Annotated in this window: 225 protein-coding genes, 10 tRNA genes and 3 rRNA genes (2 of these 238 cut by a window edge); 76 read left to right on the forward strand and 162 right to left on the reverse strand. The window is 27.1% G+C overall.

From position 1 onward, the window contains the following. The 16 genes from rpoB to mraY all read right to left on the reverse strand — a co-directional run. A protein-coding gene (rpoB, locus tag AAQM_RS10750; RefSeq protein ID WP_129095354.1) for a DNA-directed RNA polymerase subunit beta crosses the window boundary here: on the reverse strand, positions 1 to 582 show its start. The gene continues 3564 nt to the left of window position 1, outside the view; only the first 582 of its 4146 coding nucleotides appear in the window; the start codon lies at positions 580 to 582; its stop codon lies off the left edge, out of view. Positions 583 to 752: 170 nt separating this feature from the next. Further along, positions 753 to 1124: a 50S ribosomal protein L7/L12 gene (gene rplL, locus AAQM_RS10755; RefSeq protein WP_129095355.1), complete on the reverse strand. Its 372-nt coding sequence runs from the start codon at positions 1122 to 1124 to the stop codon at positions 753 to 755. 50 nt (positions 1125 to 1174) lie between these two features. Then, a complete protein-coding gene (rplJ, locus tag AAQM_RS10760; protein WP_129095356.1) occupies positions 1175 to 1663 on the reverse strand; it encodes a 50S ribosomal protein L10 in 489 nt (162 codons plus the stop codon). 168 nt (positions 1664 to 1831) lie between these two features. Continuing rightward, positions 1832 to 2530 (reverse strand): 50S ribosomal protein L1, encoded by a 699-nt coding sequence (gene rplA, locus AAQM_RS10765; RefSeq protein ID WP_129095357.1) that lies wholly within the window; start codon positions 2528 to 2530, stop codon positions 1832 to 1834. Positions 2531 to 2601: 71 nt separating this feature from the next. Then, positions 2602 to 3027 (reverse strand): 50S ribosomal protein L11, encoded by a 426-nt coding sequence (gene rplK / locus AAQM_RS10770; RefSeq protein ID WP_129095358.1) that lies wholly within the window; start codon positions 3025 to 3027, stop codon positions 2602 to 2604. A gap of 95 nt (positions 3028 to 3122) precedes the next feature. Continuing rightward, a complete protein-coding gene (gene nusG / locus AAQM_RS10775; RefSeq protein ID WP_129095359.1) occupies positions 3123 to 3650 on the reverse strand; it encodes a transcription termination/antitermination protein NusG in 528 nt (175 codons plus the stop codon). 9 nt (positions 3651 to 3659) lie between these two features. Beyond that, positions 3660 to 3842, reverse strand: a complete 183-nt coding sequence (gene secE / locus AAQM_RS10780; protein ID WP_129095360.1) for a preprotein translocase subunit SecE — start codon at positions 3840 to 3842, stop codon at positions 3660 to 3662. Between the two features lie 83 nt (positions 3843 to 3925). Next, positions 3926 to 4001, reverse strand: a tRNA-Trp gene (locus AAQM_RS10785). A gap of 34 nt (positions 4002 to 4035) precedes the next feature. Beyond that, positions 4036 to 4206 (reverse strand): 50S ribosomal protein L33, encoded by a 171-nt coding sequence (rpmG, locus tag AAQM_RS10790; protein WP_128987156.1) that lies wholly within the window; start codon positions 4204 to 4206, stop codon positions 4036 to 4038. A gap of 9 nt (positions 4207 to 4215) precedes the next feature. Further along, the gene (gene tuf / locus AAQM_RS10795; protein WP_129095361.1) at positions 4216 to 5424 is read right to left on the reverse strand and encodes an elongation factor Tu; all 1209 of its coding nucleotides are present in this window, start codon (positions 5422 to 5424) and stop codon (positions 4216 to 4218) included. Between the two features lie 201 nt (positions 5425 to 5625). Beyond that, positions 5626 to 5702: transfer RNA gene (locus AAQM_RS10800), tRNA-Gly, on the reverse strand. A gap of 9 nt (positions 5703 to 5711) precedes the next feature. After that, positions 5712 to 5796: transfer RNA gene (locus AAQM_RS10805), tRNA-Tyr, on the reverse strand. Positions 5797 to 5856: 60 nt separating this feature from the next. Then, positions 5857 to 5933 (reverse strand) — tRNA-Thr (locus AAQM_RS10810). Between the two features lie 11 nt (positions 5934 to 5944). Further along, a tRNA-Phe gene (locus tag AAQM_RS10815) sits at positions 5945 to 6020 on the reverse strand. A gap of 42 nt (positions 6021 to 6062) precedes the next feature. After that, positions 6063 to 7235, reverse strand: a complete 1173-nt coding sequence (gene murD / locus AAQM_RS10820; RefSeq protein WP_129095362.1) for a UDP-N-acetylmuramoyl-L-alanine--D-glutamate ligase — start codon at positions 7233 to 7235, stop codon at positions 6063 to 6065. A 10-nt stretch (positions 7236 to 7245) separates the two neighbouring features. After that, entirely contained in the window at positions 7246 to 8307 is a 1062-nt protein-coding gene (mraY, locus tag AAQM_RS10825) for a phospho-N-acetylmuramoyl-pentapeptide-transferase (protein ID WP_129095363.1), read from the reverse strand. A 65-nt stretch (positions 8308 to 8372) separates the two neighbouring features. Here mraY and gpmI point away from each other — a divergent pair, with 65 nt between their 5' ends. Genes gpmI through AAQM_RS10840 form a run of 3 tightly spaced genes read left to right on the forward strand, consistent with a single transcriptional unit; the run spans position 8373 to position 12525 of the window. Beyond that, positions 8373 to 9848: a 2,3-bisphosphoglycerate-independent phosphoglycerate mutase gene (gpmI, locus tag AAQM_RS10830; RefSeq protein WP_129095364.1), complete on the forward strand. Its 1476-nt coding sequence runs from the start codon at positions 8373 to 8375 to the stop codon at positions 9846 to 9848. 9 nt (positions 9849 to 9857) lie between these two features. Next, a complete protein-coding gene (locus AAQM_RS10835; RefSeq protein ID WP_129095365.1) occupies positions 9858 to 10553 on the forward strand; it encodes an ATP-binding cassette domain-containing protein in 696 nt (231 codons plus the stop codon). 1 nt (position 10554) lies between these two features. Further along, positions 10555 to 12525 (forward strand): transglycosylase domain-containing protein, encoded by a 1971-nt coding sequence (locus AAQM_RS10840; protein ID WP_129095366.1) that lies wholly within the window; start codon positions 10555 to 10557, stop codon positions 12523 to 12525. Positions 12526 to 12598: 73 nt separating this feature from the next. Here AAQM_RS10840 and glnA read toward each other — a convergent pair whose 3' ends face one another. The 5 genes from glnA to AAQM_RS10865 form a co-directional block, all read right to left on the reverse strand. Continuing rightward, positions 12599 to 14026 (reverse strand): type I glutamate--ammonia ligase, encoded by a 1428-nt coding sequence (glnA, locus tag AAQM_RS10845; RefSeq protein WP_129095367.1) that lies wholly within the window; start codon positions 14024 to 14026, stop codon positions 12599 to 12601. 107 nt (positions 14027 to 14133) lie between these two features. Then, on the reverse strand, positions 14134 to 14925 hold the full coding sequence (gene hisJ, locus AAQM_RS10850; RefSeq protein ID WP_129095368.1) for a histidinol-phosphatase HisJ: 792 nt from the start codon (positions 14923 to 14925) through the stop codon (positions 14134 to 14136). Beyond that, positions 14906 to 16171: a GGDEF domain-containing response regulator gene (locus AAQM_RS10855; protein WP_129095369.1), complete on the reverse strand. Its 1266-nt coding sequence runs from the start codon at positions 16169 to 16171 to the stop codon at positions 14906 to 14908. The genes hisJ and AAQM_RS10855 overlap by 20 nt, the downstream gene beginning before the upstream one ends. Then, a complete protein-coding gene (locus AAQM_RS10860) occupies positions 16168 to 16623 on the reverse strand; it encodes a molybdopterin synthase catalytic subunit (RefSeq protein WP_129095370.1) in 456 nt (151 codons plus the stop codon). Before AAQM_RS10860 ends, AAQM_RS10855 begins: the two co-directional genes overlap by 4 nt. Positions 16624 to 16625: 2 nt before the next feature. Then, positions 16626 to 16847: a MoaD/ThiS family protein gene (locus tag AAQM_RS10865; protein WP_129095371.1), complete on the reverse strand. Its 222-nt coding sequence runs from the start codon at positions 16845 to 16847 to the stop codon at positions 16626 to 16628. A 71-nt stretch (positions 16848 to 16918) separates the two neighbouring features. Between AAQM_RS10865 and AAQM_RS10870 the strand changes: the two genes are divergently transcribed. Both AAQM_RS10870 and AAQM_RS10875 read left to right on the forward strand, forming a co-directional pair. Continuing rightward, a complete protein-coding gene (locus AAQM_RS10870) occupies positions 16919 to 17581 on the forward strand; it encodes an MqnA/MqnD/SBP family protein (protein WP_129095372.1) in 663 nt (220 codons plus the stop codon). Beyond that, positions 17578 to 18345: an undecaprenyl-diphosphate phosphatase gene (locus AAQM_RS10875; protein WP_129095373.1), complete on the forward strand. Its 768-nt coding sequence runs from the start codon at positions 17578 to 17580 to the stop codon at positions 18343 to 18345. The genes AAQM_RS10870 and AAQM_RS10875 overlap by 4 nt, the downstream gene beginning before the upstream one ends. On the opposite strand, the gene murG is transcribed toward AAQM_RS10875, so the two are convergent. Together murG and AAQM_RS10885 are read right to left on the reverse strand one after the other, a co-directional pair. Further along, positions 18331 to 19356 carry an undecaprenyldiphospho-muramoylpentapeptide beta-N-acetylglucosaminyltransferase gene (gene murG, locus AAQM_RS10880; protein ID WP_129095374.1) on the reverse strand — a complete coding sequence of 342 codons (1026 nt, stop codon included), beginning with the start codon at positions 19354 to 19356 and terminating at the stop codon, positions 18331 to 18333. The two genes, AAQM_RS10875 and murG, sit on opposite strands and share 15 nt — an antisense overlap. After that, positions 19353 to 20600: an FtsW/RodA/SpoVE family cell cycle protein gene (locus AAQM_RS10885; RefSeq protein WP_129095375.1), complete on the reverse strand. Its 1248-nt coding sequence runs from the start codon at positions 20598 to 20600 to the stop codon at positions 19353 to 19355. Before AAQM_RS10885 ends, murG begins: the two co-directional genes overlap by 4 nt. Positions 20601 to 20628: 28 nt before the next feature. Between AAQM_RS10885 and AAQM_RS10890 the strand changes: the two genes are divergently transcribed. Further along, complete coding sequence (locus AAQM_RS10890) at positions 20629 to 22503, forward strand: peptidoglycan D,D-transpeptidase FtsI family protein (protein ID WP_129095376.1); 1875 nt, start codon at positions 20629 to 20631, stop codon at positions 22501 to 22503. A 23-nt stretch (positions 22504 to 22526) separates the two neighbouring features. Next, positions 22527 to 23036 carry a peptidylprolyl isomerase gene (locus AAQM_RS10895; protein WP_129095377.1) on the forward strand — a complete coding sequence of 170 codons (510 nt, stop codon included), beginning with the start codon at positions 22527 to 22529 and terminating at the stop codon, positions 23034 to 23036. 287 nt (positions 23037 to 23323) lie between these two features. Here the strand turns inward: AAQM_RS10895 and rrf are convergent. The 8 genes from rrf to AAQM_RS10935 form a co-directional block, all read right to left on the reverse strand. Then, positions 23324 to 23439: ribosomal RNA gene (gene rrf / locus AAQM_RS10900) — 5S ribosomal RNA — on the reverse strand. 241 nt (positions 23440 to 23680) lie between these two features. Beyond that, positions 23681 to 26595 (reverse strand): 23S ribosomal RNA (locus AAQM_RS10905). A 363-nt stretch (positions 26596 to 26958) separates the two neighbouring features. Continuing rightward, positions 26959 to 27034 (reverse strand) — tRNA-Ala (locus tag AAQM_RS10910). A 31-nt stretch (positions 27035 to 27065) separates the two neighbouring features. After that, positions 27066 to 27142, reverse strand: a tRNA-Ile gene (locus AAQM_RS10915). Between the two features lie 99 nt (positions 27143 to 27241). Beyond that, positions 27242 to 28759, reverse strand: a 16S ribosomal RNA gene (locus AAQM_RS10920). The 16S, 23S and 5S rRNA genes sit together here with 2 tRNA genes alongside, the layout of an rRNA operon. Positions 28760 to 29194: 435 nt before the next feature. After that, entirely contained in the window at positions 29195 to 29824 is a 630-nt protein-coding gene (locus AAQM_RS10925; RefSeq protein ID WP_129094763.1) for a type II secretion system protein, read from the reverse strand. Next, the gene (locus AAQM_RS10930) at positions 29821 to 31020 is read right to left on the reverse strand and encodes a glycosyltransferase family 39 protein (protein ID WP_129094762.1); all 1200 of its coding nucleotides are present in this window, start codon (positions 31018 to 31020) and stop codon (positions 29821 to 29823) included. The genes AAQM_RS10925 and AAQM_RS10930 overlap by 4 nt, the downstream gene beginning before the upstream one ends. Beyond that, a complete protein-coding gene (locus AAQM_RS10935) occupies positions 31020 to 31589 on the reverse strand; it encodes an anthranilate synthase component II (protein WP_129094761.1) in 570 nt (189 codons plus the stop codon). The genes AAQM_RS10930 and AAQM_RS10935 overlap by 1 nt, the downstream gene beginning before the upstream one ends. 167 nt (positions 31590 to 31756) lie before the next feature. Between AAQM_RS10935 and AAQM_RS10940 the strand changes: the two genes are divergently transcribed. Genes AAQM_RS10940 through AAQM_RS10955 form a run of 4 tightly spaced genes read left to right on the forward strand, consistent with a single transcriptional unit; the run spans position 31757 to position 37561 of the window. Beyond that, the gene (locus AAQM_RS10940; RefSeq protein ID WP_129094760.1) at positions 31757 to 32764 is read left to right on the forward strand and encodes a Fe(3+) ABC transporter substrate-binding protein; all 1008 of its coding nucleotides are present in this window, start codon (positions 31757 to 31759) and stop codon (positions 32762 to 32764) included. 53 nt (positions 32765 to 32817) lie between these two features. Further along, a complete protein-coding gene (locus AAQM_RS10945) occupies positions 32818 to 34323 on the forward strand; it encodes an ABC transporter permease (RefSeq protein ID WP_275406535.1) in 1506 nt (501 codons plus the stop codon). Then, positions 34320 to 35252, forward strand: a complete 933-nt coding sequence (locus AAQM_RS10950; RefSeq protein WP_129094758.1) for an ABC transporter ATP-binding protein — start codon at positions 34320 to 34322, stop codon at positions 35250 to 35252. The genes AAQM_RS10945 and AAQM_RS10950 overlap by 4 nt, the downstream gene beginning before the upstream one ends. A 44-nt stretch (positions 35253 to 35296) precedes the next feature. Next, on the forward strand, positions 35297 to 37561 hold the full coding sequence (locus tag AAQM_RS10955) for a diguanylate cyclase (RefSeq protein ID WP_129094757.1): 2265 nt from the start codon (positions 35297 to 35299) through the stop codon (positions 37559 to 37561). An 8-nt stretch (positions 37562 to 37569) separates the two neighbouring features. On the opposite strand, the gene AAQM_RS10960 is transcribed toward AAQM_RS10955, so the two are convergent. Next, positions 37570 to 39150: a nitrite/sulfite reductase gene (locus AAQM_RS10960; RefSeq protein WP_129094756.1), complete on the reverse strand. Its 1581-nt coding sequence runs from the start codon at positions 39148 to 39150 to the stop codon at positions 37570 to 37572. A gap of 373 nt (positions 39151 to 39523) precedes the next feature. Between AAQM_RS10960 and AAQM_RS10965 the strand changes: the two genes are divergently transcribed. From AAQM_RS10965 to AAQM_RS10985, 5 genes are all read left to right on the forward strand, one after another. Next, a complete protein-coding gene (locus AAQM_RS10965) occupies positions 39524 to 40609 on the forward strand; it encodes a peptidase M42 (RefSeq protein ID WP_129094755.1) in 1086 nt (361 codons plus the stop codon). Positions 40610 to 40652: 43 nt separating this feature from the next. Then, complete coding sequence (locus AAQM_RS10970; RefSeq protein WP_129094754.1) at positions 40653 to 40883, forward strand: hypothetical protein; 231 nt, start codon at positions 40653 to 40655, stop codon at positions 40881 to 40883. Then, on the forward strand, positions 40867 to 41271 hold the full coding sequence (locus AAQM_RS10975) for an ester cyclase (protein ID WP_129094753.1): 405 nt from the start codon (positions 40867 to 40869) through the stop codon (positions 41269 to 41271). Before AAQM_RS10970 ends, AAQM_RS10975 begins: the two co-directional genes overlap by 17 nt. Positions 41272 to 41345: 74 nt before the next feature. Next, positions 41346 to 43451 (forward strand): helix-hairpin-helix domain-containing protein, encoded by a 2106-nt coding sequence (locus AAQM_RS10980; protein ID WP_129094752.1) that lies wholly within the window; start codon positions 41346 to 41348, stop codon positions 43449 to 43451. Beyond that, positions 43448 to 44335, forward strand: coding sequence for a DMT family transporter (locus AAQM_RS10985; protein WP_129094751.1), 888 nt, complete (start codon positions 43448 to 43450; stop codon positions 44333 to 44335). Before AAQM_RS10980 ends, AAQM_RS10985 begins: the two co-directional genes overlap by 4 nt. A gap of 79 nt (positions 44336 to 44414) precedes the next feature. Here AAQM_RS10985 and AAQM_RS10990 read toward each other — a convergent pair whose 3' ends face one another. The 4 genes from AAQM_RS10990 to AAQM_RS11005 all read right to left on the reverse strand — a co-directional run bounded on the left by AAQM_RS10990 (position 44415) and on the right by AAQM_RS11005 (position 48663). After that, positions 44415 to 46481 carry a bifunctional diguanylate cyclase/phosphodiesterase gene (locus AAQM_RS10990; protein WP_129094750.1) on the reverse strand — a complete coding sequence of 689 codons (2067 nt, stop codon included), beginning with the start codon at positions 46479 to 46481 and terminating at the stop codon, positions 44415 to 44417. Between the two features lie 86 nt (positions 46482 to 46567). Then, positions 46568 to 46951 carry a RidA family protein gene (locus AAQM_RS10995; protein ID WP_129094749.1) on the reverse strand — a complete coding sequence of 128 codons (384 nt, stop codon included), beginning with the start codon at positions 46949 to 46951 and terminating at the stop codon, positions 46568 to 46570. 39 nt (positions 46952 to 46990) lie between these two features. Further along, positions 46991 to 47776 carry an NUDIX hydrolase gene (locus tag AAQM_RS11000; RefSeq protein WP_129094748.1) on the reverse strand — a complete coding sequence of 262 codons (786 nt, stop codon included), beginning with the start codon at positions 47774 to 47776 and terminating at the stop codon, positions 46991 to 46993. A gap of 8 nt (positions 47777 to 47784) precedes the next feature. Next, complete coding sequence (locus AAQM_RS11005; RefSeq protein ID WP_129094747.1) at positions 47785 to 48663, reverse strand: AraC family transcriptional regulator; 879 nt, start codon at positions 48661 to 48663, stop codon at positions 47785 to 47787. 125 nt (positions 48664 to 48788) lie between these two features. Here AAQM_RS11005 and AAQM_RS11010 point away from each other — a divergent pair, with 125 nt between their 5' ends. After that, positions 48789 to 49895, forward strand: coding sequence for an aminotransferase-like domain-containing protein (locus AAQM_RS11010; protein ID WP_228254502.1), 1107 nt, complete (start codon positions 48789 to 48791; stop codon positions 49893 to 49895). Position 49896: 1 nt separating this feature from the next. On the opposite strand, the gene AAQM_RS11015 is transcribed toward AAQM_RS11010, so the two are convergent. The 4 genes from AAQM_RS11015 to trmD are packed head-to-tail and all read right to left on the reverse strand — an operon-like array spanning position 49897 to position 52165. Then, positions 49897 to 50502, reverse strand: a complete 606-nt coding sequence (locus tag AAQM_RS11015; protein WP_129094746.1) for a DedA family protein — start codon at positions 50500 to 50502, stop codon at positions 49897 to 49899. 10 nt (positions 50503 to 50512) lie between these two features. After that, positions 50513 to 51031 (reverse strand): hypothetical protein, encoded by a 519-nt coding sequence (locus tag AAQM_RS11020; protein WP_129094745.1) that lies wholly within the window; start codon positions 51029 to 51031, stop codon positions 50513 to 50515. A 32-nt stretch (positions 51032 to 51063) separates the two neighbouring features. Next, positions 51064 to 51420: a 50S ribosomal protein L19 gene (rplS, locus tag AAQM_RS11025; protein ID WP_129094744.1), complete on the reverse strand. Its 357-nt coding sequence runs from the start codon at positions 51418 to 51420 to the stop codon at positions 51064 to 51066. A gap of 55 nt (positions 51421 to 51475) precedes the next feature. After that, the gene (trmD, locus tag AAQM_RS11030; protein WP_129094743.1) at positions 51476 to 52165 is read right to left on the reverse strand and encodes a tRNA (guanosine(37)-N1)-methyltransferase TrmD; all 690 of its coding nucleotides are present in this window, start codon (positions 52163 to 52165) and stop codon (positions 51476 to 51478) included. A gap of 105 nt (positions 52166 to 52270) precedes the next feature. Between trmD and AAQM_RS11035 the strand changes: the two genes are divergently transcribed. The 5 genes from AAQM_RS11035 (at position 52271) to AAQM_RS11055 (ending at position 57643) form a co-directional block, all read left to right on the forward strand. After that, positions 52271 to 52612, forward strand: coding sequence for a hypothetical protein (locus AAQM_RS11035; protein WP_129094742.1), 342 nt, complete (start codon positions 52271 to 52273; stop codon positions 52610 to 52612). 52 nt (positions 52613 to 52664) lie between these two features. Beyond that, entirely contained in the window at positions 52665 to 54935 is a 2271-nt protein-coding gene (metE, locus tag AAQM_RS11040; protein WP_129094741.1) for a 5-methyltetrahydropteroyltriglutamate--homocysteine S-methyltransferase, read from the forward strand. 103 nt (positions 54936 to 55038) lie between these two features. Further along, positions 55039 to 56244, forward strand: a complete 1206-nt coding sequence (gene ilvA / locus AAQM_RS11045; protein ID WP_129094766.1) for a threonine ammonia-lyase — start codon at positions 55039 to 55041, stop codon at positions 56242 to 56244. Positions 56245 to 56333: 89 nt separating this feature from the next. Beyond that, positions 56334 to 57020, forward strand: a complete 687-nt coding sequence (locus AAQM_RS11050) for a F0F1 ATP synthase subunit A (RefSeq protein ID WP_129094740.1) — start codon at positions 56334 to 56336, stop codon at positions 57018 to 57020. Between the two features lie 68 nt (positions 57021 to 57088). Next, positions 57089 to 57643: a thiamine phosphate synthase gene (locus tag AAQM_RS11055; RefSeq protein ID WP_129094739.1), complete on the forward strand. Its 555-nt coding sequence runs from the start codon at positions 57089 to 57091 to the stop codon at positions 57641 to 57643. On the opposite strand, the gene AAQM_RS11060 is transcribed toward AAQM_RS11055, so the two are convergent. Beyond that, a complete protein-coding gene (locus AAQM_RS11060) occupies positions 57640 to 60372 on the reverse strand; it encodes a RecB-like helicase (protein ID WP_129094738.1) in 2733 nt (910 codons plus the stop codon). The genes AAQM_RS11055 and AAQM_RS11060 overlap by 4 nt on opposite strands. Positions 60373 to 60478: 106 nt before the next feature. Between AAQM_RS11060 and argB the strand changes: the two genes are divergently transcribed. From argB to AAQM_RS11090, 6 genes are all read left to right on the forward strand, one after another. Then, positions 60479 to 61378: an acetylglutamate kinase gene (gene argB / locus AAQM_RS11065; RefSeq protein WP_129094737.1), complete on the forward strand. Its 900-nt coding sequence runs from the start codon at positions 60479 to 60481 to the stop codon at positions 61376 to 61378. 8 nt (positions 61379 to 61386) lie between these two features. Next, a complete protein-coding gene (thrC, locus tag AAQM_RS11070) occupies positions 61387 to 62868 on the forward strand; it encodes a threonine synthase (RefSeq protein ID WP_129094736.1) in 1482 nt (493 codons plus the stop codon). A gap of 159 nt (positions 62869 to 63027) precedes the next feature. Further along, on the forward strand, positions 63028 to 63528 hold the full coding sequence (locus AAQM_RS11075) for a Rieske 2Fe-2S domain-containing protein (RefSeq protein WP_129094735.1): 501 nt from the start codon (positions 63028 to 63030) through the stop codon (positions 63526 to 63528). A gap of 10 nt (positions 63529 to 63538) precedes the next feature. After that, positions 63539 to 64789 carry a cytochrome b gene (locus tag AAQM_RS11080; protein ID WP_129094734.1) on the forward strand — a complete coding sequence of 417 codons (1251 nt, stop codon included), beginning with the start codon at positions 63539 to 63541 and terminating at the stop codon, positions 64787 to 64789. Continuing rightward, complete coding sequence (locus AAQM_RS11085; RefSeq protein ID WP_129094733.1) at positions 64786 to 65670, forward strand: c-type cytochrome; 885 nt, start codon at positions 64786 to 64788, stop codon at positions 65668 to 65670. Before AAQM_RS11080 ends, AAQM_RS11085 begins: the two co-directional genes overlap by 4 nt. Positions 65671 to 65702: 32 nt before the next feature. Further along, positions 65703 to 66098 (forward strand): hypothetical protein, encoded by a 396-nt coding sequence (locus tag AAQM_RS11090; RefSeq protein ID WP_129094732.1) that lies wholly within the window; start codon positions 65703 to 65705, stop codon positions 66096 to 66098. Positions 66099 to 66135: 37 nt separating this feature from the next. Here the strand turns inward: AAQM_RS11090 and AAQM_RS11095 are convergent, their stop codons facing one another. Together AAQM_RS11095 and AAQM_RS11100 are read right to left on the reverse strand one after the other, a co-directional pair. Further along, on the reverse strand, positions 66136 to 66807 hold the full coding sequence (locus AAQM_RS11095; protein ID WP_129094731.1) for a 16S rRNA (uracil(1498)-N(3))-methyltransferase: 672 nt from the start codon (positions 66805 to 66807) through the stop codon (positions 66136 to 66138). Then, positions 66807 to 67211: a hypothetical protein gene (locus AAQM_RS11100; protein WP_129094730.1), complete on the reverse strand. Its 405-nt coding sequence runs from the start codon at positions 67209 to 67211 to the stop codon at positions 66807 to 66809. Before AAQM_RS11100 ends, AAQM_RS11095 begins: the two co-directional genes overlap by 1 nt. Positions 67212 to 67291: 80 nt before the next feature. Here AAQM_RS11100 and AAQM_RS11105 point away from each other — a divergent pair, with 80 nt between their 5' ends. The 8 genes from AAQM_RS11105 (at position 67292) to accA (ending at position 73962) form a co-directional block, all read left to right on the forward strand. Continuing rightward, entirely contained in the window at positions 67292 to 68515 is a 1224-nt protein-coding gene (locus tag AAQM_RS11105) for a molybdopterin molybdotransferase MoeA (protein ID WP_129094729.1), read from the forward strand. Beyond that, the gene (queC, locus tag AAQM_RS11110) at positions 68508 to 69179 is read left to right on the forward strand and encodes a 7-cyano-7-deazaguanine synthase QueC (RefSeq protein WP_129094728.1); all 672 of its coding nucleotides are present in this window, start codon (positions 68508 to 68510) and stop codon (positions 69177 to 69179) included. The genes AAQM_RS11105 and queC overlap by 8 nt, the downstream gene beginning before the upstream one ends. Further along, on the forward strand, positions 69179 to 69712 hold the full coding sequence (locus AAQM_RS11115; RefSeq protein WP_129094727.1) for a 6-carboxytetrahydropterin synthase: 534 nt from the start codon (positions 69179 to 69181) through the stop codon (positions 69710 to 69712). The genes queC and AAQM_RS11115 overlap by 1 nt, the downstream gene beginning before the upstream one ends. Beyond that, on the forward strand, positions 69705 to 70469 hold the full coding sequence (locus AAQM_RS11120; RefSeq protein WP_129094726.1) for a 7-carboxy-7-deazaguanine synthase QueE: 765 nt from the start codon (positions 69705 to 69707) through the stop codon (positions 70467 to 70469). Before AAQM_RS11115 ends, AAQM_RS11120 begins: the two co-directional genes overlap by 8 nt. 69 nt (positions 70470 to 70538) lie before the next feature. Beyond that, positions 70539 to 71282: a 3-oxoacyl-ACP reductase FabG gene (gene fabG / locus AAQM_RS11125; RefSeq protein ID WP_129094725.1), complete on the forward strand. Its 744-nt coding sequence runs from the start codon at positions 70539 to 70541 to the stop codon at positions 71280 to 71282. Positions 71283 to 71375: 93 nt separating this feature from the next. After that, entirely contained in the window at positions 71376 to 71606 is a 231-nt protein-coding gene (gene acpP / locus AAQM_RS11130; RefSeq protein ID WP_004510944.1) for an acyl carrier protein, read from the forward strand. A 111-nt stretch (positions 71607 to 71717) separates the two neighbouring features. Next, positions 71718 to 72977 (forward strand): beta-ketoacyl-ACP synthase II, encoded by a 1260-nt coding sequence (locus AAQM_RS11135; RefSeq protein ID WP_129094724.1) that lies wholly within the window; start codon positions 71718 to 71720, stop codon positions 72975 to 72977. 52 nt (positions 72978 to 73029) lie between these two features. After that, positions 73030 to 73962 (forward strand): acetyl-CoA carboxylase carboxyl transferase subunit alpha, encoded by a 933-nt coding sequence (accA, locus tag AAQM_RS11140; RefSeq protein ID WP_129094723.1) that lies wholly within the window; start codon positions 73030 to 73032, stop codon positions 73960 to 73962. A gap of 8 nt (positions 73963 to 73970) precedes the next feature. Here accA and AAQM_RS11145 read toward each other — a convergent pair whose 3' ends face one another. Then, on the reverse strand, positions 73971 to 74315 hold the full coding sequence (locus AAQM_RS11145; protein ID WP_129094722.1) for a histidine triad nucleotide-binding protein: 345 nt from the start codon (positions 74313 to 74315) through the stop codon (positions 73971 to 73973). Positions 74316 to 74447: 132 nt separating this feature from the next. Here AAQM_RS11145 and pheS point away from each other — a divergent pair, with 132 nt between their 5' ends. The 7 genes from pheS (at position 74448) to efp (ending at position 83789) form a co-directional block, all read left to right on the forward strand. Further along, on the forward strand, positions 74448 to 75440 hold the full coding sequence (pheS, locus tag AAQM_RS11150) for a phenylalanine--tRNA ligase subunit alpha (protein ID WP_129094721.1): 993 nt from the start codon (positions 74448 to 74450) through the stop codon (positions 75438 to 75440). Then, positions 75437 to 77758, forward strand: coding sequence for a phenylalanine--tRNA ligase subunit beta (gene pheT, locus AAQM_RS11155; protein ID WP_129094720.1), 2322 nt, complete (start codon positions 75437 to 75439; stop codon positions 77756 to 77758). Before pheS ends, pheT begins: the two co-directional genes overlap by 4 nt. 14 nt (positions 77759 to 77772) lie before the next feature. Next, positions 77773 to 79053, forward strand: a complete 1281-nt coding sequence (aroA, locus tag AAQM_RS11160) for a 3-phosphoshikimate 1-carboxyvinyltransferase (protein ID WP_129094719.1) — start codon at positions 77773 to 77775, stop codon at positions 79051 to 79053. Positions 79054 to 79064: 11 nt separating this feature from the next. Then, entirely contained in the window at positions 79065 to 79901 is an 837-nt protein-coding gene (locus AAQM_RS11165) for a 4-hydroxy-3-methylbut-2-enyl diphosphate reductase (RefSeq protein ID WP_129094718.1), read from the forward strand. Positions 79902 to 79968: 67 nt separating this feature from the next. Next, the gene (locus tag AAQM_RS11170) at positions 79969 to 81621 is read left to right on the forward strand and encodes a 30S ribosomal protein S1 (protein ID WP_129094717.1); all 1653 of its coding nucleotides are present in this window, start codon (positions 79969 to 79971) and stop codon (positions 81619 to 81621) included. A 14-nt stretch (positions 81622 to 81635) separates the two neighbouring features. Beyond that, positions 81636 to 83219, forward strand: coding sequence for a phosphoglycerate dehydrogenase (gene serA, locus AAQM_RS11175; protein ID WP_129094716.1), 1584 nt, complete (start codon positions 81636 to 81638; stop codon positions 83217 to 83219). Positions 83220 to 83228: 9 nt separating this feature from the next. Beyond that, complete coding sequence (gene efp, locus AAQM_RS11180) at positions 83229 to 83789, forward strand: elongation factor P (protein WP_129094715.1); 561 nt, start codon at positions 83229 to 83231, stop codon at positions 83787 to 83789. 12 nt (positions 83790 to 83801) lie between these two features. Here the strand turns inward: efp and ribD are convergent, their stop codons facing one another. From ribD to nadA, 12 genes are all read right to left on the reverse strand, one after another. Next, positions 83802 to 84806: a bifunctional diaminohydroxyphosphoribosylaminopyrimidine deaminase/5-amino-6-(5-phosphoribosylamino)uracil reductase RibD gene (gene ribD / locus AAQM_RS11185; protein WP_129094714.1), complete on the reverse strand. Its 1005-nt coding sequence runs from the start codon at positions 84804 to 84806 to the stop codon at positions 83802 to 83804. 92 nt (positions 84807 to 84898) lie between these two features. Next, the gene (gene rimP, locus AAQM_RS11190; RefSeq protein ID WP_129094713.1) at positions 84899 to 85327 is read right to left on the reverse strand and encodes a ribosome maturation factor RimP; all 429 of its coding nucleotides are present in this window, start codon (positions 85325 to 85327) and stop codon (positions 84899 to 84901) included. Further along, positions 85324 to 85683, reverse strand: coding sequence for a 30S ribosome-binding factor RbfA (rbfA, locus tag AAQM_RS11195; protein WP_129094712.1), 360 nt, complete (start codon positions 85681 to 85683; stop codon positions 85324 to 85326). The genes rimP and rbfA overlap by 4 nt, the downstream gene beginning before the upstream one ends. 2 nt (positions 85684 to 85685) lie before the next feature. Next, a complete protein-coding gene (infB, locus tag AAQM_RS11200; RefSeq protein WP_129094711.1) occupies positions 85686 to 88391 on the reverse strand; it encodes a translation initiation factor IF-2 in 2706 nt (901 codons plus the stop codon). Then, positions 88381 to 88656, reverse strand: coding sequence for a DUF448 domain-containing protein (locus AAQM_RS11205; RefSeq protein WP_129094710.1), 276 nt, complete (start codon positions 88654 to 88656; stop codon positions 88381 to 88383). The genes infB and AAQM_RS11205 overlap by 11 nt, the downstream gene beginning before the upstream one ends. A gap of 36 nt (positions 88657 to 88692) precedes the next feature. Further along, complete coding sequence (gene thrB / locus AAQM_RS11210; protein WP_129094709.1) at positions 88693 to 89574, reverse strand: homoserine kinase; 882 nt, start codon at positions 89572 to 89574, stop codon at positions 88693 to 88695. 18 nt (positions 89575 to 89592) lie between these two features. Beyond that, positions 89593 to 90045 (reverse strand): hypothetical protein, encoded by a 453-nt coding sequence (locus AAQM_RS11215; RefSeq protein ID WP_129094708.1) that lies wholly within the window; start codon positions 90043 to 90045, stop codon positions 89593 to 89595. A 9-nt stretch (positions 90046 to 90054) separates the two neighbouring features. Then, a complete protein-coding gene (lpxC, locus tag AAQM_RS11220) occupies positions 90055 to 90954 on the reverse strand; it encodes a UDP-3-O-acyl-N-acetylglucosamine deacetylase (RefSeq protein ID WP_129094707.1) in 900 nt (299 codons plus the stop codon). Continuing rightward, positions 90951 to 92336 (reverse strand): M23 family metallopeptidase, encoded by a 1386-nt coding sequence (locus tag AAQM_RS11225; RefSeq protein WP_129094706.1) that lies wholly within the window; start codon positions 92334 to 92336, stop codon positions 90951 to 90953. Before AAQM_RS11225 ends, lpxC begins: the two co-directional genes overlap by 4 nt. Then, the gene (locus AAQM_RS11230) at positions 92320 to 93306 is read right to left on the reverse strand and encodes a DHH family phosphoesterase (protein WP_129094705.1); all 987 of its coding nucleotides are present in this window, start codon (positions 93304 to 93306) and stop codon (positions 92320 to 92322) included. The genes AAQM_RS11225 and AAQM_RS11230 overlap by 17 nt, the downstream gene beginning before the upstream one ends. Positions 93307 to 93426: 120 nt before the next feature. Continuing rightward, entirely contained in the window at positions 93427 to 94248 is an 822-nt protein-coding gene (gene nadC, locus AAQM_RS11235; RefSeq protein WP_129094704.1) for a carboxylating nicotinate-nucleotide diphosphorylase, read from the reverse strand. Then, on the reverse strand, positions 94245 to 95234 hold the full coding sequence (gene nadA, locus AAQM_RS11240) for a quinolinate synthase NadA (RefSeq protein WP_129094703.1): 990 nt from the start codon (positions 95232 to 95234) through the stop codon (positions 94245 to 94247). The genes nadC and nadA overlap by 4 nt, the downstream gene beginning before the upstream one ends. A 111-nt stretch (positions 95235 to 95345) precedes the next feature. Between nadA and plsY the strand changes: the two genes are divergently transcribed. The 5 genes from plsY to prfB all read left to right on the forward strand — a co-directional run bounded on the left by plsY (position 95346) and on the right by prfB (position 99768). Next, positions 95346 to 95969, forward strand: a complete 624-nt coding sequence (gene plsY, locus AAQM_RS11245; RefSeq protein ID WP_129094702.1) for a glycerol-3-phosphate 1-O-acyltransferase PlsY — start codon at positions 95346 to 95348, stop codon at positions 95967 to 95969. After that, positions 95966 to 96277, forward strand: a complete 312-nt coding sequence (locus AAQM_RS11250; RefSeq protein ID WP_129094701.1) for a dihydroneopterin aldolase — start codon at positions 95966 to 95968, stop codon at positions 96275 to 96277. The genes plsY and AAQM_RS11250 overlap by 4 nt, the downstream gene beginning before the upstream one ends. 283 nt (positions 96278 to 96560) lie before the next feature. Then, entirely contained in the window at positions 96561 to 97763 is a 1203-nt protein-coding gene (locus tag AAQM_RS11255) for a major outer membrane protein (RefSeq protein ID WP_129094700.1), read from the forward strand. Positions 97764 to 97941: 178 nt separating this feature from the next. Next, on the forward strand, positions 97942 to 98577 hold the full coding sequence (locus AAQM_RS11260) for a c-type cytochrome (RefSeq protein WP_129094699.1): 636 nt from the start codon (positions 97942 to 97944) through the stop codon (positions 98575 to 98577). A gap of 96 nt (positions 98578 to 98673) precedes the next feature. Then, positions 98674 to 99768: a peptide chain release factor 2 gene (prfB, locus tag AAQM_RS11265; protein WP_129094698.1), complete on the forward strand. Its 1095-nt coding sequence runs from the start codon at positions 98674 to 98676 to the stop codon at positions 99766 to 99768. Between the two features lie 2 nt (positions 99769 to 99770). Here prfB and AAQM_RS11270 read toward each other — a convergent pair whose 3' ends face one another. The 12 genes from AAQM_RS11270 to AAQM_RS11325 all read right to left on the reverse strand — a co-directional run bounded on the left by AAQM_RS11270 (position 99771) and on the right by AAQM_RS11325 (position 111260). After that, entirely contained in the window at positions 99771 to 102140 is a 2370-nt protein-coding gene (locus AAQM_RS11270) for a PD-(D/E)XK nuclease family protein (protein WP_129094697.1), read from the reverse strand. After that, the gene (locus tag AAQM_RS11275) at positions 102130 to 102687 is read right to left on the reverse strand and encodes a hypothetical protein (RefSeq protein WP_129094696.1); all 558 of its coding nucleotides are present in this window, start codon (positions 102685 to 102687) and stop codon (positions 102130 to 102132) included. The genes AAQM_RS11270 and AAQM_RS11275 overlap by 11 nt, the downstream gene beginning before the upstream one ends. A gap of 4 nt (positions 102688 to 102691) precedes the next feature. Continuing rightward, positions 102692 to 103321, reverse strand: a complete 630-nt coding sequence (locus tag AAQM_RS11280) for a hypothetical protein (RefSeq protein WP_129094695.1) — start codon at positions 103319 to 103321, stop codon at positions 102692 to 102694. Between the two features lie 102 nt (positions 103322 to 103423). After that, a complete protein-coding gene (locus tag AAQM_RS11285) occupies positions 103424 to 103666 on the reverse strand; it encodes a DUF4006 family protein (protein ID WP_129094694.1) in 243 nt (80 codons plus the stop codon). Position 103667: 1 nt separating this feature from the next. Next, positions 103668 to 104558: a c-type cytochrome gene (locus AAQM_RS11290; protein ID WP_129094693.1), complete on the reverse strand. Its 891-nt coding sequence runs from the start codon at positions 104556 to 104558 to the stop codon at positions 103668 to 103670. 1 nt (position 104559) lies between these two features. Beyond that, on the reverse strand, positions 104560 to 104784 hold the full coding sequence (locus AAQM_RS11295; protein WP_128986462.1) for a cbb3-type cytochrome oxidase subunit 3: 225 nt from the start codon (positions 104782 to 104784) through the stop codon (positions 104560 to 104562). Positions 104785 to 104793: 9 nt separating this feature from the next. Beyond that, positions 104794 to 105459 (reverse strand): cytochrome-c oxidase, cbb3-type subunit II, encoded by a 666-nt coding sequence (gene ccoO, locus AAQM_RS11300; protein ID WP_129094692.1) that lies wholly within the window; start codon positions 105457 to 105459, stop codon positions 104794 to 104796. Between the two features lie 14 nt (positions 105460 to 105473). After that, positions 105474 to 106940, reverse strand: a complete 1467-nt coding sequence (gene ccoN / locus AAQM_RS11305; protein WP_129094691.1) for a cytochrome-c oxidase, cbb3-type subunit I — start codon at positions 106938 to 106940, stop codon at positions 105474 to 105476. Between the two features lie 164 nt (positions 106941 to 107104). Continuing rightward, positions 107105 to 107581 carry an SsrA-binding protein SmpB gene (gene smpB, locus AAQM_RS11310; RefSeq protein WP_129094690.1) on the reverse strand — a complete coding sequence of 159 codons (477 nt, stop codon included), beginning with the start codon at positions 107579 to 107581 and terminating at the stop codon, positions 107105 to 107107. Next, positions 107571 to 108347 (reverse strand): 4-(cytidine 5'-diphospho)-2-C-methyl-D-erythritol kinase, encoded by a 777-nt coding sequence (locus AAQM_RS11315; RefSeq protein ID WP_228254501.1) that lies wholly within the window; start codon positions 108345 to 108347, stop codon positions 107571 to 107573. Before AAQM_RS11315 ends, smpB begins: the two co-directional genes overlap by 11 nt. Then, positions 108337 to 109194 carry a tRNA pseudouridine(55) synthase TruB gene (gene truB / locus AAQM_RS11320; RefSeq protein ID WP_129094689.1) on the reverse strand — a complete coding sequence of 286 codons (858 nt, stop codon included), beginning with the start codon at positions 109192 to 109194 and terminating at the stop codon, positions 108337 to 108339. The genes AAQM_RS11315 and truB overlap by 11 nt, the downstream gene beginning before the upstream one ends. Positions 109195 to 109205: 11 nt before the next feature. After that, positions 109206 to 111260, reverse strand: a complete 2055-nt coding sequence (locus AAQM_RS11325; RefSeq protein ID WP_129094688.1) for an ATP-dependent helicase — start codon at positions 111258 to 111260, stop codon at positions 109206 to 109208. Positions 111261 to 111376: 116 nt separating this feature from the next. Between AAQM_RS11325 and AAQM_RS11330 the strand changes: the two genes are divergently transcribed. Beyond that, the gene (locus AAQM_RS11330) at positions 111377 to 112273 is read left to right on the forward strand and encodes a LysR family transcriptional regulator (protein ID WP_128986456.1); all 897 of its coding nucleotides are present in this window, start codon (positions 111377 to 111379) and stop codon (positions 112271 to 112273) included. Positions 112274 to 112295: 22 nt separating this feature from the next. Here the strand turns inward: AAQM_RS11330 and mnmL are convergent, their stop codons facing one another. The 5 genes from mnmL to trxA (AAQM_RS11355) all read right to left on the reverse strand — a co-directional run bounded on the left by mnmL (position 112296) and on the right by trxA (AAQM_RS11355) (position 116868). After that, on the reverse strand, positions 112296 to 113258 hold the full coding sequence (gene mnmL, locus AAQM_RS11335; protein ID WP_129094687.1) for a tRNA modification radical SAM protein MnmL/YtqA: 963 nt from the start codon (positions 113256 to 113258) through the stop codon (positions 112296 to 112298). Continuing rightward, entirely contained in the window at positions 113258 to 114607 is a 1350-nt protein-coding gene (purF, locus tag AAQM_RS11340) for an amidophosphoribosyltransferase (RefSeq protein ID WP_129094686.1), read from the reverse strand. Before purF ends, mnmL begins: the two co-directional genes overlap by 1 nt. A 12-nt stretch (positions 114608 to 114619) precedes the next feature. Then, positions 114620 to 115393 carry a 4-hydroxy-tetrahydrodipicolinate reductase gene (dapB, locus tag AAQM_RS11345; protein ID WP_129094685.1) on the reverse strand — a complete coding sequence of 258 codons (774 nt, stop codon included), beginning with the start codon at positions 115391 to 115393 and terminating at the stop codon, positions 114620 to 114622. A 14-nt stretch (positions 115394 to 115407) separates the two neighbouring features. After that, on the reverse strand, positions 115408 to 116337 hold the full coding sequence (trxB, locus tag AAQM_RS11350) for a thioredoxin-disulfide reductase (RefSeq protein WP_129094684.1): 930 nt from the start codon (positions 116335 to 116337) through the stop codon (positions 115408 to 115410). 213 nt (positions 116338 to 116550) lie between these two features. Then, a complete protein-coding gene (gene trxA / locus AAQM_RS11355) occupies positions 116551 to 116868 on the reverse strand; it encodes a thioredoxin (RefSeq protein ID WP_129012437.1) in 318 nt (105 codons plus the stop codon). A gap of 188 nt (positions 116869 to 117056) precedes the next feature. On the opposite strand from trxA (AAQM_RS11355), the gene alaS reads away from it, so the two are divergent. Together alaS and AAQM_RS11365 are read left to right on the forward strand one after the other, a co-directional pair. After that, positions 117057 to 119612, forward strand: coding sequence for an alanine--tRNA ligase (gene alaS, locus AAQM_RS11360; protein WP_129094683.1), 2556 nt, complete (start codon positions 117057 to 117059; stop codon positions 119610 to 119612). A 10-nt stretch (positions 119613 to 119622) separates the two neighbouring features. Continuing rightward, positions 119623 to 120102 (forward strand): hypothetical protein, encoded by a 480-nt coding sequence (locus AAQM_RS11365; protein WP_129094682.1) that lies wholly within the window; start codon positions 119623 to 119625, stop codon positions 120100 to 120102. Positions 120103 to 120117: 15 nt separating this feature from the next. Here the strand turns inward: AAQM_RS11365 and AAQM_RS11370 are convergent, their stop codons facing one another. The 3 genes from AAQM_RS11370 to AAQM_RS11380 are packed head-to-tail and all read right to left on the reverse strand — an operon-like array spanning position 120118 to position 122535. Next, positions 120118 to 120834 carry an SIMPL domain-containing protein gene (locus tag AAQM_RS11370; protein WP_129094681.1) on the reverse strand — a complete coding sequence of 239 codons (717 nt, stop codon included), beginning with the start codon at positions 120832 to 120834 and terminating at the stop codon, positions 120118 to 120120. A 2-nt stretch (positions 120835 to 120836) separates the two neighbouring features. Next, positions 120837 to 121979 carry an MFS transporter gene (locus AAQM_RS11375; protein WP_129094680.1) on the reverse strand — a complete coding sequence of 381 codons (1143 nt, stop codon included), beginning with the start codon at positions 121977 to 121979 and terminating at the stop codon, positions 120837 to 120839. Continuing rightward, positions 121969 to 122535, reverse strand: coding sequence for a hypothetical protein (locus tag AAQM_RS11380; RefSeq protein WP_129094679.1), 567 nt, complete (start codon positions 122533 to 122535; stop codon positions 121969 to 121971). The genes AAQM_RS11375 and AAQM_RS11380 overlap by 11 nt, the downstream gene beginning before the upstream one ends. Positions 122536 to 122694: 159 nt before the next feature. Here AAQM_RS11380 and AAQM_RS11385 point away from each other — a divergent pair, with 159 nt between their 5' ends. Beyond that, positions 122695 to 123252, forward strand: coding sequence for an NlpC/P60 family protein (locus AAQM_RS11385; RefSeq protein WP_228722695.1), 558 nt, complete (start codon positions 122695 to 122697; stop codon positions 123250 to 123252). Between the two features lie 18 nt (positions 123253 to 123270). Continuing rightward, complete coding sequence (locus tag AAQM_RS11390) at positions 123271 to 123918, forward strand: C40 family peptidase (RefSeq protein WP_129094677.1); 648 nt, start codon at positions 123271 to 123273, stop codon at positions 123916 to 123918. Between the two features lie 131 nt (positions 123919 to 124049). On the opposite strand, the gene AAQM_RS11395 is transcribed toward AAQM_RS11390, so the two are convergent. Next, a complete protein-coding gene (locus tag AAQM_RS11395; protein WP_129094676.1) occupies positions 124050 to 125339 on the reverse strand; it encodes a tellurium resistance protein TerC in 1290 nt (429 codons plus the stop codon). Between the two features lie 3 nt (positions 125340 to 125342). Further along, complete coding sequence (locus tag AAQM_RS11400) at positions 125343 to 126230, reverse strand: DMT family transporter (RefSeq protein ID WP_129094675.1); 888 nt, start codon at positions 126228 to 126230, stop codon at positions 125343 to 125345. A gap of 126 nt (positions 126231 to 126356) precedes the next feature. Here AAQM_RS11400 and maf point away from each other — a divergent pair, with 126 nt between their 5' ends. Then, positions 126357 to 126902, forward strand: coding sequence for a septum formation inhibitor Maf (maf, locus tag AAQM_RS11405; RefSeq protein ID WP_129094674.1), 546 nt, complete (start codon positions 126357 to 126359; stop codon positions 126900 to 126902). 27 nt (positions 126903 to 126929) lie between these two features. Here maf and AAQM_RS11410 read toward each other — a convergent pair whose 3' ends face one another. From AAQM_RS11410 to gap, 9 genes are all read right to left on the reverse strand, one after another. Next, positions 126930 to 127955: a cytochrome-c peroxidase gene (locus tag AAQM_RS11410; protein WP_129094673.1), complete on the reverse strand. Its 1026-nt coding sequence runs from the start codon at positions 127953 to 127955 to the stop codon at positions 126930 to 126932. A gap of 188 nt (positions 127956 to 128143) precedes the next feature. Then, complete coding sequence (dxs, locus tag AAQM_RS11415) at positions 128144 to 129949, reverse strand: 1-deoxy-D-xylulose-5-phosphate synthase (RefSeq protein WP_129094764.1); 1806 nt, start codon at positions 129947 to 129949, stop codon at positions 128144 to 128146. Between the two features lie 12 nt (positions 129950 to 129961). After that, entirely contained in the window at positions 129962 to 131068 is a 1107-nt protein-coding gene (gene hisC, locus AAQM_RS11420) for a histidinol-phosphate transaminase (protein WP_129094672.1), read from the reverse strand. Positions 131069 to 131088: 20 nt separating this feature from the next. After that, positions 131089 to 132168: a chorismate mutase gene (gene pheA / locus AAQM_RS11425; protein ID WP_129094671.1), complete on the reverse strand. Its 1080-nt coding sequence runs from the start codon at positions 132166 to 132168 to the stop codon at positions 131089 to 131091. Between the two features lie 9 nt (positions 132169 to 132177). Continuing rightward, the gene (gene lysA, locus AAQM_RS11430; RefSeq protein ID WP_129094670.1) at positions 132178 to 133386 is read right to left on the reverse strand and encodes a diaminopimelate decarboxylase; all 1209 of its coding nucleotides are present in this window, start codon (positions 133384 to 133386) and stop codon (positions 132178 to 132180) included. 221 nt (positions 133387 to 133607) lie between these two features. Continuing rightward, positions 133608 to 134432, reverse strand: coding sequence for an enoyl-ACP reductase FabI (gene fabI / locus AAQM_RS11435; protein WP_129094669.1), 825 nt, complete (start codon positions 134430 to 134432; stop codon positions 133608 to 133610). Between the two features lies 1 nt (position 134433). Further along, the gene (locus AAQM_RS11440; protein WP_129094668.1) at positions 134434 to 135144 is read right to left on the reverse strand and encodes a triose-phosphate isomerase; all 711 of its coding nucleotides are present in this window, start codon (positions 135142 to 135144) and stop codon (positions 134434 to 134436) included. Then, positions 135144 to 136346 (reverse strand): phosphoglycerate kinase, encoded by a 1203-nt coding sequence (locus tag AAQM_RS11445; RefSeq protein ID WP_129094667.1) that lies wholly within the window; start codon positions 136344 to 136346, stop codon positions 135144 to 135146. The genes AAQM_RS11440 and AAQM_RS11445 overlap by 1 nt, the downstream gene beginning before the upstream one ends. A gap of 15 nt (positions 136347 to 136361) precedes the next feature. Next, positions 136362 to 137357, reverse strand: coding sequence for a type I glyceraldehyde-3-phosphate dehydrogenase (gene gap, locus AAQM_RS11450; protein WP_129094666.1), 996 nt, complete (start codon positions 137355 to 137357; stop codon positions 136362 to 136364). A gap of 91 nt (positions 137358 to 137448) precedes the next feature. Here gap and nadD point away from each other — a divergent pair, with 91 nt between their 5' ends. Then, entirely contained in the window at positions 137449 to 137997 is a 549-nt protein-coding gene (gene nadD, locus AAQM_RS11455; protein WP_129094665.1) for a nicotinate (nicotinamide) nucleotide adenylyltransferase, read from the forward strand. After that, on the forward strand, positions 137994 to 138320 hold the full coding sequence (rsfS, locus tag AAQM_RS11460; RefSeq protein WP_129094664.1) for a ribosome silencing factor: 327 nt from the start codon (positions 137994 to 137996) through the stop codon (positions 138318 to 138320). The genes nadD and rsfS overlap by 4 nt, the downstream gene beginning before the upstream one ends. 129 nt (positions 138321 to 138449) lie before the next feature. Here rsfS and argS read toward each other — a convergent pair whose 3' ends face one another. The 9 genes from argS to AAQM_RS11505 all read right to left on the reverse strand — a co-directional run bounded on the left by argS (position 138450) and on the right by AAQM_RS11505 (position 145762). Next, positions 138450 to 140039 carry an arginine--tRNA ligase gene (gene argS, locus AAQM_RS11465; protein WP_129094663.1) on the reverse strand — a complete coding sequence of 530 codons (1590 nt, stop codon included), beginning with the start codon at positions 140037 to 140039 and terminating at the stop codon, positions 138450 to 138452. A 9-nt stretch (positions 140040 to 140048) separates the two neighbouring features. Continuing rightward, a complete protein-coding gene (locus AAQM_RS11470) occupies positions 140049 to 140282 on the reverse strand; it encodes a Sec-independent protein translocase subunit TatA/TatB (RefSeq protein ID WP_129094662.1) in 234 nt (77 codons plus the stop codon). 67 nt (positions 140283 to 140349) lie between these two features. Next, complete coding sequence (gene crcB / locus AAQM_RS11475) at positions 140350 to 140736, reverse strand: fluoride efflux transporter CrcB (RefSeq protein ID WP_129094661.1); 387 nt, start codon at positions 140734 to 140736, stop codon at positions 140350 to 140352. After that, entirely contained in the window at positions 140726 to 141412 is a 687-nt protein-coding gene (locus tag AAQM_RS11480) for a lysophospholipid acyltransferase family protein (RefSeq protein WP_129094660.1), read from the reverse strand. The genes crcB and AAQM_RS11480 overlap by 11 nt, the downstream gene beginning before the upstream one ends. Next, positions 141399 to 142469, reverse strand: coding sequence for an SH3 domain-containing protein (locus AAQM_RS11485; protein ID WP_129094659.1), 1071 nt, complete (start codon positions 142467 to 142469; stop codon positions 141399 to 141401). The genes AAQM_RS11480 and AAQM_RS11485 overlap by 14 nt, the downstream gene beginning before the upstream one ends. Before the next feature lie 33 nt (positions 142470 to 142502). Continuing rightward, positions 142503 to 143174 carry a phosphoribosylformylglycinamidine synthase I gene (gene purQ / locus AAQM_RS11490; protein ID WP_129094658.1) on the reverse strand — a complete coding sequence of 224 codons (672 nt, stop codon included), beginning with the start codon at positions 143172 to 143174 and terminating at the stop codon, positions 142503 to 142505. 1 nt (position 143175) lies between these two features. Beyond that, on the reverse strand, positions 143176 to 143421 hold the full coding sequence (purS, locus tag AAQM_RS11495; RefSeq protein ID WP_129094657.1) for a phosphoribosylformylglycinamidine synthase subunit PurS: 246 nt from the start codon (positions 143419 to 143421) through the stop codon (positions 143176 to 143178). Positions 143422 to 143507: 86 nt separating this feature from the next. Continuing rightward, complete coding sequence (locus AAQM_RS11500) at positions 143508 to 144455, reverse strand: phosphoribosylaminoimidazolesuccinocarboxamide synthase (RefSeq protein ID WP_129094656.1); 948 nt, start codon at positions 144453 to 144455, stop codon at positions 143508 to 143510. Positions 144456 to 144466: 11 nt separating this feature from the next. Further along, a complete protein-coding gene (locus tag AAQM_RS11505) occupies positions 144467 to 145762 on the reverse strand; it encodes a S41 family peptidase (protein ID WP_129094655.1) in 1296 nt (431 codons plus the stop codon). A 113-nt stretch (positions 145763 to 145875) separates the two neighbouring features. Here AAQM_RS11505 and AAQM_RS11510 point away from each other — a divergent pair, with 113 nt between their 5' ends. Further along, on the forward strand, positions 145876 to 146454 hold the full coding sequence (locus AAQM_RS11510) for a hypothetical protein (RefSeq protein WP_129094654.1): 579 nt from the start codon (positions 145876 to 145878) through the stop codon (positions 146452 to 146454). Between the two features lie 9 nt (positions 146455 to 146463). After that, complete coding sequence (locus AAQM_RS11515; RefSeq protein WP_129094653.1) at positions 146464 to 147447, forward strand: hypothetical protein; 984 nt, start codon at positions 146464 to 146466, stop codon at positions 147445 to 147447. Between the two features lie 39 nt (positions 147448 to 147486). On the opposite strand, the gene AAQM_RS11520 is transcribed toward AAQM_RS11515, so the two are convergent. Both AAQM_RS11520 and dksA read right to left on the reverse strand, forming a co-directional pair. Further along, positions 147487 to 148485: a tRNA pseudouridine(13) synthase TruD gene (locus AAQM_RS11520; RefSeq protein ID WP_129094652.1), complete on the reverse strand. Its 999-nt coding sequence runs from the start codon at positions 148483 to 148485 to the stop codon at positions 147487 to 147489. Continuing rightward, positions 148482 to 148853, reverse strand: a complete 372-nt coding sequence (gene dksA / locus AAQM_RS11525; protein WP_129094651.1) for an RNA polymerase-binding protein DksA — start codon at positions 148851 to 148853, stop codon at positions 148482 to 148484. The genes AAQM_RS11520 and dksA overlap by 4 nt, the downstream gene beginning before the upstream one ends. A gap of 430 nt (positions 148854 to 149283) precedes the next feature. On the opposite strand from dksA, the gene AAQM_RS11530 reads away from it, so the two are divergent. The 3 genes from AAQM_RS11530 to AAQM_RS11540 are packed head-to-tail and all read left to right on the forward strand — an operon-like array spanning position 149284 to position 152091. Continuing rightward, complete coding sequence (locus AAQM_RS11530) at positions 149284 to 150462, forward strand: ABC transporter permease (protein ID WP_129094650.1); 1179 nt, start codon at positions 149284 to 149286, stop codon at positions 150460 to 150462. Continuing rightward, positions 150459 to 151130 carry an ABC transporter ATP-binding protein gene (locus AAQM_RS11535; RefSeq protein WP_129094649.1) on the forward strand — a complete coding sequence of 224 codons (672 nt, stop codon included), beginning with the start codon at positions 150459 to 150461 and terminating at the stop codon, positions 151128 to 151130. Before AAQM_RS11530 ends, AAQM_RS11535 begins: the two co-directional genes overlap by 4 nt. Next, positions 151123 to 152091, forward strand: coding sequence for a hypothetical protein (locus AAQM_RS11540; protein ID WP_129094049.1), 969 nt, complete (start codon positions 151123 to 151125; stop codon positions 152089 to 152091). The genes AAQM_RS11535 and AAQM_RS11540 overlap by 8 nt, the downstream gene beginning before the upstream one ends. A 43-nt stretch (positions 152092 to 152134) precedes the next feature. Here the strand turns inward: AAQM_RS11540 and AAQM_RS11545 are convergent, their stop codons facing one another. From AAQM_RS11545 to AAQM_RS11555, 3 genes are all read right to left on the reverse strand, one after another. Further along, complete coding sequence (locus AAQM_RS11545) at positions 152135 to 152356, reverse strand: membrane lipoprotein lipid attachment site-containing protein (protein WP_129094048.1); 222 nt, start codon at positions 152354 to 152356, stop codon at positions 152135 to 152137. Between the two features lie 130 nt (positions 152357 to 152486). Beyond that, positions 152487 to 152562: transfer RNA gene (locus AAQM_RS11550), tRNA-Cys, on the reverse strand. A 247-nt stretch (positions 152563 to 152809) separates the two neighbouring features. Next, positions 152810 to 153937 (reverse strand): replication initiation protein, encoded by a 1128-nt coding sequence (locus AAQM_RS11555; RefSeq protein ID WP_129094047.1) that lies wholly within the window; start codon positions 153935 to 153937, stop codon positions 152810 to 152812. A 646-nt stretch (positions 153938 to 154583) separates the two neighbouring features. Between AAQM_RS11555 and AAQM_RS11560 the strand changes: the two genes are divergently transcribed. Continuing rightward, positions 154584 to 155051, forward strand: coding sequence for a hypothetical protein (locus AAQM_RS11560; RefSeq protein ID WP_129094046.1), 468 nt, complete (start codon positions 154584 to 154586; stop codon positions 155049 to 155051). An 86-nt stretch (positions 155052 to 155137) separates the two neighbouring features. Here AAQM_RS11560 and AAQM_RS11565 read toward each other — a convergent pair whose 3' ends face one another. The 8 genes from AAQM_RS11565 to AAQM_RS11600 all read right to left on the reverse strand — a co-directional run bounded on the left by AAQM_RS11565 (position 155138) and on the right by AAQM_RS11600 (position 161403). Then, entirely contained in the window at positions 155138 to 156001 is an 864-nt protein-coding gene (locus tag AAQM_RS11565) for a hypothetical protein (RefSeq protein ID WP_129094045.1), read from the reverse strand. Positions 156002 to 156004: 3 nt separating this feature from the next. Continuing rightward, positions 156005 to 156367, reverse strand: coding sequence for a hypothetical protein (locus AAQM_RS11570; RefSeq protein WP_129094044.1), 363 nt, complete (start codon positions 156365 to 156367; stop codon positions 156005 to 156007). 644 nt (positions 156368 to 157011) lie between these two features. Continuing rightward, a complete protein-coding gene (locus AAQM_RS11575) occupies positions 157012 to 157575 on the reverse strand; it encodes a uracil-DNA glycosylase family protein (protein WP_129094043.1) in 564 nt (187 codons plus the stop codon). Position 157576: 1 nt separating this feature from the next. Next, the gene (locus tag AAQM_RS11580) at positions 157577 to 157870 is read right to left on the reverse strand and encodes a hypothetical protein (protein WP_129094042.1); all 294 of its coding nucleotides are present in this window, start codon (positions 157868 to 157870) and stop codon (positions 157577 to 157579) included. Continuing rightward, entirely contained in the window at positions 157871 to 159040 is a 1170-nt protein-coding gene (locus AAQM_RS11585; RefSeq protein ID WP_129094041.1) for a hypothetical protein, read from the reverse strand. A gap of 75 nt (positions 159041 to 159115) precedes the next feature. Beyond that, positions 159116 to 160804: a tyrosine-type recombinase/integrase gene (locus AAQM_RS11590; RefSeq protein ID WP_164967011.1), complete on the reverse strand. Its 1689-nt coding sequence runs from the start codon at positions 160802 to 160804 to the stop codon at positions 159116 to 159118. A 414-nt stretch (positions 160805 to 161218) separates the two neighbouring features. Further along, positions 161219 to 161307: transfer RNA gene (locus AAQM_RS11595), tRNA-Ser, on the reverse strand. Between the two features lie 9 nt (positions 161308 to 161316). Then, a tRNA-Leu gene (locus tag AAQM_RS11600) sits at positions 161317 to 161403 on the reverse strand. Between the two features lie 192 nt (positions 161404 to 161595). Here AAQM_RS11600 and ilvD point away from each other — a divergent pair. The 4 genes from ilvD to AAQM_RS11620 all read left to right on the forward strand — a co-directional run bounded on the left by ilvD (position 161596) and on the right by AAQM_RS11620 (position 166733). Then, a complete protein-coding gene (ilvD, locus tag AAQM_RS11605; protein WP_129094039.1) occupies positions 161596 to 163284 on the forward strand; it encodes a dihydroxy-acid dehydratase in 1689 nt (562 codons plus the stop codon). A gap of 117 nt (positions 163285 to 163401) precedes the next feature. Next, positions 163402 to 164823 (forward strand): Do family serine endopeptidase, encoded by a 1422-nt coding sequence (locus AAQM_RS11610; RefSeq protein ID WP_129094038.1) that lies wholly within the window; start codon positions 163402 to 163404, stop codon positions 164821 to 164823. A gap of 27 nt (positions 164824 to 164850) precedes the next feature. Next, the gene (locus AAQM_RS11615; RefSeq protein WP_128986411.1) at positions 164851 to 165513 is read left to right on the forward strand and encodes a response regulator transcription factor; all 663 of its coding nucleotides are present in this window, start codon (positions 164851 to 164853) and stop codon (positions 165511 to 165513) included. Continuing rightward, positions 165510 to 166733, forward strand: coding sequence for an ArsS family sensor histidine kinase (locus AAQM_RS11620; protein WP_129094037.1), 1224 nt, complete (start codon positions 165510 to 165512; stop codon positions 166731 to 166733). The genes AAQM_RS11615 and AAQM_RS11620 overlap by 4 nt, the downstream gene beginning before the upstream one ends. Before the next feature lie 14 nt (positions 166734 to 166747). On the opposite strand, the gene AAQM_RS11625 is transcribed toward AAQM_RS11620, so the two are convergent. Together AAQM_RS11625 and cbiB are read right to left on the reverse strand one after the other, a co-directional pair. Then, a complete protein-coding gene (locus AAQM_RS11625; protein ID WP_129094036.1) occupies positions 166748 to 167170 on the reverse strand; it encodes a hypothetical protein in 423 nt (140 codons plus the stop codon). Beyond that, the gene (gene cbiB / locus AAQM_RS11630) at positions 167167 to 168057 is read right to left on the reverse strand and encodes an adenosylcobinamide-phosphate synthase CbiB (RefSeq protein WP_129094035.1); all 891 of its coding nucleotides are present in this window, start codon (positions 168055 to 168057) and stop codon (positions 167167 to 167169) included. The genes AAQM_RS11625 and cbiB overlap by 4 nt, the downstream gene beginning before the upstream one ends. Before the next feature lie 91 nt (positions 168058 to 168148). Between cbiB and AAQM_RS11635 the strand changes: the two genes are divergently transcribed. Continuing rightward, entirely contained in the window at positions 168149 to 169567 is a 1419-nt protein-coding gene (locus AAQM_RS11635; protein ID WP_129094034.1) for an SDR family oxidoreductase, read from the forward strand. On the opposite strand, the gene AAQM_RS11640 is transcribed toward AAQM_RS11635, so the two are convergent. The 12 genes from AAQM_RS11640 to cobT are packed head-to-tail and all read right to left on the reverse strand — an operon-like array spanning position 169564 to position 178613. Then, positions 169564 to 170955 (reverse strand): cobyric acid synthase, encoded by a 1392-nt coding sequence (locus AAQM_RS11640; RefSeq protein WP_129094033.1) that lies wholly within the window; start codon positions 170953 to 170955, stop codon positions 169564 to 169566. The two genes, AAQM_RS11635 and AAQM_RS11640, sit on opposite strands and share 4 nt — an antisense overlap. Beyond that, positions 170948 to 172147 (reverse strand): P-loop NTPase fold protein, encoded by a 1200-nt coding sequence (locus tag AAQM_RS11645; RefSeq protein WP_129094032.1) that lies wholly within the window; start codon positions 172145 to 172147, stop codon positions 170948 to 170950. Before AAQM_RS11645 ends, AAQM_RS11640 begins: the two co-directional genes overlap by 8 nt. A gap of 8 nt (positions 172148 to 172155) precedes the next feature. After that, positions 172156 to 172443: a type II toxin-antitoxin system RelE family toxin gene (locus AAQM_RS11650; RefSeq protein WP_129094031.1), complete on the reverse strand. Its 288-nt coding sequence runs from the start codon at positions 172441 to 172443 to the stop codon at positions 172156 to 172158. Beyond that, positions 172444 to 172665, reverse strand: a complete 222-nt coding sequence (locus AAQM_RS11655) for a ribbon-helix-helix domain-containing protein (RefSeq protein ID WP_129094030.1) — start codon at positions 172663 to 172665, stop codon at positions 172444 to 172446. Between the two features lie 52 nt (positions 172666 to 172717). Continuing rightward, positions 172718 to 173404, reverse strand: coding sequence for an SDR family oxidoreductase (locus tag AAQM_RS11660; protein WP_129094029.1), 687 nt, complete (start codon positions 173402 to 173404; stop codon positions 172718 to 172720). Positions 173405 to 173411: 7 nt separating this feature from the next. Further along, complete coding sequence (locus AAQM_RS11665) at positions 173412 to 174023, reverse strand: transglutaminase-like domain-containing protein (RefSeq protein WP_129094028.1); 612 nt, start codon at positions 174021 to 174023, stop codon at positions 173412 to 173414. After that, entirely contained in the window at positions 174017 to 175030 is a 1014-nt protein-coding gene (locus AAQM_RS11670; RefSeq protein ID WP_129094027.1) for an aminotransferase class I/II-fold pyridoxal phosphate-dependent enzyme, read from the reverse strand. The genes AAQM_RS11665 and AAQM_RS11670 overlap by 7 nt, the downstream gene beginning before the upstream one ends. Next, a complete protein-coding gene (locus AAQM_RS11675) occupies positions 175027 to 175773 on the reverse strand; it encodes an adenosylcobinamide-GDP ribazoletransferase (RefSeq protein WP_129094026.1) in 747 nt (248 codons plus the stop codon). The genes AAQM_RS11670 and AAQM_RS11675 overlap by 4 nt, the downstream gene beginning before the upstream one ends. Continuing rightward, the gene (locus AAQM_RS11680) at positions 175770 to 176264 is read right to left on the reverse strand and encodes a bifunctional adenosylcobinamide kinase/adenosylcobinamide-phosphate guanylyltransferase (RefSeq protein ID WP_129094025.1); all 495 of its coding nucleotides are present in this window, start codon (positions 176262 to 176264) and stop codon (positions 175770 to 175772) included. The genes AAQM_RS11675 and AAQM_RS11680 overlap by 4 nt, the downstream gene beginning before the upstream one ends. Further along, positions 176264 to 176863, reverse strand: coding sequence for a MarC family protein (locus AAQM_RS11685; RefSeq protein ID WP_129094024.1), 600 nt, complete (start codon positions 176861 to 176863; stop codon positions 176264 to 176266). Before AAQM_RS11685 ends, AAQM_RS11680 begins: the two co-directional genes overlap by 1 nt. 24 nt (positions 176864 to 176887) lie before the next feature. Further along, the gene (locus tag AAQM_RS11690) at positions 176888 to 177544 is read right to left on the reverse strand and encodes a GDSL-type esterase/lipase family protein (RefSeq protein ID WP_129094023.1); all 657 of its coding nucleotides are present in this window, start codon (positions 177542 to 177544) and stop codon (positions 176888 to 176890) included. A gap of 1 nt (position 177545) precedes the next feature. Then, positions 177546 to 178613: a nicotinate mononucleotide-dependent phosphoribosyltransferase CobT gene (gene cobT, locus AAQM_RS11695; RefSeq protein ID WP_129094022.1), complete on the reverse strand. Its 1068-nt coding sequence runs from the start codon at positions 178611 to 178613 to the stop codon at positions 177546 to 177548. Between the two features lie 131 nt (positions 178614 to 178744). On the opposite strand from cobT, the gene AAQM_RS11700 reads away from it, so the two are divergent. Then, positions 178745 to 180151, forward strand: a complete 1407-nt coding sequence (locus tag AAQM_RS11700) for an anion permease (RefSeq protein WP_129094021.1) — start codon at positions 178745 to 178747, stop codon at positions 180149 to 180151. Between the two features lie 24 nt (positions 180152 to 180175). On the opposite strand, the gene AAQM_RS11705 is transcribed toward AAQM_RS11700, so the two are convergent. The 3 genes from AAQM_RS11705 to trxA (AAQM_RS11715) form a co-directional block, all read right to left on the reverse strand. Continuing rightward, positions 180176 to 180919, reverse strand: a complete 744-nt coding sequence (locus AAQM_RS11705) for a sulfite exporter TauE/SafE family protein (RefSeq protein WP_129094020.1) — start codon at positions 180917 to 180919, stop codon at positions 180176 to 180178. Between the two features lie 74 nt (positions 180920 to 180993). After that, entirely contained in the window at positions 180994 to 182745 is a 1752-nt protein-coding gene (gene dsbD / locus AAQM_RS11710; protein WP_129094019.1) for a protein-disulfide reductase DsbD, read from the reverse strand. A 10-nt stretch (positions 182746 to 182755) separates the two neighbouring features. Continuing rightward, positions 182756 to 183118: a thioredoxin gene (gene trxA / locus AAQM_RS11715; protein WP_129094018.1), complete on the reverse strand. Its 363-nt coding sequence runs from the start codon at positions 183116 to 183118 to the stop codon at positions 182756 to 182758. Between the two features lie 150 nt (positions 183119 to 183268). Here trxA (AAQM_RS11715) and AAQM_RS11720 point away from each other — a divergent pair, with 150 nt between their 5' ends. Beyond that, positions 183269 to 183622: a rhodanese-like domain-containing protein gene (locus tag AAQM_RS11720; protein WP_129094017.1), complete on the forward strand. Its 354-nt coding sequence runs from the start codon at positions 183269 to 183271 to the stop codon at positions 183620 to 183622. Here the strand turns inward: AAQM_RS11720 and AAQM_RS11725 are convergent. Genes AAQM_RS11725 through AAQM_RS11755 form a run of 7 tightly spaced genes read right to left on the reverse strand, consistent with a single transcriptional unit; the run spans position 183619 to position 189713 of the window. Continuing rightward, positions 183619 to 184065 carry an ATP-dependent zinc protease family protein gene (locus tag AAQM_RS11725; protein WP_129094016.1) on the reverse strand — a complete coding sequence of 149 codons (447 nt, stop codon included), beginning with the start codon at positions 184063 to 184065 and terminating at the stop codon, positions 183619 to 183621. The two genes, AAQM_RS11720 and AAQM_RS11725, sit on opposite strands and share 4 nt — an antisense overlap. After that, complete coding sequence (locus AAQM_RS11730) at positions 184066 to 185118, reverse strand: succinylglutamate desuccinylase/aspartoacylase family protein (protein WP_171920716.1); 1053 nt, start codon at positions 185116 to 185118, stop codon at positions 184066 to 184068. A gap of 7 nt (positions 185119 to 185125) precedes the next feature. Then, entirely contained in the window at positions 185126 to 186058 is a 933-nt protein-coding gene (gene rimK / locus AAQM_RS11735) for a 30S ribosomal protein S6--L-glutamate ligase (protein ID WP_129094015.1), read from the reverse strand. 17 nt (positions 186059 to 186075) lie between these two features. After that, on the reverse strand, positions 186076 to 186498 hold the full coding sequence (locus AAQM_RS11740; protein WP_129094014.1) for an ATP-dependent zinc protease family protein: 423 nt from the start codon (positions 186496 to 186498) through the stop codon (positions 186076 to 186078). Positions 186499 to 186558: 60 nt separating this feature from the next. Next, positions 186559 to 186783 carry a hypothetical protein gene (locus AAQM_RS11745; RefSeq protein ID WP_129094013.1) on the reverse strand — a complete coding sequence of 75 codons (225 nt, stop codon included), beginning with the start codon at positions 186781 to 186783 and terminating at the stop codon, positions 186559 to 186561. Between the two features lie 60 nt (positions 186784 to 186843). Continuing rightward, on the reverse strand, positions 186844 to 188892 hold the full coding sequence (locus tag AAQM_RS11750) for a sensor domain-containing phosphodiesterase (RefSeq protein WP_129094012.1): 2049 nt from the start codon (positions 188890 to 188892) through the stop codon (positions 186844 to 186846). Between the two features lie 11 nt (positions 188893 to 188903). Beyond that, positions 188904 to 189713, reverse strand: coding sequence for a phosphatidylserine decarboxylase (locus AAQM_RS11755; protein WP_129094011.1), 810 nt, complete (start codon positions 189711 to 189713; stop codon positions 188904 to 188906). Between the two features lie 110 nt (positions 189714 to 189823). On the opposite strand from AAQM_RS11755, the gene AAQM_RS11760 reads away from it, so the two are divergent. Beyond that, positions 189824 to 190063: a hypothetical protein gene (locus AAQM_RS11760; protein ID WP_129094010.1), complete on the forward strand. Its 240-nt coding sequence runs from the start codon at positions 189824 to 189826 to the stop codon at positions 190061 to 190063. Between the two features lie 6 nt (positions 190064 to 190069). On the opposite strand, the gene mltA is transcribed toward AAQM_RS11760, so the two are convergent. The 5 genes from mltA to AAQM_RS11785 all read right to left on the reverse strand — a co-directional run bounded on the left by mltA (position 190070) and on the right by AAQM_RS11785 (position 194807). After that, positions 190070 to 191182, reverse strand: a complete 1113-nt coding sequence (mltA, locus tag AAQM_RS11765; RefSeq protein WP_228254484.1) for a murein transglycosylase A — start codon at positions 191180 to 191182, stop codon at positions 190070 to 190072. After that, positions 191173 to 191469: a hypothetical protein gene (locus AAQM_RS11770; RefSeq protein WP_129094009.1), complete on the reverse strand. Its 297-nt coding sequence runs from the start codon at positions 191467 to 191469 to the stop codon at positions 191173 to 191175. The genes mltA and AAQM_RS11770 overlap by 10 nt, the downstream gene beginning before the upstream one ends. An 11-nt stretch (positions 191470 to 191480) precedes the next feature. Beyond that, positions 191481 to 193361, reverse strand: coding sequence for a molecular chaperone DnaK (gene dnaK, locus AAQM_RS11775; protein WP_129094008.1), 1881 nt, complete (start codon positions 193359 to 193361; stop codon positions 191481 to 191483). Between the two features lie 84 nt (positions 193362 to 193445). After that, complete coding sequence (gene grpE, locus AAQM_RS11780) at positions 193446 to 194006, reverse strand: nucleotide exchange factor GrpE (RefSeq protein ID WP_129094007.1); 561 nt, start codon at positions 194004 to 194006, stop codon at positions 193446 to 193448. Positions 194007 to 194015: 9 nt separating this feature from the next. Then, positions 194016 to 194807 (reverse strand): heat-shock protein, encoded by a 792-nt coding sequence (locus AAQM_RS11785; RefSeq protein WP_129094006.1) that lies wholly within the window; start codon positions 194805 to 194807, stop codon positions 194016 to 194018. A 237-nt stretch (positions 194808 to 195044) separates the two neighbouring features. On the opposite strand from AAQM_RS11785, the gene AAQM_RS11790 reads away from it, so the two are divergent. After that, positions 195045 to 196004 (forward strand): TAXI family TRAP transporter solute-binding subunit, encoded by a 960-nt coding sequence (locus AAQM_RS11790; protein WP_412784083.1) that lies wholly within the window; start codon positions 195045 to 195047, stop codon positions 196002 to 196004. A 104-nt stretch (positions 196005 to 196108) separates the two neighbouring features. Further along, positions 196109 to 198214, forward strand: coding sequence for a TRAP transporter permease (locus AAQM_RS11795; RefSeq protein ID WP_129094005.1), 2106 nt, complete (start codon positions 196109 to 196111; stop codon positions 198212 to 198214). Positions 198215 to 198243: 29 nt separating this feature from the next. Here AAQM_RS11795 and AAQM_RS11800 read toward each other — a convergent pair whose 3' ends face one another. From AAQM_RS11800 to AAQM_RS11845, 10 genes are all read right to left on the reverse strand, one after another. After that, positions 198244 to 198966 (reverse strand): response regulator transcription factor, encoded by a 723-nt coding sequence (locus AAQM_RS11800; protein ID WP_129094004.1) that lies wholly within the window; start codon positions 198964 to 198966, stop codon positions 198244 to 198246. A gap of 45 nt (positions 198967 to 199011) precedes the next feature. Continuing rightward, entirely contained in the window at positions 199012 to 201537 is a 2526-nt protein-coding gene (locus tag AAQM_RS11805) for a PAS domain-containing sensor histidine kinase (RefSeq protein WP_129094003.1), read from the reverse strand. 9 nt (positions 201538 to 201546) lie between these two features. Then, positions 201547 to 202269 (reverse strand): tRNA pseudouridine(38-40) synthase TruA, encoded by a 723-nt coding sequence (gene truA / locus AAQM_RS11810; RefSeq protein WP_129094002.1) that lies wholly within the window; start codon positions 202267 to 202269, stop codon positions 201547 to 201549. Between the two features lie 5 nt (positions 202270 to 202274). Next, a complete protein-coding gene (locus AAQM_RS11815; protein ID WP_129094001.1) occupies positions 202275 to 203294 on the reverse strand; it encodes an LptF/LptG family permease in 1020 nt (339 codons plus the stop codon). Then, the gene (locus AAQM_RS11820) at positions 203291 to 204091 is read right to left on the reverse strand and encodes a prepilin peptidase (protein ID WP_228254483.1); all 801 of its coding nucleotides are present in this window, start codon (positions 204089 to 204091) and stop codon (positions 203291 to 203293) included. Before AAQM_RS11820 ends, AAQM_RS11815 begins: the two co-directional genes overlap by 4 nt. Next, positions 204051 to 204752, reverse strand: coding sequence for a di-trans,poly-cis-decaprenylcistransferase (locus tag AAQM_RS11825; protein WP_129094000.1), 702 nt, complete (start codon positions 204750 to 204752; stop codon positions 204051 to 204053). Before AAQM_RS11825 ends, AAQM_RS11820 begins: the two co-directional genes overlap by 41 nt. Then, positions 204730 to 206001 carry a bifunctional phosphopantothenoylcysteine decarboxylase/phosphopantothenate--cysteine ligase CoaBC gene (gene coaBC, locus AAQM_RS11830; RefSeq protein ID WP_129093999.1) on the reverse strand — a complete coding sequence of 424 codons (1272 nt, stop codon included), beginning with the start codon at positions 205999 to 206001 and terminating at the stop codon, positions 204730 to 204732. The genes AAQM_RS11825 and coaBC overlap by 23 nt, the downstream gene beginning before the upstream one ends. A 6-nt stretch (positions 206002 to 206007) precedes the next feature. Beyond that, entirely contained in the window at positions 206008 to 207306 is a 1299-nt protein-coding gene (gene glmU / locus AAQM_RS11835; RefSeq protein WP_129093998.1) for a bifunctional UDP-N-acetylglucosamine diphosphorylase/glucosamine-1-phosphate N-acetyltransferase GlmU, read from the reverse strand. A 12-nt stretch (positions 207307 to 207318) separates the two neighbouring features. Continuing rightward, a complete protein-coding gene (locus AAQM_RS11840) occupies positions 207319 to 209253 on the reverse strand; it encodes an ankyrin repeat domain-containing protein (protein WP_129093997.1) in 1935 nt (644 codons plus the stop codon). A 61-nt stretch (positions 209254 to 209314) separates the two neighbouring features. Next, entirely contained in the window at positions 209315 to 210904 is a 1590-nt protein-coding gene (locus AAQM_RS11845) for a helicase-related protein (RefSeq protein WP_129093996.1), read from the reverse strand. 55 nt (positions 210905 to 210959) lie between these two features. On the opposite strand from AAQM_RS11845, the gene trmA reads away from it, so the two are divergent. The 3 genes from trmA (at position 210960) to AAQM_RS11860 (ending at position 214139) form a co-directional block, all read left to right on the forward strand. Continuing rightward, a complete protein-coding gene (trmA, locus tag AAQM_RS11850) occupies positions 210960 to 212084 on the forward strand; it encodes a tRNA (uridine(54)-C5)-methyltransferase TrmA (protein WP_129093995.1) in 1125 nt (374 codons plus the stop codon). 174 nt (positions 212085 to 212258) lie between these two features. Then, positions 212259 to 213107, forward strand: a complete 849-nt coding sequence (locus AAQM_RS11855) for a flagellin (protein ID WP_171920717.1) — start codon at positions 212259 to 212261, stop codon at positions 213105 to 213107. A 183-nt stretch (positions 213108 to 213290) separates the two neighbouring features. After that, positions 213291 to 214139 (forward strand): flagellin, encoded by an 849-nt coding sequence (locus AAQM_RS11860; protein WP_171920718.1) that lies wholly within the window; start codon positions 213291 to 213293, stop codon positions 214137 to 214139. A gap of 43 nt (positions 214140 to 214182) precedes the next feature. Here the strand turns inward: AAQM_RS11860 and AAQM_RS11865 are convergent, their stop codons facing one another. The 7 genes from AAQM_RS11865 to pseB are packed head-to-tail and all read right to left on the reverse strand — an operon-like array spanning position 214183 to position 221667. Further along, complete coding sequence (locus AAQM_RS11865) at positions 214183 to 216240, reverse strand: motility associated factor glycosyltransferase family protein (protein WP_171920719.1); 2058 nt, start codon at positions 216238 to 216240, stop codon at positions 214183 to 214185. Between the two features lie 15 nt (positions 216241 to 216255). Then, on the reverse strand, positions 216256 to 217296 hold the full coding sequence (pseI, locus tag AAQM_RS11870) for a pseudaminic acid synthase (RefSeq protein ID WP_129096193.1): 1041 nt from the start codon (positions 217294 to 217296) through the stop codon (positions 216256 to 216258). Continuing rightward, positions 217283 to 217924, reverse strand: coding sequence for a formyltransferase family protein (locus AAQM_RS11875; protein WP_129096194.1), 642 nt, complete (start codon positions 217922 to 217924; stop codon positions 217283 to 217285). The genes pseI and AAQM_RS11875 overlap by 14 nt, the downstream gene beginning before the upstream one ends. Further along, complete coding sequence (gene pseG, locus AAQM_RS11880) at positions 217921 to 218838, reverse strand: UDP-2,4-diacetamido-2,4,6-trideoxy-beta-L-altropyranose hydrolase (protein ID WP_129096195.1); 918 nt, start codon at positions 218836 to 218838, stop codon at positions 217921 to 217923. Before pseG ends, AAQM_RS11875 begins: the two co-directional genes overlap by 4 nt. A gap of 1 nt (position 218839) precedes the next feature. Beyond that, positions 218840 to 219550 carry a pseudaminic acid cytidylyltransferase gene (pseF, locus tag AAQM_RS11885; protein WP_129096196.1) on the reverse strand — a complete coding sequence of 237 codons (711 nt, stop codon included), beginning with the start codon at positions 219548 to 219550 and terminating at the stop codon, positions 218840 to 218842. Beyond that, on the reverse strand, positions 219547 to 220674 hold the full coding sequence (gene pseC / locus AAQM_RS11890; protein ID WP_129096197.1) for a UDP-4-amino-4,6-dideoxy-N-acetyl-beta-L-altrosamine transaminase: 1128 nt from the start codon (positions 220672 to 220674) through the stop codon (positions 219547 to 219549). The genes pseF and pseC overlap by 4 nt, the downstream gene beginning before the upstream one ends. Continuing rightward, positions 220675 to 221667: a UDP-N-acetylglucosamine 4,6-dehydratase (inverting) gene (gene pseB / locus AAQM_RS11895; protein ID WP_129096198.1), complete on the reverse strand. Its 993-nt coding sequence runs from the start codon at positions 221665 to 221667 to the stop codon at positions 220675 to 220677. A gap of 108 nt (positions 221668 to 221775) precedes the next feature. Here pseB and AAQM_RS11900 point away from each other — a divergent pair, with 108 nt between their 5' ends. Next, entirely contained in the window at positions 221776 to 223878 is a 2103-nt protein-coding gene (locus AAQM_RS11900; RefSeq protein ID WP_129096199.1) for a glycosyltransferase, read from the forward strand. A gap of 1 nt (position 223879) precedes the next feature. Here AAQM_RS11900 and AAQM_RS11905 read toward each other — a convergent pair whose 3' ends face one another. The 7 genes in view from AAQM_RS11905 to rfbB are tightly spaced (at most 14 nt apart) and all read right to left on the reverse strand, a layout consistent with a single transcriptional unit that may run on beyond the window. Further along, positions 223880 to 224947, reverse strand: a complete 1068-nt coding sequence (locus tag AAQM_RS11905; RefSeq protein ID WP_129096200.1) for an FkbM family methyltransferase — start codon at positions 224945 to 224947, stop codon at positions 223880 to 223882. 14 nt (positions 224948 to 224961) lie between these two features. Continuing rightward, entirely contained in the window at positions 224962 to 225888 is a 927-nt protein-coding gene (locus AAQM_RS11910) for a fatty acid desaturase (RefSeq protein WP_164967082.1), read from the reverse strand. Then, positions 225881 to 226618, reverse strand: coding sequence for a class I SAM-dependent methyltransferase (locus AAQM_RS11915; protein ID WP_129096202.1), 738 nt, complete (start codon positions 226616 to 226618; stop codon positions 225881 to 225883). Before AAQM_RS11915 ends, AAQM_RS11910 begins: the two co-directional genes overlap by 8 nt. Before the next feature lie 11 nt (positions 226619 to 226629). Beyond that, positions 226630 to 227766, reverse strand: a complete 1137-nt coding sequence (locus AAQM_RS11920) for a Gfo/Idh/MocA family protein (RefSeq protein ID WP_164967083.1) — start codon at positions 227764 to 227766, stop codon at positions 226630 to 226632. Beyond that, positions 227753 to 228937, reverse strand: a complete 1185-nt coding sequence (locus AAQM_RS11925; RefSeq protein WP_129096204.1) for an ATP-grasp domain-containing protein — start codon at positions 228935 to 228937, stop codon at positions 227753 to 227755. The genes AAQM_RS11920 and AAQM_RS11925 overlap by 14 nt, the downstream gene beginning before the upstream one ends. Further along, entirely contained in the window at positions 228934 to 230007 is a 1074-nt protein-coding gene (locus AAQM_RS11930; protein ID WP_129096205.1) for a DegT/DnrJ/EryC1/StrS family aminotransferase, read from the reverse strand. Before AAQM_RS11930 ends, AAQM_RS11925 begins: the two co-directional genes overlap by 4 nt. Further along, positions 230004 to 230686 carry the 3' portion of a dTDP-glucose 4,6-dehydratase gene (gene rfbB / locus AAQM_RS11935; protein WP_129096258.1) on the reverse strand. Its footprint extends 358 nt past the window's final position, so 683 of the gene's 1041 nt are visible here — the last part of the coding sequence; its start codon lies beyond the right edge, outside the window — the gene reads right to left on this strand; it ends in the stop codon at positions 230004 to 230006. The genes AAQM_RS11930 and rfbB overlap by 4 nt, the downstream gene beginning before the upstream one ends.

The following is a 230686-nucleotide window of genomic DNA, read 5'->3' on the forward strand; positions in this document are numbered from 1 at the left end:
TGCATCATATTCAAAATATAACCATGAACCTCTATCAGGAATAATTTGACCTGTATAAATTAGTTTATTATCAGCTGTATTTGATTCTTCTTCTTTAAAAATAACACCTGGAGATCTATGTAATTGATTAACAACAACTCTTTCAACTCCATTTACAATAAATGAAGTTCTGTCTGTCATTAAAGGAATTTCTCTGATGAATAAAGATTGTTCTTTCATATCTTTAACACCGATTTTTTCACCAGTTTTTTCATCTAAATCCCATAAAGTTAATCTAATATTAATCTTAAGAGGTATAGAATAAGTTAGTCCTCTAACCATAGATTCTCTAACATCATATTTAGGTTTACCAACTTCACTACCTAAGTAATCAAGTGTAATTCTGTTTTGAACGTCATGTATAGGAAAAATAGATTTAAATACTTTTTCAATTCCAGCTGTTGATCTGTCATCTTGATCTACCATCAAGAAAGTATCATACGAAGTTTGTTGTAGTTGTAATAAGTTTGGAATTTCAATTTGTTGTGGATTTTTTGCAAAATCAACTCTAAGTCTATTACCAGATTTTAAAGAGTTTAACATTTTAGGCCTTGTTATAAAATTTGGTTTAGTTTGCTTTTATTTATTTTAAAGCACAAAAGCATCCATAAAGGATAGGGTTAAAATTTCTCAAAAATTTTAACCTTAACCTTCAAAGATGCTAATCTTTATACAGGGAATTCCCTGTATAACAGATATAATCATTAATATGATTATTTAATTTCTACTTTTGCTCCAGCAGCTTCTAATTGAGCTTTTGCAGCTTCAGCATCTGCTTTTGAAATACCCTCTTTAATAGTTGAAGGAGTTTGTTCAGCAGCATCTTTTGCTTCTTTTAATCCTAAACCAGTTAATGCTCTAATTTCTTTAATAACATTAATTTTTTTGTCTCCTGAATCAACGATAACTACGTCAAATTCAGTTTTTTCTTCAGCAGCTTCTGCAGCAGCTACTGCACCACCTGCAACTGCTACAGGTTGAGCAGATACACCAAATTTTTCTTCAAATTCTTTAACTAATTCTGATAATTCTAATACAGATAAACCAGAGATAAATTCTAAAACGTCTTCTTTAGAAATTGCCATTTCATTTTCCTTTTTAATTTTTATAATTTAATTTTTAATAGCTTAAATAATTAAGCAGCCTCTTCTTCTTTTTTTCTTCTAAGAGCATCAAGACCAATAGTAAAGTTTCTAACTGGTCCCATCCATACAGAAGCAAGCATACCAAGAAGTTCTTCTCTTGATGGTAATTTAGCGAACGCATTAACTCTTGAAGCATCTGCAATTTCACCTTCGATAATACCAGATTTAATAGTAAATTTTTCTTTATTAGCAGATGCAAATTTATCAGCTACTTTACAAGCTGAAATTTGATCTTCTGACCATAAGAAAATATTTGTACCACTTAACTCGATATCACCTAGCTCAGCATTTTTAACTGCAACTGTCACTAAAGTATTTTTAGCAACTTGAACTTTTGTATTATTAGCTTTAGCTTCTTTTCTTAAAGATTCTAACTCTTTATGAGTAAGACCTTTGTAATCACAAACTACAACAGCTAAAGAATTTTTAAATTCAGCAGATAAAAAATCAATAATTTCTGATTTTTGTTGTTTAGTCATCTATTTCTCCTCCCTTCAAAACATCGACTTAGGCGGGATTTACAAGAAACGGAGGTGTCTCTTACCAGCTGTCTAAAGTTTTATTTCAGTGCTTTGAATAACACTCAATAATAAAGATATTTAAATCTATATTATTGAATGTTAAAAAAAATCAGACAAGGTAAAACCTTATCTGATTTCCATCAATTCCATGTTATCTAATATAACTGAAGGACTCATTGTTAATGAAATTGCTGCATTTGTGATATATCTACCTTTTGCAGTTGAAGGTTTAGCTTTATTAATTGCTGCAATAAATGCTGCTGCATTTTCTTTAATTGCTTCTGCAGAAAATGAAACTTTACCAATTCCAGCTTGCATATTACCTTTTTTATCAACTCTATAAGTAACTTGACCACCTTTAGCATCATTTACAGCTTTAGTAACATCCATTGTTACAGTTCCTGTTTTAGGATTTGGCATTAAACCTTTTGGCCCTAAAATTCTTCCAACTTTTCCTACGATACCCATACAATCTGGCGTTGCAATTAAAACATCAAAATTTATGTTACCAGCTTGAATTGCTTCTGCTAAATCATCATTACCAACAACATCAGCACCTGCTGCTTTTGCTTCGTCCAATTTTAAACCTTTTGCAAAAACTGCAACTCTTACAGTTTTACCAGTTCCATTTGGAAGAACAACAGCACCTCTAATCATCTGATCTGCATGTCTTGGATCTACATTTAAATTTAATGCTATTTCAACACTTTCGTCAAATTTAGCAGACTTTAATTCTTTTACTTTTTCACATGCATCTGATAAAGAATATTTTTTATTTTCAACTTTCTCTACTAATGCTTTATATCTTTTTGAAACTTTTGCCATTTTTTTCTCCGCAATATTTTATTTTGCTACCGCCTTTATAAGCCTGGTGGTGAGACTTCTATAATACTGAATTATAATTCTGTATCAATACCTATAGATCTAGCTGAACCAGCAACAATTCTAGCTGCTACTTCTCTATCATCTGTATTTAAATCTTTGATTTTTAAATCAACTATTTCCATAATTTGTTCTTTTGAAAGCTTTCCAACTTTTTGCTTAAGTGGATTACTTGAACCTGTTTTTACACCAGAGATTTTTTTAATTAAATCTGTCATTGGTGGTTGTTTTATTTCAAATGTAAAACTTTTATCTGTATAAACAGTAATTACAACAGGAATTCTATATCCTGCTTTATCTTTTGTTTTTTCGTTAAAAGCTTTACAAAATTCCATAATATTAACACCTCTTTGACCTAAAGCTGGTCCAACTGGAGGTGATGGATTTGCAGCACCCGCAGGTATTTGTAATTTTAGTAGCCCTTGAATTTTTTTAGCCATGCTATTCCTTTAAAAAATTTTTTAATGATTAGACATTAGGCAAGAAAACTATTAAGAAGCTAGTTTTTTTGCCTAATGCCTAGAGTTTGAAAATATCAAACTACTCTTTCTACTTGAGTATATGATATTTCTACTGGTGTATTTCTACCAAAAATTGAAACATTTAACTTTAATAATCCTGAAACCATATCAAAATCTTCTACTATTCCATTGAAATTTGCAAATGGACCCTCATTGATTCTTACCATTTCACCTTCATCAAATGAAACTTTTGGTTTTGCAGCTGCTCTATTTTTAACTTTTTCTAAAATTAAACTAATATCTTTTTCAGATAGAGCTGTAGGTTTTTTTGATTCACCAATAAATCTTCCTACCTTTGGCATTGATTGTATCCTATGCCATAATCCAGTATCTAAATCAATTTTAGCAAAAGCATATGCAGGATATAAAGGTCTTTCTACTATACTTTTTTTACCTTTTTTAATTTCTATTAAATCTTCAGTTGGTACTAAAACTTCTATAATTCTATCATCTGCCATTTCTTCAGCTAACTTAAGTAAAGCTTTTTTTACAGACAATTCACTTCCTGAATAAGTTTGTATTGCGTACCATTTATGTGCCATTTCTTTCCCTTAATTAATTATAGAAGATAAACTTAATGCCATAACACCATCAATTAAAGCTAAAAATAGAGTAATTACTGTTACTACAATAAATACAGACAAATAAGCTGATCTTATTTGCTCTTTTATAGGAAAAATAACTTTTGACAATTCCGATTTTACATTAGTGTAATAACTTTTTATTTTACTCACAACTTACTCCGATTCTGTTTGGTAAAGACTAAGCTTTTAAATTCTTTTAAAAAAAGAGTAAAACTTCTTTTAAAAAAATTTAGTGGCAGGCCAGGAGGGACTCGAACCCACAACCATCGGATTTGGAATCCGGCGCTCTACCATTGGAGCTACTGACCTATTTTTTAAGAAAAGAGCCAAAAGGCTCTTTAATTTAAGATTTTAATTTAACTTCTTTATGTAAAGTATGTTTTTTTAATCTTGGACTATATTTTTTAACCTCAAACTTTTCAGTATGAGTTTTTGGATTTTTCCAAGTTGTATAGTTAATATCACCATTTTCTTGGCATTTTAATCCTATTTTAATTCTTACTGCATTTGCCATAATTAATCCTTATTCGATAATTTCAGCAACAACTCCAGCACCTACAGTTCTACCACCTTCTCTAATAGCAAACTTTGTACCTTTGTCTAGAGCAATTGGAGCAACTAATTCAACTGTCATTTCTACGTTATCACCTGGCATAACCATTTCAGTACCTTCTGGTAAAGTACAAGAACCAGTAACATCTGTTGTTCTTACATAGAATTGTGGTCTATAACCTGAGAAGAATGGAGTATGTCTTCCACCTTCCTCTTTAGAAAGGATATAAACTTCACATCTGAATTTTGTATGCGGAGTAATAGTTTTTGGTTTACATAAAACTTGTCCTCTTTCTACATCTTCTTTTTTAATACCTCTTAAAAGAATACCACAATTATCTCCAGCTTGACCTTGCTCCATTTCTTTTCTGAACATTTCAACACCAGTTACAGTAGTTGTTTTAGTTTCAGTAAATCCAACGATTTCAATAGTTTCACCAATTTTAATAGTACCTTTTTCAATTCTTCCAGTAACAACTGTTCCTCTTCCTGAAATAGAGAATACATCTTCAACAGGCATTAAGAAATCCTGATCAATATCTCTTTCTGGAGTTGGAATATATTCATCAACTGCTGCCATTAATGCAACAACTTTCTCTCCCCATGGACCAACAGTTCCAGCTTTAGCTTCTTCTAATGCTTGGAATGCAGAACCAGCAATAATTGGAGTGTCATCACCTGGGAAATCATAAGTTGATAAAAGTTCTCTAACTTCCATTTCAACTAATTCTAACATTTCTTCTCTATCTTGCTCATCTAATTGATCTTCTTTATTTAAGAATACAACGATATAAGGTACACCTACTTGTTTAGACAATAAGATGTGCTCTCTTGTTTGAGCCATAGGACCATCTGTTGCAGCAATAACGATAATTGCTCCATCCATTTGAGCAGCACCAGTAATCATGTTTTTAACATAATCGGCGTGTCCTGGACAATCAACGTGAGCATAGTGTCTTTTATCAGTTTCATACTCAATATGAGAAGTAGCGATAGTAATTCCTCTTTCTCTTTCTTCTGGAGCGTTGTCGATTTGATCGTAATCTTTCATCTCTCCACCATATTTAACCGCTAAAACTGCTGAAATTGCAGCCGTTAAAGTAGTTTTACCGTGGTCAACGTGACCAATTGTTCCGATATTAACGTGTGGCTTGTTTCTTGAAAATTTTTCTTTTGCCATAGAATTCCCCTTCTAAATTTTGGTTATTGCCCTCTGAGTAGATAAGCCTCTGGCTTCTCTATTCAGAGGGGATTATTATTAATGCACGAATGCGTTGCGTATTATATATAAAAAATACTAAAAAAAACTTTAAAGGGAGATAAAATTAAAGAGTTATAAAAAAATGTGCTTATAACTCAGCTCCCAGTAATCAATAAATAATGGAGCGGGAGACGAGACTCGAACTCGCGACAGTCTGCTTGGAAGGCAGAAGCTCTAGCCAACTGAGCTACTCCCGCAACATTGCGTGGTGGTGAGAGAAGGATTCGAACCTTCGAAGCCTGAGGCGGCGGATTTACAGTCCGCAGGATTTGACCACTCTCCAACCTCACCGTTGAAATTATTATTGTTCTGGTCAAGCGCTGATCTTCCAAAGATTACGCACGACAAAAATGGAGCTGGTGAAGGGAGTCGAACCCCCGACCTGCTGATTACAAATCAGCTGCTCTAGCCAACTGAGCTACACCAGCACCAAACAAAATGGTGGTTCGAGACAGAATCGAACTGTCGACACAAGGATTTTCAATCCTTTGCTCTACCGACTGAGCTATCGAACCACTGCAAATTGGAGTGTGATTATACTTGCTAATTTATTAATTCTACCTTAAATTATTTACAAACTTCTTAAATTCATCTCCTCTATGAGCATATGATTTAAACTGATCCAAAGAAGCTGCAGCTGGAGATAAAATACCTATTGAATCATTACCCATATTAATATCCATTTTTTCAACTGCAATATTTAAATAATTACATTCAAAATATTTTATTGAATAGCTTTTACAATAGGATATTATTCTATCACTATTTGTTCCTATCGCATATACCAAAATATCCATCGAATTTATATTTTGGAATAATGGTTCTAAGTTTGCACCTTTATCATCTCCACCTAAAATTAAATGTATTTTTTTATTTTTATATGGAACCAATGCATTTATTGTTGCATCAACATTGGTTGCTTTACTATCATCTATCCACAATCTATTTTTTTTATCTCTAAACTCTTCTACTTTATGCTTATCTATTTTAAAAGAATTAATTAAATCATAATTAACCTCGTCAATGATAATTTTTCTCGTACACATTGCAAGAATTGCATCTAATAAAAAAGGCTCTTTAAAATTAATTCTTGATTTATCAAATCCAAAATAATTGCATAGATCTTCACTATTTTTATATGTTATTAAATGTGCATTCGTTTTATACTCTTTAAATTTATCAGGAACTATTGCTATGTCATTTTCATTCATTAACTCTAAAGGTTTTAATTTTGATTTAGTATACTCTTCAAATGAACCATGCCAAGTAATATGGTCTTCACTTATTGGTAAAAGAATATAAATATTAGGTTTTGCAATCTTTGTATAATGTAATGTGAAAGATGAAGTTTCTAATATCCAAATTCTTTTATTTTCATCTAGTAAACTCAAAGGTATTCCAATATTTCCTCCACAAACAGAATCTAAATCTTTTAATAATTCCTGACACATTTGCGTAGTTGTAGTTTTCCCATTTGTTCCTGAAATCCAAACACTAAAAGGCATCTTATCAAAAAACAAATCATAATCACTAATTAAATTTCTTGATTCCAAAACCATTTTATTATAAGGAGGAATTCCAGGACTAACAATAGTTAATTCATCTGATCCTTTGTCATAAGTATTAAAGTCTGTTTCATCATACAATAAAGCATTTGGAAATCTCTCTTTTAAAGCAAGAGCTGTTATTCCTTTCCCTAGTATTCTAATCTTTCTTTCATCTTTTTTCATTTTAGCTCTTTTATCTAATTTTTAAACTTAACAATGCAATCAGATTTGACATAAAAGCAATAATCCAGAATCTAACAATTATCTTATTCTCTTTCCAACCTTTTTGTTCAAAATGATGATGTATAGGTGCCATTAAAAAAACTCTTTTTTGTCTTAATTTATATGAACCTACTTGTAATATGACAGAAATTGTTTCAAGTACAAATATAAATCCTATTGCAACTAATAATATCTCTGATTTAGCAATAATTGCCATATACCCCATGAAAGCGCCTAAAGGAAGAGAACCTGAATCTCCCATAAATATTTCAGCAGGATATGAATTAAACCATAAAAAAGCTATCAATGCTCCGCAAATTGCTGAACCCATTATTGCTAATTCACCAACAATTTGAATATTAGGTAATAATAAATATGAAGCAAAAAAAGCATGTCCTGTTATATAAACTAAAATAGAAAGTGTAAAAAATGCCATTATAGATGGTACTGTAGCAAGTCCATCTAATCCATCAGTAAGATTTACTGCATTTGAAGCACCTACAATAACAAACATCCAAAAAACTATTGCAATTACACCCATTTCAAATAATGGAAATTTATAAAATGGTGTAAAAAGTTCACTTGAATGTCCGAAGTAATAAATTCCAAAAGCAACTATTCCTGCACTTAAAAACTGTAACAATAACTTAACTCTTGCAGTTAATCCTGCAGAATTTTTATCTTTTGATATTTTAGAATAATCATCTTGTATTCCAATCAAAGAGAATAAAGCCAAAGTTAACAATCCACCTACAACATAAAAATTATTTAATTTAGCTGTTAACACAGTTGCAATAATAGTTGCACTTATAAATACAACTCCACCCATTGTAGGTGTTCCTACTTTTGCTTGATGACCTTGAGGTGCATGTTCATATATTGGTTGAGAAGCTTTTTTTTGTTTTGCCCAACTAATAAATTTTGGCATTAAATACATAGTTAAAATAAAAGCTATGAAAAAACTAATTCCTGCACGAACTGAAATATATTGGAAAATATTAATATCCAAATGTCTATAGAACCAATAAAACAAACTTGAACCTTGATTTTGATATAATTGCGGGATTATATAATATAATACTTTTTAAAAGGTTTAAAATGAATAATAAAACTATACTAATAATAACTGATGGTATTGGACACAATTCATCAAATAAATATAATGCATTTTACAGTGCCAATACTCCTACATATGATTATTTATTTAAAAATATTCCGTACTCTTTGATTCATACTTATGGAAATTATGTTGGTCTTCCAGATGGACAAATGGGTAATAGTGAAGTTGGACACATGACTATTGGAAGTGGAAGAATTTTATATCAAGATTTAGTAAAAATAAATATTGCTATTGAAAAAAATACTTTAAAAGATAATGAAATTTTAAAAAATAATATTAACTCATCAAACAATATTCATCTACTTGGATTATTAAGTGATGGTGGTGTTCACTCTCATATTGACCATATTATTGCCATGGCAAAAATTGCAAAAGAATTTAATAAAAAAGTATTTATACATATTATTACTGATGGTAGAGATGTGGCTCCTGATTGTGCACAAAAATATATAAATCAAATTTTAGAGATTTGTGATGAAGATATAAAAATCGCGACTATTGCTGGAAGATATTATACAATGGATAGAGATAATAGATGGGATAGAGTTAAAAAAGGTTATGATGCAATGACATTTGCAACTCCTTCAACTACAAGTGACATTTCATCTTATTTAAAAGATTCATATGAAAACCAAATCTTTGATGAATTTATTGTTCCAACGGCATTTGAAGGATATGAAGGTATAAAAGATAATGATGGAATAATTTTCTGTAATTTTAGAAGTGATAGAATGAGAGAAATTTCTTCTGTTTTTGCAAATAAAAACTTCAATGAATTTGATACTTTCAAAGGTAAATTAAATCTTGCAACAATGACTCAATATGATAAAAATACACCTATTCCAGTTTTATTTCCTAAAGAATCTCCAAAAAATACTTTAGCTGAAGTAATTTCAAATGCTGGTTTATCTCAACTTCATACTGCTGAAACAGAAAAATACGCTCACGTTACATTTTTCTTTAATGGAGGAGTTGAAGAACCTATGTTAAATGAAACAAGAGTTTTAATTCCTTCACCTCAAGTTGCAACATATGATTTACAACCCCAAATGTCTGCACCTCAAGTTGGAGATGCAGTTAGAACTGCTATGAATAATAATACAGACTTTATAGTTGTTAACTTTGCAAATGGTGATATGGTTGGACATACAGGTGTATTTGATGCAGCTGTAAAAGCTGTTGAAGCTGTTGATTTTGAATTAGGTTTGATATTTGAACTTGCAAAAAAACAAAATTACAATATTGTATTAACATCTGACCATGGAAATTGTGAAATGATGAAAGATGAAGATGGAAATATTCTAACAAATCATACTGTTGGAGATGTTTATTGTTTCGTTTATGCAAATAGTGTAACAGAGGTTAAAACTGGTAGTTTAAATAATATTGCGCCAACAGTTTTAAAATTGATGAATTTAGAAATCCCTCAAGAGATGGATGAACCACTTATATAAAGATAAATAGTGTTATTCCTAAATATCAAAAAATTAAAACTTGTTTTAAATAATAAACAATTGGTAAATATTTCTTTTTGTATTAAAAATTCAACAGCATTAATTGGAGAGAGTGGAAGTGGTAAATCTTTGACACTAAAAGCTTTATTAAATCTTCTACCTCCTTCAATAAAAATGGAAAAAGATATTGAGTCTAATTTTGATTTAAACTATGATTCAATAGGTTTCATACCTCAAAATCCTTTTACTTCTTTATCTTCAATGACTAAAATATCAAAACAATTTTTCTGTTCTGACAAAAAAAAAGAAGAAGTTTTAAAAATACTAAATTTAGATAAATCTATATTAAATAAATTTCCATCACAATTAAGTGGTGGACAAATTCAAAGAGTTGTTATAGCAATAGCAATAAGTAGAAATATAAAACTTCTTCTATTAGATGAACCTACAACTGCCCTTGATGAAGAGAATAAAAAAAATATAATAAATATTGTAAATGATTTAAAAAAACATTTGAATATATTGACTCTTTTTGTTACACATGATATAGATTCTATAAAAGATTTATGTGAAGAGATAATAATACTTAAAAATGGAGAGATTATTGAAACAGGATTAACAAAGGAGATTTTATCTTCTCCCAAAGAAGACTATACAAAAAAGTTGATAAATTCAACTTTTAAAAACAAAACTTTTAGGAATTAATATGATGAAATATATTTTTGGTCTTTTTATAATCATAGGATTAGTTGTAGCTGGATGGTTATATAATTTATATGATGAAATTAAAGATGATGTTAACACAGTAATAAATTATTCACCAAAACAAAGTACACAATTCTTTGATAAAGATGGAAATTTAATAGCAAATACTTTTAAAGATGAAAATAGAGAATATGTAAAATATGATGATATTCCAGCAAGAGTAATAGAAAGTTTGGTAGCTATTGAAGATACTCAATTTTTCGAGCATTATGGTATTAATCCAGATGCAATTAGTAGAGCTATGATTAAAAATGTTAAAGCAGGTGATTATGTTGAAGGAGCTAGTACTTTAACTCAACAATTAATTAAAATGCTTGTCTTAAGTAGAGAAAAAAAGCTTATGAGAAAAGTTAAAGAAGCTTTATTAGCAATCAGACTAGAAACATTGCTTACAAAAGAAGAAATTTTGGAAAGATATTTAAATCATGTATATTTTGGACATGGTTATTATGGAATTAAAACTGCTGCAAAAGGATATTTCAATAAGGATTTATATGAGTTATCTTTGAAAGAAATGGCAATTTTAGTTGGTCTACCAAGAGCTCCTAGTTTTTATGACCCAACAAAAAATCTAAAAATTTCATTAGCACGAGCAAATCAAGTAATTACAAGATTAAATACTTTAGGTTGGATAAATAAAGAGCAATATGAAAGTTCGATGAAAGAAATACCTACTATTTATAATCAAACTTTAACAAAAAATATTGCTCCTTATGCTGTTGATTATGCTATTAGTCAATTAATAAATGATATCCCTGATATTTTATATGGTGGATATAAAATTTATCTTACCATAGACCTTGATGCTCAGCAAATTGCAAAAGATGCTCTAAAAAAGTCTTATGATGAAGCTGTAAAAAGAGACATAAATTTCAGAAAAAATCCAGAAGATGATTCTTTTGTAAAAGAATTAAATGGTGCTTTAGTTTCAATTGAAAATAGTACAGGTAAGATTTTAGCTCTTGTTGGAGGTATAGATTACAATCAATCTGTATTTAATCGAGCTTTTCAATCTAAAAGACAAGCAGGAAGTGCAATTAAACCTTTTTTATATCAAGTAGCATTAAATGAAGGATATAATCCTGCATCACAACTTTTTGATATATCAAGAACCTATAACTACACAGTAGGTGGTGTTCAAAAAAAATGGCAACCTAAAAACTACGGTGGGAATTTTCAAGGGATAGTTACACTTAGAGATTCATTAACTTTTTCTAGGAATTTATCTACTTTAAACTTAGTAACTGATGTTGGAGTTGGACTTACAACAGAAGCTTTAAAAAATTATGGATTTAAAGATATAGTAGATAACTTATCTATAACACTAGGTTCTATGAGTGTTACATTAATAGAATTTAGTGAAGCTTACTCTATTTTTTCGAATAATGGAACTCAAGTTAAACCTTATATTATTGATCAAATCATTAATAAAAATGGTGATAATGTAATATTTGAACCTCAATTTAAAGAGATAAATAAACCTGAACAATCTTATTTAATGACATCAATTTTAGTTGATGTTGTGAATAAAGGAACAGGAAAAGGTGCACAAGTTCCAGGAATAGAACTTGCAGGAAAAACAGGTACAACAAACAATAATGTTGATGCTTGGTTTTGTGGATATTCACCATCTATTCAAACTATTGTTTGGTTCGGAAATGACAATAATACTCCAATGAGAAGAACAGAAACAGGTGGTAAAATAGCAGCTCCAGTTTTTTCATATTTTTATAAAAAATATATGGAGATACATCCTGAAATACCAAGAAATTTTATAAAACCAGAAAATGTTTATACTTTTAATGTAAATAATAAAGAAGAATTATATACAGATGTTTCTGTTATTCCTGAAATAGATTCTCAAATCATTTATGAACCATCAAATACAAATGAAGAAGTTTTAGAATTTTAAAATATCTTTTTCTATAACAAAAAAGGGGAAGTTTTTAACTTCCCCTTTTTTTATACTTATTAATAAAATATTATTAACAAGAATAAGTTGTTTTTAATTCAAATGGTGTAGGTCTTGCTTCATAAGGCCATACTTGAGTTTCGAATTTATAATGTTGATAAGTATCAATCATCTCTTTAGTAAATACTGGTTGTAAAAAGTCATTATCTCTTACTAATGCTTCTAATGCACCTCTTAAAGTATGAGGCATTTGCGGAATTCCTCTTTCTCTGATTTCATCTAATGGTAATTCAAATAAATCATCATCCATTGGACCAACTGGCTCATATTTATTTTTAATTCCATCTAATCCTGCTAATAACATTGCAGCGAATGCTAAATACGGACAAGATGTTGAATCAGGGAATCTCATTTCAATTCTTGTTGCTTTTTCACCAGCTCCATAAGGAATTCTACAAGATGCAGATCTATTTTGTGATGAATAAGTTAAAATTGAAGGTGCTTCAAATCCTGGAATTAATCTTTTATAAGAGTTAGTTGAAGGATTAGTAAATGCTGCAACTGCACGTGCATGTTTAAATACACCTCCAACATAATGTCTTGCCATTTCACTTAAATTACCATATTCACCTTGTTTGTAGAATAAGTTTTTACCATCTTTCCAGATTGATTGGTGAACGTGCATTCCATTTCCATTATCTCCATAAAGTGGTTTAGGCATAAATGTAGCTGATTTACCATTTAAATGCGCAACCATTTTAATTACATATTTCAATTTTTGTACGTTATCAGCAGCTTCAATTAAATCTCCAAATACTATACCTATTTCATGTTGTCCCTGAGCAACTTCATGATGTCCTAAAACTACTTCAAGACCAACTTGCTCTAATACTTGCATCATTTCAGCTCTTAAATCAACACCTGTATCAATTGGAGCTACTGGGAAATAACCACCTTTTGTTCTAGCTCTGTGCCCCATATTTCCGCCTTCCATATCAGCAGCATCATTCCACTCACCATCTTCTGAATCAACTCTATAATATGATTCATTTGCTTTGTCAATTATTTTTACATCTTCAAATACAAAAAATTCATTTTCAGGACCAAAATAAGCAACATCACCAACACCTGATTCACTTAAATGAACTAATGCTTTTTTTGCAATTGATCTTGGACATTTCTCATACATTTGACCTTTATAAATATCATAAACATCACAAAATACGATAACTGTAGAATCTGCTGTAAATGGATCTAAAAATGCTGTTTCAACATCTGGTTTTAAAATCATATCTGATTTGTGAATTGGTTGCCATGCATCGATTGAAGAACCATCAAAAGGCATACCGTTATCTAATTGAGAAGTACTTACAGCACTCATCATATATGTAACATGGTGCCAAGTACCTTTCATATCTGTAAATCTAAAATCTACAAATTTAACCTCATTTTCTTTACAAAATTCAAAAAACTCATTAGTATTATTCACGAACTTACCCATAGGTGTATCTCCTTAAATTATTTAAATTATTGTATCAAAAAATAAAAAAAATTAAATAAAACAGCTGTATATATTTTATACAATTATAAGTAATAAAATCATGTTGTCTAAAAAGAGACAATTACTTTATCCCTACTCTCAAATGTAACACAATTCGTATAGCCAATCTCTTTTGCTAAAGATGTTGCTTCTTCATATTTAAAACCAACTTGATCAACACTATGTGCATCTGAACCAAAAGTTATTTTAATACCTAATTCATAAGCTTGCTCAAGTAAAAGTTTTGATGGATAAGTTTCATTGATAGGTTTTCTAAGACCTGCTGGATTTATTTCTAAAACCATATTAGATTTTTTAATTTCCAATAATGCATCTTTTGCAATTAATCTTACATCTTTTTTAGGTAAAAATTTAAATACTTTTATTAAATCTAAATGTCCTACTATATCAAATAAACCTGTTTTAGCCATAGATTTAATTGCATCAAAATACTCAATCCAAATTGTATCTATATCTTTTGATTGATATATACCTATAAATTCAGGATTATCAAAACCCCACATATCACTCTTATTTTTTAAAAAATGAACAGAACCTATCAAATAATCTACTTTAGCATTTAATATCTCATCTAATAAATAACCATCTAAATAATCTACTTCATAAGCCAATAAAATTTTTATCTTATCTTTATATTTTTCTCGTGCTTCGAAAACCCAATTTTCATAAACTTGTCTTTGTGAAATATCCATTCTATATTTTGGATCGTAATTCATAGGGGCATGATCTGAAAATCCATATTGATCAATTCCTAATTCAATAGCTTTTTGTATATATTCATCAACACTTCCTGTTGCATGATTACATAGTATTGTATGATTATGTAAATCTATTCTCATCTTTTCTTACTCTATTCCTTCCTTCATTTTTTGCAAAATATAAATATTTATCTGCATTATTTATCATACTATCAATATTTTTTCCAAACCTAAAACTATAACCAATAGAAATTGTATATTTAATCTCTTTATTATTATAGTTTATAATATTATTCTCAAATTTTTTTCTTATATTTTCTAAAAGTCCATCTATATCTTTTTCGGTTCTATTATAAAAACATATACAAAATTCTTCCCCACCTAATCTACTAATTAATGCATTCGACATAATTTCTTTATTTAGTATTTTAGAAACTTCTTTTAATGCCATATCTCCAACATCATGACCATAAGTGTCATTTATATTTTTAAAATTATCTATATCAATAATTGCAATTGCAAAAATTTTGTCATTTATTTTACAATCTTCATATATTTTGTTTCCAACATCAAATAGATATCTTCTATTAAATAATCCTGTTAAATAATCTTTGTTAGCTTTATTTTTTATCTCATCAAAAAGTTCTAAGACTTCAATATTTGAATTTATTCTTGCAAAGAATTCTTCATTAGAAAATCCTTTATATAAAAAATCATTAGCACCATATTTCAAAAACTTTGCAGGAATCTTTTTATTTGTATCATTTGATGTGACAATAATTGAAAGTTCATCTTTTGAATAATCCCTTCTAATTTTTTTTGTTAATTCTAAACCATCCATTTTTGGCATTAAGTAATCTGTTAAAACTATTTTGACATCACTATTCTCTTTTAAAACAGAATAAGCCTCTTCTCCATCATATGCACATAATCCTATAATTTTATATCTTTTCAATAAATCTATAGTTTTATTAACAAAAGATTTCGAATCATCTACAACTAAAATTTTTATATTTTTATTATGAATTATTCTTTTTACAATTGATGAAGCATAAGTTAAAGCTGAAATCCCATCTTTTATTATATAATCAACAATATTTTTATCTCTAAATTTCTCTTCTATATCTACATTATCACTACCTGTTAAAATTACAATTGGAATTTTAAACTTTGAAAGAAAATCAATAATCTCTCCATTTGGAGCATCAGGTAATCCTAAATCAGCTAATACAACATCTATTTTACCTTTTTCTTGTAATAATAAATTTGCACTATCTTTCAGACTTTTGGCAATAAATACATCAATTTCTAAATCATTTTCAATAAAACTTTTTAATGTATTACAAACAGAAATACTATCATCAATTATTAAAACTTTATGTTTCATAATAATATGCCAGAACCTTTAATAGCTGTACTTCTATCTTTTGCATAAACACGTTGACCATTTATAATATCATATTTCCAAATTGGAGCTTGTGCTTTAAAATCTTCAACAAATTCATCTATTAATTCTAAAGCTACTCTTCTTTTTGGACTACAAACAGCAGCGATATAGGAACTTTCATGGTTCAAAACATCACCAATGCTATGAGCCATTAATACAATAGCATTTTTTTCATTTGCTTTTTTTTGCCACTCATCAAACCAAGAGTTTAAAATTGGTTCATAAATATCAAAAGATAAACCTTCTATTTCATTTTCATCTCTTACAACACCAACAAAAGTTATAATTGCTCCAAAATTAGAATTTTTGTATTTGTTATACCAAAAGTTAGTAATCTTTTCAACTTCTAAACTACCTTTATGTATTTGTAAAAAATCTGCTCTATTTTGCATTTTCATCCTCCACAAACAGGAGGTAATAAAGATATTCTATCTCCGTTTTTTAATTCAATATCTTTTGAATTTATTAATGTATCATTTATTGCAACTGCACAAGTCTCAAGCCAATTAGACACATCTTTATCATTTTTTAATACTTCACTTAATTGTGTTAAATTAGTTATATCCAAATTCATATCTTCTTTGTTTATTGGTCCTAAAAATTCTACTTTTACCATTTTAACCCCTTACTTATTATATTTATATTATTATTCTGACCAAATTCTAACATAATAAGGACAAATATTTTATGATATTTGCTAAAATTGATTTTATTAATTTATTACCATTTCATATTTATATAAAGAAAAATATACAATCTTCTCAATTAAAATCAATAATTGAATATAAAAAATCATATCCATCTTATATAAATAATAAATTTAAAAAAAGAAAAGTTGATAGTGCTTTTATCTCTTCTATAGCTTCAAGAAATGAAAAAAATTTGGATTTTGGAATTGTAGCAAAAAATGAAGTATTATCTGTGTTATTGATACCAGGAAAACAACAGACAGATTTTCAATCACAAACTTCAAATGCTCTTGCAAAAGTTTTAGATTTAAAAGGAAGAGTAATTATTGGAGATAAAGCACTCAAATTTTATCATGAAAATCCAAATATTTTAAAAATTGATTTAGCAAAACAATGGCAAGATAAATACAATTTACCTTTTGTATTTGCAGTTTTATGTTTTAATAAAAATAAAAATAAATTAAAATCAATAACAAAAAATTTTAATAAAAAACATATAAAAATACCTCAATATATACTAGAACAATATTCAAAAAGAAGTGGTGTATCTAAAAGAAATATTTTAAATTATTTAACTAAAATTGATTACAATTTAGGGATAAAAGAAAAAAGAGCTTTAAAACTATTTTTAAAATTAACAAAAGAAAAAGGATTAAGATGACTATATTTGATGCAATAATTTTAGGTGTTATCGAAGGAATAACAGAATTTTTACCAATATCATCAACTGGACATTTAATTGTTGCTAGTGAATTTTTAGGATTAGAACAAACTAATATTAATAAAGCTTTTGAAGTTATAATTCAATTTGCAGCAATTTTAGCAGTTGTTTTAAACTATCCATCAAAATTTACATTTTCACATATTAATTTATGGACAAAAGTACTAATTGCTTTTTTACCAATTGCAATTATAGGTTTTATTTTTTCATCACAAATCAAAGCTATGTTTAATATAGAAATTGTAGCATGGATGTTTATTATTGGTGGAATTGTATTTTTAATAGTAGAAAAATTTTATAATGAAAAAGAGACTCATACTACTGATGTTGAAGATGTAACTTTCAAACAAGCAATGTGGATTGGAATAGCTCAAATATTTGCATTAATTCCAGGAACAAGTAGAGCAGGAGCAAGTATAATTGGTGCTATGTTAGTAAAATTAAATAGAAAAGCTAGTGCTGAATTTTCTTTTTTATTAGCATTTCCTGTTATGTGTGCAACAACTGGTTATGATTTGTTAAAACATCACAATGAATTATTTGTTGCTGGAAATATGATTAATCTTTTAGTAGGTTTTGTTGTATCTTTTATTGTAGCTTTTATTGCTATAAAGCTATTCTTAAAATTCCTTGAAAACTTTACATTTGTAGCTTTTGGAATTTATAGAATACTTTTTGGAATATTACTTTTAACTCTTTTTTAAAATAATATCAACTATTTGAGATGTGGCATTTGGATTAATAGAACTTATTAATTCAATGCTAATTTTATGAATATCTGAATTTAAAGCTTCAAAAAAATAATCCTCGCTTAATTCATCTTCTCTTTGTAGAAAACATAAATTTTTATCTTTTAATACTTTTGCATTATAATATTGATGATCAGAAGCTGCATATTTATATGGAACAAACAATGTTGGTAAATGATTTGCACATAATTCCCAAAGAGTAGATGCTCCTGCTCTACTCACTGCAAAATCAGCTTTTGACATTTTTAATGGAATTTCTTTAGAAAAATCAAAAACATCAGCATTTATATTTAATCTTTTATATTCGTTTTTCACTCTTTCAAAATCATTTTTTCCTGTTTGATGAATAATTTTTATTCCCATTTCATTTAATTTAGAAGCAACTTTTAAAGCAAAATCATTTATACAAACTGCACCTTGAGATCCCCCAAAAAAAGCAATAGTTTTAACTTTTTCTCTAACTCTTGAAGAATTAAAGAATTCATTTGAAACAGGATAATCTTTAACCAATGAATTATCATCAAATGAAGAAAAAACTTCTGTAGCAAATTTTGATGTTAGTTCATTTAATTTACCCATTTTTGAATTTTGCTCATGAATGTAAAGATTACAATCTCTTTTTAATATAGAAGCAAATGTTGCAGGTGCAGCTGAAAAGCCTCCAACAGAAATTACAACTTTGATTTTATATTTAAAATATAAATTTAAACAATATATAGTTTTAGAAAAAATATTAAATAAAGAAGCTATTTTCCCAAATCCCTTTTTATTTACAACTCCTTTTGTATCTAAAAAATATTTTTCTTTAATTCTTATATCATTTTCAAACCAAAATTTATCTTGACCATTTGAGGAACCAATAAAAATAATATTTATTCCTCTTTTAAATAATTCATCAATAAAAGCATCTGCAACTTTTAGATGCCCACCTGTTCCACCACCTGTTACAACAACCGTTTCTATCATATATTCTTAACCTTTTTTTTCACATCTTCTTCTTTTACTACTCTACTAATTGATAATACTAATCCTACAGAAACAGCCATTGCTAACATAGATGAACCACCATAAGAAAGAAAAGGAACGGCAATACCTTTTATTGGTATCATTCCTGAAATTCCATAAGAATTTATCAAAAATGCAATAATAATCATCAAAGCAATACCTAATGTAAATAAATGATATATTGGATTTTCAACCCTTCTACTAATTTTAAAAATTCTCCAAACAATACTAAAAATTAATGTACAAATTATAAATAGTCCAACTAATCCTATCTCTTCTGTAATACCTGCTAAAACAAAGTCCGTATGAACTTCTGATAAAAATCCTACTTTAATATCTCCTAATGCTATTCCTTGTCCAAAAAAACCACCATTATGTATAGCATTTAATGAGTGTGAAACCTGATAAGGTTCAGGTAATTCATCAATTCTTAAATACGGCTCTGCCCAAGAAGGAAGAACAGATAATATACCATCTTGAACCATCGCCCACCATGAGTGGATTCTTTGAATTCTATGTGGTGCGGCAACAATTAATCCAACTAAACCAACTAATGCAATTATCCCTAAAGCTAAAAAGATTTTAAACGACCTATTAGCAAAAATTAACAATACAACTAAAATAACACCTAATAATACTACTTGACCTAAATCTTTTTGTAAAAAAGCGATTATAAATACAACAACAAAAAATGTTAAAAAATATGGTGCTAGTAATAACACTTCATCAACTAATCCAAGTTTCTTAGGTTGATATATAACTTTTCTATGAAAAGACCAAGATAAAAAATAAATAAATCCTATTTTAAAAAATTCTACAGGAGATAAAGAAAATCCAGGAAGTCTAATCCATCTATTCGCTCCACCAGAAGCTGTTACTAATGAAGCAGGTAGAAAAGGCATTGCAATCATTAATAAAAAGAATATTATAAAAAAGGTCATTCCTATTTTTTCAACAGTTTTATCGGGATCTCTTTGTGATAAAAACCACATTAATAATATAGATACAATACCCACTAAACTTTGTCTTATAAAAAAATGAAATTGATTATAACCAAAATACTCTACTGTATAAATTGTCAATGAATATGAAAATATTATACTTATAATAATTAATAATGACACCAATATAAACAGAGTATAATCCGCTTCATTTTTATTTAAATTATTGTTGATTGATTTAATATTAGTTTTGTTAAAATACATTTCTCATTATATAATAATATGGATAAATATGTCTTCAAACAAAATCGAAAAAGTAGATAAAACAAAAAAAATAGTAATTTTGTTTCTATTAATTTTTTTAGCCTTAACAATACTAATTTTATCAGTTTTCAGAACTATTAGTGAAAAAAGGCACTTACCTTCTTTAAGAAGTGAAAAAAATGAACTTGCTGTTAGAGGTGATATAATAAGTGCAGATGATTTTAAAATTGCTTCTTCAAAAAAATTATACACAGCATCCATTGATACAAGATATTTAGATCCAAATAAAAAAGAACTTTTTTTAAACCTTTTTTCGATCTATAGTAATATTGATTATAAAACATTAAAAGAAAAATTAGCTGAAGGAGAAAAAAGTCCAGGCTACTTAGTTTTATCATATCAAATTGATTCAAGAACAGCAAAAAATTTAAAAGAACTTGCATTTAAACTTATTCAATTAGATGTTTTTATTAGTAGACAAATTAATGGTTCTAAAATTTTAAGAGGTTTAACAATAACTGAAAGTGGCGAAAAAAGAATTTTTTCTTATAATGATACACTAACACCTGTAGTTGGATATATTTCAAAATTTGAATCAGAAGCAGGAAAAACAAAAGTAAATGGAATAAAAGGACTTGAAAGACATTATAATAAAGTTCTAAATCAATCAAAAGATGGAGTTTTACAAGGAGATAGAGATGTTTTATCATATATTTCTTTTGACAAAAGTTCTTTAATAACAAAAAGAGTAGATGGGGCTACATTAAACTTAAATGTTCCACTAAAACTTCAAAAGAACAATGAAACAACTCTTGATTTATATAAGGAAAAACTCGGTGCAGATGAAATAATTGTTGCAATTATGGATAGTAAAACAGGAAAAATTTTAACAATGGCATCATCAAATAGATTTAATCCTGAAAAAATAAAAAAAGAAGATATTCCTTATCTAAATGTTAATGCAGTTGAATATCAGTTTGAACCAGGTTCTGTTATTAAACCCTTATCTATAGCACTTGCAATGGATAAAGGTTTAGTCAAAAAAAATGAAAATTTTCCAGCATATAATAATTTTGGCTCTATGTCTCAAAAAGGCTATCCTAAAGGTGCTTATAAAATAGGTAGATTTACCATAAAAGATGATCATCAATTTAAAACACATTATTTAACATTAGATGATATAGTTATTTTTTCATCAAATATTGGTACTTTACAAATTGCACAAAGATTAACTGGTCCTGAATTTTTTGAAGGAATGAAAAGATTTGGCTTTACTAGAAAAACAGGCATAGATTTACCATATGAAAAAAAAGGTGTAATGCCAAAAGTTTGGCAATTCTCTGCAGGAGATAAAGATAAAAAAGACAATGTTTTTAAAGCAACTGTTTCTTTTGGACAGGGTATGACATCTACTTTTATTCAAGTTTTAAAAGCTTATTCTGTTTTTAATAATGATGGATATATGGTTACACCAAGAATAGTTGATTATTTAACTTATGATAACAATAAATATAAACCCTATGATGACAAACCCGAATTTGTAATCTCTAAAGCAACAGCAGATGAAATGAAAAGAATGCTTGTAAAAACAGTTACAGATGGAACGGGAAAAGCTGCACGTATGAATGGGCTAGAAATAGGTGGAAAAACTGGAACAGCTCAAATAGCTAGAGGAGGTAAATATCTTAAAAAATATATATCTTCATTTTTTGGTTTTGTAAATGATGAAGAAGGAAATTCTTATACTATTGGAGTAACTGTTATTAACCCTATTTCTACTGGTAAAAATTGGTATTACTACTATGCTTCATGGTCAGCAGTTCCTGTATTTAAAGAAATAGTTCAAAATCTAATAAAATTAAACTATTTAACACCTAAAGAAGATATAATTTCAAACAAATAATAATTATTTATAAAGGTGAAAATATGTTCGGATTAAAAAAAGAAATTAAAGAATATAACTTATCAAAAGAAGAATTATCAAAATTCAACTATGCAAAAATAACTACAGAAAAAGGGGTAGTTTTTATTAAACTATTTAATGAAGAGACACCAACTACAGTTGCAAATTTTGCTACATTGGTAAATGATGGTTTTTATAATGGACTAATCTTTCATAGAGTTATCCCTGGTTTTATGGCACAAGGAGGTTGTCCTGAAGGTTCAGGAATTGGGAATCCTGGTTGGGCAATTAAATGTGAAGTAAATGCTGAAAAACAAATACACAATAGAGGTTCTTTATCAATGGCTCATGCAGGAAGAAACACAGGTGGTAGTCAATTTTTTATATGTTTTGTTCCTTGTCCTCACTTAAATAATCATCACACTGTATTTGGTGCTATAGAAGAAAATGATGCAGATAGCTTTGCAGCACTTGATGCAATTAAACAAAATGATAAAATTGTTTCTATTGAGATTCTTGAAAAAAGAGATTAATTACTTTTAATTAAAAAATATAAAAGGAAGAGATATTTCTGTCTCTTCCTTTTTAAAAATCATTTTAAATCCATTCTAATAAAAATCTAAATAAAGTAAGCCTATAAGTAAAAAATCTCCTTATAAGCCAAATATTGCTTAATGATAAAGAAAGTTAAATAATTGTTAATAAACAGAGATATAAAAATACGAAGAGCCAAAAAAAGGGTAGGTAAAAAAAAAGCTTCTTCCAAAGAGAACTAGTAGTAGTTCAAATAGAAAGAAGCTTTGTGTGTGTAAAAACTCAAAGCTGGCAGCGACCTACGTTTCCACCAGGGGACCCGGCAGTATTATCGGCGATGAAGTGCTTGACTTCCAGGTTCGGAATGGGACTGGGTATTTCCACTTCTCTGTAGCCACCAGCAAGTTGAGTATTAAATAAATTAAGAATAAAAAAGAACTAAAATTCTGTTCACTCATAAAAATCATCACTTAGATAATTTCTCTAAATTTACTTAATACTCAACTCGTTAAGGAGTTAAGAAAAAATAATGCTAAAGTCTTTGCTTCTTAAAAAAATTGACATTTTTTCAAGGTAACATTAAACACAATATATATTAAATATAAAAACATATATTTAATAAGATAGTAAACCAAAGAATTGTTAAAATAAGCCAAACGTTCTATTAGTACTGGTCAGCTAAACGCCTTACAACGCTTACACATCCAGCCTATCAACCAGCTAGTCTTGCTGGGAACTTCAGGGAAAGTTAATCTTAGAGTTGGCTTCGAGCTTAGATGCTTTCAGCTCTTATCACATCCGTACGTAGCTACCCAACGATGCTCTTGGCAGAACAATTGGTACACCAGTGGTACGTTCATCCCGGTCCTCTCGTACTAGGGACAAATCTCTTCAACTTTCCTACGCCCACGGAAGATAGGGACCGAACTGTCTCACGACGTTCTGAACCCAGCTCGCGTACCGCTTTAAATGGCGAACAGCCATACCCTTGGGACCGACTTCAGCCCCAGGATGCGATGAGCCGACATCGAGGTGCCAAACCTCCCCGTCGATGTGAGCTCTTGGGGGAGATCAGCCTGTTATCCCCGGCGTACCTTTTATCCTTTGAGCGATGGCCCTTCCACGCAGAACCACCGGATCACTATGACCGACTTTCGTCTCTGTTCGACTTGTATGTCTCACAGTCAAGCTAGTTTATGCCATTATACTCAACAAGCGATTTCCATCCGCTTTGAACTAACCTTTGTAAGCCTCCGTTACTTTTTAGGAGGCGACCGCCCCAGTCAAACTACCCACCAGACATTGTCCTGATACAAGATAATTGTACGCAGTTAGTAACTCAAATATTCAAGGGTGGTATCTCAAGGATGGCTCCGCTAGTACTTGCGTCCTAGCATCACAGCCTCCCACCTATCCTGCACATGAATATCCAAGCTACAGTGTCAAGCTGTAGTAAAGGTGCACGGGGTCTTTCCGTCTTTCCGCGGGTAGGAGGAATTTTCACCTCCACTACAATTTCACTGGATCCCTGGTTGAGACAGCTCCCATCTCGTTACGCCATTCATGCAGGTCGGTATTTAACCGACAAGGAATTTCGCTACCTTAGGACCGTTATAGTTACGGCCGCCGTTTACTCGGGCTTCAATCAAATGCTTCGCTTGCGCTGACATCATCAGTTAACCTTCGAGCACCGGGCAGGCGTCACACCTTATACATCCACTTACGTGTTAGCAAAGTGCTGTGTTTTTGGTAAACAGTCGGGAGGGACTCTTTGTTGCAACCTCTCTAGCTTTTTGGAGCAAGTCCATATACCAAAGTAGGCACACCTTATACCGAAGATACGGTGCTAGTTTGCAGAGTTCCTTAACCAGGGTTCTTCCACGCGCCTTAGAATACTCATCCCACCCACCTGTGTCGGTTTACGGTACGGGCAACATACAATATACTTAGTGGCTTTTCTTGGCACGACAGTATCATCGATTCTCCATCTCCTCCGAAGAGTGTCAAGAGCCTGTAAGATCTCGGCCTATTGCAACCCGGATTTGCCTAAGTTACAGCCTACGTCCTTCGACCCACTATTCCATCAGTGAGCTCGATTAACTCTATGCGTCCCCACATCGCGCTTATATGTTGGTATTGAAATATTAATCAATTTGCCATCGTCTACCCCTTTCGGACTCGACTTAGGTCCCGACTAACCCTACGATGACGAGCATCGCGTAGGAAACCTTGGGTTTTCGGCGTTGAGGATTCTCACCTCAATTATCGCTACTCATGCCTGCATGCTCACTTCTATCCGCTCCAACGCTCCTTACCGGTACATCTTCTACGCTGAATAGAACGCTCTCCTACCACTCAATTAAAAATTGAATCTAAAGCTTCGGTGTACATCTTAGCCCCGTTATATTTTCCGCGCAGAATCACTAGACCAGTGAGCTGTTACGCTTTCTTTAAAGGATGGCTGCTTCTAAGCCAACCTCCTGGTTGTCACAGTAACTCCACATCGTTTTCCACTTAGATGTAACTTAGGGACCTTAGCTGTTAGTCTGGGTTGTTCCCCTCTCGACGATTGATTTTATCACCCACCGCCTGACTCCTGTGATTCCACATATAGTATTCATAGTTTGATAGGGTTTGGTACCGCGGTAAGCAGCCCTAGCCCATTCAGTGCTCTACCCCTATATGCTACAACACAAGGCTATACCTAAATATATTTCGGAGAGAACCAGCTATCACGAAGTTTGATTGGCCTTTCACCCCTATCCACAAGTCATCCCAAGACTTTTCAACGCCTGCGGGTTCGGTCCTCCACTGGCTCTTACACCAGCTTCAACCTGCTCATGGATAGATCACTTCGTTTCGGGTCTGCAGCATCTGACTAATTCGCCCTATTAAGACTCGCTTTCGCTACGGCTTCGTACTTGACTTAACCTTGCCAGACACCACAACTCGCAGGCTCATTATGCAAAAGGCAGTCCATCACCCTGATAAATCATAGGGCTCTGAATGATTGTAAGCTAATGGTTTCAGGTTCTATTTCACTCTCCTCGCTGGAGTACTTTTCACCTTTCCCTCACGGTACTTGTTCACTATCGATCTGTAAGTAGTATTTAGGATTGGAGGGTGGTCCCCCCAGTTTCAGTCAAAATATCACGTGTTCCGACCTACTCAGGATACCATTAGAGCTATTGAGAATTTAAACTACAGGAGTTTCACCTTCTATGCTACACTTTTCCAAGTATTTCATCTATCCTCTTTAGTCTCATGTTATGGTCCTACAACCCCCAATGCAAGCATTGGGTTTGTCCTAATCCGCTTTCGCTCGCCGCTACTAACGGAATCTCGTTTGATTTCTCTTCCTCTGGCTACTGAGATGTTTCACTTCACCAGGTTAGCTCCCATATTGGGTAATATAGCTCTCACTATATTGGGTTGCCCCATTCAGAAATCCCCGGATCAAAGCTCTTTGGCAGCTCCCCGAGGCTTATCGCAGCCTAATACGTCTTTCATCGCCTCTTACAGTCTAGGCATCCACCATTAGCCCTTAATAGCTTATTAATAAATAGAGTTAAACTCTATCGCATTTTTGATAATATTCTTTGGCTACTATCTTATTAAACATATTACTTAAAATATATCTAATAAAACATGTTGTGTTCTATCTATAGTTTTATTTCTAAAATTTAGATATGAAATTTTTTTTGTTTTAAATTATTTAACATTGCTGTTATATAATTCTTACGAAAAAATTAAAGACTTTAACATTATATTTTTAAATATCATTTTCAAATCTCTTTGAAAAACTTTGATTCGAAAATCAAATATAAATTCAATCTCTTTGAACTTATATTTAACTTTCTATCATCTTTTTTTATCTTAATTGAACTATTTCTATTTAAAACTCTCATTTTAAATAATAGGTGGTGGAGAATAGCGGGATCGAACCGCTGACCTCCTGCGTGCAAAGCAGGCGCTCTCCCAGCTGAGCTAATTCCCCAACCTAAATTAATCTTTACTAGATTATTTAATGGTGGGCCTATCAGGACTTGAACCTGAGACCTCACGATTATCAGTCGAGCGCTCTAGCCAGCTGAGCTATAGGCCCCTTTTACTACCTATTTAAATAATCTTTATAAACCGAATATAAAATCATATATTTTTTTAAGTTTTTAAGTTAAGAAACAAATCTTAACTTAATTCTCTGAAAGGAGGTGATCCAACCGCAGGTTCTCCTACGGTTACCTTGTTACGACTTCACCCCAGTCGCTGAATCCACTGTGGAAGGTAGCTATTTTAGCATCCCCGCTTCGAATGAGTTCAACTCCCATGGTGTGACGGGCGGTGAGTACAAGACCCGGGAACGTATTCACCGTAGCATAGCTGATCTACGATTACTAGCGATTCCAACTTCATGTAGTCGAGTTGCAGACTACAATCCGAACTGGGAGATATTTTTGAGATTTGCTCCACCTCGCGGTATTGCTGCTCTTTGTATACCCCATTGTAGCACGTGTGTAGCCCTGGACGTAAGGGCCATGATGACTTGACGTCGTCCTCACCTTCCTCCTACTTGCGTAGGCAGTCTCATTAGAGTTCTCAGCCGAACTGTTAGCAACTAATGACGAGGGTTGCGCTCGTTGCGGGACTTAACCCAACATCTCACGACACGAGCTGACGACAGCCGTGCAGCACCTGTATATAAGTTTCTGCAAGCAGACACCAATCTATCTCTAGAAAGTTCTTACTATGTCAAGTCCAGGTAAGGTTCTTCGTGTATCGTCGAATTAAACCACATGCTCCACCGCTTGTGCGGGTCCCCGTCTATTCCTTTGAGTTTTAATCTTGCGACCGTACTCCCCAGGCGGTACACTTAATGTGTTAACTGCATTACTGCAAGGTCGAGCCTCACAACAACTAGTGTACATCGTTTAGGGCGTGGACTACCAGGGTATCTAATCCTGTTTGCTCCCCACGCTTTCGCGTCTCAGCGTCAATAATGTTCCAGTAGATCGCCTTCGCAATCGGTATTCCTTCTGATCTCTACGGATTTTACCCCTACACCAGAAATTCCATCTACCTCTCCCACATTCTAGGTATACAGTTTCAAAAGCAGTTCTATAGTTAAGCTATAGGATTTCACTTCTGACTTATATACCCGCCTACACGCTCTTTACGCCCAGTGATTCCGAGTAACGCTTGCACCCTCCGTATTACCGCGGCTGCTGGCACGGAGTTAGCCGGTGCTTATTCATATAGTACCGTCATTATCTTCCTATATAAAAGGAGTTTACGCACCGAAATGTGTCATCCTCCACGCGGCGTTGCTGCATCAGACTTTCGTCCATTGTGCAATATTCCCCACTGCTGCCTCCCGTAGGAGTCTGGACCGTGTCTCAGTTCCAGTGTGACTGATCATCCTCTCAAACCAGTTAGGCGTCATAGTCTTGGTGAGCCATTACCTCACCAACAAACTGATACCATACAGACCCATCCTCTAGCACTAAAGCGTTTCCCTTGCATACTTATGTATTAAAGGCATATAGGGCATTAGCAGACGTTTCCATCTGTTATTCCTTTCTAGAGGGCAGGTTATCTATACATTACTCACCCGTGCGCCACTTAGCTGACAATTATAGCAAGCTATAATCCGTTCTCGTTCGACTTGCATGTGTTAAGCACGCCGCCAGCGTTCACTCTGAGCCAGGATCAAACTCTCCATAAATTATAGATTATTTGAAACTGACATTTTTGTATTATTTTACTAATTACAAAATTATCACTCATTATCATAGACAAGTTTTCAATGTTTTACCATCTCATCTTGTTTTATATATTTTTTATATTAACATTATTTCTTATTTTATTTCTGTAAACAATGAAACAGATTTTTATAAGATTTATATATTCGGTTTATAAAGATTACTTCATAAACTTCAATTAAATTATTTTAAAGATCATCCTAATAAACTAAAACCTTTCTCATCTCTCTTTCGTTTGATGCGCTTCAGTCAATTTGGACGGGAATTATAATAGGATTTTTTATCCTTGTCAAGAGCTTACAGCTTAAATTTAGCTAAAATTTTCAAATTTACTGTACACTCTATTCTTTTACTATCTTATCTTTGTGTTTCTACCCTTACTACCTCTTAATATATCTTTAATTATTATTTATTACTTCTCTAAATCCACTTTTTGGATATATTTCTATCTCTTTCTTCTCTTCCTCTTTTGTTCTTAATATGATTTTACATCTTTCTTTTATCTCATATTGATTAAATTCATTTTCATGATTTGAAAGTTTAGAAAAGATTTTACCATTAGCTCCAAATGATAATTGACCTAAAGAAGTTGTTTCATTGCAGCTAATATTTACATCTACTATATCAAATGATTTCGTTAAAAGTGTATATTTACTATTATTTGTATTTTCTTGACAAAAATTAGAACTATATATATTTTTATTTGTTAAAGGATCTTTCAATGAATCATCTACACTAGGATGTCCTGTTAAATTTTTATCATTATAAATCGAAAAATAGATTCCACCTTCTGATTCCCTACATCTAAAAAATTTTATTGTCCATCTTTTTTTATGCCATAAATTATTCTCATCACTGTATTTATCATCTATTAGTGCTTTATATCTTACATATGAAAGATATAAAGATAATCTATTTGTTATTTCATCTAATTTATTTATTTTATTATTCGGTAAAAAAATCAAATACAATAAAGAGAGTAAAGCTATAACTATTATTATTTCTAATAATGAAATAGATTTTTTCATTTTAGTTTTTTTAAATATGTTGTAAAAAGCTCTTTATCATAATATTTAATAGAAATCTTTTCATCATAATTATAAAATTCTTTTGGAGATATAAAATAGTTATCACCTTCTTGTAATCCATAAAATTTCAACCTTAGAATCAACTCTTTATCAAAAGAATTTAATCCATTTATATTTTTTTTCTTTAATTCATTTGATAATTCTTCAATAAAATGATATTGATATACAAAATGTTTTGTTGGATTTGGTAATATCAAATACAAAGGTTTGTTTACTAAAGTAAATATTACATTTATTAAAAGCATTGAAACAGTTAAAATTGATAATATATTATATGTTTTTCTAAACTCTTTTAATCTAACTCTATATGAATGCAAAAAAGTTTTTATCATAAGAGGAACACCAATTACAACATAAGGAGCAAAATCTTCAATATAAACTCTTTGTCTAAATGATATAAAAATTGAAAGAAATAGAGCTGTCATAGAAATATACCAACTCAAGCTATGCTCTTTTTTTATTCCTGCTCTATAAGTGGTATAAATAAAATATAAAAAAAGTATAGGAGAAAATATAGTTGCATAAATTGCAACAGTGTCTATCAAAAATCCTCTAGGTTTGCCATCTGTTGAAAAACCATAAATAAACATTGATAAAAAAAACAATATTAAAGAAAAATATAAAAGCTTTTTATCATTTTCTTTTATAGAATAAAAAAACAAGGCTAAATATAATATAGCAAATGAATTATCAATCAAAAGAAATAAAAGTAACAAAAAGTAAGAATGTTTTTTATATTTTTCAAAATAATATAAATATAAAAGCGTACAAAAAATCACTATTATCGCACTATTAACCAATAAAGAAGCACTTAGAACTCCAGGAAGTAGCATAAAAACAACTATAGAGATCAATCTATCTTTTTCATATTTAAAATAATTATGTGTTATTTTGTACATTAAAATAACACTTGCTACATAAAAAAGTATAAAAGGGATTCTTAGTGCAATATCGTTTTGTCCAAATAAATATATTGAAATATTAGTAATAATAGATAAAACTGATGTATTTACAAAAACATTTAAAGCCTCTTTATAGGAAATACTAAGAGATGTTTCTGCTTTAAATATTAGGATACAAAATAACAGAGTTAATATAGTATAAAAGTAATAGCTATATTTATTTGTATTAATCATTACAATTTTAGAAAATTATCAATTATTTTATATCCGTACTCACTCATGATTGATTCAGGGTGAAATTGTACACCATAAATTTGTTTATCTTTAATTTCTAAAGACATAATTTCATTATCATCTTCACTAAATGAGGTTGCTATTATCTCTTCTGGTAGATTATCCTTTTCAACAATCAATGAATGATATCTAGTTTGAATAAAATTACTTGGTAAACCATCAAAAATTTTTGTATCTTTTATAACTTTTATTGAAGATGTCTTACCATGCATCATATTTTTTGCACGAACTACATTTCCACCAAAAACTTGCCCTATTGCTTGATGTCCTAAACAAATACCAAAAATTGGTTTTTTATCAGCAAAATATTTTATAACTTCTAAACAAATTCCTGCATCATCTGGAGTCGCTGGACCAGGTGAAATTATAATTTTCTCTGGATTTAACTCTATTATTTGTTCCAATGTTAATTCATCATTTCTGATGATTTTTAAATCTGCCCCTAATTCTAAACAATATTGAACAATATTGTATGTAAAACTATCATAATTATCAATCATTAATATCATATTTTAAATTTCCTAATTTTTATTTTTGCATTATAACAATAATAATATTTGTTTGTCTTAAAATATTTCATTTATTTTATGATAATCATTCTTAGTATTAAGAAAAAATAAAGTTTTATTTCAATAGTATTTCAATAATAATTATTAATATACTAAAGAGAGTAAAAATGGTAAAAAAATTAACACTAAGTGCTATTTTATTAGCAAGTTCATTATTCGCTGCTTCTGAAGTAAATGTTTATTCACATAGACATTATGATTCAGATAAAATCCTATTCAAAAAATTTGAAGAGAATACAGGAATAAAAGTAAATGTTGTTACTGCAAAAGCAGAAGAATTAGTTTCTAAGCTCGCAATTGAAGGAGAGAATACACCTGCTGATATATTAATTACAGCTGATATTGGAAATCTTTATGAAGCAAAAACTAGAAATTTGTTACAAAGTATTGAGTCAAAAACTTTACAAGAAAATATTCCTTCTCATTTAAGAGATGATCAAAATCAATGGTTTGCGTTAACAAAAAGAGCAAGAATCTTTGTATATAATCCTTCAAAAATTGATGAAAAAAATTTAGGTGATTATTTTAGCATTACAAAACCTGAATTTAAAGGTAAAATAATTACAAGAAGTTCAACAAACGCATATAATAAATCTTTATTAGCTTCAATCATTGCTAATCATGGTGAAGAAAAAGCTTTAGAATTTACAAAAGGTTTAGTTGATAATTTTGCTTATAATCCAAAAGGTGGAGACAGAGATCAAATTAGAGCTGTTGCTGCTGGTGATGCTGATTTAGCAATTGTAAACACATATTATTTAGGTGTAATGTTAAATGGTAAAGACAAAAAAGATTTAGAAATTGCAAAAAGTGTAAAAATATTCTTCCCTGCTCAAGAAACAACAGGAACACATATCAATATTTCAGGTGCTGGAGTTACTAATTTTGCAAAAAATAAGGAAAATGCTGTTAAACTTATCGAATTTTTAAGCTCTGAAGAGGCTCAAGCAACTTTTGCAGAAGGAAATCATGAATATCCTGTAAATGCTAAAGTAAAACCATCTTCAACTGTTTCATCTTGGGGAACGTTCAAAGAAGACAATATCTCTTTAAATGAAATAGGTAAAAACACAAAAAAAGCAGTTGAAATAGCAACTGAAGGGAACTGGAAATAAACAGATTAAAATACTACTTAGCACCTTTTATAGGGCTAAGTATAGCTTTACCAATACTAGCACTTCTTATTTACTTTGTACTAGAAGGAAATTTTAATAATGATTTTATTAAAACTAAAGTACTACTTGAATATACATCTAATACATCTTTTTTAATAGTAGGAACATTTATATTTGTTGTTATTTTAGGAACAATAACTTCTTATTTGAGTGCAAGATTTGAATATTTTGGAGATAAGTTTTTTACTATTTGCTTTATATTACCACTTGCTTATCCTGCTTATATTTTAGGATATGCTTATGTGGGGTTTTTTGAATATAGGGGAATATTATCAGAAATTGTAGCTAATAATAGTATTCGATATGATATATTAAATGTCTATGGAGCGATTTTTGTTTTTTCTATTGCAATGTTCCCTTATGTTTATATTTTAGCAAGAGTATCTTTTGCTTCTATTTCATCAACAGTTTTTGAATTAGTTTCTTTACAACAAATGAATCCCATCAAAGCCTTTTTTAAAGTATATTTTCCTCTTGCATACCCAGCAATTTTTGCGGGAAGTATTTTAGCAATTATGGAAACACTAAGTGATTATGGAACAGTTTTATATTTTGGTGTTGAAACTTTTAGTTTTGGAATATTTAAAAGTTGGTTTGGATATGGAGATTTAGCAGGAGCTATAAATGTAGCTATTGTTTTACTTATTTTTGTTTTTGGTATTTTATGGACTGAATCTATTATTAGAAAAAAATATAGATTTGTAAGTTCAACTCATAGTGCAAAAAAAGTTTCAAAAATTAGATTAAAGGGTAAATATAATATTTTTGCTTTTTTAATTTCATTTGTAATTGCAAGCATATCATTATTTATTCCTACATCTGTTTTAATATACTGGTTTATTTTAGATTTTAATACTTTAGATTTTACTACTTTTGGTTATTTATTAAATACCTTACAACTTAATATTATCTCTTCTGCTGTAATTATTTCTTTGTCTTTTATAGTTATTTATATGTTACGATTTTATCCTTCGAATATAGCAAATATTACACATAAAATTTCTATATTAGGATATTCAATTCCTGGAGCTGTCGTTGGAGTTGGACTATTAATATTTAGTAGCTTTTTAGACAAAAGTTTAGGCTTTATACTTTTTAGTGGAACTTTTTTTATGCTTATTTTTGCTTATGCCACTAGATATTTTGCTTCAAGTATTGGCTCAATTGAAAATGGTTTTAGTAAAATTGATTCTAGTATTGATGACGCAAGTAAAATTTTTGGGAAAAGTGAATTGCAAAATATCTTTAAAGTATATTTACCATTAATGAGACCATATATTTTAAGTGGTTTTTTAATTTTATATATTGATATTGCAAAAGAATTACCAGCTACGTTAATATTAAGACCTTTTAATTATGATACCCTAGCTATTAGAATATATGAATTAGCAAGTAATGAAATGCTTTATAAAGTGGGTTTCCCTTCTCTTGTTCTAATTATTACAACAGCTATTGCTGTTATGCTTTTAAACTCTAAATTTGTGAGAAGAAAAATATGAATGAAATAGTTCAAGTAAAAAATTTACAAAAGATTTTTTGTAAAGGTAATATTTGTATTGCAAACAAAATTAATTTATCAATTAATGAAGGTGAAATTTTCACTATTTTAGGTAAAAGTGGAAGTGGAAAAACAACTTTTCTAAGAATGATTGCAGGCTTAGAAACCCCAGATGATGGAGAAATTTCAGTTGATAATAAAACTGTTTTTTCTAAAAATACAAATCTTTCACCAAAAGATAGAAAAGTTGCTGTAGTTTTCCAAAATTATGCTCTTTTACCTCACTTAAGTATTTCCTCAAATATAACATTTGGAAGCAAAGCTTCAAAAGATGAATTAGAAGATGTTTTGGAAAAAACAAAACTAAAAGGTCAAGAAAATAAATTTCCTCATGAATTAAGTGGTGGGCAACAACAAAGGGTTGCGCTAGCACGTGCTATAATAAATAAAGCAAAAATACTTTTACTTGATGAACCTTTAAGTAATATAGACACAGAATTAAGATCTCATTTAAGAACTGAATTAAAAGAAATGATAAAAGCTTTTAATATCACTGCATTATTTATAACTCATGATAAAGAAGATGCCTTTTATTTATCAGATAGAATTGCAATTATGCATGGGGGAAATATTTTACAAGTAGGAACAGCAAAAGAAGTTTATCATCATCCAAAAGATTTATATTGTGCAAATTTTTTAGGAAAAATAACTCAACTTGAAGATAACACTTTTATAAGACCTGAACATATAGAAATTTGTCCAAATGGTCAATTTGAAGCTGTAATAGAAAATATAGTTTTTTATGGAAGTTTTTATGAAATTACAATAAATACTGGAAATAAAATTTTATTAGTTCATAGTTACAACGACCATTTAGAAATTGGTCAAAAAATAAAATATAAGTTTAATGGAGAACTGTTAAGTTTTTAAACATAAAAATATTATATTTATTTTAAATATTGTAGAATAATTCTATGATTATTAAAATATTACCAATTATTTTATTTTTTATTGTTACATTAAATGCAAATCAAAAAGTAACCCTTTATCTTGATTGGTTAAATCAATTTCAATTTGCAGGTTATTATATAGCTAAAGAAAAAGGTTATTATAAAGATTTGGGCATTGATATTGAAATTAAAGAGTTTCAAGGTGATTATAATTCTATAATAAAAAATGTAATTTCAAATGAAACTATTTATGCAATTGGAAAATCTTCTTTAATATTAGATAATAATCAAGATAAAAATATTATTCTACTCTCAACTATTTTCCAAAAATCTCCTTTAATATTATTAACTCTTGAATCGTCAAATATAAAAACACCTAAAGATTTAGAAAATAAAAAAGTTATGATTACTTCTGATGCAAAAGAATCTGCTTCAGTTAATGCAATGATTTTATCTCAAGGATTAAATTTAAATAGTGTTAATTTTTTAGAACATACTTTTGATATAAATGATTTATTAAACAAAAAAGTTGATGCTTATGCTGGATATTTATCAAATGAACCTTATTTATTGGATAAAAAAAATATTAAATATAATATTATAAATCCAAGTGATTATAATTTTGATTTTTTTGAAGGAATATTATTTACTTCAAAAAAAGAGTTATCAAATAATCCAACAAGAGTTCTAAATTTCAATGAAGCTTCATTAAAAGGTTGGGAGTATGCTTTTAATAATATTGAAGAGAGTGTAAAAATAATTTATGAAAAATATAACACTCAAAATAAAACTTTAGATGAATTAATATTTGAAGCAAATATACTAAAAGATTTGTCTAATATAAAAGAAGAAACTCTAGGTACTATTAATTTAAATAAAATTAATGAAATAAATTCATTTTATAAATTTTTAGGATTAAATGCACAAAATAACTTTGATGCAGAATCTTTGATTTTTGATAAAACAAAAGTTTTACTTAATAAAGATATAAATAGTTATTTAAGAGATAATCAATTTACTTTACTTATAGAAAATAATAAAATTCCCTATTCTTTTAAAATTACAAATGAGCAAGTAGGGATTGAAATAGATTTTTGGAATCTATTATCAGAAAAAACAAATAAAGCTTTTAATATAGAAGAAAGATTAAGTACAAAAAACTTAAACATATTCACAAACAATATAAAAGTTCAATTCAAATATAGTACAAAACCTATAAAAAATAATAAGTTCGTTTATACAAATTCTATAGCTAAAATTCCAATAGTAATGGCAACAAAAGATAATAAAAATTTGATAAATAATTTAGAATATTTAAGTAATGTAACTGTTGGTATCTCAGAAAAACTAGATTTGATAAAAGAATTACAACAGAATTATCCAAAAATTAATTTTATTGAGCTTAATTCAGTAGATAATGCTTTTAACAAATTAAAAAATGATGAAATATATGGATTTATTGATGATATTTACTCTATTTCTCATAAAATAAACTATGAAAATATTAAAAATATTAAAATAGTTCAAACATTACAATATAACCTAAATATCTATTTAGAAAGTGAAAATATTAACAAACCATTTATAAATCTTCTAAATATTGCAATAAGTAAATTAACTAATGAAGAAAAAAACAATATATTAAATGCTTATCAACAAATTTTATATCATGATAAAACTAATATAATTGAAATTTTAAAATATATTGTTCCTCTATTTTTTTTACTTAGTATTTTTATGTTTTTAAATTATAAATTGAATAGTGAAATCAAAAAAAGAAAAAATATAGAAAAAGAGTTATTAAAATTAGCAAATAAAGATAGCCTAACAAATATTTATAATCGAAGAAAAATCGAAGAAATTTGTGAAAATGAAATAGATAGAAATTACAGATATAACACTATTTTCTCAATAATTTTCTTTGATTTAAATGACTTTAAACCAATAAATGACAAATTAGGACACCATATTGGAGATGAAGTATTAATCAATGTGGCACAAACTATAAAGAAAAATATAAGAAATTCAGATAGTTTAGGGAGATGGGGAGGAGATGAATTTTTGATTATTCTTCCAGAAACAAATCTAGAACAAGCTAAAAAAACTGTTACTCATTTAGAAAAGAAAGTTTCAAATATCATCATTGATTCAAATAAAAATTTAAAAATATCTTGTAGTTTTGGTGTTGCACAATATAAGAAAAATGATAGTTTCGACTCATTGATGGAAAAAGCTGATAAACTTATGTATGCATCAAAAACAATTTATAAAAATAAGAAGAAGGGTTAAACCCCCTTCTATTCAACCTCATCTTCAACAGTTTCTAATGCTGCTAAATAATCTTTAAATCTTTTTTGTCCTAAATTATCAGTTCTATAATCATTTATTAATTTTTCTATATAAGATACTATACCAGTTGCTGGAACTTTAACTCCAACTTTTCTTGAAATTCTACTTTTGCTCGTACCTTCTAAATTTCCACCCAATAAAACTTCATAACCTTCTACTCTTTCACCTTCATGTCTAATCATACCTCCAACAAATCCTATATCTGAGATTTGTGGTTGAGAACATCCATTTCCACAACCTGAAATAGAAATTGTTACATCATCTTTAAATTCAGGGAATTTTTCTTCTAATTGAATCACTATTTTTTTAGCAAATTCTTTAGTTTCTGTAATTCCAAATTTACAAAACTCTTTTCCTGTACAAGATTGTAATCTTGCTCTAAAAGGAGTTGGATTGTATGGATAACCTAAAGCTACAAATTCATCTGCTAAAGCTTGAGCTACTTCATCTTTCACACCATAAACTACAAAATTTTGAGTAGCTGTTAATGCGATTCCACCTGCATTATATTTTTTACAAATCTCATACATTGCTTGAAAATCACTTCCTGCTACTCTTCCTGAATTTGTTGCAAATCCAATATAAGAATATCCAGCTTGTTTTGCTTTATTAATTCCAAAATGATTTCTATTTTCAAACGAAGCAATTTTTGGTTCTACCAATCCTTCTTGAAGTTTATATCCAATATTTTTTTCTATCTCTTCAACAAACTTTTCAATTCCCCAATCATTTAATAAGTGTCTAACTCTTGCTTTGTTTCTATTATCTCTATTTCCATTATCTCTAAAAATTTCAGCACATGCAACTGCAACTGCTCTTACTTGTTCTGGTTTTACATATCTATTTGCACGTGTAGCTATTTGTTTTGATTTTGATAAACCTCCACCAATAGTTAAATCAAATAAAACTCCACCATTATCAGCTTTAAAAGCAGTAAATGCAACATCTTGAATTTCGTGAGCTGCACAATGACATTTACATCCAGAAATACCTATTTTATATTTTCTTGGAAAATTACAATAACTATCTTCATTTTCATCAAAATATGTATCTACTTCTTTTACTAAATCTCTTACATCATAAATTTCATCTTCATCAACACCACTTACAGGACATGTCATGATTGGTCTTGGTCCATCACCTGATGCCATTCTTGAAGTAAGTCCAACTGATTGTAATAATCTAAAAATTTCTGGCATATCTTTTATTTGAATATAGTGAAATTGAACATTTTGTCTAGTTGTAAAATCTACTAAACCTTGAGCAAAATCTTTACCAATTTTTGCCATAACTTCTAGTTGTTCTAAATTCATTTTAGTATCAACAAGTTTTATTCTTTTCATAAAGTATTTTTTGTCTTCTAATCCATCACTATTCACATGAGGATACATTCCATACCATTTTAATAAACCAATATAATCAGCTGATAAAGGAATTCCTTCATTTGCTTCTTTATATATATCATCAATAACCCTTAGAGGATTTCTTGAAGCTTTTAATTGCTCTAATGCTGATAATTCTTTTGCCATTTTTCACTCCTAATATTAAAGATATAATAATATCTTTTACCTTATATTTACAAAATTATATCCTATAAAGATAAAAAATTAATTAAATTAATCTTGATTAATTTACTATACTTTTTAATTAGATAAAAATATCCATTTAATTGAAGATTTTTTTTATAATTATAAATTGAAATATCTTTTAAATTATAATTATTTTTATTCAAAAAAGCCTTAGTATAGGCTTTACATAAAGATATAATATTTTTAAGATTTTTTTTAGGATATTTCTTTTTTTTATGGTTTATAATTACAATATAGAATAAGAATTAAATCATATATGATTTAAAAATCTTAAATAAGCTCTTATTCTATCTAAATTTCGCAGGAGAATAAATTGGGTGTTTCATTTATAAATGAGCCTAAAAACTTTGTTCCTTTTTTAGACCTTCTAAAACAATTAATTAGAGTTCCATCTGTAACAGGTGCAGAGCACTCTTTTTTATTATATTTAAAAAGAGAATTAGAAGAAATAGGAATAAAAACACAATATTATGATGGTTTATTAGTTGCGCAAGGAAAAAATCCTACAAAAGGGATGCTAAGTGCTCATATTGATAGACATGGAGTAATTTGTACGGGTCCAAATGAGTTTCAATTTGCTGCATTTCTTGCTAAAAACCGTTCAGATTTAAGAGGGAATTCCCTATCTGAACAAACATATCAATTAATCGCAAAAAGATATATCAATCAGCAAGTCCAAGCTTATGAACCATGGAGTGGAAGTTATCTTGGTATTGGAAAAATTCATGATGCTTATATGTGTGAAGAGATAAATAATTTAATTTTTAAAATAGATGGATTATCTCATTTACAACCAGGAACTCCTATTGCTTTTAGTGATAAACTAAAAAGAGAAGATGATTTAATATCTGCACAACTTGATAATGTAATATCTGCGGCTATAATAATCTATTTATATCAAAATGGCTTTCAAGGAACTGCATTTTTCACAGCACAAGAAGAAGCTGGTAAATCTTGGAGATATGTTTATGAATGGTTTAGAAAAAACAATATGACTACAAATGAATTATTAGTTTTAGATACAAGCCCTTATGAAACAAGAGTTGAAGCAGATGTTCAACAAGTAGTTCTAAGAAATAGAGATGCAAATGCTAGATTTAAATCTCCTGTTTTAAAACAATTAAAAAACTTTTGTCACAAAAACAGAATTGATTTTTCTTGTAAAGATACATTTATACAAGAAAAAAATAGAGTTAGAAAAGAGAAAAATTTACCTTTACTTACTCTTGGTAGTACAGAGCTTGGTAGAATTGTTATGGAATCAAAGGGAACTATTCAAGGAACAACATTACAAATACCAACAACAGGTTATCATACAGTTGAAGAGACAGCATCAATCAAATCTGTCAAAGCAATTTTATATATTTTAAGCAGTTTATATATTGAAAAAAATGCTTAATAACAAATCATAAAACTATTTTAATTTAGAGGAATTTAAAATTATGGATTTAGCTATTATTTACGAATTAAGAGCAAATGACGTGAGTGAAGAGCATATTGAATTAATCATGGATAGAGTGAAAAATAGATTAACAGAAGAAAATATAGATAAAGAGTTAGTAAAATTAGGTTATCCTAAAATATTTACAGTAGATTATGATGAATATGATAACTACGATTTTGATGATGACTATAGTCCTAACCATAAGGGAAATTATGAAGAAATTGACTAATAAAGAGCTTGTTAAAGTTTATTATGATGAATTATGGAATAAACAAAATAGAGAGTATATAGATATCTTATTTGACGATAATATAACATTTCATGGTTCATTAGATATATCAGTAAAAGGTAAGGAAGAATTTAAAAAATATATGGATACTATTTTAACTGGTATTCCTAATCTTTTTCACAGTATTGTAACCATGGTATGTGAAGATGATACCATTGCTATTAAAGCATTGTACAACGGTAGACATACAGGAAAACTTTTTGATTACGAACCAACAAATAATAAAATTGCTTATAGTGGAGCATCTTTTTTTAAATTTAAAGATGGTAAAATTATTGATATTTGGGTTCTTGGTGATTTAAAAACTCTTATTAAACAACTTTCATAAACATATGTTTATGAAAGATTTGTAAATCTTTTTTAATAATAAACACTCACTTTTATACAAAACAAAGGCTTATTTTGAACAATCATTTAATAGAAATTTTGAAAGAAAAAACAAATTTTTCATCTAAAGTAATTTTAAATATCATCAAACTTTTAGACGAAGGTTGTACTATTCCATTTATTGCAAGATATAGAAAAGATTTTACAGATGGTGCAACAGATGAACAACTTCGTATCTTTGAAGAAGTTTATGAATATTCTAAAAAACTTCTTGCACGAAAAGAAGAATTGATAGCTCTTTTAAAAGAGAAAAACTTTTTAGATGATAAAGTTCTAAAAAATCTTGAAAGTGCAACTACACTTCAAGCTTGTGAAGATATTTATGCACCTTACAAAGAGAAAAAATCTTCAAGAACAACCTCAGCTATTGAAAATGGTTTAGAACCATTGGCAAATATTATTCAAAGTATGAGATATTCACTTGAAGAGATAAATCAAAAAGCAAAACAATTTTTAAATGAAAATGTTACAAATATAGATGAAGCACTAAATGGTGCAAAAGATATTATCGCACAAAGATATGCAGATGATTTTAAATCAAAAGAAGTTTTAAGAAACCTAATAGCAAATTGGGGAACGTTAGAAATAAAAGAGACAAAAGAGTTTGATAAAAATGGTCTTTATGCCTCTTTTGCAAACACAACTGAAAAAATAAAATATATAAAATCACATAGAGTTTTAGCTATTTTAAGAGCAGTAAATGAAAAACAACTCTCAATAAAAGTTGAAATTGATGAAAATCATATTTTAGAAAATATTAAAAAATATAAAATTCCAACAAATGCAGCCTCTTCAAAAGAGTTAGTATTTGATGCTTACAAAGATGGACTAAAAAGATTACTTCTTCCAAGTCTAAAAAGAGAAGCAATAACAAATCTAAAAGAAAAATCAAGTAGTGAAGCCATAGAACTTTTTGGAAAAAATCTAAAAGAACTGCTTCTTACTGCACCACTTGTTAATCAAGTGATTTTAGGAATGGACCCAGGATATAAAACTGGTTGTAAATTGGCAGTTATTGATGAAAATGGACTTTATTTAGATAGTTCTGTTATATATCCTACAAAACCAAAAGAAGATATATCAGGTTCATCAAAAGTTGTTTTAGATTTAATCAAAAAATATAAAATCACAAGTATAGCAATAGGAAATGGAACAGCTTCAAGGGAAACTGCAAACTTTATAAATGAACTAATCAAACAAAATAATTTAGATGTAAACTATGCAATCGTTAGTGAAATAGGAGCTAGTGTTTATTCTGCTTCAAAAATTGCAATAGAAGAGTATCCAAATCTTGATGTTACAATAAGAGGTGCTATTTCCATTGCTTCAAGGCTTCGAGATCCTATGGCAGCTTTAGTAAAGATTGACCCAAAATCTTTAGGAATTGGTCAATACCAACATGATGTAAATCAAAAAGAGTTAGCTTTAAAACTTGAAAATATAACTATTGACTTAGTAAATAAAGTTGGAGTTGATTTAAACTCAGCTTCCTATAAACTTCTATCTTTTATATCTGGTATTACAGAAAAGTTAGCAAAAAATATAGTTGAACATAGAAATAAAATCAAAAAGTTTAATACTAAAAATGAACTGCTTAAAGTAAAAGGTATTGGAGAAAAAGCTTACGAGCAATGTGTTGGATTTTTAAGAATCAAAGATGGAAAATCAATCTTAGATAACACAGCAATTCACCCAGAAGATTATGAAGTAACAGCAAAACTACAAAAAAACTATAAAGTAGAAGAGATAAAAGATTTTGAAAAAGTTTCAAATGAAATAAATACAAGTTTACTAAAACTAAAAGATATCATAACTGAACTTTTAAAGCCAGGATATGATGTAAGAACCCAGTTCAATCAAGTGAAATTTGCAAATGATATTTTAGATATCAATGATTTAAAAGAAGGTTATATTTTAAGTGGAATAGTAAGAAACATAACAGATTTTGGTGCTTTTGTTGATATTGGACTTAAAAATGATGCCCTACTTCATATCTCACAAATAAGTGAAAAAAGAATCTCTCATGCAAGTGATGTTTTAAATATCAATCAAAATCTTGAAAATCTAAAAGTAATAAGTGTAGATCTAGAGAAACAAAGGGTTGGTTTAAGTCTAAAATGAAAATATCACAATCAAATATAGGAATAATGTATATTGGATTATGTATTTTTCTTTGGTCACTACTTGGCATTTTTGTAAAATTTGCACAATCAAACCTAGACCATTATCAATATATGTTTTATTCATCAGCTTTTTCATTTTTATCACTGTTAGTTTTATCAATCATAAATAAAAATTTAAAAGAAATTTTTACATATTCGAAAAAAATTCTTTTATTTTTATTTGCATTAGGATTTTTAGATTTTACATTTTATTTACTTCTATATTTTGGATATCATCATGCAAATTCTTTAGAAGTCTTAGTTATCCAATATACTTGGCCAATTTTTATAGTAATTCTATCTTTAATCATTTTGAAAGAAGAGTTCACAAAAAGAAAACTTTTCGCTGTTATATTAGGATTTATTGGAGTTAGTTTAGTTATAACAAAAGGCAATATTTCATCTTTTAGTTTTGAATCAATAGATGTTTTGTTAATAGTAATGTTATCTGCTTTTTGTTTTGCTCTATTTTCTGTTTTAAGTAAAAAAGTTAAAATTGATGCCATAAACGCCGTTATGATTTATTTTTTTGCAGCAACAATTTATTCATTTATAAGTATGCAAACTTTTTCAAGTTTCGTTTTCCCAACATCAAAAGATTGGATTAGTATTTTAGTAAATGGAATTTTTATAAACGGTATATCTTATGTATTTTGGATAAAAGGACTTCAAATCTTTGATGCTTCAAAAGTAGCACCATTTACATTTATAATTCCTATTTTATCAGCATTTTTTCTAATTTTAGTTTTTGATGAACCAATTTTAATGATTTATTTTATAGGACTTGCTTTTGTAATATTTGCAGGATTAATAAATAGTATAAGAACTAGAAAAGATTTATAGTTCTTATACATATGATATCTAATAAAAAGCCTTAGGTTTAAGTAATTAAAAATTATCTATTATTTAATTTTATCTCTACTTAAACCAAATGTTCAGGTTCATGAAATAAATAACCTTGAGAAAAATCAATTCCTAAAGATTCAACAACATTTTGAACTTCTTGACAATGTACAAACTCAGCAACAGTTTCAATCCCTAAAACTTTAGCAAAATTTACAATAGTTAAAACTGTCAATCTGATATTTTCATTTATATGGATATTTTTAATCAAAGAACCATCTATTTTTAAAAAATCCACATTTAATTTTATAATATATTCAAAATTTGAATATCCTGTCCCAAAATCATCTATCGCAACTCTACAACCAAGAGCTTTTGCTTTTCTTATAAAATCACCAACCTCTTCAAATTTCTCTATTCCTTCTGATTCTACAATTTCTAAAACAACCCTATTTGCTACTTTTGTTTCTATTAATTTTGAAAATAAAAAATTTATAGTTTTTTCATTTTTAATATCTTCAATCATTAGATTTATTGAAAAAACAGCATCTTTATCTTTGAAATATTCGCAAGATTTTTCAATAATCTTTTTTGTCATAAGTGGATATAGTCTTGCTTTTTTTGCATGTTCTAAAAACACAAAAGGAGATAAAATTTTTCCATTTGGAAGTTTCATTCTCATTAATGTTTCATATTTTATATCTTTTGTTTTATTATTTATAATTTTTTGCCCATAAATTAGAATATTATCATCTTTTAATGCTTGTTTTATATCTTTTGTTAGTTCAACATTACTCTTTAAATTTTTATATATAGGCATATTTTCATCAAATATTCCTATATCAACATTTATTTTTTTTGCCCAATAGAGTGCAATTTCTGCATGAGTTAATATTTTTTCATTATAATCAGCAATTCCAACTGTAACTGAAATATCAAAACTATCTTCATCTATTAAAAAACTCTCTCTATCACATAAAATATTAAGATTTCTACAAGTTTTATCTAATTCTGTTAATTTAAAATTTCCAAATGCTAAAAAAGCAAAAACATCACCAGAAATTCTATAAACATTGAGATTTGTACTTTTAAATACTAATAATCTTTTTGCAAAACTTTTTAATATTTTATCTCCAATTTCTATACCATAAGAGTTATTTATATCCTTAAATCTATCTATATTTATTAAGGCAAGTTTAGGAGAAACCAAATTTTTTAAATCATTTAAAAGCTTTTGTCTATTTGGTAATGCTGTTAATTCATCAGTAAATTGCTCATATATTAATTCATCTTTTTCAAATAAAGCACTGATATCATTTCTTATTGCAATATATTCTACAACATTATTATTTTTATCTATTATAGGAATTATTGTTGAATCAACATAATAAGCTTGACCATTTTTTTTTCTATTTTTAATAATTCCTTTAAATGTTTTCTTTTGATTTATTGTATTCCATAATTGAGTAAAAAAATCTTTTTTTGTATCAGAATGCCTTATTATATTATGATTTTTTCCAATTAATTCCTCTTTTGTATATCCTGATATTTCACAAAATTTATCATTAACATAAGTAATCATTCCATTTAAATCAGCTTTTGAAACAATAGAACTTTCATCTAAAGCTCTTTTATACTCTTCAAGTAATGATAAAGAATCATATAAACTTTTATTATCATCACTTGTACCTAAAATAGTTTGATTTATTTCATTAATAAAATTATCTTTTTGTTCTAATTTTATTTTTTGTTTTACTATTTCATCTTTTAAAGTTCTAATTTCTTCTATATTTCTAAGTGTTAATTGAATAATATCTTTATTATTAAGAGATATTTTTTTTAAGTTTACTTCTTTTAAAAAAGTTTTATTGTCAAGTTTTTTAAACAACCATTCAAAAGTATATTCACCTTCTTCATAACATTTTTTAATGTAATAATTTGATTTATCAACAGAAAGAGTTCCATCAGGTTGGTATTTTGAAGATAGTTGAGAAGGATGTAATAAAATAAGCTCATCTAAAGAGTTCATATTAAATAACTCTAAAGCTTTATAATTTGCATCAATAAAATATGATTTTTCCATTAAAAAAACTGGCTGTGAAATATTATTAAATATCTCTTTATAATAATCAATATCTTTATTCATACAAATTCCAAATTCTTAAATTGTTTAGGTATTGTACTATATATTTGTTACTATTCATCTAATTATCGCAAAAACTAGAGATTTCTCTAGTTTTTAAATGCAATAGTATCTACCTCAACCAAAACATTTTTTGGCAAAGTTTTAACTGCAACTGTACTTCTAGCAGGTGCTGTTTCACCTTTGAAATATTGTGCGTAAACTTCATTGAATGCAACAAAATTATCCATATCTGATAAGTAACAAGTAGTTTTTAAAACATTTTCAAAAGAACTTCCAGCTTCTTCTAATACAGCTTTTAAATTTTCCATAACTTGTTTAGTTTGCTCTTGAACTCCACCACTTACTATTTCCATAGTAGTTGGGTCTAATGCGATCTGTCCTGATGTGAAGATTAATTTATCAAAAGCAGTTGCTTGATTGTATGGTCCTATTGCACTTGGTGCTTTTTGTGTTGAAATTATTGTTTTCATTTTATATCCTTAATTAGTAGCTTTATTAAATTTTTTGTATTATACAAGTTTCTTTCTTTCTCTTGGGAAAAACAACTCAAAATCTTTTTTTATATGACTTAAAACTTCTTGATTTACTTTTATAAATCCTTTATATTCAAGTGCAGATAAAACAATAGCCTTTGAATAATCTAAAACATCTATATCAACTAAATATTCATTTACATCTACCCATTTTGCATCTATTATCTCTTGTGTATCTTGAGTATTTATTTCATAAATTTTAGGAGTTGCTGTACATAAAACATATAAATTTGATTTATGAAATTGATGAGGATAAAAATGTCCTAAAGAGATGATTGATTCAAATTCTACTTCTATTCCAGTTTCTTCTAAAACTTCTCTTTCAAGTGCTGTTGAAATCATTTCACAATTATCAATATGACCACCAGGAAGTTTATATCCAATATGAAAATGTTTCTCTTTTATAACTAAAAGTTCGTTGTTTTCATTTATTACTACAGCACCAACTCCTAAAGTATGATTTGCTGCGGTAGGAATTATGGCATCATCTTTTAATCTTTTAACAACTAATATGTAATTTTCACCACAAGAATGAAAAATAAATCCTTGATTTGTAGCTATTGGTATAAACTCAGATTTATTTATACTTATATAAATCCAAATTAAATTTCTTCTATTTTCTACACTTTTAATTAGAAAATCAAGATTTATTTCAAACTCTTCTTTTGTATTTGGTAAATATTTTTCATCAATTGTTATGCCATTATATGGATCTAAAACTGTTGTAAAGCAACCTATATTTTCTAAACTTGTATTATTCATCTTTTTTCCTAAATATATTTTATTGGTAAATAAAAATCTAAAATAAATTCATCATCTTCAACTAAAAAATGATTTTTATGATACATAGTATAAGAAGGATTAGTAGTAGTTTCATATCCACTTTCTATTAACCAAGTGTGATAAACCCATTGAATTAATTTTATAACATCACCATATTTTCCAGTTAATGAAAATTTTGCATAAATTCCTTTTGGAATTATCAAAGTTGGAAGTGATAAATCTTTTAATTTTTCTTCTTCATTTTCTAAAACTACTATTGCAATATATTGACACTCTTCAAGTGGAGTGATAATTGGATTATCATGGTGAAGTGCCATTTGTTTATACTCTTTAATATCATTTGTATAAATCCATGTTTGAAGTTTTTGCCAAGTCTTTTTAATACTTCTATCATAACCTTTATGTCTTATATAATAGCCTTTTATTTCAGGCATTTTTACAATAGTTTGTTCTATCTTTGAAAAATCTATTGTTTGATTGTTTGTAGAGATTTTTTCAACAATTTTATTTGAATACTCTTTATAACCACCATTTTTCCACATCTTTGGAGTCATTAAAAATCTCTCTTTAAATGCTCGTAAAAATGAAGTTTGAGAACTGTATCCTGTCATTTTTGCAATATCTGTAATTGTTGAATATTTATTTGTTATTAGTAAATTTGCAGCTTTTTCAAGTCTTATTGATTTTATACTTTCATAAATATTTTTTCCAAACTCTTCTTTAAAAATACGGTGAAGATGGAATTTACTAATATCAAGTTCCAAACTTAGTTCATCAATATTTATATTTGTTTCTATATATTTATATATATAATTCATCACATCATTTGCGATTCTTGCTCGTTTTTCATAAGTTGATTTTTTCATAAAAACAATTATAACAATAAATGTATATAAAAATGGCAAAAATAGATAATAATAAAAGCATTTTATGTAAAGAATAAAAGAGAAAATTGCTGTATTCTTTCACAAAAAAATTTAAAAGGATATATATGAAAAGATCATTTATTAGAGAAATCCTTGAAGCAATCGATGAAGAGACTATTTCATTTGCAGGTGGACTTCCAAGTGAAAAACTTTTTCCAGCTGAAGATATAAAAATAGCAACATTAAAAGCTATGGAAAATCCAAAAATATACCAATATGGAATTAGTAATGGAATTAATGAATTAAGAACTCAAATTGCAGCTCGTTATACAAAAGAGGGATTTCCTACAACTAAAGATAATGTTTTAATTACAACAGGAAGCCAACAAGCTATGTATATTCTTGCTAAATATTTTGAAGATAAAGATATTACTATTGAAGAACCTTCATATTTAGGAGCAATGAATATATTTAGATTAAATCACTTAAAAATGGAAGGTGTAAAACTTGAAAATGATGGAGTTAATGTAGAAGCATTTGAAAACAGCTTTAAAAATACAAAATTAACTTATCTAATTCCAGATTTTCAAAATCCATCGGCAACAACATATAGTGATGAAAAAAGAGAAAAAATTGCAGATATTATAAAAAAATATGATGGTATTTTAATAGAAGATTCTCCTTATGGTGAACTATTTTTTGACAAAAAAAATGTATCAATGAGTTCTAAACTTCCAAAAAATTCTTTCCATTTAGGAAGTTTTTCAAAAACTTTAGTTCCAAGTTTACGAATTGGTTGGATTAGAGCAGACGAAGAGTTATTAAAATCACTAATGATTATTAAAGAGAGTATTGATTTACACTCTTGTGGAATTTCTCAATATATCTTAACTGAATATTTAAAAGATGAAAAAAAATATGAAAAACATCTTCAAGATATTAGAGATGATTATGAGAAAAAAGCAAACTTCTTCTCTGAACAATTAAATCTAATTATGCCTGAGTTTAAACATGAAAAACCAAAAGGTGGAATGTTCTTATATGGAACTTTTGGAGATGGAATTGATACTTTTGCACTTGTTCAAGAGTGTTTAAAAAAGAAAGTTGTTTATGTTCCAGGAAACCAATTTTATATTGATAAAATTCCAAATGGTGAGATTAGATTTAACTATACCCATTCTACTTTTGAACAAATAGAAAAAGGTATAAAGCTAATAAAAAGTTGTTTATAACTTATAAAACTTTTGCTTTTTTTAGCCTTTGGTAATACCAAAAAGCTAAAAAAGCAAGGGCGATTAAAATAGCTACAATTATATATCGTAAATACTCTTTTATTAAACCTTCATTATCTCCTAAATAATAACCTAATACTGTTAAAATAACAACCCATATTCCTGCACCTAAACTTGTATATAAACAAAATATAAACAAATTCATTCGAGAGAGTCCAGCAGGAAAAGAGATGTATTGTCTAACAGCAGGTATTAATCTTCCCGAAAAAGTAGAGATATGACCATGATTTTTAAAAAACTCTTCCATTTTTACAATAGTTTGTTCTTTTATAAAGAAATATTTTCCATACTTAACTAAAAACTTTCTTCCAAATTTTATAGCTAAATAATAATTAAATAAAGCACCAGCAAGAGAACCTAATATTCCAAAAAGAATTACTAAATACATATTCATTTCACCCTTGTAAACCAAATAACCTGCTGGAATCATAACAACTTCAGAAGGGAAAGGGAAAAAAGAGCTTTCTAAAAACATCATTATAAAAATACCTGCATAACCTAAAGTTCCTACAGTTTGGACAATAAAATCAATTATAGTTGAAAGCAAGATTTATCCTTTAGATTAAGTTTTTCCATTTTGAAATAGAGTTATTTATAAGTTCAAATATTTTTTCATTTGTTAGTTCTGTTTCATCAAAATAGTCAGAAACAATTTTTAAAATATAAAAATCTTTTATATTCTCTTTACATATTTGAGAAAAAAACATAGCTTGTTTATCAACAAGTAAAGTTTCAAGATTTTCATCTGTTTCAAGAGGTTTTTCAACAGTAGTAATATTAGCAAAATTTAATCCACCAATAAATCTATTTGTACAAAAAAGTGTTCCAAGTGCAATTGAACCATCACTACAAGAAGCAATACTTAAATCAAATGCTTTAGAAATTGAATAGTTTTTAAAAATATAATCTAATGAGTTAACTATTGAATCTTTACTTATACCAGATATAATAAGTAAAATATCATCGTTTGAATATATTTTATTTTCAAATGAAGTTTCAAGTTTTTTCAAACCAAAAAAATCAATGATAGGAGTAGCTTCAGCTAAAGAAGTTGTATGAATTAAAATTTTTGACATAGAATCAAAATTAAGGCAAAAGCCTTAATTTACTATTTTTTTAATTCTTTAATTCTTGCAGCTTTACCTTTTAATCCTCTTAAGAAGTGAAGTTTAGCTCTTCTTACTCTTCCTTTTCTTACTACTTCAAATGATTTTAAAGATTCAGAATATAATGGAAAAATTCTTTCAACACCAACAGAGTTTGCACCAATTTTTCTAATTGTAAAAGTAGAATCTACACCATTACCACTTCTTCCAATAACAATACCTTCGAAAGTTTGAATTCTTTTTTTCTCACCCTCTTTAATTTCAACACCAAGTCTTAAAGTATCTCCTGCTTTAAATTGAGGAATTTGTTTTTCTGCAATTTGCGCTGCTTCAAAGCTCGCAATGTATCTATTTTTCATTGTATTTCCCTTTGGTGAAAGTGCCCGCATTTGCAACTTGCGGGGTATCACACTTTTATTTAAATTTTTTGTTCGTAACTAAACCTGGTCTAAAGTATTTTGTTTTGCAAATAGACAGATTCTTTTTTAGGTCGGCAATTTTATTATGATTTCCCTTTAAAAATTCTTTAACAACACTTAAATTTTGGAAATTTTCAGGTTTTGTAAAAGATGGTGCTTCAAGCAGATTATTTTCATAACTTTCCACATCTAAAGAATCAGCATTTCCAAGTACATTTTCAACATTTCTTGCAATCGCATCAGCCATTACTAAAGATGGTAATTCCCCACCTGTTAATATAAATTCTCCAATACTAAACACTTCATTTGCATACTTTTCTATTACTCTTTCGTCAATTCCTTCATATCTACCACTTACAAATACAATATTTTTTTTCTTTGCTAATCTTTTTGCGTCATTTTGTTTAAATGGTTTAGCAGCAGCTAGCGGGAATATAATATAAGCATCTTCATTTTTCTTTTTAATTTCATCTAAACAATCAAATAAAGGTTGACAAAATAGAAGCATTCCAGCTCCACCACCTACCATTTGATCATCAACTTTTTTATGTTTGTTAATTGTAAAATCTCTTGGATTATAAAATTCATAAGATATAAAGTTTGCTTCAATTGCTCTTTTTAAAATGGAATCATAAAAATATGGTTCAATCAAATTTGGGAAAAGTGTTACAAATGTAAATTTCAAAATAAAATCTAGCCTTTTTTAGTTGAAATGTTAACATAATTATTTTTATTTGTAATTAAGGATTAATCATTTACACTTCGAACTTATTTATTTTAAAGGTTTTAATTGAAGTTATTAAATGGTTTTGGAAAAAAATACTTTACTCTTTGTTCAATCCAAGCACACTCTGTTGCTATTACATTACATAGTGTAATTACATCTAGTAAAAATCATTTAACTACAAAATTAAAAATCTCTTCAAATGAAGAGGAAGAAGAATCTCCTCCAAATCTTCAAGAAAATTTATTATCTTGTTTTATTCAAAATAAAAAACCTTGTCATTGCGATTGTTTATTTAAAAGAAGAACGGCATTAGCTGTTGCTTTATTTAAATTTATTCCAAGATGTCCTTACTATACAACTTACTTCGCATTTAGAAGAACTGGTGTTCATCCACCTATTTTCTAATTAATCTTACTTTTAACAAATCAAAACAAAAAAATATACAACAGGATTAATTATGCAAAAAAATTATGTAATAGGATTTCCAAGAATTGGAGAAAAAAGAGAACTTAAAAAAGTTTTAGAAAAATATTGGTCGAAGCAAACAGATTTTAATGAAGTAAAATATGTAGGTGAACAACTTAGAAAAAGACATTGGAATTATCAAAAAGAAGCAAAAATTGAGTTTATTTCTTCAAATGACTTTTCATATTATGACAATATGTTAGATACATCTATTTTATTAGGAGCAATTCCAAAAAGATTTGAAAATCTAAAAGATGAAGAGTTATATTTTGCAATGGCAAGAGGAAATGAAACAAGTGTTGCAATGGAAATGACTAAATGGTTTAACACAAACTACCATTACATTGTTCCAGAAATTTCTAAAGATACAAAATTTAAACTAAATAGTAAAAAAGTAATTGAAGAATATAAAGAAGCACTTGAGTTAGGAATAAAAACAAAAATAAATCTAATTGGTGCAATAACATACCTTGGACTTTCAAAAAGTGTAGATAATAGTGATATTTTTACTCATATAAATAGTGTTGTTGAAATTTATAAAGAATTATTATTAGAAATTTCAAAATTAGATGATGAAATTGTAGTTCAATTTGATGAACCATTATTTGTAAAAGATTTAGACACAAAAGTTTTATCTTTAATCAAACCTGTTTATGATGCCCTAGCAAATGTTGCACCAAATATTAAAATTGTTGTAACAACATATTTTGAACACTCAAATGAGGCAACAAAAATTTTAGTAAACACTCCAATTTGGGCTTTAGGATTAGATTTTATTTATGGAAATAAAAATTTTGAAGCTTTAGAATTTATCAAAAATTCAAATAAAATTTTAATTGCTGGAATAATTGATGGAAGAAATGTTTGGAAAAGTAATTTTGAAGAAAAAGTAAAACTACTTGAAAAAATTTCAAAAATTTTGGATAAAGAAAATATTATAGTTGGAACTTCTTGTTCACTTTTACATGTTCCATTTACTTTAAATTATGAAGAAAATTTAGATAAAGAGATAAAATCTTGGTTAGCATTTGCAAATGAAAAATTAAAAGAGTTATCCCTTGTATCTAAACAATTTTTTGATTTTAAACTAAATTTAGAAGAAACAGCAACTATAAAAAGAAATATTGAAGATAATAATCAAAGAAAAATCTCTTCAAAAATTCATAATAAAGTAGTTCAAGACGAAATAAAAAATCTTAAAAAATTTGAAAGAACTGATAAATTCCAAGATAGAATAAAAGTTCAAAGAGAATTTTTTAAATATGATTTTTTAACAACTACAACTATTGGTTCATTTCCTCAAACACCTGAAATCAGAGAAAATAGAAAACAATATAAAGCAAATGCTATTTCAAAAGAACAATATGAAAATGAAATCAAAAAATATATTGATGATTGTGTAGCTTTTCAAGATGAAATCGGACTTGATGTTTTAGTTCATGGAGAACCAGAAAGAAATGATATGGTTGAATATTTTGGAGAATTAATGGATGGTTTTGCATTTACTCAAAATGCTTGGGTTCAATCATATGGAAGTAGATGCGTAAAACCACCTTTAATTTATGGTGATGTAAATAGAGAAAATCCTATGACTGTTGAGTGGATAAAATATGCTCAAAGTAAAACTAAAAAAGTTATGAAAGGTATGTTAACAGGACCTGTAACAATTCTTAATTGGTCATTTGTAAGAGATGATATGCCAAGAAATGAAGTTGCAAAGCAAATTGCACTTGCAATAAACAAAGAAGTTGATGATTTACAAAATGCTGGAATAAAAATGATTCAAGTTGATGAAGCAGCATTTAAAGAAGGTTATCCACTTAGAATTGAAAATATAAAAGCCTATGAAAAATGGGCAGTTGAAAACTTCCGTCTAAGTGTAAGTTGTGCAAAAGCAAATACTCAAATTCATACACATATGTGTTATAGTGAATTTAATGACATTATTAAAACTATTGAAGCAATGGATGCTGATGTTATTTCTATTGAAACAGCAAGAAGTGGAAATAGACTTTTAAGAATTTTTAAAGAAGTAGCTTATAAACAAGAAATAGGACCTGGAATTTATGATATTCATAGTCCAAGGGTTCCAAGTGTTGAGGAAATGGTAAATCAAATTAAAGCTCTAATCGAAGTTTTACCAAAAGAACAATTATGGATAAATCCTGATTGTGGATTAAAAACTAGAAAATGGCCTGAAGTTAAACAAAGTTTAAAAAATATGGTAGAAGCTGTAAATATTGTAAAAGCAGAAATAAACTAGAGCTAATGCTCTAGTTTAAAAATATGTTTTGTTATATACATTAATTATGATAAAACATATTTTTAGATAACATTCGGGAATTATAAAAATGAGAAAAGAAGCCATGATTACACTAAATGATATAAAAGAAGCAAAAAAAAGATTAACAAACACAGTTTCAATGACACCTTTGATGAAAGCTCCTATTTTAAGCAAAGAGAAAAATGCAGAAATTTTTCTAAAAGAAGATAATTTACAATTAACAGGAAGTTTTAAAATCAGAGGTGCATTTAATAGAGTTGCAATGCTAGATGAAATTAGAAGAAAAAATGGTGTGGTTGCAGCAAGTGCAGGAAATCACGCACAAGGTTTAGCCTTTGCAGCACAACATTTTAATTGTGAAGCAACTATATTTATGCCAGAAGCAACTCCACTTACAAAAGTTTCAGGAGTTAAGTCTTATGGTGCAAATGTTGTTTTAACTGGTGAAAATTTTGATGAAGCATATGCTACTGCTACTAAATTTGCAAAAGAGAACAACAAAGAGTTTATTCATCCATTTGCAGATGATGCCGTTATTGCAGGACAAGGGACAATTGCATTAGAAATTTTAGAAAAAATTGAAAATATTGACCATATTATTGTACCAATTGGCGGTGGGGGTTTAATCTCAGGAATTGCAATTGCTGCAAAAGCAATCAATCCAAATATTAGAATCACAGGTGTAGTTGCAAGTGGAGCAAGAGGAATGAAAGACTCTTTTGAAGCAAGACTTCCAATGGATTCTTCAAGTGTTAGAACAATTGCTGATGGAATTGCAGTTCGTGATGTAACTCCTAAATTACTTGATATTATTTTAGAATATGTAGATGAAATTGTTGAAGTAAGTGATAATGAAACTGCAAATGCAATTTTATTTTTATTAGAAAAACATAAACTTATGGTTGAAGGTGCAGGTGCTGTTGCAACTGCTGCAATCATGCATAATAAAGTTAATGTTGAAAATGAAAAAGTTTGTGCAATAGTAAGTGGTGGAAATATAGATGTAACAATGTTGTCATTAATCATAGATAAAGGATTAGTAAAATCATTTAGAAAAATGAATCTAATCGTAACACTTATGGATAAACCTGGTGCTTTAATGAGATTAACTGAAATATTTACTGAATGCTCAACAAATATAGTACAAATTGACTATGACAGAAACTCTGTAAAGTTAGAATTTGGAGAAGCTCATGTTACTATTGCTCTTGAGACAAAAGGTGAAGAACATCAGGAATTAATAAGAGAAAATCTGAAACAAAACGGTTACAGATTTAAACAAATTTAATTTAATTTAACATCTTTAGAAAGTTTTTAGAAAAAAGATATTATAATCCTCGCATAATTTAGTATGTAGAAATAAAAAAAAGGAAGAAAATGGAAGGAAGACTGTTTACGTTCTTAGGTGCTATTGGTGGGCATGGTCAAGAATGGATAATCTTATCACACTACATTTTAGTACTTGGAATCATTTTTCTAGTAGCAAGAGCAGCAACTAGAAAATTACAATTAGTTCCATCTGGTGCGCAAAATGTAATGGAAGCATTTATCGGTGGTATTATTAGCATGGGTGCTGATACTATGGGAGAAAAAAACGCTAGAGTTTATATGCCATTAATTGCATCTTTAGCTTTAGTTATCGTATGTTGTAACTTAATGGGTGTTATTCCAGGTTTTGAATCTCCTACAAGTAACATCAACTTTACTTTATCTTTAGCTTTAATAGTTTTCATCTATTATAACTATTTAGGTATAAAGAAAAATGGTTTTATTAACTATTTCAAACATTTTATGGGACCAATGCCTATATTAGCTCCATTAATGTTCCCAATTGAAATAATCTCTCATGTTTCAAGAATTATTTCTTTATCATTCAGACTTTTTGGAGCAGTTAGAGGTGATGATATGTTCTTAATGGTATTATTAATGTTAGTACCTTGGATTATACCTTTATCTGGATTCTTTTTATTATTTGCGTTTGGTATTTTACAAGCGTTTATTTTCAGTATATTAACTTATGTTTATATTGCTGGATCAATTATGATGGAAGACCACGATCACTAATCTTTAGTGATTTTCAAAAAGGGGAAAGAGTTTTACTCTTTCCCCTTTTTTTATACAAGGATTTTAGAATGATTAAATATTTGATTACAGACCCAGATTATTATGACAATAATGAACAAATATTTAAAGAAAAATTAATTAGAGTTTTAAAAAATCACAAAGTAGATATTGCTTGTTTTAGAGATAAAAAATCTAGTAACTTTGAAGAATTAGCAAAAATATTTATAGAAATTTGTAAAAATTATAAAATAAAAAATATCCTTTTAAACTCAGATTATTATCTAGCAAAAAAACTAAATGCTACTGGAGTTCATCTAACTTCTACACAATTTAATGATATAAAAAATGCAAAAGAGTTAGGTCTATATACTATTATTTCTTGCCATAATAACCATGAAATAGAAGAAGCTATAAAAGCAAATATTGATGCAATAACATTTTCACCAATTTTTGAAACACCAAATAAAGGTGAACCAAAAGGAATAGAAAAATTAAAAGAGATATTAAATCAATATAAAAATATAAATGTTATTGCTTTGGGAGGAATAGTTACAAAAGAACATATAGAAGAAATATCTAAAACCAAAGCTTATGGATTTGCTTCAATTAGATATTTTATTTAAACTTCATAAACTATACAATCATCTGATTTTAAATAAACTAAATAAGATTTTACATTTGATGTATCAAAAATAGCTTTTATAGCTTTTTTATAATGTAAAACTTGTAATTTATGTTCTTGTAACTCTTCTTTTGTAGTTTTATAATCTATTATATAAAAACAATCATCTTTAATTAAAAGAAGATCAATAATTTTCATCTCTTCTTTATAAATCAAAGATTGTTCAGTTATAAACATACTATCATTTATCAAAGATTGAAAAATATTATTATTTATCAATAAATGTAATCTATTTTTAATATCTATAAAATCAATTTCATTCAAAAAGTTAGAATATCTAGTTTTTACCAAATTAATCACATAATCAATATTTGATTCTTTAAACTCTGTAATCATTTCTAAACAATAATGTGTTGCCAATCCAAAATATTTTGCGTGAAGATGATCAATTTCAAACTCTTTTTCTTTGCTAATTGGTTTTTCTTGTGTTCCTAAATTTAAAGGTGTATATGAAACTACTTTTCTCTCTTCAATATTTTTTATTTGATTTGAACTCTCTATAATTTTTCCAATTTTACAATCGCTCATATTTAATATATCAAAAACTGATGATTTACTTTTTTTAAAAATAATCATGTTATTTTTAGCTCTAGTCATTGCTACATACAAAATATTGATTTCATCATCTAAACTTAGTGCTTTTTCTTTTTTTATTGCATTTTCATATTCTTTATTAAAATTTTCATAACCTTTTATTTTATAAAAGATATTTTTTAATTCTAAATTTTCATATTCAAATAAAAGCGATGATTTATCCACATTTTTTCTTTTTATTCTATCAAGCAAAATAACAGTATGAAACTCTAAACCTTTTGATTTAAATATTGTAAGAATTTGAAGTCCTATAGATTCATTATTTACCATATTAGCTTCAAGCTTATCTATTTCATAAACAAAATCTACAATATTATTAAATTCTGAGCTTACTTCAATTAACTTAATAATATTTTCATCAATAATTTTTAATCTTTTAGATAACTCTTTTATTAATTCTTGTACAGACTTTTCGTTTAAACTTATTTCTAAATCTAAAGTTGTTAAAAGTTCATTTCCAATTATTGAATTTAAATTTTCTTTATAAATCTCTTCTTTAAAATAGATATACTTTATTGCATTTATAATAGCTTTTACATTTTGCTGATTTATAAGTTTTGAGGTCATTTCAGTAGAAATCTTCATATTAGGAAATTTCTGTTTTAGATAATAATATAAAGATAATACATCATCATTTGTATAAGTTAAAATAGCAATATCATTAAAATTCACTCCATTTTTTAATAACTCTTCAATTTTAATTACAATATTCACAAACTTCTCATCTTCTTCTAATGCATCATCAATTATTACTTCAACAAAACCATCTTTTGTTACAGATTCTTGTTTAAAATATTCATAATTTGGAAGTTTCAAAAAAAGTTCATTTACAAAATTTATAATATTCTCACAAGACCTATAATTTGTATTTAAAACTTCTACTTCTAAAACTTTATTTGAATTTGCAACATAATCAAAGAGTTCTCTTTTCCCACCTCTAAATCTATAAATAGATTGTTTTGTATCTCCAACATAAAAAAATGTTTTAAATTTTGTTGTATCACCTGAAAGAATCTCTTTAATTAATGGTTCTAATATTTTATATTGTAAAAGTGAAGTATCTTGAAACTCATCAATTAAAATATGAGAATATGTAGAATCAAGTCTAAAATATAAAAAATCTTTATCTATTTTTGTAGATAATAATTCATAAACTAAATTTGAAATATCATTAAATTCTAAATAGTTTTTATTTTTATTAAACTCTAATTTAAACTCTTTAAACATTAAAAATAATTCAAATAGTTTATTCAAACTATATCCTGCTCTTATTTTATAGTATAAAGTTATATCTTTTTTTAATTCAATGAAATATGCTTCAATTGTCTCATTTGCACATTTTTTAAAATATGAATATTCAAATAAACTATCTTTTTCAAGCCATTTTCTTCCAAATAAATCGTCAAATTTCTCAAAATCAACTGCTTTTTTTGCACTTGGACTTGCAACACTACAATTTAAAATAAACTCTTTTATTTTAAAAGCATTTTCTAAAACTTTCTCTTTTTGAAAATCAATTAATTTTGCATCAATATTTACAACTTCTACTTTTTCATTTTTTTCTAAAAGCATTTTAAATAATTCAAATATTGAGTTAAATTTCTTCTTTTCATAAAAAGAAAAATCTATTAAAGTTTCAAATTGATTAACATTTAATGACTGTAAAAACTTCATACTTAAAGCTTCTATATCATCCTCTTTTATCTCAAAATCATCACTAATTCCAATATATCCGCAAAATTCTCTTAATATTTTGTTTACAAATTTATCTATTGTAAAAATAGATAGATTCGCACTTGAAAAAGATTTTATTAAAAATGATTTTTTTCCTAAAACATCTTGCTTTGACATATTTGATTGTTCAATAATTGCATTTAAATATGCTTCATCATCTCCTAAAGTAAGAAGTGTCTTATATATTCTTTCACTCATTTCATTTGCAGCTTTATTTGTAAATGTAAGAGTTAAAATTTCATTTGGTTTTGCACCAAGTAGTAATAAACAAACATAACGAACTGTTAATGCGAAAGTTTTACCACTTCCAGCACTGGCTTTTAAAGCTAAATAATTTTTCATAAATGAATAATACAAAAGTTACAATTATAAACACTATAATTCTTTTTAGTTAATAAGATTCTTTTAGATATAATCTTTCTTTAAAAATCATTTAGGATAAGTTTATATGCAAAAAAAACATCAAAAAGTTCAAACCCTACTTGACGCAATCCCATATATAAAAAAATTCTTTGGAAAAACTGTAGTTATTAAATATGGTGGTTCTGCGCAAACAAGCCCTGATTTAAAAGAGAAATTTGCAGAAGATATAGTGTTATTATCTCTTCTTGGAATTAAACCTGTAATTGTTCATGGTGGAGGTGCTAGAATTACTGAATTATTAACTAAATTAGAAATTCCTTCACATTTTGTAGATGGACATAGAGTTACTTGTCAAGATAGTATGAGAGTTGTTGAAATGGTTTTAAGTGGTGAAATTAATAAAAATATTACCTCTTTATTAAATCATCATGGAGCAAAAGCTATTGGTATATCAGGTAAAGACTCAAGTATAATAAATGCTATTCCAAAAGATGGTGGTAAATTCGGATTTACAGGTGAAATCACAAAAGTAAATGGTGAAATGATAAATAATTTAATTAAAGAAGGTTTTATTCCTGTTATTGCTCCTATTGCAGATAGTGCTGAACCTAATCATCCAGGATTTAATATAAATGCAGATGTTGCAGCTTGTGAAATTGCAGTGGCAGTTAAAGCTCAAAAAGTACTTTTTTTAACTGACACAATAGGTGTTTTAGATAAAGAAGGAAAATTAATTGAAACTTTAGATAAAAATGATGTTGAAGCATATAAAAAAGATGGAACGATTGCTGGTGGAATGATTCCTAAAGTTGATTCGTGTATTGATGCTATTTATAATGGAGTAAATAAAGCACATATTATAGATGGAAGAGTTGAACACTCAATTTTACTTGAGCTATTTACAAGTGATGGAATCGGTACACAATTTTTAAGAAGAGATAACCCAAATAATGGCATAGATATGCAAAAACTATTAGAAAATTAAGGAATATTATGAATTTTATTGAAACAAGAGGAAATGATGGAATTAAACCAATTGAAGTACCATTTAGTGAAGCAATACTAAACCCAAGTACTTCTTTTGGAGGATTATATGTACCAAAAGAACTACCTAAACTAGAAGACAACTTTATTTTAAATCATGTTAATTCTTCATATAAAGAGTTAGCATATGATATTTTAAAAGCTTTTGAAATTGATATTGATGAAAATGAAATTAAAAAAGCTTTAGATTTATATGACAATTTTGATAATGCTTCAAATCCTTGTCCTATAGTTAAAGTTAAAGATGATTTATTTGTTCATGAACAATATCATGGACCAACTCGAGCTTTTAAAGATATGGCATTACAACCTTTTGGTTCAATTTTGAGTTCAATTGCAAAAAAAAGAGATGAAAAATATTTAATTCTTGCTGCAACATCAGGTGATACAGGACCAGCAGCCTTAAATACTTTTAAAAATAAAGAAAATATTCAAGTAGTTTGTTTATATCCAGATGGAGGAACTAGCGATGTTCAAAGACTTCAAATGGTTTGTGAAGATGGAAAAAATTTAAAAGTTTTAGGAATTAAAGGAAACTTCGATGATGCACAAAGTGCTTTAAAAAATTTACTTGCTTCTAAAACTTTTAAAGAAGAATTAGAAAAAGATAATATCAAACTAAGTGCTGCAAATTCTGTAAACTTTGGGAGAATCATATTTCAAATAATTTATCATTTTTGGTCGTACATACAACTTTTAAAACAAAATGAAATCACTTTTGGTGAAAAAATTTATTTAGTAGTTCCAAGTGGAAATTTTGGAAATGTTTTAGGAGCATTCTACGCTCAAGAAATGGGGCTTCCAATCGAAAAACTTTTAGTTGCTTCTAATGAAAACAATATTTTAACTCAATGGATAAACACAGGTATTTATGATATTAGAGGGAAAGAATTAAAACTTACAAAATCTCCTGCTATGGATATTTTAAAATCATCAAATATAGAAAGAGTAATATATTCACTTTTTGGAGCAAAAAGAACAAAAGAACTAATGGAAGATTTAAATAGTAACAATATTTTTAAAATGAGTGAAAGTGAAACAAAAGCATTACAAAAATATTTTTCTGCAGTTTTTTCAGATGATACTTTTGGAACAAAAAAAATAAAAGAATTTTTAGATAATGGATATTTGATGGATCCACATACTGCAACTTGTATAAAAGCTTATGAAGAGTTAAAAGAAAAACCTCTAAAAACTGTTATTTATTCAACAGCAGAGTGGACAAAATTCTCTCCTACAGTTTTAAATGCTTTAAATCAAAATGCTGAGAAATACACTGATAAAGATGCATTAGAAGAGATATCTACAAAATATGATGCATTTTTACCTCAAAGTATTAAAGAATTATTTAATGCTAAAATTAATCACTCTTTAGTTATTGAAAAAGAAGAAATCGAATCTGAAATTGTAAATTTTATTAGAAAATCATAAGATTTTCTAATAATTAAATTAACCTTAATCTATTAATCTCTGTGTAAAAAATTCACAAAAAATCCTAGAAAAACTATACTTTATGACTAAAGTCAATACATTTTAAGAATTTTCATAATATAATAGCCCAATTCTAAATTTAAAAAAAGGAAGCCAAAAATGTCTAAAGAAACAAATAGACGAGATTTTCTTGGTTATTCATTTGCTGCAGTTGCTGCAGTAGGTGGTGCTGCGTCTCTTGTTGGAATGAAACAAGCTTGGGATCCACTTCCAAGCGTACTTGCTGGTGGATTTACAGAGATTGATTTAAGTGCTGTGAAAGCTGGTGAGCCAGAAACTTTTACATGGAGAGGGAAACCTATCTTTATACTAAAAAAAACTGCTGAAATGGAAAATAGTAGTAGGGATTTAGTAATTGGTCAAGATAGATTTACAGTTGCTATTGGACTTTGTACACACCTAGGATGTATTCCTGCGTGGAAAAAAGACAAATGGAAATGTGCATGTCACGGTGGTGAATTTAATGCGAGTGCTAAACAAACTTTTGGACCACCACCAAGACCTCTTGATTTACCTCCATTTGAAGTTAAAGGAACGACAATAGTTCTTGGAAACGAAGGTCCTGAATACAAACAAATCGCTGCTGCGATGATGGCATAAGGAGTTATTAATGGCAAAATTTGAAAAAGCTAACTCTGTTGGTGAATGGTTAGATCAAAGATTAAATCTAACTACATTCAACAAAGTTATGATGACTGAATATTGGATTCCAAAAGATATTAATTTCTTATGGGCGATGGGTGTTTTATTAGCTACTACATTTGGTATTTTAGTAGTTTCTGGAATTTTCTTAATGATGTATTATAAGCCAGATGTTGCATTAGCATTTGATTCAGTTAACTATACTATTATGCAAGAAGTTGCTTTTGGTTGGTTATTTAGACATATGCATGGGGTTGCTGCTTCTGTTGTATTCTTAATTATTTATATTCACATGTTTACAGGTATCTACTATGGTTCTTATAAACAAGGTAGAGAAATGATTTGGATTTCAGGTATGTTATTATTTATGACATTCTCTGCTGCTGGATTCTCTGGATATATGTTACCTTGGGGACAAATGTCTTACTGGGCTGCAATGGTTATTACAAACCTTTTTGGTGGTGTTCCAGTTATTGGTGATGCATTAGTTGTATGGATTAGAGGTGACTTTAACGTTGCTGATGCTACTTTAACTAGATTCTTTATGTTACACGTATTCTTATTACCAATTGTTATCATGGGATTAATTGGTTTACACTTCTATACATTAAGAATTCCTCACGTAAATAATCAATCTTCTGAAGATATTGATTTTGATGCTGAAGCTGAAAAATATTTAAGTGGAAATAAAAAAGAGTCAAAAGTTATTCCTTTCTGGCCTGTATTTATTTCTAAAGATTTAGCTGTACTTGGTATATTCTTAATTTTCTATTTCTATTTAGTATTCTTCCATTATAACTTTGCTATGGATCCAGTTAACTTTGATCCAGCAGATCCAATGGTAACACCTGCACACATTTACCCTGAATGGTATTTCTTATGGTCATATGAAGTATTAAGAGGATTCTTCTTTGATATTGCTGGAGTTAGTGCTTTTGATATTGGATTAATTGCTTTTGCTTTTGCAAATGGTATTTTCCTAGTATTACCATGGTTAGATAGAGATCCAAAAATCTTACCAGCACACAAAAGACCTATATTCTTTATTTGGTTCTGGATTTTAATGATAGATTTAATTGTGTTAACAGTTTATGGAAAACTTCCTCCAACAGGAACAAATGCATGGGTTGGATTCTACTCAGCTGTTGCATTTATTTTACTATTCGTAATACTTCCAATAGTTACGAAAATTGATGCTAAAAGAAGGGGATCACTATGAGAGAATTAAAAATTTTAGCAGTAGTAGTAGCATTAACGCTTATTACTTACTGGGGAGTAGAACCATTTGCTCACTCACAAATGCATCCTCACGTAGCACCTGCAGATTTTAAATTTAATGATGTTCAAGAAGATATCAAAGATATTAAAGCACTAAAAGGTGATGCTGCAAATGGTGAAGTATTAGTTACAGCAAATTGTACTGCTTGTCACTCAATTGAAGCTAAAGGATTTCCTCAATTAATGGATAATGCAAGTGCTGGTGCAGCATATGGTGTTACACCTCCTGATTTAGGTACTTCTGGAAAACTTTATAATGAAGATTATTTAGCTGCATTTATCAAAAATCCTGCTAAAGCTTCAAAAGTTGAACATAAATTTGTTGATGGTAGAGCTCATCCAATGCCTAATTATGACTGGATGCAACCACAAGAAATTGCTGATATGGTAGCTTTCTTAAAATCTATTGCTCCAAAAGAAATGACTAATAAAGAAGTATATACTAATGCTTGTCAAAGATGTCATAGTATTAAATATGGTGATATGAAAGGTGGCTCTATGGCTGCATTCACATCAGATGCTGATATTAAAAAATATATGGGTAAATTGCCACCTGATTTATCTCAATATATTAGAAGTAGAGGTGAGTCTTACTTAACTACATTCATAAATAATCCTCAAAAACACCTAGAAGGTACAGCAATGCCTAGAGTTGGATTAAATGAAGAAGCTCAGGCTCAAGTTGTAGCTTATTTACAAGAAGTTGGTGATTCTAAAAAAGCTCAAAGAGAAGAATTAGGTCCTAAATTCTTAATTTATTTTGTGATTTTTGCAATCTTTGCATTCTTATGGAAAGCAAGTAAATGGAGAGATGTTCATTAAGAACATCTCTTTATAAATAATAGGAGATAATAATGAAATTAGTTAAAATTTTAGTAGCGTCAGCTTTATTAGTTGCAGCTGCAAACGCAAATGATGTTATGCAAAAATCTATGTCAATTATGGAAAAGGGTATGACTCAAATCCAACAAGGTTTTTTAAATAACAATCTTCAATTAATTAAAGATGGTGCAAAACTTGTAAAAGAAGGTAATGAGCTATTTTCTGATAAAAAAGTAATAGCTTCATATTTACCAGATAACAAAAAACATATGGCAAATGTTGCTGAAAATGCTTCAAAAAGAATTGCTCTAGATATTAATGTTTTAGAATTAAATTTAGATGATAAAGCATATGTAAATGCTGCAAATGCATACTCTGATATGTTAAATGCATGTTCTAGCTGTCACTCTATAGTTAGAAATTGGTAAGAATTTGAAAGAAGATAAATTAAATTTATCTTCTTTTTTATAAAATAATTTTAGAACAAGCTGATAATACAGCTGTCTCAGAACGAAGTATCAAATTAGAATTGAATCCCACAATAAAATCTTTATCAAATTTATCTCTTTCATTATTTGAAAAACCACCTTCACAACCAACAACTATAGTTTTAATTTCATCTTTTTTTTCATCAATTGAAGTTTTAGAAAAATCTAAAAAATATATATCTTGATTTTTAGAAATAAATTCATTTAAATTTTTATAAATATCAAGTTTAATAATATCAGAACGTCCACATTGACATGAAGAATTGATTAAAATTTTCTCAAGTTTCTCAATATTTATTTTGAAATTTTTTTGTGAATAATCACTGTAAATAAAACTTATTCTATCAACTCCAATTTCATTCAAAGAAGCTATATATTTTTCAACTGTTTTTGGATCAATTACACACCATCCAATATGAAGCGATTTATTATTAATCAAAATTTTCTTTTCACTATTTAAAAGATTCAAAATTGCCTTTTTCTTATCTATTAAAATAATTTTATATAAATACAAATTCTCATCTTTTAAATTCCTAAAATATATCTCATCATCAATTTTATGTCGTCTTGCTTTTATTAAATAATTATAAACATCATCTTTTATCTCAAGAATATTTTCACCACAAAATTCATCATAAGTAAATTGCATTAAAACACCTTACTTATAATATAAACTAAAACTAAAACCATAATCTCTATAGTATAAATTTTTTTTGCATAAACAAAAAAATCATTTTGTAGTTCAATTTGATCACTTTTAATAATTCTCATCTTTTTATATCTTTTTATCTCGATTACTAATAAAAATATTGAAGCAGGAATCATTAAAGCAATTGTAAAACTAAAAACTTGTGCATAAAATGCAACAATTGTTCCTGTGTAAATAACTATCGCATTTGTTAAATGATATAAAGGTGTCATAAACCTCAATCTTTTTGCTAAAACTATAAAACTTTTTACCTTTATAACTGAATATAAATTAAATAACATGATTGCTAAGAAAAAATATATTGTATATACATGTGTTTGAACTGCACTTTGCATTAATTCCATACTTGTTTATCTCACTTTTAAGAATTTTTGGTATTATATCTAACTTGTCATAAGTTTTTAATTTTTGAAAAAGGTGTAATATGGCTACAACAATGCAAAATACATTAGATATTCTATATGGTTTAAATCTAAAAATTAATTATGAAATTTTACCTATTGAAAACTCTTTAGATAGAGTTTGTGCAGAAGATATTTATGCAAAAAGCTTTTTACCAAAATTTAATAATTCAGCAATGGATGGATACGCTTTAATTTATGAAGATAAAGATAATGAATTAAAAGTAATAGATACTATTCTTGCAGGTGATAACAATAATAAATTATTAGAAAAAAATTCTTGTATTAAAATCATGACTGGTGCTAAAATACCAGAAAATGCAACAGCTATTATTCCTAAAGAAGAGACTATAGAACTAAATGACAATAAAATAAAAATATTAAAAAATATTAAAAAATTTCAACATATTAGATATATTGGTGAAGATATACAAAAAAATGAAATTCTAATAAAAAAAGGTGAAAATGTAAATTTTTCCAAAATCACCCTACTTTCAAGTCAAGGAATTTCACATATTAAAGTTTTCAAAAAACCAAAAGTTATTGTTTTTGCAAGTGGAGAAGAATTAAAACTTCATTATGAAAAGATTGAAGATTATCAAATTTATAATTCTAACACTCCAACATTTGTTGCAAGAACAAAAGAATTAGGTTGTCAAGTAAATTTTATTGGTCAAGCACAAGATAATGTAGAATCTATAAAAGAATTAATCCAAAATTCTTTAGATGCAGATTTAATAATAACTTCAGGTGGAGTTTCTGTAGGAGATGCTGATTTTACAAAAGAATCTTTCTTGCAACTAAATTTTGAGACAATAATTAATGGTATTGATATAAAACCAGGGAAACCTACAATTTTTGGTAAAATCAATGATACATTTATCTTAAATTTACCAGGTAATCCACTAGCTGCTTCATTGATTTTTGAATTATTTGGGAAAATTATAGTTCAAAAATTATTAGGTGCAACAAATTTTTACCATAACTTTATTTATGGAAAATTAAAAGAAAATTTTACTACAAAAAAAGGTAAAACAACAATAATTCCAGGTTTTTTTGATGGAGAGTATTTTGAAATATCAGAAAAAAGATCAGCTGGAATGGTGTCAACTTTAAGTTCATGTAATTCTATGCTTGTGTTAAATAGTGATGTTGAAAATTTAAAAAAAGATAATTTAGTAAAAATCTTACCTATTGATTGGAAATTTTTTACAGATATAAAAAAGGATTTTTTAACAAATGAATAAAAAAGCAATATGTATTTTAAGTGGAGGAATGGATTCTACTCTTGCTTCATATATGGCAAAAAAAGATGGTTATGAAATTATTGCTGTTCACTTTAATTACGGACAAAGAACAGAAAATAGAGAATTAAAAGCATTTAGAGATATTTGTGATGATTTAAAAATTTTAGAAAAATATGAAATTGATATACCATTTTTCACACAAATTGGAGCTAGTGCTTTAACAGATAAAAATATAGATATTCCAACAAATGGTATTGAAGCAGGTGTTCCAATAACTTATGTACCATTTAGAAATGGAATTTTTCTTTCAATTACAGCTGCAATTGCTGAAAAAGAAGGAGCAACAGCTATGTATATTGGTGTTGTTCAAGAAGATAGTTCGGGATATCCTGACTGTACTGATGATTTTATTAACAAAATGAAAAAAGCTATAAATCAAGGAACAAAAGAGGATACTCATATTGATATTGTTACTCCATTAGTACACTTGAGTAAAGCACAAATTGTTGAAGAAGCTATTAGATTAAATGTTCCTCTTGAGCATACTTGGTCTTGTTATAAAGAAGAAGAGTTTGCTTGCGGAGTTTGTGACTCTTGTAGATTAAGATTAAATGGATTTAAAGTTGCAAATCAAATAGATCCAATTCCTTATAAAGGTTTATAATGCATTGGAAAATTTCAAAAGAATTTGAGTTTTGTTATGGACATAGAGTATGGTCTCAGACTTTAAATACTGAATTTTCTTTAGATGGTTGTTTAAAATGTAGACATTTACACGGTCATCAAGGAAAAATTTTAGTTTATTTAGAAGCTTCTGAGTTAAAAGATGGAATGGTAACAGATTTTAAACATCTAAATTGGTTTAAACAATTTATTGATGATGTCCTTGACCATAAATTTATTTTAGATATTAATGACCCACTGTTTAATACATTACTTCCAAATGTTAAAAAAGATGAACTAATTAAATTTGATGAAAATTACTATTTAGTAGATTTGACAAAATTCAAAGATGATGAAATTCATATTAAAGAGCTTTATGAAGGTTATGTTTTAGTTGATTTTGTACCAACAAGTGAGAATTTATCAGCATGGTTTTTAAAAATTGTTCAAAAAAAAATGGATAAATTAAATATAAAAGTTTCTCATATAGAATTTTTAGAGACTCCAAAAAGTAAAAGTACTTTTTATGCTTGAAATAAATGAAATTTTTGGACCAACTATTCAAGGAGAAGGAAAACTTGTTGGGACTCCTTCAATTTTTATAAGATTTGGAAAATGTAATTTTAGCTGTGTTGGGTTTGCAGTAGAATATGAAACTCCAAGTGGTATAAAAAAATGTGCTTGTGACTCATATTATGCAGTAGATACAGAATTTAAAGATACATGGACAAAGTATAAAAGTTATGAAGAAATTGTAGATGAAGTTAATAAACTAATAAATATTTTCCAATATAATTACAAAATTGATATTGTAATAACAGGTGGTGAGCCACTTTTATATTGGAATAAAAAAGAGTTTCAAAAACTATTAGAACATTATATAAATGATGGACATAATGTTACAATTGAAACAAATGCATCACTTAATTTAAATTTTGAACATGAATATCAAAAAAAACTTCTTTTTTCAATGAGTGTTAAACTTAGTAATTCATTAGAACCTATAAAAAAAAGAATTAATAAAGAGACTTTGACAAAAATACTATCAAATACAAAAGATTCTTATTTAAAATTTGTAATAGGAAAAGATTTTTTAACTCAAGCTAAAAAAGAAATTATTGAAATTATAAAAGAGATTCCAAAATGTGAAGTTTATTTAATGCCACTTGGAGATACAGCAGAAGAAATTAATAAAAATTGTGAAGAAGTTATAAATATGGCTATACAAAATGGTTTTAAATATTGTGATAGATTACATATTAGAGTTTGGGATAATAAAAGAGGCGTTTAACTTTAAAATGCTTTTATTATAAAAGTGTTGATATAATATAAAATTAATGTAAAAAATTAAAGGATTAAAATGAAATTTTCAGGTTCTAATGTATTAGTTACAGGTGCAAGTAGAGGAATTGGTGAGCAGATTGCAAAAACTCTTGCAAGTTTTGGGCTAAAAGTTTGGATAAATTATAGAAGTGGTGCACAAGCAGCTGAAGCAATAAAAGAAGAAATAGAAAAAGCTGGTGGGAAAGCCGCAATAATTAAAGCTGATGTTACTAATGAAGAAGAGTTTACAAATGCAATAAAAACTATTGTAGATGCAGATGGGGAACTGTCATATTTAGTAAATAACGCTGGAATTACAAAAGATAAATTAGCTTTAAGAATGAGTGTAAATGATTTTACTGATGTAATAAATGCAAACTTAACATCTACATTTATTGGTTGTAAAGAAGCATTAAAAGTAATGGGTAAAAAAAGATTTGGTTCAGTTGTTAATATCTCTTCAATTGTCGGAGAAATGGGAAATCCTGGACAAACTAACTATGCTGCTTCAAAAGGTGGAGTAAATGCAATGACAAAATCTTTTGCAAAAGAAGCTGCTTCTAGAAGTATAAGATATAATGCAGTAACTCCTGGTTTTATTCAAACAGACATGACAGATGAACTAAAAGAAGAAGTAAAAGCTGAATATGAAAAAAATATTCCTCTATCAAGATTTGGAAAACCAAGTGAAATTGCTGATGCAGTTGCGTTTTTACTAAGCGATCATTCATCTTATATCACAGGTGAAATACTAAAAGTTAATGGTGGATTATACGTTTAATACGTTCTTAAAAAGTTTACCTATATAATTTAAAAGAGTTTTTAAAAACTTTTTTGTTATAATACGAAGATAATTTTATAAAAGGAAATAAATATGGCATTATTAGATGATGTAAAAGCAGTAGTTGTAGAGCAATTAGATTGTGATCCAGCAGAAGTAAAAGAGGATTCAAAGTTCATTGAAGATTTAGGTGCTGACTCTTTAGATGTAGTAGAATTAGTTATGGCTTTAGAAGAAAAATTCGATATCGAAATCCCAGATGAAGATGCTGAAAAAATCTTAACTGTTGCAGATGCTATAAAATACATCGAAAATAACGCGTAATTTATACGCTTTAAATAGAAGATATTCTCTTCTATTTATATAATATTTAAACTATTGAGTTTTTTGTAAAAAGATTGAATAATTCAAATAATTAACATGGAGCATATTTAAATGAAAAGAGTCGTTGTAACAGGTATAGGTACTATTAATTCTACAGGACATAATGTAAAAGATTCTTTTGAAGCTGTTGTAAATGGTGTTTGTGGTATCGATACTATAACACTATTTGACGCAAGTGATTTTTCAGTGACAATAGCTGGTGAAGTAAAAGATTTTAACCCTGAAACTGTAATGGATAAAAAAGAAGTAAAAAAAGCTGATAGATTTATTCAATTAGGTATCAAAGCAGCTCTTGAAGCAATGATTGATTCAGGATATGTTACACAAGAAAATAAAAAAGTTGATCCTTCAATAGCTGAGAGATTTGGTATTATTTCTGGTTCTGGAATTGGTGGTCTATCTACTATTGAAAAAAACTCTGTTGTATGTGAAACTAGAGGTTCAAGAAAAATATCACCATTTTTCATTCCTTCTTCGCTAGCAAATATGTTAAGTGGTTTTATTTCTATTGAACATAATCTAAAAGGTCCTTCTTTATCACATGTAACAGCTTGTGCAGCTTCAACTCATGCACTAAACGATGCTGTTAAAACTATAATGATTGGTGGTGCTGATAGAATATTAGTTGTAGGTGCAGAAAGTGCTGTTTGTGGAGCAGGTGTTGGTGGATTTGCCGCAATGAAAGCATTATCAACAAGAAATGATGACCCTAAAAAAGCATCAAGACCTTTTGATAAAGATAGAGATGGTTTTGTTATGGGAGAAGGTGCTGGTGCTTTAGTTGTTGAAGATTTAGAGAGTGCATTAGCGAGAAACGCAAAAATTTATTGTGAAATTATAGGTTTTGGGGAATCAGGTGACGCGAACCATATCACTGCACCTGTAATAGATGGACCATTAAGAGCAATGAAAGCAGCATTTGAAATGGCTAAAAATATAACTGGTGAATATCCAAAGATTGATTATATTAATACTCATGGAACTTCAACACCTGTTGGAGATAAAAATGAAACGGCAGCAATTAAAGAACTTTTTGGAAGCAAAGAAAATTGTCCTCCTGTTTCATCAACAAAAGGTCAAATAGGACATTGTTTAGGTGCAGCGGGTGCAATTGAAGCTATCATGGCAATAAAAGCTTTAGAAGAAGGTATAATTCCTCCAACTATAAATGTTGAAAATCAAGATCCTGATTGTGATTTAGACATAGTTCCAAATGTTGCAAGAAAAACAGAATTAACTACAGTTATGAGTAATAATTTTGGTTTTGGTGGAACAAATGGTTCTGTAATTTTTAAAAAATTTATTAAATAATAAACCTACCATAAGGAGTTATTTATTAACTCCTTTACTTAAAGGGAGAACTTTGGCAGCTTACTTAGAATTTGAAGATAAAATCAAAAAGATAGAAGAAGATATTATTGTTGCAAAAACAAAAGCAGACGAACATGCTGTAGAAATTTTAGAAAAAAAATTAGAAAAAGAAGTTGAAAAAACTTTTAAAAATTTAAGTGATTATCAGAAACTTCAACTTGCTCGTCATCCGGACAGACCGTATGCAATGGATTATATTTCGGGGCTATTAACAAATGCCTACGAGATTCATGGTGATAGACATTATGTGGATGATCATGCAATTGTATGTTATTTAGGATTTATTGGAACGCAAAAAGTTTTAGTAATAGGTGAACAAAAAGGTAGAGGGACAAAAGACAAACTTTATAGAAATTTTGGTATGCCAAGTCCTGAAGGATATAGAAAAGCGTTGAGAGCTGCAAAAATGGCTGATAAATTTCAAATTCCGATTTTAATGCTTGTAGATACTCCGGGTGCATATCCAGGTATTGGAGCAGAAGAGAGAAATCAATCAGAAGCAATTGCAAGAAACTTATATGAATTTGCAGATTTAACTACTCCAACTGTTTCAGTTGTTATTGGAGAAGGTGGTTCTGGTGGAGCTTTAGCAATTTCTGTAGCTGATAAACTTGCAATGATGAGATATTCAGTTTATGCTGTTATTTCACCTGAAGGTTGTAGTGCTATTTTATGGAATGATTCATCAAAAGTAGAAACTGCAGCTAATGCATTAAAAATTACAGCTGAAAATTTAAAAGAACTTAATTTAATTGATGATGTAATAAATGAACCATTAATTGGTGCTCATAGACAAAAAGAAGAAGCTATTTTTGCTTTGAAAGAATATTTTTTAAACTCTTTAGAGGAATTAAATAAATTAACTCCACAAGAAAGATTAGAAAAAAAATACCAAAAAATTATGGCACTAGGTTCTTTCCAATAAGACAAGAATTATAATTCTTGTCTATCTCTTACTAATCTACCAGCAGGTTCACCACCTATTAAGTGAAAATGTAAATGATGTACTTCTTGTCCACCATGAATTCCAATATTTGTAATTAATCTATATCCACTTTTTTTTACATTCAATTTTTCAGCAACTTTTTGAATAAAAGTTGTCATTCCAGACATTACTTCAGCTGAAACAACATCAAAAGATTCGTAATGTTCTTTTGGAATGATTAAAACATGAATTTTTCTAGTTGGATTAATATCATTAAATGCTAAGAAATTTTCATCTTCTAAAATAGTTTGATTTGGTATTTCCCCTTTTACAATCTTACAGAATATACACATTATTTTTCCTTGAAATTAAATAGTAAAATATTATAACCAAACTCTAATAAATCTTTAAGTATAATCCCCCTAAAAATACTACAATAATAATTTAAATCCATAATAATTATTTATAAATTTAGGGAGAGAAAAGTGACACAGTGGATTGAAAAAATAGCCAATGCTACATCACTTGAAGAGTTAGAAAATTTAAGAATTGATACTTTAGGTAAAAAAGGTATTTTAACTTTAGAATTTGCTAAAATGAAAAGTGTTCCAAATGAAGAAAAAAAATCATTTGCAGAAAATTTAAATAAAAATAAAACATTAATAACTGATGCTTTAGAAAATAAAAAAATTATCTTGGAAAAAGAGGCTTTAAATAAAAAATTAGAAGCTGAAAAAATTGATGTAACAAAATTTAATAATGAATTATCATGTGGAGCAACTCATCCTGTAGTTGAAACTATGGACAGAATTATTAAATATTTCCAAAATCTAAATTTTGCTGTTGAAGAAGGTCCTCTAGTTGAAGATGATTTTCATAATTTTGAAGCTTTAAATTTACCTAAATATCACCCTGCTCGGGATATGCAAGACACGTTTTATAATAAAGACTACACATTATTAAGAACTCATACTTCTCCTGTACAAATTAGAACAATGCTTAGTCAAAAAACTCCAATTAGAATGATTGCTCCAGGAACTGTATTTAGAAGAGATTTTGATATTACACATACACCAATGTTTCATCAAATTGAAGCATTAGTTGTTGATGATGCTGATAAAGTATCTTTTGCAAATTTAAAACATGTTTTAGTTGAATTTTTACAACATATGTTTGGTGATGTTGAAGTAAGGTTTAGACCATCTTTTTTCCCATTCACTGAACCATCAGCTGAAGTAGATATCTCTTGCGTATTCTGTAAAGGTGAAGGATGTAGAGTTTGTTCACATACAGGATGGTTAGAAGTTTTAGGTTGTGGTGTAGTTGATGAAAATGTGTTTAAAGCAGTTGGCTATGAAAATAAATCTGGTTATGCTTTTGGATTAGGAGTTGAAAGATTTGCAATGCTAATCCATAATATTGGAGATTTAAGATCACTATTTGAAAGTGATACAAGATTATTAGGACAGTTCAAATGATTATTACAAGAAGTTGGTTAGAAGAATTTATTGATATTTCGAAAATTTCTACAGATGAAATTTGTAAAACTTTAAACGCTATTGGTCTTGAAGTTGATAGTTTAGAAAACTACTCTATCCCATCAAAAGTTGTTGTTGGAAAAGTTTTAGAAAAACAAAAACATCCAGATGCAGATAAGTTAAATATTTGTCAAGTTGATTTAGGATTAAATCAAGTTCAAATAGTATGTGGTGCAAAAAATGTAGATGTTGGTCAATTTGTTCCTGTTGCAATGGTTGGCTGTGATTTAGGAAATGATTTTATTATTAAAGAAGCAAAATTAAGAGGTGTTGAATCAAATGGAATGATTTGTTCTTCAACTGAACTTGGTCTTCCAAAACTTAATGATGGAATTTTAGTTTTAGATAATTCAATTGGTGAATTAATTTTAGGAAAAGAGTTAAAAGAATATTCTAAATTAAATGATTCAATTATTGAAATAGGTTTAACTCCAAATAGAGGTGATTGTTTAAGTATTTATGGAATAGCTAGAGAATTGAGTGCTTATTATTCTATTCCACTATTAGAACTTGATAAACAAATTAAATATAATGATTTAGGTATTGGTCAAATTTTTGAAATAGAATGTGATAGTAATATTGATTCTTCTTTATCTTTTAAAGCTGTTGATTTTACAAATTTCAAATTGGGATTACTATTTAAATTTAGAACTTCTATTTTAGGAAAATATGTAGACAATAATGATATAAAAAATACATTAACTTATGTTACACATTCAACAGGAGTTATTTTAAATGCTTATCCTAAAGATATGACTTTAAAAAACAACAACTTAAATATTTTATATGTAAAAAAAGATGAAGATGAATTTGACAATATTTATGGAATTGAACATTTAAGTAAAATCTGTGTAGAACACAAAGAACTTAATTATAACGATACAGATTATATTATCGAAGCTTCTTATATAAACCCTGATTTAATTTCAAGAAAAGTTTATGAGAAAAAAATAAAGACTTCTGATATTTATTATAAAGCTTCAAGAGGAAGTGAACCAAATATTGACTTTGGAATAGAGTATTTATCAACATTGATTTCTAAATTTGGTGCTACAATTTACAAAGGAACTGAAACGTTTATAGAAGATAAAGAGAAGTTAACTTTAGATGTAAGTACAAAAAAAATAAATTCTATTATTGGACAAGAAATTCCAAAAATAGAAATAGAAAAAATATTAACTTCATTAGGCTTTGAGGTTAAGGATACAGTAGATAATGTTTTAGTAATAAAAATTCCTCATTACAGACATGATATTAAAAATATAGCTGATGTAACAGAAGAAGTGGTAAGAATTATTGGGATTGATAATATTGTATCTAAACCATTACAAATTGATGAAGTAAACAGAGTAAATAAAACATCTAATGATTTAATCAAAAAAAATAAACTTAGATTTAAAGCAATTGAAAATGGTTTTTTTGAAACTCTAACTTATGTATTTTCATCAAAAGAGAACTTAGAAAAATATGGTTTTAAAACAGTAAAAGAAGAATTAGAACTTATAAATCCTATAGTAAAAGAATTAAATACATATAGAACTACACTACTTTTGAATTTAGTTGAAGCTTGTTCAAATAATTTCAAAGTTGGCTCACGTTCGACTGCTTTTTTTGAAATTGGTACGATTTTTGATGAAAATAGAAAAGAAAGTAAAAAAATTGCTTTTATTCAAACAGGTTTTATAGAACAAGAAGAGATTTCAAATTCAGGTAAACCAAAAAATGTAGATTTCTTCTCTTTTTCAAAAAAAGTATTAAATACTATTGGAAAATTTGATTTAGAACCAATGAGTGATATTAATAATTCATTTATTCATCCATATCAAAATGCAAATGTTTTAATAGATGAAAAAATAGTTGGATTTATTTCTAAACTTCATCCAAGTGTTTGTTCTGATTTTGATTTAAATGATACTTTTATTGCTCAAATAGATTTTGAAGCAATAAAAAATGATATTGTTAAAACAAATTCATATTCAAAATTCCAATCCTCTAAAAAAGATTTAAGTATCATAGCTCCTAAATCTTTAGAATATAAAGAGATTAAAAAAGTTATTAATTCATTAAATGATAAAAATATTAAACAATTTAATTTAATTGATATCTATAGTGATGAAAAATTAGGTAATAATGAAAGTTTAACTATCAGATTTGTTTTACAAAATGATGAGAAAACAATGGAAGAAGAAGATATTACAACAACAATGAATTCTATCTTAGATACATTAAATCAAAAATTATCTATAGGTATAAGATAAAATAAGGGGAAAAAGTGGAAAAGTTCAATATAAAGAAATTAAATAAATCATTTAATATAGAAATAGACTCAATAGCAAGTGATAAATCGATATCACATAGATGTGCAATGTTTTCACTTTTTTCAAATGAAACTTCTTATATAAAAAACTATTTAACAGCTGAAGACACATTAAATACATTAAGTATTGTTGAACAACTTGGAGCAAAAATAAAAAGAGATGGAAGTTATGTTGAAATAACTCCAACTTCTACTTTAACTGAACCATCAGATGTTCTTGATTGTGGTAACTCTGGAACTGCAATGAGATTGTTTTGTGGTTTATTAGCATCAGTTGATGGAGCATTTACACTAACAGGTGATAAATACTTAAGAAATAGACCCATGAAAAGAGTTGCAGATCCATTAAGAAGTATTGGTGCATTAATTGATGGAAGAGAAAATGGGAATAAAGCTCCTTTATTTATTAGAGGTGTAAAAGAACTACAACCATTTACTTATCACTCTCCTGTTGATTCTGCACAAGTAAAATCAGCTATGATTCTTGCAGCTTTAAGAGCAAATGGTATTTCAAAATATAAAGAAAATGAGTTAACAAGAGACCATACAGAGCGAATGCTTAAAGGTATGGGAGCAACTTTAGAAAATGATAGTGAAGGATTTATAAATATTCATCCACTAAAAGGTCATTTAAAACCATTAAATATTACTGTACCAACAGATCCTAGTTCGGCATTTTTCTTTGCTGTTGCAGCAGCTATTACTCCAAATTCAAGAGTTTTAATAAAAAATGTAACTTTAAATCCAACTAGAGTTGAAGCTTATGAAGTTTTAAAAAGAATGGGTGTTATTGTTAATTTTATTGAAAAAGAAAATGTATATGAACCAATAGGTGATATTGAAGTAATTAATAATGAACTAAATGGTGTTGAAGTTTATGAAAATATTTCTTGGCTTATTGATGAACTACCAGCTCTTTCAATTGCTATGAGTTTAGCAAATGGAAAATCAAAAGTATCAAATGCAAAAGAATTAAGAGTTAAAGAGAGTGATAGAATTTCTAGTGTTGTAAATAATCTAAAACTTTGTGGTGTTGAATATACAGAATTTGAAGATGGCTATGAAATTATTGGTGGAAAAATAGAAAAAGCATCTATAAATTCACATGGTGATCATCGAATTGCAATGAGTTTTGCAATTGCCGGATTAAACTGCGATATGGATATTGAAGATACTCAATGTATTGAAACATCTTTCCCAAATTTTAAAGAGATTTTAGACTCTTTATATAATTAAGGTTTTATTTAATGGAAGTAAAATTAGCGTCAAACTATGGATTTTGTTTTGGTGTAAAAAGAGCAATTAAAATAGCAGAAGATTATACAAACTCTGCTACTATGGGTCCTTTAATTCATAATCAAGATGAAATAAATAGATTAAAAAATGATTTCAATGTAGGTTTATATACAAATTTAAGTGATATAAAAGAGAATGATACTGTAATAATTAGAACTCATGGTATTCCAAAAAATGAATTAAAAGATTTAAGAAAGTTAAATGCCAAAGTTATAAATGCAACTTGTCCATTTGTTACGACACCCCAACAAATTGTAAAAAAAATGTCAAAAGAAGGCTATTCTATATTAATTTTTGGTGACTCTGATCATCCTGAAGTAAAGGGTGTACAATCTTATGGTGAAGATCAAGAGGATGTTCATATAATTTTAGAGCCATCTGATTTAGAAAAAGTAATATTTAAAAATACTAAAATTGCAACTGTTGCTCAAACGACTAAAAAGAAAGAAAAATATCTCGAAATTGTTAATGCTCTAATTTTGAAAAATAAAGAAGTAAGAGTATTTAATACAATTTGTGATGCAACTTTTGAGAATCAAGATGCAGCTAGAGAATTATCAAAAGAAGTAGATATCATGATTGTTATTGGAGGAAAAAATTCTTCAAATACAAAACAATTACACTCTATTTGTCTTGAAAATTGTAAAGATTCATATTTAATTGAAAATGAATTGGAATTAGATACCTCATGGTTTTCAAATAAAAAATTATGCGGTATAACCGCAGGTGCAAGCACTCCTGATTGGATAATTCAACAGGTTGTAGATAAAATAAAATCAATAAACTAAGAGTTTTTAAGTCAATTTTCTGTATAATCGTCCTATTTAATAAAACTGGTAAATATGAAGGAATAAAATGGGTATCGAAGATATTGATTTAGGTGAAGACTTTGATTTTGAGCAAATGCTTAATGAGTCTTTTGAGAATGCAGAAAATAATTCTGTGGTTGATGGTGTAATTGTTGAAATTAATGATGAAAGAGTTTTAGTTGATGTTGGTCAAAAAGTTGAAGGTCAATTATCTATTTCAGAAATTACAATTGGTGGTGAAGTAAAGTATAAAGTTGGAGATACTATTCCTGTTATGTTAATGGGGAATAGAGGAGAAAGACCAAATATTTCACATAAAAAAGTGTTACAAAAAGAAAAGTTTGATTCATTTGTAAAAACTCATGGTGAAAACTTCGAAGATGTAACTATTGAAGGTAAAATCGTTTCTGTAAAACAAAGAGGTGGTTTTATCATCGAAGATGCAGATGGTTGTGAATATTTCATGCCTATGGCACAATCTTATCTAAAAGCACAAGGTGCAATTGGAAAAACTGTAAAAGCTAAAGTTATCAAAGTAAATAAAGCTCAAAATTCAATTATTGTTTCAAGAAAAAAATTAATTGAAGAATCAAAAGCTGTTAAAGATAATAAAGTTACTGAAATTTTAGATAATAAAGAACCAATCAATGGTATTATCAAAAAAATTACTTCTTATGGAATGTTTGTAGATTTAGGTGGAATTGATGGTTTAGTAAACTACAATGAAATCTCTTACAAAGGTCCTGTAAATCCTGCAAATTACTACAATGAAGGTGATGAAGTTTCAGTTGTAGTTTTATCTTATGACAAAGCAAAACAACACTTATCATTATCTATTAAAGCTGCTTTATCTAATCCTTGGGAAGAGATTAAAGATGAATTAGAAGTTGGTGATACAATTACGGTTACTGTTTCTAACTTTGAATCTTATGGTGCATTCGTTGATTTAGGAAACGACATTGAAGGTTTATTACATATTTCTGAAATTTCATGGAATAAAAACTTAAAAAACCCAAAGGAACTTTTAACAATTGGTGAAGAGATTAATGTTGAAGTTATTGAATTAAACATTGAACAAAAAAGATTAAGAGTATCTTTAAAAAATTTACAAGAAAAACCTTTTTCAAAATTTACAAATGAACACAAAGTTGGTGATGTAATTAAAGGTAAAATTGCAACATTAACTGATTTTGGTGCATTTGTATCAATTGGCGAAGTAGATGGTTTATTACATAATGAAGAAGCTTCATGGGAGCCAAATGCAAAATGTAAAACACTATTTAAAAAAGGTGATGAAGTTGAAGTAAGAATTATCAAAATTGATAAAGAAAAAGAAAATATTTCATTATCAGTTAAAGAAATTGCAGATTCTCCAGCAAAAAGATTCCAAGATACATATAAAATTGGTGATATTGTAAAAGGTACAGTAAAAGACACTAAAGATTTTGGTATTTTTATAAAACTTGAAAACAATCTTGATGGTTTAATTAGAAATGAAGATTTTGGACCACTAAATGCTGATGAAATCAAAAATGGTGATGAAGTTGAAGCTGTAGTTGTAAATATCGATACTAGAAAAAATAGAGTTAGATTATCTGTAAAAAGATTAGAACAACAACAAGAAAGAGAAGTTTTAAAATCTGTAAGTGATGATTCAGCAATGACTTTAGGTGATATCTTAAAAGATCAAATGAAATAATAGGAATTATTTAAATGAGTAAACATACAATTGTAGTTTGTGACCATATACATGAAGCTGGTTTACAAATTCTTCAAAATACAGAAGATATAAACTATGTATATGCAGCAGATGTGAATAAAACAGAACTATTAAATATTATAAAAGATGCACATGTTGCAATTACTAGATCTTCAACAGACGTTGATGAGAAATTTTTAAATGCGGCAACAAATTTAAAAGCAATCATCAGAGCTGGTGTTGGTTATGATAATGTTGATATTGAAGGTTGTAGTAAAAGAGGAATTATCGCAATGAATGTTCCAACTGCAAACACAATAGCGGCAGTAGAATTAACAATGGCACATATGTTATCATGCATGAGAAAATTTCCTTATGCACACAATCAATTAAAAATTGATAGAGTTTGGAAAAGAGAAGATTGGTATGGGAATGAACTTTATGGGAAAAAACTAGGTGTTATTGGTTTTGGAAATATTGGTCATAGAGTTGCATTAAGAGCTAAATCATTTGAAATGGATGTTATTACATATGACCCATATATTCCTTCAACTAAAGCAACTGATTTAGGTATCAAATATACAACAAATTTTGATGATATTCTTGCTTGTGATATTATTACTATTCATACACCAAAAAATAAAGAAACTATTGATATGATTAGTTTTGAGCAAATTGCAAAAATGAAAGATGGTGTAGTTTTAATCAATTGTGCTAGAGGTGGATTATATAATGAAGAAGCATTAGTAGAAAACCTAAAATCTGGCAAAATTGCAATGGCTGGAATTGATGTATTTAAAAAAGAACCAGCAACAAATCACCCATTATTAGATTTACCAAATGTTACAGTAACAGCACATTTAGGTGCAAATACAAAAGAATCACAAAAAGAGATATCAATTCAAGCTGCAAATAATGCTATTGAATCAGCACGTGGAATTGCGTATCCAAATGCTTTAAATTTACCAATAGATGAGAGTAAAATTCCTTCTTTTGTAAAACCATATATTGAATTAACTCAAAAAATGGCATTTTTACTTGCACAATTAAGTAAGAGTGAAATTAGATCAATAAATATTGCAGCTGAAGGTGAAATTTCAGAATATTTAGATTCTTTACAAACATTCTCAACTGTTGGTGTATTATCAGCAAGTTCTGGAGATGAAGTAAACTATGTAAATGCAAACTTTATAGCAAAAGAAAAAAATATTGAATTAACAACTTCTGAATACTCAAATCATAGTGGCTATCAAAATAAAGTTTCAATAAAAATAACTACATCAACTGGTGTTAAAACTATATCAGGAACTGTATTTAATGATGATGTTCAAAGAATAGTTGAATTAAGTGGATTTACTATAGATATCGAACCAAAAGGCAAAATGATCATCATGAGAAATAATGATGTACCAGGTGTTATTGGTGAAGTTGGTAAAATTCTTGGTGATAATAAAATTAATATTGCTGACTTTAGACTTTCAAGAGGGAAAGATGGTGCTTTAGCTGTTATTCTAATTGATGAAAAAGCATCTTCAGATGTATTAAAAAAACTTGACAGTTTAGAAGCAGCTATTGCAGTTGCTTATGCTGAAATTTAAGGAGAAACTATGGCAATAGGAATGAGTGAATTAAAAAAGGGATTAAAAATTGAAGTTGATGGAATTCCTTATAAAATTACTGAATACCAACATGTAAAACCTGGGAAAGGTGCTGCATTTGTAAGATGTAAAATTAAATCATTTTTAAATGGAAAGGTTATTGAAAAAACTTTCCATGCTGGTGATAAGTGTGAAGTTCCAAACTTACAACAAAAACAAATGCAATTTTTATATGATGATGGTGAATTATTACAATTTATGGATAATGCAACTTACGAACAAGAAGGTTTAACTTATGAACAAGTAGGTGAAGCATTTGATTGGATAATTGATGGTATGGTTTGTGATATGATGTATTTTAATGGTAAAGCAATCACAGTTGAACCTCCAATGGTAGTTGAATTAAAAATTGTTGAAACACCACCTAATTTTAAGGGTGATTCTCAAGGTGGAAGAAAACCAGCAACTTTAGAATCAGGTGCAGTTGTACAGATTCCTTTTCATATTTTAGAAGGTGAAGTAATTAAAGTTGACACTAGAACTGGTGAATATTTAGAAAAAGTAAAATAGTAGCAAATGCTACTATTTTCTTTTTAAAAAAACAACTTTATCCTCTCCTATAAAATTTTCGTGCATTATCTCAAAGTCTAAATTTATATCATTCAAAGTATTTTCACCTTTTCTAATTTTTGAACTAATTATTAAAATAATAAAATCTATTTTTTCTTTAAATTTCTCAAGTAAAGTATAAACACCTTCAATCATAACAAATTTATAATCAAGTAATTTAAATAAATCATCACTAATAAAAACTTTTCTATTTGGTATTTTAAACAAAGGTATATTATTATCAAACATCTTATTTTTACTATAAATCATAATATCAGGAGCACATCCTGCAATATATCTTGAATCAAGGGTTGGCTTATCAATTCTTACTGTGTTTCCACCAATTAAAAGTAAATCTATTTTATCTCTTAAAGTATGAACATAAGCTAATGCTCTATTTGAAGAAATTTTACCATCAATACTACCATTTAATGTTTGTGCCATTTTAAAAAAGATACATGTTTTATTTTGCCAAGAAATAAATGGTAATAATAAATTATAACCATCATTTTGCAATATTCCTATATCCACTTTAATATTTTGACTTAATAATGTTTCAAGCCCACCAGAGGCTTTTGGATTTGGATCTTTTACACTTATTATTACTCTTTTTGGTTTTAAAACTTTTAACAACTCTGAACAAGCAGGAGTTTTTCCTTCATGATTACAAGGCTCAAGAGTAATGAAAATTTCACAGTCATTAAAAAAATCATTATGATTCTTTATTAAATAATCATGAATATCATACGAATTATTTAATGTTTTTAATACTGAATTAGGATATATTTTTAAAAATGCAGCTCTAAGTGCATTCACTTCAGCATGTGGCATACCAGCTTCTTTATGAGCTTCTATTGATAGTATAGCACCATTTTTTACAACAACACAACCAACAGCAGGATTTGGATATGTTAAGAGTTGATATTTCCACGCTTCATCTATTGCTAATTTCATATAAAAATTATCATCTATTTTCATTGTTATCACTTTTAAAAAAATTGGAAGAGTAGTATATATTAAGTAGTTTTAATTAGTAGTTAAAAATCAATAGAGGATAATCTCTATTGATTTTACCATTCAAAATAAGTAGCAGCAGCTAAAATATTATCATAAGTAAGTTCTTCTTCTCCAAACTCAGTTTTAATAACTATTTTTTCTTCATTTGCACTTATAAGTTCACCTTTAAAAACATCAGTAGCAAAGTTCTTTACTTTAACTTTTTCACCTACAGAAGCCATAAAGTGTTCTTTCTTTTTTAATTTTCTTTCAATACCAGGGGAACTAACCTCAAGTACATATTCTCCATTCATTGGCTCATCAAGATCTAAAATTGGAGAAATCATTCTTGAAACTTCAGCACACTTATCTAAGCTAGTTCCACCCTCAACAGTAATAGAAACTCTAAATATATTTTTATCATGTTCTCTTACAGTTGTAATATCATAAAGTCTTGCACCAAGACTCTCTACCGCCAATTTTATAGATTCTTCTAAATTCATTCTTCACTACTTTTTGTTTTTCTAATTTGCATAAATAAATCTTCAATATGCTTTGATTTTTCTAATGATGTATCATTTACAAAATTAAAATTAGGACATTTATACCAACCTGTACTTGCTAAAATATGTGTTTTTATTCTTCCATTAGCCCTATGCAATAGAGAAATAATTATTTTTATCTCTTCTTTATCATAATCACTACCATCAAAATAAACTATTGCATCATATTTACCATTTTTACAATTTACACCAGTTATTGGTAAAGAGTTAATTCTATTATCATCTAAATTTGACAATGCTTCAGGAATTAACTCCATTAGTAAAGATTCTGTTCTTTGTAAATTTACACTTTTCATTGTTAGTTATCTACTGAAACTTTCTCTTCGATTTGAATAAATGTTTCAATAAAATCTCCAACTTTGATATCGTTGAATTTCTCAAACATAATTCCACACTCATAACCATTTGCAACTTCTTTAACATCATCTTTAAATCTTTTTAATGATGAGATTTTACCTGTATATGTAACAACACCATCTCTGATGATTCTTGCATGCCCACCACGAATAACTTTTCCATCTGTTACTAAACATCCTGCTACTGTTCCAACTTTTGGAACAACAAATGTATCTCTAACTTCAGCTTGTCCTGTATTCTCTTCTCTAATAACAGCACTCATCATTCCAGATAAAGCATCTTTTACATCATCAATTAAATCATAAATAATTGAATAAGTATTAATAGTCACACCATCAGCTTTTGCTTTTGCTTTTACAGATCCTGTTGGTCTTACATTAAATCCTAAAATAATACATCCATCAGATGCACCTGCAAGTATTAAATCAGATTCAGTAATTCCACCAACTGCAGAATGAATTACTTTTACTTTTACTTCATCATTTGCAATTTTTTCTAATGAACCTTTAATAGCTTCAAGAGAACCACCAACATCAGCTTTAATAATTACTGGTAATTGTTTAATTTTTCCTTCAGCAATCAATCCACTCATTTCTTCTAATGAAACTTTTGTAGATTTAGATAACTCTTTTGCACGTGCATGTTCAGCTCTAGTTGTTGCAATATCTCTAACTTCTTTATCTGAATCCATTGCAACCATAAATGAACCCGTTGTAGGAACATCATTAAGACCTAGCACAGTACCTGTTTCTGAAAGTCCTAACTCTTTTACTGGTTTTCCATTATCATCAGTAATTGCTTTTACTCTACCAAAAGTTGTATCACAAACGATATTATCACCTATTTTTAAAGTACCATTTTGAACAATAATTGTAGCAACTGGACCTCTTCCTTTCTCAAGTGAAGATTCAATAACTGTAGCTTTAGCTTTAGCAGTTGGATCAGCTTTTAACTCTAAAAGTTCTGCTTGGATTAAAATATTTTCTAATAAATCTTCAATTCCTTCACCAGTTCTTGCAGAAACTCCAATAAATTCAATATCTCCACCCCAATCAACAGGAGTTAAATCTCTCTCTGCCATTTGAGCTTTTACCATATCAGGATTTGCAGTTTCTTTGTCCATTTTATTCATTGCTATAATAATTGGACAACCACTTGCTTTTGCATGAGAGATAACCTCTTCTGTTTGCTGTTTAACTCCATCATCTGCAGCAACTACAATAATAATAATATCTGTAACATTAGCACCTCTTGCTCTCATAGCAGAGAAGGCAGCATGCCCAGGAGTATCTACAAAAGTAATTTTTTGACCATTTTTTGTAACCGTGTAAGATGAAATATGTTGTGTAATTCCACCTGCCTCACCAGAAGCAATTTTAGAACTTCTTATTTTGTCTAATAAAGAAGTTTTTCCATGGTCAACATGCCCCATGATTGTAACTACAGGAGGTCGTGTTACAAAAGATGTTTCATCAATATCTTCACCTAAATAATCTTCTACATAATTCACATCTTCCAATGCATCTTTTACAGTTACTTCAATACCAAACTCTTCACCAAGAATTTCTAATTCATCTTGTTTTAAAAAGTCATTTTTAGTAACCATCATTCCTAAGCTAAATAGTACAGTAATAACTTCAGCTGGAGATTTTCCACAAGCTTCTGCGAATTCATAAACCCTAATATCTTCAGGAATAGTTACTTCTGTAATTTCTACACTTTCTTGTGTTCTAGAAATTCTTTTTTTTCTTTTTCCTCTTTTTAAACCTTGAGGTGCATTACCAAAAGCTGCTGGTCTTGAACTTCTTGATTGTTTTGCAGGATTTTGAGGTTTAGGCTCATCAAAAATTTTAAATGTATCTCCCAAATCCATATCTAGTAAAACTACTTCTTCTCCTAATAATGAATCTGTAGAACTTGAAAAGTCATCAGAATATTCCCTATCAACTTCAAGTTTTTTACCATGAACTTGAGCTTTTACAGTAGTTTTTTTCTTCTCTTTTTTTACTTTAGTTCTTTTTGCTTCTTCAGAAAAATTTTGATTGTTTTTTACTGTATTTTTATCTTCATCTTCTGTTCCACCTAATATTTCGCTAAGTGATTTCATTTGTTTTTTTGATTGAGATTCATTATCTATTGTATTATTTGATGAATAAGTAGTTAATTCTTCTTTAGGTTTTTTCTTTTTAATAATTACCAAACCTCTTCTTTTTGGTACTATTTTATTAGGATTATCACTATTTAAGTCAGGTTTTTCAGTGTTTTCTTCTTCAACTTTTGAAGGAGCTTTCAATACAGGTTTAGATATTACAACTTTCTTTAATTCAGTTCTTTTAACTTCATTCTCTATTTCTGGCTGTTTTGTTTCTACTTTTACTTTTTCTTCTACAACTATTTCATCATTTTTAGATTCAACTATTGCTTCTTCTTTTTTTACTATTTTTTTAGCTTTTGAAGTTGATTTACTAGGCAACTTAGAACTTTTTCCAGTCATAATATATTTTGTAATCTCTTCTGCTTCTTCATATGATACTGCACTTTGTGGTGATTTAAGCTCTATTCCTAAATCTTTTGCTTTTGCAATAACATCTTGGCTACTTGCTCCCGCTTCTTCTGCAATTTCATAAACTCTTACTTTATCTGACATCTGTTAGCATCTCCTTAAGTTGGGTAACATACTTATCTTTATTTTTACACTCTTTACAAAGTGATTTTTCGATTTTGTTAAATTCTTTTAAATTCATATCTTTTTCAAGAGAAGATAAACAACCTTGACAAAGATAGAAACTTCTTCCATTATTGTCATAAAAAGACAACTTTTTATCTTTACATTTTAATCTTAATAACTCTTTTTGTTCAAACTTACCCTTGCAAATAATACAAGTTCTTAAGATTCTTTTTAAATTAGCCAAGCATTATACCTAAAATATGCTTAATCTCAAAAATTATCAAATTTCAATTCTCACACCAGTATTATCAAAATCAACAGTAAAAACTCTAAAATGAGGAAATCTAAATTTCAATGCTTTTTCTAAATTTTTACTATCATCAGCATGAGCTATTGAAAAAAGAGTTGATCCAGAACCTGATAAAGTACTCATCAAAGCACCTTCTTTTAATGCAGTTTTTTGAACATCAAAAAGTTCTGGCATTTGCTTCATTCTATATTTTTGATGAACTTGATCATTTGAAGCAAGCTTCAACATATCCCAATCTTCAGCCATAAAAGCAGCTGTTAATAGTGAAGAGTGTGAAATATTAAAAATTGTATCTTCTTTTGAATATTTAAAAGGAAGAGTTTTTCTTGATAATTGAGTTGAAATAGCTCTATTTGGCACAACAACTACTGCTTTTAAACTTTTTGGTATCTCTTTTCTAATATATTTAACTTCGTTTTCTTGAACACAAGCAACATTAAATCCTCCCATAACAGCAGGTGTTATATTATCAGGATGACTCTCATAAGCTAAAGCTAAATTAAGTAATTTATCTTTTTCAAGTTTGATTCCTTCAATTGCATAAGCACTTGCAATTGCAGATACAATAACTGCAGATGAACTACCTAAACCTCTTGACAAAGGAATCTCATTTTGAAATTCAAACCTAAAAAATCTTTTTTTGTGAGATAAGTTATGATAAAAATCATTAAAAATAGAGATAAACATATTATTATCTTTTAAAGCAGGATTATTAGAACCCTCTCCTTTTAAAGATACACTATGAAATTTTGATGGTCTAATTATTACTTGATTTTTCATTGATATTGCAAGACCAAGACAATCAAATCCTGGTCCCAAATTTGCACTAGTAGCTGGAACGCTTACTTTCATCCATTTCCTTTTTAAACTTTAAACAGCTGGTAAATTATATATTGGCAGTGTTTCTTTGTTAAAATTATATTTTTCTATACACATAGGTAATTTAAAGTCGTGGATTATACTATCTTTTTCTAAAAAATCTACTTTAATCTCATTATTTGTTTTTATGAAATATTTTTTACCTAATGCTTTTATAGGTGAATTTGAATTAAATTCAAATCCATCTATTGCATTTAATTCAATATTTTTTGTTATACAAATCGTTTTCAAAAATAAATATGCAACTTTAATTGCCATAAAAGAACCAGGAGAATTTACATAAATAATTTTATTAATATTATAATCTTTTAATAAATCTTCAAATAATTCAGGTAATAAATCAGAAGTTTTTCCATCAAGTTTAAACTCTTTAATCAACTTCTTTTTTTCATAAATACCAATCAAAAGCGGATTTGAAATAGTAATAACTAAAACTTCTATCAATACTTTTCCTTAAGCTTTTGCATATGCCATTTCAAACATAACAGCTTGTTCACTAGCTTCTTCTAAATCTACAATTTCATAATTTGATTCATCTTCATATAATTTTTTTGTCAATAAATGATTTAAATGATGACTACCAGCAATAGCATCGTACTCTCCAACCATTGTATATTCTAAAAGAGCCATATCTCCTATTGCATCTAATATCTTATGTCTTACGAATTCATCGTCATATCTTAAACCTTCAGGATTTAAAACCTTTGTTTGGTCAAGCACAATAGCATTTTCCATACTTCCACCCTGTGCTAGTCCAATACTTCTTAGATATTGAACTTCATGTAAAAACCCAAATGTTCTAGCACGACTAATATTTTCTTTATATTCTTCTATTGAATAATCAAAGTGAAAATTTTGTTTTCCAATAGCTGGATGTTCAAAATCTATTTCGAAATCATATACAATTCTATTTGATGGTTTTAAACAAACTCTTTTTCCATCTGGAGTTGTAACTTCAACCATTTTTTTAACTTTAATAGCTTTTTTACTTTTATCTAGTTCTTTTATTCCTGCTTCTTCTATTAACATACAATAACCTGATGAACTTCCATCAAGAACAGGAACTTCATCATTGTCTATTACTATTCTTAGATTATCTATTCCATAAGCATAAACAGCAGATAGAAGATGTTCTATCGTAGAAATTACTACACCATCTTTTCCAATTACTGTTGCCATTTTAGTATCAACAACAAACTCTTTCTTTAATGGAATTGTAACTCCTGCATCACTTCTGTAAAAAACTATACCCATATTACTATCAAGTGGTTCAAGTCTCATTTTTACAGGAACACCTTTGTGTAAACCTATTCCTACAATTTCTACTTCATTTGCTAATGTTCTTTGTTTCATTTATTATTTCCATTAATAATTTTAATAGCATCATTCATTGTTTTATTTAAATTAACTTTTATCCATTCATGATCTAACCATTCATTTGGATTTACTTCAGTTCCTTGAACTAACATACCAAAATGAAGGTGATCACCAAATACAGCACCTGTAGCACCAGTTTTCCCTATTAATTGTCCTCTTTTTAATTCATCACCAACTTCAACTGTTGCACTACTCATATGAGCATATAATGAACCTAGTCCTAAACCATGATCAACAATAATAGAATCTCCATAAATTCCTAAATAATCTTTAAATATAACTTTCCCAGGATTTGTTATATTAATTTCAGCTCTCTTAACACTTGCCCAATCCATTCCTAAGTGCCAAGCTTCATCGATTTTTTCTTCACCATAAAAATAGTGTCTTCTTTCTCCATATTGTGCAAAAGTTGCAGAGTTCGGAAGTCTGACAAATGGCTTAACATCAAAATTTATTTTTCCACTCTCTTTGATATTTTTCATAACCACATCTTTTATAGTTTTAACATTTTTTTCTCTTAATTCTTTGTTTGCTTTTACAAAAATATCAACTACATTAGAAGGAACTACCATATCACTATTTTCTAAAACTTGTCTACTTATATTATTTACAAAATCATCAGAAATCTTTATATTATCAACTTTTTCTTTGAAGCTTTTTATATAATATGGAATTTTAGTAATTGTTTTATTTCCAGCCATATCAACAGCAACCAAATTTACTCTTTTAAATTCATTTATCTCAACAGGCCATGCAATAATTGAAATATAAAAATTCTCTTTATAAAAAGGAAACAGTTCAAAAACTTTTTCATCGTTAAAAGTTATATAATAGTCCTTTAAATTATCATCATTGATTTCAACAACCACTATTCCACTTCCACCTTGTCTTAGTAAATAAGAATTAGCTATAACATTTGCAACAGGACTTCTTTTATCTATTATAATTTTTGATTTTTTTGAAGCTTCATTACCTCTAAAGAAATTCCATTTACTATTATCAAATGCATGAACCTGAATAAATCCACTACTTGGCTTATATAATTCACCTAAAACTGGAGGAAATACTTCAAATTGAATAGTTCCTTTTTCTTGTGCTACAATTTTACTCTCTAACTTAATCTGTTTTTCACCATCAATAAATGTAAAATCATAAGATTTTATACTTACATCATCAGAGATAAGAACATCTATTGGCTTTTGTAAATTCCAATAAATCTCTTCATTCATAGAAATTTTAGGTGCATTTCTTTCAAAAGTTGAAGATAAAAATACAAAACCAACAACACCCACTAATACGAATAAAATTACATATACTAGTAATCCCTTAATACTATTTTTACTACTTGTAAACTTCAAGAACTTCCTTTAATACTATTTTTTTTACCTCTTCAACATCAAGTATATTAAGTGTACAACCAGCAGCATTAAAATGCCCACCTCCACCAAAATAACCTGCTATTGAAGACACATCAATTTTACCTTTTGAACGTAAAGATACTCTTGATGTTCCATTTACAACTCTTACAAAAAATGCAATTCTAACAACAGCAATACTCATAACCATATCTAAAGCATCTTCACAATCTCTACTATGAGCTCCTGTTTGCTTAAACCACTCTTCTTTTGCAAATATTGTTGCTACCTCTCCTTCTTTATATAGTTCTAAACTATCTAAAACTTTGGGTATTATTCTATATTTTGCCAATGAATCTCTTCTTAAAAGCTTATTTGCAATATCAGAAGGACTCGCTCCACACTCAACTAAAAAATTGATTTTTTCAAAAGTGATTTCATCACATCGACTCAATGAAAAAGCCAAAGTATCATCATAAATACCAACATAAAGTGCAGTAGCTGAATTTTTTGTTATGTATAAACCATTATGTTTAAAAAACTCAAATACCAACTCAGCAGTTGAACTTTTCATAGGATCAACTATATTAACTGTACCAAAACCTTCATTTGATTGATGATGATCAAAATTTATAAGTGGAATTGAAGGATCAAGTTCAAATCCTAACCTTTTATAAGTTCCACAATCCACACTAATTGCCAAATCAAAAAAAGCAGGTAACTGATCCGTTATCTTATCAAATCTTGGAATAAAATCTAAATTTTGTGGTAAATCACTACTTATATTAAAAACTTTATGTTTTATTCTATTTTCATAAAATAAATTGGATAAAGCTAATGCAGAACCAATTGAATCAGGATCGGGATTTACATGAGTGATGATTAGTATATATCTACTCTTTTCTATAAGTTGTAAAGCTTTTGTATACTCAGCCATATCAACTTTATTGTTTGTAATAAAATCTTTTTTCATCCCTCTTCCCTCTAGGAACTTGAAAATTTATTTCAAGCCTAATATTTACAAATCTTGATTTTCAAGACTTGTACACTAAATCTATCAAAAACTTACTAACCAAAAGTTAATCAATCTTTTTTAATCAAATTTCATAGAAAAATCAAGCCATGTTGCTTGATGAATTATACTTCCACTGCTAATAGCATCAACACCAGTCATAGCATACTCTCTTATAGTTTCAAAATTTATATTTCCACTAGCTTCGAGTAAAATATGTGGATATTCTTTATTTCTAAATGTTACTACTTCTCTTATTTGCTCAGGTGTCATATTATCACACATAATAATATCACCACCTGCTGCCATAGCTTCCTTTACTTGCTCAAAAGTTTCACACTCTATCTCTATTTTTGTAACCCAAGAAATTCTTTTTCTAGCTTTTTTTACAAATTCTGCAAGATTGTCTATAGTTCTTAAATGAGTATCTTTTAACATCAAACAATCATCAAGTCCAAGTCTATGATTTATAGCTCCACCCACTCTACTTGCATATTTTTCAAAATCTCTTAATTGTGGTCTTGTTTTTCTCGTATCAAGTAAGACAACTCCCGTATCTTCAATCATTTTTGCATATTTATTTGCTTGAGTTGCTATTCCACTTGCATGTTGTAACATATTTAGAAATGTTCTCTCACTTGATAATAAAATAGAAGCTTTTCCTTCTAGTTCTGCTATAACGTCACCTTTTCTTAAGACATCACCATCATTCTTCAAAAATTTACAATCAAATTTTTCTGTTCTTGCAAGAACTCTTGCATATTGAATACCTGCTAAGATACCATCTGATTTACATATAACTCTTGCAGTAAACCTTCCTTTTGGAGCAACATCGAAGAATAAATCTCCTCTTCCATTATCTTCAATAATGGCATTTTTTACAAATTTTTTGATATTTATCATACTTCAAACATCCTTTCTAATGCTACTTTCGCCCACTTAGCAGTATCTTCTGATACAAAAATCTCATTCTCTTTTGAAATATTATCATCTTTTATAGATTTCAAAGTTTTATAAACATCTTCTAGTGTTGTTTCATTCATAGTTGGACACTCAGGTTTTGTAGAACTTAAAATATATGTATTTTTCGTTCTTAATCTATTTACCATATTAAATTCTGTTCCAACAGCTACTTTTTGTTTTTCATCCAAACCTTTTATATATGTTATTAATTGTGAAGTTGAACCAACAAAATCAGCAGCATCACAAACACTAGGGTCACACTCAGGATGAACAGCAATTAAAATATCAGGAAATTTATTTCTATAAAACTCCACATCTTCTACAGAAAATTGTTGATGAACTGAACAAAAACCGTTATAACAGATAATATCAGCTTCTTTTAAATCACTTCCATCACCAACAACAGCAGATTTTAGTTTTAATGATTTTGCAAAGTTTTGCCCCAAACATCTATCAGGTACAAAAAATATTTTTTTACCTGAATGTAAACCTTTTTCTATGATTTTATAAGCATTTGAAGATGTACAAACCATACCGCCCATCTCCCCAACTTTTGCTTTTACTGCTGCACTTGAGTTTATATATGTAATTGGTAAGATATTTTCATTTGGAATACCTGCTTCATTTATCTTTTTTAGATTTTGCTCATAATATCCCTCATCAATCATCCTTGCCATTGCACAACAAGCGATTTTTGGCATCAAAACTCTTTTTTGTGGACTCATAACTTTTACGCTTTCACCCATAAACCCAACTCCACAAAAAACAACAAATTTTGAATCAGTCAACATCACTTTTTTTGCTAATTCCAATGAATCCCCAGTAATATCAGCTAACTCAAAAACTTCATCTCTTTGATAAAAGTGTGCTACTAAAGTAACATCTAACTCTTCTTTTAGTTTTAATATTTCTTCTTTTAAATTCAAATATAAACCTTCGTATTTTTATTAAATGTGAATATAACAAAATTTTAGTTATAATCTCATTTAATTCAATAACATAAGGTTCTAAAATAGAACCATTATAAAAGGTAATAAATGGATTTTTTCTCAAATACAAATGTTTTATTTTTTATTGCAGCTTACCTAGTAGGCTCTATTCCTTTTGGTTCAATCCTAGCAAAAACTTTTGCAGGTGTTGATATAAAAACACAAGGAAGCAAAAGTATTGGAGCTACAAATGTTTTAAGAGTAGTAAAAGAAACAAACCCAAAACTGGCAAAAAAACTAGGAATTGCTACAGTTTTACTAGATGCTTTAAAAGGAACAGTTGTATTACTTGCAGGTTTATATTATGGAGTTAGTGATTCTACACTTTGGGCTATTGCTGTACTTGCTGTTTTAGGACATTGTTACTCTGTATATTTAGGTCTTGAAGGTGGAAAAGGTGTTGCTACAGGACTTGGTGTTTACATAGTTCTTATTCCAATTCCCACATTAATAGGTGCTGTTGTTTGGATAGTTTGCGCGAAAGTTTTAAAAATCTCATCTTTATCTTCACTTTTAGGACTTTTAGCTGTGATTGTTAGTGCAACATTTTTAAATGATGGCTTAAATATAGGCTCAAATGTTCCTATGTATCTAATAGCATTTATCATCTTTTACAAACATATTCCAAATATAGTAAGAATTATAAAAGGTGAGGAGAAGAAAGTTATATGAAGATAGAAATATCAAATCTAACTTTTAAATGTATTATTGGAATACTAGATTTTGAAAGAATAAAAAAACAAAAAGTTGTGATTGATTTATCTTTTGAGTATGAATTCTCAAAAGATATCTTTATAAACTATGCAGATGTAGCTAATCTAGTAGAAAAAACTATGAAAAAAGAGAAGTTTTTACTTCTTGAAGATGCTATCTTATACTTAGAAAGACTTCTAAATAAAACATACACTATAACAAACCTAAAAATCAAAATCTCAAAACCAAATATCTTAAAAAACTGTGTAGTAAGTCTGCAAAACTAAAATAATAATCTATATGTTAATTTTAGCTTTATTAAATAGAAGACAAAAAAAGTCTCAAATTCCCCTAATAATAGCATTTAAACAGCATTAATAGTTGGTTAATTAAAAGTTAACTTAAATTAACAGTTAATTAACACTGAAAATAACATTTTAAGAAAACTTTAAAATTTAGTGCTGTAGAATGGTCGCAACGGTATGTCGGAAAAGGTTTAAAACCTAGGTTTTAGATGAGTTCGCGCGCTCCGATAGACTGAATAAAGATTTCGAAATTTTAGGAGAACAAATGAAAAAAATCGCAAAATTAAGTTTAGTTGCAGCTGTTGCAGTTGCTGGTTTATCAACTGCTAATGCTCAACCATTAGAAGAAGCAATCAAAAATGTAGAAGTATCAGGATCTGTTGTTTACAGATATAATGACTACAATAGAGATACTGTTAATACTCAAGCAGGTCAAAATTCTGATACAAACAATAACTATAAAGTTGCTTTAAATCTTTCTTCAAAAGTAAATGAAGATCTAAAATTTAACTCAAGATTTATCATTGGTGGAGCAGATTCAGGTTTCGCAGGATTAAATACACAAACTGGAAGTGATTCAAATGTTGATGTAACTTTATCTCATGCATATTTTGGATATACAGGTTTAGCAAATACTACTGTTAATGTTGGTAAACAAGGTTTAACAACTCCATGGACTGTAGCTATTGATTCAGATGGTGCAGAGCAAACTGGAACTGGTATCTTAGCACTTACAACAGTAGGACCTGTAACTTTAGCAGCAGCTTATTTTAACCAAACAAATTTAGATAATTCAGGTGATTATACTGGAACTTTAAATGCATTAACAAAAAATGGTAATGCTGGTAGTACAGATATCGTTACTGTAGGAGCAATCGCTAATCTTAACCCTGTTACTTTAGATGCATGGTATTTAGATATGGCTGAAACTTTTGATACTTATACAATCGGTGCAAAAGCTGATTTAGATTTATCACCTGTTAAATTAGGTATTGATGCAAGATATGCTTCTTTAGATTTAGATGCTGCTAATACTCCTGCGCATTCTATGGCTAAATTAGTAGTAACTGCAAAAGCAGGTATTGTTAATGGTAAATTAGCTTATGCTATGACTGATAAAGATGGTGGTTTAACTGCATTAGATAACGATGCTAATACTACTTTATTAGGATGGAATTTAACATCTAATAATAAAACTGATGCTGATTACTGGCAAGCAGTTGTTGGTGTAGATGTATTATCTAACTTAAACTTATCAGCTAACTATGGTAACTTACAATGGAATCCTACTACTACAACAGAAAGAGAGCAAGAAGAAATTTATGCTCAATTAACTTATAAAATGAGTAAAAACTTATCTACATATATTAGATATGGTTTATTTGATGATGAGTTAAAAGCAGCTGGTACTACAACAGAAATCGCTGATGACGTAAGAGGAAGATTACAAGTTGAATATACATTCTAATATTTTTAGAGTATAAAAACTTTTTACTTCAAAGGGTTGGGTTTATCCCAATCCTTTTTTTATTTAATATCTTTAAACTTATTCCTATTCAAAAAACTTCAATAGTCTAAACTTTAATATTATCAAAATTTAACCTTATTATGCTAAAATCTTATAAAATTAAAAAAAGGATTTTATCTTGAAAAAAGCAATTCTTTCAGCTATTTTATTATTTGGAGCTACATCAATTTTTGCTCAAACTACTATGTGTTTCAAAGAAAATCACTCATCAATGAGCACTATTGAAAACATAGCTTTAAATGGTGGTGCATGTGATGGAAAATATTCTGTAAATGATATGAAGAAAAAAGGTTGGATTGTTGATGATATAAAAATCTCTCAATCAGCAAATGGTATGAACTTTATCTATATTTTAAAAACTCCTACAGCAATAACTCCTATTATTGCGGGAAATGTATCAGGGAATACTGAAGATATGGAAGCTAGAATTTTAGCAAAATTAGAAGAGAAAAAAGTAGCACAAGAGAAAGCAAAAGTAGAAGAAGAGTTAAAAGAAGCAGCTATTGATGCACAAAATATTTACACAAACAAGTGTCAATCTTGTCATGGAATAAATGGTGAAAAATCAATATCAGGTTCAAGAGCTTTAAAAAATTTAACAGTTGAAGAAATGGATGAATCAATCAAAGATTATAAACTTGGAAGGGTAGATAGAATGAGTGCAATAACAACTGCACCAATTCATACAAATAACCTTGATACTAAAACTATTAAAGGTATTTATCATTATTTAAACAATTTAAATAATAAATAAAAGAATAAGGCTTTGCCTTCTCTTTTATTTTTTAACTCTAATCACTCTTTATACATAATTAAAGTATAATTCCTTTTTTTAAAGGATTAGAACTACATGGACGCATACGAATACTCAGAACTATTAAAACTTCTAAATACTAAGCTTAAAAATATCAAAGGTATATTAAAACCCGATGAATTAAATAAAAGACTAAAAGAAATTGAAGAAGAAGAAGCCTCTCAAGACTTTTGGAACAATGTAGAAAATGCTACAAAAATTGGTATTGAAAAAAATAGAATTTTAGGTAAATTAGCCAAATTTAATAAAGCAAATGACTCATTAAAAGGTACCAACGAACTATATGAAATGGCAAATGATGAAAAAGATGAAGAAACTTTAGAGATGCTTTACGATGAAGCAGAAGAGTTAGAAAAACTTATCAAATCAACTGAAATTTCTGTAATGTTATCTAATCCTGATGATGCTTCAAATGCAATAGTTTCTATTCATCCAGGAGCTGGTGGTACTGAATCACAAGATTGGGCAAGCATACTTTATAGAATGTATCTTAGATGGGCAGAAAGAAATGATTTTAAAGTTGAACTTCTTGATTATCAAAATGGTGATGAAGCTGGTATCAAAGATGTTTCTTTTATCATCAAAGGAGAAAATGCTTATGGATATATGAAAGCTGAAAACGGTATTCACAGACTTGTTAGAATCTCTCCATTTGACTCAAACGCAAAAAGACACACATCTTTTTCATCTGTTATGGTGAGTCCAGAAATTGATGATAATATTAACATTGTGATTGAAGATAAAGATATTAGAATTGATACATATAGAGCAAGTGGAGCTGGTGGACAACACGTAAATAAAACAGAATCAGCTATTAGAATCACTCACATTCCAACTGGAATTGTAGTTCAATGTCAAAATGATAGAAGTCAACATAAAAATAAAGATAGTGCTTTTAAAATGTTAAAGTCAAGACTATATGAGTTTGAGCTTGAAAAACAGCAAGCAACTAAAGATGGTGTTGAAAAAAGTGAAAATGGATGGGGACATCAAATCAGATCTTATGTTTTACAACCATATCAACAAGTAAAAGATAGTAGAAGTAACATAGGTTATTCAAATGTTGATGCTATTTTAGATGGTGATATAACTAAAATTATAGAAGATGTTTTAATAGCAACTTCTAAATAATTTTATTCCCTATTACAAATAATTTTATAACTACAATAAATACAGTTTGATTTATCTTCACATTTAGAAAAAGAGATTTCTCCTTTTGAAATCTCTTTTATTTCATCAAATTTTAGACTCAATAAATCAAGTTTTTCATTTAAGACCTCTTCTTCAATTAAAGAAGTTTCATTTAAATTGTAATAGTAAGCTTTTATCTTATTTGTTTGAAAAAACTGATTCATTGCAATATAATAAAACTCTAGTTGAAAATCATCACTTTTTTCATAATTTTTCAAAGTATCAACACTAAGTGTTGATGAAGTTTTGTAATCAATAAGTTCATAATTTTCTTCGTATTTATCTATTCTATCAATTACACCTTTAATCTTTATTCCATTAAATAAGCAATCAAAGTTTTTTTCTAAAGCGATAATTTTTCTATTTTTTAATCGTTCTTTATCTAATAAATAAAAATCATAAAGTTTCTTTTTCCAGATCTCTAAATCTAAAATCAAAAAAGGATTCTTACTTTGATATTTAGTAAACAACTGCTCAATTTTTTCAAAATTCAAATCATCGAAATTATCATTTAAAGTATAAAAATCTTCTAAAATAGAGTGAATTATTTCACCCAATTCATAAGCTTTTGGTTTTAAAGAAATTGTATGTTCTTTAATCTTTAAAATATACTGTAAATAAAATTTTCTTCTACATTGAAGAAATATCTTAAAAGAAGTTGCAGACCATATAAATTTTGTTAAATCAATTTTTTCTATAATATCTTGTTCAAAATGTGATATTTTATGATTATCATATAAAATATGTTTATAAAAATTATCATTTATATCTGTAATAATTCTTTTTTCAAAAAGTTCATTTGCAAATCTTGAAATCTGATTTATGTCAGAATTAACATAAGATATAAAAACATTTTTAGATGAATTCACTAACCTTTTATAATAATACTTTTGTAAATTCTCCCTATCAAACTGTGTTGGTAAATTTGATAATTGTTTTAATTTTGTTGACAAAAATTTATCTTTTATTGAGATTTTGGGAATAAATGATTCATTAAAATCACAAATTATTACAGCATCAAACTCCATAGCTCTGGTTTCTAATAACCCTAAAACTGTAATTTTTCCAGAATTTACATCATCTAAAGTTATTTTTACTAATTTTTGCAAAAATATTTTATATACATCTTTTAATAAAATATTATTTTGTCTTGAAAAAAGAATGATGTTTAATTTATATAAAAGTTCATCATATTTTTGTATTAGTTCTACATTTAACTCTTTTGATTTTATAAAATCAGTAACAAATAAAAAATTTTCTTTTGATATAACTTTATTCCATAAATACTTTATTTTTTCATCAATTACTTTTTTATCAATTCTTAGAAATTCTAAATTTGATATATTTTTTATTTCAGATTCACTTAAATACAAATATATTGCATTTGCAATTTGGTAAAGATTTGTATTTCTTATACTTTTCCCCATTGCATAATTAAAGTAATTCTCATCATCGAATAACTCAATATATGAAGCAAAACTCTCATCAGGTAACACTAATGCAATATTAGAAGGATTTATACCTTTGTTTATACAAATTTGTATAGATGATTTTATATATGCTATTTGATTTAATCTTGAAGAGAATCCCTTTGTTTCTAAAAATTCTAATCTATCTATTATAGGTATTTCTTCTAAAATCTTCTTATTCGTCAAATCTAATTTATATTTATAATCTAATTTTATCTCTAAATCTAAATCTTTAAACACTTCTAAAGATTTTTGATTATAAGAGTTTGAATAAAAAATAATCTTAAAATCAATAAGCTCTGATATCTTGATAATCATATCAAACTCTATTTTTGTGAAGTATCCTTCAAAATTTAGCTCTATTTCATTAAATTTTTGTAAAAAATCTTGATTTATTTTATAATGATTATCTATATTTATTCTATCAACATAATTATTATTTTCCAAAATATTTATATAATTTGTTTTTATTGATTGAAGTATTTGTAGATGTTCTAAATAAAAATCATAAGTATCTACATCTTGTATTTGAGATATTTCTACTTTTTCACTAGATAACTCTAGAAAAAATCTATAAATATAATCACTTTGTTTTAGAAATTTTGTAAAATTATCAGAAATTCCAAGTTTTTTTATATCTATATTTTTTATCGCTTCATTTAAAAAAAGAACTCTTTGTTCTTCTTCACAATATTTTAAATTAGATAAAGTTATAGATTTTTTAAAAAACTCATCAATTGTTAAAGTTGAAGGCAAAAGAGTATTTTCACTCTTTTGCTTTGAAATAAGTTCACGTATTACTCTTGAAGTAGGGAAAACTAAAAGTTTTTTTTTAAATTGCATTTGTCTTAATATAGATATAACCTACATTTTCATCAACTATAAAACTACCTGTAATAAGCCAGTTATTTTCATCTTTTATTTCTATACTTGAATTAAAAGTTCCATCAATATTAGTAAATTTTTCATTATCTAATATAGTATCACTATCAGCTGAAATAGTTTTACTTACAATAATTTCAATTTTAATATCTTTTTTTTCATTTGTTAATTTATCAGTAACAATTACTTTTAAACTATTTTGACCAACCTTTAAAATATTTTTATGTTCTGAATATTTTTCTAAAACTCTCTGTGATAATTTTATATCATCTGTTGTTAATCCAAATTTTACATTGTTTATATAAAATTCAAAATTATACTTAGATTGAAAAACTGCATTTGCTTCCATCATATTATTATAGTTTTCATCAACATCTTGATACTTTTGCATAAAGCTTCTATCTTCAATAACAGGAACACTTATTGCACTTTTTACTGTCCAAATAATCATAGAAAAAACAAAACTAAAAATACCTATAAAAAACAGTGGCCAATAATTTCTTTTCATGCTTTTACTTTCTTCTTTTTAAAATTGCATAAGTATATGCTAATAATCCTAAAACTATTAATGTATACATAGTAACACGCCAAATAGTACTAGAAACTTTACCACTATTTCCTATACTACTTTCAAGTTTTATATCTCGTGATTCTGCTAAAATATCACCAATAGCAGCATAACCATTTAAAGTTGCTGCGCTTACTTTTGCATAAAGTGTATTTTTATCTTTTGAAGCTAATAAAGGAACTACATAACCATTTAAAATATCATTTTTATCAAGGATATTTTTTAGTTCATCACTAATAAGTAGATTGACATGTGTTTCGTCAACTGCAATAGTTAATAATACATAAGGTTTATTAAGCGTATTAACAATTTCATTTTCAATAACTTTTATAGCTTCTATCTTATCTTTTGTATTAATATTTTCACCTAAATCTAAAGTAGATTTTGCATATACATATATATTAACACCTAATTTAGATTTAACTTCAGCACCTATTTCATTTATTTTGATTTTTGCTCTATCATCTATTAATTTATCATCATTTAATATAAAATCTTGAGCCAGTAAATTTGAGCATAAAAAAAGCAGAAGTGAGAAAATCACCCCTACTTTAAGAAAATTAAATTTTTTCATTAACCAACAAACACTTTTGTAGCATCAAAGTAACCATAGTATGCAGTCATAACAGCTGCAACTACAAGTAAAATACCTATAATTTTTTCCATATTTTACCCCTTATTTACCATTACCAACAAGTTGGTATTGTGTATGATTTTCTGAACTATTCATTTTTAGACCATTTAAATCTTGATTAATTTGGTAAAAATTTGTAGCTTCATTTTGTTGTACTTTTATTCCATTATAAGTTAATACTCCAAGAATAGTTAATAACAACACTGTTGCTATTAACATTCCTGTTATACCATGTAGTTTAAAAGTTCCTCTTTCGTTTTCGTTCATTTGTGTATTACCAGCCATATTACTCTCCTAAACTTCTGATGTATGAAGCCAATGCTTTTTCTTGAGTTTCATTAAGTCTTCCACTAAAGCTAGGCATTGAACCAATATTCCCTTTTTTACCATCTTTTAATACAGCCATAACTAAAGCATCATCATATGCTCTAATATTAGGTGCAACAAAAGGCATACCTTCACCATCAGCGCCATGACATCCAGCACAAACAGCATAAGATGCAGGTTGTTCACCTTTAAATCCATTTGCAATATATTCTGCAACTTGATTAATTTCAGCTTCTTCAGTTAACATCATTGGAGGCATTCCACCTGGATATGATGATGCTAAATAATTAGATCCATTTTTGATAACATGTACAATTTGGTCTTTAGACATTCTTTTTGTTAAATCTTGAGCTTTTCCAGCAATTCCCTCTCCATCTACACCATGACAAGGTGCACATTGAACTAAGAAAAGTGATTGTCCCATAGCTTTTAAAGTTTCTTCAGATGGGTTTTCCCATTTTTTCTCAAATTTAGCATTGTATTCTAAAGTTTCTTCATTCCATTGACCAATTTGTGAAAATCCATTAATTGGATAACCAACTGTAAAATACCAAAACATCCATAAAATAGTTCCGATAAATGCTAATCCCCAACCTGTTGGAATTGGGTTTTTATATTCACCGATACCATCCCATTTCTCTTCTGCTAGCTCTCCACTTGCCGTATCATTTTTCATTTGATTAACATATTTTAACGCAACGAATACAGTAATTGTAATAATAGCTACTGCACCTAACATAGTTAAACTGTTAATATAATCATCACCGTTAAAAGCATCACCTGCTGCAAAGTAAGTTCCTGCTAATAAAGCGATGATAAGAATTATTCCACCTATAACCATAGATTTCATCTTATTTCTCCTTATTATCTATATCTTTATCTTTTTTTCTTTCTTCTAGAGGAGATGAAACACTTGAGTCATCATGTACAAGTTTTGAGTATTTTTCGAAATCTCTTTCACCTGTTCTTTGTCTTTTATATATAGAATAAGCATAAGAATAAAATATGATAAATACTATTAAAACTAAAAAGAATTTAGTATATCCTTGTACCGTAAGCAGTGTCTCATAATCCATCTATAACCCCTATTTTAAAGAATTTAAATATGCAATTAAAGCAACTATTTCAGGAACTTGACCATTTGCAACAGCTTGTTTTACTGATTCATCTTTCATATCAGCAACAATTAATTTTGCTTCTTCTAAAGCAGCAGCTTTAGCTTCTTCCCATGAACCAAGTTTTGGCATACCTTCTTGATCATATGGAGTAGCAAAAACAGTTTTAACTGTATATGCTTCAGCATATGCTGTCTCAATATCAGCTATGTTTGTAAATTGGTGCTTATATGCAGGCATAATACTTCCAGGAACAACTGCTGCTGGATCCCACATATGATTTTCATGCCAATCTGTAGTTCTATAATTTCCAACTCTCATTAAATCTGGACCTGTTCTTTTTGATCCCCATAAGAATGGTCTATCATAAGCATACTCACCAGATAAAGAATACATTCCATATCTATCAGTTTCTGATTTAAATGGTCTAATTAATTGCGAGTGACAAGCGTTACAAGAATCTTTAATATACACATGTCTACCTGCTAACTCAAGAACACTGTATGGTTTAGTACCAACAGTTGGTCTACTTTGTTTTGCAAAATCTGGAATAACTTCAACAATACCTGCAAATGCAACAAAAACGAATACTAGTACCGCAAAGAAAAACGGTCTTTGTTCAAACCAATGAAACATAATTTCTCCTTTTCTTACGCAGCTACTGGTGTAGCATTTACTGGTTCTTTATCAAGTACTCTACCACATTTAACTGTTTTGTAAATGTTGTAAGCAAATAAGAAGAATCCAATTAGGTATAATAACCCACCAACTGCTCTAATTGTATAGTATGGATGTAATACAGTAACTGTATCAATAAATGAATAAACTAATGAACCATACTCATCATAAGCTCTCCACATCATACCTTGAGTAATTCCAGCAATCCACATTGAAGTAAAGTATAAAACAATACCTGTAGTTTGTAACCAGAATTGTGTATCCATTAATGATTTAGAATATAATTCTCTTTTATACATTCTTGGAACCATATGGAATAATGCTGCCATAATCATAAATACAACCCATCCTAAAACACCATCATGTACGTGTCCTGGAATCCAGTCAGTAAAGTGTGCAATAGCATTTACAGATTTAATAGCTTGGATTGGTCCTTCAATTGTTGATAACATATAGAAAGTTGAAGCTAATACCATAAATTTGATTAGTGTATTTGTTTGTAATTGTTGCCACTCACCCTTCATTGTTAAAAGCATATTAATAGCTGATCCCCATGATGGTAAAATTAAAACAACAGACATTACTGAACCCATAGTTTGCATCCAATCTGGAACTGTTGAATAAATAAGGTGGTGTCCACCAGCCCATAAATAAACAAATAATAATCCCCAGAATGCTAAGATAGATAGTTTATATGAATAAACATTTTGTCCAGATTCTTTTGGTAAGAAGTAATAAATCATAGCAATAATAGGAGTTGTGAAAACAAATGCAACTGCATTGTGACCATACCACCATTGAACTAATGCATCATTAGTACCTGAATACATAGAAACAGAGTGAATCCATGAACCATAACCAGAAACTAAAGCTGTTGGAACTTCCATATTATTGAATAAATACAACATTGCAACTGCGATAAATGTAGCAATGAAATACCATAAAGAAATATAAAGAGTTCTCTCTCTTCTAATTCCAATTAATCCAAAAATCGAAATACCCCATAAAACCCACCAAACAACAACTAAGATATCTAATGGCCACTCTAATTCAGCATACTCTTTTGAAGTTGTAATACCCATAAAAAGTGTAACAACAGCTAAAAGAATTGTAATGAAATATAAAACAAAGTGTAATTTAGCAATAGCCATTAAAAAAGGTGACTCTTTTAATGATACTTTTAAAACTCTTTGTCCGATATAATACCATGCCGCAAAAATACCACTTAGAGCAAAACCAAAAGCAACTGCATTAGTATGCAAAGGTCTTAATCTACTAAATGTACCATACTCCCCAGCTAAATAGTTTAACTGTGGAAACGCCAATTGAAACGCAAGTATAACACCAATTGTCATACCTATGATACCAAACAAAATTGTTGCAAATGTAAAGGCTTTTGCAACTGAGTAATCGTACTCAATTTGTGCACCGTTTTGCATCAATCTCCTCCTACTAATTTTATATACAAGTCACAAAATTGTCACTCATTGCGGTAATCATAGCTAAGAAAAACTTAAAATTAACAAAAGAATTAACGAAAAATTAACAAATAAAAGACTATTTTTATTATAATTTTAACTTATAAAACAAGAGAATAATTATCTTATTTGTAAGATTTTAAAGCTTGCTCACTCTCTCTTTTCATTGTTTTAGCTTTTAAATCTTCTCTTTTATCGTGGAGTTTCTTACCTTGTGCAGTTGCAACTTCTACTTTTATCATATTTTTATCATTAAAATATAGTTTTAACGCCACCAATGTTACTCCATCTTTAGTAACTTTTGAATACATTTTATCAATTTGCTTTGAATGTAATAATAGTTTTCTAGCTCTTCTTTCATCTGGTCTATATGTACTGTGAGTTGTACTTAAATGTGAGATGTGAGCATTTAATAAAAAAACTTCACCTTTTATAATTCTTACAAATGAATCTTTTAAATTAACTCTTCCTTCTCTTATAGCTTTCACTTCACTACCTTCAAGCATTATTCCTGCTTCTAAACTATCTAATATAGTAAAATCATGAAATGCTTTTCTATTTTTAAAAACCAAATTTTTTTTTGTTTCTTTCTTATTTGCCATTATTTATCCTAAAAAATGAACTTCCACTTCCACTAAAATACCAATCTTTTTTTTCATAACTACCTAATTGTGGATACAAACTTAGTGCACTTTCATACAAATCATTTGCTTTTTTTATATTTAACTCTTTCAAAATTTCCAACGATTTCATACTTAATAATCTTTTTGCATCCTCATTTGAAATCTCTTTATAAAAATTATCTCTAAAAATCTTAAAAATTTCTCCTGTATTACATTTTACTTTCGGTGTAATTGTCTCTACATTTAAAATCTCTTCATCAAACTTTTCTACAATTTCACCTATTCCTGTAACATTTGCACTATCATATTGATACACAAAAAAAGGAACATCTGCACCAATCTTCAATGCAATACTACATAATTCATCTTTTGATAAATTTAAATTACAATATTGATTAGCCATTAATAAAAATGTAGCTGCATTAGAACTGCCACCTCCAAGTCCTGCAAACTCTGGAATATTTTTTTCTATATGTATTTCATGATTTAAGAAAAACTCTTCAACTCCATCATAATCTTTTATTAAATTGTATGCTTTGTATACAGTATTTGTTTCCAAATTGCAACTAAAGTTTCCTATAATTGTAAATGCTTTCCTATGCGTTTTAATAAATGACAATTTGTCGTACAAATTATGAACTCGTACAAATCTTGATACGAGTTCATGATAGTTTCCTCTCTTACCAGCTATTTTTAAAAATATATTAACTTTCGCATAAGACTTTTTTATCATATTATTTTCCATATTTAGGAACCTTATTTAATAAATATTTAACTTCACAATTTTTTATTTCAATTATTGAAAAAATATCTTCACAAATAATTAGATATTTTCCATCTTTTTTGTCTTCTAAATAATTAATACTTATTTTTCGTCCTTGGTTTAACCACTCTTGTGTTCCAAAATATTTATTTATTGGTAAATCAATATATTCTAAAGGATTCAATTCTTTTTCATTTTCATAAAAAAACTTACCTTCATTTAATCTTTCAAGATAAGATAGTGTACCAATTTCACCTAATTTATCTAGTAAAATTTGGGCAATTGATCTTACATAAGTTCCTTCACTAACAGTTACTTCAAATGTAATAAAAGGATGATTATATGAAATCAATCTATTTTCATATATATTCATAACTGTTTCATTTAAAACAAAATCTTGATTATTTCTAGCTAGTTCATAAGCTCTTTTACCATCAATTTTTTTTGCACTAAATTTTGGTGGTAAATACTTTATTTCACCTTTTAAAGAATCTATATTATTTTTTATATTATCATAATTCAATTGCTTTGTTAATTTTATAGATGCAATATTTTCAATGTCAAAAGATAAAGACTCTGCACCCAACCAAATAACAGCTTTATATGTTTTTGGGGTTTTTGAAATATACTTAAAAAGTTTTGCATATTGCCCAAAAGCAACAATCAAACACCCTTTTGCAAAAGGATCAAGTGTACCACTAAATCCTGCTTTTTTATTTTTGTATTTTCTTTTTATTCTATTTAAATAATGATTTGAACTAACAAATATTGGCTTATCTACAACCAACAATTTATTTATTTGTTCTTTATCATAATATCTTACTTGCAAAATCTATCCAATTATATTTTTTCAACAAAAGAAGATAAAATATCTCTATGAGTTCCACCAAAATTAATAGTCAATTTATAATCTTTACCAGCATTTACAGCTTTTTCGATTCTTCCCATACCAAAAATTTTATGTGATACTAAATCACCTTTTTTGAATCCTGATTGTTTTTCAATTGTTAAACTACCTTTAATAAGACCACTCTCAGTTAAAAATCTACTTTTTACTAAAGATGTTCTTTTCCCTTTATAAAATCTTGAATGAACAAAAGATAAAGTAAGGTTATCCATGGCTCTAGTAAGTGCAACATAACCTAACCTTCTTTCTTCTTCTAAATCGCTCCCATCTCCTGTTAATGGGAAGAACCCTTCTTCCATTCCAACAATAAACAATTTTTTAAACTCCAATCCTTTTGAAGCATGAATACTCATCATAGATACAGCTTCACCACTATAATCATCATTTTCGCTTTCAAGAGCAATATCATTTAAAAAATCTTTTAAATCTAAATTGGGATTTTGAATAAAATAATCTCTAATATAACCGTAAAATTCATCAATATTTGCTTGTCTTTCAAATCCATCTGGAAGATTATCATATGAAGCTCTGTAATCAAAAGTTTCTTCAAAACTATCTAAAAACTTCATTTTAGATTCACTTAACAACTCCTTTAAATCTAAAACTGAAGCTTCAAATACTTTTAAAGTTCTTGCATTTTTTTTACCTACTAATGAACTTATTTCATCAGCTTCTAATTGCTGTATTAAATCAAATATTGATTTTCCTGATTCAATAGATTTAGCTTCAAGTTTATCAATAGTTGTTTTTCCTAAACCTCGCTTTGGTTTATTTATAATTCTTTTTACTGAGAAATTATCATTTGAATTTGTCAATAACCTAAAATATGCTATTAAATCTTTTATTTCACTTCTTTCATAAAACTTCATTCCACCAACAAGTTTATAATTAAGTCCTGCTTTGTTAAAGCCTTCTTCAAGTGATCTTGAAAGTGCATTTACTCTAAATAAAATAGCTATATTTTTAGGATTTTCTCCTGAGTTAATAAGAGATTTAATATCTTCAATTATTTTTCTTGTCTCTTCATTTTCATCATGTGATTCATAAACTCTTATTGCATCACCTTTTACTCTAGTTCCTACTAATTTTTTACCTAATCTATCTCTATTATGTTCAATTAATTGATTAGCATGATTTAATATTGTATCTGTTGATCTATAGTTTTCTTCAAGTTTTACAACTAAAGTATTCTCAAAATGCTCTGAAAAATTCAATATATTTTTTATAGTTGCTCCACGCCATCCATAAATTGATTGATCATCATCACCAACAACACAAAGGTTATTATGACTTGAACATAAAAGTCTAAGTAGTCTATATTGAAGTTCATTTGTATCTTGATACTCATCAACCATAATATACTGATATTTTTGACTTATTTGTTTGGCTAAATTCTCATTTTTTTTAAGTATTTTATATGGAAGTAAAAGTAAATCATCAAAATCCACTAAATTATTTTTTTCTAAATAATTTTCATAATCTTCATATATTTGTGCAATTTGTTCATAGAGTTTTAATTGAGCATTTTTTTTTGCTTCAGTTGGAGTTAATAATGAATTTTTGTATTTTGAAATTTCTGAAACCAATAAAGCTGCAGGAATATCTTTTTCCATTGATTTTAATACTCTTTTTTTATCATCCGTATCAATAATAATAAAATTATTTTTTCTATTAAGTTCATCCATATGGAATTTTAAAAAAAGCAATCCAAATTTATGAAAAGTACATAACAAAGGTAGTCTATTGATTATAGACGAATCAAACATATTAAAAGCTCTTTCTCTCATCTCGCTAGCAGCTTTATTTGTAAAAGTAAGTGTTAATATTGATGCTGGGTCTATTCCTATAGAGATTAAATAAGCTAATCTTGTTGTTATAGTTTTAGTTTTTCCAGAACCAGCGCCAGCTAATATAAGTAAAGGTCCATCAATATGTTGCGCAGCTATTTTCTGTGATTCATTTAATGATGATAATAAATTTTCAGACATTTTTTCTCCAATTATTATTTATTATATCATATATTTTATAAAATCATTATTCCTTTTAATTATTCTATATATAAATAAATGTTATTATAATCATAATTTATTTTATGGAGACAATAATGCTCACTGATTTTGCAAAACTAGAAACTTTTCTTACCGTTGTAAGGGAAAAATCTTTTTCTAAAGCTTCCGCAAAACTTGGTATTTCTCAACCTGCTGTTACTCAACAAATGAAATTTATCGAAGATTATTTAGATGTTCAAATTGTTGATAGAAAGAAAAATGGTATTAAACTTACAAAAGAAGGACAAATACTACATGGCATTGCATTAAAAATTGAAAAATGTGTTGCAAATGCAGAAAAAGAATTACTAAAAATTATGAATAAAAATGTTACCTTTGTATTTGGTGCATCGTTTATTATTGGAAACTATATTTTACCTAGATTTTTAAACAATTTAAAAGAGAATATTCATAACGATGTATCTATAAATGTTTCTGTTTCACATGAGGCTATTGAAGATTTGTTAGATAAAAAAATAGATATTGCTTTAGTTGAAAACTATGTTGCAAATGATGATATTATCTATAGAGAATGGATGGAAGATGAAATTGTAATTTTTTCAAATCAAAAATTACCAGCAAAAGCAAAAGCTGAAGATTTATTATCTTATAAATGGGTTTGTAGAAATCCTGAATCAAATACTAGGTTATTATTTAAAGAAAATCTTGAAAAAGCTAATTATCCTGATTGTGATACTTTTAATGTAACAAGTGAAGTGACAAGTGCTACAACAATAGTTCAAACTGTTTTACATTCAGATAAGAATTCAACACCAACTGTTTCAATTGTATCAAGAAATGCTATAGAATCATTACTAAAAGCAGGTGCTTTACATGAATCAAGAATAGGTAATCAAAAAATGATAAGAAAACTATATATTGCATATAGAAAAGATAGAAAACATGATGCGTTTATAGAAAATGTTGTTGATTATCTTCTAAAAATGAAATAGTTTTAGGTATTCCTAAAACTATTTAATAATTAAATCCCTCTTTTTGTAAAGCTAATCTAATATTTTTCATCTGTGTATGCTTATCCCTACACCAATTAGGAGATAATAAAGTATCATCATCAATTCCTGCTGTAATTCTTTGAACAGAAATATTAGAAGGTAAATTAATTATTGACTTTACAACCGTATCTATATAAAGTTCCTCGCTAATTGGTGTAAACTTACCTTTTTTGAATTCATTTGTTAAAAGAGTATTTTTTACTACATAAAGAGGATGAAATTTTATTGAATCAACTTTTAAATCTATAGTTTGTCTAAATGTTTCAAGCATCATTTCTTGATTTTCATCTGGCAAACCATATATTAGATGTCCACATACATTTAAACCTTTTTCTTTGGTTCTTTGTATCCAATATTTCATATTAGAAACATTATCCCCTCTATTGATTTTTACAAGTGTTTCATCAAAAAATGATTGTATTCCATACTCAACCCAAATTTCTTTATTTTTAGATTTTTCTACTAAAAAATCTAAAATTTCATCTGTAACACAATCTGTTCTTGTTCCAATACTCAAACCTAAAACATTATCAAAACTTAATGCTTTTTCATAAAGTGCTTTTAGTGTATCAAATGGAGCATAAGTATTCGTAAAAGACTGAAAATAAACTATAAATTTTTTTGCACCAAATTTATTTTCTAATCTTTTTTTTGTAGCTAAAAATTGTAATTCAAGTTGTTTTAATTGATTTTCTAAATATGGATTATTATTTATTCTTGGATTTAATTTGAATTTTGTTTTTTTCTCTTGTAAATTTGGACTAAAAGAATCATTTTCACAGAAAGAACAGCCACCACGAGCAACTGTTCCATCAATATTTGGACAAGTAAATCCAGATATTGACACAGGAACCTTATAAACCTTTTCTCCAAATTTATTTTTTAAGTATCTTCCGATAGTTAATACATTTTTTAATTCACTCATTATGCTTTTACGAAATAATCCCCATTAAAACTTTCTAATGCATAATTTCTATCATTTCCGATTGCATCTACTAAATCTTCAACACTTAAATATTCTAAAGAATCAGCTTCAATATATTTACAAACTTCATCTTTATCCATATTATTAGAAATTAATTCTTCTTTATGTGGTGTATCTATTCCATAATAACAAGGGAATTTTATCTCAGGACTTGCAACTCTAAAGTGAACTTCTTTAGCTCCTGCTTCTTTTAGAATTTTTACGATTCTTTTTGAAGTAGTTCCTCTTACTATTGAGTCATCAATAACTAATAAAGATTTTCCTTCAATTAAAGATTTCATAGGACTTAATTTCATTCTTACTTTTAAATCTCTCATCTCTTGAGTTGGTTCAATAAATGTTCTTCCAACATAGTGATTTCTAATAATTCCATATTCAAAAGGAATTCCACTTTGAGCAGCATATCCTAAAGCTGCCGGAACTCCTGAATCAGGAACTGGAATAACCATATCAACTTTTAAATCTTTCCCTTCATCATTAACTGCTAAAGCTCTACCCATATTTTCTCTTGTTCTGTAAACATTTTTACCATCGATAACAGAATCAGGTCTAGCAAAATATACATATTCAAAAGCACATGGTCTAAATTCACTTTCAAAAAGTTGGATTGACTCAGGTTCTGTTCTGTTTTCATCAAAAATCAACATTTCACCTGGTTTTACATCTCTAATAAAATCAGCTCCAACTAAATCAAAAGCACAAGTTTCACTTGCAACTATATATCCACCACTTTTTAATTTTCCTAAAGACAAAGGTCTAATCCCATATCTATCTCTTATAACAAACTGCTTACTTCTACTTTGAACAATAAAACAATATGCACCAATAGTTCTATTTAATGCTTCTTTAATTCTATCTCTTAATCTATCTTTTGTATTTTTTGCAATTAGATGAATTAAATTTTCAGTATCCATTCCTGTTTGAAAAATTGCACCTTTATCGATTAGTTCTTGTCTTACTTCATCTTTATTAATCAAATTTCCATTGTGTACAATTGAAATTTCACCTAATTTATATTTTGCATAAACCGGTTGTGCATCTAATATCGAATCTCCACCAGCAGTTGAATATCTATTGTGACCTATTGCCATATTTCCTTTTAGATAACTTAATGCTTTTTCTGTAAATACTTCAGATACTAATCCTCTATCTTTTTTTGTATAAATTTTTCCATCACAAGAAGATGAAATACCTGTTGCCTCCTGACCTCTATGTTGCATTGCAAATAAAGCGATTGAAGCTAACCTTGCTGCATTATCATTACCGTAAATTCCAACTATTGCGCACATATTTATTATTCCTTATAGACCTAAAGCGTCATTGATTGAGTATAGTTTTGCTTCTTTTCCAATTATCCATTTTGCAACTTTAATTGCACCTTTTGAAAAAGTGTTTCTAGCAGTTGCTGTGTGATTTAATTCTAAAAATTCACCATCATTGTATAAACCAACTGTATGACGTCCAACAATATCACCACCTCTTAAAGCCATTACAGCAATCTCATCTTTAGTTCTAGCACCAATTTGTCCATCACGTCCAGAAATTCTAACTTCATCTAAATCTAAATCTCTAGCATTTGCTGCATGTTCAGCTAATGTTAAAGCTGTACCAGAAGGAGAATCAACTTTATATCTATGATGCTGCTCAACAATTTCAATATCAAAATCTCGTAAAGTTTTAGATGCTAATGCTACAAGTTTATTTAAAACTGCAACTCCTAAACTCATATTAGTTGCATATAAAATAGGTACAAGCTTACTAGCTTCAAGCAATAAGTTTTGTTGATGCTTGTTAAATCCAGTAGTTGCAATTACAAGAGGTTTATTACCACCATTTTCTATAACTTCAGTAAGAAGTGCTTCCGTTGCTGCTGGTGCCGAAAAATCAATAATTACATCTGATGATTCAAATAATACTTTCATATCATTTGTAACAACTGTATCAGTAGGTAAATTTTTAACTAATTTACCATAAACATGAACCGCACCAACTTTAGCTTCTGAATCATTAGCTAAATCATCAATTAATAATGAACCAACTCTTCCTGTACTACCTAAAATACCTATTTTAATCATTTTTAAACTATTCCTTATCCTAAATATTCAATAATATTAACAGCCGCTGTTGCACCATCACCAGCTGCACAAACAACTTGTTTTGGAGCATCAATTCTAATATCACCAGCTGCATATAAACCTGGAACTGATGTTCTCATTCTTAAATCAACGATAACCTCACCTGATTCATTAACATCACATAAGAAAGTTCCATCAGCTTGTTTTAATGGAGCATTTAATACATCTCTTCCTACAAAAACAAAAACTCCAGGAGTTGGTAAATCTCTGATTTCACCTGTATCTTTATGTTTTACTTTTAATCCTGTAACACCCATAGCATCACCAAAAACTTCTTCTACTATTACGTTTGTAACTTCTTCAATATTTTCTGTATGTTTCATATGTTCAATTGTAGATGGAGCAGCTCTATATGTATCTCTTCTATGAACTAAATAAACTTTTTTACATAATTTTGCTAAATAAACAGCTTCTTCAATAGCAGAATCTCCACCACCTATTACAGCTACTTCTTTCCCTTTATAGAAGAATCCATCACAAGTTGCACAAGTTGAGATTCCTCTACCAAAAAATTCATTTTCACCTTTAAATCCAGCACGTTTTGGAACTGAACCAGTTGCTATTAAAACTGCTCTTGCTTCATACTCTTTTTTATCTGATGTTACTAATTTAAAAATATCACCAGTTTTTGTAACATTATCAACTTGAGCCATTTCATGTTTTAATCCAAATCTTTGACACTGTTCTGGCCAGTTAGCCATTAAATCCATACCTGAAACAACTTCTGCTTGTCCTGGATAATTTTCTATTTCCGATGAACCTGTAATTTGTCCTCCTGGCATTCCCATTTCAAACATAACTACGTTTTTAAGTCCACCTCTAGTTGCATATAATCCAGCTGTTAATCCAGCTGGTCCTCCACCAATAATCGCTAAATCTAACATATTAAATCCTTATTTTTATTTAATTGTTTAGTTCATAATATTTTATGAATAAAATGATACTAAAATATTTGTAAGTTATAGGTTAATAAACTTTAAAATATTAAGGATAAATTTTATCATTTAATAATTTATATCTATCTTAAAATTTGAATTATATTGAAATAAAAAAAGGGAGGGGCAAAACCCCTCCCTTTTCATTTAATTTTTAATTTCTTATAATAAAGAATTAATTTTATCTGTAAATGCTTGCTTAGAAGAAGCTCCAACCATAGTATCTACAACTTCTCCATTTTTAACAAATAAAATAGTTGGAATTGATCTAATTCCATATTTTACTGCTAAATCTTGCTCTTCATCAGTATTAACTTTACAAATTTTTGCTTTTCCATCAAAATCTGCAGCTAACTCTTCAATAACAGGAGCAATCATTCTACAAGGTCCACACCATGGAGCCCAGAAATCTACCATAGAAACACCTTCTTTTGTTGTTTCTTCAAAATTTGCAGCTGTTAATTCAATATATTTTCCCATTTTATATCCTTCATTATTAAGTTTTAATATTATTTCGTGTTTGTATATAAATCAAATACAGTTAAACAAAATTATTATAACTTTAGAAAACTTAAATTTAGTTTTACATTTATTTAAACTTTTTACTAATCAAGGCTAAATATTTTTTTAGTTAAAATAAGAGAATTTAATTTAAAATGGATAATTTTATGGATATCAGAAAAGAATATTTAGAGTTTTTTAAAAGTAAAGGACATGAAGTTATATCTTCTATGCCACTAGTTCCAGATGATCCTACATTGATGTTTACAAATGCAGGTATGGTTCAATTTAAAGATATTTTCACAGGTTCAATCCCAAAACCTGAAAATCCCAGAGCAACTTCTTGTCAATTATGTGTAAGAGCTGGTGGAAAACATAATGATTTAGAAAATGTTGGATACACAGCAAGACATCATACTTTATTTGAAATGTTAGGTAATTTCTCATTTGGAGACTATTTTAAAGAAGATGCAATCTCTTATGCTTGGGAATTTGTAACAGTTAATTTAGCCCTTCCTATCGAAAGATTATGGGTTACAGTTCATGAAAATGATGATGAAGCATTTAATATTTGGTCAAAATATATTAATCCAGAAAGAATTATGAGATTTGGCGATAAGGACAATTTTTGGGCTATGGGAGATACAGGTGCTTGTGGACCTTGTAGTGAAATTTTCTATGACCAAGGAGAAGAACATTTTAACACTCCTGAAGACAAAATGGGTGGAGATGGAGATAGATTCTTAGAAATTTGGAACTTGGTATTTATGCAATACGAAAGAACTGCTGATGGGAAATTGAATCCTCTTCCAAAACCATCAATTGATACTGGAATGGGACTTGAAAGAGTTATTGCAATTAAAGAAGGTGTATTAAATAACTTTGATTCATCAAATTTCAAACCAATTATTGAGAAAATTGAAGAATTAGCAAATAAAAAATCAACAAAAGAAAATATTGGTTCATATAGAGTAATAGCTGATCATTTAAGAGCTACATCATTTATGTTATCACAGGGAATTTTATTTGGAAATGAAGGAAGACCTTATGTTTTAAGAAGAATTCTTAGACGGGCTGTAAGACATGGTTATTTAATAGGTTTTAGAAAACCTTTTATGGCTCAACTTCTTGATACACTTATAAATATTATGGGTAATCACTATATTGAACTTGTTGAGAATAAAAATTTTATAAAAGAACAACTTACACTTGAAGAAGATAGATTTTTCAAAACTATTGATTTAGGAATGTCTTTATTTAATGAAGAATTAGCTAATACAAAAGAGATTTTTTCAGGTGAAATAGCTTTTAAATTATACGATACATATGGTTTCCCTTTAGATTTAACAGAAGATATGTTAAGAGATAGAAATTTAAAAGTTGATTTAATAAAATTTGATGAACTAATGAATAAACAGAAAGCCATGGCAAAAGCTGCGTGGAAAGGAAGTGGAGATGCTTCGAATGAAGGTGACTTCAAGCAATTAATTGAAAAATATGGTTTAAATGAATTTGTTGGTTATGATAATACTGCTTATAAATCAAAAATCGTTGCACTTTTAGATGAAAACTTTAAAGAAATTTCTACTTTAGAAAAAGGCTCAATAGGTTGGGTTATGTTAGATAAAACACCATTTTATGCCACAAGTGGTGGACAAAATGGCGATATTGGAGCATTAGAAGATAATAAACATATTGCAATCATTGAAGAAACTTCAAAATTTCATGGATTAAATCTTTCAAAAGTAAAAGTAGAAAATTCTACTTTATCTCAAGGTGAAAATGTAGACGCAGTTGTTGTAAATAGATATGAAGTTGCAAAACATCATAGTGCAACACATTTACTTCAAAGTGCGCTAAAAATAGTTTTAGGAGAGAGTGTTTCTCAAGCAGGTTCTTTAAATGATGCCTCAAGACTTAGATTTGACTTTACTTATCCAAAAGCTATGAGCTCAGAACAAATTGAAGAAGTTGAAGATTTAGTAAATACTATGATTGCAAGAAGTATCGCTGGAAACGTAGAAGAATTACCAATTGAAGAAGCTAAAAATAAAGGTGCTATTGCTATGTTTGGTGAAAAATATGGTGATACTGTAAGAGTAGTAAGTTTTTCTGATGTTTCTGTTGAATTTTGTGGAGGAACTCACGTAAAAAATACATCTGATATTGGAAGTTTTTATATTATAAAAGAATCAGGTGTAAGTGCAGGAGTAAGAAGAATAGAGGCTGTTTGTGGAGCATCTGCTATAAAATATACAAAAGAAATTATTTCTAAAATGAATGAAATTCAAGCAGAAGTTAAAAATAATGATGTAATAGCTGGAATTAAAAAATTAAAAGATCAAATTAAAGATCTTAAAAAAGAGCTTGAAACAGCACAAAGCCAAACATCATCTCCAATAAATGAAGAAATAATTGGTGATACAAAAGTTGTTGTTTCAGTAGTTGAAAATGGCGATTTAAAGAAAATTGTTGATGATATGAAAAATGCAACTGAAAAACTTGCAATCTTACTTTTACAAGCAAAAGATGACAAAGTTATGATAGTTGCTGGAAGCAAAAATACAAATATCAAAGCTGGCGATTGGATTAAAAATATAGCACCTATCGTAGGTGGTGGAGGTGGTGGAAGACCTGACTTCGCAACTGCTGGTGGTAAAGATATAACAAAAATTGAAGATGCGAAAATTGCAGCATTAAATTATGCAAAAGAAAATTTGTAAGGATTGAAAATTGAGTGAATTATTTAATAATTTTTCAACTTTAATCATATTCTTACATGTATTATCAGCAATAATTTGGATTGGAGGAATGATTGTAATTAGATTTGCAGTTCATTACTCTATGCAAAATATTGAAGAGCCAAAAATAAAACTAGGAAGAACTCTAGAAAATCTAAAAAGATTTTTTTCTATGGTTATTCCTTCAATTATTATTCTTTTAATTACAGCAATTATTATGATTTTATCTTTAGGATTTAAAGAAACTGAACTTTATAAATTTGTAATAGCTAAAGAAGTTATTTGGACTATTATGACTATTATATTTATAGTTATTTATATAAAAAGAAATAAAGCGCAAAAAGCTTTTGATAATGGCGATTTTACAACCGCAAAAAATCAACTTGCACCTTTAGCAAAATATCTAATTCCCATAAATATTATTTTAGGACTTATTGCAGTGATTTTAGGAATTACATTAAGAGGATTTTAATCCTCTTAAATAAAATCAATCTGACAAATAATATTCAACAGTTGAAACTATTCTTACATTTTTAATATATTCAGTATTTTTATCTCTGCTTGTAATTACAAATTGACCTTGTGAAGCTTTTTTAATTTTTCCAAGTTTACTTTTTGAATCTTCTGCAAATTTAAGTGCTACACTTCTTGCATTGTTTGTTGCTTCTTCTATCATAGAAGGTTTAATATCATTTAATTTTGTATAAATGTACTCTATTTTAGAGTCATAATCATCTATTTTAAATAATATACCTTTTTTTGATAATTCAAATAATTTACCAGTAATTTCTCTCACTTTTTTTACATTTGATGAATAAATATTTATTGTTCTATTAGCTAAATATCTAACTTGAACTTCTTGATTTGAATATTCATTTGCCATTTTATCAATAATAGCTGGAGAATTTATAGTAATTTCCTCTTTCTTTATGCCATTTATTTCTAAAAAACTCAAAATTTCAGTTGTATCATTTTCAACTTTTTTATTTAAGCCATCTAAACTATTATCAATAACACTAAATCTTATAGGCCATAAAACAATATCTGCTTCAACTTCTTTTTCAGACAAACCTTTTACAATAACTGTTCTATCAAACTCTTTGTATTTAATCACACTTGTAGAGAGTAAATACCCTAAAATAGATAATCCTAAAAAAATAGAAAAACCTAAAATTAAAGAAGATTTTGTATCTAATTTTTCCATATTTAAACCTTTAAAAATAAATTTCTATTTCCATAGATAAAAAATATTACAATAAACAATATAAAAACAAACCCGTAAAGCATAATATTCCAACCAAAATGTTCATATATAATAGAAGGGAAAAATGAACCTGTAGCTCCACCTAAATAATAAAAAGTTAAATACATTCCAGATGTAAGTGATTTTTGTGATGATTTCATAGAATTTGCAAGTCCTGTACTTACTGTATGAACTGTAAACATTCCTATACAAAATAAAAACAATAATAAAAATAGATAAACAATATCTTCATTTGTTAAAAATATGGTAATAAATAAGAAAAAAGCTATAAATATAAAAATAGTATTTATTTCACCTTTAAAATAATTAACAATTCTTTTAGAACCTAAAGAGACTATTATTCCCATTCCATAACCTAAATATAATAAAGATATTTGAAATTCCGAGAAAGATTCAGAAATATCTTTTACCCTAAAAGGTAGTACATTTAAAACTCCTGCAAAAACAAAAAACATACAAAACATTATAAAATAAATCAATACAAACCTTTTATCTTTTAAAATTAATGAAATATCTTTAATTTTAGGTTTTACCATTGTTGCTTCACCTTCATAATCTAATTTATTAATAAAAAATAAAGATATTAAGATTGCAACAGATAATGAATAAAATACATATTCATAAGAAAAATTCGTAGCTATAAATCCAGAAAATATTCTCCCTACTAATCCTCCAAAAACTGTTGCAGCAACATAAATAGACATATTAAATTTTATATTTTTTTTATCAATATTTGCAAGAATACTCATAAGTGAAGTTAGAATTGCTGGAATCACTAAAGCCTCACAAATTCTAAGAAATAAAAATAGTTCATAAGATTTAGCAAGTCCTAAAAATATATTTGTAATTAATAAAATAAAAGAAGCACGTATTAACATCTTTTTTGCACAAACTTTTTCTAAGATATATCCATAAATTATTGGTGAAATTGCTAAAAACAGCATTATAACTGCTGTAAATTGTGAAGCTTGAATAATTGATATACCAAACTCATTAGCTAATAAAGGCTGTAAAGGTTGGGTTGCATACATAACTGATAAAACAATAATAATACAATATATAATAATTAATAAATTACCTTTCAAAATATTCCCTTTCTTTGCTGAAATATGAATTTAACATATTCATTCGAACTAAACTATTTTTATAATTAGTAAAAAATCTAGGTTTATTTAAATATAAATTTATATAAGCTTCATCAAATTCTTTAATTAATCTATCTGAATAAATTCCATTATAATCAATAATAAAATAATCTTCATAAACCGTATAAATATAAATAATGTTCATAAAATATTTTTCATCAACTAAATAAGTACTAAATTCATAATTTTTAAACTCTTTTCTCTCTATCAATTTAAAAGAATCTATTTTTAATGTAGATTTAAATAAATCTGTAAAAAAACCTCTTGATAATCCATTCCATTTACAATTACTATTCAAGTTAATGTATTCAACAAATACTTGTCCAAATTCTTTTGTTGTAGACTTACCAATATAAGAAAAATTTGTGCATGAATCAAAAGTACTATTTTTTTCATTTAACACTAATTGTAATTTATTATCCAAATTTAAATTTTTTGTTGAATTACATCCAATTATTAAAAAAATAAACATTAGAAAAATTGTTTGTTTAATCATATCTTTTTCCCTAAAATTAATAACTTATTATATACCTTTAAAATTAAAACTTGACATATTTTTATTTTTTTTATATCATTGGACAGCTATTTTCAAAACTAATCCAAAAAAAGGGCATATTAAATGAATTTCAAGAATATATTCACCGTATTTATTTTCATGAGCCTATTTTTTACAGGTTGTTCTTATAAAAGTAGCGAAGAAGTAATTGATATGTCCTCTTACAACAAAAATAAAAATTTAGAACATACTCCTTACAAAAATATTCAAAAAAATACAAAAATTTCAAAAACTCAAAAAAGTGATTTCTTCAAAAAATATACTAATCAAAATTATACTTCAAAAAAACAAGTTTTAAATAATGAACTCTTTGATTTTTATTCTCAATGGGAAGGCGTTAGATATAAATTAGGTGGAAGTAATAAAAATGGAATAGATTGCTCTGCATTTATACAAAAAGCTTTTAAAGAAAAATTTGATTTAGAAATGCCTAGAACGACTGTTTCTCAAGCTAAAATCGGTAAAGAAATAAATAAAAATGAATTAGAAGTTGGTGATTTAGTTTTTTTCAAAACAGGGAGAACAAACCACGTTGGAATTTATATAGATAATGGTAAATTTATGCACGCTTCTACTAAAATTGGGGTTACTATATCTGATTTACAAAATGAATATTTCAAAAAGAACTATTGGAAAGCACAAAGAATTATTGATTAATACTAGAAGGAGATTAATTTGATTAAAAAAATATTTTTTATACCTACTGCAGTATTATTATTTTCTGCTTGTTCTCATAATAATCAATTAGCTGAAAAATCAACAAAAGATGAATCTTTAAATAAAAAACAAATAATACTCTCTTATGATGAATATAAGAAACAATTTGACACAAAAAATCAAAAAGTTATCAGTAAACCTCTCAATACTAATTCTTATTTATTAAGTAAACAATATGAAAGTGTTTTATCAAATAATAAAGAAGAAAAAAATATTTCTAATTTAACTTCTCAACTTCCAAAAAAAACACAAGTTTTTACTGATTTTTATAATGAATGGAAAAATGTAAAATATAAAATGGGTGGAACTTCAAAAAGTGGAATTGATTGTTCTGCTTTCACTCAAAAAATTTATAAAGAAAAATTTAATATTTCTCTTCCTAGAACAACTATAACACAAGTAAATGTTGGTACTGAAGTTAAAAAATCAGAATTAATTCCTGGTGATTTAGTTTTTTTCAAAACAAGTAAAACAGATAAACACGTAGGTGTTTATGTTGGAGATAATAAGTTTTTACATGCTTCTATAAAAGGTATTCAATATACAAGTTTGGATAAACCATTTTATAAAAAGAATTATTGGACTTCAAGAAGAATTATGAATTAATTCTTTAGATTAGATGAAATAAAGTAGATGTATTTTTGTGTTTAGGAAGCAGAAAGGATACAAATGAATGTTTATACATCTACATTTATTTCATTAATTATAAAATAATTGTATGATAATTATATGATTTTCTATAAATCAAAATAGTTTGATAAAATATATAAACAAATAATACAAACTATATACATCTTTATAGCATAAGATATATTCATCATAAAAATCTCTTTTGCACTACAAGCGTATCTTGCAACTATTGTAAGATTTAATCCTGAAAATGGTGATGTTGAAACAGTGGTTGACCAAGCCATCAGAAATGTAACTGCTAAAAAAGTATGATTTACGCCACTTAAATAATCCCCAATTATTGAAATTGTAATTATTGGATGAATTCCAACAAATGATAAAATAATAAAAGATAAAAGAAGTAAAGAAGCAATTTTCCAATCAAAATTTGTAAAAGGTAGAGTAAAATTTAAACCTATTAAAATAGTTCCAATAATTATTCCAAACATTCCTGCAACTAAAAAAAGTGAGATTTCACTTTTCATTTTTGGTAATTCATCTGTAATATGAATTGTTAAAGTTTTAAATGAAGTTTTTATTCCTTTTTTAATAGGCAAAATAATTATAGTCATAATTATAGAAAATAATGAAATTAAAACTATTACTTTTAAATCTGGGAAATAATTATTAGTAATTAGCACTAATAAAGCTAATAAAAATGGTAAAAAAAGTGAATTAAAAGATAATGGATAACCATAAAAGTTTTCAATATCATAGGCTTTCTCTTTTATCACATCGTAATAAGTTATTATAAAAGCTATAAAAGCAAGTATTATTCCATTGATTACTATTACAGAACTATTTAGCTTTGGAGCATAAGTAATTGCAGCAGCAAATGCAACAAAAAATGGGGACCAGTAAGCATCACTTGAAAATGCCCTAGTTAAAAGAATAATTTGAGATTTACTCAATGGTGCTTTTTTATACATTTTATCTGCTACTAATATTAAAGAAGAAAGATTAATTACAGAACCAAAAAGATGTACACTAAGATAAGTCTTTATAAAAGATTTTTTACCTTTTGGTAAACTAGAAGTTTTATCTTTTTTTGGCATTGCAATTAATCTCAAAAAACCAACTCCAATTAAAAGAGCTAATAAATATTGATTAACTGTAAATATTTTAATTAAATTTATTTCAAAATTATTAACTAAAACAATTATATATCCTAAAAAACTAAGTAATAAAAGTACAATAATTAGAGTTTTATTTTTAAGTGTAAAAAAAAGAAGTAAAAATGCAATCCATGTAAAAATTCCAGCAACAATAATCATATTATTTTGAAAAAAATATGCAAATATAGTTACTAAGAAAGATAAAAATATTAAAATACCTGAAAGTTTAGATAGCATTATCATATATTAACTTTTATTCCTTTTTAGAAAAATTGATAAATAAATTCCTACTGCAATAAATATTGTTCCTATTAAATGATAAACAAGAACTTTTTCTTTTAAAAATATATATGCTAACATTGCCCCAAAAATTGGCATTAAGTGTGCAAATTGACCAGCTTTATTTGCACCTATTTCAATTGTTGCTCTATTCCAAAAATAAAAAGAAAGTATAGATGGAAAAATTACAATATAAATTAATGAATATAATACCTCTTTATTTTCTAAAAACGTAAATTCTAAATTATAACCTTGATATATAAACACCAAATATAAAATCAATGTTCCTAATAATGTAGTTATAGAAAAAAACTCAAAGGTGTTTAATTCTTTTGGTTTATACTTTAATAATACTGAATATAAAGCCCAATCTATACATGCAGCTATTATCCATAAATCTCCAATCGTAAAATGCAATTCAAAGATATGCTCTATTTCACCTTTTAAAATCAAATAAAAAACTCCGATTGTTGAAAGAAATACTCCAAAAAGTTGTATTTTACTAATAGAAATTTTAAAAATTATTGCAGAAAAAATTATGATAAATATTGGAGTACTTGAATTTATCAACAAAGCGTTTGTTGCAGTAGTTGTTTGTAAACCATAATATAAAAATGTATTAAATCCAGCAATTCCTAATCCACCTAAAACAAATAAAATTAAATACTCTTTTTTCAATATTATTAATAAATTTTTATAATGAACTAAAATAAAAGGTAATAAAATTAAAAGTACAAAAAACCATCTATAAAAAGACAATTCAATTGGGCTAATATCATTTGAAATCAATCTTCCAAAAACAAAATTTCCAGACCAAAAAAGTACACATAAAACTAAAAGAATATAATATTTCATAAATAACTTTCAAATTTTTTCGTATTATACATAAAAGAAATAATATGAAACTTTTTTAGTAATTAATACGATTTTTATGCGATTAAAATATCCATTTATCTATAATTAAACTAAAAAAGGATTGTTTTGTTAAGACTTGGTTCAAATTCACCAACTCGTGCACTAATTTTAAAAAACTTTGGTATTGATTTTGTTCAAAATGGTGGAAATTTTGATGAAGATTCAATAAAAACTATTGATCCAAAATCATTTTGTTATGAAGCTACTAAAGGCAAATTCAACGAACTTTACAATAAATACGGAGTTGAAGATATGCCTTTACTTGTAGCAGATAGTGTTGTAACTTGTAAAGGAAAACTTCTTAGAAAAGCAAAAGATTTAGATGATGCAAAAGCTATGCTTGAACTTCAAAGTGGGAATAAAACTTCAGTTATAACTTGTATGATTTATAAATCAAAATTTAAAGAAATTATAGATATTTCTATTACTTCTTATGAATTTACAAACTTTAATAAAAATCATATAAATGAATATCTAAACTCTGGTGAATGTTTTGGAAAAGCTGGAGCTATTATGGTTGAAGGTTTTTGTAAACCATATATTAAAAAAGTCATAGGCTATGAAAGTACTGCAATGGGTTTATGTGTTGAAAAATTAAAAGTATTTATGTAATTTAAGAGGAATAATTCCTCTTAAATATTAATCAAAAGATGGTTTTTCAGTCTCTATTGTAGATTCTGGTAATTGTGGATAAACAATTTCTGGTTTAGTTCCTTTTAATGCTTTTAAGAATGTAACTATTTCAGCAGCATCAGCATCTGAAATTTGAATTCCTAATTGTACAGAACCCATTTCTTTAACTGCTTCATTTAATGACCAAATTTGTCCATTATGGAAATATGGAGCTGTTTCAGTAATATTTCTTAAAGTTGGTGTTTTAACCATACCATTAGAATCTCCTTTAAAATCACCAACATTTGTAAATTTATATTGAGCTGCTACTTGGAATGGTTGCATAGTTCCACCTAATGCAATACCATTATGACAAGATGTACAACCTTTATCTATAAATTTATTTAAACCTTTTTTCTCTTCATCACTTAAAGCTTTTTCATTTCCGTTTAAATAATCGTCGAATCTTGATGGAGTTACCAATGTTTTTTCAAAAGTTGCTATTGTTGCAGTAATTTTTTCAAAATCTATTTTTACATCTTTTCCATAAGCACCTTTAAACTCTTCAACATATGTAGGAATTGAGTTTATTCTTTGCTCAACTAATGGAGCTGGTGCTGCCATTTCAGGACCTGCTTGAACTGGACCTTGTGCTTGATCAGCTAAATGAGGACTTCTTCCATCCCAAAATTGAGCTTTAAAAAACACTGAATTATATACAGTTGGTGAATTTAAATGATGAGGATTTGCTGTCCAACCATGACCAATAGCAGCAGGAACACCATCAGCTCCACCTAAAGCTAAATTATGACATGTATTACACGAAATAAGATTACTTTTTGAAAGTCTTGGATCAAAATATAACTTTTTTCCTAATTCAACTTTTGCATCTGTAATAGGATCATTTTTATCATCAATTAACTTCATTATTTCTGTTTTTGTTGCAGGAATTGCTTCTAACCCACTTTTTTTTGCTTTTGTTAACAAAGAACTATCTGCAAATAATGAACTTGCTCCTAAAAGACATACAGCTAAAGATGTAACTAATTTCATATTATCTCCTTCTAATTAAATAATATTAACTATAGGATAAATTTTATTAAATGAAAATTAATTTTATACATTTTTTGAATTTTTATTATAAATATATCTTATAATACAAGATAAAAAAACTCCTATTTAAAGGGATTTTTATGAATTTAAACAAGATATTTTTTATCTTGTTTATAGTTTTTAAAAGATTATTTTATCTTATTAACTAATTGTTCAGGTAGAATTTCAAGATATTTTTCTATATCTTTTGTATCACCATGTTCTATAAATGAATCAGTATATTCAAAAGATATTATTTGTATATTAAATATTTTTTCTTCATTTAAAACTTCTAAAATAGCACTAGCCACTCCAGCTTGTTTTTGTGAATCACTAAATACATACCAAGTATCATACTTTTGAGATAAGTTAATTAACATCTGCTTATCAATTGGTTTTACAAATCTCAAATCTAAAACTGTAATATTATCTTTATGTAAAATTTCTGTATCAATAGCTCTTGAAACACCTGCACCATATCCAATAAATAATTTATTAGAATTTCCAACTTTTAGTATTTCAGCTTTCCCTAATTCAAATTGAGTTGGAGTATAAATTAAATCTTTAAATGCTCCTCGTGGATATCTAATTGCACTTGGACTAGTTAATGTATAAGCAAATTCTAACCCTAATTCTAAAGTTTTATTATCACGTGGAGCAAATAAAATCATATTAGGAATAAATCTTAAATAAGAAACATCAAAAGCTCCCTGATGTGTTTCGCCATCATTTCCAACAATTCCTGCCCTATCCATTGCAAAAACAACTGGTAAATTCATTAAACAAACATCATGAATTATTTGGTCAAATCCTCTTTGTAAAAAAGTAGAATAAATAGTAATATAAGGTTTAAATCCCTCTTTTGCCATAGCTGCCATTGAAGTAATAGCATGTTGTTCAGCAATTGCCACATCCCAAAATCTATTAGGATATTTATCTATTAATTTATTTATTCCTGTGCCACTTGGCATAGCAGCTGTTACACCTACAATATTGTCATATTTTTGTGCTAATTCACATAAAGCATCAGCAAAAACAGCTGTTGCAGCTTTTGGTGTAGCTTTTTTTACAAAAGCTCCATCTTCTACATTAAATGGTCCTACTCCATGCCAGTGTTCATGTTGACCTTCAGCTATTTTATAGCCTTTCCCTTTTACAGTTCTTGCATGAACAATTACGGGTTTTCCCATAGCTTTAGCAATTTGTAATGTATCAATAATTTCAGCTATATCATGTCCATCAATAGGACCTATATAATCTATTCCCATCTCTTCAAATAAAATTCCAGGAGTTATAAGTTTCATAGCTTCTTCCATTCTTTTTGCTATATATGTTGTTCCTTCCGGCATATTTTTTTTAATGAACTTATCAACTTTTGTCTTAAAACCTTGATAATATTTTCCAGCAAGTAATTTAGAAAGATATTTAGAAATAGCACCTATTGGTTTCGCAATAGACATTTCATTGTCATTTAAAATAATAACAACGGGAAGTTTTAAATCACCTAATTCATTTAGTGCTTCATAAACCATACCTGCCGTCATTGAACCATCTCCAATCATAACAATCGGAACTCTATTTTCTTTTTTTAATTCTATAGCTTTTGCAGCACCTACGGCTAATGAAATTGATGTTGAACTATGACCTGCAACAAAATAATCAGCAGGACTCTCTTTTGGTTTCGTAAAACCACTAAGTCCTCCAAATTGTCTTATAGTTTCAAACTCTTCCCATCTTCCTGTTAAGAGTTTGTGAGGATAGCATTGATGAGAAACATCAAATATAAAAGGATCACTATAAGCATCAAATACATAATGCATTCCTAGAGTTAACTCAACAGCCCCAAGGGTAGAAGAAAAATGCCCTCCCTTCCTTGATACCACATCAATAATCCTATCTCTTATCTCTTGTGATAGTGTTTCTAACTCTTTTAATGATTTATCTTTTATATCCATTTTTTTCAAACTTTATTTTAAATTTTGTAATACTTCATCTAATTGTTCAAATACTTTTGTATTTTGTTCATTTCTTCCAATTGTAATTCTAATTGCATTTTGACCGTAACCTGTTAAGTCTCTTACAATTACTCCTCTTTCAAGAAGTTTTTGTGCAACTGTTTTTGATACAAATTTATCACCAAATTTAATAGTAATAAAATTTGTATAAGATGGAATATATTCAAATCCTTTACTTATTGCATACTCTTCATATCTTTTCATCTCTTCAAAGTTTTTAGCAATACAAGTATTCACAAATTCTTCATCTTTTAATGCTTCAATAGCTGCTGCTAAAGTTAAAGTTGTTATATTAAAAGGAGCTCTTAGTTTATATAATGTATTAATAATTTCAGGTTGAGCAATACCATATCCAACTCTCATTCCTCCAAGAGCATAAGCTTTTGAAAAAGTTCCTAAATATATTGCATTTGGGAAATTTGCTATTAAATCTTTTGCAACAATTCTTTTTTTCTCATCTTTAAAAGAAGCATACTCTTGATAAGCCCCATCAACAACAACTAAAGTTTCTTTATCAACTGTTTCTAAAAATGCATAAACATCATCTTTGTCTAAACATTCACCTAATGGATTATTAGGTAAACATAAAAAGATAACATCTGCACCATGTTCTTTATAAAGCTTTGAAAATTGTTCTAAATTATGTTGATCATCATCAGTTTTAATAATTTTGGCACCTGTTTGTTTTCCATAAATTTCATACATTGCAAAAGTAGTTTTTGCCATTAAAATTTTAGAATCTTTTTCACATTTTGCATGTACGCAATACTCTAAAATTTGATCACTTCCTGAACCAACAATCACATGTTTATTTGTCACATCAAATTTTTTTGCCAATGCTTCTTTTAATTCATACATTGAATCATCAGGATAAACAAACATATTTTTAGCTAATTCTTGAATCTTTTCAATAACTTTTGGACTTGTTCCATAAGGATTTTCATTTGAAGCCAATTTTATAACATCTTTTGGATTTACTCCATACTCTCTCACAACCAATTCAATAGGTTTTCCCGCTTCATAAGTTGTAACATTTTCTAATACTTGATTAAATTGCATTTACTTTTCCTATTTTTATATTAAATATCATTAATTTCTTTTACATATGATCCTAAAACTTTAACACTATTTGTGTGTTTTTGTAGGACTTTTTTAACATTTTCATCGTCTTTATGACCATCAAAGTCAATAAAAAATATCGAATTTCCTTCAACAATATGAGATTTTATTTTAGTAAGATTAATTCCGGCTTTATTAAAATCTGTTAAAAATTCTACTAAAATACCTTGCCTATCAGGGAATTTTACCAATATTGAAGTCTTATCATTTCCACTTGGTGCATTTTCAAAATCACTAATTATAAAAAATCTTGTTTTATTGTTATCTTTATCTTCTATATTTTCAAATAAAATTGGAAGATTATGTAATTTTGCTCCAACATGAGGACAAATAGCTGCACTTCCCTCTTCATTTGCTGCAATTTTTGCAGCTTTTGTTGTTGATTCTATTGGAATAAGTTCTACTTCATCCAAACCAAAATTTGTCAAAAATCTTCTACATTGTTCAAATGCAATATCTTTTGAATATATCTTTTTTATGTCACTTACTTTATCACATTTTGTAGATAGTGTATGATGAATATCAAGAACAACTTCTGCAATAATTTTTAAATTATAATTACTTAAACAATTGATTGTATCTGTTACTATTCCATTTGATGAATTTTCAATTGGAACTACACCAAATTTTACTTTTTTTGTATGTACTTCTCTAAAAACACCTTTTATAGAACTAATTGCAATATATGAACTCATCGCTCCAAATCTAGCTTCCGCAGCTTGATGAGTAAAACTTCCTTCAGGTCCTAAATAACCAATATTTTCAGGTAACTCTAAATTTCTTGAAATAGCAAATATTTCTAAAAATAAAGCTTCTATTGCACTTCTATTTAATAAACCATTTTTTTGTTTATTGATTTCTTCTAATCTATCAATAATAGCTTTTTCTCTTTCAGGTCTGTAGATTGCTCCTCCGCTTTTTGCTTTTAAAGCACCTACCTTGTGAACAACCCTCATTCTTTGATTTATTAAATCCAAAAGTTCATTATCTATTGAATCTAATTGATTTCTTAGTTCTAATAATCCATCTTCGTTATTCATTAACAAGCCTTATTTTATAAACTCTTCTTCTAAAGCAATAATATCTTCAAAAGTCTCTCTTCTTCTAATTAATCTGTCTTTACCATTTTCAATAGCTATCTCTGCAACTTTACCTCTTGTGTTATAGTTACTTGCCATTGTAAAACCATAAGCACCTGCACTGTAAATTGCAACTAAATCATTATGTTCAGTTTTTGGCAATTCAATATTTTTTGCAAAAAAGTCTCCACTTTCACAAACAGGACCTACAAGATTACAATCAGAGAATTCTTTATTATCATTTAAAACTTCAATTCTATGATAAGCATTATATAATGATGGTCTAATTAAATCATTCATGGCACCATCAACAATAACAAATCTTTTATTTCCATTTACTTTTTCATATAAAACTTTTGTTACAAATGTTCCAGCATTACCAACCATAAATCTTCCTGGCTCACAAACTACAGTTATATCTAATCCAAACATTGTTTCCAAAACAGATTGTGCATATTCATTTGTATCAATCAAAGTTTCATCTTTATAAACAATACCTAATCCTCCACCGATATCCATAAATGAAAGTTCAATTTTTATTGCTTTTAAATTTCTTACTAAATCTGCAATAATTTTTACTGATTCTTTAATTGGCTGTAGTTGTGTTAACTGTGAACCAATATGACAATGAATTCCAACTGGGTCAAGATTTTCAGAGTTTTTACATTGAATATACATTCTTTTTGCTGTATCAATATCAACTCCAAATTTATTTTCATGAAGTCCTGTAGAAATATATGGATGTGTTTTTGGGTCAATATTTGGATTAACTCTAATAGAAATTCTTGCAACTTTTCCTAATTCTTTAGCAATAATTTCAACTCTTTGTAATTCAGCATCACTTTCAACATTAATCATTAAAATATCTAATTCCAAAGCTTGTCTTATTTCATCATCAATTTTTCCAACACCTGAAAAAATAATTTTATATGCAGGAATTCCAACTTTTAAAGCACGTTTAACTTCTCCAATAGAAACGCAATCAGCTCCAGCTCCAAGATTTGCCAAATGTTTAATAACACTTAAATTTGAATTTGCTTTAACAGCATAAGCAATCAAAGATTTTCTTGCTCTAAATGCACCTTTTAACTCTTCATATTGATTTGTAATGTGGTCAAAATCATAAACATAATAAGGTGTTTGGTATTTATTAGCTAACTCTTTAAAATTTATATTCATTATTGTAATTATCCTATATTTAAAATTTTAATTTAAAATTTCATTAAATTTAAAAGTAAAATTTTATTAATTCTAATCTCTTAAAAAACAGTCAAAAAGTGTGAGATTTTGAGTGAAGTTCAAGGCGGAAAAAAAATTTTAAATAGGAGCTTACAAATGTAAGTGAATATTTAAAATTTCTCCTTCAACGCAGAAATTCGCCAAAAGCTTACGCTTATTGACTATTTTTCTCCATTCCAAGCAATAGTTGGTTTACCCTCTTCATCAAATTTAACTGCTGGCATACCCATAATATTAAATCCACTATCAACATAATGAATTTCACCTGTAACTGCACTACTTAAATCTGAAAGTAAATACATTCCTGAATTTCCAACTTCATCAATTGTTACATTTTTCTTTAACGGAGAATGTGCTTCATTCCATTTAAGCATAAATCTAAAGTCACTAATTCCCGCTGCTGCTAAAGTTTTAATAGGACCTGCACTAATTGCATTTACTCTAATCCCATCTCTTCCTAAATCTTCAGCTAGATATTTAGTTGTCATTTCTAAAGCAGCTTTTGCAACACCCATTAAATTATAATTAGGTATATATTTAACTCCACCATAATATGATAGAGTTAATATTGAAGAATTATTTGATAATAAAGGCTTTAATTCTCTTGTTATTTCAATCAATGAATAAACAGAAATATCCATAGCAATATCAAATGCTTCTTTTGAAATATCATAAAATCTACCACTTAATCCCTCTTTTGGAGCAAATGCTATTGAATGTACGATAAAATCTATTTGTCCTAAATCTTTTTCTAAAGACTCTTTTAATGCTTTTACTTCTTCTGGATTAGAAACATCGCAAGGATATACTAAATTTTCACTTCCAAATTCAGTGGCAATTGGAACAACTCTTTTTTTCAAAGAATCATTTAAATATGTAAAAGCTATTTGTGCACCTTGTGCAGCACATGCTTTTGCTATACCGTAAGCAATTGATTTATCATTTGCTACTCCTAAAATTACACCTTTTTTACCTTTCATAAACATCCTATAAATCCTTTGTATTTTCTAAAATTTGTATAAAATCTTCAACTTTCCAAGAAGCTGTTCCTATTAATGCACCGTCAACATTTTGAATTTGACAAATTTCTCTTACATTTTCTACTTTAACACTTCCACCATATAAAAGTGGTTTAGAAATTTTTACTTTTATAGCATTATGAACATTTTTTATATCTTGATTAGTAGCAGTTACACCTGTGCCAATTGCCCAAACTGGTTCATATGCTAAAATCAAATTTTCATAATTTATATCAATTCCAACAAACTGTTCATAAATATACTCTAAAGTTTTTTCTATTCCTTGATTTTTTACCTCTAAAGGTTCACCTATACAATAGATTATTTTGTATCCGAGATTTTTATAAAATTCATATTTTTTAGTTATTTCTTCTTGTGATTCACCTAAAATATGTCTTCTTTCACTATGACCTATTAATATCGTTTTAATTTCAAATTCATCAAGTTGAGAAGTTCCTATTTCACCTGTAAATGAGCCACTTGCTGTTGCATAAGCATTTTGTACTCCAATAGTAAAATTAGAAACTGTTTGAAAAGTGTCAAGAGAAGTTGCTGTAGGGAAAACATAAACTTCATTTTTTATACCACTTTTTTTCAAATAATCATTTACTTCATTTACAAATAAAGAAGTTGATTTTCTTGTGTGATTTGTTTTGAAATTACTAGCAATAATTGCCATTAGTTATCTTCCTCTATAACTAATGCTTTTACACCAGGTAATACTTTTCCTTCAATTAACTCTAAAGAAGCTCCTCCACCTGTAGAAATAAATGTCATATCTTCTTCATCACCTGTAATTCTTACAAGATCAGCAGTATCTCCACCACCAACTACTGTTGTTGCATAAGAGCTTGCAACAGCATGAGAAACTTTTGTACTTCCTTTTGCAAATCTATCCATTTCATAAACACCCATTGGTCCATTCCATAAAATAGTATTTGCATCTGCTAAAGCTTCATTAAATAATAAAGCTGATGCAGGTCCAATATCTAATCCCATCCAACTTTTTGGCATCTCTTGAATCGTAACAATTTTTGCATTTGCTTCTGCATCAAAAGCTTCAGCAGCAACTATATCAACAGGTAAATATAATTTAACTCCCAACTCTTTCGCTTCTTCCATAATTTTAATAGCTTCAGGAATTAAGTCCTCTTCAACTAAAGATTTTCCTATTTCATGACCTAAAGCTTTTAAAAATGTAAATGCCATTCCTCCACCAATAATTATTTTATCAACTTTTGGTACAAGATTATAAAGAGCTTCTAATTTTCCAGATACCTTTGAACCACCAACAATAGCAACAAAAGGTCTTTTTGGATTATGAATTATATGATGAAAAAATTTAATCTCTTTTGCCATCAAAAATCCAGCAGCTTTATGCTCTAAATCAAAATGTTTAGAAATACCTTCTACAGAAGCATGAGCTCTATGTGAAACTCCAAAAGCATCATTGATATAAACTTCAGCCATTGAAGCTAATTTTGCACATAACTCTTCATCATTTTTAGTTTCACCAGCTTCAAATCTCATATTTTCTAAAAGTAAAATTTCACCAGCTTTCAAATCTTTTGCCATGTTTAATGTTTCATCGCAAACAACATTTGGAGCCATTTTAATATCTTGTTTTAAAAGAATATGTAATCTTTTTGCAATAGGAGCTAAAGAATATTTTTCTTCAAATCCACCCTTTGGTCTTCCAAAATGAGAAGCTAATATAACAGAACAGTCATTATCAATACAATATCTTATAGTATTTAAAGCACTTCTAATTCTTCTATCATCAGTAATATTATTGTATTCATCCATTGGAACATTAAAATCACATCTTATAAATACTTTTTTTCCAGCTATATCAATATTTTTAATCTCTTGTAGTTTCACTTATTTTCCTTTATATTATTTAGTTGCTACTAAAACACCTAAATCTACCAATCTTGTTGAGTATCCCCACTCATTATCATACCAAGAAAGAACTTTTACCATATTTTTGTCAATTACTTGAATAGTGTCTAAAGGTACAACTGTTGATAATGTTTCTCCTATAAAATCACTACTTACTCTATACTCATCATCAATACCTAAAATTCCTTTTAAATTACCATTTGCTGCTTCTTTGAATGCTGTGCAAACTTCTTCTAAAGTTACTTCTTTTTTTAATGTTACAGTTAAATCAACCAAAGAAACATCAGCAGTTGGAACTCTTATTGCTTGACCATTTAATTTACCATTTAAATGAGGCATAACTTTTCCAATAGCTTTTGCAGCACCTGTACTTGCAGGAGTAAGGTTCATAGCTCCAGCTCTTCCTTTTCTTGCATCTTTTTTATCTTTAGCATCTAAAATAGGTTGAGAACTTGTATAAGCGTGAATAGTAGTCATTAAACCTTTTTCTATTCCAAAAACATCATCTAATACACGAGCAACTGGTGCTAATCCATTTGTAGTACAAGAAGCATTTGAAACTATTGTTTCTCCTGCATATTTATCCTCATTAGCTCCAATTACAAAAGTTGGTGTGTCATCTTTTGCAGGTGCACTCATAACTACTTTTTTTACACCATTATCTATATAGGCTTGCACAGATTCTTTTGTTAAGAATGCTCCTGTACACTCTAAAACAACTTGTGCTCCATATGTAGCAAAATCTAATTTTGATGGCTCTCTCTCATTTAAAAGTTTAGCTTTATCTTTACCAATATAAATATATCCTTCTTTAACTTTTACATCATTTCTAGTTCCATGAACAGTATCATACTTAAGATTATATTGAATCATTTCTTCACTACCACTAGCATTTACAGCAACTAATTCTACATCATTTCTATCAGCTATAATTCTAGCTACACATCTTCCTATTCTTCCCAAACCATTAATTGCAACTTTAACAGCCATTATATTCCCTTTTGTATAAATCTAAATTGTAGATATTTTATCGAAAAATTGCTATAATAATATTTAAGTATATTACAAAGGTTTTAAATAGGTGCGAATTGCAATATTTGGTGGTAGTTTTGACCCAGTTCATATAGGTCATAAAGCTATTGTAAAAACAGCTTTAAGTGAACTAAATATTGATAAATTAATTGTTGTTCCAACTTATTTAAATCCCTTTAAAAAAAGTTTTTATTTAAAACCTCAGACTAGATTAAAGTTATTAAAAAAAGTTTTTAATAATTTTGAAAAAGTTGATATTTGTGATTATGAAGTAAATAAAGAAAAATTAAGCTACAGTTTTGATACAGTAAGTTATTTAAAAAAATTGTATTCTACAAATAAAATATATTTTATTTTAGGAGAAGATAATTTAAAAAATTTAGATAAATGGTATAAAATTGAAGAATTAAAAACTTTAGTAGAATTTGTAGTTGTTACAAGAAATGGTTTTAAGTCTAAAAGAACTGAAAAATTCAAGATTTTGGATATAGATATAAATATTAGTTCTAGCTTATTAAGAGAAAATATGAATTTAGACTATATTCCGATTGAAATTAAAAATGATATATTAAATATTAGAAAAGGTAAAAGTTTTTGAATACAAGATTAGAAAACATAAAAAAAATACTAGATGAAAAAAAAGCGGAAAATATAGAAATTATTGATTTAACATCAAAAGACTATATTGTTGATTATGTTGTAATTGCAACAACATTAAATCCAAAACATGGTTTTGCACTATTAAATTACTTAAAAACAGACCTTAAACCTCAAGGTGAAGAGTTTTTAAGAGTAGATGAAGATGATGATTGGACAATCATTGATTTAGGCGATATTTTTATTCATTTAATAAGCGAAAAATATAGAATAAAATATTCATTAGAAGAATTTTTATCTACTATTGGTACTAAAGAAGTATAAAAAGGAGAGTCTACTCTCCCCCTCTTAAGATTTTATTGTAATTAGATGTAGCATCTCTTGCTCCACCCATGTTACCAGTGTAGATTGCATAAGCCACAATAATAACAAAGATGCCTATTACCCATTTCATTACATTATCTCCTTAGCCTTTATTCCTAATAATGATAATCCAGTTTTTATACTTAGTGCAGCAATACTTAAGACTTTTAAATAAATATTTTGCTCATCACTTCCGATAATTTTATGTTCATTATAAAATTTATGTACTGATGAAGCTAAAGAGTATAAATATTCAGTAATTTTTTGCATATCCCTTTTTAAGAATGCCTCACTTAATATAGATTCCAATAATAATGATTCATATACTAAGTTAAGTCCATCTTGATTAATATTTAAGAAATCTACATCCACAATATCATCAAATGTAATTTCTGATTTAACAAATAACTGATTAATTCTAGCATGTGCATAATTTATATAAAAAATTGGATTTGAAGAATCTTGATTTTTTAACATATCAATATCAAACTCTAAATGAGTATCACTCTTTCTCGTTAAAAAGATAAATCTTAATGCATCAGAACCTATTTCTTCAGTTATGTCAGACATTAAAATAACATTACCAGCTCTTTTACTCATTTTATAAGGTTCACCACCTTTTAATAATTGAACCATTTGAGATAAAATAACTTCTAACTTAGATGAATCATTACCTAAAAACTCTATTGCTGCCTTTACTCTTGGTATATATCCATGGTGATCTGCACCCCAAATATTTATATATCTATCATAATTTCTGTCATATTTATCTTTATGATAAATAATATCTCCAGCTAAATAAGTAGGAATTCCATTATCTCTTACAACAACTCTATCTGAATCATCACCATATTGAGTAGATTTTAAATAAATTTTTTGGTTTTTTTCGTATAATGAACCATTTTCTTCAAGAACTTTTCTTGTTTCATCCCATGCATAATATAAAGATTTTTCAGAAACAAAATTTTCAAATTCAATTCCTAAATCTTTTAAATCCTTAATAATGATTTTCATCACTTCATCTTTACCAAATCTAGCCATTTCTTTAAATCTAGACTCATCATAGAATATTTCATTTCCATGTGTTTCTTGAATCTGCTTAGCTATATCAATTAGATAATCACCTCTATAATATGTTTCAGGATACTCAACTGTTTCATTTAATAAAAAATCTCTAGCTGCTAACGAAATAGAAAGTCCTAACATATCCATTTGAGCACCAGCATCATTTATATAATACTCTGTTGTAATATCATAACCCAAATATCTACCAACTCTAGCCAAAGAATCACCAGCAATTGCACCCCTTGCATGACCAATATGCAAAGGACCTGTAGGATTTGCTGAAACATATTCTAATAATATTTTTTCAGATTTTGCTTCTTGCTTTGCAAAACTATCCCTATTTCTCAAAGCATCATTTACTAAGTTTTCTAAAAAAATAGATGATAGCTTGAAATTAACAAAACCTTTCACAGCCTCAACATTTTCAAAAATTTCACTATTTAAAAACTTTGAAGCTAACTCATCAGCAATAACCATAGGTGATTTTTTCAATTCTTTTGCTAAAGAAAAAGCTACAGGAGTTGCGTAATGTCCCAACGATATATCTTTTGGTTTTTCAAGTACAACACTAATACCTAATATTTTTTCTATATATTCTTTTACTAAATTTTGCAATATTATCTCTTATGATTGTTTTGTTTCATTTTTTTCATCAGAAGTTCTAACTTCAGTTTTTTTATCTAACTCATCAACTTTTTTTGTATCAGCTAAATCATCCTCATCATCTTTAACAGCTTTTTTAAAATTCTTGATTCCTGAACCTAAACCCTTTGCTAGTTCTGGAATTTTTTTACCACCAAATAAAAGTAAAACAACCAATGCAATTAATAACCACTCCATACCACCTGGCATACTCATGACTTATCCTTCATAAATTTATTTTGAATCCATTATAACTATAAAATCCTTAAAAAATTTTATTGAATTATCTTATGAAGTATTTAACCAATTTATAACCACTACCTGCAGCTACAATAGTTCCAACTAAATTAAAAAAAATATTAGTAATAGCTAAATATAGTGATGTACCAAATAATAAATAAGTTTCAATTGCAAAAGTAGAATAAGTAGTTAAAGCACCTAAAAATCCTGTTGTAAGAAAAGCTTTCATATTTGTTGAAACTGTATAGTGAGAGAAATAAGCAAATAATATTCCAATAATAAATGAACCTATTAAATTAACTAATAATATTCCTAAAGGAAATTCTAACGGTAGATATTTGTTTGAAAAATGAACGGCATAAGCTCTAGCAATTGAACCCAGAAACCCACCAAGTCCTATTGCTAAAATTGTTTGCCAACTAAGAGACATAACTTTTATACTCTTTACTAAAAACTTCTTTCATTTTTATTTCTGTATCTTCGAACCAAGTACTATCTTTTGATGCTTGAACTGGTTCTAAAAAAGTAACTTTTACAATACCAGGCGTTGCTTTTAAACTTTTAGAATCAACAATATTTCTTGTATTAAATAATATAATAGGTTGTACTTTAAGATTATATTTATTAGCAATCATTTTTGCACCTGGCTTAAAACTACTCATTTTAGTACCATCACTTCTAGTTCCTTCAGGAAACATAGCAATTGGTCTTCCTTTATCTAGTCTATCTTTTGCTTCTTTCAATAAATGAATAATACCTGCTTTATTTTCTCTATCAACACTTATCATTCTTGGTGCTTTAATTATATGTCCAAAAAAGAATAAATCAGCTATCTCTTTTTTTGCAACCCATGCTAAATCTCGTGAATGAATATATTCAATAACTATAATATCAAGTAAAGATTGATGATTCATTATTACCATATCACAAGATTCATCCAACTTTCCTTCTATTTCAAGTTTTATTCCTAAAACATACATTTGAAATTTCATCCAAACTTTTATAACCTTATGAGTATGATTTCTAAATATATACATAAACATAACAGTAATAGCAACAGTAATTGAAAACTGTATAAAAAGTATAATTCCTCTAATTCGTGCCAAAACTTTCTTCCTTTATCCAACCTATAAATCCATTCTCTAAACCAAGAATTTTTATAAATCCATTTTTCTTTTCTAATATCTCAACTTTTTGATCATTCTCAATTTTGAAAAATATAGTTGAATTTTTTGTAGGTAATATGTAAACAAATGAATCTTTTTTTACTACACCTTTTGCATTTGGTAAATTATAAAATAAAGCTATTACAAATGAAATAATAGTTAAAAATATTAAAATCTTTTTTCTTTTCCAAACTGTTAATAAAAATAAAATTCCAAACAAAACTAATGTAGCAATTTTTTTATACTTTTCAAATGTTGAATCATTAGGATTCAAATCTGTTTGTGTGCTAACAAGCTCATTTTGTAAAATCAATGGTACTTTTACGTCTTTAAAACTTTTTGTAGCAGAATTATAATATGTAAAAATTAGATTTTTTTGATATATTGGTGTTACAAAATAATATACTAAATTTTGAGTAGCATCTGATTCTTTAATTGCTGAAACACCTTGTTCTTCAATATTTTTTAATTTAAAGTCTTCTAAATTTGAGTTTATACCATCAATGTCTATTATAGTAAGAGCTTCATTATTATTGTATTGCTTTGTTTTATAAGCTTTGAGAAGAATCTTATCTGCAATAACATTTGAATATCTTTCGTCACCTTTTCCTATATCAGAATATCTAATAGGTATTGTAGAAAGTTGACTTGTATCTATTATACTGTTTCCATTTAATAGCTTCACTTCAATATCAGGTAATCTAAAATTATTACTTTTAACTTTAAAATAAAAAGTATTTTCATATACATCATAAGAGATTTTTTTCCATTGGCTATTTGGATTTAATATAGCAATATTAGAATAATTAGAAAAAGATGTAGTTAAATTATCAAAATTTGTTGTAGTGATTAATGCTTTGACTGTAAGTTCAAATTTTTGATTTTTATAAACATTTGTCGGAATTTTTTTATATGATAAATAAAGATTTTTTGCAGCAAATAAATTTAATGATAAAAAAATATTAAAAAGTAATATTGTTATAAATGTTTTTTTCATTTTATTTTTTTACATAAAGAGATTAAAATCTCTTTATTGTAAAAAACCCTTTAACATATTGATTCCATCAGTTGAACCTAATAACTCTTCAATAGCACGCTCAGGATGAGGCATCAATCCAAAAACATTTTTTTCTTTATTACAAATTCCAGCAATATTAGAAACTGAACCATTCATATTTACTAAATTTCCATCTTTATCACAATATTTTAAAAGAATTTGACCATTTACTTCTAACTCTTTTAAACCTTCATTATCTATATAATAATTACCATCATGGTGTGCAACAGGAATATTTAAAATCTCATCTTTTTTAGTTAATCCTAAAAATAAATTATCATTATTAATTACTTTTAGAGTATGAAACTTTGAGATAAAGTGTAAAGAATCATTTCTCTTCATAGCTCCAGGTAACAATCCTGCTTCTAATAAAATTTGGAATCCATTACAAATACCTAAAACTTTTCCACCTTTAGATGCATATTCTTTAACAGATTCCATAATATTTGCAAATCTAGCAATTGCTCCACTTCGTAAGTAATCCCCGTAAGAAAATCCACCAGGAATCACAACTAAATCTGTATCTGCAGGTATTTCTTTACTTTTATGCCAAATAATTTCTACATCACATCCTAATTGTTCAAAGGCATATTTTGTATCATATTCGCAGTTTGTTCCAGGAAATTGTAAAACTGAAATTTTCATATTAACCTACTATTTCGATATTATAATCTTCAATAACTGTATTAGCTAAAAGCTTTTCACACATTTTTGCTACTTCGCTTCTTGCTTCTTCCTCATTTGAAGAGTTTAATTCAATAATAATTTGTTTACCAATTCTTACATTTTTTACAATTTCTTTAAAACCTAAAGTATCTAAAGCATGATGAGTTGCTTTACCTTGATCATCAAGAACACCTTGTTTTAAACCTACATTTACAATTGCTTTCATTTGTCACCTTCAATTTATATTTTTTGGGATTATATCTAAAAATCCCTTATACATATTTAGTATAAAATAGCATTAACTAGTCTATATTAATTCAATCTTTCAAGAATAGTTGTATAACCACTCAAAATTTTATCTTTAATCTCTTGTGGAACATTAACTTCTAATTTTTCACCAGATTTTAAATCTTTTGCTTGTTCTTTCCAATTTTGAGCTTTTCCAAAATCTCTTAATATTTGTTTATCCATAGATATATAATTTTGAGCATCAAAATCCTCTTTAGAAATAAATCTTGAACTTTCAGGAGTTAAAACTTCATCACCTAAAACCCACTCACCTTTTGAATTTACAAATACTTCAAGTTTTGTATCAACTACTATAATCCCATTATTATATGCAAATTGAGTAAATTGTTTGAATAAATTTTCTAAACTAGAGATAATCTCAGGGAATAATTCTCTTACTTTTTGAGAATTTAAAGGAATATCTTTTACACCTTTTGTTGTTGGTGTAAATAATGGATTCTCAAATTTTGACCATTCTTTTAAATCTTTTGGTAAATTTAATCCATAAGGATCATTTCCATTTTGTGTTGCTTCAAATAATGAACCTGTTAAATAATTTCTAAAAATCAACTCAAATTGAACTAACTCTCCATCAACTTCAGCTTCTAATGGTTTACACAATTCCATCATTTGACATCTAGAAGAAACTTTTAAATTATCTACAGTTTCATCTAAAATTGCAGTTCTTATACCTAAATTTTTAGCAAATTTTGCACCATTATTTGAAATAGCTGTTTGAGAAACACCTTTTCCTTCAATTTCTAAATTCAATGGTATGTCAAATACAGAACATCTATCACTTCTTACTAAAAGAACTTTTGACTCATCTCCTGGACAAGTATAAAGGTCCGCATTTTTACCAATATAAAATAAGTTATAACCTAAGTTCTCAAGTTCATCTATACCTTTTAAAGATGTAGTTTTTTTTGACTCTGGCCATAATCCAAGTGCTATAATATCGCTAATTTTCATACAATTTCCTATTATTTATTCATAATTATTAAACTTTTCAAGATTGCTAATGAAGTATTCAATTGATTATCTTCCAACAAGTCTTCACCTGTAATTACTTTTTTTGTCTCATCACTTAATATTTTCTCTTCTTTTTTTACCTCGTCTACTTTTTCAAGTTCTCCTTCAAGATGTTTTTTTAAATCAGCTTCTTTTATCTTGAATTTATCATCTTCATTTTGAGTAACTTTTCCAGAATGAACGATAACATCAGGTGTTACTCCTGTAGCTTGAATAGTTCTTCCACTTGGTAAATAATATTTTGCAATTGTAAGTTTGATATTTTCACTTCTATCATTTTCTATTGGAAGAACAGCTTGAACTGAACCTTTACCAAATGTTTTTTCCCCTATAACTATTGCTCTTTTATGATCTTGTAATGAACCACTTACTATCTCAGAAGCAGATGCAGAACCTTCATTTACAAGAACAACTAAAGGTAATTTTGATTTAGTGTTAAAAGATGAAGCTTCAAATTTTTCTTCATCCTCTTCTGCTCTACCTTTTTGAGAAACAATAACACCTTTGTCAACAAATAAATCTACAACACCTATTGCTTGATTTAACAATCCACCTGGATTATTTCTTAAATCTAAAATAAATCCTTTTGCATTTTTATTTTCATTTATTATTTTTTCTAAATCTTCAGTAACTTTATTATCAAAACTTGAAACTCTTAAATATATTACATCTTCATTCTCTATTTTTTTAGCAAATACTGATTGTATTTTAATAATATCTCTTTTCATTTTTATCTCAAGAGGTTTTAATTCACCTTTTCTTACAACTGTAATTGTAATATCAGTTTTTGGTTCACCTCTCATTAGATTAACAGCTTCATCTAAAGTGATGCCAATTGTAGATAATTCATTTATTTTTAAAATAATATCTCCAGATTTTACACCTGCTTTAAATGCTGGAGTATCATCTATTGGGGAAATAACTGTCAATGCACCATCTCTCATACCTACAGTTATTCCTAATCCTCCAAACTCACCTTTTGTTTGAATATTCATCTCTTTAGAAGCTTTTTTATCTAAGTAACTTGAATGAGCATCTAACTCTTGCATCAATCCTTTTAAAGCTTTATCAACGATTTCTTGTAATTTTATGTCATCAACATAATATTTTTCAACTGTACCAATAACTTTTGTAAGTTTAGACAAAGATTCAAATCTTGTTTGTTCTGGTTGAGCAATTTCTTCTTTTGAAAATGCAGACTGTGATAAAAATAACGCTATGGTTGAAGTCAATAATAATCTGTTCATATCTTTAATAACCTTTGAAATTTGTAGAAAAAAATTATACAAAAAAGTTTATAAAAGTAAGATTTTATTAAAAATTTTGTAACATATCAATTAGTTTAGAAAAAGGTCATAAAATGAGTATAAAAGAAAATGTTGATTATGTTAAAAATGAACTAACAAGTGAAGAGAAATTTCTTGAAAACTTTGTAAAAGGTGAAAGATTTTTTAAAAAATATAAAATTGTAATTCTTGGATTTATTACACTTATCATAATAGGTTCAATTTCTTATATAATTAAAAAAAATATTGACGAAACAAATAAATTTGAAGCAAACGTAGCTCTTAATAATTTTTTGAAAACTGGTGATGAAAAATCACTTTTACAAATTAAAGAAAAAGATAAAAAGCTTTATGAAATTGCACTTTTTATTCAGTCTAAAAAAGATTTTAAAGCAGCTGAAATTAACCTTCCGTTTTTAAAAGAGTTATCAAAATATCAATTAGCATTAGCGAACAATAATGTAGATGAGTTAAATAATCTTGCATTACAAAACGATTTTTTATTAAAAGAATTTGCGATCTTTAATAAAGCACTTATTTTAACAAAAGATGGAAAATTCGAAGAGGCAAAAGTGGCTTTACAACAAATTTCAGAAACTTCAAAAGCATCTGAACTTGCTAATTTATTAAAACACTATTTACTTACTAAATAAGGAAAAAACATGAAGTATATATTATTTTCGTTATCAGCTCTATTTTTATTATCAGGTTGTTCTGGTAAAAAACATTATGAACCAATAGAGACTAGTAGCAATATTGAATTAAACAAAGAGTCATTAAGCTCAAATATAAAATCAATGAATAAAATTGGTGCAACACTAGATGATAACAAAATTATCACAAAAGAAGGTATTTCAAGTTTTGAACTTCCTGAAGGATTTGAATTTATAAATCTTACAAACGATGGAAAAATTATAGCAACAAATTATATCGATAAGATTTTAATTGGAAATGAAGAGAGAGTTGTTAAAGATGTAGTTATTGCAGCATCCGTAAAAGATAATAAATTAGCTTTAATTTATTCGAATAACACTATTGAATTAATTGATATGTCTAATAATAAAACTCTATTTAAAGAGTATTCAACTCTATCTTTAGCAAATGATACTAGAATTACAAATCCTTATTTTATGGGTAATTTGATTTTATTTCCTACTTTAAATGGAAAAGTTATTATTGTATCTGGCATTAATAATGAATCTGTAAAAAATATTGCTGTTGATCCTGATAATGAATTTAATAATATCATTTCACTAAATGTGATTGAATCAACACAAACTTTGATTGTTGCAAGTCCCAATAAAATTGTTTCAATTTCACCAAAAGAAATTTTATCTAAATCATACGATTTAAGAGATATTATAGTTAAAGGTCAAGATATTTATATTGCTACAATAGATGGTCAAGTTATTAAACTAACTGCTAATTTAGAGGAAGTTTCTAAGAAAAAATATAAATATGCAAAAATTCATGCATTAGCTTTTACTGATTCTTTATACGCTATAGAATCTCAGGGTTATTTAATAAACATAAACGATGATTTCAATTCTGATACAGTTTATGACTTTAGCTTTGATAATGAAGATAGAATGATTGTAATAGGAAATAGAGTATATTTTGGTTCAAAATATATAACTCTTCCATAAAAAAATAGTAAGTCTTAAAAGACTTACTATTTTTAAAAACTAAGAAAAATTTCTATTTGCTAAATACTCAACTAAAACTGTTGCGTAAGAACCTTTTGGTAATATAAAATCTAAAGTGCAAATATTTCTTGAAGCATCATATTTACAACTAATACTTTTAGGATATACAATAGCTTCCCTTCTATAACCTTTCTCTTGAATATAAATATCATCATATTTACTCTCTATTTTAAAAGCTTCACCCATTGCTTTAAAAACTTTTCTTCCCGGTAAAAGTCCTGTTGGAGTAATTTTTTGAGACTTAAAATCATTTAGAATATTTTGTGTTATTGCTTTTGGTGTAAATATTTTATTTTTTTCTAAATCTAAAAAAATATCTCCATCAAGTAATGCAAATTCTTCTTTTGAAATAGAAAGTCTTTCAACAAGCCAAGCATTAAAAAAGCTACTTTGATATGCTGAAATTAACATTTTAGATAACTTTTTATCTTTAACAATTTCTTCACCATAAACTACAGCTTTTGCTTTTTCAAAATTTTCAACAACTTCTTTTCCAAATCTTTGATAACCAAAATAATTTGGAATTCCTTTTTTTGAGATAATTTTAATAATTTTTTGAATATGATTTACGTCTGAAATTTCTACATTATGTAAATTTATTTTAAATCGATTTCCTTCTAAGTCACCAATGTTTAATTTTTCATTATGTAAAAAAGTTTCTAAAATCTCTATCTTTTTATTTCTAAAAAGTTTTATCTCTTTTGAATATTTTTTTGGAATACTTATATATTGAGTAGTTGTAGCTCTTTTATCTTTTAAACCAGCATAACCTATCTCATTTGAGTAAATACCTAAAAATTTTGCTAATCTATCGATTAATTCCCACGTATCACAATTTGTTTTTTTAATTTTTAATATAAGAAAACTTCCATTTAAAGAGAATTTTATTGGTTGTTCTTCAACAATAAAATCCTCTTCATTTTGAACAAATTTAAAATTTAAAATTTTGTCATTTAATGGATAAATTCTTCTTATCAATTCTTTGCTCGTTTTACAAATTCATGTTCATATACTGTTCTACACTCTGTACAAAATTTTGCAAATGGTTTTGCTTTTAATCTACCTAGAGGAATAGTTACACCACACATATCACAAATACCATAAGTTCCTGCCGCTATTTTTTTAAGCGATTCTTCTATTTGATTTAATTCATCTAATTGATGATTAGCAATCATACCTTCAGTAAAAGAATCACTTACAAGTTCTGCATAATCTAAATCGTCATTTATATCTTGTTCTTTTAATTGGTCAATATTAGCTCTGCTATTATTTATATTATTTAAAATATTTACTTTTCTTTCAAGTAAAATTTGTTTTAGTTCATCAATTTGACTTTTATTTGGCATTCTCTCTCCTTAAATATTCGCGCAATTATATACTTTTTATCTTATATAACTTATTAAGCCTCTTATAAGCTTCGGTTTTATGGGATTAAACCTAAAATTTAATAATAATTTAAATCACTAAAATATTAATCTTTTAACTATTAATTAACTTAAAATGGATACAATATTTTTTATTCAAAAGGAGTTAATATTACTACCCTATCTAAAAGATTTATAATTTTAATTTTTTTATTAATTTCTATTTTTTTATATTTTTCTTTAATTTATTCAAATAACAACATAAATAATATTTCAAAAATCAGTGCAATTACAAAACTGCCAAATATATCTTTTTCAAACAATTTATTTGAACCTAGAATAAAAGAGTATAAAGATGATTCTACAAAATTATATTTTGTACCTTTTCAAATCTCTTATTTGGATTTTACTTATGAAAAATAGTGTATTTCTAAATTTTTTATTTTTGCTATTAATTAAACACAAATCAAAACATATTGCAATTCTAATTATTTCAATTATTATTGTTTTTTTATCATCTTCTGTTTTATTTTTATCAAGTAGTTTAAAAAAAGAGATTTTTCAAACTATAGAAAATCAAAGTGATTTTATTGTTCAAAAAATAAATAATGGAAAAGTTATTGATACTCCAACTTCATGGATTGAAGATTTTTCTTCGATAAATGGTATTTCAAAGATTGAGCAAAGAGTTTATGGTTCTTACTATTTTATGCCAGAAAATGTTTATTTTACAATTGTTGGTGTTGATTTATTTGAAGAGCATACAAATAAAAATATAAAAGAACTTCTTAACATTTTAAATATCTCTAATTTTTTAGAACAAGATTCTATGATAATTGGAAATGGTGTCAAAAAACTTTTTGATAAATATCACTATTTTGATTCTTATGATTTTAAATTATTTAATAAAGATATAAAAGAAGTAAAAATATTTAAAGATTTACCCAAAGAGATGAATTTAGTTGCAAATGATTTAATAATTATGGATATAACTCTTGCAAAAGAGATTTTAAACATAAAAGAGAACGAATCTTCAGATATTGTGTTAAATGTGCCAAATGATTTAGAAAAACAAAATATAAAAGAACAATTATTATTGAAACACTCAAATATAAGAATTTTAGAAAAAGAAGAATTGAAAAAAATGTATGAAAATATGTTTAACTACAAAGGTGGAATTTTTTTAATTCTTTTTATTGTTGTATTATTTACTTTTGTATTAATTTTATATCAAAGATATTCAATGATTAGTTCAAATGACAAAAGGGAAATAGGCATTTTAAAAGCTGTTGGTTGGAGTATTAAAGATATTATTAAACTAAAAATTATGGAAAATTTTTTGGTAGCTTTTATAGCATTTTTACTAGGAATTATAATTTCATATATTTTTGTTTTTATTTTAAATGCTCCTTTATTAAAAAATATATTTATAGGTTTTTCAAATATGGAAAATGATTTTATAATTTCAACAAATATTGAATTTAGCACTTTGATTACTCTATTCTTATTTTTCATCATTCCTTTTTTAAGTGCTGTATTAATTCCTGTTTGGAAAATTGCTATTATTGATTCTACAAAGAGCATGAAATGATAAAAATAAAAAATTTAAATAAACTATTTTATGAAAACAGTAAAAAAGAGTTTTACGCATTAAAAGATATAAATTTAGAGATTCAAACTTCATCTTTTGTTGTCCTAAAAGGAGTTAGTGGAAGTGGAAAATCTACTTTGCTTTCATTAATTGCAACTATGGATAAACCAACAAGTGGTGAGATTATAATAGATAATGAGAGTGTTGCAAAACTTCCTGATTTACACAGCTCCAATTTTAGAGCTAAAAAAATAGGTTTTATTTTTCAATCATATAACTTATTTAACGAATTAAGTGTAAAAGATAATATTTCAATTCCACTTATTCCTCTTGGATACTCACAAAAACAAATAGATGAAAAAGTTTTAAAAAGTTTAGAAATTGCAAATATTTCCCATAAAAAAGATGAATTAGTATTAAATCTTTCAGGTGGAGAAAAACAAAGATGCGCAATAGCAAGAGCTTTAGTAAATGATTCAAATATTATTCTTTGTGATGAGCCAACTGCAAATTTAGATTATGATAACTCTATTAGATTTATAGAAACCCTAAAAGAATTAAAAAAACTTAATAAAACTATTATTGTAGCTACACATGACCCTATTTTTGATAATCTTGATTTTGTAGATAAAATTATAAATATAAAAAATGGAATAATTTGTGAATAATATACTTTTATCAAATGAAGTTATTATATTTTTATTTGTTCAAATAATTTTATTTATTTTATTAACTATTGCATTTTATTTTTCGATTTCTATTATAAAAAATTGGGATTTTACTAAAACAACAAATAAGCAATATAAACTTGAAAAAACTTCATATCTTGTAATTTTAATAATTAGTTTTACATTAATTGTAAAAATCTTTTTATTTCCATATTTTGCTTATAGTTTAGATAATTTATCAAATATTGTTCCTGGAGCTATGTGTGCTGCTGGAATTGTAGGAGCAAATGAATTTGGTCAGATTAATCTTTTTATAAAAATTTTAATCTTATTTTTTATTGGTATTTGGCTAATTATAAATTCTCTTGATTTAAAAGAAAAAACCTATCCATACACAAAGAAAAAATATCTTTTATATATTTTCATTTTTTTATTATCAATTTTTGAGCTATTACTAGATTTTTCATTTTTAAATAATATCTCTTTAAAAGAGCCTGTTATGTGTTGTTCTGTGATATTTGGAGTAAATAATACTGAAACAAAAATACCTTTTGATTTATCTATAAGCACATTATTAATTGTTTTTTATCTTTTATACTTGTTAACAGTTTTTTTAAGTATTCAAAAATTATCTTTTTTAAATTTTATTACTAATTTTATGTTTTTATATATAGGATATTATTCTGTAACTTACTTTTTTTCAACCTACATTTATCAACTTCCTACTCATCAATGTCCTTTTTGTATGCTACAAAAAGAGTATTTTTTTATTGGATATTTTATTTGGGGAAGTTTATTCTTAGGAACTTTTTTTGGTATTGCTAGCTATATTTTAAAAAAATTAATAAATAAAAATTTACTTTATACTTATAAATATTCTTCTTTATTTAACTTTATATTTATTTTTTTATGCTCTTTTTATGTTCTTAGATATTATTTTGTAAATGGAGTATTCTTATAAAACCGTGTTAATATTTTTATTAACACGGCAAATAAAAATTTAATTATTTTGTTTCTTCCGCTTTAGCTTCTTCAGTGGCAGGAGTAGTCTCTTCTACTTTAGTTTCTTCAGCCTTCACTTCGTCTTGTACAACTGGAGTTGCTGATGTTTCATCTTTTTTAACTTCTTGTGTAGTTTCTGTTTGAGTTACTGGTGCTTTTTTCTCTTCTGTACAACCAGTTAATAATGCTAATGCAACTACTGTTCCAAATAAAACTTTTTTCATTTTTGCGTCCTTTTTTATTTTCTTGTGTTTAAAACAAGTTCGGAATATTAGCAGATTTATAGTGAATTAATTGTGGATTATTTTTAATTTTATTAAGTTAATTTATTTTGATTAATTAAAGCTTAAAAAGTGGAGGAGGTAGTCGGACTCGAACCAACGCATGTCGGATTTGCAATCCGAGGCATTACCAGCTTTGCTATACCTCCAACAGAAATGTATAGTCTAGTTTTAAACCATTTAAAAAATAGAATGTTAGATGATTTAATAGATTAAAATGGCAGAGAGCAAGGGAAGCTTTTTAAGATTTCTTTAAGAAAGTCTTTCAAGCCCTATTTCACGGCAACATTTACATCCCAAGAAAACAAATTCACTTTAAAATTAGCTTAATTTTAGCCATTTTAGGGAACATTTTGTCTTTTTGTGAGTGGGATTATAATCGTTATTTACTTAATTTTAGGTTAAATAATACTTTTTAACCGTTTTTCTATCAAGTCCACATAATCTTCCAATCTCTGAAAAATTGATTTTTTTATTTTGATTTTGTAATTCTAAAACAATATCTAAAACCTTTTTTTGATTCTCTTCTTGTTTTTTTATTTCATAATCTTTTTTAGCTTCTAAAAGTTGTTTTTTGTTTTTCTCTTTATCTCTAATATTTACAGTTCTAATAGCTGCTTCTTTTCGTCTTCTTTTTATTTCAAGTTCATATTCTTCTTTTGATAAATTTTTCATTTTTGAAAAATTCATTATTCCCTCATTTATATCTTTTTTAGTTGCAATAGCTCCATATCTTATTTTTCCATTTTTCCAATATTTAAAAACAGAATTTGAAATTTGTTTTAATTCACTATTTAAAAGATTCACTTGTTTTGATTCATTTATATCTATTAAGTAGTTTAATATATCATTTTGGCTTATTGATTTTTGATTTTTAGCAAATCTCATAGCATATTTAAAGAGTGTAGTATTTCTTTGCCCCTCTATTAGTTCCTCTTCATTTATTTTTACATTCAATCTAATAGAATGATTTTTATAATCAATTTTTGATAATAGTTCTTTAAAGTCTTTTAATTCATAGTTTATTTGTTGGGAATAATAACAAGGGTGCAATAATGGATTTCTCCAAATTCCATATAATCTATTTGAAGCAATAGAATCACATTTTAAAAGTTCTGTAATTGCTTGTTTAATTGATAATAGATAATTAAGAGGTTTATTTTGATTAGTGAATATATGATTTTTTAAATGATAAGCAAAATGAAAACCTTTTTGCGTTTCAAGTATATAAGTTGGTTCAAGTCCTATTTTTTCAGATATATATTCATAAAAACCATTAATATTTTTAAAATACTCTTTTGCTGTTTTATCTTCATATTTATCTATATCAAATACCATAAAGCTTATTTGTTTATAACTATTAAAGTTTATGAATTTACATTTATCAAGGGCTTTAACTGTTTGATATTCATATATATTTGATAAATGTTTTTCATTTCCACCTTTAATTTTTGTTGGTAGATTTTTAATTAGAAGTTCTTTTAACTCTTCATTTTTAGTTTTATATTTTTGTAGTGTTGTCACGGGTTGCTCCTTTTGGTTTTTTTGGGGAGCAACCCTTTAAGGATTGGAAGAAAATTTTTATTTCATATTTTGTATATAGAAGTTGTAAGCGTGAGATTTAAAAAAAGTTCAATTATGAAAAAGAATTTTGAAATTTGTCCAATCAAGATAGTCTTACTGTATTACTTGCCAAATTCTTTAAGTAGAAGAATAAAAATAGTTTTAATAAGTAGAATATTTAAAGATATAAATAAAAATTGTCCTTTTTGATTTAAAAAGGCTATAAATAGGGATATTGAATTGATAAATCAATAATTAAATTAACTCTTCTTATCTTTTTAAATTTATATTTCATAACAGAAGAAAAACTTATCTATATCTTTTTCAAATTCAAAAAATTAACTCTCTTTTAGTTTTGCTTTTTTTTCATTTCACTTTATTAGATTATTTACTGATACAAAAATAAAATCTTCATACTTCTTATTTATATTTTTCTATAAGCAAAAATCTAAACATTACAATCAACAAAAGCCCGAAAACTAACGAGAGTGAAAAATTTTTGAAAGAAAAAGAGATAAGTTTTTTAACTTCTTTAAATTTAAAAAAGAAGAGAAAAAACAAACCCTCAAATCTTCAAAAATGAAAACATTTAAAAAAAGGATAACAAATGAATAGAGAAGAGATTTTAAAAGAGTTTAAAGGTATAGAGGGAATAAATGAAGCTAAAAAGATTTATAAAACATTGGCTAAAAAATTACACCCTGATATGGAGGGTGGAAATGAAGAGAGTTTTAAAATTTTAAATGCTGTTTATACTGATTTAATAGAACATAAGATTTATTTTTCAAATGATTTTAAAATTGATATTGAATTAGAAAAAATCATAAGCTTAATACTACATTTTGAAAATATAACTATTGAACTTGTTGGGTCTTGGGTTTGGGTTTCAGGGGACACGAAAGAGATAAAAGAAAAACTTAAAGAGCTTGGTTTCAAATGGGCTTCAAAAAAGAAAATGTGGTTTTATGGAGAAATGAAAGGAAGAAATCCACAAGAAAAAAGTATGGAAGAGATAAAATCAAAATATGGGAGTGAGACTTTAAAGAGCAAAGAAAAAAAACAAATAGCAAGTTAAAAACTTGCTATTCTATAAAAAATATTTTTGTTTTTTTAAGAACTTCAAAAAAACTAGAGCATCAGGAAATTATAAAAAAATATTTTTTATTCCGTCCTTTTCAAATAATAATCTGTGATTTCTTCCCGTTTATGATTTAAAATTTCACTAATTTGTAATTTAGCTTCTTTTTCAGAAATTCCACTATTAATTTTTTCTTCATATTTATCTCTTGCACTTGTAAATCTAAAATCGTGGGAGCTAATATCATATTTTTGTAAATCTTCATAATAAGTAGATTTTGAAATTAGTTCATCAGTATTATTTAGAATTTTTTGTTCAAGTTCAAAAGAAATTTCTTTTGATTCATAAGTGTGATTTCCTTTTCCTATTAGATTTTCAACTCTTCCATTTTCTAAATATTGAGTTGAATTTTTTATAAGTTCAAATGCTTCTGCTTGTCTAATTGAAAGTTCATATTGGCATTGTGCTATTAAGCCAGTTATAGCTCTATCTTCATATAAATTTGAAATTACATTTTCAACATTATCAATATATCTATTTTCAATTATTATTTCTGCTTGGTCTTTTAAAATAGATACTCTATTATCAAAAAAATCTTTATCTTCATAATGTAGTGGAATATGAATATTTTGTTGTTCAAGACCTTTTAACATTGAAGAAAAGCCCCTTAAATAGTTTTCTTGGGTTTTGCTTGATAAATCTTCTAATCTTTGATTAAAAAATTTATCAAGGTTATCTTTTGTGAATAGATTATTTAATTTCCCCTCTAAATTTTGAGATTGAAAATAGTTTGATATATCTTTTAAATACATTTCTCTTTTTTCAGCCAGTTTATCAGAGTGAGTGAGATTATCATTTTTTCCAACTCTTCCAACTCCAAAAGCTTCAAGACGGTGGAAAGCGTCTTTTATTTGTTTTTCAAAATTTCCACCTTTTAAATTAGCCATATTTTATAGTCCATTTTGTTTATAGAATTTTTCAATAGTTCCACGAGAGATTTTAACTCTATGATTTTCAAAAAGAAAATTAGTAATTGATAAGCTGCCACTTCCATTTTTTCTTAAATCAAGAATTTCATTAGCGTATTTTTTTATAAATGGATTTTTCACATTATCAAAATTTATAAGAGATTTATTTTTATGAGCTTCTTTTTGAATTTCAACTAATATAAAAAATCCACTCATAATTCTATTTTTTGTTAAGGTTTGATTTTCTAAATATTTTAAATATCTTTTTGAAAACATTTCAAAATCTTCAATTGTTTTAAATCCCAGTATTTTTGAATAATAGGCTTTTTTCTTTTGAGTAAACATTTTTATAACTCCTTTAATTGGTTTAACCAATAAACTCTAAAAGAGAATGATATTTTTTGTTTATTTCTTAACAGAGGTTTAGACCTGTAATTTATTTAAAGGCAGTATTACGAAATGCCAAGTAGCATTAACGAGAGTTAAAAGGCAGTGAAAAAGTAGAAATAAAAGAACTTAAAAAAACACGGGCAGTAGGTTTTGGCATGAGTGTTTTTGATTTAAGTATTTGTTAGATTTTAAAAAAGCGATTAGACAAAATTTAGCATATTTTTATACAAAAAATAGCAAAAATAGACACAATAAAAGTGCCATATTTAGGCTATTCTTTGATTTAACCGCGATTTATATACCGCTTCCTATCTCTGTTTAAAAAATTAAACAGAGATAAGGAAGCTCCCTCAATGTTAATTTCTAATACAAATAACGGGGTGCCACCCCCGTTTTTTTGAATAATGTCAGCTAAACATTATCAAAAAGCCATTTGTATTAGTAATTACAGTAGATAACGAATCTAATATAACAATAATTGTTAATATGATAGATTTGTTCATATTAGAACTCCTTAATAAGATATTAATGCCCTTATGGGCTATGATAAGTTATAAGGAGTTGGAAGTAAAAAAGTGCGATTGTTTTGATTTTTTTAACTAAAAAAGTTTTTTAATGGTGTTATCATTGAAAATTAATTCTTTCCATTCTTTAATTTTTTTTTCATTAGCATATCTTGAAGGAGTTGGTAAAAATTCAAATTTAATAAAATTACTTTCACAATAGCTTTTTATTTTACATATTTCCATTTTTAAAAAATTTGTTGATTTATTAAATGATTTTCTTGTAAAAAAAATTTTTTTTATATTACTACATTTTAAATTATCAATGATATTATCTGTATTCCATTTTTTTACATTTGATATATTATCATCTTTAAAACTATTTATTTGTGATTCTTTCATTTCTATACATAAAATTAAATCTGTAATAGCAATTTTTTTATCTTCTAAAAAGTTTTTTTTAATATTTATATCTTTACCTTTCAAACTTTCTTCATTCCAAAGTTCTGGCAAAATTTTCCAAAAATAATTTCTATTTCTTCCATAAAAAAAATTAGCTTCATTATTTTGAATATTAGGATTAAAAGTTCCAATTATTAATATTTCATTATCTAAAAATTTTTTAACACATTCATCATAAAATTTATGTTTGACTATCATTTCAACGAGCTAACCAAAGTAAAATTCCTAAAAAAATGAAAATTATTAAAGCAGCAATAGGGTCGCTTTTTTCTTGTGTTGTATTATTATCAAGATGACTTTTTCCATATATACTTTTATACATATTATTAGCATATGTTCCTGTTCTAACTTGTATAAGTTCTATTTTGTTTCCATATTGAACTTTTACTCTTTCTTTTGCATGATGTGCTTCTCTACTATTCAAAAAAAATTCTTGAACATTTTTCTGAACACCTTTAATCTTATATTCCAATATTGCTGGTTCAATAGACATTTATTTTACCTCTTTTAATAACTCACAATAATAACCAAGACCTTCTATATCCAAGCTATAAGGTGTTGTTTTTAACAAAGATTGTTTATAAACTTTTAAATTAATTACTTTATCATTTTTATCATATCCTTGATATAAAAAATAATCTTTATAACTATCTATATAATTAACTAAAAAAGAATTATTAATTTGTATTGTACTAACTCCTACATCTAATCTGATTTTCTTAGGAAAGAAAAATAAAAATGATTTATATGATTCACAAGTAAAACTTTTATGTCCAAATATAAAATCTTTAACATTTATTATTTCTTGTGATTTACCGATTCTTTTTTCCCATTCATTTTTTATTTGAATTTCTTTTTCTCTTTCTTCTTGAACTTTTTGTAAAAGTATTTTATCCCGTTCTGCTGTAATTTTATGATGTTGGTCTATTAAAAATGGTTTCATAACTTCATATTTTTTAATTTCTTTTTTCCAATATGTTTTACAACTAAGAGTTTGTTTATCAAAATTATTTTTTGAATCCGTAAGATTTTCACATAAATCGTCTAATGTACCTTTCCAATTTTTAGCTTCATTTTCCCAAGTTTTTATATCAGCTTTTTCTATTTGTTCATTTTTATAAGATAGATTATCTTTTTTTCTGATAATTTTCTCCAAATAAAAATACTCATATGGTATTTCTCTATCTGATTTAAATTTACAACTTCTGCTATCTTCATTATATATTGAACCTTCAAAAGTTGGGCATAGTTCTTTAATTGTATTATATTTATCTGCTTCCAATCGAAGGGAATATTGTAATTGTCTTATCTTGTCAAAAAAATTATTTAAATTACCATTATTTTCATTTTTATATACTATATTTAAATTATATAAAGAACAAACAGTATTTTCTGATGTAATTTCTACTTTACCTTCTATTGAATTACAATTTTTATTAAAGAATATCAAACTATTCACATCACTGTCTGTGATTTTTTTAGCACATTTTCGTTTATCTGAAATCCAAGCATTTTTATTTTGTGATATCATATTACACATATTTTCTTCCGAAATATTTTCTTTTGATATTAAATATTTCTGGTCATTATCAAAATCATAATATAAATTACAACCACTAAATAAAAATACCATAATAAAAACTAATATAAATCTTAATATCAATATATTCCCTTATAATTAAAAATCTAATCTCTTAAAATAATATATCAGAATTATTATAAAACCTAATTTAGTTGTTTAATTCTTAAAATAAGCCGTCATTTCCATAAAATCTTGCCAATCTATATTTTGGTGTTTTCTAAAAGCATTTATAGATTCATTTAATTCATTGGTTAATGAAAAATAACCATCTGCTACCTTTTCGTCTGAATGCCCTTGGATTTTATTTATTACTGTTTCATTAATATTTAAAGATAACATATGAGTTTTATATGTATGCCTAAAAGAATATAAAGTATATCTTGAATTATTAAACTCGTCTCTTTTTGTTAAAGTGCCTATTAAAAAATCTTTATCCCTATTAAAGGCTTTTGAGATTTTTTCTTCGTCTTTTGGAACGGTATTGAATAAATATTCTCTATTTTCTCTTTTTGCTTTTTTCACAAAATCTTTTAAATTAAGTTCATTTGCTAAAAAATCGTGAACTAATATAATTCTTTTTGAAGTTGAACTTTTAGAGCCTTTTTGTTCATTTGCTTCAATATATAATAATAATTTTTCATTTCCCTCTATTTCTTCAAAATCACAATCAGAAGTTTTTAAATGGACTAATTCAGAAACCCGTGAACCAACAAAAAACATAATTAAAGGAATATAAAATTTTGCTATTAAAATATTTTTATCTTTAACATAAGAAGATTTTAATTTTTGGAAAAGTATTTTATAAGGTTTATACTCTTTATTGAAAATCTTTTTCAACATTTCGTCTTTAAATGGTTCTGCGTTTTCTTTATCTCTTATTTGATTATTTTTTACTTTTGAATTTAGTTCTCTTTTTATAACTTCTAAATAATCAGATAACTCTAAATTATCGTCGCTTGATATGTATTTTTTCTTTGCTAAATAATCTATATATCTTTTTATTGCTTGTAAGTCTGATTTAATTGTTTTTATACTTCTTAATTCTTCTTTTGAAGCTTTTTTATTTTTCATATAAGCAAAATAAAAACTGTATGATTCGCTTAAATTTACTGGCTTTTTGGGAATTTGTGGGATTATTTTTATAACTTCTCTTAATGTATCTATTGTTATAGATTGAGCTGTATGTTCATTTTTTCTATCTTTTATAAATTCTGTTAATATCTCTGATATTTTTTTTACTTTTGCTCCATTTGTTTTTGAATCTTCTAAAATTTTATCTGTATAATTACAATAATTATATAAAAAATCTTTCTCTATCTCTTCTATTGATTTATATTTTTGTTTTTGTTCATGTGTATATGAAGTAGAATGTATGTTATTTGCTTCTGTATTGAATGATTTTTCATTTAGGGGTATAAAATTATCTCCAAATCTATTAAGAGCCCTTTGACGGTCAATTTTGAGTATTTGTGCTTCTGTTTTGAATAACATACTTAAAAAATCTAATAAATCTTTCTCATTTGTTGATGTTCTTAATCTATTATATAACTCTTTTAATTCTGTGGTGCTTCTTTTTACTATATCTTTTCCGTGTTTTTTAAGTGGTGTTTTAATTTGTTGATAACTTCCTACGGCTAAATGCTCAAAAGTTTGTAATGCTTTATCTATAACTTCTGGTTGCCCTCCACTTAATTTGATTTTACCTAATATTGGGTCTTCTTTTTCAATTTTAAATAATTCTGATAAATGATTGTGTCTTAATTCTTCCAATTGTTTATTTTCTACAAGTGCTTGTTCTTTATAATTATCTAAAACATTTATAATCTCTGTTATATTAAAAGGCAATGGTTTTCCTTGGCTCTTGATATATTCAAATATATCTCTTGTTAATTTGTTGAAGATTATAACTAATTTAGAAGCTTTTTTACAATTAGTATGTTTTGTATTGAATGAATAAAAATAGTCTGTGTTGGGGATTCTTCTTTTATAAAAATAGTATCTGTTCTTTTTATATAAATACATAATATTTCGCCTTTATTAAGACAAAACATTCTTAAAGTTACCTAAAATGTTCTCCATTTTTTAAGTGATTTTTAATAATCAAGAAAATGTTATCTAATTTGATAATTATGTTATCAACAAAAAAGGATAACAAAATAGCCTAAAACAGGGAACAAATGAATAACATAACGGAAAACAAAAAGATTTTATATTTTTTAAAAGCTTGATTTTAAGGGGATTTTGTTTAGAAATGAAAAATGGCAGAGAGCAAGGGATTCGAACCCTCGGAGGCGTGAACCTCGCCGGTTTTCAAAACCGGTACAATCGACCAACTCTGTCAACTCTCTACACATATATGGTGCGAATGGTGAGAATCGAACTCACACTCCGAAACCGGAACGGGATTTTAAGTCCCGCGCGTCTACCTATTCCGCCACACTCGCACATTTTAAGTAAGTCAATTTTAAGTTGTTCTACTTAAATTGGACTGGAATTATAATAGGTTTTTTTTTATTTGTCAAGAGATTTTTAAATAAAATTTGAAATTTATAAAATTTTTTATATTTTAATAAAAATTGAACAGCAATAAATGTATAATCTAAAGATATAATTTATGCATAATTAAAGGATTGAAATTGAGAAGTGATGAAGTAAAAAAAGGGTTTGATAGAACTCCTCATAGGTCATTATTAAGAGCAACTGGTTTAAAAGATGAAGATTTTGATAAACCATTTATTGGAGTAGCTAATTCTTTTATTGAATTAATTCCTGGACATTTTTTCTTGGATAAGGTATCAGCTATTATAAAAGAAGAGATAAGAGCTAATGGCTGTGTTCCATTTGAATTCAACACTATTGGAGTTGATGATGGTATCGCTATGGGACATGATGGTATGTTATTTTCATTACCGTCAAGAGAGTTAATTGCAAACTCTATTGAGACTGTGATGAATGCACATAAATTAGATGCAATGATTGCTATTCCTAATTGTGATAAAATAGTTCCAGGTATGATTATGGGAGCTTTAAGAGTAAATGTTCCAACAGTATTTGTATCAGGTGGTCCAATGGAAAAAGGTTACACAAAAGATGGAACTCCAATTGACTTAGCAACTGCTTTTGAAGCTGTTGGAAAGCATGAAGCTGGTGAAATGAGTGATGAAGAGTTAAAAGATATCGAATGTAATGCATGTCCAAGTGGAGGTTCATGTTCAGGTATGTTTACAGCTAACTCTATGAATACACTTATGGAAGCAATGGGGATTGCATTACCAGGTAATGGTACAATCTTGGCTTTAACTCCTGAGAGAGAAGAGTTATATAGAAAAGCTGCTAGAAGAATTTGTGAAATTGCATTAGATGAAGCATCAAGAGAAAAATATAAATTAAAAAATATCTTAAATGAAAATGCGGTTAAAAATGCATTTGCAGTTGATATGGCAATGGGTGGAAGTTCAAACACTGTATTACATATGTTAGCTATTGCTAAAGAAGCAGGTGTTAATTTTGAATTAAAAGACATTAATGCTATTTCAAAAAAAGTTTCTCATATTGCTAAAATTTCTCCATCTTTATCTACTGTTCATATGGAAGATATCAACAAAGCTGGTGGTGTAAATGCTGTTATGAAAGAGATGTCAAAAAGAGGTGATGATATTTTAATGGAAAACCTTACAATCTCTGGAGAAACTACTTTAGAAAAAATCAAAGATGCTTACATCAAAGATACAAATATTATTCACACTATTGATAATCCATATTCAGCGGTGGGTGGATTAGCTATTTTATATGGAAACTTAGCTGAGCAAGGTGCTGTTATTAAAACTGCTGGAATTACTGGTTCTAGAGTATTTACAGGGAAAGCTGTATGTTTTGATGGACAACCAGAAGCAATTAAAGGAATTGTATCAGGAAAAGTTCAAGCTGGTGATGTTGTAGTTATCAGATATGAAGGTCCAAAAGGAGGTCCTGGAATGCAAGAAATGTTAGCACCAACTTCTTTAATCATGGGAATGGGACTTGGAGATAAAGTAGCATTAATCACAGATGGAAGATTTAGTGGAGCTACAAGAGGAGCATCTATTGGTCACGTAAGTCCTGAAGCAGCTGAAGGTGGAATGATTGGATTACTAAAAGATGGTGATGAAATTCATATCGATGTTGACCAATATATCTTATCTGTAAACTTATCTGATGATGAAATAGCAAAAAGAAAAGCTGAATTTAAACCATTAAAAAAACCACTTAATTCTTCTTGGTTAGGTCAATATAGAGCACTTGTAACAAATGCAAGTAGTGGTGCTGTTTTAAAAACAGATTTATAACGATTAAATAGGGAATTTTTCCCTATTTTAATTAACTTTTTATTAACTTTTTATTGGAAAATAGTTTACTCTTATACTTTACAATGTCAATATAATAAATTCAAAAAGGATATAAAAGTGAAGAAAAAACTTTTACTAATTTCTACGCTGATTGCAACACAATTGTTTGCGAAAACTATAGATTTTGAAATGATGGATAAAAATCCAACAAGAATAGCTCCAAATACAACAAATGAAATTTTGTCTTTTAATAGCAGTATAAAAGATTCTGTACACTCTATTGTTAATATTTCTGCAAAAAGACATGTGGATACAGGCTTAGATACTTTACCTTTACAAATGTTTAATGACCCATTTTTCAAAAGATTTTTTGGTGATCAATTTGGAAATCAATTTAAACAAAATAGAGTTCAAAGATCTTTAGGTTCAGGAGTAATCGTTTCAAAAGATGGTTATATAGTTACAAATAATCATGTTGTTGAAAATGCAGAAGAGATAACTGTAACAATCGGTGATGATACAACAGAATATAACGCAAAACTTATAGGTCGAGATGCAGATAGTGATATTGCTGTAATAAAAATAGATTCTGATGTGAAATTAACTCCTATCAAACTTGGTGATTCAAATAGCTTAATGGTGGGAGATGTTATTTTTGCTATTGGAAATCCATTTGGAGTGGGAAGTACTGTAACTCAAGGAATTATTTCAGCTTTAAATAAAAATAAAGTTGGAATAAATAGATATGAAAATTATATTCAAACTGATGCTTCAATAAATCCTGGAAATTCTGGTGGTGCATTGGTTGATAGCCGTGGAGCTTTAATTGGAATTAACACAGCTATCATCTCAAAAAGTGGTGGTAATAATGGAATTGGATTTGCAATTCCTGTTGCAATGGTTAAAGATGTTGTTGAAAAACTTGTAGCAGATGGAAAAGTAACAAGAGGTTACTTAGGTGTTGCTATTGGAGAATTAGATAATGATTTAGCAAAAGTTTATAAAAGAAAAGAAGGTGCTTTAGTTCTAGATATCTCAACTGAAACTCCTGCAGCTAAAGGTGGTTTAAAAAGAGGAGATTTAATCTATTCTATAAATGGTAAAGCTATAAAAGATAGAACTTCTTTACAAAATACGATTGCATCATTCCCACCTGATGAAAAAATTAAATTAGGTATTGAAAGAGATGGGAAAGATATATCTTTAGATATAGTTTTAGGAGATAGATCAACTTTAGTTCAAATTCAATCTGATAACAATACTTTCCTTGGTGGTTTAAAACTAAGTGTTATTGACTCTCAATTACAAAAACAGTTTAGATTACCTGTTGATTCAGCTGGAATATTAATTTCAGATGTAGAACCAAAATCAAATGCTGAAAAAGTTGGTTTTCAAGCTGGAGATATTATAGTTCAAATTGAAGATGTAGAAATTAAGAATTTTACAAATATAGAAACAGCTTTAAAAAAGTATAATAAGAAATATAAAAGAGTTTATGTAAATAGATATGGTCAAACTATTCTATTTGTAATTCAATAAAAAGGATTTCCCATTATTAAAGTACTTATGATAGAAGATGATTTAGAATTAGCTCAAATCATCACTGATTATCTAAAATCATTTGATATTGAAGTTATCAACACAGATAGTCCATACAATGGACTATCTATGCTTAATGTACATAAAGATTATCAACTAATAATTTTGGATTTAACTCTTCCTGAAATTGATGGGTTAGAACTTATTCCAAAAATAAGAGAAAAATCTAATATTCCAATTATTATAAGTTCAGCACGAGATGATATTTTGGACAAAGTTATGGGATTAGAAAGAGGAGCAGATGATTATCTTCCAAAACCATATAATCCAAGAGAACTTCAAGCAAGAATCAAAACTATATTAAAACGTGTTGATTTACAAAATGAACCTAAAAAAACTGAACAAAATTCACTTTTTGAAGTAAGAGAAGATGATATGCAAATACTTTTCAAAGGTGTTGCTTTAACTCTTACATTAGCTGAATATGATATTTTAAAGCTACTAATTCAAAGAAATCATGGTGTTGTGGCAAGAGAAGATTTCATTTACGCAAGTGACAATATTGAAGATGAATCTTCACTTAAAAATATTGATGTAATTATTTCAAGAATTAGAACTAAATTATCAAAAATTGATGATAGTCAAACTTATATCAAATCAGTAAGAGGTATTGGATATCAGTTAGTATGATAAAAAATATCTCTATTTCCACTTTTGTAAATATCATATTTACGTTGGCTTTTATCTCTATTTTTATAACTTTTGCAATGTTTATCAATTATGATAAACAAAAACATGAACTTTCACTTCAAAATAGATATGAATTAATAGCAGAAAATTTTTTAAGTACATTTCAAAGTCATCCAACTTTTGAAACCCTGCTTGCTTTATACAAAAAGTTTCAAGTTATACCTATTGAAGAGAGAGAAGAGAAACTTGAAATAATAAAAAATGCTCAAGAATTAACAATAACACAAAATTTTTTAGGAACATACAGAGTTTATAAATATAATGATGTTTACTATATCTATGTACAACAATTTGGCTATAACGTTATGCTAAAAGACTCTACAAATCACAACTATAGTATGGCTTTTATTGTTATTGGATTTACCATATCTTTGTTTACTTTTTTATTTTTATATGAAATTTTAAAAAGAAAATTACATCCATTAAAAGTGCTAAATAAACAACTTATTGCATTTTCAAATGGAAATAAAGATATAAAGCTAAACTATACGAGTAACGATGAAATAGGAACTATTGCTAAAAGTTTTAATGAAGCAATAAATATCATAAATAATCAATCAAAATCAAAAGATTTATTTATGCGAAATATGATGCATGAATTAAAAACTCCTATTACAAAAGCTATGTTTATTGCTGAAACTTTAAATGATGATAACAAAAGAGAGACCTTACAAAGAGCCTTTAAAAGAATGGATGATATTATCAAAGAATTAGCAACAGTTGAAAAATTAACTTCTAAAAACACTATGATTTTTAAAGAAGAGAGCTCTTTTTTCAAAATATATACAAAAACTTTAGATTTAATGATGGTAAATCCTGAAAATATTGCTGCTAAAATCAGAGATTTTAAATTTGAAGTTGATACTTATATGATGTCTATTGCTTTAAAAAATCTTATAGATAATGCTATAAAATTCTCACCAAATAAAAAAGCAATTATAAATGCTTCAAAAGAGAAAATAGAAATTAGCTCTTTAGGGGAGCCTTTAAGTCATGAACTTTCTTATTATACAGAAGCCTTTTCACAAGAAGAAAAAAGAAGTGATGGTTTTGGATTAGGACTTTATATCGTAAAAACTGTTGTAAATTTACATGGATTTAAACTAGAATATAAATACGAAGGTGGAAGAAATTACTTCATCATAAATATGATGAAGTAACTCTTCTTTAAAATTTAAGACCTTACATCTTTCATAACTTCAAACCAATTTGTGTTGAAATTCTTTTTTATATATTTAGCCCTATGGGGCACGATACAGCCTGAACAATTTTGATGAATATAATCTTCACCTATGTATTGTGCTCCATCTCGTGAATTTATATTACAAACAGAATATAGAGTTTTTCCATCCGCTGTTTTTTCAAATCCTTCATCTTTAAATCTAAAATTTGGACAAGCACATAAATAACAATTTAAATCTTCCATATCGTGGCATTTTTTATTATCTTTATAAAGTGGACAAAAATCTGGTTCATTTTTTACCATATTTTCAAATTTAAAATACTCAATAATCTCATCTTTTGATTTATTTGTTAATTTTTTCATTACATTTGCGTGTAGTTCTCCTTGTTTTAAAAACCACTCTTCATAAGTCATACTAAAACTCCTAAAATTAATACAATAATTATAAATATATCCAAACGATTTCTAAGACTTAAAGCCTCTAAAACATCACTATTTTCTATATTTTCTTTTCCATCTCCAAAAAAAGGTTTATTTTTTATCTTTCCAAAATAAGAAGTTGGACCGCCTAGTTTAACATTTATAGCTAGTGCAAAAGCTGATATTGGATAACCTGCGTTTATACTTTCATGTTTTTTTCCATATCTTTTAAACTCTAAAAAAGCTTTTTTACTAAAAAATAGTAAAGCTATCAAAATAGCTGTGATTCTTGAAGGAATAAAATTTACAACATCATCGAGTCTAGCAGAAAATTTACCAAACTTTTCATATTTTTCATTTCTATATCCAACCATTGAATCAAGAGTATTTATAGCTTTATAAATAAATGCTCCAACTATTCCAAAACATAAAAGATAAAAAAGTGGAGCAACAACTCCATCACTTAGGTTTTCAGCATAAGTTTCAATTGCTGCTTTATTTATTTGACTATCATTCAAGTCTGATGTATCACGACTAACTAACATAGAAATTTTTTGTTTTTTTTCTTGTAAATTTTCACTTGTTATAACCTCGTTTACACTATCATAAAGCATTTTAGAAGCTATTGTAAATGATGCTAAAAATCCTTGAACTAAAATATTATCAAACAAAGATAAAAAATATGAGATTATAAAAACTATAAATATAAGAGAAATTGTTAAAAGAAATCCTCTAAAAATAGAATCCTTATAAAACTTCTTTTGAAACCAAGAAATATAATTTCCCATCAAAATAATAGGATGTTTAAAAAACTTAAGTTCTTCATACTCTTTAAAAATCCTATCTAAAATATATGCTATCAAAGCTACTTCATAAAACATTGAACTTACAAATTTCCTATCTTTAAATTTTTTATTAGTGATATAATAAATCAATTGAAATAGTATCATTACTTTATTAAAAGGAGTTCAAATGAAAGTACTACTAACAGGCTCTACTGGATATATTGGAAGAAGATTAAAACAAATACTTTTAAATGATGAAAATATAGAATTAAAACTTCTTGTTCGAAATAAAAAAAGTGTAACTACTTTAGATAAAAACGTTACTATCATACAAGGGGATACTTTTGATAAAGAGAGTTTGAAAGAAGCCCTAAAAGATGTAGAAGTGGCTTATTATTTGATTCACTCTTTAAGTAATGAAAACTATAAAGACCTAGATAAAATCTCTGCTCAAAACTTTCTAGATGTTGCAAATGAGTGTGGAGTAAAAAGAATCATTTATCTTGGTGGGCTTGGAGTTAAAAATGAAAATACAAGTGAACATTTACTTTCTCGTATTGAAACGGGAGAAATTTTAAGCTCAAATAAAAATGTTCAAACTATTTGGTTTAGAGCTGGTGTGATTATTGGTTCGGGAAGTGCTAGTTTTGAGATTATTAGAAACTTAACTGAAAAACTTCCTATTATGACAACTCCAAAATGGGTAAATACAAAAGCTCAACCAATAGCTGTAAGTGATGTTTTATCATATTTACACAATGGTTTGTATTTAAATGAAAAAGAAAATTTGATAGTTGATATTGGAAGTGAACAACTAAGTTATAAAAATATGATGTTAAAAACTGCAAAAGTTTTGGGATTAAAAAGATATTTGATTACCTTGCCTTTTATGAGTATAAATCTCTCTTCTTATTGGCTAAATCTTTTTACGCCCGTTCCTTTTACCGTTGCAAAAGCTTTGATTGAAGGGCTTAAATCAGAAGTAATAATTCAAAATGACCACGCAAAAAAATATTTCCCAAATATAACTCCAATCTCTTATGAAGAGGCTGTAAAAAATGCTATAAATGAGATAGAAGAAAACCAAGTAATAAGCAGATGGAATGACAAAGGAGATGGAGTTTGGGAGAAAAATGCTCAAAATGAAATCTCAAAAGCTGTATTTATAGATAGAAAAGAAGTAGATATTTCACATATAGATGCTTCAAAAGTCTATCAATCATTTATTAGTATTGGTGGAGAAAATGGCTGGTTTGACTTTGATTTTTTATGGGAATTAAGAGGAATTATCGATAAATTAATCGGTGGAGTTGGACTTAAACGTGGAAGAAGAAGCCAATGTGATTTAAGAATTAGTGATTGTTTAGATTTTTGGAAAGTTGTGGATTTACAAAAAGATGAAAGACTTTTACTTTATGCTCAAATGAAAGTTCCAGGGGAAGCTTGGCTTGAATTTAAAATCAAAGATAACAAACTAATCCAATCAGCCTACTTTTATCCAAAAGGAGTTTTGGGAAGATTATACTGGTATGCGTTGGTTCCCCTTCACTATTTTGTATTTAACAATATGATAAAAAGTATAATCAAAAAGGCAAAAGCTCTTTAGCTTATGCTTTTTATTAAATGTTCTACATCTAATTTTGCTTTTAAAGTAGAGATAAAATTATCAACAGTTTGTTTTTTATACTCTTGAAAATCAAAACCTACATAATCAGCTTTTATTGATTTAAAATATTTTGTTCTAAATTCGTTGTTATCAAAAATTTGATGTACAAAAGTACCTTTGAAATTTTGTTTTTCAAAAGATAATGGATATTTTTCACACATTCCATGATGTATTTCAAAACCAGCTATTTTTTCACCAAATAACTCATAAGTTTTTTTCTCTAAAATTTTCTCTTTTTCAAAAATAATATTATCAGGAATAAAGGCAAATCCCTCTTCTTTGATGATTTCTTCATTCTCTATTGCATAAATATCTTCAAGATTCTCAAACATCATCTCATATCCACCACAAATAGCACAAATCTCTTTTTTGTAGTTTTTAATCTGCTCAAAAAGTCCAGTCTTTTTTAACCAAAGCAAATCTTTGATTACAAGTTTACTTCCAGGAAGTATCACTAAATCAAACTTTTCAAGTGAAATGTTGGAACTAACAAACTCCACAAAAACCTCATCATCAGCAATCAAAGGCTCAAAATCATTGTAGTTACTCATATATGGATATGCAATTACTGCAATATCTAGTTTTTTATTTTTGGGTTGTTGAACAAAGTTTTTCAAACTAGCACTATCTTCAAATCCAAGATTAAAAGGCAGATATGGCAATACTCCTAAAACTGGAATCTTGAAATCCTCTTGAATGATTCTAATGCCTTCATCAAAAAGTGTTAAATCACCTCTAAATTTATTTACAATTACACCTATTACATTTTTTCGTAACTTTTCTGGAAGTAGATTATAAACTCCCCAAATAGAAGCAAAAACTCCACCTTTTTCTATGTCTGCTACAAGTATGATTTTTGTGTTATAAACACTAGCTATAAAAATATTTGATAAGTCTTTATCCATAAGATTTAACTCAACGGGACTTCCAGCACCCTCAGCAACTATGCAATCATACTTTTTATCAAGATAATCAAAACATCGCTTAACAGCAGGTTTAAGTAAATCTAAATCTCTATAATATTCTCTCACATCTTTATTAGTTACAACTTTTCCCTCAACTATAAGTGAGGCAGAACTTCCTCGTCCAGATTTTAGTAATACTGGATTTAGATGATATGAAGTAGGAACACCTAAAACCTCAGCTTGAAAATATTGAGCGATTGCTATTTCACTTCCATCATCGCAAACGTGAGAATTATTTGATACATTTTGTGCTTTAAATGGTGTTACTGAAATTCCTAAATCTTGAAGTATTTTAGCTATCACAAAAGTGATTGTTGATTTTCCTGCATCACTTGAAGTTCCGAAGATTGAGATGTTATTCATCTATTAAAATTCCTGTTTCTATGAAGTTATTAATTTTTTGGAATAAAACATTATTTGTCCCAATATAATTAATTTTATATCTATAAAACAAATACCAAATTTTTATATATATTTTATTATCATTTATAAAATCTATTAGTTTGTTTTTTTGTGTCATAGAAGGGGAAGTGGTTATTTCATCAATTATTAAATTTACATTAATTTCTTTTTTATTTAAAATATTAAAAAATTCTTTACTCAAAATTTGAAAATTTTTATCAGATATATAATCTAATTCTTTAATAAAGAAAAGCTTTCCGTCATTCATTTTTTTTTCGATGAAATGACAATGATACAAAATAAAATTAATATTAATAAAAATTAAATATCTTAAAATAGCATCATTCATTTCTTGTTTTTTTTCAATCCATTCAACTAAATTATCCAAAACTTGAATATAGATTCTTGCATTTAATTCTTCTGTTTCTTCAATAGTTTTTAGAATAATTTCTTTATACTTATCTAATACTCTATATCGTTTAATACTAAAAATAGTTTCAAAAAGTTCTTTTATGCTTGGGTCATATTTCAAAAACTTTGATACAGATTTTTCTTTTACTTTTGAAAATACATCTTTTTCTTCACCTTTAAATACATCATCATTTAAAATAATCACTACTTTACAATCAAAGTTTAAAGTTAATTGAGTAATAAATCCAAATAAATCATTTAAATCTATATCTTTTGATTTTCTTTCAAAATCATCAAAACAGATGATTGCACCATTCTTTAATCTTTCAAGAGCAATTCTTTCTTGATTGTCTTTTTGTTCTTCTTTCACACCATTTGCAAATTTTTCAATCTTTTCAGAAAAAATACTTCCATATCTTTTTGTATATTTTGTAAATGTAGAAACTTTTTGTGTAACAATATTTTCTCCACCTATTGCACTAAAATATAATTGTGCGAAAATATCATTTTCAATCTCTTCAATTGAACTTTTACCATACAAACTTACGTAAGAATAAGCACTATTTTTGATACTTAACTCTTTTTTTAATTCATCAGTTGCAATAATCTTCTTCCAAAAATGAGTTTTCCCACTTCCCCATTTTCCTGAAAGCATAATAACTTTACCGTTGTTATTATCATTTAGTAAATATCCATTATTTTCATCAACTAAATATTCTTTTAGGATTTTCGCATTTGCCATCTTAGTCCTTATTTCTTATACGAATTTTCTCTTGATTTCACAGCAACAACAAGTATAATAAGTCTATCTTCCTCTTTTTTATAAATAACCCTATATGTTCTAAGTTTTAATCTATAAAGTTCTTCATTTAATCCTTGAAGTTTTTTTATTTTGCCAGTTTTTAGAAGTTCTTGTTCGTATTCAAAAGAGAAATTATTTGTAAATTCTAAAATTGAATCTGTAATGAATTTAATATTTGCTTTGTCTATTCGTTTGAAATCTTTTATTGCTGTTTTTTTATAAACAACACTATACATCTAAATACCCAATTCTTTTAATAACTCATCATGGCTAATTGTTCCACTACTATCATTTAACCTTTTTTTAGCAAGTTGTATATCTTGATAATCCATATACATCTCAAGGGCTTCACTAATAATTGCTGTTTTCTTTTTCCCTAACTCTTTTGACATTATGTCTAAATCTTCAAGTAATTCTAAAGATAGAGTAAATGTTGTTGGTTTAACTGTTTTATACATAATAAACTCCTTTTATATTGTTTATTATATTGTTTATTATATTTATTGTCAACTAAACATAAATCATTTTTTTAGTCATTCCACCATCAACAACTATATTTTCACCAGTGATAAAACCTCTATTTTTTAGTAAAAATTTTACAGTATCTACTATATCCAAAGAAGTTCCAACTCGTCCGCTTAAGTGTTGTTCATTATCATTTGCAGTTGGTTTATAGTTAATATCTGTATTTATCCAACCTGGACTTATAGAATTTACTTTTACATTTGGTGCTAAACTAGCAGCTAGTGCGTGAGTTAGTGAACTAATTCCACCTTTTGAAGCACTATAACTTTCAGTTCCACTCTCACTCATCAAAGCTCTTGTTGAAGAGATATTTATAATATGCCCTTTGGATTCTTTTAGTAATGATGCAAACTCTTTTGATAAGATATAAGGTGCTGTTAAATTCACACTTATTATCTTTTCCCACTCTTCTATGGTTTGTTCTTCTAGTGATATATGATTAAAAATTGCTGCATTGTTTATTAGTGCATAGATTTTATTTCTATCTTTTTTGATTTTTTCTATAGTTTTTAATAACTGCTCTTTAGAAGATAAATCACACTTATAAAACTTCACTCTATCCATCTTTTTTTCTATTATATCTATATTTATTATTTGATATTTTTTTCTTAAATTTTTTGCTAGTGCTTTTCCTATACCATTTGAAGCACCTGTTATTATGATAGTCTTCATATTCTTCCTAATACTTATACTCTAATTTATTTATAACTAATTTTTTATTTACAAACGGGTCAACAATTGCACTTATTTCATCTAGTTTATATTTCAAAGGAAAACCAATTTTTGAATTTTGGGCTGTACTTTCTAAAATATAAAAAGGTTTATCATTTACATATAAAGCTTTTTTATTTAGTTTTATATCTTCAAAATTTATAATCACAAAAATATGCTCTGGAACTAATACAAAATAAACTTTTTCATAACCACTAACTTTTAAAAGTGAAATCAAAAGATTTGATTTATCATCACAATCTCCAAAATTTTGTTCAACTACATTTTTAGGACTTCGTGCAACACTTTCATTTATTTTATATGGAATTGCTGTAACAAAATCAAGCATTGATTGAACTTCACAAAGTTTGTCATTTTGACAATCTTTTGTTAAATATAAAGCTAGTTTTTTTGTATAGTCATCTTTTCTTACTTGATTTACATAAGTTGCATCACCGATATCTATAAACTGATTTTTCACTATAAAAAATGAAGAAACTATCAAATAAATCACATAAATAATAAAAATAGCAGATAATAAAAAAGAGAAATATTTTAAAAATCTATTGTTTATTAACATATCTCTTCTAATGCCTTTTGTAAAATCTCATTTGCATTTGAACTTTTTACAGCAATTCTAATAAATCTTTCATCTAAAAAATCAAAATTTGAACAATCTCTAACCATAATTTTATATGGTTTTAGTAATTCTATGAACTCTTTTGCTTTTAGATTTTTTAGTTTTACAAGTAGATAATTTGCACTACTTTCAAAAACTTCTTCTATTAAAGTAGAATTTTTTAGAATATTTTCTAACTCTATTTTATTTTTTATATTTATTGCTTTTGAGATATTTTTGAAAAGTTTATCATCAAGTGCAGCTTGTAAATAGTTTGAATCAAATTGTGATAGTTTCCACATAGGTTCAAACTCTTTTAATTTTTCTATATTTTCTTTTGTTGAAACTATTGTTCCAACTCGTATTCCTGCGCTTGAATAAAACTTTGTCATTGATTTTAAAATATATAATTTATCGTAAGTTTCTAAGTATTTTATAGCACTAGGTTTATCACAAAAATCCAAAAAACTCTCATCAATCAAAATAGTACAAGATTTTTCTATCCAAGTTTTCATCAACTCTTCAAGCTCATAATATTTTCCATCAGGAGTTGATGGATTTACAAAAATCACAAAACTATTCTCTTTTACTTCTTGATTGATATTTTCAAATCTATTTATTAGATTTAATTCATAATCAAAATTTAAAGCAGCTTTTTTATACTCCAAATACGCAGGTGAATAAATAGTACAAGTTTCTAAAGCAAGATGTTTAAACAAAGTAAAAATAGCACTACTTCCACCATTGAAAAGCTCAATTTGAGAAGTTTTAACTGCATAATTAAAAGCTATTTTTTCATACAACTTATCATAAGTTGGATATGATGAAATATCTAAAGTGTTAAAATCTACATTTATTTGAGGTTTTACAAAATTTATATTTGAAGATAAATCAATTATTTCACTAACTTTACATCCTAAATCAAATGCAAATTTTTCTATTTGTCCGCCATGTTCAAAAGTTTTCATAATATTAAAAGTAATCCTATATTTAAAAGTACAAGTTCTGTATGTTCAAGAGTAAATCCTAAACAATCACCATTTACAAAGCCAAATTTATTGTCTAAAACTTTTAATATGAAATAAAAACTCAAAAGTGATAAAACAAATAAAACCAAAACATTTGAGCCAATAAAAAATGCGATAATCACATAAATCAAAGCAATAATTTTAAGACCTAAAATCCCACCATGTTCAAATGCCAAAGATAAAAAACTATCTTTACTAAATTTAAAATATCCAAGCAAATAAATCAAATTTAATCTTGAAAATATACAAACAATAAAAAAAAGTGCATACTGTTTTTCATACAAAACATAAGTTATGATTCCAACTTTTAATAAAACAAAAGCAAAACCATACAAAGCTCCAATCGCTCCAATAGTTGATTCTTTCATAATTTTATAAGCATCTTTCCCACTATATGAAGCAAACCAACCATCAACAACATCGATTATTGCTTCTGTGTGAATAAAACCATAAAGTGCCAAATAAACAATAGCAACAACAAAAGAAGAATATAAAGGATGAAAAAACTCATTTAATAAAAGATTTAATCCAATAACAATAGAAGCCAAAATAGCTCCAACAAGTGGCAACAAAATCAAAGTATATTTATAAGTTTGATTGTTTATTTGCATATCTTTTACAAAAACAGGAATGATTGAAAAATACGAAAGTGCAAAGAAAAAGGCGTTTAATATAGCTTTCATTTTAATCTTCTTTCAAGTCCATATTTCACCTCATAAACCTCATCACATAGTTTTGTTAACTCTTGACCTATAAGTCCTGAAAAATCCACAAATCTTCGTGATTCTTTATCAAATGGAATAATTCCACACGAAACATCATTTAAAATAAAAATGATATTTGCATCTATTTTACAAATATTTTGAAGCTGAGTTTTTAAAGTTTCTTCACTATTTTGTAGATTATTAAAAAGCCACATTGAAACACAATCTATTAAATAAGTTCTGTTTTTCTCAACTACTTTTGTCAAATCTTTTGGCTCTTCAATAGTGATAAAATCCTCTTTTCTCTCAAAAATATGTTTATCAATTCTATTTTGCATAGAATCATCTCCAAAAGAGTTATCATAAGTAGCAACATAATATGGTTTTTCATTTATTGCTAATTCTAAAGCTTTTTTGATTCCAGCTTTTGTTTTTCCTGATTTTTGTCCACCAAAATAAAATATCTTCATCAAAGCTCCAAAAAGTTTTTAATACCAGTAAATACAATTTGAGCAGATAAAGCAGCTAAAATTAAACCAGTAATTTTTGAAAGAACTAAAAGTCCTTGTTTCCCCATCATTCTTTCAAATATACTTGAACTATAAAGCATAAAACCTATAACTAAAACAGCACTTATCAAAGCTAAACTTCCAGTAAGCATAGAAGATGTATTTTCAAAAGTGGCACCCATAACAAGTAAAATACCTATTGTTCCAGGCCCTACAATAACAGGAATTGATAAAGGAACAACTGCTAATTGAAGCACATCTTTATCACCAACTTTAGCACTATCTTTACTTCCTTTTACTAACTCAATTGCTGTTAAAAATAGTAAAGCTCCTGCTCCTATTCTAAAAGCATCAAGAGTAATTCCAAAAATTGTAAATATGTGTTTTCCAAAAAATAACAATATCATACTTGTAATGATTACTGAAATGGTAACCTTTATAGCTAAAGCTTTTTTTTCTTTAACACTTGCATCTTGTGTTACAGTTAAAAAAACAGTTAATGCAAAAAAAGGTGCCATTATAAAAAACATTTTTAAAAATGTTGAAATAAATAAATCCATAGAAAATCCTAATTTATATAAGGATTAAAAATACTTTTTAATCTCATTTGCCCAAAGTTTATAAGCAGTTCCATTTAAGTGTAAATCATCAAAAGTAAACTCTTTTTTTAGCACTTTTTGTGGTGCAAAAATAGGATTTAGATTTATAAATGTGATTTGATTTTCACTTGTATATTTTTCTAATCTTCTATTTAACTCTTCAATTTTTGCATTAAAATCTGCTTTTCTTGCTTCTCCAACATATAAAGTTGCTTGAATATTAACTTTTATATTTTTATCTTTAAATATTTTGATTATTTTTAAATAGTTATTATAAACCTCATCAACTTCTTTCCCTCTCATAATATCATTTACACCTATCATGATAAAAACTTGTTGAATATTTGAAGAGATAGAATCAAGTCTTTCTAAGACTCCACTTGTTGTATCTCCACTGATTCCCCTATTTTGAACTTTGTCATTATTTAAAAGTTCATTCCATAAACCCTCATCTGTTATTGAATCACCTAACATCATAGTCGTATATTTTTCATTCATAGCTAAAACCTCAAATTGACTTTTTTTATGTTTATAATATGGGTTATTTTGTATTTTCCATTCAACTACTTCTTGCTTTTCTGTAAAATTACATCCACTTAATAAAACTGCAAATAAAAGACCTGATAATATTTTTGTTCTCATTTTATACTCCTAAAAAACTCTCTATTTTTTTTGTAACTTTTAACTTTTTCAATCCATTTATAGAAGCAAAACATAAAGCTGCTCCACAACCAACACCCTCTTTTGCTTCACCTTCATCATAAAGTTTTAAAGCAGGATGAAAAGACTCAGCAAAATCAAAATCACTAGCATAAGCATTTATAGGAAAATCTAATTGCTCTAAAAGTGCTTTAATATTTGAATTTTTATCTTTATTTATCCATTTTGTTGTACATAATGCTATGTTTGAAGAGTCAATCTCTCCTTCCATACTTCTTAATATAGAATTTATCACAAGTAAAACACTAGCCATTTGAGTTCCACCTGCTAGTATAATTTTTATATTATTTACTCTACTTCCTAGTATAAAACCTGCACAAAAAATAATCATATTATCACTTACTTTTGATAATTTCTCAAAAATATCATCATTTTTATCTATATTCTCTAAAGCTTTGTTTATTGTCTCATTTTTTATATCATTTGGAGAGTTTTTAAATGAACTTGAAAAATATCCTTCACACTCATATCCCAAAGCTTTTACTGTTGCATTTGCAGTTGTAGTTCCTGCTGGTATTGATTCAGCTATTATCACATAATCATCATTTGTTTTATAATTTTGTCCAAATTCTAAACCTTTTTGAAAAATCTCAAAAGCATTTATATTTGCACCATTTGCTATATTTTCACTTGCTTTTATATCAAAATCATGAACTTTAAAATAGTTAATTTTGGGGATTACTTCCATTCCTAAATCTAAAATCTCTATATTTGAAAAAGGATTTAATTCATGAATAGCTCTAGTAATTAATGCAGGAGTAGGTACTCCTTTTGGAGTTTTTGCAATATCCTGTAAAGAACGAACCTCTTTTGTACATAAAAATTCAACATCAAGAGTTGGCGTAAGATAAAGCTTTCCAGGGATTCCAGCTTGTGAGATATTTGGAATTTCACAAGTTTTAGTAACACTAGCACTTAATAAAAAAGTAGCCTTTTTACCTCTTAAAAACTCCAAAAAATCGACACTTCCTAAAATTGTTTCAAAATTCATATAAATCCTCTTATAATTTTTGCAAAGTATAACAAATATTAGATAAATAGATTTTCATTTAAATTTAGCTTATATTTTATTTGTAACTTATTTATAATATAATTAGATTGTATTTCTTATAAGGAGGATTTATGTCAAATCAAACTATTAAGCTATTCTCACCACTAATAGTTTTATTAATTCTTTGGTTTATTCCAGCACCAGAAGGACTAAGTCAAGAAGGATGGCACTTTTTAGCAATATTTTTTGCTGTTGTAGTAGGATTAATAATTGAGCCTGTTCCTGCTGCATTAGTTGGTTTTGCTGGAGTTTCACTCGTAGCACTTTTAGGGTTAGTTGGTAATTCTAAAGAGAGTATTACTTGGGCATTATCAGGGTTTTCAAATAGTGTTATTTGGTTAATTTTTGCAGCATTTATGTTTGCACTTGGTTATAAAAAAACTGGTCTAGGAAAAAGAGTTTCATTAATTATGATTAAATATATGGGAAAAAGTTCTCTTGGTCTTGGATATGCAGTTGCATTTTCAGATTTAATTTTATCTCCATTTATGCCATCAAATACAGCAAGAAGTGCCGGAACTATTTATCCTGTTGCTTCAAATATTCCTTTGATTTTTGACTCAACACCAGAACATGAACCAAGAAAACTAGGTGCTTATATTTCTTGGGTTGCTATTGCAACTACTTGCGTTACAAGTTCTATGTTTTTAACAGCACTTGCTCCAAATTTACTTGCTGTTGATTTAATAAATCAAGGAACTGGAAATATGATTTCATGGGGAGCTTGGGCTTCTATAATGCTTCCTCTTATGATTCCATTATTTTTATTGACACCTTGGTTAGTATATGTGATTTATCCACCAACACAAAAAAAATCTCCGGAAGCTCCTGCTTGGGCAGCTGAAGAGTTAAAAAAACTAGGGAAAATCACGCCTAAAGAACTTTTAATGGCAGGACTTGCTATTTTAGCTTTAAGCCTTTGGATTTTTAGTAAAGAATTAGGTATAGATTCTACAACTACAGCTATTTCTGTTGTGTCAATTATGGTTTTAGCAAATGTTATTACATGGGATGATGTTATTTCAAATAAAGCAGCATTTAATGTACTTATTTGGTTTGCTTCACTTGTTGCAATGGCTGCTGGATTGAAAAAAGTAGGTGTTTTAACTTGGATTGGAGCTAGCACAGAAACATATCTTTCTGGACTAAGTCCAACAATGCTTATTATTTCAATGTTAGTATTATTCTTTGTTTTACACTACTTCTTTGCAAGTACAACAGCACATACAACTGCATTAATGCCTATCTTCTTAGCAATTGCAGTAAATTTAATGACACCAGAGCAACTAGTACCTTTTAGTATTTTATTAGCTGGAAGTTTAGGGGTTATGGGAATTATTACACCGTATGCAACTGGACCTTCTCCTATTTGGTATGGAGCGGGATATATTTCTCAAGGGAAATGGTGGGCTTTAGGAGCTATCTTTGGAGCTTTATATTTAGTAGCTATTATCATAGGTGGATTAATATTTATCTAAAATTTAAAAGAGGTTTTTCCTCTTTTAAATAGTTTGATATACTAAAAAAGATGCCATTAAAAATAAAACAAGTTTTATCACTTTTTTATAAATCTCTTGAGGAATCTTATCTTTTATATTCAATCCAACAATCATTGCAATAACAACTACAATTAAAGTAGAAAAAGAGACTATCAATAACTCTTCATTAAATGAACCATGAATTGCAAATAAAATAATTTGAATAATCTTTCCAAATAAAAAACATAAATTTGTAGATTGAATAATATCTTTTTTTGAATGTTTTGATTCAAGTGAATAAATTATCAAAATTGAACCCATCACATTTGTTAAACCACCAACAATTCCTGCCAGTAAACCAAAAACTACCATTGATAATTTTTTCTTTTGTCTTATCCATTTCATTTCAATTTTAAACTTTTGAATAAATAGATACAAAAGAATTGAAAAAGCTAATAATAATTTAAAAAGTTCAGAACTAGAATAAATAAGTATTTGAGTTCCTATTGCACTTCCAATCATTCCCATCAAAGCCAAAGGATAAAATTTTTTTACTGCTTGAAAGAAATTACCTTCACTATAAATACTAATTAAATTAATAAAAAGTGTAGGAATTGCTATGTATAAAATGGCCGTTTTCATATCCGTAACCATAGCTAAAAGAGGTGTTGCAAGTATTGCAAAACCAAAACCTATTGTTCCATGAACTAAAGCTGATACAAAAATTATAAATGAAATAATTATTAAAAAATCGAGGTTTAAATCCATAATATATCCTAAAAAGATTTTATTGTAGGAAAATATTATTTAAAATGCAGAATCAAAAGAGGATTTTTCCTCTTTTAAAAATTTTTATTTACTATTTCTAAGAAATCTTTTGGATTTTTATATCCAACAATTTTTGAAGATTTAACTTCGTTTTTATCTTTATCCCAAAAAATAAGCGCAGGTGGACCAACTACACCAAACATTTTTTGTAAAGCTTTATCTTCATCATTATTAGCTGTTACATCAGCTTTTAAAAGAGTAAATCCTTGCAGTTTTTTGATAACTTCTTCATCTTTAAAAGTAATCTCTTCTAACTCTTTACAAGCTACACACCAAGATGCCCAAAAATCTAGCATCACTGGTTTATCTGAGTTTTTAATAGCCAGTTCAAGTTCAGCTATATTTTTTATTTTCGTAAATACAAGTTTTTCATCTACACTTTGTACAGCTTTTGATGAAGTGAATTTATCCAAAGGTTTAAGTGGATTAGTTGCACCACTAATAGCTCCTACAAATAAAACTACACCTAAAATAAATAAAACTACTGTGATTAGTTGTGCTATTATATTTTGATAAATTTTTAAATAAATTGCACTTCCAAGAAGTAACAATGCCCATAAATACATAATAATTGTTGCATCTAATACTCTATCTAAAAGCCAAATAGCAACACCTAACATCACAATACCAAATATTCTTGTGATTCCTTCCATCCAACCACCTGGTTTTGGCATAAATCTTCCAGCACCTAAACCAATAAGTAAAAGTGGTATTCCCATTCCTAAACTCATAACGAATAAAGCTAATCCACCAAGAAGAGCATCACCTGTTTGACCTATATACACTAAAGCACCTGCAAGTGGCGGAGCAACACATGGACCAACAATAAGAGCAGATAAGAATCCCATTATTGCAATTCCTACTATTCCTTGTTTTTCTTTTCCATCTGTTGTTTTATTAACTCTGTTTTGAATAGATTGAGGAAGTCTAATCTCAAAATAACCGAACATTGAAAATGCTAAAGCCACAAATATTAAAGCAAACACAACCAAAACATAAGGATTTTGTAAAGCAACTTGTAAGTTAGCACCAAAAACACCTGCTATTACTCCTGCTATTGTATAAGCTAAACTCATTGATAATACGTAAATTAAAGATAAGAAAAAACCTCTTGTTGCTGTCATATCTTCATTTTTTGAAGCACCTACAATAATTGATGATAAAATCGGAATCATTGGAAAAACACAAGGCGTTAAAGATAATAATAATCCAAATCCAAAAAATGTAGCAAGAACTAAAAGCATATTTCCATCTTTTAAACTATTTGCTATCATATCTGTTTCATTTAAAGATTCAGTTTGTTCTGCAACTTTTTCAGTTTTGTTTATTAGTTCATTACTAGAGTTGTTGTTTCCAAAACTTAAAACAAAACTTTCACTCATTGGTGCATAACAAAGTCCAGCTTTTGAACATCCTTGAAAATCAATACTTATTTCATAACTATTTGATTCTACTTTTGATTTTAATAATTCAAAAGGAATTGTTAAATCTAAGTTATTTAACTGAACAATAAATCCATCATAATCTACAGGAGCAGGAATATTTATCTCTTCCGTGATTTCAATTTTTTGAGGTTTCAAAATAAATATTTTGATTTTATCATCATATAAATATATATCTTTTCCTAACTCTAATTTGATGTTTAAATCTTTTTCATTTTGAGTAAACGTTGTTTTAAATGCTTCATCTGGCTCTAAAACAGTAGGATTTAGCTCTAAAGAAAATGAATAAACAAAAACTAATAAAAATAGTAATATTTTTTTCATCTAATCTCTTTTATTTAAAATTATCTTTTGAAGTTTGAAGTAACTCTTCTTTTGTTAAAATTCCAACATACTCTTTTATTTGCTTTCCATCTTTGAAATACAGAAGTGTTGGTAATTTTGAAACACCATATTTTTTAGCCAAGGCTAACTCTTCATCAATATTAACTTTAAAAATTTCAACATTTTCAGGTTTTATTACATCAAAATCCTCTAAATTATTTGCCAAAACTTTACAAGGGGGACACCAAGAAGCATAAAAATCAACAATTACATTTTTACCTTTTATTTTCGATTCAAAATTGTCTATAGTTAATTCTTCATAACCAAATAAAGAGATAAAACTAACTAAAAACACTAAGACTATTTTCTTCATTACTTACCTTATTTTTTTTAATTTATTTTATTATATTTAATCTTTGTAAAGAGTTTGTTTATACAAAAGTTATAATCTTTTATTTATTTTATTTTATAAGATTTTATTATATATTTTATGATAATATTTTTCTTTTATAAAAGGATTTTAATGAATAATTTAGTTGATTTACAACCCAAAACTGTTGAAAAAATGATTGAAGATAATATTGTAATGATTGATGTTAGACGTGCTGATGAATGGAAAAGAACGGGAGTTATTAAAAATGCTCATTTAATGACTTTTTTTGACGAATATGGAAATCATAATGTGGAAAATTGGATGAAAAAATTTCAAGAGTTAGTTCCTTCAAAAGAACAAACTTTTGTTTTAATTTGTGCCCATGCAAATAGAACAAGAACTATTGGAAATTTTTTAATAGAACAAGGTTATAAAAATACAGCTCATTTATTTGGGGGTATGGCATTATGGCAACAAGAATTAAGAGAAACAGAAAAATATTAATTTTTCTGTTTGTTATTATATGATAAATCTTTTTCACTCACATCAACTATAAAATTACCTTCCAAAATATTTCTTCCTAACAAGAAATCATAGCTAAGATTACTTCTATTACTTAGTGAAATTTCAGTAGTATATGTTTTTTGAAAAATTATAATTTGAGTTTTTATGAAAAATCTTTTTTGAATACCATTTGCACTTTTTACATCTTTTGTTTTTGATATTTTTTCTATTAAATAAGTTTTATTTGATAATTCACATTTTACAAAATCATTATCAATTTTTTTAATATTCATACAATGTAAAGAGGAACTATTTGCACCTGTGTCAATTCTAGTTGAAACATCATAAAGATTTAAAAGAGGTAAATCAAGTCTATCAACTGCCCCTAAAATCTCTTTTGAATAAAGATTTAAAGTAATTAAAAAAATAAAAAGTATTTTCATTTACTCTATGATTTCTTCATTATTTAACTCATAAAATTCACTTTGTCCTATTATATTTTCATTAAAATATTCTAGTTTTGTTTCAGCACTTTGTAAATCTTTTAGTTTTGCAATATGAAAAATAGCATCACCTTCTTGAACCAATGGAATTTCAGATTTACCAATAATAACACCATCAAAAGTAGCTCTTATTTCAAAACTATCATCACCTAAAGGCTCATCAATATAAGCAATAATTTCATCTTTTTTTACAATATCACCTAAAGCTCTTATAGTTCGCAACATTCCACTTTCATTTGATCTTATCCATATACTATTTCTTGTAATTATTGGAGTTTTAATATTCTTTTTATTTGTTAAATGAGGCAACATTTCCATTTCTCTTAAAACATTTATAATACCTTTTACTCCAATTCGAATAGAAACTTCATCAAATCGTAAAGCCTCTCCTGCTTCATATAATAAAATAGGAATTCCACTATCTTGAGCAACTGAACGTAAAGAGCCATCACGTAATTCTGAGTGTAAAACAACTGGTGCTTGGAAAGATTTTGCTAATTTAAAAGTATATTCATTATCTATATTTGTTCTTACTTGTGGAAGATTTGATTTATGAATTGAAGCTGTATGTAAGTCAATTCCTAAATTACAACGAGAAACAATTTCATCAAAAAATATTTTTGCAACTCTGCTTGCTAAAGAGCCTTTGATACTTCCAGGGAAACTTCTATTTAAATCTCTTCTATCAGGTAGATATCTTGAAAGACTCATTATTCCATAAACATTTACAATGGGAACTAAGATAAGAGTTCCTCTTAGTTTATTTAAGATATTTAATTTTCTAAGCCTTCTAATTATTTCAATCCCATTTAATTCATCCCCATGAATAGCAGCACTTACAAAGACTGTCGGTCCATCTTTTTTACCTCTAATTACCCTAATTGGAAGTTTTGTTGGAGTATTATATAACTTTGGTAGCTCTAAGTTTATAGTAACTCTTGTCCCTCTTAAAATCTCTGTATCTGCTATTATTAGTTTTGAATTATTGGACATTTAACCTTTAAGCTCCTATGTTATCTTTTTTTATCTTTCTCTTTTGAGGATTGATTGCACAAGTTGGTTTTACACTTTTTTCAATAAACTCCATAATCTTTGCAGCAATATTTATTCCTGTTGATTTTTCAATTCCTTCTAAACCTGGGCTTGAATTTACTTCCATTACAAGTGGACCTCTTCTTGATGGAATCATATCAACTCCACAAACTCCAAGTCCCATAGCACGAGCAGCAGCAATTGCTGTTGCTTTTTCTTTTCTATTTAGTTTATAAGCAACTGCACTTCCGCCTTGGTGTAAGTTTGATCTAAAATCACCTTCTGCACCTTGTCTCTTCATAGCTCCTACAACTTCACCATTTACAACTAAAGCTCTAATATCAGCACCACCTGCTTCTTCTATATATTCTTGAACAAGTAAATTTACATCCATTCCATAAAAAGCATCTAAAACTGATTTAGCTGCTTTTTCACTATCAACCAAAACAACTCCAACACCTTGAGTTCCTTCTAAAATCTTTAAGACTAAAGGAGCTCCACCACTTAAAGCTATTACATCTTTTGCATTTGATTTATTTGAAGCAAAAACTGTTCTTGGCATATCTACATCATTTCTAGATAATACTTGTAAACTTCTAAGTTTATCTCTACTTCTAGTAAGTGCTAAATTTCCTGTTGTACTAAAAACATCTAGCATTTCAAAATGTCGTACCATAGCAGCACCATAAAATGTTCTACTTGCACCAATTCTTGGAATTATAGCATCAGGGGTTGGCAATACTTTTCCTTGATAATTTATAAGCAATTCACCTTTCATAATTTCAATAGTACATTTTAAATAATCTATAACCTTAACTTCCCAACCTTTTGCTTCTGCTTCCTCAACTAATCTTTTAGTTGAATATAAATCTTTATTTCTTGACAGTACATAAACTCTCATATTATCCTCAAATATTATTATATTGTTTTTGTAAGATATTCTTTTGAAACATCAACTAAAAATCGATTGGTTAAAAATTTTCTTCCAATTAACATTGGATATTTCATATCAGATCTATCTGTTAAAGAAACATCTGTTTTATATTTTTTCCCAAAAAAAGATATTGTAACTTGAATTGAAGCTCTTTGTTGAACAATACCATTTGAACTTTTTACTTTTTTTAATTTGTAAAGTGGCATTTTAATTTTCTTGCCATGATAAGCAGGATGTACTTCATCTAATAATGTAAAATGTACAAATTTTTCATCATCAATAAATATATCATCGCAGTGTAAAGAATTAGAATCAGCACCTGTATCTATCTTAGCATCCAAACCGTAAAGTTCTAAATCTAAAATATCAACAACTTCTCTTCTTCCTATTATTTTTTTTTGTGACATAATACACCTTTTCTAAAAGGAAATTATATCACAAAATAGTGTCAGAAAAATTTCAATTTTTTACTTTTTATCATCCAAAGCTTTTTGTAAGATTGCAATCACATCTTCTAAATTTTCATAAGGGATATGTGATTTCCATTGAATATCTTGACCATTTAAAGAAATACCAATACTTACGATATCTGGCGTATCTTTTCCATACGGTTCAGTTACATTTGAAATAGAGATTTTTCCTTTTTTTGTACCAGCTAATGATAACGTTCCTAATTCTGTAATCGTAGACATATTAATCCTTTTTTTATTTTTAACTTAATTTTACAAAAATAAACTTTTTTTAAAGTAAAACTATTCAATTTTTAAAGAAGGTTCTCCTAAATAAAAACCTTGGTATTCGTCTATTCCTAACTCATACAAAGTATTATAAACCTCTTTTGAGTGAACAAACTCTGCAATTACTTTTATATTCATTGCTTTTGAAAACTCTATTAATGATTTAACCATTTCAAAAGAATTTTTATCTAAATTGATATTCTTAATCAACGAACCATCTATTTTTATGTAATCAGGTCGAATTTTTAATATGTGAGCAAAATTTGAATAACCTGTACCAAAATCATCAATTGCTATTTTTATACCTTGACTTCTATATTTTCTAATAAAATCTTCTAATAAACTATAATCTGTTATGTAATCACTTTCTAATATTTCAAATACTATTCTTTCTTTATTATCAAAATCTATCTTATCTAAATTCTTATCTAAAGAAACAATAAAATCTATATCTAAAATATCTTTAAAACTTAAGTTAAAAGATATCTGCTTTTGTGTTTTTGATAAATCAGTAAACGCTTTTGAAATAATTTGATTTGATAATTGTAGATACTGTTTTGTTTTAATAGAAACTTCAAGAAATAAATAAGGACTTAAATAAATATCTTCACCCTGAGCATTTTTATCTTTTATTCTCATTAAAGTTTCATATTTTACAATTTCATTATTTCTATTAAAAATAGGTTGATAAAAGGGAATAACATTATTCTCTTCTATCGCAATTTTTATCTTTTCTCTCCAATAAATAGACTTTTTAATAATCTCTTTAGTATCTATTTCATTGTTATACACAAAAAATTTCATATTAGATTTTTTTGCTTTTTTCAAAGCTATTCCAGCAGTTTTTATTGGATCTTCTTGAGCTATACTAATACCTAAAGTTACATTTATAAAAATTTCAATATCTAACTCATCAATTTTAATAGGTTTGTTTTTAAATAATTTACATAATTCACTTATAAACTCATCATATCTTGAAAATCCCATCATTTTTTTATCAGCTAAACAGTAAACGTTTCCATAAATTCTATAAGCACTAACTCCATATTTTAAGGCAAAATCATTTAAAATTTTTGCAACTTCTACTAAAACTAAATTTCCCGTTGAAAATCCATAAAGTTCATTTATATCATCAAAAGAATCAATATCAACTAAAGAAATAGAAACAAAATCACTATCTTTTATATCATCTTCTAAAGCCGTTCTATTTTTTAAATTTGTTAATTCATCAAAATATAATCTATCTTGAATCTCTTTTGTTTTTACTTGAACTTGCTCTTCAAAATTTTTTCTATTATTTTCTACTTGATCAATCAATGTATTAAATTGACTAGCTAAAAAACCTATTTCATCTTTTGACTTTATTCCACTTTCTAATTCATTTAATGAAATATTTACCTTTTGTACTTCTTCATACATTTTATTTATAGGTGCAATAATTTTTATTGTGATAAAAATTCCAATTACACTTAAAACTAAAAATAAAACCATTGAAATATTTAAAATAAAAGAGTTAATTCCATCAACAAAACTTGAAAAATCATCTTTATATATATTTGAAGCAATATACCAATCTAATTTTGAGTTATATTCAATCCATGAAATTTTTGTATAAATAAAATTTGTTGGATCAAAAATCTTATTCCAACTATATTCTAAATCTTTTTTAACTTGAGAAGCTTTTTTCATCTCTTCAAATAGGGATTTCTCACCACTATTTGGTATTTTAATATCTGGAAAATTTTTTGTTGAAAATTCTTTGCTCGGGTCATAAATTATTTTACCTGAACTATCAAATATAAAAATAAATCCATATTTACCAAGAGTTATACCATTAAGTAATAAAGTAATCTCTTTTAATAATTCTTCTTTATCTTCTTCTATATTAGCTCTTGAATTTATCGTATTAACAACTTTTTCAAATTGCATTTTTGATGTTTTTAGTTCAATATCACTTAAATAACTATTTACTTTTGGAGATAATAAAAACACTACAAAAAATAAATATGATAAAAGACCTAAAATAAATAGCCAACCAATTTTTACAAAAATTTTTGTATTCATAAATTACTTCTTTAAATATTTATATTCCCTATTTTTTGCCCAAATCTAACATTTTGATCTAATAAATTTTCTATTTGAACACTATCTCTTTCCCAAAGCATAACTACAGTTGAACCCATTTTAAAATATCCTAAACAATCACCTTTTGAAATTTCAATATTATCATAAGTATAAACTTTTATCTCTTTAGTATCTTTATTTGTTTCTACTCTATTCTCAAATTCAAAGACCATTTGTCCTACATTTAAAGCTCCAACAAAAACCATATAAAAAAGCTTACCATTATTTTCACACTCTAAAATTACTCTTTCATTTTGAACAAAAAGTTCTAACTCTTTATTTAAATATTTTAAATTAACAGGATAAAGTTTTCCTGGAACATGAATTAATTTTAAAAGTTTAAAATCACAAGGAGCATGATACCTATGATAATCTTTTGGTGATAAATAAAAATTCATAAAAGAACCATTTTTTATCTTTTCATAATTATTTGTACAATAATAAGTCAGTAACTCTTCAACACTATATTGCATACCCTTTATTTGTAAAGCAATATCTTCTTTTAGTTCTCCACACTCTGTTATTAAACTATCAGTTGGAGAAATTATACTATCAACAGTTTCATCTATTTCTCTTTTTATTATCAATTCTCTTGTAAATAAATCATTTAAAGATTTATAATATCTTGAATGTTTAAATTCGCTCATATTTAATCCCATGAATTTTACATAACAAGCATTTATAAATTTTTGAATAACTTTTGGAAATTCTTTTTTTGCAAATTTTCCGAAATATTGAGAGATTAGATTTGTGATATGCATTATTTTCCTTTAAAAAATCAATTGAATTATCATTTTATCTTTTTTTACTTCTTAAATTGCTTTAATAAAAAATTAGTTACCCTTTCATATAAATTTTATAAGGATTTTTTATGTATAAAGTTGTTGTATCAAATCAATGTAGTTGTTTTAAAAATAGCAATATGAATGGAACATTACATTTTGAATCACAAGATGAAGCAAAAAATAAAGCTTTGCAAATGGCTGAAAAAATGAATAAAGAATTTTGTGGAAAACACGAATTTGAAGTTCAAGAAATGTTTACAAGTTATGTAATTTCGTTTTATAATCCAGCTAGAGATAACTGTTGTGGAAATGGTTGTTGCATTTAGCAACAACTATTTTTTAGGCATTAAAATATACATTTTACCTTTTTTCTTCATTCTTCCCGCATATTCAAAAGCTTCTTTCCCAAATCCCCAAAAAAAATCAGCTCTTATTTCACCTTTTATAGCTCCACCAACATCAGCAGCAACCATAAGTTGATTTATGGGTTCTTTAGTTACTGGATTTTTTGTATTTAGAAATACAGGCATTCCAAGAGGAATGAACTCTTTATCAACTGCTAAATTTCTTTTAGCAGTTAATACACTACCTAAACTTCCTGAAGCTCCTAAAGAAGAAACTCTAAAAAATATAAAACTCTCATTTATATTTAAAACTTCGTCAATTTTATTTGGATTTTTTATAAAAAATTTTTTCATTCCTTGAATTGACAACTCATTTCTTGAAACGTAACCTTTTTCCAGCATATAAGTTCCAATTCCTCTAAAAGGCCAACCATTTTGTTGAGCATAACCAACATTTATAATTTTTCCATTTTCTAATTGAATCTTTCCCGAACCTTGAATATGTAAAGAAAATAAATCATATTTATCATCAACATAAGCTATTGCTTCAAGATTTGGATTATTTGGGTTTGACTCAATTTGTTTTCTTGTATCATAAGGAACTATTTTATTTCCAACAATTTTTCCTCTTGACTTGAAATCTTTTAGATTTTCATCATCTGAGAGAATAAGGTTTTTTGGAATTTTATAAATGGGATATTTATATTTTTTTGTTTTAGTTAAACTTCCATATAACAAAGGTTCATAATAACCTGTAATAATACCTTCATCACTTGATTTACTATCAATCAATTTATGTGGCTGAAAGTTTGTTATAAAAAATCTTCTCCCATCTTTTTCATTTTCTGCTTTTAAACAAACCTCTTTAAAAAGTTCATATCTTTTTGATCTTTTACAATCTTTTTTAAAAACTTCTAAAGCATAATTTAAATCATCCTCAAAAAAACCCTCAATTTCCATAAATGAAACTTTTTCCATTTTGTTTTTAGGTTCTTCTATTTGTTTAATCTCTTTTTGTAAAACAACTTCTTTTTTCGTTGAACAAGCTGTAATAAAAAATATTAAAGTTAAAGATAAAATTAAAAATTTAATTAATTGCATGATGAAGAGTTTATAGGATGTACTTCTTTTAATCCACAATTCTTACAACTAAATTCAACTTCAGTAACTCCTGAACAACCATGATTTTTCAGAACTCTACTATTTATAATTTCAGATGTAAAAGTTGTATTAGTATTTTTATCGAAAAAAGTTTTTCTTTTTTCTTTACAAGAAGGACACTCTCCACTTAAAAGAGTATTTAATCTACTATTTTTTGTTTTAAAATATAAAAGAACTGAGAAAATAGCTATTAAAAAAGCTATAAGTAGGAAAATTATAGTTTGCATGAAGCAGAGTTTTACTCTACTTCAGCATCGATAACATCATCGTCATCTTTTTTTGCTTTTTGATTTGGTTGAGCACCAGCTTCACCCTCTTTTTTATACATAGCTTCTGCTAATTTATGAGATTTTTCAGTTAATGTTTTTAATTTAGCTTCAATCTCTTCTTTTGTAGCATTCTCATTTTTTAAAGTCTCTTCTAAATCAGCTGCTGCATCAATAATTGCTTTTTTCTCATCTTCAGAAATTGCATTTTCATTTTCTTCTAAAGTTTTTCTAGTTGAATGTAATAATCCATCAGCTTGATTTCTAACTTCAATTACCTCTTTTTTCTTAGCATCTGCTTCTTTGTTTGCTTCAGCTTCAGCAACCATTTTTTCAATTTCAGCATCACTTAATCCAGATGAACCAGAGATAGTAATTTTATTTTCTTTTCCAGTTCCTTTATCTTTAGCAGATACATTTAAAACACCATTTGCATCAATATCAAATGTTACTTCAATTTGAGGAACACCTCTTGGAGCTGCTGGAATATCAGATAATTCAAACATACCTAAAGATTTATTATCTTTTGCAAACTCTCTTTCACCTTGACACACGTGAATAGAAACAGCTGGTTGATTATCATCAGCTGTAGAGAATACTTGAGATTTTTTAACAGGAATTGTAGTTCCTTTTTCAATAAGTTTTGTCATAACTCCACCTAAAGTCTCAATTCCTAAAGATAAAGGAGTAACATCAAGTAATAAAACATCTTTAACATCACCTCTTAAAACTCCAGCTTGTACAGCAGCACCAGCAGCTACAACTTCATCAGGATTTACACCTTTATTTAACTCTTTTCCAAAGAATTCTTTTACAACTTTATTAGCTTTTGGTAATCTTGTTGACCCTCCAACCATAATTACTTCTTGGATTTCATCTTTATTTAATCCAGCATCTTTTAATGCAATTTTAATATGGTCTAAAGTTTCATTAATTAAATGCTCAGTCATAGATTCAAATTTTGCTCTAGTTAATGATTTAACTAAGTGAACAGGTCCAGCACTTCCCATAGAGATAAATGGTAAGTTGATTTCTGTTGATTCAGCAGAAGATAACTCTTTTTTAGCATTTTCAGCTGCATCTTTTAATCTTTGTAATGCCATTTTGTCATTTTTAACATCAAAACCATTCTCATCTTTAAACTCTTTTGCTAACCAATCAATAATTGCATTATCAAAATCATCTCCACCTAAAAATGCATTTCCATCAGTTGAAAGTACTTCAAAAGTTCCATCACCGATTTCTAAAACAGTAACGTCAAAAGTTCCTCCACCTAAATCGTAAACTAAAACTTTTTCTTCACCTTTTTTATCTAATCCATAAGCTAAAGAAGCAGCTGTTGGCTCATTAATGATTCTTAGTACATTTAAACCTGCAATTGTTCCAGCTTCTTGAGTAGCTTTTCTTTGCGCATCATTAAAATATGCAGGTACTGTAATAACTGCATCAGTTACAGTTGAACCTAAATACTCTTCTGCATCTGCTTTTAATTTTCCTAAAATTTTTGCTGAAATTTCTTGAGGAGTATAAACTTTTCCTGCAATTTCAACTGCCGCAGCACCATTTCTATCAACAATTTTGTATCCAACTTTTGATTGTGCCTCTTTTGCATTTGGCTCATCCATCATAAGTCCCATAATTCTTTTGATAGAATAAATTGTTTTTTCTGGATTTGTAATAGCTTGTCTTTTTGCTGGATCACCAACTAAAACTTCACCTTTATCTGTAAATGCTACGATTGAAGGAGTTGTATTTTTCCCTTCTTTATTTGGGATAATTTTTGCTTCACCATTTTCATAAACTGCTATACAAGAGTTTGTTGTTCCTAAATCTATTCCAATTACTTTGCTCATTTTTAATCCTTTATTAAAGTTTTTTTTTAATTTTATTTATATTTTTTCAAATCTATCTAGTTTAATGACATTTCGGTCAAAATCTTAGTTAGCTATACTAACCATAGAAGGTCTTAATAACCTATCTTTTAACATATAACCTTTTTGTAATTCAGAAACAATTTGTCCTGATTCATGGTTATTGCTATCTACTTGCATAACTGCATTATGTACATTTGGATCAAACTCACCATCTGTATCAATTTTTGAAATATTATGTTTTTCAAAAGTTGTAACAAAATTTTTGATTGTAAGTTCAATTCCCTCTTTTAATTTACTTAATAATTCAGCGGCATCTAAATCAGCATTAGCTGAAGCTAAAGCCATTTCAAGAGTATCAATTGGTGTTAATAAATCTTTTGCAAACTTTTCACTTGCATAATCTATTGCTTGATATTTTTCTCTTTCAAGTCTTTTTTTGATATTCTCAAAATCTGCATGAACTCTTAAATATTTTTCTTCGCTTTGTTTTAGTTCTTCTTCTAGTCTTGCAACTTTATCTTCTAAACTCTCTTCTTTAAAACAAGTTTCTTCAGTTTGACAACAAGTTGTCTCTTCTTGTATTACTTCTTGCTCTAATTGTTCATCTTTTTTTTCTTCACTCATTTTTTTCTCCTAAAAAGTTGTAATTTTCTCATAAAAATATTCATAATCTTTTGGTAACTCACCAATAACCAACATTTTTACATCTTCATTATTTATTTTGCAGTAGTTACAAATCCCAATATAATTTGACGGAAGTAACTTTTCAAAATATAATCCTTCTTTTAATTCATCTAATATTTGACCTTTTAAAAAACTATTTATAGTATATTCATCAAAGTCATAATTCAAAGCTAAATTTAAAAACTCTTTATAATTAAAAATCTGAAAATCAGAATTTTGTAAAGTCTGATTTATAGATTCATAAACTTCATAAGCTCCAACGTCTCTTGATATTTTAGTTATATCTTTTAAAGATACATCTATCATATCATTTAAAAATCTATATAATGCATCAGAATATCTAACACTAATTGCAAATGAAGAAAATTCTAATATCATATATCTATTTTCAACATTTAAAATATTTTTTAAAATATCAGCCTTCTCTTTTTTTATAAAAACAGAGATTCCCATTTTTGAAGAAAAATATTCCAATGCTCGTAAATTTATACCCTTTAACTTAAAATCAAGTTTTGATTGCCAATACTGTTTTAAAGCTTCTGAAGTTGGTGTTCTTCCACTACTTATATGCTCTTGAGCAAGATATCCTTCTTCACCTAATTTTTTAAAATACCCTCTAATAGTAGCAGGTGAGTAAGTAATATCATACATAGATTTAAGTTGTGTAGAACCTATTGGTTCTAAATGTTCAATGTATGCTTTAATAATAGATTGTAATAAAAACTCTTTTTTATCCATCATAATTTACTACCATTTGTATATTTTTAGCACTCTTTTACTTAAACTGCTAAAGAATTATAACTTATTGAGTCTTTATTTGTCAAGTATTTTTATATAAATTATAAATAAAGTTAAAAAAATTTTGTTTATAATTGTAATTTTTATGCAATTTTTATATAATTTTTATACAATTAGATATACAAATAATTATAAATTATTGGTATAATGTTTTATAATCATCAAAACTAAGGAGAATGTATGAAATTTACTGGAAAAAAATTAGCAAGTGCTACTTTAATAGGAATGTTATCAATCCCAGCTTTTTCTGCTGAATTTATAACAATTGGAACAGGTGGAGTAACGGGAACTTATTATCCAACGGGTGGAGCTATTTGTAGACTTGTTAATCAATATAAAAAAGATACTAAAATCAGATGTTCTGTTGAATCAACTGGTGGTTCTGTTTATAATGTTAATACAATTAAAAATCAAGAACTTGATTTTGGTATTGTTCAATCTGATATTGTATATCAAGCTAGTAAAGGAGAAGGTGCATTTCAAGGTGCAGCTGTTCCAAAATTAAAATCTGTTATGGCTATATATCCAGAACTTTTAACTCTTGTTACAAGAAAAGATGCAAAGATTAACTCTTTAATGGATGTAAAAGGAAAAAGAATCAATCTTGGAAATCCAGGAAGTGGAAATGAAGCAACAGCTTTAGCTCTTTTTGAAGAAAGTGGAATTAAAAAATCTGATTTAAAATTTGCAGGTGCATTAAAAGCCTCTGAAATGCCAGATGCATTAAGAGATAATAAAATTGATGGATATTTCTATATGGTTGGACATCCAACAGCAAATATTAAAGATGCTTCAACATCTGTAAATGTAAAAATTACTCCAATTGAAGGGGCTAATGTTGATTCTTTAATCAAAAAATATCCATATTTTGCTAAAGCAAACGTTCCTGGTGGATTATACACAGGTAATGATGAAGCAATTCCTACATTTGGAGTAAAAGCTGTTTTAGTTACAAGTGACGATGTAAGTGTAAATGCTGTTTATACAGTTGTTAAAGCTATATTAGAAAATTTCGATGAATTTAAACAATTACACCCTGCATATAGTGAAATTACAAAAGAGTCTTTACTTGAAGGATTATCAGCTCCTTTACATGAAGGTGCAAAAAAATATTTCCAAGAAGCTGGACTATTACAATAATTATCTAAGGATTTATCCTTAGATAATTTTTTTATACTTCATTTAAAAAAATTAGTTAAATGAGGTATGAAAATAATTATCTTATCTATTTACAAAGGACACTTATGGCTATTTATGAAGAAAAACCTCATAAATTTTCCCAATTAGAAGAAGAACAAGAACATGAAACTAAAGCTATTTTAAATGAGTTAGAAGGACAAAGAGTTTTTGGCTCACAACACTATGAGTTTTGGCTAATTTCAATAATTGCGCTTTTATGGTCTATGTTTCAATTATATATTGTTATTGAACCTGTTAACTCAACTATTTCAAGATCCGTTCACTTATCATTTGGTATTGTTTTAGCATTTTTGATTTATCCAATGATGAGAAAACCATATTTTTTAATAAAAATTAGATGGTTTGGATATACGTTTGCGGCTATCGGTTTAGCAACAGCTTCTTATATTGCTATTTTTTATAATGAACTCTCTTTAAGACCTGGTGATTATACTACTTTAGATATTGTTGTAGCTGTTATAGCAATCATTATTTTATTAGAAGCTGGAAGAAGAGTTTTAGGGTTAGCTTTAAGTATAATTGCAATTATATTTTTAGCTTATTCTTATTTAGGTCCTTATATGCCTGAATTAATTATTCATAAAGGTGCTAGTTTAAATAAATTAGCAGGTCATATGTATCTAACAACAGAAGGTGTATTTGGAGTACCACTTGGGGTATCTGCTGGATTTGTATTTTTATTTGTTCTATTTGGTTCACTATTAGATAAAGCAGGAGCCGGAGAATATTTTATTAATCTTGCTTATGCGTTACTAGGAAAATTTAGAGGAGGACCTGCTAAAGCTGCAGTTGTTGCATCTGGTTTTACAGGAATTATGAGTGGAAGTTCTATTGCAAATACAGTTACAACAGGAACATTTACAATTCCACTTATGAAAAAAACAGGATTTAAAGCAGAACAAGCAGGAGCTGTTGAAACTTCTGCTTCTACAATGGGACAATTAATGCCTCCTATTATGGGAGCTGCTGCGTTTATTATGGCTGAGTTTTTAGGAATGGCTTATTCTGATGTTGTAATTGCTGCATTTATTCCAGCTTTTGTTGCTTATTTTGCATTAATTTATATAGTTCACTTGGAAGCTTTAAAATTAGGTTTAAAAGGGATGAATCCTGAAGATCTTCCAAAAAAATGGAATACATTTGTACAAGGGATTCACTACTTAATTCCAATTTTTTTCTTACTTTATACTTTAATTGTTTTAAGACAAAGTGCTGCTAGTGCTGCTTTTAATGCAATTATGTTGTTGATGATTTTAATGGTTATTCAACATCCATTTAGAGCTTTTTTAGCAAAAGAAAAAATTACAAAAGATATTTGGCTTTCTGGATTTGTGGATATTTTAGCAGGAATGATAAGTGGAGCCAAAAATATGGTGCCAATAGCAATTGCAACAGCACTTGCTGGTATTGTTGTTGGAACTATTACATTAACAGGTCTTGGTCAAGTTTTATTAGAAGTTGTAGAAACATTAGCAAATGGTAATATTTTTGCAATCTTAGCACTAGCTGCTCTTATTTCTATCATTTTAGGAATGGGACTGCCAACAACGGCAAACTATATAGTTATGGCTTCTCTTACAGCTCCTGTAATTTTAACCCTTGCTGCTGATAATGGATTTTTAGTTCCTGCAATTGCTGCACATTTATTTGTATTTTACTTTGGTATTCTAGCAGATGTTACACCTCCTGTTGGACTTGCAGCTTACGCAGCAGCAGGAATCGCAAAAGCAGACCCTATGAAAACAGGTGTTATTGGATTTATTTATAATATAAGAACAGCTTTATTACCATTTATGTTTTTCTTCAATCCAGAATTATTATTAATTTCAGGAATAGATGCATCAAATCCAGGAGATCCACTTGGGTGGGTATGGATTACAAATCCTTTAGATATAGCTATAATCTTCATAACTGCATTTATTGGTATGGTTGCATTTTCATCTGCAACAATGGGATATTTCTTAACAAATACAAATATACTTGAAAGACTACTATTCTTATCAATCGTTCCATTTATGTTCCTTCCAAGAATTATGGAAGCAAAGTTAGGACTTGGAGATCACCACGTATCATACTTAGTTGGTATTGGGATTTTTGCTCTTATTTATTTCATACAAAAAATGAGAATTAAAAAACAAGCAATAGCATAATTATAGATAAAAGAGAAAAACTCTTTTATCTATTTATCTAAAACTTTTTCTATTATGTAACCATAACCTTTTTGAGAAAGTATAAAATCATCATCTTTTATTTTATCTTTTAATCTTTTCATAACTGTTCTAAAAGAGGAATCATTTATATCTACATTATTCCAAATCTCTTGCTTGAATCTATCAAGAGAAATTAACTCTCCTATATTTGTTATCAATACTTCTAAAACCTCAGACTCTTTTTTTGAAAGTTTTACAATTATTTTGTTGTTATATAATTTATTAGTTTGCAAATCATAGGTATAACTATTATTTAATTTCAAAAGTTTTTGAGGAGTATTTTCTTTCATCTCTTTATCCAAAATAACTTCCTCTTTTGCTTTTTGAAGCATCTCCATCATGTTATCAATATTTAAAGGTTTTACAAAATATCCACTAACTCTTAGATTTATTAGTTTTAATAAATCTTCTTCATTTTTATGTGCACTAACAATTATAAATCTTTGATTTGGAAGAAGTTTTAAAATCTCATCAATCATTTGCATACCATTTAAATTTGGCATATTTAAATCACTAATAATCAAATCGAAATTCTCTTTTTTGGAAAAACTCTCTTTGATAATCTCTAATGCTTCAGCTCCATCACAAGCAGTAACAACCTCATCAAAAACTGTGTTTAGATAAAATGTTAAGGTTTTTCTAGCTAACTCTTCATCTTCAACTAATAAAACTTTTGTTTTAAAATTTTGCATTCCTACTCTTTTTTAATTATTATAAAATATTATATCAAAATGATTTTAAGCATTTAATTTTATTAAAAACTCTACCCCATCATCTTTATTGATTGCTTCAATTTTTCCACCCATATTTTTTTCAACAATAATTTTTGTCATATAAAGTCCTATTCCTGTACCTTGATTTTCAAACTTTGTTGTAAAATATGGTTCAAATATTCTATCAATAATATTCTCATCTATATTTCCACAATTGTTAAAAATAGAGATAAATATCTCTTCTTTTTCTTTATAGATTTTTATCTCTATTTTTGCTTTAAATTTTGTAATTTCATCTTTTATGATTTTTGCATCTATTGCATTATTTAAAATATTAACTATTACTTGTTCAAACTCATTTTCATAATTATCTATTTCTATTTCTATTTCATTAATTTCTAAATCTATAGAATTTTTTTCCAAAGATGACTTAACTATTTTAGAACTTTGGATAATTGAATCTTTAATATTAAAGCTCTTTTTCTCTTTCGATGGTTTATAAAAATTTCTAAAATCATCAATTGTTTGTGACATAAAATCTATTTGTAATTTTGCATTTTTTATAGTTTCATCTAACTCTTCTTTTGGAAGTTTTCCATAAGAATCTCTAATATAATAAATCAAAAGATTTATATTATTTAATGGTTGTCTCCATTGATGAGCAATATTTCCTAACATCTCTCCCATTGAAGCTAGTTTATTTTGTTGAACCAATAATCTATCTTTTTGTAAATTTTTCTCAACCTCAAGTTCTATTTTTTGTTTTAACTCTTCCTCATTCATTTTTAATTTTGTTACATCATTTAAATACCCATAAAATCCTATAACATTTGAATAATCATCTTTTATCAAAATTGTTCTATTATACACCCATTTAATATTGTTTTGTTTATCAACAACTCTATAAATAGAATTAAAAGAGTTTTTATCTTCTAAAATGGCTTTTTTTATAATATTTTTTAACTGTTTAACATCCTCTTTATAAACAAATTCAAAAAAATTGTTTTTATTTTCAAAATAATTTACTTCATAACCATATCTATTAATACTTTTAGAAACGAACTTTATAGTTAAATCTTCATTATTCTCCCATCTAAAAACTACTATTCTTCCATGCTCTGTTAATAATTCAACATCTCTTAACTCTTTTGATAATTTAACTCTTTCATCTATATTCATAGACATCATTAAAACCCTATTTGAATTAAATACTTTACCTCGAACTAAAATCCATTTATAATCTCCATTTTTAGCTCTCAATCTATATTCACAAATAAAGTGTTCATTATGTTTATTTATATGTTCATCAAATTTATTTAATACTTTTTCTTTATCATCTTTATGAATTAAATTTAGCCACTCTTCAAAAGTTTGAATATCATTTCTCTCATAACCAAACATAGTAAGCCATTTATTTGAAAAAAAGATTTGTTTTGTTTGTAAATCCATATCCCATAAGCCATCATTTGAAGCAATAATAGCAAGTTCATATCTCTCTTTCCATTTTTTAAATAAAAGATTTTTTCTCTCTAATCTCTTATTATATCTATTAAAAATTGTATTAATAAATCTTCCAAATATGTTAAAAGAAGTAATTAATATCAAAGATATAAAAAGTACCAATAAAAATAGCGCAATAAGTTTAGTCTTATACTCTTGTTTTATTAGTTTTATATCTTCATTATTTGGATTTGTTTTAATATATATTTTGTATTGATATTTTGGGAAAGTAAAGGAAAAATCATTTTTACTATTTTCTAAAAAATTTTCAATAGAGTTTAAATCTTCTAATTTTCCACTCATATTATAATTAAAAATTTTCTCTTCATTAATATCATAAAAATAGAAATGTGAATTATTTAAAGTCTTACTTTTTGTCACTATTGAATCAAAAATAGCTTTTTTTGTAAGTAGTTTCATATCATCAATTTTAGAGTAAACCCCAATATAAATATTTATAAAATCTATATATTTTATAAAACTTAATTGAATATTTCTTTTTTCATTATCAATACTATACATTAGATTATTATCACCAATGTATTCAATATTTCTTAACATATAATATTTAAATTTAGCAGTTTTATTTTCAGAATTTGTAAGGCTTGTTAAACTATCTAATAACTCTTCTCCATATAATAATTTATAGTTTATATTTTCAAAAACTATAAATTTTATACCCTTTTCTGTTTCAATTTCTTTTAAATAAGGTAATAAAAAATTCATATCAAAAGATTTTTCTTCTTTTAATTTGGCCTTTATAAATCCTATTGTTTCATAAACAGCATTACTTAACTCATTTTCAACATCATCAAAACTAACACTTGTATTATATTTTATATTTGAAATATAGGTTTTCAAAACATCATTTTTATAAAAATTTTCATTTTGAATTAGATTATTAATTTTATTTCTTTTCTCATACTCTAAAAATAAAAATATGGAAATAAAAGAGATTATTGCAAGGATAAAAATAAAAATCAAAGGTGTATAAATTATCTTATTTTTTATATCTAAAAGTGTATAAAACTTCTTTTTTTTAAAAAACACTTTTTCCCTTTAATATTTTATTTTTGCTAAATAAAGTCCATTTGCCTTTGCAGGAGTTTTAAATATATTTTTTTCTAAATTTAACTGTTTCTTTAAATCTTCAATCGTTAATTTTTTATCATTAATTGCAAGTAAAAAACCAACCATTAATCTAATTTGAGATCTCAAATATGAATTCGCTTCAAATCTAAAAACATAAATATCTTTATATTTATAAAAAGATGTACTAAAAATCTCTCTAGTAGTGAGCTCTTTATCACTTCCTGTTTTATGAAAATATTTAAAATCGTGAATACCTATAAACTCTTTTATAGCTTTTTTAACAACTTCTTCATCTACATTTTTTACATAAGTTATAAATTTATCATTAAAAGGAGTTGTAGGTTTTGTTGTAATTAGATATCTATAAACTCTTTTTTTTCCATGAAATCTTGAATGAAACGATTCACTTACTTTTGATATTTTTATAATTTTTATTGAACTTGGAAGATTTTTATTTAAAACCTCTTTTAATTTAAAAAAATCTTCCCAATAATCAGGAACTAAACAATTAAAAACTTGTCCTGTTGCGTGAACTTCTTTATCAGTTCTTCCACTTAAAACAATATTTGTTTCAATATTTATTTTTTTAAATGCCTTAAGAAGTTTATCTTCAACAGTCAAACCATTTGGTTGTTTTTGACTTCCTTGAAATAAACTTCCATCATAAGAACACACAAATTTCAAATTCATAAAAATCAATACTCTTTTTGAATTGTTCTAGAATATAAAAGATATGTTCCACCAATCCAAATAATAGGAATAATATAAATAGCGTGTAAAAGTATTTTATCTCCTATGATTTTTATTAAAACATAATAAGAAACAACTGCAAGTAAAGAGTAAAAAACTGCTCTATTTTTTTCATATCTTGGATTAAAATATCCAAAAGTAATAATTAAAAAAAGTGAAATTAAAGGAAATATTGAAGATAAAACATAAGAGGCAAATTCATCAAAATTCATATCATGTGATAATACTAATATCCAATAATCAAAACTATTTTGAAAATCAAACATTGCACTTTTGTTATTAATAGTTTCGTTTATATACATAGATTCATAATCAATTTGATTAAACTCTTCATTATCAAAAATAAATGTTTTTCCATCAATCAATCTAAAACTTAAATTTCCTTTGTCATTATCTAAAATAGCCGTTTTACTAACTATAAATTGGTCTTTATTATTTTCTGTTTTAAAAAGTTTTACATCTTTATAAACTTTGTCATTTTTATCACTTATATAAATCAACCAATCACCAAATTTTTGACCAAATTCACTAGCTTTTATATTAAAATTTGCTTCTTTTTTCTTTAAGTCTAAAAATTGGTTTGATAAAAATTTTGTTTTAGGAATTAAGCCAAGGGAAACCACAAGTAATAATAATGAAACTAAAAAAGTTATAGGTAAAAATATTTTTAATATTTTTACTGGATTTAATCCAAAAGAGGTAATTACTGTAAGTTCGTATTCACTTGAAAGTTTAGCCAAAGTTATAACCATTGAAAGAAAAAATGAAATTGGCATCGTATAAAAAATAATTTGGGGAATAACATAACTATAAAGAGTAAAAAGTTCTATAAAATCCATTGTTATAACTGAAGTTAATGAAGCTATCCTTACTAAAAAAACTATTGAAGTTATAAAATATAATCCTAAAAATATTGGAAAAAATGTGATTGCTAATTGGGAATGTAAATAGTGATTTAATTTCAATAAAATGCCTTTATAAATGTTTCTAAATTAAAAAAATATTCGATAAAAAATCCTAAAACTAAATATGGAATAAATGGTGTTTGAATATCTTTTTTTACTAAATTTGAATAGATTGAGGATATTATAGCAAAAAAAGCACCTAAAAATACAGCAAATACTCCTGCATTTATTCCAAGAACAATTGCAATTAATGCAAAAATTGGAATATCTCCCTCTCCTAAAGCAACTTGCGTTTTTAAACTTTCATCTTTCAATATTTTTGATTTTATATTTTGAATATAAAAAGTTATCAAAAAATTGAGTAAAACTATTGCACCTGTAAACAAAAAAGAATTTTTTAAAGCTTCAAATATTTCAAAATTTGTTGCAAAAAATGAAAAAACTAAAGCAATTAAAAGTAAATAATCAGGTACAGCTTTATATTTTAAATCGATAAAAGATAAAACTATTAAAATATAAAACAATAAAATCATAAATAAAAATTCTTGAGTTAAACCAAGTTTTAAAAATAAAAACAGAGTAATAATAGCACTTAAAAATTCAACTAAAAAATACTGAAATGATATTTTTCTTTTACAATATGCACATTTTCCTATCAAACATATATATGAAAATAATGGAATATTATGATACCAATAAATTGTATGATTACAATTTGGGCATTTACTTCTATTTATGATAAGAATTGGTTCTTTTAATGGAAGTTTTAAAATTAATACATTTAAAAAAGAACCAATTATTGCACCAAAAATAAAACTAAATACCTCCAAATCTTCTCTCTCTTTTAGTAAATTCAACTAAAATATCATAAAGTTCTATTTCATTAAAATCTGGCCAATATGTTTGAGTAAAAAACATTTCTGCATAAGCATTTTGCCATAATAAATAGTTTGAAAGTCTTATCTCACCACTTGTTCTAATCAATAAATCCACATCTCCAAAACCTGCTGTATCAAGACATGAATCAAGATTTTCTTCTGTTATTTCAAGATTTTTTTCATTTAATTTTTTTATTGCTCTGATAATCTCATTTTTTGAACCATAATTTAAAGCTAAAACTTGAGTTAATCCTGTGCAAGTTGCTGTTTTTTCTTCTGTTTCTTTTATAGATTTTTGTAAAGATTTTGAAAATCTACTTAAATCTCCAATAGCTTTAAATTTAATATTATTTTTTAAATATACCTCTATCTCTTTTTTTAGATGTTTTTCTAAAAGTTTCATCAAATATTCTACTTCAAGTTTTGGTCTATTCCAATTTTCAGTGGAAAAAGCATAGAGAGTTAAATATTTAACTCCAATACTTGCACAATATGAAGTAATATTTCTAACTATTTTTGCACCTTCTTCATGACCTGCTGTTCGATTTAAACCTCTTTCTTTTGCCCATCTTCCATTTCCATCCATAATAATAGCTATATGTGAAGGAACATTTATATTATTCATATAATTTAAACTCATCTTGTAATTTTTCTAAAATATTTAAAGAAACATCTAATTTTTTTCCTTTAAACTCATAAGAACTATTTTTCAAAATCAATTCAATATTATTATTTTCACTCCCAAAGCTATTTTCTTCATTTAAAACATTTAGACAAACTCCATCTAAATTTTTATTTTCTAGCATTTTTGTTGCATTTTCAACAGCACTTAATTCATCCATTTCTGCTTTAAAACCAATAGATACGATTCCCTCTTTATCAAGTGATTTTAAAATATCCATATTTTGTTTTAACTCTAAGTTCCATAAAGTTCCTATTAACTCTTTTTTTAATTTTCCTTCTTGTGGATATGAAGGAAGATAATCACTAATAGCTGCAACCATAAATAAAAATGGTTTCTTTAAAATTAGTGTAGGAGTTGAACTATCCATCAAAGTAGGTTTTGTTAAAATTCCTTTTTTTGCAACCCTAATTGAATCTACTAAATATTCATACATTTCATTTGAACTTTGAACCTTTATTAAATGAATATCTTTTGGTAAATTTTCATAACCTCGTGTACTAATCAAACAAACATCTGCACCCTTATAATACAAAGCTTTAGCCAAACTTGAAGCCATTTTCCCAGATGAAAAGTTTGAAATATATCTAACATCATCAATTTTTTCTAGAGTTCCTCCTCCACTTAAAACTACTCTTCTATTTATCCAATACTCATCTTTTAGAAGTTCCTTACAAGTAGCATCGAAAATATCAATTGGTTCTGCCATTGCACCATCACCAACATCTTTACAAACTAACTCTTTTGTTTGAGAAGAGATAATTTCATAATTACAAAGTTTAAGCATTTTAAGACTTGCTTGTGTTATAGGGTTCTTTAGCATATTTGTATTTGCAGCAGGTGCAATTAGTTTAATTCTTGGATATGCAAGTGCAGTTTGTAATAATAAATTATTCCCTAAACCATTTGCTAAAGCGTTGATAGTATTAGCGCTCGCTGGTGCTATTACAAAAATATCAGACCACTTTCCAATATCAATATGATTATAATCTTGGTCTTTATCCCAACATTCACTACTTTCATCTAAAACTTTGTTTTGAGATATTGCCTCAAACGTAATTGGATTTATAAACTTTTTTGCACCCTCAGTCATAATAACTCGCACTTGTGCTCCAGCTTTTACATAAAGTCTAATTAACTCTAAAGTTTTATAAATTGCAATTGAACCAGTAACTCCAACTAATATTTTTTTATTTTTTAATAACATAGATTTTTACTTCTTTTTATTTGAAAAATGTTTATAAAAATAACCATCAATAGTTTTAGCTTTTGCACGTGTAAGATACAACTCACCTTTTTTTACATTCCCAGTTACAGTTGAACCAGCTCCTATTAAAACATCATCTTCAATATTTACAGGAGCTACAAACTGTGTATCACTTCCAACAAAAACATTTTTTCCTATAATTGTTTGATGTTTATTTACACCATCATAATTACAAGTAATTGTCCCACATCCAATATTTGTTCCCTCATCTATTGAACAATCTCCAAGATATGATAAATGCCCTGCTTTTACACCCGTTAGTTTAGCTTTTTTTGTCTCAACAAAATTTCCTATATGAGTATTTGTTAACTCACTTCCTGGTCTGATTCTTCCCATTGGTCCAACATCACTATCTTTTACGATAGAGTCTTCAACAACAGAGTTAGTTTTAATATGAGAATTTATAATTTTTGAGTTTCCAAGTAAACTTACACCATTTTCAATGATACTTTCACCCTCAATTTCTACACCCTCTTCTATATAAATAGTATCAGGTAATCTCATGATTACACCAGCTTTCATAAACTCTTTTTTAAGTCTATTTTGATGAATAACTTCAGCATCAGCTAACTCAACTTTTGAATTAACTCCTTTAAAATTCTCTTCATTTACAACAAGAGGTTTTAAAACTAAGCCTTGATTTATTGCCATTTCAACTAAATCAGTGATGTAATACTCTTTTTGGGCATTGTTATTATCTAATTTTGGTAAATTTTCTAGTAAAAACTTTGTTTCAAACTGATAAATTCCAGCATTTGCTGTTGTAATTGCTAACTCTTCAGGTGTTGCATCTTTTTGTTCAACTATTTTTTTAACATTACCATTTTCAATAATTACTCTTCCATAACCATCAGCACTATCTAACTCTAAAACTGACATAACGATTGTCGCTTCAATTTCAAATTTTTCCAACTCACTTGCTTGAATTAAAGGCATATCACCATTTAAAACTAATACTTTTTCATACTTTGGAGTGATTCCCATAACAGCCCCACCAGTTCCAGGGTAGTTTTTATGGTCTTGAATAACAAAATTTATATTTGTGAAATATTTTTCTATTTCAGCTTTAACTCGTTCAAATTGGTGAAATAAAACTACTGTAATATCATCACTTAATTTTAAAGCCTCTTTTATTGAATAATATAACATTGGTTTACCCGAAATCTTATGTAATACCTTTGGAGTATCTGATTTCATTCTAGTACCTGCACCTGCTGCAAGTATAATTATTGATTTATTAAACATTTTTTTCCTTTTTTAATTGAGAGCTTCATTTAACTCTTTTTTTAAATTTTCAACTACTTCTTCTAATGCATTTTTCATTTTCAAATCATTTATATTTGAACTTATCAACTTATCAAGATTTCTTTCTCTATCTTTAAAAAATTGCGCAACTTTTTTATTTTTTGGATTTCTGTTGTACATCAATACTCCTGAAGCTATTAAAGCTACAACTAATCTTGCATGACCAAAAATTGCTGCATAATTTAATAAAGTAAATCCTGAATTATCTGGTTGATTTATATCAGCTCCAGCTGCTATTAGCCATCTAGCAATCTTATAATTACCATGCCATTGAGTATGATGAAGCGCTGTTCTTCCATGCATATCTTTTATACTTAAATCTGCTTTTTTTGTAAGTAATTTTTCAACAACCGTCAAATCATCAGCAATTACTGCTTTATGAATTGCTGTTCTTCCTTCATTATCTTGAATATCTACATTAACTCTATATTTTAAGAAATTTACTAATCTTTCTATAAACTGTTCTCTTTCTCTTTTTTCGTTTAATTTCAAACCCTCTTCAACCAGATACATCAAAGGAGTTTTTCCATTTTTATCTTTTATATTTAAATTTACACCATAATTGATTATTGTTCTTAAGGTTTCAAAATCGTTATATAAAACTAAATCAAATAAAATATTTTTTCCATCTAATCTTTGTGTTTCAATATCAGGTCTATATGTTAATACTTTTTTTAGTAAAACATCATATTTTTCATCTTCTTTTATAAAAACTGATAATCTAGGATTTGATTTCTTAAAACCCTTAGAGATTGCAATAATCTCTACAATATCATCAACCACACTTTTTTCATCCAAATCTCTTGCTTCAAGATTTGCACCTTTTGAAACTAAAAAATCAATCATTTTATAGTTTGAATAACCTTTTAGTATTTCTGTATAAATTATATTTTTATTGTTCTCATCACTTATATTTACATCAGCTCCACAATTTAATAAAAATTCTACATTTGAAAATTTTTTATTTTCTATCTCTTTTTGTAATGTAGTTTTTCCTGTTTCATCTACCTTATCAATCTCTAAACCATTTTCAATAAATAAAAGAGCTAAACGAATATAATCTTTATCTTCTGTGATTAATTTATATTTTCCTTCTAACTCTTTAGAAGTATTTTTTTGAATATCAACAACTCTTAAAAGTTCATCCATAATATTTTTATTGAAATTATCTATCACATTTAAATTTATATTTTTCTTTATCAAAAGTTCAAATAATGGTATATTTTTAGAGCCTTGTAAAATTGCATTAAAAAGAACATTTTGTCCATCTTTATCTAAAAAATTTACATTTATTCCATTTAAAACTAAAGTTGTAGATATATTTATATCATCTTTTAAAACCGCTTTAAAAAGTGCTGTCTGATGATTTTCATCCAAAGTGTTTAAAGTATCTAAATTATTTACAACATCTTTTAAAATATTTAAATTTCCACCCTCAACAGCATCAAATAAAACAGTTTTTCCATAACTATCTTTTATATTTAAATCTGGTTTATAAGTAAGCAATATTTGAAACATTTTATAATTACCATCAAGAGCAATATCTTGAAAAATTGTTCTTCCTGAACTATTTTTTCTATTTATATCAAAACCATTATCAAGAAAAAATCTTACCATTACTCCATCAGATTTTTCACAAGCTTCATCTAAAACAGTTTTTGAAAATCTATCTTCAAGATTTAAATTTGCACCATTTTTTAGTAAAAATCGTATTGCATCTAGTTTTCTTTTTGCTGCTAAAGAAAATAAAACTGAACGACCTTTTTCATCTTTCTTATTTAAGTCAATTCCTCTATTTACATATCTTTGGAGTTTATCAACATCTAAATCTTCAGAGAATAACTCTTTGTAAAAAAGGTCTTCATTTACCTTGAAAAAATTAAACACTAAAAGGTTCCTTTATTTATTTGCAGCTTTATTAAAACTATATATTTTAGCTAATTTTTTATTAAATTGTTTTTCTTCTTCTTGGTTTATAACTTTTCTTTACACTTATTTCTTTTTTTTCAGTTCTTGTTGTTGCATTATTTTTTTGTTTTCTTTCATGAAAGAACTTTTTTGAATTATCCTCTTCAAGTAGGTTTCCTCTTAAAGATTTTTCAATAAAACTGTTAAATGAATTTCTTAAAATATATGCTTTATCATGGTCAGGAAAAATATCTGGAAGTTTATATGAAAGCCAAAGATATAAAGATATTTTTTTAACTTCATCTTCTACTAAAAGTAAATCTTTTTGAGTTATTGCTTTTTTTGGAAGTGTAATTGACGGTTTATAATGACAAACTCTTTTTTTAATCACACTTGCAATATATGCTTCATAGGCTTGTAAAATAATACTTGATTTTGTAGTTATTGGAGCTTGTGCTAAAAGATATTTATCCTCAAGTTTTAGATTAAATCTTGTATCAACTATCTTTGCAGCTTCAAGCATAGAAGAGATATTAGAAGCTACAAAAGGACCACTAAAAATCATATTATCCGCAAAAAATTTCAAAATTTTTGTAAGAGAATTTGTTTTGATATGAGAAGATAATGCTTCTAATTGATTGTTATTTATTTTTACTTTAAATGGAGGTTTTATAGTTCTAATTGGCGATTCAAACTCTTTGGAAATATAAGCTAAAACATCTCTTCGTGTAGCTCCTAAATATCCAGCTTCAAAATGTCCATATCTTCCTGCTCTACCTGCAATTTGAACTATTTCATTAACTGTTATTTTTCTTCTACTTTTTCCATCAAACTTTTCATCTGTTGTAAATAAAATAGTTTTAATTGGAAGATTTAATCCCATAGCAATTGCATCTGTTGCTATTAAAATTTGGCTTTTTTTCTCTCTAAATCTTTTGGCTTCATCTCGTCTTACTTCAGGAGATAAATTTCCATAAATAACTGAAACAGAATATTTTTTTTGTAATTTTTGTTTTAATTTTAAAACATCACTTCTTGAAAATGCAATCAAGGCTGTTCCATCTTCAAGTTTTTCTAAAGCAGTCCATTTTGGCAAAACTTTTAACTCATTTTTTCTTTGATGTTTTATAATTTCTAACTCTTCACCCAAATATGAGGCTATCTTTTTTATAGCATCAAGGGCATTTACACTTCCTGTCATAATGATTTTTTTTGCAGGACATCCAATAATTGCATTTACCCATGCCCAACCTCTATCAACATCTTCAAGCATTTGAATTTCATCGATAACAGCAACATCAACATCTAAGTCAAAATCTAACATTTCAATAGTTGAACAAACGTGAGCTGCTTCTTCGTCTAACATTTGTTCTTCACCAGTTATAAGAGATGCTTTTATTTTTGATTCTTTTAAATCTTCATATCCTTCAAGTGCCAAAAGTCGTAAAGGTGCTAAATAAAGTCCAGAATTTGCCTCTTTTAATTTTTGCATTGCATTATATGTTTTCCCACTATTTGTAGGACCTACATAAAACTCTAGTTTTCGATTTAGACTTCTTGCTAATGGATATAAAGTCTTTAAATCACAGTTTAATAAGGTTTGTAGTTGTTCTTGCCAATTTTCTTTCATAGGCGTATTATATACAATAGAATATAATACAAGTTTAAATAAATGAAGGACTTTAATGAATTGTAAATATTTTGGTATTTGTGCATCTTGTACACTTTTTGATAAAACTTATGAAGAACAATTAAACTACAAAATTCAAAGGGAAAAAGAGAGATTTTCAAACTTTACAACTATAGAATTTGATATTATCAAAAGTAGTGAGTCAAATTTTAGAAATCGTGCAGAGTTTAGAATTTGGTGGGAAAAAGATGCAAATGGAAATGAGATTTTATCTTATGCAATGAATGACTTCAAAAAAAATATCTTAAAAATTGATTCATGTGAAATGGTAAGCCCTCATATAAAGGAGCTTATGCCAAAACTTATAACTAAGTTAGAAAGTGATTTAGAACTCTCTTATAAACTTTTTGCCGTTGAATTTTTGGGAAGTTCAACAAATGATATGTTGGTAACTTTGATTTATCATAAAAAACTTGAAGAGAGTTGGATAACAAAATCAAAAGAAATTGAGTCAGCATTAAATATAAAAATCATAGGAAGAAGTAGAAAACAAAAAATTGTTTTAACAAATGACTACATAAATGAAACTTTAAATATCACTAATCAAGATTTCTTTTTTGCTTATGAAGAAAATGGTTTTACTCAACCAAACACAAAAGTAAATATTCAAATGATTCAATGGGTTTTAAATAACACTCAAGCTTCAACAAAAGATTTATGCGAGTTATATTGTGGTGGTGGAAATTTTACAATACCCTTATCTACAAAATTTAGAAAAGTTTTAGCCACAGAAATTTCAAAAACTTCTATAAAATCAGCTTTGAGAAACTGTAAATTAAATAATATTTCAACTATTAGTTTTATACGTATGAGTGCCGAAGAGTTTGTACAAGGACTAAATAAAGTAAGAGTTTTTAATAGATTAAAAGATATAAATTTAGATGATTATGAATTTGACACTATTTTTATGGACCCACCAAGGTCTGGACTTGATGATACAACAAGAGCATTAGCCAAAGATTTTCCTAACATTATCTATATTTCATGTAATCCAGAAACTTTACATAGAGACTTAGAAGAGTTAACAAAAACCCATGAAATCGTAAGATTTGCACTATTTGACCAATTTGCTTTTACAAATCATATTGAAAGTGGTGTAATTTTAGAAAAGATTAAATAATTTAATCTAATTTTAAGAATTGTAGTGTAATAATTTCATTATAAAGATTAGGGTTCAATGGATTCCGAAAAGAGAAAACTTTCTCTTTATGCTTGAAGCTTTTATAGGTGACAAGAATGTTTAAGGTCGTGATAATTTTTTATCACAATGTGTCATAATTAAAAAGGATTTATTATGAGAATTAATACTAACGTTTCATCTTTAACAGCTCAAGAAGCTGCACAAAACACTTCTAAAAGTGTAACTAGTTCTTTAGAAAAACTTTCTACTGGTCTTAGAATTAACAAAGCTTCTGATGATGCTTCTGGTTTGGCAATTGCTGATAAGTTAAGAACTCAAGCAACTTCTATTAATCAAGGTATCTCTAATGGTAACTCTGCTGTTACTTTATTACAAATTGCTGATAAATCGATGGCTGAGCAATCAAACATCTTAGATACGATTAAAGCTAAATTAATTCAAGCTAATACTGATACAACTTCAGATGAAGGTAGAATGTCTATTGGTAAAGATATTAAAAAATTACTAGAGCAATTAAATAATATTGGTGAACAAACAAACTATAATGGTAGACAATTAATTTCAAATTCAACAGGAAATGGTGCATCAAGTGTACATACTTTCCAAATAGGTGAAAAATCTACTGATACTATTACAATGGCAGCTGTTAATGCTAATACTACAGGTCTAGCACTAGGTACATTATCAGGAGCTATTGGAACAGGAGGTACTTTAACTAAAGCAAATGCAGCTACAGGACAAGGTGCAATTAATACAGCTATTAATACTCTAAATGGATATAGAGGAGACATCGGTTCTACTCAAAACCAAGTTGAATCTGCTGTTAGAAACTTAATGACTCAAGCTACTAATGTTAAAGCTGCTGAATCTATAATTAGAGATGTTGATTATGCTCAAGAATCTGCAAACTTCAACAAACAAAACATCATTTCTCAGGCTGGTTCTTATGCTATCAGTCAAGCTAATGCTGTTCAACAAAATGTTTTAAGATTACTTCAATAGTAATATAACTATTTTGTAAAGTAGTAGTCTATATTATAGATTACTACTTTTTTATTAGGGATCAATGGATTCCGAAAAGAGGAAAACTTTCTCTTTATGCTTGAAGCTTTTATTAAGTGACAAGAATGTTTAAGGTCGTGATAATTTTTTATCACAATGTGTCATAATTAAAAAGGATTTATTATGAGAATTAATACTAACGTTTCATCTTTAACAGCTCAAGAAGCTGCACAAAACACTTCTAAAAGTGTAACTAGTTCTTTAGAAAAACTTTCTACTGGTCTTAGAATTAACAAAGCTTCTGATGATGCTTCTGGTTTGGCAATTGCTGATAAGTTAAGAACTCAAGCAACTTCTATTAATCAAGGTATCTCTAATGGTAACTCTGCTGTTACTTTATTACAAATTGCTGATAAATCGATGGCTGAGCAATCAAACATCTTAGATACGATTAAAGCTAAATTAATTCAAGCTAATACTGATACAACTTCAGATGAAGGTAGAAAATCTATTGGTAAAGATATTAAAAAGTTACTAGAGCAATTAAATAATATTGGTGAACAAACAAACTATAATGGTAGACAATTGATTTCAAATGCTGCAGCAAACGGTGCATCAAGTGCTCATGTTTTCCAAATAGGGGAAAAATCTACTGATACTATTACAATGGCAGCTGTTAATGCTAATACTACAGGTCTAGCACTAGGTACATTATCAACAGCTATTTCAGGAACAGGTTCAATATCAAAAGCTGATGCGGCTACAGCTCAAACAGCTGTAAATACAGCTATTAATACTCTAAATGGATATAGAGGAGACATCGGTTCTACTCAAAACCAAGTTGAATCTGCTGTTAGAAACTTAATGACTCAAGCTACTAATGTTAAAGCTGCTGAATCTATAATCAGAGATGTTGATTATGCTCAAGAATCTGCAAACTTCAACAAACAAAACATCATTTCTCAGGCTGGTTCTTATGCTATCAGTCAAGCTAATGCTGTTCAACAAAATGTTTTAAGATTACTTCAATAGTAATATAACTATTTTGTAAAGTAGTAATCTATATTATAGATTACTACTTTTTTAATACCAAATCTAAGTATCCAAGATATTTATTAGATATTTCTAACAATTGTTTTTTCAATTCTTTGCTTATTTTATTTAGCTTTTCATTCTCTTTTTTTAATGCTTTATCATTTAAGCAATAGTAGATATAAGGCATTACTGCTCTTAAATAAAATGAAAATATTGATGTAGTAAATGTAGTTTTTATTTCTGGAACTAATAATTTCTTTTCTAAAATCAAATAATCATTTGTAAATTCATCTAACGAAGCATATTCTTTATTTTTTTCTAAAAAATTCATTTTAATATCAAATAGATAATCTCTTTCTATTTGTAATTCTTTTATTACTTCATTAGTAAGATAATTTTTAGATAAATATATAAAATCATTTTTTATTTCACTTGATTTTTCACTCTCTTCTATAGAATCAAATTTTTCTACATCGAAAGTGTCAATGTCAAGAGGTTCTGTAGAGTCTATATATGCCCCATTTTTAGATAAATTATAAATCTTTTGTGATTCATCTTTTAAAGTTTCACAAGATAGTGAAAAAGTATTCAAAGATGTATTAAAGAGTCTTGAAGTATAAACTTCATCTATAAAATTTCCTTTTACTTTTACTAAATCTTGTCGAGTTGAAAAAGCATCTTTTTCTATAGATGATTTAATATTTTTTAAATTAAATGTATTTGAAGTCTCATATCCTGAAATATGAGTTTCTCCTGTTTCTTGATTTATTGCTAAATCAATCCCAATTAAATATATATTATTAACCCCTAAATTTATAAGAATTGTTCCTAAAATCTCGCCTATACTATAACCATTTTCTACTTTACTTTTATGATTTATTGTAAAAATAACTTCATATAAAAATAAATTATTTTGATTAAACTTGTCTAATATTCTCTGATCTGTATTCATTGAAGCAAGAATGATAGTATTTTTCAATTTTTCAATAATTTCATCAGAAAAATGTATCTCATTTAATACTTTATATTGAGGATCTACTGTACCCACAATATCTGGTATTATTCCTTTTGATAATAATCTTTTACAAGAAGCACCCATAGAAACAATTATAAACTTATCCTTATTTTTCAATATCCAATCTAAATTTTCATTCAACGATGGTCCTGCACCAATATATAAAACAGGTTTATTTTTTAAATATAAATCTGCTTCTTTTACTAATTCTCTTTGTATTACTTTATATTTATCTATTCTTGACAATGCAAGTTTAGCAACATTATCAAGCATCATATAATAATTAAAACCTTCTGTTTGTTCAGAAACTATAGCATCCATAATTTGATCAAAATATTTTGAAACATTAAAATCTGTAGTAAAATATTTTATTACATGATTTTGATGATAATCATTTCTTAAAAAATTACTACCTTTATGACTAAATTCATATATTTTATCCATTATTGAAAAAACGACTGTTCTTCCATCTCTTGCCAAAATTGAATAATCTATAACAAATAAAGACAATCTAAATATTTCCAAATTTTGTTCACAAACCATGAAATTTTTAGCATTTGTTTTTTTTATAATTAAAGGTATATGTCTTCCTAACAATGTACCAATAAAGATAAATTTATCAATATTTTTTAATTTTTTATGTTTATAATTTGAAAAATCCTCTTTTAAAATTTTTCTAAATTCATCTAAATCTTTTTTTTGTAAAAATCCTTTTTCTAAAAAAATATTATCTTTAAATAATTCAGGACTTTCTAAAAAATTATTATTAGAAATATATAAGGGTTCTATTATACTAAAACTCCCTTTTGTATCAAAATTAATTTGAGACACAGCTTTATTATTAAATTTTTGAGGATTTTTATTATAAAGATATTTATCATTAGTAATATCATAAATATCAAAATCACCATTTTCCATAATAAAATCTAATGCATATTTTTCTTCATAAGTTCCATTTTCTATCATACAAGAAAGCTCATCAATTTTATGATAAAGATCATTATCATATTCACTTAAAAAAGCCAAATTAGCTAAAAAAGTTGTTAATAATGCATTTTGAAGTTGAATTTGTGCTTCTGTCATTTTCTACCCTTATTTTTATAATATTGTTTTTAAATTATTCAATCTTTCACCAAATTCATAATCTCTTTCAGCTACTTTTCCTAAAAAATCTTTTAAATATTTAGGATGAAGTCCATATCCAGGTCTTACACTTCGTATATTATCATTACTAAATACTTCACCCTTTTTTATATCTTTTGATACATAAAGACTTCTTGCAAATTGTCTTGATTTTTTCTTTTTTTCAGTCATACTATAATCAACTTTTCCTAAAAGCTTTTCACTATCTCTAACTGCTTTTATCATTTCTTCAAACTCTTTTTTATCTAAAGAAAATTCAGCATCAGCACCACCAATAGATTTATCTAAAATAAAATGTTTTTCTATTACTTTTGCGCCAAGTGTTATAGCTACAATAGGTGCTGTTATTCCTAAAGTATGATCAGAAAAACCAGCTATCACTCCAAAAGTTTGTGAAAGATTTGGAATAGTTAAAAGATTTGCATCTTCAAGAGCTGCTGGATATGCACTTGTACATTTTAAAAGTATTATCTCATGATTTCCCACGCTTCTACAAATATCAACAGCATCTTGTATTTCCTCAATTGTTGCAATTCCTGTACTTATAATAATTGGCTTACCTTTTGAAGCGGTATAGTGAATCAATTCATAATCAGTAATTTCAAATGAAGCTATTTTATATGCACTTGGATTGAACTGTTCTAAAAAATCAACAGCAGTTTTATCAAAAGGGCTTGAAAAAATATCTATATTAATACTTCTAGCATAATCAAAAAGTTCTTGATGCCATTCCCAAGGAGTGTAAGCTTCTTTATATAATTCATATAATGTTTTATTATCCCAAAGTGTTCCACCTTTAATAATAAAATCTTCCTTATCACTATTTAAAGTCAGAGTATCAGCAGTGTATGTTTGAAGCTTTATGGCATTTGCACCTATATCTTTTGCAGCTTTTATAGTATCTAAAGCATTTTGTAAATTTCCATTATGATTTGCACTAAGTTCAGCTATTATATAAATACCATCTTTTTCTAAATCAAAATTACCTATTTTCATCACTTGCCTCTTCTATTTTTAAAATATATTTCTTTTCATTCATATAAAAAAATGCTGGAAAATTATCATTATCAACTATCCTTAAAAGATTAAATTGTTCTGCAATACTTTTTGAAATATCTAATTCACTATCTTTACAGGTTCTTTTTTTATAAAAAGTTTCTATTCCTTCTTGTTTTATAGGAACTTTATATTTATAATAATTATTAATAAATTCTAAACACATATTAACAATGTGATTAGCCTGTTTTTTTCTTAATTCATAATTGAGTTCATCCCCAGTAAGATGTAATTCTTTTTGCATATATATATCACCACCATCTACACTATCATCAACTTCAAACATAGTAAAAGGAATTTTATTTTTATTTTCAAGGATTTGCCAAAACATTGGTGCCCAACCTTTTCCTTGAGGCAAAGCACTTGCATGTATCACTATATTATGCTTATTTTTTTCTAAATACTTTTTCTCTATAAGCTTATGGTAACTTAAAATAAACACTATATCAAAAGACTCATTTATATTTTGATGTTCAAAAAACAATACTGAATCTTTAATCTTATTTTGTAATTCCTTTGCAAAAGGTATGAACCATTGATTCGGTGATGTAATAATTGCTATTTTCACATTTTCTCTTTTATTAACTTTACTAATTTATTTATTTTAAATTTTTTTAAAACTGAAAATCTTTTTTTCTTTAGATATCTATATATATCTATTTGATTATCAGCAGTTTTTATAGCAATAATTGGCAGTTTCAGATAATAAACTTCATTAACAGTGACACTTGGTGTTACTATTGCAAAATCACTTTCACTCATAAGTTTTGCAATTTGTTTTGAATTAATATATAAATTTATCCATTTTTTATTTTTACAATAATTTTTTAACTTTTCTAAATTTTTATTTGCATTTGTACTAACGATATTTACTTTTATATTTTTTTTATTCTTTTTTCGAATTTTATTTACCACTTTTAAAATATCTATATTTATATTACTATGATCTGCTCCACCCATAGCTACAAAAATAGTTTTTATTTTTTTATCTTTTTTTATACTATTTTTTTGTTTTTTAGCTTCTAAAAATTCATCTCTTAAAAGTGTGTATTTACTTCCACATCTTAATTCACAATTATTTGGTACTAAATTTTTATATTTTTTTTCATTTGCACTAATATTATGATTTATCAAAATATCACAAAAATGTTTTTCATAAGTATCATCAAATACAAATATTTTTAAACTTGGATTTAACTCTTTTAAGTTTTTCTCAAAATTATAATTTATTTCATAATTATCTATAATTATCATATCAATATTTAATTTTTTAATTAACTCGTTTAATTCATCAAAGCTATTTGATTTTAGAAGTTCTATTTTATAACCTGCTTCAATAATTTTGTGATTTATATTTCCATCTAAATTTTCTGTAGCAAAAATAATATTGTCATTTGAATACTGCTTAACTAAAACTAAACCCCTCATAATATGACCTATTCCAATATATGAAGAAGAATTAGCTCTTATTAAAATATTCATATTAAATTTTCTTTATATTTTTTGAGTTTTTAATAGCTTCATACATATATTCAGCTCTTATCCAATCTTCAATTGTATCAATATCTTGAACCAAATATCTTGGAAGAACTATAGGGATACTATCTTTTCCAAATATAATCTCATTTGATTTTATATTTAAATTTGTCCAGTAAAATTGTCCTGCATCTTGATAAGCTTCTTCTAAATCTTGGCTACGTTTCATAAAGTTTTCTGGCCAAAACATCTCACATCTTTCATTTTTTGTTATCTTAAAAGTTCTTTGAATTGGAAATGGCATTGATGTACAAGAAAAAGCATTTTTTGCAGTTGAATTCTTAAGTTTTTCAAAGCTTTCAATCAAATATTTTTCATCTAAAAATGGAGCAGTTGCATAAATAGTACAAACAAAATCATAACTTTCACCTTGTTCTTTCAAAAAATTTATAGCATGGTTTACAACTGCACCTGTTCCTGTAAAATCATCACTTAATTCTTTTGGACGAAAAAAAGGTACAATTGCTCCATATTTTTTTGAAATTTGTGCTATTTCTTCATCATCAGTTGAAACAACAACTTTATCAAAAAGATTTGATTTGATTGCAGCTTCAATACTATACGTAATAAGTGGTTTTCCATGAAAATTTTTTATATTTTTTCTAGGAATTCTTTTACTTCCACCTCTTGCTGGAATAACTGCAACTGCCTTCTTCATTTCAAAATCTCTATAATTGATTGATAAACATAGTTTTGTTCATCTTGTGAAAAATTTGGATAAATAGGCAAACTTATTGCTTGTTCATAATATTTATCCATAACAGGAGTTAATTCATTTCCATAACCTAACTTTTTATAATATGGTTGTTTATTTATTGGTATATAATGATACTGTAAACCAATATTTTTCTCTCTCATTTTTAAAACAAACTCTTTTTTATTTAAATTAAATTTTTCAAAATCTATTTTTATTACATATAAATGATAAGAACTGTTATTTGTAAATTCATAAAGAGGAGTTATAAAATCTGTTTTTGAAAAAAAATCATCATATCTTTTTGCAATAGAACGTCTAAGATATAAAAAGCTATCAAGTTTTTTTAATTGAGATAAACCCAATGCACAAGAGATATCTGTCAATCTATAATTAAATCCTAATTCTGTCATATCATAATGCCAAGGAGCAATATCAGCTCTTGGACTCATACCATGTCCTCTTAAAAGAATAAGTTTTTCATAAATCTCTTTTGAATTTGTAGTAATTGCACCACCTTCACCTGTTGTTATTTGTTTTACAGGGTGAAAAGAAAATATTGATATATCACTATACTTACAGCTTCCTGCTTTTATACCTTCAAAACTTGCACCAATACTATGAGCGCAGTCTTCTAATATTTTGATATTATATTTTTCTTTCAAATATTTTAGTTTTGTTTGATTTACAGGATTCCCAGAAAAATGAACAACATAAATTGCTTTTATTGAAGAATCTTTCTTAAGTTCATCTTCACACAAATCTAAATCTATATTTCCATCTTCTTTAATATCTATAAAAATTGGCTTTGCATTTGCATATAAAACCGAATTTGAAGTAGCTAAAAAAGAGTTTGGAGTAGTAAGAACTTTATCGTTTTCATTTAATAAAACAAGTGAAGCCAAGTGTAAAGCAGCTGTTCCATTTGAAACAGCCACACAATATTTTGCACCACAATAAGATGCAATTTTTTCTTCAAACTCTTTTACTTTTGGTCCTGTTGTCAAAAAATCAGATTTTAAAACGTCTATTAAACTATTTATATCATCATCACTAATAGTTTGTTTTCCATAAGGTATAAAACTCATTTAAATCTCTTTTATTAATTTAATTAGTTCTTCTTTATCTAGCCATTCTTTATTATTTCCAGAATTATATTCAAACCCTTGTGAAACTTTTCCTCCTATTTCACCAAGAATATTGTGGTCATAATCTCGTTTGTTTGTAAACGTGATAGTTGGTGCGATAACAAAATGATCATCAAATTCAAAAGTCAAATGACTATCATCAGCTGGGCACATTATCTCATGAAGTTTTTCTCCAGGTCTAATTCCTATTATTTTTTGTTCTAAATCTGGAGCCATTGCACTTGCCAAATCTACTATTTTCATTGATGGAATTTTAGGAACAAATATTTCTCCACCTTGCATTCTTTCAAAATTTTTAAGTACAAAATTAACACCATCTTCAAGTGTAATCATAAACCTAGTCATTTTTTCATCTGTTATTGGTAGAAATTTATTTCCTTCATTGATAAGCTTTTGAAAATATGGAACTACTGAACCACGACTACCTATAACATTTCCATATCTAACAACAGAAAATTGAGTATCTTGTGTTCCAACAAGATTATTTGCAGCAACAAAAAGCTTATCAGATGCAAGTTTAGTAGCTCCATAAAGATTTACAGGATTTGCAGCTTTGTCCGTTGAAAGTGCAATAATTTTTGAAACACCATTTTCTAAAGCTGCATCTATTACATTTTGAGCACCATAAATATTCGTCTTTATGCACTCCATTGGATTATATTCTGCTATTGGTACATGTTTAAGTGCTGCAGCATGAATAACAAAATCAACATCTTTCATAGCTTTTTTTAATCTATCCACATCTCTTACATCACCAATAAAATATCTCATACATTTATCATCAAATTCTTGTGACATTTCATACTGTTTAAGTTCATCCCTTGAATAGATGATAATTTTATTTGGTTTATAATTTTCAAGAAGAATTTTCGTATATTTTTTCCCAAAACTTCCTGTTCCACCAGTGATTAAAATATTTTTATTGCTAAACATTTAATTTAACCTTTTTTATTAACTTGAGAATATATTAACAGAATTTAAGTAATTCTATAATTAAAGATAAAAAGTGCTATATTACCCGAAAATAAATTAGGCACTTATATGAAAATTATCCTTTTTTTTTCTAGCGAAAAAGATCCTCAATTTAAAAACAATTTTAGTTTATCAGAAGATTTTAAATTAAAGATATTTTCTATTAAAGATGTAGAAATAACATCATTATTCAAGTTATTTATGGATGAAAAGAAAACTTCAGATTATATTTATTTTGCAAGTGATGATATTAACTATTTAACTATTATTTTTAGACTATACAACCAAATATTTGAAAATTTTATTTTTGTACCAAATGAAATTAATTTGAGCGTTAATCATGAATTTGATATTTTCATAAAAACAAATATAAATGATACTGAAAAAATAACTAAACCTATTTATTATTTTGATAAAAAGCCAACAACTACTATAAATATAGATTTTAAACAAATTAAAAATTTAAATGAAATTAACAAAAATGAAAAAAATATTGAGAAAATTCAAAAAATTTTTCATTTTGAGAATAAATTTTTAATAACAGAATTTATAAATTTTAATTATAAAATAATAAAATTAGATGATTCATCATACGATAAAAATATCACTTTAAATAGTGTTTTCTCTAATTTAGATAATCATTTATTTAAACATGCAAAATATATTTTAGAATCAATTGATAATCCCAATAATAATTTAACCTCATCATTAAGTAAAATAAAAAATATTTTAAATAGATTAAATGAATTAGAACAAAAAAAATTTATTATTCATTTCAAATTTTTAATAAATAATATAACTAATGACACTATCAAAAACTATTTAAATTCTTTTTTAGTAAATTTAAATTTCTTTTCATCTGATATGTTTAATTCATTGATTGATGATATTACAAACGATCAATCATTAGCATCTAATACAAAATATTTTTTATTTTGGCAATATTTACGTTTGGATTTTATAAAACCATTAGAAAATAAAATAAATCAAGAATATTTGTGGGATTTATATAAGAATATATACAATAACTATAAAAACCTTTTTTCGAATTTTAAATTTATCTGTAAAGAAGAAAGAAATGAAAATTTAATTTTTCTATTTACTGGGCAATTTTTAGGAGAACTCCATGCTCCAACAAAACTTTTATTAGAAAGGGCTTATCATCTTAAGAAGGATTTCAACAAAGAGATACTCATAATAAACACTTCTGAACTTTTAACAAAAAAAGCAGAAATTCCTTTTTATGAAAATACTTTTGCTAACAAAATAGATTCTTATTCAAATATAAACCAGATATCTTATAGAGATATTGAAATTCCTTTTTATCAATCTAATATAGATATGCCTGATGAAAATGAGATTTTAAATATTTTATCAATAGTACAAGAATATAAACCTTATTTTATACTCAACATTGGTTCAGGTAACTTAACAGCTGATTTATGCTCAAACTTAGTCACAACCGTATCTTTTCCAACAACTTCTAATCTTGCAATCAGTGAATCTCAAATCCACATACATAGGTCTGAACTTACAAAAAAAGATTTTGATTTACTTAAAAAAATAAATATTGATCCAACTTCAATAATAATATCACATCCAAGAGGTGAGATAATATCAAAAGTATCTTATACAAGGAAAGATTTTGATTTACCTGAAGATAAATTTATTTTGGGTGTTGTAGGAAATAGATTGACTCAAGAAATTACAGAAGAGTTTATCTCTATGTTAAATGAAACACTAGAATATAATACTTATGTAGTTTTTATTGGTACTTTTGACAACTATGAAAAATACTGTAAAGAATTTCCTAAGTTAAGAAAGAACTCGACTCTTTTAGAATATCAGGAACATTTATATGATGTGATGAAACTTTTTGATTTATTTGTAAATCCAGGAAGAGTGGGTGGAGGTTCTGGCTTATATTTTTTGATGCATTCAAAACCAATTATAACACTTAATTATGGAGATATACATAATGGAAGTAAAGGGTTATTTAGTGTAAATAACTATAAAGAAATGAAAGAAAGGATAACAAAAAATGTATTAGATGAAATTTATTATCTGAATCAATGTGAGCTTGCAAAAAAAATATTCAAAGATTTGTTAGATATAAATGAAGAAGTAGATAAATTTTTAAATAATATTAAAATAAATCCTTATTTTAAATAAATTATTTTTTAGGTATAAAAAACATAATTGTTTCATCTGTACCTTCTGTATAGTGTCTCATATAAATATCATAATCATTTCTAATGTTCAGAATTTGTTCAGTAATTTTCCAAAAATCATCTGCTTTATGATAAACACTTATTGCCATTTTAGGATAATCATTTAATATATGATTTTTCATTCCTTCTATCGCTAATCCTTCTGCTCCTTCTATATCCATCTTTATAAATGTAATTTTTTCTTTCACAAGATTATCTAGAGTATCAACTTCTATAGTTATAGCCCCTATTTCAGATATTTTACTTGCACTTCCTGAACCCATATCAAATTTTAAAGTATCCTTATGATTAGATAAACCTTTTGAAATAAAATTTACATTTTTATAATTATGTAAATTTTTTTTTGCTATTTCTAAATTTTCATTATCTGGTTCAAATATATAAATAGATTTATAATTTGGAGAATGCTTAATAAACTCTATACTAGTTTGCCCATCAAATCCCCCAGCATCAATAAAAACTTCTCCATCTTTTAAATTTAGAAATTCTTCAAAATATTGTCTTTTATTATCAACTTTATAATTTCTCATATATTTCAAATCAAAATTTTTTCTAAAATTCAAAATGTTTCTAAAAATATTTTGAGATTCAACTTCATTAATACGATTATAAATTTTTTCATAGTTAGAAAAATTTATTTCTAAATCTATTTTAGCATCAGTTATAAATGTATCTTCAAATTTTAAAGTAGAATATTTTAAAACATCTAAAACAGTTACAATATTATAAAACCCTGATTTATTAAGATTTCGAATAGCACTCAAAGGATACATAGATAAAGAACAACTTATTATATATATTTTTTTATCTAAATCTTGACTATTTAAAATTGGTAAATTTAAATAACTTTTTTCATTTGTGAAATCATTTATAAATCCTTTAATTTTTATCATTTGTGATAATTTTTTTGAAATATTATTTGTACCATAAATATAAATATTATTAGAATTTAAAGTTTCTTCAACTAAAGATTTCTGTTTTATATCAATTAATAATTCATCCAATATCATATTTAAGCCTTTTATTATTTAAAGATGTGTTTCATTAAATCAGAAAAGCCTACTATAGGTGTAGGCAAGAAATGATTTATTTCTTTACTTAATATTGGTAAATTATAAAATGGAACATTAGGGTATAAATGATGTTCTATGTGATAATTCATATTACTATAAAGCATAGATAAAAACCAATTTAATCTTATTGATGTCGAATTCTTTCGAAAATCATTAATATTCTTTTGCATATTTATATGCTGAGAAATTGCCATCATTCTATTTAGCCAATTCCCAATAAATGGAGCGAATGTAATTATTAATAAGCATTCATAATTTTTAGTAAAAATAAAAATCAGAGCTAAAAAAATATGCCCAAAAAGTATTATTCTTGCAAAATTAAATAATTTTTGTCTTTTGTTTAAATCTTCTTTTGGAAATAATTCATTTCCCCAAACTCCAGAAATCTTTCCAAAACTGTTATACACTATAGATTTTAAATTTCTTAAAAAAAAGGGAATGTTAAATGTAAATAGATATATCCATTGATTATACTCTGGAGAAAGAGGTAATATTACTTCTCTATCCAAATTATCATGAAGTGTATATAAATGATGTCTTTTATGACTTTCTTCAAAATAAATATAATTATTCCAAGTTAAAAATGAAAATAATTTTAAAAAAAACTCATTAAGCCATGTAGTTTTAAATACTGTTCTATGTACTAATTCATGACCTATTCCAGACCAGCCTAAAAAGGAAAAAAATGTTCCATGAATTATTAATAGAACAAAAGCTAAATAATAACTATTATTTAAAAAGAAATAATGAGTTAAATAACCTGTTGAACCCAATAAAGTAAAATAAAATATAATATGAAAACTACCTTTTATATCACTTTTTAATTTAAATTTATCAAAATTATCAAGTTCTGGTTTAATCCATTGGATTTTATTCATTATTGATACCTTTCTCATTTACTAAATTATCATAACTTCCAACCAACATAAATGCAATCATAGTATTTTCAACATGATAAATTTTGTTATTTTTTGAATATTCATCAAGAAATTTTGTTACATCATCATGAATATTTGAATTATAATCATGCCAAAAAATGATACCATTTTCTTTTAACATCATTAATGCATTTTCTGTATCTTTTTTTACAATATGATATTCATGTCCACCATCAATAAATATAAAATCAAATTTTCCTAAAAATTTTTTCTTTTTGGGGTCTAAATCTAGACTATTTTGCAGAATTGTTTTTATTTTATTCTGAATTTTTTTACTACTATTCTTAATATATTTAGCTCCATCTGAAACAAAAGTATTTCGAAGGAAATTATCATTTTCTTTATCATCAATTAATATTTTTGTCATATCAACAGAAGATTCGTTTTTCTCAAATTCTTTAGGATCTATATCTAGAGTATAAATTTTTGAAGATTTATGAGTATTTGAAGCAAGTAATACAGAAGTTGCTCCCATATATGTACCAAATTCAAATAAATATTTTGGATTAATTAATTTTATGAAAGAAACTAATATTGAACTCTCTAATAATGTTAATCCACCTATTTGTGAAGTTGGTATATTAACTATAAAATTTACATTTTCTTTAGGGAATCTATTTTCAATCTCAATAAACACCTTTTTTGGTCTTATTTTTATTATTTTACTCATTATTTTTCCTTTTAAATTAATTTAACCCATCTATTTTCTTTTGAAGAAGTCTTAATCGCTTCAAATACTTCTAATCCAATTGTTGCTTGTTCCACGTCATATGACCAATCAATTTTATGATTACCATCTAATTTATATTGAGTCAATTTTTCTGCTATATCAAAATATAAATTCCCAAATGCTTCAACAAATCCAGCTGGATGACCTGCTTTGAATCGATTATATCTATACTGATTTGATACTTTTACATTTGAAGAAACCCTATCAATAATAATTCTATCGCCATCTATAGTGTGGAATAAAAACTCTTCAGGATTCATTTGAAACCATTCAGCGCTTGCTTTTGTACCATAGACTCTTACTCTTAATCCATTTCTATGTCCAATAGCAGATTTTCCATACCACATTTGGCATCTCATACCACTTTTAAATCTAGCAATACAAGAAATATTATCTACTACTTGAGGGAACCATCCAAAACTAGTTTCATCTGCCACAAGTTCAAAAGGATTCTCATTTGTTAAAAAATAAACAATATGTTGTAAATGAGCTCCTAAATCAAGTGAAATGCCAGGTATTTTACCATCATCTAACCTCCAATTTTGAGGCTTTGGTTTTTCACCATTTATTAATCTTGCAAAACTTTCTTGTGGCATTTCTATATTTATATTTGTGATTTTACCTAGCTTATTATCCTGAATCATATTTTGTAATTCACGAAGCATAGGATAACCTGTATAATTATGTGTAACTGCAAAAAAAGCTTTCTTTTCTTCTACTTTTTTACTAATTTCCAAACCCTCTTCATGTGTAGAAGCAAGAGCTTTTTCTGAAATAATTGAATAACCAAAATCTAAAGCTTTCATTATCATTTCATAATGATTTGGAGTAGGTGTCAAGATTACTAATGCATCAATTTCATTAATTTCTTTTTCTAAAAGTTCTTTCCAATTAGAATAAAGATGCTTTTCATCTATACCCCAAGTTAAAGCAGTTTTTTTATTTATTTCATTATTTTTACTAAAGCATCCTGCACTTACTACAAATAAATGATCCATTTGAGAAGCAATATAATGAGTATAACCTATTGCTGAATTAATACTACCCCCAATAAAAGCTAATTTCAAAGTTTTTTTATACTTTTGCATCATTATCCTTTGGTAAAATATCTAAAGTTTCCATTACGATGTAATCTTTTAACTTTTCTGTTTTTTCTTCCATCTCTTTGGCACTATCATGTTCAATAAAATATATCCCTGATTTATCAAATGGTGCTGGTTTCATTTTTTGTCCACTATATTTCAATTGTACATTTTGAATATTTTTATTTTCAAGATTTACTCCTGAACTTATAAAAATACACTCTTTTTCTACACTTACTGTGTGTCTTGAAATAAATTTATTTTCTTTTTTTTCTATCTTATCAGGAAGTTCTTTTCCAAGAAAAGGTGTCATATAAAGTTCGGCATAATCTATACCTGTACTTTTCTCAATAAGTTGACTATATAAATCGCCAGGACATCTTCTTGCTATTTCTATTAGAAAGAACATTTTGTTATCTGATATAAATTGAGTGTGTATTAATCCATCTACTAAATTCAAATCATTAGCAAATTGTTCTGTCCAGACTCTTAATTTATTTTGAATTGTTTCACAAAGTTCTGTAGTAATATTTGAACTATTAACTTGATATGGATATACAGTACAATACTCATTTACAAAAAAATCTACTATTATTTTTTTATTCTTAATAAATGCAGAGTGACTATAAAGTTTTCCTTCTATAAATTCCTCAGCAATTACATTATCATTTTTTGAATATTTTCTTGCTTCATTCCAGTATTTTTTAACATCAGATATATTATCTACTTTATAAATACCTTTTCCACTAAAAGAATCAATAGGTTTTATCATAATAGGAAATTTTAATAAACCAATCTTTTCAATATTGTAAACTGATTTAGGAACAGGATAGAAATGATTTTGAGCAAAAATTCGAAATTTATCTTTATGATGAATAGTTAAAGCTGTTTCATATTTATCAAAACCTACATAATTTAGTTTTTCTGCTATTTCTGACAAAGAAAGATATGATCTATCGTTACAACCAGGAACTATAAAATTATATTTTTCTTTTTGAATATGTTTATATAAAATTTCAACTTGTGAATAATCTATTAAAAATGAATTATGTGCAATTTGATGTGCAGGATCATCAACTAATGAACCTACTACACTTAGATTGTAATTTTTAGACATAATAGATTTAAGAATTGGTAAAACACAAAAATTTGCATCGCATAAAAGTACTTTTTTCATAAATTATCCTTTATTATATCAATTATTTTTTCTTGCTCTTTTAAAGATAATTCTACAAAAACAGGTAGACAAAGTATTCTTTTAGAGATATCTCTTGATATTTTACACTCTTGTTTAGGCTCTATATATTCTAAAGTATCTAGTGATGGATAAAAATATCTTCTTGGAAATATTTGTTCAGAATTTAAAGCTTTTTGTATCTTTAAAAGCTCTTTTTCACTTTTAAATAATATTGGAAAATAACTATAATTTTCCGTTGCATTATTATTCTGTTCCTGAAATTGAACTAATCCTTTTAATTCTTTTTTATAGTTTTCTATCAAAGATTTTCGTTTATTTTTTATCTTTTCAATATCATCTAAAACACATAATCCCATTGCAGCTTCAAATTCATTCATTTTAGCATTTGTACCAAGATGAGGAATTTCTTCTTCATTTTTAATACCAAAATTTATAAGATATCTTGCCTTTTGAACAAGTTCATCATCATTAATAATCAATGCTCCTCCTTCTATAGTATGAAAAAGTTTTGTCGCATGAAAACTAAGAGTTGAAATATCTCCATAATTTAATATACTTTGTTCTTTATATTTTACATCAAAAGCATGAGCAGCATCATAAATAACTTTTAAATTATATTTACTAGCTATTTTATTTATTTTTTCAACGTTACAAGCATTTCCAAATACATGTACAGAAAGAATCGCTGAAGTATTTAAAGTGATAAGTTTCTCTATTTTTTTTGGATTTATATTAAATGTATTTTTTTCTATATCTGCAAATATAGGTAATAATTGATTAGTTACAAGAGAACTTGTAGTAGCAACAAAACTAAAAGGTGTTGTAATTACAAATCCTTTTAATCCAAGAGTTCGATAAGCTATTTCAAGAGCAACTGTACCATTTGAAACTAAAACTATATTTTTAACTCCAAGATATTCAGCAAGTCTTTTTTCAAGTTTCTGCACAAGTGTACCATTGTTTGTAACCCAACAATTTTCATAAATCTCATCTATATATTTTTTGTATTTTTCTTTATCCGGAAGATATGTTTTTGTTATATTTATCATTTACAAATCCCATATTTATTTAAATACCACTCAATAGTCTTAATTATTCCACTATCAAAGTTCTCATCTGCTTTCCAACCTAGTTCATTTTCTAGTTTACTCGCATCTATTGCATATCTTCTATCATGTCCGGCTCTATCTTCTACGAAAGTAATAAGACTTTTATATGAAAAATTAGGTTGTGGAACTTGTTGGTCTAATATAGTACAAATTCTATCAACTATTTGAAGATTTGTTCTTTCATTTCTTCCACCGATGTTATAAGTTTCTCCTTTTTTACCTTTATGGTAAACAAGGTCTATTCCTTTACAGTGATCTAATACATACAACCAATCTCTTATATTTTTCCCATCACCATAGATTGGAATAGGATTATTATTTAATGCATTTCTTATAATTGTTGGAATTAGTTTTTCATCATGTTGTTTTGGTCCATAGTTATTTGAGCAGTTTGTTATAACTGCGTTTAATCCAAATGTTTCTACATATGCTCTTATTATCATATCACTTGAAGCTTTACTAGCTGAGTATGGAGAGTTTGGAGCGTATGGAGTTTTTTCTGTAAATAGTTCATTTGGGTCTAGGCTTAATGTTCCATATACTTCATCTGTAGATATATGATGAAATCTACAGTCTTGATATTCTATTTTATAAGTAAATGGTTTTTCCATCCAATATT

The organism is Arcobacter aquimarinus (genome assembly GCF_013177635.1).
In the GTDB taxonomy this organism is placed as follows: domain Bacteria; phylum Campylobacterota; class Campylobacteria; order Campylobacterales; family Arcobacteraceae; genus Aliarcobacter; species Aliarcobacter aquimarinus.

What these genes read in the sequence shown, in the direction of transcription:
- trmA (WP_129093995.1), top strand. Translation starts at nt 210,960, where the DNA reads ATGAATTGTAAATATTTTGGTATTTGTGCATCTTGTACACTTTTTGAT.
- dapB (WP_129094685.1), bottom strand. Translation starts at nt 115,393, where the DNA reads ATGATTAAAATAGGTATTTTAGGTAGTACAGGAAGAGTTGGTTCATTA.
- AAQM_RS11920 (WP_164967083.1), bottom strand. Translation starts at nt 227,766, where the DNA reads ATGCAAAAGTATAAAAAAACTTTGAAATTAGCTTTTATTGGGGGTAGT.
- AAQM_RS11625 (WP_129094036.1), bottom strand. Translation starts at nt 167,170, where the DNA reads ATGACTTATGAAGAGTGGTTTTTAAAACAAGGAGAACTACACGCAAAT.
- AAQM_RS11785 (WP_129094006.1), bottom strand. Translation starts at nt 194,807, where the DNA reads ATGATGGATAAAAAAGAGTTTTTATTACAATCTATTATTAAAGCATAC.
- metE (WP_129094741.1), top strand. Translation starts at nt 52,665, where the DNA reads ATGCAAAAAAATTATGTAATAGGATTTCCAAGAATTGGAGAAAAAAGA.
- pseB (WP_129096198.1), bottom strand. Translation starts at nt 221,667, where the DNA reads ATGTTTAGCAATAAAAATATTTTAATCACTGGTGGAACAGGAAGTTTT.
- AAQM_RS11325 (WP_129094688.1), bottom strand. Translation starts at nt 111,260, where the DNA reads ATGTCTGAAAATTTATTATCATCATTAAATGAATCACAGAAAATAGCT.
- pheT (WP_129094720.1), top strand. Translation starts at nt 75,437, where the DNA reads ATGATTATTACAAGAAGTTGGTTAGAAGAATTTATTGATATTTCGAAA.
- pseI (WP_129096193.1), bottom strand. Translation starts at nt 217,296, where the DNA reads ATGAAAATAGGTAATTTTGATTTAGAAAAAGATGGTATTTATATAATA.
- rplA (WP_129095357.1), bottom strand. Translation starts at nt 2,530, where the DNA reads ATGGCAAAAGTTTCAAAAAGATATAAAGCATTAGTAGAGAAAGTTGAA.
- AAQM_RS11645 (WP_129094032.1), bottom strand. Translation starts at nt 172,147, where the DNA reads ATGGCAAATGCGAAAATCCTAAAAGAATATTTAGTTGATGAAAATAAT.
- rplS (WP_129094744.1), bottom strand. Translation starts at nt 51,420, where the DNA reads ATGAAAAATAGATACATTGCGAGCTTTGAAGCAGCGCAAATTGCAGAA.
- AAQM_RS11075 (WP_129094735.1), top strand. Translation starts at nt 63,028, where the DNA reads ATGTCTAAAGAAACAAATAGACGAGATTTTCTTGGTTATTCATTTGCT.
- AAQM_RS11860 (WP_171920718.1), top strand. Translation starts at nt 213,291, where the DNA reads ATGAGAATTAATACTAACGTTTCATCTTTAACAGCTCAAGAAGCTGCA.
- AAQM_RS10870 (WP_129095372.1), top strand. Translation starts at nt 16,919, where the DNA reads ATGATATTTGCTAAAATTGATTTTATTAATTTATTACCATTTCATATT.
- AAQM_RS10960 (WP_129094756.1), bottom strand. Translation starts at nt 39,150, where the DNA reads ATGGCAAAAGAATTATCAGCATTAGAGCAATTAAAAGCTTCAAGAAAT.
- AAQM_RS11700 (WP_129094021.1), top strand. Translation starts at nt 178,745, where the DNA reads ATGTCAAATCAAACTATTAAGCTATTCTCACCACTAATAGTTTTATTA.
- crcB (WP_129094661.1), bottom strand. Translation starts at nt 140,736, where the DNA reads ATGTCTCTTAGTTGGCAAACAATTTTAGCAATAGGACTTGGTGGGTTT.
- AAQM_RS11685 (WP_129094024.1), bottom strand. Translation starts at nt 176,863, where the DNA reads ATGGATTTATTTATTTCAACATTTTTAAAAATGTTTTTTATAATGGCA.
- AAQM_RS11380 (WP_129094679.1), bottom strand. Translation starts at nt 122,535, where the DNA reads ATGATTAAACAAACAATTTTTCTAATGTTTATTTTTTTAATAATTGGA.
- AAQM_RS10840 (WP_129095366.1), top strand. Translation starts at nt 10,555, where the DNA reads ATGATGAAATATATTTTTGGTCTTTTTATAATCATAGGATTAGTTGTA.
- AAQM_RS11750 (WP_129094012.1), bottom strand. Translation starts at nt 188,892, where the DNA reads ATGAATACAAAAATTTTTGTAAAAATTGGTTGGCTATTTATTTTAGGT.
- AAQM_RS11725 (WP_129094016.1), bottom strand. Translation starts at nt 184,065, where the DNA reads ATGAAAATACTTTTTATTTTTTTAATTACTTTAAATCTTTATTCAAAA.
- AAQM_RS11485 (WP_129094659.1), bottom strand. Translation starts at nt 142,469, where the DNA reads ATGAAAAAAACATTTATAACAATATTACTTTTTAATATTTTTTTATCA.
- AAQM_RS11470 (WP_129094662.1), bottom strand. Translation starts at nt 140,282, where the DNA reads ATGAGTATGCCAGGTGGTATGGAGTGGTTATTAATTGCATTGGTTGTT.
- AAQM_RS10885 (WP_129095375.1), bottom strand. Translation starts at nt 20,600, where the DNA reads ATGTATTTTAACAAAACTAATATTAAATCAATCAACAATAATTTAAAT.
- hisJ (WP_129095368.1), bottom strand. Translation starts at nt 14,925, where the DNA reads ATGAGAATAGATTTACATAATCATACAATACTATGTAATCATGCAACA.
- AAQM_RS11905 (WP_129096200.1), bottom strand. Translation starts at nt 224,947, where the DNA reads ATGATATTGGATGAATTATTAATTGATATAAAACAGAAATCTTTAGTT.
- prfB (WP_129094698.1), top strand. Translation starts at nt 98,674, where the DNA reads ATGGACGCATACGAATACTCAGAACTATTAAAACTTCTAAATACTAAG.
- AAQM_RS11510 (WP_129094654.1), top strand. Translation starts at nt 145,876, where the DNA reads ATGAGTATAAAAGAAAATGTTGATTATGTTAAAAATGAACTAACAAGT.
- AAQM_RS11020 (WP_129094745.1), bottom strand. Translation starts at nt 51,031, where the DNA reads ATGTCAAAAATTTTAATTCATACAACTTCTTTAGCTGAAGCTACTCCT.
- AAQM_RS11640 (WP_129094033.1), bottom strand. Translation starts at nt 170,955, where the DNA reads ATGAATAACATCTCAATCTTCGGAACTTCAAGTGATGCAGGAAAATCA.
- AAQM_RS11085 (WP_129094733.1), top strand. Translation starts at nt 64,786, where the DNA reads ATGAGAGAATTAAAAATTTTAGCAGTAGTAGTAGCATTAACGCTTATT.
- AAQM_RS11755 (WP_129094011.1), bottom strand. Translation starts at nt 189,713, where the DNA reads ATGCATATCACAAATCTAATCTCTCAATATTTCGGAAAATTTGCAAAA.
- AAQM_RS11800 (WP_129094004.1), bottom strand. Translation starts at nt 198,966, where the DNA reads ATGCAAAATTTTAAAACAAAAGTTTTATTAGTTGAAGATGAAGAGTTA.
- nadC (WP_129094704.1), bottom strand. Translation starts at nt 94,248, where the DNA reads ATGATAAATATCAAAAAATTTGTAAAAAATGCCATTATTGAAGATAAT.
- AAQM_RS11055 (WP_129094739.1), top strand. Translation starts at nt 57,089, where the DNA reads ATGATTAAATATTTGATTACAGACCCAGATTATTATGACAATAATGAA.
- AAQM_RS11330 (WP_128986456.1), top strand. Translation starts at nt 111,377, where the DNA reads ATGCTCACTGATTTTGCAAAACTAGAAACTTTTCTTACCGTTGTAAGG.
- plsY (WP_129094702.1), top strand. Translation starts at nt 95,346, where the DNA reads ATGGATTTTTTCTCAAATACAAATGTTTTATTTTTTATTGCAGCTTAC.
- pseG (WP_129096195.1), bottom strand. Translation starts at nt 218,838, where the DNA reads ATGAATATTTTAATAAGAGCTAATTCTTCTTCATATATTGGAATAGGT.
- AAQM_RS10935 (WP_129094761.1), bottom strand. Translation starts at nt 31,589, where the DNA reads ATGATATTAATGATTGATAATTATGATAGTTTTACATACAATATTGTT.
- AAQM_RS11660 (WP_129094029.1), bottom strand. Translation starts at nt 173,404, where the DNA reads ATGAAGACTATCATAATAACAGGTGCTTCAAATGGTATAGGAAAAGCA.
- cobT (WP_129094022.1), bottom strand. Translation starts at nt 178,613, where the DNA reads ATGAATTTTGAAACAATTTTAGGAAGTGTCGATTTTTTGGAGTTTTTA.
- AAQM_RS11825 (WP_129094000.1), bottom strand. Translation starts at nt 204,752, where the DNA reads ATGAGTTTAAATTATATGAATAATATAAATGTTCCTTCACATATAGCT.
- pseC (WP_129096197.1), bottom strand. Translation starts at nt 220,674, where the DNA reads ATGAGTTTTATACCTTATGGAAAACAAACTATTAGTGATGATGATATA.
- murG (WP_129095374.1), bottom strand. Translation starts at nt 19,356, where the DNA reads ATGATAGAAACGGTTGTTGTAACAGGTGGTGGAACAGGTGGGCATCTA.
- AAQM_RS11000 (WP_129094748.1), bottom strand. Translation starts at nt 47,776, where the DNA reads ATGAATAATACAAGTTTAGAAAATATAGGTTGCTTTACAACAGTTTTA.
- AAQM_RS11060 (WP_129094738.1), bottom strand. Translation starts at nt 60,372, where the DNA reads ATGAAAAATTATTTAGCTTTAAAAGCCAGTGCTGGAAGTGGTAAAACT.
- gap (WP_129094666.1), bottom strand. Translation starts at nt 137,357, where the DNA reads ATGGCTGTTAAAGTTGCAATTAATGGTTTGGGAAGAATAGGAAGATGT.
- AAQM_RS11915 (WP_129096202.1), bottom strand. Translation starts at nt 226,618, where the DNA reads ATGAGTAAAATAATAAAAATAAGACCAAAAAAGGTGTTTATTGAGATT.
- AAQM_RS11270 (WP_129094697.1), bottom strand. Translation starts at nt 102,140, where the DNA reads ATGCAATTTAAAAAAAAACTTTTAGTTTTCCCTACTTCAAGAGTAATA.
- AAQM_RS10890 (WP_129095376.1), top strand. Translation starts at nt 20,629, where the DNA reads ATGTCTTCAAACAAAATCGAAAAAGTAGATAAAACAAAAAAAATAGTA.
- AAQM_RS11165 (WP_129094718.1), top strand. Translation starts at nt 79,065, where the DNA reads ATGGAAGTAAAATTAGCGTCAAACTATGGATTTTGTTTTGGTGTAAAA.
- AAQM_RS10990 (WP_129094750.1), bottom strand. Translation starts at nt 46,481, where the DNA reads ATGAATAAAGATATTGATTATTATAAAGAGATATTTAATAATATTTCA.
- AAQM_RS11690 (WP_129094023.1), bottom strand. Translation starts at nt 177,544, where the DNA reads ATGAGAACAAAAATATTATCAGGTCTTTTATTTGCAGTTTTATTAAGT.
- AAQM_RS11740 (WP_129094014.1), bottom strand. Translation starts at nt 186,498, where the DNA reads ATGTCACAAAAAAAAATAATAGGAAGAAGAGAAGTTGTTGATATTTTA.
- AAQM_RS11910 (WP_164967082.1), bottom strand. Translation starts at nt 225,888, where the DNA reads ATGAATAAAATCCAATGGATTAAACCAGAACTTGATAATTTTGATAAA.
- serA (WP_129094716.1), top strand. Translation starts at nt 81,636, where the DNA reads ATGAGTAAACATACAATTGTAGTTTGTGACCATATACATGAAGCTGGT.
- AAQM_RS10950 (WP_129094758.1), top strand. Translation starts at nt 34,320, where the DNA reads ATGAATGAAATAGTTCAAGTAAAAAATTTACAAAAGATTTTTTGTAAA.
- AAQM_RS10895 (WP_129095377.1), top strand. Translation starts at nt 22,527, where the DNA reads ATGTTCGGATTAAAAAAAGAAATTAAAGAATATAACTTATCAAAAGAA.
- AAQM_RS11620 (WP_129094037.1), top strand. Translation starts at nt 165,510, where the DNA reads ATGATAAAAAATATCTCTATTTCCACTTTTGTAAATATCATATTTACG.
- glnA (WP_129095367.1), bottom strand. Translation starts at nt 14,026, where the DNA reads ATGGGTAAGTTCGTGAATAATACTAATGAGTTTTTTGAATTTTGTAAA.
- AAQM_RS11575 (WP_129094043.1), bottom strand. Translation starts at nt 157,575, where the DNA reads ATGATAGTCAAACATAAATTTTATGATGAATGTGTTAAAAAATTTTTA.
- AAQM_RS11760 (WP_129094010.1), top strand. Translation starts at nt 189,824, where the DNA reads ATGTATAAAGTTGTTGTATCAAATCAATGTAGTTGTTTTAAAAATAGC.
- AAQM_RS11535 (WP_129094649.1), top strand. Translation starts at nt 150,459, where the DNA reads ATGATAAAAATAAAAAATTTAAATAAACTATTTTATGAAAACAGTAAA.
- AAQM_RS11135 (WP_129094724.1), top strand. Translation starts at nt 71,718, where the DNA reads ATGAAAAGAGTCGTTGTAACAGGTATAGGTACTATTAATTCTACAGGA.
- ccoN (WP_129094691.1), bottom strand. Translation starts at nt 106,940, where the DNA reads ATGCAAAACGGTGCACAAATTGAGTACGATTACTCAGTTGCAAAAGCC.
- AAQM_RS11505 (WP_129094655.1), bottom strand. Translation starts at nt 145,762, where the DNA reads ATGAACAGATTATTATTGACTTCAACCATAGCGTTATTTTTATCACAG.
- AAQM_RS11370 (WP_129094681.1), bottom strand. Translation starts at nt 120,834, where the DNA reads ATGGAAAAATTAGATACAAAATCTTCTTTAATTTTAGGTTTTTCTATT.
- AAQM_RS11925 (WP_129096204.1), bottom strand. Translation starts at nt 228,937, where the DNA reads ATGAAAAAAGTACTTTTATGCGATGCAAATTTTTGTGTTTTACCAATT.
- efp (WP_129094715.1), top strand. Translation starts at nt 83,229, where the DNA reads ATGGCAATAGGAATGAGTGAATTAAAAAAGGGATTAAAAATTGAAGTT.
- infB (WP_129094711.1), bottom strand. Translation starts at nt 88,391, where the DNA reads ATGTCAGATAAAGTAAGAGTTTATGAAATTGCAGAAGAAGCGGGAGCA.
- purS (WP_129094657.1), bottom strand. Translation starts at nt 143,421, where the DNA reads ATGAAAGCAATTGTAAATGTAGGTTTAAAACAAGGTGTTCTTGATGAT.
- AAQM_RS11315 (WP_228254501.1), bottom strand. Translation starts at nt 108,347, where the DNA reads ATGGAAAATAATATGATAAAAAAGTCTTATGCGAAAGTTAATATATTT.
- AAQM_RS11395 (WP_129094676.1), bottom strand. Translation starts at nt 125,339, where the DNA reads ATGATAATGCTATCTAAACTTTCAGGTATTTTAATATTTTTATCTTTC.
- AAQM_RS11280 (WP_129094695.1), bottom strand. Translation starts at nt 103,321, where the DNA reads ATGAAAAAATTTAATTTTCTTAAAGTAGGGGTGATTTTCTCACTTCTG.
- AAQM_RS11255 (WP_129094700.1), top strand. Translation starts at nt 96,561, where the DNA reads ATGAAAAAAATCGCAAAATTAAGTTTAGTTGCAGCTGTTGCAGTTGCT.
- AAQM_RS11080 (WP_129094734.1), top strand. Translation starts at nt 63,539, where the DNA reads ATGGCAAAATTTGAAAAAGCTAACTCTGTTGGTGAATGGTTAGATCAA.
- AAQM_RS11795 (WP_129094005.1), top strand. Translation starts at nt 196,109, where the DNA reads ATGGCTATTTATGAAGAAAAACCTCATAAATTTTCCCAATTAGAAGAA.
- fabG (WP_129094725.1), top strand. Translation starts at nt 70,539, where the DNA reads ATGAAATTTTCAGGTTCTAATGTATTAGTTACAGGTGCAAGTAGAGGA.
- rpmG (WP_128987156.1), bottom strand. Translation starts at nt 4,206, where the DNA reads ATGGCAAATGCAGTAAGAATTAAAATAGGATTAAAATGCCAAGAAAAT.
- AAQM_RS10940 (WP_129094760.1), top strand. Translation starts at nt 31,757, where the DNA reads ATGGTAAAAAAATTAACACTAAGTGCTATTTTATTAGCAAGTTCATTA.
- cbiB (WP_129094035.1), bottom strand. Translation starts at nt 168,057, where the DNA reads ATGTTTTATGAAGTAGCTTTGATAGCATATATTTTAGATAGGATTTTT.
- rplK (WP_129095358.1), bottom strand. Translation starts at nt 3,027, where the DNA reads ATGGCTAAAAAAATTCAAGGGCTACTAAAATTACAAATACCTGCGGGT.
- AAQM_RS11720 (WP_129094017.1), top strand. Translation starts at nt 183,269, where the DNA reads ATGAATAATTTAGTTGATTTACAACCCAAAACTGTTGAAAAAATGATT.
- AAQM_RS11385 (WP_228722695.1), top strand. Translation starts at nt 122,695, where the DNA reads ATGAGCCTATTTTTTACAGGTTGTTCTTATAAAAGTAGCGAAGAAGTA.
- AAQM_RS11440 (WP_129094668.1), bottom strand. Translation starts at nt 135,144, where the DNA reads ATGGCAATTATTGCTAGTAATTTCAAAACAAATCACACAAGAAAATCA.
- murD (WP_129095362.1), bottom strand. Translation starts at nt 7,235, where the DNA reads ATGAAAAAAGATGAAAGAAAGATTAGAATACTAGGGAAAGGAATAACA.
- AAQM_RS11010 (WP_228254502.1), top strand. Translation starts at nt 48,789, where the DNA reads ATGAAAAGATCATTTATTAGAGAAATCCTTGAAGCAATCGATGAAGAG.
- AAQM_RS11095 (WP_129094731.1), bottom strand. Translation starts at nt 66,807, where the DNA reads ATGCAATTTACTTATGATGAATTTTGTGGTGAAAATATTCTTGAGATA.
- thrB (WP_129094709.1), bottom strand. Translation starts at nt 89,574, where the DNA reads ATGAAAGTAAGCGTTCCAGCTACTAGTGCAAATTTGGGACCAGGATTT.
- AAQM_RS11530 (WP_129094650.1), top strand. Translation starts at nt 149,284, where the DNA reads ATGAAAAATAGTGTATTTCTAAATTTTTTATTTTTGCTATTAATTAAA.
- AAQM_RS11400 (WP_129094675.1), bottom strand. Translation starts at nt 126,230, where the DNA reads ATGAAATATTATATTCTTTTAGTTTTATGTGTACTTTTTTGGTCTGGA.
- purQ (WP_129094658.1), bottom strand. Translation starts at nt 143,174, where the DNA reads ATGAAAATTTCAGTTTTACAATTTCCTGGAACAAACTGCGAATATGAT.
- AAQM_RS11790 (WP_412784083.1), top strand. Translation starts at nt 195,045, where the DNA reads ATGAAATTTACTGGAAAAAAATTAGCAAGTGCTACTTTAATAGGAATG.
- AAQM_RS11670 (WP_129094027.1), bottom strand. Translation starts at nt 175,030, where the DNA reads ATGAAAACTTTTGAACATGGCGGACAAATAGAAAAATTTGCATTTGAT.
- AAQM_RS11865 (WP_171920719.1), bottom strand. Translation starts at nt 216,240, where the DNA reads ATGACAGAAGCACAAATTCAACTTCAAAATGCATTATTAACAACTTTT.
- AAQM_RS11005 (WP_129094747.1), bottom strand. Translation starts at nt 48,663, where the DNA reads ATGAAAAAATCAACTTATGAAAAACGAGCAAGAATCGCAAATGATGTG.
- queC (WP_129094728.1), top strand. Translation starts at nt 68,508, where the DNA reads ATGAATAAAAAAGCAATATGTATTTTAAGTGGAGGAATGGATTCTACT.
- AAQM_RS11170 (WP_129094717.1), top strand. Translation starts at nt 79,969, where the DNA reads ATGGGTATCGAAGATATTGATTTAGGTGAAGACTTTGATTTTGAGCAA.
- AAQM_RS10955 (WP_129094757.1), top strand. Translation starts at nt 35,297, where the DNA reads ATGATTATTAAAATATTACCAATTATTTTATTTTTTATTGTTACATTA.
- grpE (WP_129094007.1), bottom strand. Translation starts at nt 194,006, where the DNA reads ATGAGTGAAGAAAAAAAAGATGAACAATTAGAGCAAGAAGTAATACAA.
- AAQM_RS11050 (WP_129094740.1), top strand. Translation starts at nt 56,334, where the DNA reads ATGGAAGGAAGACTGTTTACGTTCTTAGGTGCTATTGGTGGGCATGGT.
- tuf (WP_129095361.1), bottom strand. Translation starts at nt 5,424, where the DNA reads ATGGCAAAAGAAAAATTTTCAAGAAACAAGCCACACGTTAATATCGGA.
- AAQM_RS11615 (WP_128986411.1), top strand. Translation starts at nt 164,851, where the DNA reads ATGATAGAAGATGATTTAGAATTAGCTCAAATCATCACTGATTATCTA.
- nusG (WP_129095359.1), bottom strand. Translation starts at nt 3,650, where the DNA reads ATGGCACATAAATGGTACGCAATACAAACTTATTCAGGAAGTGAATTG.
- thrC (WP_129094736.1), top strand. Translation starts at nt 61,387, where the DNA reads ATGAATTTTATTGAAACAAGAGGAAATGATGGAATTAAACCAATTGAA.
- AAQM_RS10995 (WP_129094749.1), bottom strand. Translation starts at nt 46,951, where the DNA reads ATGAAAACAATAATTTCAACACAAAAAGCACCAAGTGCAATAGGACCA.
- AAQM_RS11090 (WP_129094732.1), top strand. Translation starts at nt 65,703, where the DNA reads ATGAAATTAGTTAAAATTTTAGTAGCGTCAGCTTTATTAGTTGCAGCT.
- pheA (WP_129094671.1), bottom strand. Translation starts at nt 132,168, where the DNA reads ATGAATAACGAAGATGGATTATTAGAACTAAGAAATCAATTAGATTCA.
- coaBC (WP_129093999.1), bottom strand. Translation starts at nt 206,001, where the DNA reads ATGTTATTAAAAAATAAAAAAATATTAGTTGGAGTTACTGGTTCAATT.
- AAQM_RS11105 (WP_129094729.1), top strand. Translation starts at nt 67,292, where the DNA reads ATGGCTACAACAATGCAAAATACATTAGATATTCTATATGGTTTAAAT.
- ribD (WP_129094714.1), bottom strand. Translation starts at nt 84,806, where the DNA reads ATGAAAATAGATGATAATTTTTATATGAAATTAGCAATAGATGAAGCG.
- AAQM_RS11290 (WP_129094693.1), bottom strand. Translation starts at nt 104,558, where the DNA reads ATGAAATCTATGGTTATAGGTGGAATAATTCTTATCATCGCTTTATTA.
- rplL (WP_129095355.1), bottom strand. Translation starts at nt 1,124, where the DNA reads ATGGCAATTTCTAAAGAAGACGTTTTAGAATTTATCTCTGGTTTATCT.
- trxA (WP_129012437.1), bottom strand. Translation starts at nt 116,868, where the DNA reads ATGGGAAAATATATTGAATTAACAGCTGCAAATTTTGAAGAAACAACA.
- mltA (WP_228254484.1), bottom strand. Translation starts at nt 191,182, where the DNA reads ATGCAATTAATTAAATTTTTAATTTTATCTTTAACTTTAATATTTTTT.
- AAQM_RS11560 (WP_129094046.1), top strand. Translation starts at nt 154,584, where the DNA reads ATGAATAGAGAAGAGATTTTAAAAGAGTTTAAAGGTATAGAGGGAATA.
- AAQM_RS10875 (WP_129095373.1), top strand. Translation starts at nt 17,578, where the DNA reads ATGACTATATTTGATGCAATAATTTTAGGTGTTATCGAAGGAATAACA.
- rbfA (WP_129094712.1), bottom strand. Translation starts at nt 85,683, where the DNA reads ATGAAAAGTGTAAATTTACAAAGAACAGAATCTTTACTAATGGAGTTA.
- AAQM_RS11120 (WP_129094726.1), top strand. Translation starts at nt 69,705, where the DNA reads ATGCTTGAAATAAATGAAATTTTTGGACCAACTATTCAAGGAGAAGGA.
- AAQM_RS11500 (WP_129094656.1), bottom strand. Translation starts at nt 144,455, where the DNA reads ATGAAAATTAGCGATATTATAGCACTTGGATTATGGCCAGAGTCAAAA.
- smpB (WP_129094690.1), bottom strand. Translation starts at nt 107,581, where the DNA reads ATGGCAAATAAGAAAGAAACAAAAAAAAATTTGGTTTTTAAAAATAGA.
- AAQM_RS11650 (WP_129094031.1), bottom strand. Translation starts at nt 172,443, where the DNA reads ATGTATAGTGTTGTTTATAAAAAAACAGCAATAAAAGATTTCAAACGA.
- AAQM_RS11675 (WP_129094026.1), bottom strand. Translation starts at nt 175,773, where the DNA reads ATGAAAGCTATATTAAACGCCTTTTTCTTTGCACTTTCGTATTTTTCA.
- AAQM_RS11845 (WP_129093996.1), bottom strand. Translation starts at nt 210,904, where the DNA reads ATGAAAGAAAATTGGCAAGAACAACTACAAACCTTATTAAACTGTGAT.
- AAQM_RS11275 (WP_129094696.1), bottom strand. Translation starts at nt 102,687, where the DNA reads ATGAAAAGAAATTATTGGCCACTGTTTTTTATAGGTATTTTTAGTTTT.
- AAQM_RS11250 (WP_129094701.1), top strand. Translation starts at nt 95,966, where the DNA reads ATGAAGATAGAAATATCAAATCTAACTTTTAAATGTATTATTGGAATA.
- ccoO (WP_129094692.1), bottom strand. Translation starts at nt 105,459, where the DNA reads ATGTTTCATTGGTTTGAACAAAGACCGTTTTTCTTTGCGGTACTAGTA.
- dsbD (WP_129094019.1), bottom strand. Translation starts at nt 182,745, where the DNA reads ATGAAAAAAATATTACTATTTTTATTAGTTTTTGTTTATTCATTTTCT.
- AAQM_RS11680 (WP_129094025.1), bottom strand. Translation starts at nt 176,264, where the DNA reads ATGAAGATATTTTATTTTGGTGGACAAAAATCAGGAAAAACAAAAGCT.
- dksA (WP_129094651.1), bottom strand. Translation starts at nt 148,853, where the DNA reads ATGCCAAATAAAAGTCAAATTGATGAACTAAAACAAATTTTACTTGAA.
- AAQM_RS11580 (WP_129094042.1), bottom strand. Translation starts at nt 157,870, where the DNA reads ATGTCTATTGAACCAGCAATATTGGAATATAAGATTAAAGGTGTTCAG.
- lysA (WP_129094670.1), bottom strand. Translation starts at nt 133,386, where the DNA reads ATGAATATAAATTTTAAAGAGTTAGCTAATAAATACCAAACACCTTAT.
- AAQM_RS10970 (WP_129094754.1), top strand. Translation starts at nt 40,653, where the DNA reads ATGGATTTAGCTATTATTTACGAATTAAGAGCAAATGACGTGAGTGAA.
- AAQM_RS11705 (WP_129094020.1), bottom strand. Translation starts at nt 180,919, where the DNA reads ATGGATTTAAACCTCGATTTTTTAATAATTATTTCATTTATAATTTTT.
- AAQM_RS11730 (WP_171920716.1), bottom strand. Translation starts at nt 185,118, where the DNA reads ATGTCCAATAATTCAAAACTAATAATAGCAGATACAGAGATTTTAAGA.
- fabI (WP_129094669.1), bottom strand. Translation starts at nt 134,432, where the DNA reads ATGTTTATGAAAGGTAAAAAAGGTGTAATTTTAGGAGTAGCAAATGAT.
- glmU (WP_129093998.1), bottom strand. Translation starts at nt 207,306, where the DNA reads ATGTTTAATAAATCAATAATTATACTTGCAGCAGGTGCAGGTACTAGA.
- gpmI (WP_129095364.1), top strand. Translation starts at nt 8,373, where the DNA reads ATGAATAATAAAACTATACTAATAATAACTGATGGTATTGGACACAAT.
- trxB (WP_129094684.1), bottom strand. Translation starts at nt 116,337, where the DNA reads ATGTTAGATTTAGCGATTATTGGTGGAGGACCAGCTGGATTAACAGCT.
- rimP (WP_129094713.1), bottom strand. Translation starts at nt 85,327, where the DNA reads ATGAATTTAGAAGAATCTATAAAATTGGCGGTAGAGAGTCTTGGTGCA.
- AAQM_RS10860 (WP_129095370.1), bottom strand. Translation starts at nt 16,623, where the DNA reads ATGCAAAATAGAGCAGATTTTTTACAAATACATAAAGGTAGTTTAGAA.
- AAQM_RS10930 (WP_129094762.1), bottom strand. Translation starts at nt 31,020, where the DNA reads ATGATTAATACAAATAAATATAGCTATTACTTTTATACTATATTAACT.
- AAQM_RS10855 (WP_129095369.1), bottom strand. Translation starts at nt 16,171, where the DNA reads ATGAAACATAAAGTTTTAATAATTGATGATAGTATTTCTGTTTGTAAT.
- rimK (WP_129094015.1), bottom strand. Translation starts at nt 186,058, where the DNA reads ATGAGAGTTTATGTACTGTCAAGAAATAAAGATTTATATTCAACTAAA.
- AAQM_RS10975 (WP_129094753.1), top strand. Translation starts at nt 40,867, where the DNA reads ATGAAGAAATTGACTAATAAAGAGCTTGTTAAAGTTTATTATGATGAA.
- AAQM_RS11285 (WP_129094694.1), bottom strand. Translation starts at nt 103,666, where the DNA reads ATGGCTGGTAATACACAAATGAACGAAAACGAAAGAGGAACTTTTAAA.
- AAQM_RS11515 (WP_129094653.1), top strand. Translation starts at nt 146,464, where the DNA reads ATGAAGTATATATTATTTTCGTTATCAGCTCTATTTTTATTATCAGGT.
- AAQM_RS10985 (WP_129094751.1), top strand. Translation starts at nt 43,448, where the DNA reads ATGAAAATATCACAATCAAATATAGGAATAATGTATATTGGATTATGT.
- AAQM_RS11115 (WP_129094727.1), top strand. Translation starts at nt 69,179, where the DNA reads ATGCATTGGAAAATTTCAAAAGAATTTGAGTTTTGTTATGGACATAGA.
- rplJ (WP_129095356.1), bottom strand. Translation starts at nt 1,663, where the DNA reads ATGACTAAACAACAAAAATCAGAAATTATTGATTTTTTATCTGCTGAA.
- dnaK (WP_129094008.1), bottom strand. Translation starts at nt 193,361, where the DNA reads ATGAGCAAAGTAATTGGAATAGATTTAGGAACAACAAACTCTTGTATA.
- AAQM_RS11655 (WP_129094030.1), bottom strand. Translation starts at nt 172,665, where the DNA reads ATGTATAAAACAGTTAAACCAACAACATTTACTCTATCTTTAGAATTA.
- AAQM_RS11855 (WP_171920717.1), top strand. Translation starts at nt 212,259, where the DNA reads ATGAGAATTAATACTAACGTTTCATCTTTAACAGCTCAAGAAGCTGCA.
- AAQM_RS11565 (WP_129094045.1), bottom strand. Translation starts at nt 156,001, where the DNA reads ATGGCTAATTTAAAAGGTGGAAATTTTGAAAAACAAATAAAAGACGCT.
- mnmL (WP_129094687.1), bottom strand. Translation starts at nt 113,258, where the DNA reads ATGAGTGAATTAAAAAATGTATTAACTATCGGAAGATACTTAAAAAAT.
- AAQM_RS11665 (WP_129094028.1), bottom strand. Translation starts at nt 174,023, where the DNA reads ATGTTAATAAACAATAGATTTTTAAAATATTTCTCTTTTTTATTATCT.
- dxs (WP_129094764.1), bottom strand. Translation starts at nt 129,949, where the DNA reads ATGGATATAAAAGATAAATCATTAAAAGAGTTAGAAACACTATCACAA.
- lpxC (WP_129094707.1), bottom strand. Translation starts at nt 90,954, where the DNA reads ATGAAACAAAGAACATTAGCAAATGAAGTAGAAATTGTAGGAATAGGT.
- AAQM_RS11295 (WP_128986462.1), bottom strand. Translation starts at nt 104,784, where the DNA reads ATGGATTATGAGACACTGCTTACGGTACAAGGATATACTAAATTCTTT.
- hisC (WP_129094672.1), bottom strand. Translation starts at nt 131,068, where the DNA reads ATGCAATTTAATCAAGTATTAGAAAATGTTACAACTTATGAAGCGGGA.
- trxA (WP_129094018.1), bottom strand. Translation starts at nt 183,118, where the DNA reads ATGAAGAAAATAGTCTTAGTGTTTTTAGTTAGTTTTATCTCTTTATTT.
- AAQM_RS11145 (WP_129094722.1), bottom strand. Translation starts at nt 74,315, where the DNA reads ATGTGTATATTCTGTAAGATTGTAAAAGGGGAAATACCAAATCAAACT.
- AAQM_RS11570 (WP_129094044.1), bottom strand. Translation starts at nt 156,367, where the DNA reads ATGTTTACTCAAAAGAAAAAAGCCTATTATTCAAAAATACTGGGATTT.
- AAQM_RS10865 (WP_129095371.1), bottom strand. Translation starts at nt 16,847, where the DNA reads ATGGTAAAAGTAGAATTTTTAGGACCAATAAACAAAGAAGATATGAAT.
- argB (WP_129094737.1), top strand. Translation starts at nt 60,479, where the DNA reads ATGCAAAAAAAACATCAAAAAGTTCAAACCCTACTTGACGCAATCCCA.
- ilvA (WP_129094766.1), top strand. Translation starts at nt 55,039, where the DNA reads ATGATTACACTAAATGATATAAAAGAAGCAAAAAAAAGATTAACAAAC.
- acpP (WP_004510944.1), top strand. Translation starts at nt 71,376, where the DNA reads ATGGCATTATTAGATGATGTAAAAGCAGTAGTTGTAGAGCAATTAGAT.
- AAQM_RS11100 (WP_129094730.1), bottom strand. Translation starts at nt 67,211, where the DNA reads ATGGAATTAATGCAAAGTGCAGTTCAAACACATGTATATACAATATAT.
- truA (WP_129094002.1), bottom strand. Translation starts at nt 202,269, where the DNA reads ATGAATTTGAAATTTGTGTGTTCTTATGATGGAAGTTTATTTCAAGGA.
- alaS (WP_129094683.1), top strand. Translation starts at nt 117,057, where the DNA reads ATGGATATCAGAAAAGAATATTTAGAGTTTTTTAAAAGTAAAGGACAT.
- purF (WP_129094686.1), bottom strand. Translation starts at nt 114,607, where the DNA reads ATGTGCGCAATAGTTGGAATTTACGGTAATGATAATGCAGCAAGGTTA.
- AAQM_RS11545 (WP_129094048.1), bottom strand. Translation starts at nt 152,356, where the DNA reads ATGAAAAAAGTTTTATTTGGAACAGTAGTTGCATTAGCATTATTAACT.
- AAQM_RS11770 (WP_129094009.1), bottom strand. Translation starts at nt 191,469, where the DNA reads ATGCAAACTATAATTTTCCTACTTATAGCTTTTTTAATAGCTATTTTC.
- pseF (WP_129096196.1), bottom strand. Translation starts at nt 219,550, where the DNA reads ATGAAGAAGGCAGTTGCAGTTATTCCAGCAAGAGGTGGAAGTAAAAGA.
- AAQM_RS11230 (WP_129094705.1), bottom strand. Translation starts at nt 93,306, where the DNA reads ATGAAAAAAGATTTTATTACAAACAATAAAGTTGATATGGCTGAGTAT.
- AAQM_RS10925 (WP_129094763.1), bottom strand. Translation starts at nt 29,824, where the DNA reads ATGAAAAAATCTATTTCATTATTAGAAATAATAATAGTTATAGCTTTA.
- AAQM_RS11745 (WP_129094013.1), bottom strand. Translation starts at nt 186,783, where the DNA reads ATGTCTACGATTACAGAATTAGGAACGTTATCATTAGCTGGTACAAAA.
- AAQM_RS11410 (WP_129094673.1), bottom strand. Translation starts at nt 127,955, where the DNA reads ATGAAATTAGTTACATCTTTAGCTGTATGTCTTTTAGGAGCAAGTTCA.
- AAQM_RS11930 (WP_129096205.1), bottom strand. Translation starts at nt 230,007, where the DNA reads ATGATAAATATAACAAAAACATATCTTCCGGATAAAGAAAAATACAAA.
- AAQM_RS11635 (WP_129094034.1), top strand. Translation starts at nt 168,149, where the DNA reads ATGAAAGTACTACTAACAGGCTCTACTGGATATATTGGAAGAAGATTA.
- AAQM_RS11900 (WP_129096199.1), top strand. Translation starts at nt 221,776, where the DNA reads ATGAAAATTATCCTTTTTTTTTCTAGCGAAAAAGATCCTCAATTTAAA.